This is a genomic window from Corallococcus sp. BB11-1 (assembly GCF_026626625.1).
In the GTDB taxonomy this organism is placed as follows: Bacteria; Myxococcota; Myxococcia; order Myxococcales; family Myxococcaceae; genus Corallococcus; species Corallococcus soli.
In genome coordinates this window covers 764333-962765 of the sequence record NZ_JAPNJY010000001.1, presented here as the reverse complement: position 1 = coordinate 962765, position 198433 = coordinate 764333, and the positions used below count along the sequence as shown (strand labels likewise).

The 198433-nt window shown below is 71.1% G+C and carries 167 protein-coding genes and 1 pseudogene (1 of these 168 only partly in view); 77 read left to right on the top strand and 91 right to left on the bottom strand.

Annotated features, from left to right (window positions below; translation table 11 throughout):
• A partial coding sequence (locus OV207_RS04090) for a YkvA family protein (protein ID WP_267552748.1) occupies positions 1–212 on the bottom strand: 212 nt, incomplete at its 3' end.
• A 102-nt stretch (positions 213–314) separates the two neighbouring features.
• Positions 315–1361, bottom strand: a complete 1047-nt coding sequence (locus tag OV207_RS04085) for an ABC transporter ATP-binding protein (protein WP_267552746.1) — start codon at positions 1359–1361, stop codon at positions 315–317.
• 141 nt (positions 1362–1502) lie between these two features.
• On the opposite strand from OV207_RS04085, the gene OV207_RS04080 reads away from it, so the two are divergent.
• Positions 1503–2162, top strand: coding sequence for a nuclear transport factor 2 family protein (locus OV207_RS04080; protein WP_267552744.1), 660 nt, complete (start codon positions 1503–1505; stop codon positions 2160–2162).
• Between the two features lie 108 nt (positions 2163–2270).
• Here OV207_RS04080 and gyrA read toward each other — a convergent pair whose 3' ends face one another.
• Complete coding sequence (gene gyrA, locus OV207_RS04075) at positions 2271–5153, bottom strand: DNA gyrase subunit A (protein ID WP_267552742.1); 2883 nt, start codon at positions 5151–5153, stop codon at positions 2271–2273.
• A gap of 216 nt (positions 5154–5369) precedes the next feature.
• A complete protein-coding gene (locus OV207_RS04070; protein ID WP_267552740.1) occupies positions 5370–6203 on the bottom strand; it encodes a tetratricopeptide repeat protein in 834 nt (277 codons plus the stop codon).
• Between the two features lie 564 nt (positions 6204–6767).
• Here OV207_RS04070 and OV207_RS04065 point away from each other — a divergent pair.
• A complete protein-coding gene (locus tag OV207_RS04065; protein ID WP_193346483.1) occupies positions 6768–8093 on the top strand; it encodes a M24 family metallopeptidase in 1326 nt (441 codons plus the stop codon).
• Between the two features lie 139 nt (positions 8094–8232).
• Positions 8233–8592 (top strand): response regulator, encoded by a 360-nt coding sequence (locus OV207_RS04060; RefSeq protein WP_267552738.1) that lies wholly within the window; start codon positions 8233–8235, stop codon positions 8590–8592.
• 30 nt (positions 8593–8622) lie between these two features.
• Here the strand turns inward: OV207_RS04060 and OV207_RS04055 are convergent, their stop codons facing one another.
• On the bottom strand, positions 8623–9840 hold the full coding sequence (locus tag OV207_RS04055; protein WP_267552736.1) for a tetratricopeptide repeat protein: 1218 nt from the start codon (positions 9838–9840) through the stop codon (positions 8623–8625).
• Between the two features lie 314 nt (positions 9841–10154).
• On the opposite strand from OV207_RS04055, the gene OV207_RS04050 reads away from it, so the two are divergent.
• Complete coding sequence (locus OV207_RS04050) at positions 10155–10901, top strand: endonuclease/exonuclease/phosphatase family protein (protein ID WP_267552734.1); 747 nt, start codon at positions 10155–10157, stop codon at positions 10899–10901.
• A gap of 123 nt (positions 10902–11024) precedes the next feature.
• Here OV207_RS04050 and OV207_RS04045 read toward each other — a convergent pair whose 3' ends face one another.
• The 5 genes from OV207_RS04045 to OV207_RS04025 all read right to left on the bottom strand — a co-directional run bounded on the left by OV207_RS04045 (position 11025) and on the right by OV207_RS04025 (position 15480).
• On the bottom strand, positions 11025–11828 hold the full coding sequence (locus tag OV207_RS04045) for an acyl-CoA thioesterase (protein ID WP_267552732.1): 804 nt from the start codon (positions 11826–11828) through the stop codon (positions 11025–11027).
• A gap of 22 nt (positions 11829–11850) precedes the next feature.
• Positions 11851–13458 carry a TIM44-like domain-containing protein gene (locus tag OV207_RS04040; RefSeq protein ID WP_267552731.1) on the bottom strand — a complete coding sequence of 536 codons (1608 nt, stop codon included), beginning with the start codon at positions 13456–13458 and terminating at the stop codon, positions 11851–11853.
• Positions 13455–14084 (bottom strand): hypothetical protein, encoded by a 630-nt coding sequence (locus tag OV207_RS04035; RefSeq protein WP_267552729.1) that lies wholly within the window; start codon positions 14082–14084, stop codon positions 13455–13457. Before OV207_RS04035 ends, OV207_RS04040 begins: the two co-directional genes overlap by 4 nt.
• Positions 14085–14124: 40 nt before the next feature.
• Complete coding sequence (locus OV207_RS04030) at positions 14125–14802, bottom strand: uracil-DNA glycosylase (protein ID WP_267552727.1); 678 nt, start codon at positions 14800–14802, stop codon at positions 14125–14127.
• A gap of 96 nt (positions 14803–14898) precedes the next feature.
• A complete protein-coding gene (locus tag OV207_RS04025) occupies positions 14899–15480 on the bottom strand; it encodes a hypothetical protein (protein ID WP_267552725.1) in 582 nt (193 codons plus the stop codon).
• 187 nt (positions 15481–15667) lie between these two features.
• Between OV207_RS04025 and OV207_RS04020 the strand changes: the two genes are divergently transcribed.
• The 5 genes from OV207_RS04020 (at position 15668) to OV207_RS04000 (ending at position 22663) form a co-directional block, all read left to right on the top strand.
• The gene (locus OV207_RS04020) at positions 15668–17404 is read left to right on the top strand and encodes a CpaF family protein (RefSeq protein WP_267552723.1); all 1737 of its coding nucleotides are present in this window, start codon (positions 15668–15670) and stop codon (positions 17402–17404) included.
• Between the two features lie 186 nt (positions 17405–17590).
• Positions 17591–18556 (top strand): hypothetical protein, encoded by a 966-nt coding sequence (locus OV207_RS04015; RefSeq protein WP_267552721.1) that lies wholly within the window; start codon positions 17591–17593, stop codon positions 18554–18556.
• Positions 18557–18570: 14 nt separating this feature from the next.
• Positions 18571–20307 (top strand): hypothetical protein, encoded by a 1737-nt coding sequence (locus tag OV207_RS04010; RefSeq protein ID WP_267552720.1) that lies wholly within the window; start codon positions 18571–18573, stop codon positions 20305–20307.
• A gap of 142 nt (positions 20308–20449) precedes the next feature.
• A complete protein-coding gene (locus tag OV207_RS04005) occupies positions 20450–22153 on the top strand; it encodes a serine/threonine-protein kinase (RefSeq protein WP_267552718.1) in 1704 nt (567 codons plus the stop codon).
• Positions 22154–22180: 27 nt separating this feature from the next.
• Positions 22181–22663 (top strand): hypothetical protein, encoded by a 483-nt coding sequence (locus OV207_RS04000; protein ID WP_267552716.1) that lies wholly within the window; start codon positions 22181–22183, stop codon positions 22661–22663.
• Between the two features lie 26 nt (positions 22664–22689).
• Here OV207_RS04000 and OV207_RS03995 read toward each other — a convergent pair whose 3' ends face one another.
• On the bottom strand, positions 22690–23475 hold the full coding sequence (locus tag OV207_RS03995) for a transglycosylase domain-containing protein (RefSeq protein ID WP_193346469.1): 786 nt from the start codon (positions 23473–23475) through the stop codon (positions 22690–22692).
• Positions 23476–23530: 55 nt separating this feature from the next.
• Here OV207_RS03995 and OV207_RS03990 point away from each other — a divergent pair, with 55 nt between their 5' ends.
• Complete coding sequence (locus OV207_RS03990; protein WP_193346468.1) at positions 23531–24223, top strand: NAD-binding oxidoreductase; 693 nt, start codon at positions 23531–23533, stop codon at positions 24221–24223.
• Here OV207_RS03990 and OV207_RS03985 read toward each other — a convergent pair.
• The 4 genes from OV207_RS03985 to OV207_RS03970 form a co-directional block, all read right to left on the bottom strand.
• Entirely contained in the window at positions 24217–25896 is a 1680-nt protein-coding gene (locus tag OV207_RS03985) for an aspartyl protease family protein (RefSeq protein ID WP_267552713.1), read from the bottom strand. The two genes, OV207_RS03990 and OV207_RS03985, sit on opposite strands and share 7 nt — an antisense overlap.
• The gene (locus tag OV207_RS03980) at positions 25893–28025 is read right to left on the bottom strand and encodes a penicillin-binding protein activator (RefSeq protein WP_267552712.1); all 2133 of its coding nucleotides are present in this window, start codon (positions 28023–28025) and stop codon (positions 25893–25895) included. Before OV207_RS03980 ends, OV207_RS03985 begins: the two co-directional genes overlap by 4 nt.
• A gap of 203 nt (positions 28026–28228) precedes the next feature.
• Positions 28229–29350, bottom strand: a complete 1122-nt coding sequence (gene dnaJ, locus OV207_RS03975) for a molecular chaperone DnaJ (protein ID WP_267552710.1) — start codon at positions 29348–29350, stop codon at positions 28229–28231.
• A 143-nt stretch (positions 29351–29493) separates the two neighbouring features.
• Positions 29494–29934 carry a hypothetical protein gene (locus tag OV207_RS03970; protein WP_193346464.1) on the bottom strand — a complete coding sequence of 147 codons (441 nt, stop codon included), beginning with the start codon at positions 29932–29934 and terminating at the stop codon, positions 29494–29496.
• A 159-nt stretch (positions 29935–30093) separates the two neighbouring features.
• On the opposite strand from OV207_RS03970, the gene OV207_RS03965 reads away from it, so the two are divergent.
• From OV207_RS03965 to OV207_RS03955, 3 genes are all read left to right on the top strand, one after another.
• On the top strand, positions 30094–31857 hold the full coding sequence (locus OV207_RS03965) for an ABC transporter ATP-binding protein (protein WP_267552708.1): 1764 nt from the start codon (positions 30094–30096) through the stop codon (positions 31855–31857).
• A 205-nt stretch (positions 31858–32062) separates the two neighbouring features.
• Positions 32063–32455 carry a hypothetical protein gene (locus OV207_RS03960; RefSeq protein ID WP_193346462.1) on the top strand — a complete coding sequence of 131 codons (393 nt, stop codon included), beginning with the start codon at positions 32063–32065 and terminating at the stop codon, positions 32453–32455.
• Positions 32456–32493: 38 nt separating this feature from the next.
• Positions 32494–33462: a hypothetical protein gene (locus tag OV207_RS03955; RefSeq protein ID WP_267552705.1), complete on the top strand. Its 969-nt coding sequence runs from the start codon at positions 32494–32496 to the stop codon at positions 33460–33462.
• On the opposite strand, the gene OV207_RS03950 is transcribed toward OV207_RS03955, so the two are convergent.
• Entirely contained in the window at positions 33431–34072 is a 642-nt protein-coding gene (locus OV207_RS03950; protein ID WP_267552703.1) for a hypothetical protein, read from the bottom strand. The two genes, OV207_RS03955 and OV207_RS03950, sit on opposite strands and share 32 nt — an antisense overlap.
• A 172-nt stretch (positions 34073–34244) precedes the next feature.
• On the opposite strand from OV207_RS03950, the gene OV207_RS03945 reads away from it, so the two are divergent.
• Positions 34245–35006, top strand: a complete 762-nt coding sequence (locus tag OV207_RS03945) for a hypothetical protein (protein ID WP_193346459.1) — start codon at positions 34245–34247, stop codon at positions 35004–35006.
• Positions 35007–35009: 3 nt separating this feature from the next.
• Complete coding sequence (locus tag OV207_RS03940) at positions 35010–35564, top strand: hypothetical protein (protein WP_193346458.1); 555 nt, start codon at positions 35010–35012, stop codon at positions 35562–35564.
• A 9-nt stretch (positions 35565–35573) separates the two neighbouring features.
• Here the strand turns inward: OV207_RS03940 and OV207_RS03935 are convergent, their stop codons facing one another.
• The 5 genes from OV207_RS03935 to OV207_RS03915 all read right to left on the bottom strand — a co-directional run bounded on the left by OV207_RS03935 (position 35574) and on the right by OV207_RS03915 (position 42708).
• Positions 35574–36269 (bottom strand): hypothetical protein, encoded by a 696-nt coding sequence (locus OV207_RS03935; RefSeq protein WP_267552699.1) that lies wholly within the window; start codon positions 36267–36269, stop codon positions 35574–35576.
• Positions 36266–37246 carry a hypothetical protein gene (locus OV207_RS03930; protein ID WP_267552697.1) on the bottom strand — a complete coding sequence of 327 codons (981 nt, stop codon included), beginning with the start codon at positions 37244–37246 and terminating at the stop codon, positions 36266–36268. The genes OV207_RS03935 and OV207_RS03930 overlap by 4 nt, the downstream gene beginning before the upstream one ends.
• A gap of 6 nt (positions 37247–37252) precedes the next feature.
• The gene (locus tag OV207_RS03925; RefSeq protein WP_267552694.1) at positions 37253–38794 is read right to left on the bottom strand and encodes a pilus assembly protein; all 1542 of its coding nucleotides are present in this window, start codon (positions 38792–38794) and stop codon (positions 37253–37255) included.
• Positions 38773–39570, bottom strand: coding sequence for a TadE/TadG family type IV pilus assembly protein (locus tag OV207_RS03920; protein WP_267552692.1), 798 nt, complete (start codon positions 39568–39570; stop codon positions 38773–38775). The genes OV207_RS03925 and OV207_RS03920 overlap by 22 nt, the downstream gene beginning before the upstream one ends.
• A gap of 99 nt (positions 39571–39669) precedes the next feature.
• Positions 39670–42708 carry a helicase-related protein gene (locus OV207_RS03915; RefSeq protein ID WP_267552690.1) on the bottom strand — a complete coding sequence of 1013 codons (3039 nt, stop codon included), beginning with the start codon at positions 42706–42708 and terminating at the stop codon, positions 39670–39672.
• A 391-nt stretch (positions 42709–43099) separates the two neighbouring features.
• Between OV207_RS03915 and OV207_RS03910 the strand changes: the two genes are divergently transcribed.
• The 9 genes from OV207_RS03910 (at position 43100) to OV207_RS03870 (ending at position 55916) form a co-directional block, all read left to right on the top strand.
• Positions 43100–44959 (top strand): sensor histidine kinase, encoded by a 1860-nt coding sequence (locus OV207_RS03910; protein WP_267552689.1) that lies wholly within the window; start codon positions 43100–43102, stop codon positions 44957–44959.
• Positions 44960–45226: 267 nt separating this feature from the next.
• Positions 45227–47071: a cytochrome C gene (locus tag OV207_RS03905; protein WP_267552687.1), complete on the top strand. Its 1845-nt coding sequence runs from the start codon at positions 45227–45229 to the stop codon at positions 47069–47071.
• Between the two features lie 31 nt (positions 47072–47102).
• Positions 47103–48263, top strand: a complete 1161-nt coding sequence (locus OV207_RS03900) for an FIST signal transduction protein (protein ID WP_267552686.1) — start codon at positions 47103–47105, stop codon at positions 48261–48263.
• 6 nt (positions 48264–48269) lie between these two features.
• Complete coding sequence (locus tag OV207_RS03895) at positions 48270–51236, top strand: response regulator (RefSeq protein ID WP_267552684.1); 2967 nt, start codon at positions 48270–48272, stop codon at positions 51234–51236.
• On the top strand, positions 51229–51648 hold the full coding sequence (locus tag OV207_RS03890) for a response regulator (protein WP_267552682.1): 420 nt from the start codon (positions 51229–51231) through the stop codon (positions 51646–51648). The genes OV207_RS03895 and OV207_RS03890 overlap by 8 nt, the downstream gene beginning before the upstream one ends.
• 219 nt (positions 51649–51867) lie before the next feature.
• Positions 51868–52749, top strand: a complete 882-nt coding sequence (locus OV207_RS03885; protein ID WP_267552680.1) for a tryptophan 2,3-dioxygenase family protein — start codon at positions 51868–51870, stop codon at positions 52747–52749.
• Complete coding sequence (locus tag OV207_RS03880) at positions 52746–53891, top strand: aminotransferase class V-fold PLP-dependent enzyme (RefSeq protein ID WP_267552678.1); 1146 nt, start codon at positions 52746–52748, stop codon at positions 53889–53891. The genes OV207_RS03885 and OV207_RS03880 overlap by 4 nt, the downstream gene beginning before the upstream one ends.
• Positions 53888–54922 carry a methyltransferase gene (locus OV207_RS03875; protein ID WP_267552676.1) on the top strand — a complete coding sequence of 345 codons (1035 nt, stop codon included), beginning with the start codon at positions 53888–53890 and terminating at the stop codon, positions 54920–54922. Before OV207_RS03880 ends, OV207_RS03875 begins: the two co-directional genes overlap by 4 nt.
• 199 nt (positions 54923–55121) lie before the next feature.
• Positions 55122–55916, top strand: a complete 795-nt coding sequence (locus tag OV207_RS03870; RefSeq protein ID WP_267552675.1) for a dienelactone hydrolase family protein — start codon at positions 55122–55124, stop codon at positions 55914–55916.
• 68 nt (positions 55917–55984) lie between these two features.
• Here OV207_RS03870 and OV207_RS03865 read toward each other — a convergent pair whose 3' ends face one another.
• The gene (locus OV207_RS03865) at positions 55985–56674 is read right to left on the bottom strand and encodes a response regulator transcription factor (RefSeq protein WP_267552673.1); all 690 of its coding nucleotides are present in this window, start codon (positions 56672–56674) and stop codon (positions 55985–55987) included.
• A gap of 283 nt (positions 56675–56957) precedes the next feature.
• Here OV207_RS03865 and OV207_RS03860 point away from each other — a divergent pair, with 283 nt between their 5' ends.
• Entirely contained in the window at positions 56958–57371 is a 414-nt protein-coding gene (locus OV207_RS03860) for a response regulator (RefSeq protein ID WP_193346435.1), read from the top strand.
• A gap of 30 nt (positions 57372–57401) precedes the next feature.
• Here the strand turns inward: OV207_RS03860 and OV207_RS03855 are convergent, their stop codons facing one another.
• Together OV207_RS03855 and OV207_RS03850 are read right to left on the bottom strand one after the other, a co-directional pair.
• The gene (locus tag OV207_RS03855; RefSeq protein WP_267552671.1) at positions 57402–58712 is read right to left on the bottom strand and encodes an ABC1 kinase family protein; all 1311 of its coding nucleotides are present in this window, start codon (positions 58710–58712) and stop codon (positions 57402–57404) included.
• A 74-nt stretch (positions 58713–58786) separates the two neighbouring features.
• On the bottom strand, positions 58787–60643 hold the full coding sequence (locus tag OV207_RS03850) for a serine/threonine-protein kinase (protein ID WP_267552668.1): 1857 nt from the start codon (positions 60641–60643) through the stop codon (positions 58787–58789).
• Between the two features lie 875 nt (positions 60644–61518).
• Between OV207_RS03850 and adh the strand changes: the two genes are divergently transcribed.
• Entirely contained in the window at positions 61519–63045 is a 1527-nt protein-coding gene (gene adh / locus OV207_RS03845) for an aldehyde dehydrogenase (RefSeq protein ID WP_267552667.1), read from the top strand.
• 2 nt (positions 63046–63047) lie between these two features.
• The gene (locus OV207_RS03840; protein WP_193346429.1) at positions 63048–63437 is read left to right on the top strand and encodes a DUF779 domain-containing protein; all 390 of its coding nucleotides are present in this window, start codon (positions 63048–63050) and stop codon (positions 63435–63437) included.
• A 29-nt stretch (positions 63438–63466) separates the two neighbouring features.
• Here the strand turns inward: OV207_RS03840 and OV207_RS03835 are convergent, their stop codons facing one another.
• The 8 genes from OV207_RS03835 to OV207_RS03800 all read right to left on the bottom strand — a co-directional run bounded on the left by OV207_RS03835 (position 63467) and on the right by OV207_RS03800 (position 70469).
• Positions 63467–65722: an ATP-binding protein gene (locus OV207_RS03835; protein ID WP_267552665.1), complete on the bottom strand. Its 2256-nt coding sequence runs from the start codon at positions 65720–65722 to the stop codon at positions 63467–63469.
• Positions 65691–66509, bottom strand: a complete 819-nt coding sequence (locus tag OV207_RS03830) for a hypothetical protein (protein WP_267552663.1) — start codon at positions 66507–66509, stop codon at positions 65691–65693. Before OV207_RS03830 ends, OV207_RS03835 begins: the two co-directional genes overlap by 32 nt.
• 159 nt (positions 66510–66668) lie before the next feature.
• Positions 66669–66944, bottom strand: coding sequence for a DUF5985 family protein (locus tag OV207_RS03825; RefSeq protein ID WP_267552661.1), 276 nt, complete (start codon positions 66942–66944; stop codon positions 66669–66671).
• Between the two features lie 13 nt (positions 66945–66957).
• Positions 66958–67215 (bottom strand): DUF5985 family protein, encoded by a 258-nt coding sequence (locus tag OV207_RS03820; protein ID WP_193346424.1) that lies wholly within the window; start codon positions 67213–67215, stop codon positions 66958–66960.
• Positions 67208–67615, bottom strand: a complete 408-nt coding sequence (locus OV207_RS03815; RefSeq protein ID WP_193346423.1) for a hypothetical protein — start codon at positions 67613–67615, stop codon at positions 67208–67210. The genes OV207_RS03820 and OV207_RS03815 overlap by 8 nt, the downstream gene beginning before the upstream one ends.
• Positions 67616–67743: 128 nt before the next feature.
• A complete protein-coding gene (locus OV207_RS03810; protein WP_267552656.1) occupies positions 67744–68565 on the bottom strand; it encodes a hypothetical protein in 822 nt (273 codons plus the stop codon).
• Between the two features lie 30 nt (positions 68566–68595).
• Positions 68596–68982 (bottom strand): response regulator, encoded by a 387-nt coding sequence (locus tag OV207_RS03805; protein WP_193346419.1) that lies wholly within the window; start codon positions 68980–68982, stop codon positions 68596–68598.
• Between the two features lie 14 nt (positions 68983–68996).
• Positions 68997–70469: an ATPase domain-containing protein gene (locus OV207_RS03800; protein ID WP_267552654.1), complete on the bottom strand. Its 1473-nt coding sequence runs from the start codon at positions 70467–70469 to the stop codon at positions 68997–68999.
• 77 nt (positions 70470–70546) lie between these two features.
• Here OV207_RS03800 and OV207_RS03795 point away from each other — a divergent pair, with 77 nt between their 5' ends.
• From OV207_RS03795 to OV207_RS03785, 3 genes are all read left to right on the top strand, one after another.
• Positions 70547–71893, top strand: a complete 1347-nt coding sequence (locus OV207_RS03795; RefSeq protein WP_267552652.1) for a short-chain fatty acid transporter — start codon at positions 70547–70549, stop codon at positions 71891–71893.
• Between the two features lie 96 nt (positions 71894–71989).
• A complete protein-coding gene (locus OV207_RS03790; RefSeq protein WP_267552650.1) occupies positions 71990–72493 on the top strand; it encodes a hypothetical protein in 504 nt (167 codons plus the stop codon).
• Positions 72494–72748: 255 nt separating this feature from the next.
• Entirely contained in the window at positions 72749–74158 is a 1410-nt protein-coding gene (locus tag OV207_RS03785; RefSeq protein ID WP_267552648.1) for a hypothetical protein, read from the top strand.
• Between the two features lie 46 nt (positions 74159–74204).
• Here the strand turns inward: OV207_RS03785 and OV207_RS03780 are convergent, their stop codons facing one another.
• Positions 74205–74753, bottom strand: a complete 549-nt coding sequence (locus OV207_RS03780; protein ID WP_267552646.1) for an SPW repeat domain-containing protein — start codon at positions 74751–74753, stop codon at positions 74205–74207.
• 290 nt (positions 74754–75043) lie between these two features.
• Between OV207_RS03780 and OV207_RS03775 the strand changes: the two genes are divergently transcribed.
• Both OV207_RS03775 and OV207_RS03770 read left to right on the top strand, forming a co-directional pair.
• Complete coding sequence (locus OV207_RS03775; RefSeq protein ID WP_120537647.1) at positions 75044–75247, top strand: cold-shock protein; 204 nt, start codon at positions 75044–75046, stop codon at positions 75245–75247.
• Positions 75248–75519: 272 nt separating this feature from the next.
• Positions 75520–75879, top strand: coding sequence for a hypothetical protein (locus OV207_RS03770; RefSeq protein WP_267552637.1), 360 nt, complete (start codon positions 75520–75522; stop codon positions 75877–75879).
• 471 nt (positions 75880–76350) lie between these two features.
• On the opposite strand, the gene OV207_RS03765 is transcribed toward OV207_RS03770, so the two are convergent.
• The 4 genes from OV207_RS03765 to OV207_RS03750 are packed head-to-tail and all read right to left on the bottom strand — an operon-like array spanning position 76351 to position 82159.
• Positions 76351–79470 carry an efflux RND transporter permease subunit gene (locus tag OV207_RS03765; protein WP_267552635.1) on the bottom strand — a complete coding sequence of 1040 codons (3120 nt, stop codon included), beginning with the start codon at positions 79468–79470 and terminating at the stop codon, positions 76351–76353.
• Between the two features lie 52 nt (positions 79471–79522).
• Positions 79523–80641 (bottom strand): efflux RND transporter periplasmic adaptor subunit, encoded by a 1119-nt coding sequence (locus OV207_RS03760; RefSeq protein ID WP_193346409.1) that lies wholly within the window; start codon positions 80639–80641, stop codon positions 79523–79525.
• Positions 80638–81399 carry a TetR/AcrR family transcriptional regulator gene (locus tag OV207_RS03755; RefSeq protein ID WP_267552633.1) on the bottom strand — a complete coding sequence of 254 codons (762 nt, stop codon included), beginning with the start codon at positions 81397–81399 and terminating at the stop codon, positions 80638–80640. Before OV207_RS03755 ends, OV207_RS03760 begins: the two co-directional genes overlap by 4 nt.
• 58 nt (positions 81400–81457) lie before the next feature.
• A complete protein-coding gene (locus OV207_RS03750; RefSeq protein WP_193346407.1) occupies positions 81458–82159 on the bottom strand; it encodes a DUF2293 domain-containing protein in 702 nt (233 codons plus the stop codon).
• A gap of 123 nt (positions 82160–82282) precedes the next feature.
• Between OV207_RS03750 and rnz the strand changes: the two genes are divergently transcribed.
• Entirely contained in the window at positions 82283–83206 is a 924-nt protein-coding gene (gene rnz / locus OV207_RS03745; protein WP_193346406.1) for a ribonuclease Z, read from the top strand.
• Positions 83207–83244: 38 nt separating this feature from the next.
• On the opposite strand, the gene OV207_RS03740 is transcribed toward rnz, so the two are convergent.
• The gene (locus tag OV207_RS03740; RefSeq protein ID WP_267552630.1) at positions 83245–83769 is read right to left on the bottom strand and encodes a hypothetical protein; all 525 of its coding nucleotides are present in this window, start codon (positions 83767–83769) and stop codon (positions 83245–83247) included.
• A gap of 202 nt (positions 83770–83971) precedes the next feature.
• On the opposite strand from OV207_RS03740, the gene OV207_RS03735 reads away from it, so the two are divergent.
• Both OV207_RS03735 and OV207_RS03730 read left to right on the top strand, forming a co-directional pair.
• Positions 83972–84745 (top strand): rhomboid family intramembrane serine protease, encoded by a 774-nt coding sequence (locus tag OV207_RS03735; RefSeq protein WP_267552628.1) that lies wholly within the window; start codon positions 83972–83974, stop codon positions 84743–84745.
• Positions 84746–84869: 124 nt separating this feature from the next.
• Positions 84870–86282: an NAD(P)/FAD-dependent oxidoreductase gene (locus tag OV207_RS03730; RefSeq protein WP_267552626.1), complete on the top strand. Its 1413-nt coding sequence runs from the start codon at positions 84870–84872 to the stop codon at positions 86280–86282.
• Positions 86283–86294: 12 nt separating this feature from the next.
• Here OV207_RS03730 and OV207_RS03725 read toward each other — a convergent pair whose 3' ends face one another.
• On the bottom strand, positions 86295–86951 hold the full coding sequence (locus tag OV207_RS03725) for an HAD family hydrolase (protein ID WP_420715162.1): 657 nt from the start codon (positions 86949–86951) through the stop codon (positions 86295–86297).
• Positions 86952–87098: 147 nt separating this feature from the next.
• Between OV207_RS03725 and OV207_RS03720 the strand changes: the two genes are divergently transcribed.
• Positions 87099–88805, top strand: coding sequence for an amidohydrolase (locus tag OV207_RS03720; RefSeq protein ID WP_267552622.1), 1707 nt, complete (start codon positions 87099–87101; stop codon positions 88803–88805).
• A 30-nt stretch (positions 88806–88835) separates the two neighbouring features.
• Here OV207_RS03720 and OV207_RS03715 read toward each other — a convergent pair whose 3' ends face one another.
• On the bottom strand, positions 88836–90848 hold the full coding sequence (locus OV207_RS03715; RefSeq protein ID WP_267552620.1) for a hypothetical protein: 2013 nt from the start codon (positions 90846–90848) through the stop codon (positions 88836–88838).
• Positions 90849–90975: 127 nt separating this feature from the next.
• Between OV207_RS03715 and OV207_RS03710 the strand changes: the two genes are divergently transcribed.
• From OV207_RS03710 to OV207_RS03695, 4 genes are all read left to right on the top strand, one after another.
• Positions 90976–91677 carry a TIGR02269 family lipoprotein gene (locus tag OV207_RS03710; protein ID WP_267552618.1) on the top strand — a complete coding sequence of 234 codons (702 nt, stop codon included), beginning with the start codon at positions 90976–90978 and terminating at the stop codon, positions 91675–91677.
• Between the two features lie 3 nt (positions 91678–91680).
• A complete protein-coding gene (locus OV207_RS03705; protein ID WP_193346397.1) occupies positions 91681–92391 on the top strand; it encodes a double-CXXCG motif protein in 711 nt (236 codons plus the stop codon).
• A gap of 275 nt (positions 92392–92666) precedes the next feature.
• Positions 92667–93365, top strand: coding sequence for a TIGR02269 family lipoprotein (locus OV207_RS03700; RefSeq protein WP_267552616.1), 699 nt, complete (start codon positions 92667–92669; stop codon positions 93363–93365).
• A gap of 3 nt (positions 93366–93368) precedes the next feature.
• Complete coding sequence (locus tag OV207_RS03695; protein ID WP_324291492.1) at positions 93369–94076, top strand: double-CXXCG motif protein; 708 nt, start codon at positions 93369–93371, stop codon at positions 94074–94076.
• Here OV207_RS03695 and OV207_RS03690 read toward each other — a convergent pair.
• Positions 94063–94386: a hypothetical protein gene (locus OV207_RS03690; protein ID WP_267552614.1), complete on the bottom strand. Its 324-nt coding sequence runs from the start codon at positions 94384–94386 to the stop codon at positions 94063–94065. The genes OV207_RS03695 and OV207_RS03690 overlap by 14 nt on opposite strands.
• 256 nt (positions 94387–94642) lie before the next feature.
• Positions 94643–94960 carry a hypothetical protein gene (locus OV207_RS03685; RefSeq protein WP_267552613.1) on the bottom strand — a complete coding sequence of 106 codons (318 nt, stop codon included), beginning with the start codon at positions 94958–94960 and terminating at the stop codon, positions 94643–94645.
• Positions 94961–95100: 140 nt separating this feature from the next.
• On the opposite strand from OV207_RS03685, the gene OV207_RS03680 reads away from it, so the two are divergent.
• The 4 genes from OV207_RS03680 to OV207_RS03665 all read left to right on the top strand — a co-directional run bounded on the left by OV207_RS03680 (position 95101) and on the right by OV207_RS03665 (position 99304).
• Positions 95101–96312 carry an AIPR family protein gene (locus tag OV207_RS03680; protein ID WP_267552611.1) on the top strand — a complete coding sequence of 404 codons (1212 nt, stop codon included), beginning with the start codon at positions 95101–95103 and terminating at the stop codon, positions 96310–96312.
• A gap of 19 nt (positions 96313–96331) precedes the next feature.
• The gene (locus OV207_RS03675; protein WP_324291491.1) at positions 96332–97168 is read left to right on the top strand and encodes a TIGR02269 family lipoprotein; all 837 of its coding nucleotides are present in this window, start codon (positions 96332–96334) and stop codon (positions 97166–97168) included.
• 3 nt (positions 97169–97171) lie between these two features.
• Entirely contained in the window at positions 97172–97879 is a 708-nt protein-coding gene (locus OV207_RS03670) for a double-CXXCG motif protein (RefSeq protein ID WP_267552609.1), read from the top strand.
• Between the two features lie 135 nt (positions 97880–98014).
• Entirely contained in the window at positions 98015–99304 is a 1290-nt protein-coding gene (locus OV207_RS03665) for a DUF6068 family protein (RefSeq protein WP_267552607.1), read from the top strand.
• Positions 99305–99313: 9 nt separating this feature from the next.
• Here OV207_RS03665 and OV207_RS03660 read toward each other — a convergent pair whose 3' ends face one another.
• Positions 99314–101146, bottom strand: coding sequence for a patatin-like phospholipase family protein (locus tag OV207_RS03660; RefSeq protein ID WP_267552606.1), 1833 nt, complete (start codon positions 101144–101146; stop codon positions 99314–99316).
• Between the two features lie 161 nt (positions 101147–101307).
• Between OV207_RS03660 and OV207_RS03655 the strand changes: the two genes are divergently transcribed.
• Positions 101308–102201 carry a bestrophin family protein gene (locus tag OV207_RS03655; protein ID WP_267552604.1) on the top strand — a complete coding sequence of 298 codons (894 nt, stop codon included), beginning with the start codon at positions 101308–101310 and terminating at the stop codon, positions 102199–102201.
• A gap of 54 nt (positions 102202–102255) precedes the next feature.
• Here OV207_RS03655 and OV207_RS03650 read toward each other — a convergent pair whose 3' ends face one another.
• Together OV207_RS03650 and OV207_RS03645 are read right to left on the bottom strand one after the other, a co-directional pair.
• Positions 102256–102702: an organic hydroperoxide resistance protein gene (locus OV207_RS03650; RefSeq protein ID WP_267552602.1), complete on the bottom strand. Its 447-nt coding sequence runs from the start codon at positions 102700–102702 to the stop codon at positions 102256–102258.
• 37 nt (positions 102703–102739) lie between these two features.
• Complete coding sequence (locus OV207_RS03645) at positions 102740–103174, bottom strand: MarR family winged helix-turn-helix transcriptional regulator (RefSeq protein WP_193346390.1); 435 nt, start codon at positions 103172–103174, stop codon at positions 102740–102742.
• 144 nt (positions 103175–103318) lie between these two features.
• On the opposite strand from OV207_RS03645, the gene OV207_RS03640 reads away from it, so the two are divergent.
• From OV207_RS03640 to OV207_RS03630, 3 genes are all read left to right on the top strand, one after another.
• Complete coding sequence (locus OV207_RS03640) at positions 103319–104101, top strand: HipA family kinase (protein WP_267552600.1); 783 nt, start codon at positions 103319–103321, stop codon at positions 104099–104101.
• Positions 104079–104477 (top strand): DUF3037 domain-containing protein, encoded by a 399-nt coding sequence (locus OV207_RS03635; protein ID WP_193346388.1) that lies wholly within the window; start codon positions 104079–104081, stop codon positions 104475–104477. Before OV207_RS03640 ends, OV207_RS03635 begins: the two co-directional genes overlap by 23 nt.
• A 616-nt stretch (positions 104478–105093) precedes the next feature.
• Entirely contained in the window at positions 105094–105465 is a 372-nt protein-coding gene (locus tag OV207_RS03630; RefSeq protein ID WP_267552598.1) for a DUSAM domain-containing protein, read from the top strand.
• A gap of 42 nt (positions 105466–105507) precedes the next feature.
• On the opposite strand, the gene OV207_RS03625 is transcribed toward OV207_RS03630, so the two are convergent.
• Positions 105508–106416: a DUF2381 family protein gene (locus OV207_RS03625; RefSeq protein WP_267552596.1), complete on the bottom strand. Its 909-nt coding sequence runs from the start codon at positions 106414–106416 to the stop codon at positions 105508–105510.
• Positions 106413–108233 (bottom strand): serine/threonine protein kinase, encoded by a 1821-nt coding sequence (locus tag OV207_RS03620; protein ID WP_267552594.1) that lies wholly within the window; start codon positions 108231–108233, stop codon positions 106413–106415. The genes OV207_RS03625 and OV207_RS03620 overlap by 4 nt, the downstream gene beginning before the upstream one ends.
• A gap of 152 nt (positions 108234–108385) precedes the next feature.
• On the opposite strand from OV207_RS03620, the gene OV207_RS03615 reads away from it, so the two are divergent.
• Positions 108386–108733 (top strand): helix-turn-helix domain-containing protein, encoded by a 348-nt coding sequence (locus OV207_RS03615; RefSeq protein WP_267552593.1) that lies wholly within the window; start codon positions 108386–108388, stop codon positions 108731–108733.
• 9 nt (positions 108734–108742) lie between these two features.
• Here OV207_RS03615 and OV207_RS03610 read toward each other — a convergent pair whose 3' ends face one another.
• Positions 108743–109774, bottom strand: coding sequence for a serine/threonine-protein kinase (locus OV207_RS03610; protein WP_267552592.1), 1032 nt, complete (start codon positions 109772–109774; stop codon positions 108743–108745).
• Positions 109775–110235: 461 nt separating this feature from the next.
• Here OV207_RS03610 and OV207_RS03605 point away from each other — a divergent pair, with 461 nt between their 5' ends.
• A complete protein-coding gene (locus OV207_RS03605; protein WP_267552591.1) occupies positions 110236–111207 on the top strand; it encodes an endonuclease/exonuclease/phosphatase family protein in 972 nt (323 codons plus the stop codon).
• A gap of 15 nt (positions 111208–111222) precedes the next feature.
• On the opposite strand, the gene OV207_RS03600 is transcribed toward OV207_RS03605, so the two are convergent.
• Positions 111223–112041: a DnaJ domain-containing protein gene (locus tag OV207_RS03600; RefSeq protein ID WP_267552589.1), complete on the bottom strand. Its 819-nt coding sequence runs from the start codon at positions 112039–112041 to the stop codon at positions 111223–111225.
• 162 nt (positions 112042–112203) lie between these two features.
• Between OV207_RS03600 and OV207_RS03595 the strand changes: the two genes are divergently transcribed.
• The 3 genes from OV207_RS03595 (at position 112204) to OV207_RS03585 (ending at position 117338) form a co-directional block, all read left to right on the top strand.
• Positions 112204–114822: a M1 family aminopeptidase gene (locus OV207_RS03595; RefSeq protein ID WP_267552587.1), complete on the top strand. Its 2619-nt coding sequence runs from the start codon at positions 112204–112206 to the stop codon at positions 114820–114822.
• Between the two features lie 237 nt (positions 114823–115059).
• On the top strand, positions 115060–117012 hold the full coding sequence (locus OV207_RS03590) for a PAS domain-containing sensor histidine kinase (protein WP_267552585.1): 1953 nt from the start codon (positions 115060–115062) through the stop codon (positions 117010–117012).
• A gap of 152 nt (positions 117013–117164) precedes the next feature.
• On the top strand, positions 117165–117338 hold the full coding sequence (locus OV207_RS03585) for a hypothetical protein (protein ID WP_324291490.1): 174 nt from the start codon (positions 117165–117167) through the stop codon (positions 117336–117338).
• Between the two features lie 76 nt (positions 117339–117414).
• On the opposite strand, the gene OV207_RS03580 is transcribed toward OV207_RS03585, so the two are convergent.
• From OV207_RS03580 to OV207_RS03570, 3 genes are all read right to left on the bottom strand, one after another.
• Positions 117415–117945: a TspO/MBR family protein gene (locus tag OV207_RS03580; protein ID WP_193346382.1), complete on the bottom strand. Its 531-nt coding sequence runs from the start codon at positions 117943–117945 to the stop codon at positions 117415–117417.
• Between the two features lie 190 nt (positions 117946–118135).
• Complete coding sequence (locus tag OV207_RS03575; protein WP_193346381.1) at positions 118136–118903, bottom strand: ferritin-like domain-containing protein; 768 nt, start codon at positions 118901–118903, stop codon at positions 118136–118138.
• Positions 118900–120099 (bottom strand): hypothetical protein, encoded by a 1200-nt coding sequence (locus OV207_RS03570; RefSeq protein WP_267552581.1) that lies wholly within the window; start codon positions 120097–120099, stop codon positions 118900–118902. Before OV207_RS03570 ends, OV207_RS03575 begins: the two co-directional genes overlap by 4 nt.
• 278 nt (positions 120100–120377) lie before the next feature.
• On the opposite strand from OV207_RS03570, the gene OV207_RS03565 reads away from it, so the two are divergent.
• From OV207_RS03565 to OV207_RS03555, 3 genes are read left to right on the top strand one after another with little or no spacing between them, the layout of a single operon-like run.
• Complete coding sequence (locus OV207_RS03565; protein WP_267552579.1) at positions 120378–122729, top strand: CHASE2 domain-containing protein; 2352 nt, start codon at positions 120378–120380, stop codon at positions 122727–122729.
• A gap of 25 nt (positions 122730–122754) precedes the next feature.
• The gene (locus tag OV207_RS03560; protein WP_267552577.1) at positions 122755–123348 is read left to right on the top strand and encodes an SH3 domain-containing protein; all 594 of its coding nucleotides are present in this window, start codon (positions 122755–122757) and stop codon (positions 123346–123348) included.
• On the top strand, positions 123348–124322 hold the full coding sequence (locus tag OV207_RS03555; RefSeq protein ID WP_267552575.1) for a M48 family metalloprotease: 975 nt from the start codon (positions 123348–123350) through the stop codon (positions 124320–124322). Before OV207_RS03560 ends, OV207_RS03555 begins: the two co-directional genes overlap by 1 nt.
• A 6-nt stretch (positions 124323–124328) precedes the next feature.
• Here the strand turns inward: OV207_RS03555 and OV207_RS03550 are convergent, their stop codons facing one another.
• The 3 genes from OV207_RS03550 to OV207_RS03540 are packed head-to-tail and all read right to left on the bottom strand — an operon-like array spanning position 124329 to position 129205.
• Entirely contained in the window at positions 124329–125900 is a 1572-nt protein-coding gene (locus OV207_RS03550; protein ID WP_267552574.1) for an extensin-like protein, read from the bottom strand.
• 9 nt (positions 125901–125909) lie between these two features.
• Entirely contained in the window at positions 125910–126869 is a 960-nt protein-coding gene (locus tag OV207_RS03545) for a ParA family protein (protein ID WP_267552572.1), read from the bottom strand.
• Between the two features lie 47 nt (positions 126870–126916).
• Entirely contained in the window at positions 126917–129205 is a 2289-nt protein-coding gene (locus OV207_RS03540; protein ID WP_267552571.1) for a HEAT repeat domain-containing protein, read from the bottom strand.
• Positions 129206–129443: 238 nt separating this feature from the next.
• Between OV207_RS03540 and OV207_RS03535 the strand changes: the two genes are divergently transcribed.
• A complete protein-coding gene (locus OV207_RS03535; RefSeq protein WP_267552570.1) occupies positions 129444–130334 on the top strand; it encodes an NAD(P)H-dependent flavin oxidoreductase in 891 nt (296 codons plus the stop codon).
• A 426-nt stretch (positions 130335–130760) separates the two neighbouring features.
• Positions 130761–131135, top strand: a complete 375-nt coding sequence (locus OV207_RS03530; protein ID WP_193346374.1) for a helix-turn-helix transcriptional regulator — start codon at positions 130761–130763, stop codon at positions 131133–131135.
• Between the two features lie 19 nt (positions 131136–131154).
• On the opposite strand, the gene OV207_RS03525 is transcribed toward OV207_RS03530, so the two are convergent.
• Both OV207_RS03525 and OV207_RS03520 read right to left on the bottom strand, forming a co-directional pair.
• Positions 131155–132552 (bottom strand): sensor histidine kinase, encoded by a 1398-nt coding sequence (locus tag OV207_RS03525; protein ID WP_267552569.1) that lies wholly within the window; start codon positions 132550–132552, stop codon positions 131155–131157.
• A gap of 56 nt (positions 132553–132608) precedes the next feature.
• Positions 132609–133235, bottom strand: a complete 627-nt coding sequence (locus OV207_RS03520) for a phospholipase D-like domain-containing protein (RefSeq protein WP_193347387.1) — start codon at positions 133233–133235, stop codon at positions 132609–132611.
• A gap of 119 nt (positions 133236–133354) precedes the next feature.
• On the opposite strand from OV207_RS03520, the gene OV207_RS03515 reads away from it, so the two are divergent.
• From OV207_RS03515 to OV207_RS03505, 3 genes are all read left to right on the top strand, one after another.
• Positions 133355–134029 carry a TetR/AcrR family transcriptional regulator gene (locus OV207_RS03515; RefSeq protein ID WP_267552568.1) on the top strand — a complete coding sequence of 225 codons (675 nt, stop codon included), beginning with the start codon at positions 133355–133357 and terminating at the stop codon, positions 134027–134029.
• A gap of 47 nt (positions 134030–134076) precedes the next feature.
• A complete protein-coding gene (locus OV207_RS03510) occupies positions 134077–135528 on the top strand; it encodes an aldehyde dehydrogenase family protein (protein WP_267552566.1) in 1452 nt (483 codons plus the stop codon).
• 65 nt (positions 135529–135593) lie between these two features.
• The gene (locus OV207_RS03505; RefSeq protein ID WP_193346371.1) at positions 135594–137033 is read left to right on the top strand and encodes an aldehyde dehydrogenase family protein; all 1440 of its coding nucleotides are present in this window, start codon (positions 135594–135596) and stop codon (positions 137031–137033) included.
• 42 nt (positions 137034–137075) lie between these two features.
• On the opposite strand, the gene OV207_RS03500 is transcribed toward OV207_RS03505, so the two are convergent.
• Positions 137076–138698 carry an ABC-F family ATP-binding cassette domain-containing protein gene (locus tag OV207_RS03500; protein WP_193346370.1) on the bottom strand — a complete coding sequence of 541 codons (1623 nt, stop codon included), beginning with the start codon at positions 138696–138698 and terminating at the stop codon, positions 137076–137078.
• Positions 138699–138855: 157 nt separating this feature from the next.
• Entirely contained in the window at positions 138856–139218 is a 363-nt protein-coding gene (locus OV207_RS03495; protein WP_193346369.1) for a cupin domain-containing protein, read from the bottom strand.
• A 30-nt stretch (positions 139219–139248) separates the two neighbouring features.
• Between OV207_RS03495 and OV207_RS03490 the strand changes: the two genes are divergently transcribed.
• Positions 139249–139878 carry a phenylalanine--tRNA ligase beta subunit-related protein gene (locus OV207_RS03490; RefSeq protein WP_267552564.1) on the top strand — a complete coding sequence of 210 codons (630 nt, stop codon included), beginning with the start codon at positions 139249–139251 and terminating at the stop codon, positions 139876–139878.
• A gap of 6 nt (positions 139879–139884) precedes the next feature.
• Here OV207_RS03490 and OV207_RS03485 read toward each other — a convergent pair whose 3' ends face one another.
• The gene (locus OV207_RS03485) at positions 139885–140391 is read right to left on the bottom strand and encodes a gluconokinase (RefSeq protein WP_267552562.1); all 507 of its coding nucleotides are present in this window, start codon (positions 140389–140391) and stop codon (positions 139885–139887) included.
• Between the two features lie 139 nt (positions 140392–140530).
• Here OV207_RS03485 and OV207_RS03480 point away from each other — a divergent pair, with 139 nt between their 5' ends.
• Positions 140531–141424 (top strand): hypothetical protein, encoded by an 894-nt coding sequence (locus OV207_RS03480; RefSeq protein WP_267552561.1) that lies wholly within the window; start codon positions 140531–140533, stop codon positions 141422–141424.
• 6 nt (positions 141425–141430) lie between these two features.
• Here the strand turns inward: OV207_RS03480 and OV207_RS03475 are convergent, their stop codons facing one another.
• The 7 genes from OV207_RS03475 to OV207_RS03445 all read right to left on the bottom strand — a co-directional run bounded on the left by OV207_RS03475 (position 141431) and on the right by OV207_RS03445 (position 150269).
• On the bottom strand, positions 141431–143506 hold the full coding sequence (locus OV207_RS03475) for a neutral/alkaline ceramidase (RefSeq protein ID WP_267552559.1): 2076 nt from the start codon (positions 143504–143506) through the stop codon (positions 141431–141433).
• A gap of 228 nt (positions 143507–143734) precedes the next feature.
• Positions 143735–145864, bottom strand: coding sequence for an ATP-binding protein (locus OV207_RS03470; RefSeq protein ID WP_267552557.1), 2130 nt, complete (start codon positions 145862–145864; stop codon positions 143735–143737).
• Positions 145865–145993: 129 nt separating this feature from the next.
• Positions 145994–146662 carry an acyltransferase gene (locus tag OV207_RS03465; RefSeq protein WP_267552555.1) on the bottom strand — a complete coding sequence of 223 codons (669 nt, stop codon included), beginning with the start codon at positions 146660–146662 and terminating at the stop codon, positions 145994–145996.
• A gap of 30 nt (positions 146663–146692) precedes the next feature.
• Entirely contained in the window at positions 146693–148453 is a 1761-nt protein-coding gene (locus OV207_RS03460) for a histone deacetylase (RefSeq protein ID WP_267552554.1), read from the bottom strand.
• 136 nt (positions 148454–148589) lie between these two features.
• Entirely contained in the window at positions 148590–149318 is a 729-nt protein-coding gene (locus tag OV207_RS03455; RefSeq protein ID WP_193346362.1) for a phosphatase PAP2 family protein, read from the bottom strand.
• Positions 149319–149402: 84 nt separating this feature from the next.
• On the bottom strand, positions 149403–149837 hold the full coding sequence (locus OV207_RS03450; protein WP_193346361.1) for an ExbD/TolR family protein: 435 nt from the start codon (positions 149835–149837) through the stop codon (positions 149403–149405).
• A 12-nt stretch (positions 149838–149849) separates the two neighbouring features.
• A complete protein-coding gene (locus OV207_RS03445) occupies positions 149850–150269 on the bottom strand; it encodes an ExbD/TolR family protein (protein WP_267552551.1) in 420 nt (139 codons plus the stop codon).
• 164 nt (positions 150270–150433) lie between these two features.
• Between OV207_RS03445 and OV207_RS03440 the strand changes: the two genes are divergently transcribed.
• Together OV207_RS03440 and OV207_RS03435 are read left to right on the top strand one after the other, a co-directional pair.
• The gene (locus OV207_RS03440) at positions 150434–150934 is read left to right on the top strand and encodes an SMI1/KNR4 family protein (RefSeq protein ID WP_267552549.1); all 501 of its coding nucleotides are present in this window, start codon (positions 150434–150436) and stop codon (positions 150932–150934) included.
• Between the two features lie 99 nt (positions 150935–151033).
• A complete protein-coding gene (locus OV207_RS03435; protein ID WP_267552547.1) occupies positions 151034–152440 on the top strand; it encodes an NAD-dependent succinate-semialdehyde dehydrogenase in 1407 nt (468 codons plus the stop codon).
• Positions 152441–152446: 6 nt separating this feature from the next.
• Here OV207_RS03435 and OV207_RS03430 read toward each other — a convergent pair whose 3' ends face one another.
• Positions 152447–153574 carry a hypothetical protein gene (locus tag OV207_RS03430; RefSeq protein WP_193346358.1) on the bottom strand — a complete coding sequence of 376 codons (1128 nt, stop codon included), beginning with the start codon at positions 153572–153574 and terminating at the stop codon, positions 152447–152449.
• A 146-nt stretch (positions 153575–153720) separates the two neighbouring features.
• Here OV207_RS03430 and OV207_RS03425 point away from each other — a divergent pair, with 146 nt between their 5' ends.
• Positions 153721–154692, top strand: a complete 972-nt coding sequence (locus tag OV207_RS03425; protein WP_267552542.1) for a COX15/CtaA family protein — start codon at positions 153721–153723, stop codon at positions 154690–154692.
• An 8-nt stretch (positions 154693–154700) separates the two neighbouring features.
• Here OV207_RS03425 and OV207_RS03420 read toward each other — a convergent pair whose 3' ends face one another.
• The 10 genes from OV207_RS03420 to OV207_RS03375 form a co-directional block, all read right to left on the bottom strand.
• A complete protein-coding gene (locus OV207_RS03420; protein ID WP_267552540.1) occupies positions 154701–156200 on the bottom strand; it encodes a glycine betaine ABC transporter substrate-binding protein in 1500 nt (499 codons plus the stop codon).
• The gene (locus OV207_RS03415) at positions 156197–156946 is read right to left on the bottom strand and encodes an ATP-binding cassette domain-containing protein (RefSeq protein WP_267552796.1); all 750 of its coding nucleotides are present in this window, start codon (positions 156944–156946) and stop codon (positions 156197–156199) included. The genes OV207_RS03420 and OV207_RS03415 overlap by 4 nt, the downstream gene beginning before the upstream one ends.
• A gap of 15 nt (positions 156947–156961) precedes the next feature.
• Complete coding sequence (locus OV207_RS03410; RefSeq protein ID WP_267552539.1) at positions 156962–157942, bottom strand: hypothetical protein; 981 nt, start codon at positions 157940–157942, stop codon at positions 156962–156964.
• Between the two features lie 77 nt (positions 157943–158019).
• A complete protein-coding gene (locus OV207_RS03405; RefSeq protein ID WP_267552537.1) occupies positions 158020–158694 on the bottom strand; it encodes a DUF4142 domain-containing protein in 675 nt (224 codons plus the stop codon).
• 166 nt (positions 158695–158860) lie between these two features.
• Positions 158861–161131, bottom strand: a complete 2271-nt coding sequence (locus OV207_RS03400) for a SpoIID/LytB domain-containing protein (protein ID WP_267552535.1) — start codon at positions 161129–161131, stop codon at positions 158861–158863.
• Between the two features lie 2 nt (positions 161132–161133).
• Positions 161134–165846: an MG2 domain-containing protein gene (locus OV207_RS03395; protein WP_267552533.1), complete on the bottom strand. Its 4713-nt coding sequence runs from the start codon at positions 165844–165846 to the stop codon at positions 161134–161136.
• Positions 165843–167441, bottom strand: coding sequence for a hypothetical protein (locus tag OV207_RS03390; RefSeq protein ID WP_267552531.1), 1599 nt, complete (start codon positions 167439–167441; stop codon positions 165843–165845). The genes OV207_RS03395 and OV207_RS03390 overlap by 4 nt, the downstream gene beginning before the upstream one ends.
• The gene (locus tag OV207_RS03385) at positions 167438–168100 is read right to left on the bottom strand and encodes a DUF1175 family protein (protein ID WP_267552530.1); all 663 of its coding nucleotides are present in this window, start codon (positions 168098–168100) and stop codon (positions 167438–167440) included. Before OV207_RS03385 ends, OV207_RS03390 begins: the two co-directional genes overlap by 4 nt.
• A gap of 33 nt (positions 168101–168133) precedes the next feature.
• On the bottom strand, positions 168134–169048 hold the full coding sequence (locus tag OV207_RS03380) for a DUF2135 domain-containing protein (RefSeq protein WP_267552528.1): 915 nt from the start codon (positions 169046–169048) through the stop codon (positions 168134–168136).
• 275 nt (positions 169049–169323) lie between these two features.
• Positions 169324–169737 (bottom strand): arsenate reductase ArsC, encoded by a 414-nt coding sequence (locus OV207_RS03375; protein WP_267552526.1) that lies wholly within the window; start codon positions 169735–169737, stop codon positions 169324–169326.
• 197 nt (positions 169738–169934) lie between these two features.
• Here OV207_RS03375 and OV207_RS03370 point away from each other — a divergent pair, with 197 nt between their 5' ends.
• A complete protein-coding gene (locus OV207_RS03370; protein ID WP_267552525.1) occupies positions 169935–170852 on the top strand; it encodes a TerC/Alx family metal homeostasis membrane protein in 918 nt (305 codons plus the stop codon).
• 26 nt (positions 170853–170878) lie between these two features.
• Here the strand turns inward: OV207_RS03370 and OV207_RS03365 are convergent, their stop codons facing one another.
• Positions 170879–171697: a hypothetical protein gene (locus tag OV207_RS03365; RefSeq protein WP_267552524.1), complete on the bottom strand. Its 819-nt coding sequence runs from the start codon at positions 171695–171697 to the stop codon at positions 170879–170881.
• 161 nt (positions 171698–171858) lie between these two features.
• On the opposite strand from OV207_RS03365, the gene OV207_RS03360 reads away from it, so the two are divergent.
• Positions 171859–173244 carry an MFS transporter gene (locus tag OV207_RS03360; protein WP_267552523.1) on the top strand — a complete coding sequence of 462 codons (1386 nt, stop codon included), beginning with the start codon at positions 171859–171861 and terminating at the stop codon, positions 173242–173244.
• 10 nt (positions 173245–173254) lie between these two features.
• Here the strand turns inward: OV207_RS03360 and OV207_RS03355 are convergent, their stop codons facing one another.
• A complete protein-coding gene (locus OV207_RS03355; RefSeq protein WP_267552522.1) occupies positions 173255–175525 on the bottom strand; it encodes a PAS domain-containing sensor histidine kinase in 2271 nt (756 codons plus the stop codon).
• A 396-nt stretch (positions 175526–175921) separates the two neighbouring features.
• Here OV207_RS03355 and OV207_RS03350 point away from each other — a divergent pair, with 396 nt between their 5' ends.
• Positions 175922–176629: a hypothetical protein gene (locus tag OV207_RS03350; RefSeq protein ID WP_227026966.1), complete on the top strand. Its 708-nt coding sequence runs from the start codon at positions 175922–175924 to the stop codon at positions 176627–176629.
• Positions 176630–176692: 63 nt separating this feature from the next.
• On the opposite strand, the pseudogene OV207_RS03345 reads toward OV207_RS03350, so the two are convergent.
• The 3 genes and pseudogenes from OV207_RS03345 to OV207_RS03335 form a co-directional block, all read right to left on the bottom strand.
• A pseudogene (locus OV207_RS03345) lies at positions 176693–177109 on the bottom strand (thermonuclease family protein); the annotation flags it as partial.
• Between the two features lie 20 nt (positions 177110–177129).
• Positions 177130–178857, bottom strand: a complete 1728-nt coding sequence (locus OV207_RS03340) for a hypothetical protein (protein WP_267552521.1) — start codon at positions 178855–178857, stop codon at positions 177130–177132.
• 42 nt (positions 178858–178899) lie between these two features.
• The gene (locus OV207_RS03335) at positions 178900–180963 is read right to left on the bottom strand and encodes a hypothetical protein (protein WP_267552519.1); all 2064 of its coding nucleotides are present in this window, start codon (positions 180961–180963) and stop codon (positions 178900–178902) included.
• A 192-nt stretch (positions 180964–181155) separates the two neighbouring features.
• Here OV207_RS03335 and OV207_RS03330 point away from each other — a divergent pair, with 192 nt between their 5' ends.
• A complete protein-coding gene (locus tag OV207_RS03330; protein WP_193346343.1) occupies positions 181156–181929 on the top strand; it encodes an alpha/beta hydrolase in 774 nt (257 codons plus the stop codon).
• Positions 181930–181939: 10 nt separating this feature from the next.
• Positions 181940–182515 (top strand): DUF2378 family protein, encoded by a 576-nt coding sequence (locus OV207_RS03325; RefSeq protein WP_267552516.1) that lies wholly within the window; start codon positions 181940–181942, stop codon positions 182513–182515.
• Positions 182516–182524: 9 nt separating this feature from the next.
• Here the strand turns inward: OV207_RS03325 and OV207_RS03320 are convergent, their stop codons facing one another.
• Positions 182525–183688: an ATP-grasp domain-containing protein gene (locus tag OV207_RS03320; protein WP_193346342.1), complete on the bottom strand. Its 1164-nt coding sequence runs from the start codon at positions 183686–183688 to the stop codon at positions 182525–182527.
• A 128-nt stretch (positions 183689–183816) separates the two neighbouring features.
• Between OV207_RS03320 and OV207_RS03315 the strand changes: the two genes are divergently transcribed.
• Complete coding sequence (locus tag OV207_RS03315) at positions 183817–183963, top strand: hypothetical protein (RefSeq protein WP_267552514.1); 147 nt, start codon at positions 183817–183819, stop codon at positions 183961–183963.
• Positions 183964–184111: 148 nt separating this feature from the next.
• On the opposite strand, the gene OV207_RS03310 is transcribed toward OV207_RS03315, so the two are convergent.
• The 3 genes from OV207_RS03310 to ettA all read right to left on the bottom strand — a co-directional run bounded on the left by OV207_RS03310 (position 184112) and on the right by ettA (position 187757).
• Positions 184112–184852, bottom strand: a complete 741-nt coding sequence (locus OV207_RS03310; protein WP_267552513.1) for a hypothetical protein — start codon at positions 184850–184852, stop codon at positions 184112–184114.
• Positions 184845–186011 carry an AAA family ATPase gene (locus OV207_RS03305; protein ID WP_267552512.1) on the bottom strand — a complete coding sequence of 389 codons (1167 nt, stop codon included), beginning with the start codon at positions 186009–186011 and terminating at the stop codon, positions 184845–184847. Before OV207_RS03305 ends, OV207_RS03310 begins: the two co-directional genes overlap by 8 nt.
• Before the next feature lie 66 nt (positions 186012–186077).
• A complete protein-coding gene (gene ettA, locus OV207_RS03300) occupies positions 186078–187757 on the bottom strand; it encodes an energy-dependent translational throttle protein EttA (protein ID WP_267552510.1) in 1680 nt (559 codons plus the stop codon).
• Between the two features lie 188 nt (positions 187758–187945).
• On the opposite strand from ettA, the gene OV207_RS03295 reads away from it, so the two are divergent.
• The 3 genes from OV207_RS03295 to OV207_RS03285 all read left to right on the top strand — a co-directional run bounded on the left by OV207_RS03295 (position 187946) and on the right by OV207_RS03285 (position 191451).
• Complete coding sequence (locus OV207_RS03295) at positions 187946–188893, top strand: ABC transporter ATP-binding protein (RefSeq protein ID WP_193346340.1); 948 nt, start codon at positions 187946–187948, stop codon at positions 188891–188893.
• A gap of 37 nt (positions 188894–188930) precedes the next feature.
• Positions 188931–189692 carry an ABC transporter permease gene (locus OV207_RS03290; RefSeq protein WP_193346339.1) on the top strand — a complete coding sequence of 254 codons (762 nt, stop codon included), beginning with the start codon at positions 188931–188933 and terminating at the stop codon, positions 189690–189692.
• Between the two features lie 145 nt (positions 189693–189837).
• Positions 189838–191451, top strand: a complete 1614-nt coding sequence (locus OV207_RS03285; protein WP_267552507.1) for a serine/threonine protein kinase — start codon at positions 189838–189840, stop codon at positions 191449–191451.
• 27 nt (positions 191452–191478) lie between these two features.
• On the opposite strand, the gene OV207_RS03280 is transcribed toward OV207_RS03285, so the two are convergent.
• From OV207_RS03280 to treZ, 4 genes are all read right to left on the bottom strand, one after another.
• Positions 191479–191895, bottom strand: coding sequence for a VOC family protein (locus OV207_RS03280; RefSeq protein WP_267552505.1), 417 nt, complete (start codon positions 191893–191895; stop codon positions 191479–191481).
• 68 nt (positions 191896–191963) lie between these two features.
• Positions 191964–193394, bottom strand: coding sequence for a M20 family metallopeptidase (locus tag OV207_RS03275; protein WP_267552503.1), 1431 nt, complete (start codon positions 193392–193394; stop codon positions 191964–191966).
• 138 nt (positions 193395–193532) lie between these two features.
• Positions 193533–194810, bottom strand: a complete 1278-nt coding sequence (locus OV207_RS03270; RefSeq protein WP_267552501.1) for a discoidin domain-containing protein — start codon at positions 194808–194810, stop codon at positions 193533–193535.
• 349 nt (positions 194811–195159) lie between these two features.
• A complete protein-coding gene (gene treZ, locus OV207_RS03265) occupies positions 195160–196944 on the bottom strand; it encodes a malto-oligosyltrehalose trehalohydrolase (protein ID WP_415835699.1) in 1785 nt (594 codons plus the stop codon).
• A 417-nt stretch (positions 196945–197361) separates the two neighbouring features.
• Between treZ and OV207_RS03260 the strand changes: the two genes are divergently transcribed.
• Together OV207_RS03260 and OV207_RS03255 are read left to right on the top strand one after the other, a co-directional pair.
• Positions 197362–198027, top strand: coding sequence for a hypothetical protein (locus tag OV207_RS03260; protein ID WP_227026703.1), 666 nt, complete (start codon positions 197362–197364; stop codon positions 198025–198027).
• Positions 198024–198433 carry the 5' portion of a hypothetical protein gene (locus tag OV207_RS03255; protein ID WP_193346333.1) on the top strand. It continues 46 nt past the right edge of the window, so the window shows 410 of its 456 coding nt (coding positions 1–410); the start codon lies at positions 198024–198026; the stop codon falls past the right edge of the window. The genes OV207_RS03260 and OV207_RS03255 overlap by 4 nt, the downstream gene beginning before the upstream one ends.

Here is a 198433-nt window from a genome sequence, read left to right as displayed (position 1 = left end):
GCCCCACCGGGGCTGTAGCGCTGCACCTCGCGCACCATGAAGAGGGCCGCCGCGGACAGCACGCCCAGGTCATCCAGCCAGCCGAACAGCGGGATGAAGTCCGGCACCGCGTCCACCGGCGACACGAAGTACAGGACGGCCAGCAGCCCTGCCAGCTTCCGCCACGTCCCCACCTTGGGGTCGCGCACGTAGCGGAAGAAGCGGGTTCCCATTCCTCGAAGGCCTGCGATGTTCATACCCCTCCCTACGCGTGGGGGCCCGGGTGATTGCACTTCCCGTGCCCTGTGCTCGCACGCCTGGTGTGCAGGCGGGCGTCAGGCGGCCTTCTCTTCCATCACCTCCGCGCGGCCCGTGACCTCCAGCCGGGCGCGGCTGCCCTCGCGCAGCGGGGACGCCGGGGAGGCCCGCACCACCAGCGCCATGCCGGCGCAGGACACGGTGAAGTCCACGTGCGCGCCCCGGAAGGCGCGCTCCAGCACGTCGGCGCGCAGCGCGCCGCCCACCGCCACGCCATCCATGTCCGGCGTCAGCTTCAGCGCTTCGGGCCGCAGCGACAGCATCACCTGGCCGCGCGCGTCCGCGTTCAGCGGCAGGTTGCCCAGCGCCGTGCGCGCGACGCGGCCGAAGGCGGACCCCGGCAGCAGGTTGGTGCCCCCCAGGAAGTACGCGGCGAAGGCGGTGCGCGGAGATTCGTAGACGGACTCGGGCGGGCCTTCCTGCTCCACCGTGCCCCCGCGCAGCAGCACCAGCCGGTCCGCGAAGGCCAGCGCGTCCCCCACGTCGTGCGTGGCGAAGAGCACCGCGGAGCCCCGGGCCTTGAGCACGCGACGCCACTCGCCCAGGAGCGCGGCGCGCAGCCCGGCGTCCAGGCCGGCGAAGGGCTCATCCAGCACCAGCAGCTTCTCGCCGGAGGCCAGCGCCCGGGCCAGCAGCACCCGCTGCCGCTGTCCCCGGGACAGGGTGCCGCAGGGGCGCGACTCCAGGCCCTCCAGTTGGAACATCGCCAGCAGGCCCCGCGCGTGCGCCGGGCCCTCGCCCTTCGGCTGCGCGCCCATCACGACGTCCAGGGCGCAGAGGCCGGACTCCAGCTCCGCGTCCTGGAGCACGCGACGCAGCGGGCGCTGCTCCGGCGGGACGAAGGCGTCCGGGCCCGCGAGCACGCGGCCCTCCAGCGTGACGGAGCCCCCGCTGGGACGCTCCAGCCCCGCCACCAGCCGCAGCAGCGCCGTCTTGCCGGAGCCCGAGGACCCCATCAGCGCCAGCGACTCACCCGGCTCCAGCGCCAGCGACACGTCCCGCACCGCCGGGGACGCGGCACCGGGATACGTCAGGGAGAGGGAGTCGAGCGAGAGCAGGGGCATGACGACAGGCACACTATGGCGCGCGTCCGGCGGGGCAAAGCACCGCGTCCACGGCCTGGGCGATGCCGGACATGGCGTGTGGCGGGGGAGCGGAGGAAGGCTAGGCTCCGCCCCGCTCTTCCCCTTTCGCAGGGAGTCTCCATGTCGCGCCTTCTCATCGCCTGTGCCGTCCTCCTGGGAGCCTCGTCCGCCTTCGCCCAGGCCCCTGCCGCTCCCGCGGCTCCGCCCAAGGCCGCCCCCGCCTCCAAGGCCGCGCCGGCCGCGACCGCCCCCAAGGCCGCGCAGCCGGATCCGCGCAAGGCCGTCGCCGAGCGCACCCAGGCCGCCCTCGCCCAGCTTCCCGCGCCGAAGCCCGAGGACGTGAAGTCCATCGACTCCCTGCTCAAGGCCCTCTACGACTCCATCAGCGGCCCGGGGGGCACGGCTCGCGACTGGCAGCGCTTCCGCTCGCTCTTCTATCCCGGCGCGACGCTGGTGCCGCTCATGGGCAGCCCGACCGCCCCCGGCATCCGTGCACAGCCCTTCAGCGTGGAGGAGTACATCGCCCTGGCCACCGCGGCCTCCTCCCAGCAGGGCTTCTTCGAGAAGGAGACCCAACGCCAGGCGCTGGGCTACGGGGCCCTGGTCCAGGTGATGAGCACCTACGAGGCACGGGGAACCCCGGACGGCGCCGTCATGATGAAGGGCGTCAACAGCATCCAGGTCTTCAACGATGGCCAGCGCTGGTGGCTGATGCACATCGTCTGGCTGGACGAGAAGACGGCCGGCCTCAAGGTCCCCACGGACCTGACGCGCAAGTAGCCACCCCCTCGCGGGGAGCCCTCCTCAAACGAAGAGGGCCGGGACCCGGAGGGCGCATGCCGCGCCTCCGCTCCCGACCCTCCAGGACTTCACACCGACGGCCTGGAATCAGCCTTCGGAGCCGGGCTCGTCGTCCGAACCCGGCGAGTTGGCCGGGTCCGCCGAGCCCGCCGCGTCATCGAACGGCGTCGCGTCCGAAGAGGCCTCCACCGCCGGAGCCGCGTCCGAGGCCTCGCCCGGCGCCGCGTCCACCGGAGCGACGGCCTCACCGCCCTCCGTCTCCTCCTCCGACTCCTCGCCTTCGGGCAGCTTGGAGATGGCCATCACCTTCTCCTCGCCGTTCTCCAGCGCGATGAGGCGCACGCCCTGCGTGTTGCGGCCGATGACGGAGATCTCCTTCACCTTCATGCGGATGAGCATTCCGCCGTTGGTGACGATCATCACCTCGTCGCTGTCCTTCACCTGCACCACGCCCACCACGCGGCCGTTCCGCTCGGTGGTCTTGATGTCGATGATGCCCTTGCCGCCGCGGCCCTGCTGCCGGTACTCGGCGCCCTGCGTGCGCTTGCCGTAGCCGTTCTCCGTCACCGTGAGGATGGCGCTGTCCGACGCCACCACCGGCGCCTGCTCCCCCTCCGGCGCGGGCTCGCCCTCCGCCGGGGCCGGGGCCTTCGCCTCCGGCTCCACCAGGTCCGCGCCCACCACTTCGTCGCCCTCTTCCAGCGTGATGCCCTTCACGCCGTAGGCCTGACGGCCCATGGAGCGCACGTCCGACTCCGGGAAGCGGATGCTCATGCCCGTCGCCGTGGAGAGCAGGACGTCCTTCGTGCCGTCGGTGATCATCACGCCGACCAGCTCGTCGCCCTCGTCGATGCCCAGCGCGATGATGCCGCTGGCCCGCACGCTCTCGAACGCGCTCAGGTCCGTGCGCTTCACCACGCCCTTCTTCGTGACGAAGAAGACGTAGCGGTTCTCCGGGAAGTCGCGCGTCACCAGCACCTGCGCCAGCCGCTCGCCCTCACCGAACTGCACCAGGTTCACGATGGCCTTGCCGCGCGACGTCCGGCTGCCCTGCGGAATCTGGTACACCTTCAGCGAGTACAGCTTGCCCTTGGTGGTGATGGGCATGAGGTACGCGTGCGTGCTGGCCACGAACACCTTGGTGACGAAGTCGTCCTCCTTCGTCCCCGCGCCCGTCTTGCCGCGCCCGCCGCGCTTCTGCGCCCGGTACTCCGACAGGGGCGAGCGCTTCACGTAGCCCGTGTGCGAGAGCGTCACCACCATCGTCTCCTCGGCGATGAGGTCCTCGTTGGTGAACTCGTCCACCGCGCCGCTGATTTCGGTGCGGCGCTTGTCACCGTAGCGCTCGCGGACCTCCATCAGCTCCGCCTTGATGACGCTCAGCAGGCTGTTCTCGTTGGCCAGGATGTCCTGGAGCCGGATGATGTCGCGCGCCAGCCCGATGAGCTCGCGGAACAGCTCCTCGCGCTGCAGGCCGGTGAGCCGCTGCAGGCGCATCTCCAGGATGTTCTGCGCCTGGCCTTCGCTGAAGCCCGCGCCCTCGTACTTGTGCGCCAGCCCCCCGTAGGACGGCTCCTCGTTGCGCGCGCGGCTGACCAGCAGCTCCATCTGCGCCTTGGCCTGCGCGTAGTCGATGCGCTGCAGGTCCTTGAACTGCTCGCGCGTGTAGAGCTCCGGCGACAGGATGTTCATCAGGCCCCAGCGGGCCTCGTCCGGGTCGCGCGACGCGCGGATGAGGCTGACCACCAGGTCGATGAGGTCCTGCGCCACCAGCAGGCCTTCGACGATGTGCATGCGCGCCAGCGCCTTGCGCAGCTCGAAGCGCGTGCGGCGCGTGACGACGTCGCGGCGGTGCGCGACGAAGCGGTCCAACATCTCCTTCAGGTTCAGCGTGCGCGGCTGCCCGCCGTCGATGGCCAGCATCACCGCGCCGAAGGTCGTCTCCAGCTGCGTCATGGAGAAGAGGTTGTTGAGCACCACCTGGGAGATGGCGTCGCGCTTGAGCTCGATGACGATGCGCATGCCCTGACGGTCGCTCTCGTCACGGATGTCGCTGATGCCCTCCAGCTTCTTCTCGCGCACCAGCTCGGCGATCTTCTCGATGAGGCGCGCCTTGTTCACCTGGTAGGGGATCTCCGTGACGATGATGGCCTCACGGTCTCCCTTCTTGGTCGTCTCAATCTCCGTGCGCGCGCGGATGGGGATGGAGCCCCGGCCCGTCTCGTAGGCGCGCATGATGCCCTCGCGGCCGGTGATGATGGCCGCGGTGGGGAAGTCCGGCCCCTTGATGAACTCCATCAGGTCGCGGACGGTGCAGTCCGGGTTTTCAATGAGGTGCAGCGTGCCGGACACCACCTCCGTCATGTTGTGCGGCGGGATGTTGGTGGTCATGCCCACCGCGATGCCGCTGCTGCCGTTGACGATGAGGTTGGGGAACTTGGCCGGCAGGACGAGCGGCTCTTCCAGCGAGTCGTCGTAGTTGGGGCCGAACTCGACGGTCTCCTTGTCGATGTCCGACAGGAGGTCCTCCGCCAGCCGCTCCATGCGCACTTCGGTGTAACGCATGGCGGCCGGCGAGTCGCCGTCCACCGAGCCGAAGTTGCCCTGGCCGTCCACCAGCAGGTAGCGGAGGCTCCACTCCTGGGCCAGACGCACCATGGCGTCGTACACGGACGAGTCGCCGTGCGGGTGGTACTTACCGATGACGTCACCCACCACGCGCGCGGACTTCTTGTAGGCGCGGTTGTGGAGGTTGCCCAGGTCATTCATCGCGAAGAGGACGCGACGGTGCACGGGCTTCAGGCCGTCGCGCACGTCTGGCAGCGCGCGGCCGATGATGACGGACATCGAGTAGTCGAGATACGAACGGCGCATCTCGTCTTCGATGTTGATGGGAATGAGCTCTCCGGCGCCGCTCGACGGAGGGGGCGCGGAGGGCGTTGCCGGCGTGTCGGTGGTGTCGTCAGCCATGGGCTCTGGAAGGTGCGGACGGGCCCCTCGCGTGGGGGGCTCCGCCCGATGGAAGAGTGTTCGTAACCCCTGGATTTCCCTCAGTCAACAGGGGAAACAGGGGGCATGTACCCTGGTTGCCCGCCCGCCCGGTTCCAGGCGGCGGAAGGGGCCTTTCCAGGGCCTGGGATTCAACACCTGGACGGTGCGTTTTCAGCCCCGCGGGACGGTGCGTTTTCAGGCCTTGGGGCGCAGGCTCGCGGACAGCCGCTCCGCCTCCGCGCCCACGCCGCCCTCCGGGTCCTTCTTCTTCGCCATTTCGAACGCGGCCAGGGCCCCTTCGCGGTCGCCGCGCAGCTTCAGCGCCACGCCCACATTGAGGTGCGCGGAGGGGTTGTCGCGGTCCATGGACAGGGCCTCGCGGAACAGCGCGAGCGCCTGGTCCACGTCGCCGGACAGGAGCGCTTCACGGCCCGCCTGCACGCGCTTGTCCGCGTCGTTGACCAGCTCCACCTCCAGCACGCTGCGCCCCACGACGTGGGCCACCAGCATGCGCAGGATGCCGCCCCAGTAGAACGTGAGCCCCTCGGCGGCGACGACGGCGGCCAGGGGCAGGTCGGGCAGCAGCTGCTTGCCCCGGAACTTGAAGCGAACCTTGGTGTAGCGGCCCTTGTTGGTCCAGTGCACCAGCTCGCCCTGGAGCTTCTTGAGGCCCTCCTCCAGCCGCGCGGGGTCGATTTCAAAGGGCAGCACCCGACCGCCAGGCTCGCCCGCGGGCAGGCGCTTGCGGTCGTCCTCGCGGGGGTCCTGCATGGGGGCCGCGTCGGGCTCGGCTTCGAAGACGGGCTCGGCCTCCAGCACGGGAGGCTTCGGGGAGGACGCGGCGGCGCCACGGGGCCTGGCGGAGGGCTCGGCGAGGGGCTCGACATGGGACTTCACCGGCCGGGCCGGGGACTTCACCGGGCGGGCTGGGGACTTCGCCGGCCTGGCCGGGGGCTTCGCGGGCGCGGCCGGGCGCGAGGGCTGCTTCTTCGCCTTCGCCTGGGACTTGCGGGGTGCCGTTCTTGCCATGGGTCCACTCTAAGCGACCCCCGCGCCCGCCGCTCGTGAAGACGTGCGAAGTCAGCCCTCCTCCGGGGCCGGGTGTCGGTGGGTGCCCTGCTCGGAGCCGGTGCGGCCACGGCGGTGGGAGGGCCCCCGGAGCCGGTGTGCTCCAGACAACCCATTCCTACCGTCTCGCCGGAGAATGACCGCCTCGGGCGAAAGCAATTGGCTGCCTTGACTGCCATTGCCTGGAAAAACAGACTCTCATCATCGGAAATGACGTCTGGGTTCACCGCTGGCGGAGGTCCGACGCATGTCGCGACAGGAGCCAGGAGTCCAGTTCCACGACGACCCGCTCCTGTTCATGGAGCGGTCGCTCCCCGCCGGCGGCGCCGCGCGGGTTCCCGGAATGCCCCCCCCTGACGCATGGCCGCCGTGCCCATGCCGGTTGATTTCCGGGGTGTCCTCACCTCTCGCTGAAACAACGGCGGGCGAGGGGCACCGGGCAGGCGGCTGGACGCCTCGCGAAGGTTTCAACGCCGCGCGGCCGTGAAACACTTGGCGCCCTCCCCCACCCAGGAAGCACGCCCCATGATGCGCGTCCGGTCCGTCCTCCTCTCCTCCCTGCTGCTCGCGTCACTCGCCCACGCGGCGCCCGCCGTCCCCGCCGCGGAGGGCGCGTGGCCCCGGCTGCGCAAGGAGCGCCTGCAGAAGCTGCTGCCCCAGGCCATGGCCCGCGCGGGCGTGGATGCGTGGGTGGTGCTGTGCCGCGAGAACGACAACGACCCGCTCGCCGCCCACGTCGGCGGGGAGAACGCGGGCGGCACCGCCGCGTTCCTGTTCCTGCGCGAAGGCAGCGCGCTGCGCTCGGTGGCGCTGTCGCCGGTGGGCGAGGCCACCGCGCTCAAGGACATGGCGGTGGTGGATGAGGTGGTGCCGGTGGACCGGGGCGCGGACGTGCTCGCGCTGGTCGCCGGGCGGCTGACGAAGGCGAAGCCCGCGAAGGTGGCCATCAACTCCTCGGAGCGGATGTCCCTGGCGGACGGGCTGTCCGCCACGCAGCGCGCGAAGCTGGAGGCGGCGCTCACGCCCGCGATGCGCAAGCGGCTGGTGTCCTCCGAGGACCTGGTGTCCGAGTGGCTGTCGGTGAAGCTGCCGGAGGAGGTGGACATCCTGCGCAAGGCCGCGGCCCTCACCGCGCAGTTGGAGGAAGAGGCGTACCGCACGGTGGTGCCGGGCAAGACGCGCGACTCGGACGTGGCGCGCTTCCTCAAGAAGCGCATGGCGGAGCTGGGCGTGGGCGACGGGTGGCAGCCGGACCAGAACCCCAACGTGAACAGCGGGCCCACGCGCGGCCACTCGAACGCCACCGACCGCGTCATCCAGCCGGGGGACTTCATCCAGACGGACTTCGGCATCCGCGTGGGCAATACATGGGTGACGGACATCCAGCGCTTCGCGTACGTGCTGGCGCCGGGTGAGAAGCAGCCGCCGGCCGAGGCGCTGGCCAAGTGGGAGAAGTCGAAGAAGGGCAGCCGCATCGCGCTGGCGGCGATGAAGCCCGGCGTGCGCGGCTACGACGTGGACAAGGCCCAGCGCGACTTCATGCGCGAAGCGGGCTCCGAGCCCGTGATGTGGGGCACCGGCCATCCCGTGGGCTACTGGGCCCACGACGCCGGCCCGGCGCTGTCCGGCGCGCAGTCCGGCAAGCCGCCCGCGGGCTCCGCGCTGCGCAGGTTGCAGCCCGGTCAGGTGTTCGCCTTCGACGGCTTCTTCGCGTGGAAGGACGGCAGCAGCCCGGACGCGCTGCGCATCCTCTCCGTGGAGGAGATGGCCGTCGTCACCGACACCGGCGCCGAGTACCTCAACCCACCCCAGGAGCAGCTCATCCTCATCCCGTCCGCGCCGAAGCCCTGAGCAGCGGGGGCGTGCACACCGCGGGTCGGGGGCATTCCCGACCCTGGCGACCCAGGGGGTGGGGAGGGTGCGCGCGGCGGACCGGGCTCGGCTAGAGTCGGGACATCGCCGCGCCGCACCGGCGCTGGAGGGCCGCCCCATGCCAAGCGTACTGGTCATCGACGATGACCTCTTCGTCCTCGCGACCGTGGGGGACGTCCTGCGGAGCGCGGGCTACACGGTGCTGACGGTGCAGTCGCCCGCGGAGGCGTTCCACCTGGACCTGTCCGGCATCTCCGCCATCCTGTGCGACTACAACATGCCGGAGATGAACGGCTCCGACGTGCTGGTCGCCATGCGCGAGTTGCAGGAGTGCCGGGCGCCGTTCATCTTCCTCACCGGGCACTCGGACCTGGACGACCTCATCCCCGTGGCCATCCGCTACGGCGCGGAGCTGCTGCCCAAGCCCGTGGATCCAACGGAGCTGACGCGGCTCTTGCGCAGGCAACTCGCCGCGTGAGCAGGGCGCGGGGCCCGGTGGAGGCCCGCGTCAGCCCAGCTCGGTGAGCAGCGCCTCGGCCTGCGCGCGCCAGTCGGGCTCCAGCGAGGACAGGCGCAGCAGCGCCACCAGCCGGCCCTTCGCGGACTCGCGGTCCCCCAGCCGGGCCTCCACGCGGGCCAGGGACAGGACGGGCTCCGCCCGGTGGGGCGCGCGGTGGTGGGCCTCCACCAGCAGCTCGCGCGCGGGCGCCGTGGCCTCCGGGGGCCCGCCCTCCACCTGGCCCAGCAGCAGCAGGGCCTGACGCCACGGGGGCATCCAGTCGCCCGGGGACAGGCGCACGGCTTCGCGCCACGCGGCGAGCGCGCGCTCCACGTCCGGGGGCTCGCGCGCCTCGAACACCAGCGCCTCCACGGAGCGGCTGAGCCCGGTGGACATGCCGCGTGCTTCCAGCTGGTCGCACAGCTCCAGCGCCTCGCGGAAGCGCCGCTCCGTCACGCGCAGGCGGGCCAGGTGCCCCAGGGCCGCCACGCCTTCGGGCTCCACCCGCACGCGCGCCTCCGCGGCGGACACCGCGCCCCGCACGTTGCCGCGCGCCAGCCGCACGTCCGCCAGCGCCTTGAGCAGGCCCACGTCGTCCGGCACCGCCTTCTGTCCCTGGCGCAGCAGGTCCTCCGCCGCCTCCAGCTCCCCGCCGGCCTCCAGCGCGCGCGCGAACACCAGGTAGCTGGGCGCGTGCCAGGGGTCCAGGTGCAGCGACCGCTCCAGGTGCGCGAAGGCCTCCTCCAGCCGGTCCAGCAGGAAGAGCACCCGGGCCAGTTGGAAGTGGTGCAGCGCCACGCGGGGCTCCAGCGAGACGGCGTGCGCCAGCGCGGGGTGCGCGGCCGCCGCGTCGCCCTGCTCCACGCGCACGTAGCCCAGGCCGAAGAACGCCTCCGTGGGGGGCTCCGGCTCCGCGACGAGCGCGCGGTAGAGCTCCAGCGCCTGGGGCCACTCGCCGCGCCGCGTGTGCAGCGCCGCGCTCACGAGCCGCGCATCGCGCTGTTCGTCCGCGCCGGCCCGGGTGACGGCCAGGAGCAGGGACTCCGCCAGCGCGTCATCGCCGTCCACCAGGGCCAGCCGGGCCAACGTGAGCATCGCCCGCCAGTCCAGCGCGTTGCGCTCATGCGCCCGGGTGGCCTCGCGACGGGCCCCCTCCAGGTCCCCGGCCTTGAACAGGGCTTCGTAGCGTGGAACCGGGTTCAGGACAGACGCTCCCCCATGAGGCATGGGCTCGAAGACAATCAATGCGTGGAAAAGCTAATCAGGGGTGTCCGTCCGCGCCGCGCGGCGACTTCCGGAAAGAGACGTCCTCCCGGGCCTCGGTCCAGCGCGTGAGCCCACCCGGATTCCGGCCCCTTCGCTCCCCTCCAGGTTAGCAGACAAGCAGGCAACCTTCCTGCGCTGTCCCTACCCCATGGCTTGCGAGGCGGAAGTGGACCCGGGTCGTAGAGGGAGACCGCCAGGGAGCGTCCCGCGGAGCCCGTGTCCCAGGTAGGCCCACGGACTTGCCCGGGGGCCTGCTTCATGGTCCCCCTGGAGGGGTGCGACTCAAGGTGCTCACCCTCAACGTGGCCCACGGCGCGCCCTTCGCGGTGCCCCTGCCGTTCCTGCGCCGACGGGCGGACTTGCTGGGCACGCTGGACGGGGTGGCGGCGCTGCTCGTCCGGGAAGCGGCAGACGTGGTGGCGTTGCAGGAGGCGGACCGGTCCAGTCTCTTCAGCGGGCGGGTGGACCAGGTGGAGCGCATCGCCGCGCGGGCCGGCTATCCCCACGTGCACCACGGCGTGCACTCCGGGGTGCCCGGGCTGTTCGCGCAGGGCACCGCGCTCCTGGCCCGAGGCATCCTGGAGGCGCGGGAGGCGGCGCACTTCGGCCGGGACCGCCGCGTGGACAAGGGCTACGTGGTCGCCACGCTCGCGGCGGAGGACGGGCCCGGCCCCGACGTCGTGTCGCTCCACCTGGATCCGTTCTCCCACGCCGTGCGCCTGCGGCAGGTGGACCGGTTGATCCACGCCCTGCGCCAGCGGCCCGAGCGGCCCCGCGTCGTGCTGGGTGACTTCAACGCGGAGGACGTGGAGGGCCAGGGCCCCGTGGCGCGCCTGTGCGACGCGCTGGGGCTCCATGCGCCGCAGGAAGGCGAGCCCACCTATCCGGTGCCCCACGCGCGCCAGCGGCTGGACTGGGTGCTGGCCTCCACCACGCTGCGCTTCACCCGTTACACGCGTCTGCCAGAAGCCGTCTCCGACCACCACGCGGTGGTGGCCGAGCTGACGGACGCCGATGGTTGAATCGCGCGTGGACCGGCGCTGGTGATGGCACGGCGCCACGAAGCGCCATGGCGCCGCCGGGGTGGAGCGCCTCCGCGAGGCGCGCCGCCTCCCTGCCACCGGGGCCTCACCGCGCGAGCGGGCTCAGCCGAGCACGGCCACCAGTTGCCGGCACTGCGCGAGCAGCGTGCCATCCCGGGCCCAGAGCAGCTGGGACTCCTCGGTGTAGCCCTCGGCGGCCTGCCGTGAGCGGCCGGTGCGCAGGTACTGCGTGTCCGGCGCCAGGTGCGTGAGGGGGAACGTCTGGAAGAACTGCACCGTGAAGTCCACCGTGGCGGCGGCGCGGAAGCCATCCACCTGCGACAGCACGGACGGCGGATACGCGTCCATCAGGCCCACGCACAGGGGCGCGTCCAGCACCGTGGGGTCGCGGGGCCGCAGCCAGCCTCCCACCTCCGCCACGGCCGCGCCCGAGTACGGCGGTGAGCCCACGCAGTAGCGGTACTCGAAGAAGCGGCAGAAGTCCGGCATGGGCACGTCCTCGGGGACGGGCTCGAGCGTCTCCGGGGCCGGCACCTCCGGCATGGCGAAGTCCAGGTAGCCGGGCGCGCCGCCCCGCGCGGCGCCGAAGGTCGCGGTGGCGACGGCCACCACCCCGCCGCCATTCTCCACCCGCGCGGTGGCGTGGGTGACGAGCTTGCCCGCGCGCTCCAGGCGGGTGTGCACGTCCGCCACGCCCTCCACCGCGGGCGAGCAGAAGTGCACGGTGAGCGAGCGCACCGGCCGCTTCGCGTCGTTCAGGTGATGCTCCAGCGCGCGCATCACCTGCCCCGCCACCACGCCCCCGTACGCGCCCCGGCCCTGATACCAGGCGGCCTCGTAGCGCGAGCGGTAGTGCCCGGGGGCGAGCGGTTCGACGAGGGTGGCGGCAAGGAAGGCAGCGGTCATGATGCACCGCATCCTAGCCGCATCACCCCTGGTAGGCCTCGTCCTGTTCGATGCGGCTGAGCACCCAGTCGAACTCGCCGGAGGTCACCCGCGCCTGGCAGTGCGTGCAGTGGCCCGCCATGTTGATGGACAGCGGGGCGCCGCACGACGGGCACTGCTTCTTCGTGTCCGCGAGGCCCTTCACGCCGCGTCCGCGGATCAGCGTCCAGTATTCGCTGTAGGCCCGCGTCCTGGAGCGGCTGCCCCCGACGACCTTCTCGTCCTGGTCGCGCACCGTGAAGTCCAGGCTGACGGCGTGCACGCGCAGGGTGACGGCGTCGTAGTACGCATCCCGCGTCACCCGCGCGAGCGACAGCTTCGTGATGCGCGCGTCCTGCGTGATGTTGCGCAGGCCCGCCTGGCGGTAGGCGTTGATCCAATACAGCTGCGTCTGGAAGAGGTTGTCGCTGAGGAAGGGCCGCATGCCCTGCCACTCGCGCCTGGACCACGCCGTCTGCATCTCGTGGAAGATGAACTCCAGCCGGCGGCGCAGGCCTATCGCGGTGACGTTCGGATCCTCCTGCGTGAGCGTGGCCAGCGTCTCATGCGCCTTGGGGTCGCGCAGCGTGGGCAGCTCCGTGCCCTGCTCCTCGGTGGTGCCGGTGAGCTGGGGGCCGCGCTGCTCGCGCTCCAGCGACGCCGCGGAGGTCACCACCCAGTCGAACCCGCCGGTGTTCACCACCGTGTCGCAGTACGAGCAGTGGTGTCCCTGCACCGCGTCCAGCGGCGCGCCGCAGTTCGGGCACTTGGAGATGCGCGCGGCATCCGGGGGACGCGAGCGCACGGCCGTGTCCCGCTCCAGCGTCCACGCCTCCGCCACGTACCAGCTCTGGTCCGTGCCGGAGACCTCCGTGTAGTTGGCCTCGAAGTGCACGGTCACGGAGACGCGCGGGCTGTTCGACGCCACGCCGGACACCTCGTGGTACGTCATGCCGCCCACCACCACGGCCTTCACCGCGGTGGGGCGCCCCAGCGCCTGGAGCGAACGGATGGCGTCGTCGGACAGCCACGCACCGAAGCTGTCCAGGCGGTCGCCACCGCGCGCCTCGTGCACCTTCGCGAAGAGCGAATAGACGAAGTCCTCGAAAAGGACGATGGAGAAGTCCGGATCCAGCGGACGCACCTGGCCGTCCGCGCCGCGCGCGCGCAAGCGGCCCAGGCCCGCGAGCTTTCCGCGCAGCGACGTCTGGCGCCGGGGCGGCGGAGGCCCGTGGGGCGCGGCGGTGCTCCAGCTCCGGGCCTCCTGCTGGTTCGAGCTGCGCGACAGGGCCACGGCGACGACCGCCAGTCCCCCGATGAGGAGCAGGACGCAGCAGGCCCCAAGGCCACCGCTGCCGGACGAGGAGCCCGAACTCCCGCCATAGGAGCTGGACACGCCGCGGCTGCCGGAGCTGTAGGAGGTACGGCTGCTGGAGCTGCGGCTGCTCGACGAACTCCGACTGCTGGACGAACTCCGGCTGCTGGACGAGCTGCGGCTGGAGCCCCGGTAGGAGCCGCCGCCACCCGGGCGCGCTTCCACTTCAGGCAGGAGGGGGAGGCCCATCCCCAGGAACAACGCGACGGCGAGGAGGAACGCGCGCGAGCCCCTCACGCCGCCGCTCCGGGCAGGTCCGGCAGTTCGTTGACGTCGTCTTCCATGCGCGGCAGCACGCGCGCCAGCGGCGGCTGGATGCGGCGCAGGGCCTGGAAGAAGGGCTCGGGCGCGGGGGACGCGACCAGCGCGGCGGACAGCGCGGCGAGGGCTTCCTGCCACTCCGTGCCCAGCGCGGCGGTGTCCACGCCGTGGTCGGCGACGACCTCCACGCGGCGCTCCAGGAGGGAGACGAACACGAGGATGCCGGTGCGCCGCGACGTGCGCGACACGCCCAGTTCGGTGAAGGCGGCCCGGGCGGCGGTGCGCACGGCGTCTTCCTGGAGCTTGCGCGAGGTGAGCGCGCGGCGCAGTGGAGGAAGTCCCCAGCTGGCCACCACCCCCGCGAAGAAGGACAGCAGCACCGCGAGGGGGAAGACGGCCAGGTGGATCTCCTGCGGGATGAACAGGAGCACCATGAGCACGGCGAACGCGAGGCCCGCGCCCACCCGGGCATCGGTGTGGGCGTAGTGGCCGGAGGAGGCGCGCACGGCCACCACGACCTCTGCGGACGTCTGCGTTTCAATGGCCGCCACGGCTTCGGCGGCCTGGGTCCGGGCGGCATCTTCAAGGAACGTCGTGGCCATGATGGGCCGGCACTATAGCCAGCCCTCCGACATTCCAGGCCTACCCAGGCAGTCGCCAGTCGATGGGCTTCTGCCCCCGGGCCTCGAGCGCGGCGTTGGTCTCGCTGAAGGGCTTGCTTCCGAAGAACCCCTTGCTGGCGGACAGGGGGGACGGGTGCGTGCCCTCCATGACGACGTGGCGCTTCGCATCGATGAGCGACTTCTTCTTCTGCGCGGGCTTGCCCCAGAGGAGGAACACGACGGGGTCGGGCTTCTCGCTCACGGCGCGGATGACGGCGTCGGTGAACTGTTCCCAACCGTGTTTCGCGTGGCTGTTGGGTTCGCCCTGGCGGACGGTGAGCACGGTGTTGAGCAAGAGCACGCCCTGCTTCGCCCACGGGATGAGCGACCCGTCGCGAGGCTTCGGTGCGCCCACGTCGCTCTGGAGTTCCTTGAACATGTTCACGAGCGAGGGCGGAGGAGGCACGCCGGGCTGGACGGAGAAGGCCAGGCCGTGGGCCTGCTTCGGGCCGTGGTAGGGGTCCTGGCCCAGCAGCAGCACGCGCACGTCGTCATAGGGCGTGAGGCGGAAGGCGGAGAACATGTCCGCCTCCGACGGGAACACGGCGTGCTCCCTGCGTTGCTCCCGGACGAAGCGATCCAGCTCCTTGAACGACGGCGCGTGGATGGCGTCATGCAGCACCTTCTTCCAGTCTTCGGGCAACCCATCCGCCAGCATCGTTGTGACCCTCCGAAAGACCCCACCCTACCCGTGCGATAGGGTCCGGGGCGTCATGATTGCAATGGCATGCCGCGCGGCGAACATCGCGGCGCCTCAGGGCGAGGGTGCGGGAGGCGTGCGCGTCCCCGCGTCCAGCCACTGGGCTGGAAACGCGGGATGCGATTCGCCCCAGGAGGTATCCCCCACGGGGATGGACCTGTCCGACGGCGCCACGGGAGTGCCCGCATCAGGGCCGACGGGAGCGGAGAGGCTGTCGGGTTCGCCATCATGGAGGCTGCGCAGGATGCGTCCCTCGGAGATGCGGACCGCGTAGGTGGCACCGCCATCCAGCAGGAGCACGCCCGGCGAACAGGCGCGGGGATCCGCGTCCACGCGGACGAAGGCGATGTCTCCTTCGCGCAAGACGCGGAAGCGGTAGGACTCGCGCCGGTTCCAACACGAGCGTCCCTCCTGCTCCCGGGGAAGGAACGCATCCGCCGCGACGCCCACGGCGCGAAGCACGGCTCCGTCCAGCACGTACACCTGCCCCGGAGCATCGGTGGACAGTGATGGCTGCGCGAAGAAGTCCGGGAAGACGATGGACGGGTCCTCGACCCAGGAGGGCTCGGGCGAAGTTCCCTGGCGCCGCATGCACCCGATGAACAGCACCGTCCCCAGAAGCAGCAGGCGCCTCATGGTCCCGTCCCCCGCATACAAGGCCCCTGGAGTTTCTGGATCGTGAAGTCCAACGCGTCCTCGATGCAGGGGCGGTGGGCGCACGCCGGGAGCCACCAGGATATGGGGGCGCTGGCAGGGAAAGCGAGCAGGCAGTCAGGTCGGGTGCTTGGGGTCGGCGCCAGGGCGCGCTAGCCTTGCTCCCGCCATGACGATGTACACCGAGTCGCTCCGCGCCTTCCTCAAGCCCGTCCTGCCCTACCTGGACGACGAGTCGGTGTCGGAAATCATGATCAACGGCCCCACCGACGTGTGGATCGAACGCAAGGGCCGCCTGACCAAGACGGATGCCTCCTTCTCCGAGGAAGGCCTGATTGGTGCCGCGCGCAACATGGCCCAGTTCGTGGGCCGCCCGCTCACCGACGAGCGCCCCCGCCTGGACGCGCGCCTGCCCGACGGCAGCCGCATCCACGTCGTGATTCCGCCCATCGCGCGCAACGGCACCACCATCTCCATCCGCAAGTTCTTCAAGGACAAGCTGAGCATCGACTCGCTCTTGAAGTTCAAGTCGCTCACCAAGCCCATGGCGCGCCTCATCGAGGCGGGCATCGCCACCAAGCTCAACATGCTGGTCGCGGGCGGCACCGGCTCCGGCAAGACGACGCTGCTCAACATCGTCTCGTCCCTCATCCCGGACGAGGAGCGCATCCTCACCATCGAGGACTCCGCCGAGCTCCAGCTCAACCAGTCCCACATCGTGGCCTTCGAATCCCGCCCCCCCGACAAGTTCGGCAAGGGCGGCGTGGACATGGGTGACCTGCTGCACTCCGCGCTGCGTCTGCGCCCGGACCGCATCGTGGTCGGTGAGGTGCGAGGCGGCGAGGCCTTCCACCTCATGCAGGCCATGAACACCGGCCACGGCGGCTCGCTGGCCACCACGCACGCGAACACGCCCACGGACACGCTGCGCCGCATCGAGTCTCTTTGCCTCATGTCGTCGGTCGAGATGCCGATGGTCGCCGTGCGCGCCCAGGTGGTCAGCGCCATCAACTTCGTCATCTGCTGCGAGCGACTCCACGACGGCAGCCGGAAGACCATCGCCCTGTCGGAGGTGCTCCCCCTCACGGAGAAGGGCGAGTACCGCACGCAGGACATCTTCGTCTTCACGCCCGTCTCCAAGGACGAGCACGGCAACATCCTGGGCTACCACGCGCCCACCGGCATCATCCCCAACTTCATCCAGAAGGCGCGCGCGTACGGGTTCGACGACCTGGACGACGCCTTCTTCGACCCGGCCACCTACGGCGTGCCGCCCCCGCCCAGCTTCCAGGTCGGCGAGTCGTACACCCTGCGGTGGGCCCCCTCGCTGAAGCACCGCGAGCAGGGTCTGCCGGACCCCGCCCACTTCAAGGAAGAGTGGAACCGCTTCGAACAGCTGCTCAAGAACGCGGCCCCGGATGGCCCCGTCTCCGGCGGGCATGCCGCCAAGCCCGCGGGCGCGCCCGTGCAGGTGCAGGTGCCCGCCAAGGCGGCCCTCCCGCCGCCCGCGAAGTCCCCCGCCCCGGCGCTGCGGCCCTCCCTGCCGCCCCGGCCGCCGCCCGGCGCGGACGACGACAAGACGCCACCGCCCACGCGCAACCCGTTCTCGGAGTCGGACCACGCTTTGGCCTCCGAACCGCTGGTGCAGGTGGCCGACGACCTGCTCGCGGAGGAGATTCCTCCCCGGCAGACCCCGCCGCCCCGGCGTCCGCCGCCGTCCCCCCCGAGGTCCGTCCCCGCCTCCGCCAACAACGTGCGCGCGGCCGCGGCGCCCCCGCGACGTCCGCCGGGTCCGCCGCCACCTCCGGAGGACGACGACGACGAGGATGACCTGGGCCCCAGGACGGAGCTGAACACGTCGGAGAAGACGCAGATCCGTCCGGCGCCCGAGCGTCCGCGCCGGTAGGGACAGCGCACCCTGCGCCCCAGGTCCCCGCGCGGCTCGCGGGGGCGTGACGACGTGACACATCCGCGCGAGGCGCCCGACGCTGGACATCGGGGTCGCCCCCGGGTGGGTGGGGCCCTGTCCCACCATGCGGCTTCCACGAATCCGGACCTTGCGACGCGGTCGGCTCGGGGAGAAAGTGGCCCTGTGTTGATCCCCTTCATCGCCGCGCTCACCCTGGTGGTCGCCCAGGCGCCCGCGCCCTCGTCCTCCGCGAAGCCCCTCACCGTGCTGCTGGCGCCGACGGACGTGGCGCGTGGCACGCCCCGCTACCTCATCGGCTTCGCGCAGGAGCACGTCGCCGAGCAGCTCAAGGGCCGGGGCCTGGAGGTGATCCGCGTGGCGGACGTCACCCGCACCCTGCCGAAGAAGAAGCGCGCGGCGATGATGCGCTGCAACCGCACCCAGCCCTCGTGCATCGCGTCGCTGGGCCTCGCGGCGAAGACGGACGTGGTGATGGTGACGGAGGTGGTGCCCTACCTCAAGGCCTACAAGGCCGGAGTGCGCGTGTACACGGCGCAGGACGGGGCGCCGCTCGTCGAGCACTCGGTGCCGGGCGTGAGCGAGGACCAGGTGCTGGACGCGCTGACCCAGGCGCTGGACGTGGTGGTGCCGCGCACGCTGCGGGTGCTGCGTCCGGAGCCGGTGGCGCCGCCGCCGCAGGTGGTGGTGCAGACGCCCACGGTGACGCCGTCCGACAAGCCGACGGTGACGCCGGGCGTTTCGCCGGGTGTCGAGCCGCCGACGCGGGTGGATTTGACCGACACGCCCCGGGTGGAGCCGGAGACGCCGGGACGGCGCAAGTGGGCGTGGGTGCCGGCGGCGGGCGGCGTGGTGGCCGCGGGCGTGGGCACGGTGTTCCTGGTGCAGTCGCGCAGCAAGTTCGATGACCTGGACAAGAACGAGTTCTCGACGCTGGCCGAAGCGGATGCGGCGCGGGACTCCGGCAAGCGTTCGCAGACGATTGGCGTGGTGGGCATTGGCGTGGGCGCGGCGGCGGTGGTGACGGGCGCGCTGATGTACTTCCTGCCGACGAAGCAGTCTTCCGTTCAGCCGTCCGTGACGCTCACGCCCCAGGGCGGTGGACTCAGCGTCGCCGGGACGTGGCAGTGAGTTCGGGGAGAACCATGCGGAACATCTGGAAGGTCGGAGCGCTGGGCGCGGTGTTCGGTGCGGTGCTCAGCGTGGGCGGATGCCAGGACTTCGACGCGGCCTACGAGCGGTGCGTGGCCGAAGGCCGCTGCGAACCGGATGGGGGCTCGACGGACGCTGGTGGCGATGCGGGCCCCGTGATTCCCACCTGCACGTTCAAGCCGGACGTCATTGATGAGCCGGACCCCCTGGGCGAGGACCTGAACTGCGACCTCGTCGATGGCATGGCGTCCGCGGGTTACTTCGTGGATCCGGTGAACGGGCTCGAGACTAACAGCGGCTCCCAGTTCGAGCCGGTGCAGACGCTGGCGAAGGCATTGGCGCTGATCCAGGCGGGTGGGGATCCGACACGCACGAACGTGTACCTGGCGGTCGGGACGTACAACGAGCCGGAGACCATCGTCACTGTGCCGGTGTCCATCCACGGCGGCTACACGTGGACCGGACCAGAGGGGAAGGGCTATTGGACCCGTGTTCCTGGTGAAGGAGTCACCGTCATTGACGGTGGCACGCTCGCGTTCACGGTGCAGAACGTCATGGATTCGGGCGTGCTGCTGAACACCCTGAACATCACCTCCGCGTCCGGAGGAAATGACGGCGGGGCATCTATCGCGCTGCGCATCATGCGCAGTTCTTCCGTGCACCTCAGCAAGGTGGTTGTGGAGGCCGGACAAGGCGGCGAGGGGGAGGGCGGAACTGCTGGGAGCATCGGCAACGAGGGCGCCTTTGGATTGAATGGCGTCGCTGGGAAAGACTCAGTGCCTGGCCGGAGAGGCGACGGCGGAGTGAGCAGCTGCGCAACCGGCAACACGGGAGCTGGAGGCGCGGGGGGGGCCGGAGGGGGCAGCGGCAGTGCAAGCAAGGGTTCCGACGGTCTTGCCGGAATCCCCGGGACGCCTTTCGGCGCGGGAGGAGCATCAGGAGTTCGCTCGCCCCCCGACTCCGGCACCAACATCTATGCGTGCCAGGGGGAAAAAGGTTCGGACGGTACTGAAGGCGCGCCGGGTGATCCTGGAACCCTGGGAGATGCGGGAACCGGGGTGGGGATGGTGAATCCGGAGAAGGGAATCTGGGAAACTACGGCAGCGCAAAATGGTGCCGCAGGAACCCAGGGGCGTATCGGAGCAGGCGGGGGTGGCGGTGGAGGTGGAGGTGGCTGCTCAGACGTCGAGATTGATCCCGCTGAATCCGCAGGCGGTGGCGGTGGCGGTGGCGGTGGCGGTGGCGGCTGTGGAGGCACACAAGGAAGGGGCGGAGGGGCCGGAGGGGCATCCATCGCGCTGTTGATCATCGAAGCCAACGTCGTGGCGGGGAGCAATTCCCGCCTGATTGCCCATGGCGGTGGCAATGGCGGTGAAGGAGGGCGCGGCGGGGACGGTGGCAAAGGCGGCACTGGAGGCGAGGGCGGCCTTGGAACCAAGGTCGACGTTACCGGTCAACCAGCCGGTGTGTTCTACAGCACCTATAGCGGTCCAGGCGGCAAAGGGGGACCGGGCGGAAGAGGGGGACCGGGTGGCGCGGGAGGCGGTGGAGCAGGAGGACCCTCCATCGGTGTGTGGTGTGCGCAAGACGCCGGGGTCTTCTTCGAGACGGGTAGTTTCATCGAAACGAACGACGGTGGCGCGGGTGGGTTCAGTGTCGGGAACCCTGGTGCACCCGGAGTTCAGGCGTCGTATTTCGATTGTCTCGGTCCTGATGGTGGAGTGCTCTGACGCCCCTTCACCGCCCGCTGCCCAACAGCAGCGGGCGTGAAAGCGCGACCCCAGGGCGAGTGCTTGTCCGCTCGCCCTCCGTGCTCCCGGTCCCCTACTTCGCTTCCCGGGATTTCACCTGTTACGCTCCCCCGTGGTGGAGATGTCTTCCGAGCTGATCTGCGAAACCTGTGGCCTCACCGTTCCGTCCGACACGGCGGTGTGCCCTCGTGATGGCACCGTCGTGCTGTCGTCGTTCCAACCGACTCCGCCGGAACCGAAGGTCATCGTGGAGCACCAGGGAACCGAAGCCACCGCCATCACCGACCCCCTCATCGGCCTGAAGCTGGGCGAGTACGAGCTGCGCTCGCGCATCGGCGTGGGCGGCATGGGGCTCGTCTACGACGGCATCCAGCCCCTCATCGGCAAGCGCGTCGCCGTGAAGGTGCTGCGCCCGGAGCTGGCGCACTCCTCCGAACAGGTGGCCCGCCTCCTCGCGGAGGCCCGCGCCGTCAACGCCATCCGCCACCGCGGCATCATCGACATCTTCGGCTTCGGCCAGCTCCCCGACGGTCGCCAGTACATCGTCATGGAGTACCTGGACGGTCAGCCGCTCGACGCCATCCTCGCGGAGAAGGGCCGGCTGCCCGTCACGGAGGCGCTGGCGCTGCTCGAAGAGGTGCTCGCCGCCCTGGGCGCCGCGCACGGCGCGGGCGTGGTGCACCGCGACCTGAAGCCCAGCAACATCTTCCTGGTGCGCCAGCCGGACGGCTCGCGCTACGTGAAGCTGCTGGACTTCGGGCTCGCCAAGCGCGGCGAAGGCCCCACCGGCCGCACCGCGCAGACGCGCACCGACATGGTCGTCGGCACCCCGGAGTACATGGCGCCGGAGCAGGCCCGCGGCCAGTCCGTGGGCCCCATGACGGACCTGTACGCCATGGGCGTCGTCACCTTCGAGATGATCACCGGCCGGCTGCCCTTCATCGGCAGCTCGCCCGTGGACCTCCTCATGAAGCACGTGGAGGCGCGCCCGCCCCGGCCGTCGGAGTTCGTCTCCGACCTGCCTCCCGCCGTGGACGCCTTCATCCTCCAGATGCTCACGAAGGACCCGGAGACGCGCCCCAACTCCGCGGACGTCCTGCGCCAGCACCTGACCCGCCTGCGCCGCACCCTCCGGGCCACCCGCACCAACCCCACCGCGCCCGCGCCCACCGAGGAGTCCCCGCCCCGGCCCAGCGCCGCCGCCAGTGACGCGGAGGCGCGCCGCCCCACCACCCAGGTGCCCGCGCCGGTCCCGACCGAATGGGTCGTGCCCCAGGATGAAGGGGCCCACTCACCCCGGCGCTTCGTGCCCATCGCCATTGGCGCGGCCGTGCTCCTCACCGCCGTGGGCGTGGTCATCGCCACGCGCGCGCCTGGCGAAGCGCGCCCCGCCGCCGCTGTCGTCGTCGCCTCTCCGCCGCCCGCGCCCAAGGCCGTGGCCCTCCTTCCTCCACCTCCACCGGAGGTCGTCGCGGCGCCCGTGCCGGAGACGCCCGCGCCGCCGCCCGTGGTGGAGGCCGCGCCGCGGAAGCCGAGCGCCCCCATCAAGGCCACGACGACGAGGACCGCCCGAGATGACGGCACGGCGTCAGCGCCCCCCAAGCGCTCCGAGTCCTTGAGCGAGGACGCGGTCCATGGCCGGATCCTCGTGGTGTCTGACCTCGTCGCGAAGAGCCCTCGCTTCACCAGCAACCCCGGGAAGCAGAAGGCCGCGCTCAACTACATGGACAGCTTGATCAAGGACAACCAGGACGCGAAGAGCGTCCAGGAGCGCGCGGAGATCATCGAAGCGCTCAATGGCTGGAAGCGCGCCAACCTCAAGTAGTCGTCGCGTCCACCCTGCCCCTCCCCCGTGACCGCCGCCCCCGGCCCTGCGCTGCTCGCGGTGGACCTGGGGCTTCGCTGCGGCCTCGCGCGCTTCGGCGCGGATGGGCGGCTGCGCTGGTATCGCTCGCAGAACTTCGGCACGCACGCGCGGCTCAAGCGCGCGGTGCCCGCCGTGCTCCTCGACGCGTCACCGCTCGCGTGGCTCGTGCTGGAGGGGGGCGGCCCCATCGCCGACGTCTGGGAGCGCGAGGCCTCCCGCCGCGCCCTGCCCGTGCTGCGCGTGGCCGCCGAGGACTGGCGCTCCCGCCTGCTCTACGCCCGCGAACAGCGCAGCGGGCCCCAGGCGAAGGAGGCCGCGGATGGGCTCGCGCGGCGGGTCATCGACTGGTCCCACGCGCCCCGCCCCACGTCCCTGCGCCACGATGCCGCGGAGGCCATCCTGCTGGGCCTGTGGGGCGCACTGGAGGTGGGCTGGCTCTCCCAGGTGCCACCGGAGGTGCGGCGTTGAGGGCCGCACTCCGGGCGTCCCAGGCGCTACTTCACCGACAGGCACCCCACCGGCTGGGCGATGGCGTTGCGCGCGCGCTCCTCGCTCACCAGCGAGTACCCCGCCAGGTCCTGCAACAGCATGTCCCGGTTCTGCCGGATGAGGCCCGAGTTCTTGCAGCCCTTCAGCTCCTGGTAGTAGCCGTAGGGCGGCAGCGCGAGCTGCAGCTCCGCGAGCTCCGACAACTGAAGCTCCCCCAGTTCGCGGCCGAAGAGCTTGCGCGCCGCGTCCTCCACGCCGATGACGCCCCGCTCGAAGCGCAGGATGGACAGCTCGTAGGCGATGAGCTGGTCCTTCTGGAAGAAGGCGTGCAGCCGGTGCGCCGCCACCGACAGCGGCAGCGTGCCTTCGATGCCCACCTCGCGCGCGATGCGCATGGCCAGCCAGCGCTCGCAGGCGCCGTCACCCGGCGGCGACGTGCCCAGCGTCACGCCCGCGAACAGGCGCCACGCCCACGCGCGCCCGTCCTCGCGCGGCGTCTGGAAGTAGGTGGGGCAGTCCATCTGCCGGATGTAGAGCGCCACCAGGTCCTTGGGCATCCGCGAGAAGTCGGGCCGCGAGAACGTCACCCGCTCGCGGTCCTTGCCGCCCTGGTCCATGCGGCCGACCAGGACGCTCATGCGGTCCCCTTCGATGCGGTGGCGCAGCTGGCTCTCGACGTCGAACTCGCTCTCCAGACGCGGCAGCTTGCTGGCCGTGTACAGGTACGTGAGCGGAATCACCACGCCGGCCAGGCCGACCAGGAACATGAACAGCCAGAACACGGTCTTCACGGGGCTGACTCTACCAGGGCGGGCACATGACAGAAGCACCGGTTAGAAAGGCGCCATGAGCGACTGGCACACCGCCACCGTCCAGGCCCGCGCCCCCGCGGCGGATGGCCTCACCGACCTGGTGCTCGACATCCAGGGCACGGCCCTCGTGGGCACCCATGCGCACCCTGGGCAGTACGTGCGCCTGCGCCTCCCTGGGCAGCAGCCGTGCATGTTCGCCATCGCCTCGCCGCCCGCCCCCCAGGGCACCCGGTGGGAGTTCCTGCTCAAGGACGAGGGGGCCCTGCCCTCCGCGCTCCTGCACCTGCCCCCGGGCACGCCCGTGGAGGTGTCGCGGCCGGAGGGCCCGGGCTTCCCCCTGGTGAAAGCGCGCGGCCACGACCTGCTGCTGTTCGCCAGCGGCTCCGGCATCTCCGCCATCCGCCCCGTCATCGCCAGCGTGCACCAGGAGCGCCACGCGTACGGCCGGGTGACGCTGTACTTCGGCGCGCGCACGCCGGGCAGCTTCGCGTACGCGGGGGAGCTGGAGCGGTGGCAGGCGGACGACGTGCGCGTGGTGCGCACCGTGAGCCGGCCCGGGGCCAGCGGCTGGCAGGGCCTCACCGGCTACGTGCAGGCCCACCTGGGCGAGGAGCCCCTGGAGGACGCCGTCGCCTTCGTGTGCGGCCCGGCGGACATGGTGCAGGGCGTGATGGCCCAGCTGCGCCAGCGCGGCGTGCCCCAGAGCGCCGTGTTCCTCAACTACTGAGCCGGCGCCGCCTCCACCGCCGAGGAGGCCGGGGCCGTCACGCGCGCCTCCACGCCAGGGGACGCGTACCGCACGCGCACCAGCACCGCCGCCGGGTCGCTCTCCTGGTTGCCGGTGGCCTTCTGCGGCGTCCACGCGGCCACGCCCAGTTGGCGCCCGTCCGGGGCGAAGCGCACGCGGCGCACGGACCAGCCGAACTCCAGCGTGTCCCTTGGCGCGGCGTCACCTTCGTTGAAGAGGTGCACCTGCTTGTCCCAGCCGCCCGACGCCAGCGAGCGCCCATCCGGGGAGATGGCCGCGGAGGACACCACGCCGTGGTGCACCTCCCACTTGCGCAGCACCTTGCCGGAGCCCGCGTCCACCAGCGCGCCCGCGTTCCACGGACCGCGCGGATCCTCCAGGCCCTTGCGCTCGCGCTCGTACACCGTGCGGTTGCGCTCCGCCTTCTCCTGGCTGAAGGCCACGCCCAGCCGCTGGCCGCGCGCGTCCACGGTGACGTCGTTGACGTGCGCCGGGAAGGGGAAGTCCGCCTTCGGCGTCAGCCCCCGCGCCATCAGGGTGGGCGTCCCTTCCGGAGCGCCGCCCTTGAGCGTGAGCACCGCCTCCGCGGTCGCCTCGTCGAAGACGACGTCCACGCGCTCGCTGAAGGGCGCCCCCAGCACGCCCTGGCTGCCCTGGGGCACGCACGCGTCACACACCGCGACGTCCAACCCCGTCAGCTCCAGCGCCTTGAAGCGCAGCGTCCGTCCCCGCGCGAGCCTCGCCACGGTGGTGCCCAGCGCGCCCGGCACGCTGACGGTCTCCTTCAGGAACGCCACGTCGATGCCGGACGCCGTCGCCGCCGCCGTGGTGAGCACCACGGCCGGCGAGCGCGAGTCCAGCGCCAGCACCACCGGAGGCCCGCCGTCCACGCTGCCCTGCACCACCGCGAAGCCGCTGCGCCGTTCAAAATGCGTGCGCGCCACGTCCGGACGCAACGACTGCTCCGGCGTCTCCGACGCGCGCACGTGGCCGTCCCAGCCGCCCGAGTACAGCGTCCCGTCCGGAGCGAACGTGAGCGCGCTCACCGGCCCCGTGTGCAGCCGCGACTCCGCGCCGAACGTCAGCCCCGGCGCCGACAGCACCGTCACCAGCCCCTGCGCGCTGCCCACCACCAGCCACCGGCCATCCGGGTGGAAGGCCACCGACACCAGCGGCTCCTCGGTGGCGAGCGCGCCCTTCGGAGCGCCCGTCGCCGCGTCGAACAACCGCACCGCGCCGCTGCGGCTCACCGTGGCCACGAGCGAGCCGTCCGGCGAGAAGGCCACGCCCTCCAGGTCGTACTGCTGCGCGTTGACCTCTGGATCCGCCAGCAGCACCCGCGGACGCTCGTCCGCGCTCCCGGGCTTCGCGTCAGCGTCCAGGCCCCACACGGAGACGTGGTACGCCTTGAGGCCCAGGCGCGTGTACGCCACGCGGCCGCCGCGGGGAGCGAAGTCCAGCGCCCAGATGAAGTCCTTGCGGTTGAGCACCGCGGGCCCGCCGTCGAAGCCCTCCACGGGCCCCGCGAGGTAGCCGCCCGGCGTCGACTCCAGCCGCGTCAACGTGTCCGGCGCGAGCCCTGAGCGGGCGTGCCCGCAGCCCACGAGGCACAGGACTCCCGCGAGGACCAGGCCCCCGGCGCGCGGGCTCATGAACCCGAGCCGCGGACGGCGGCCTTGTCGTCGACGTTGATCTCCTTGATGCCCTTGCTGTCCACCGACAGCAGGAACAGCTGCTTGTCGGCTTCGCGCTTGTCGTTGAACGAGGTGCGGCCGGTGGCGCCGTCGAAGTCCTTCAGGCCCGCCATGGCCTCACGCATCGCCGCGCGCGAGTTGGGGCGCTGCTTGTCCAGCACCTGCCGCACCATGCGCGCCGAGTCGTAGCCGATGGCCTCCAGCAGGCCGGGGTCGCGGCCGCCTTCGCGGTAGGCCTCGCGGTAGGACTTCACGAACTTCTGCGTGGCCGGGCGCTGCGAGTCCACGAAGAAGCCGTCCACGTACACCGAGCAGGTGACGAACTTGCCGCCGCGCTCCAGCAGCTCCGGCAGGCCCGAGCGGCCCTTGGGGCTGCTCCACTGGTTGGTGCCGAAGAGGGTGACCGTCTTGAGGTCCTTCTTGCCCGTCGTCTTGCGGATGCGCTCCAGGTCGCGCGGGTCGCACGCGTTGGTGACGATGTCCTCCACCGCGAGCGCGGGGGTCACCAGGCTCACGCGGCGCCAGTCGTCCGGGATGAAGAGGCCCTCGAAGTCGACGATGGGCTCCACGCCGCTGCGCGCCTTCTCCATCGCCTTGCGGCGGCGGTACGCGTCCGTGATCTTCTCACCCTGCACGTCGCGCACGGCCTCCGCCCAGTCGCCGCGGTCCTCCAGGTAGTAGCGGCCCACCAGGCGCTTGGCCTCGCTGGTGAACGTGGTCTGGTCGTGCGTGTACGCCTCCGCGCCGCGCACCGCGCCGCCGCGGGCCACGACCTCGTCCCAGAACTCGTTCGCCAGCTCCACGCCGTAGGGGATGTTCGGGTAGAGCACCGCGAACTTCTTCAGGCCCTTCACGTTCATCGCGTAGTCCGCGATGGCGCGCGCCTGCGCGGAGTTCGTCAGCATGTTGCGGAAGACGTACGGGCCAATGTCCGTGATGCCCTCCTGACGGCTCAGCGTCAGCAGCGGCACCTGGAGCTCCTCGGCGAGCAGCGCCGCGCGCTTGGTGTCGTCCACCAGCAGCGGCCCCAGCGCCGCGATGGCGCCGTCGTCGAACGCGAGCTGCTCCATCGCCTGGCCCGTCTTGTTGACGTCGCCCTGCGTGTCCTTCACCACGAGCTCGATGTCGCTGCCCTGCAGCGCCAGCTTCACGCCGCGCAGCACCGCCTCACCGATGGGCTGGTAGCGCCCCGTCATGGGCAGCAGCACCGCCACGGTGCGCGGACGCACCTCCACGCGGCGGGTGGCGCGCGCCAGCAGCTCCTTCGCCTGCGGCGCGAAGGTGCTGTTCGGGGCCTCGCGCAGGAAGCGCTGGAGCGTCTCCTCCAGGCGGGTCCAGTCGCGCAGGTGGTAGTAGATGCGCGCCAGCTTGAACTGGAGCACCGGCCACGCGGGGTTGGAGGAGGACAGGCCCTCCTGCGTGCGCGCGATGTCGATGAAGTCCGCGCGGCCCTCCACCAGCTTCTCCACCTTCGTCACCGCGGCGGCCTGGTCCTCGGGCGTCCGCGCCTCGCCGGCCTCCTTCACCGCCGTGATCAGCGCCTGCGAGTACAGGCCCGCACCCTCCGCCGCGCGCGCGGCCTCCCGGAGCAGCTGCTCCTTCTTCTCGCCCTCCGCGCGCTCGGCCAGGCTGGTGAGGGTCTGGTACGCGTCGCGGTAGGCGCCCACCTCCATCGCGGAGAGGGCCAGCTTGTGCTTGGCGTCCTCGGCCTGGTCGTAGAGGGGGTTCTCGAAGATGAGCTCGTTGAAGGTCTTGCGCGCGTTGGCGTAGTCCTTCGCTTCGAAGAAGAGGACGCCCGCGTTGTAGAGCGCGTCCTGCCCGGCGGTGGTGGTGGGGTACGCCTTGCGCACGGCCAGGTAGCTCTCCGCGGCCTTCTTCTTGTCCGGCTGGGCCTGCGCTTCCGCGCGGGCCTGGGCGAGCGCGGCGTTGGCGGTCGCGTCCTGCTTCACCTCCACGCGGGGGCGGCCGGCGGGTTCGCCGTCGGGCGTGTCCCGTCCATCCGTCCGGGAGGGCGCCTTGGGACAGGCGGTCAACAACAGGGCCAGCGCGACGACGAGCGCGCGGCGCGATGCGGAGAGGACTTCCATGGCGGGGTGCATAGCAGCGCGGGTGAGGCTCCGTCGACACTTGAGCAGGGGGATGATTCCCCAGGAACGTCCGCTTCAGTGCACCGCGCGTGCCCGCGCGCGTCACCGGGGTGGAACCCGAGTGAAACCCGGCGCTTCCACCCCCACCCGTGGCCTCCGGACCGCACCCGCGCGCGGTCCGGAGCGCACGCCCGCCAAGCGACCTAGCCGAACAGCTCCTTCACCTTGTCGAAGAAGGTCTTCGACTGCGGATGGGTCTCCTCGCCGGACACCTCCGCGAAGCGCTCCAGCAGCTCGCGCTGCTTGGAGGACAGCTCCGTGGGCGTTTCGATGATGACGCGCACGTGCTGATCCCCGCGCTGCTGGCTGTGCAGGTGCGGGATGCCCTTGCCGCGCAGGCGGAACACCTTGCCGGACTGGGTGCCCTGCGGAATGGTCATCTTCACCTTGCCGTCCAGCGTCGGCACGTCGATCTTCGCGCCCAGCGCCGCCTGCGTGAACGACACCGGCACCTCGCAGAAGACCTCGTACTCCTCGCGCTGGAACAGCGGGTGCTCGCGCACGATGACCGTCACGTACAGGTCCCCGGGCGGGCCGCCCCGGTCCCCCGGTTCACCCATGCCGCCCAGCCGCACGCGCGTGCCGTTGTCCACCCCGCCGGGGATCGCGACCTCGATGACCTCCTCGGACGGAATCTTCCCGCTGCCCCGGCACTTCGAGCACGGATCCGGGATGGTCGCGCCCGTGCCGCCGCAGTCGCCGCACGGCCGGGACACCGCGAAGAAGCCCTGCGTGTAGCGCAGCTCCCCGCTGCCACCGCACGCCGAGCACTGCCGGGGCGCGGCGCCGCTCTTGCTGCCAGAGCCCGTGCAGGTGTCGCACTTCTTCGGACGGGGGATGGTCACCTTCGGGCGGCAGCCGAACGCCGCCTCCTCGAAGGAGATCTCCAGGTTGTAGCGCAGGTCCGCGCCCCGGCTCGTCTGACGCCGGCCCCGGCCTCCGCCGCCCCCGAAGATGTCTCCGAAGATCTCCCCGAAGATGTCGTTGATGTTGACGCCCTGGAAGCCGCCGCCCGCGTCCCCGAAGGGGTTGCTCGCGTGGCCGAAGCGGTCGTACTTCGACCGGCGGTCCGGATCGCTCAGGACCTCATAGGCCTCCGAGGCCTCCTTGAACTTGTCCTCGGCTTCCGCGTTCCCGGGGTTCCGGTCCGGGTGGAACTGCAACGCGACCTTTCGGAACGCGCTCTTCAAGTCCTGAGCATTGACGGTCTTCTGGACGCCCAGGACCTCGTAGTAGTCGCGCTTCTGCCCCGTGGCCGCTGCCATCGAATCGAACCCCTGGAAATTGCTGGCGTTTCTACGCTGCGTTGAAAATCCGAGTCACTATAACGCAGCGAAACACGCCAGCAATCCAGGCCCGAAACCCACCCCGGCCCCTCCCTGGGAGGCCGTTGTTCCGACAAGCGGCCCTACACGGTCCAGACGCGGTTGACCGTCAGCTCCATGCGGGAGAGCCGGCGCTTGAGCGCGGGATCAACCGGGCCGTTGGTGGACCACTTGGGGACCACGAAGTGCAGCTCCGCGTTGTAGAGCTTGGCGGCGCTCGCCAGCAGGCTCCAGCGGTTCTCCGCGGTCGGATCCTCCACCATGCCCGGAGTGACGATCTCCAGGATGATGGGCGTGCGCGCCGAGTCCGACTGGCGGCAGGTGAAGTCCGGGCGGTGATCCTCGATGGTGCCGGAGAGCACCGGAGGCGGCATGAAGCCCGGGAGCCGGGCCTTGATGTCGGAGTAACCGATGGTCCGGAAGTACTCCGCCATCAACCACAGCAGCCGGCGGCGCTCTTCATCGTCCACGACCGACTCGCAGCCGGGATTCAGCAGGACTTCTTTCTCGGAATTGGTTTCCATGGCGCCTCTCAAGCTGTCCGCATGTGTGGGATGCGGCAACGCAGCCGGGCAGAGGCGCCCCCTGGCGGGCCGTGGAGCAGGCGGGCATGCACGGCCCCTTCCCACCTCCCTTTCGCTTGGACGTCACCGTCGACTCGGTGACACAGTGCGCCCCCTCCCGTGGCCCCCCGTCCCTCCGCGCACGTCTACCGCCGGCTCCTGGGCTACCTGGTCCCCTACCGGCGACTGCTGCTGGCGGGCACGCTGGCTTCGCTCGTGGCCGCCGCCGCCACCGCCGCGTACGCCTGGATCGTCGGGCCCCTGCTGCGCGCCGTGCTGACCGGGGCCCCCGTCTCCGTGGCGGGGATGACGTTGTCGCCGGCGGCCCTGCTGTCCCGGCTGCCCCTGCTCGTCGTCGCGGTCGCCCTGGTGAAGGCGACCGCCCAGTTCCTCCAGGGGGGCCTGATGCAGCGGTTGGGCCAGCGGGTGATGGCCGACCTGAGGGGCTTCCTCTACGGCCGCCTGCTCGCCCAGCCTCCCGCGTTCTTCGAACAGCGTCACTCGGGCGAGCTGGTGGCGCGCTTCACCTCGGATGTGCCGCTGGTGGAGTTCTCCGTCACCCAGGCGCTGTCATCGTACGTCAGGGATGGGCTGCAGATCTTCGCACTGCTGGCGACGTGCTTCCTCATCGACGCGAAACTCTTTCTCTTCGTCTTCGTCGTCGTGCCGGTGACCATCCTGCCGGTCAGCCGCTTCGCGCGCTCCTTGAAGAAGGTGGCGATGCGCTCGCAGGCGAGCCTGGGCGCGCTCAGCGCCATCACGGCCGAGCAGCTCCAGAACCTGCCCGTGGTGCAGGCCTACGGCACGGTGCCCCGCGCGCTGGAGTCCTTCGACAAGGAGGCGGACGCGTACCTGGGCGAGATGCGCCGCTCGCTCTTCATCCGCGGCGCCTTCAGCCCCACGGTGGAGCTGCTGGGCATCGTGGGCGTGGCGGCGGCGGTGGCGTGGGGCGCGCGGGAGGTGTCCCTGGATCCTTCGCTCGCCGGGCGGCTGCTCTCCTTCATGGCGGCGGCGCTCCTGCTCTACCAGCCGGTGAAGTCGCTGAGCGGCACGCTGTCGCAGGTGCTCACGGGCCTGGCGGCGGCGGAGCGGCTGTTCACGCTCGCGGATGCGCCAGTGCCGCCGGACGTGGGCGACGAGGCCCGGCCGCTCTCCCGCGCCCTGGAATTGAAGGGCGTGCGCGCCACGTACGCGGACGGCCGCGAGGCCCTGAAGGGCGTGGACCTGACGGTGCCCGCGGGCGCGCGCGTGGCGCTGGTGGGCGCCTCGGGCGCGGGCAAGACGACCCTCTTCTCCGTGCTGCTGGGCTTCCTGCCCCCGAGCGGCGGCGAGGTGACCTGGGACGGCGTGCCCCTGTCGTCGCTCAAGGCCTCCAGCGTGCGGGGACAGCTGGCGTGGGTGCCCCAGGAGCCGGTGCTCTTCTCCGGCACCGTGCGCCACAACCTGCGGCTGGGCCAGCCGGACGCGACGGACGACGCGCTGTGGGAAGCGCTGCGGCTGGCGCACGCGGAGGACTTCGTGCGGGCCCTGCCCGGCGGCCTGGATGAGTCCGTGGGCGAGCGCGGCGGCCGGCTCTCCGGAGGCCAGCGCCAGCGGCTGGCCCTGGCCCGCGCCTTCCTGTGCCGCCCGTCGCTGCTGCTGCTGGACGAGCCCACCAGCGCCCTGGACGCCACCAGCGAGGCGGCGGTGGGCGCGGGGCTCGCGGCCCTGATGAAGGGCCGCACGGTGCTCGTCATCGCCCACCGGCTGGCCACCGTACGCGACGCGGACCTCATCGCCGTGGTGGAGGGCGGCCGGGTGGTGGAGGCGGGCACCCACGCGGAGCTGCTCGCGCTGCACGGCCGCTATGCCCGGCTGCTGGGCGAGGGCGCCGTCGCCGCCTGAACGGCGCCCCTCCCTGCCGGGCACCCCTCCCCCGCCGACTGTCCAATCCCCCACCCAGGCGGGGCACCCTGGACTCCAGGACACCTCCCCTCCGGCGTCCGGCCCGGCACGCTCGCGGACGTGCCCACCTGTCCCCGCCCCCGCCGCGGGCTGGCGCACGGCCTTGCACGGGTGGGCATGCCCTGCCAGCCTGCGGCGCCGTCCCATGCCTCCGACGCCGCCTCGCGAACGAGAGCCGCTGTCACCCGACGCGCTCCTCCTGGTCCCTGCCCTGCTCCTGGCCGCGGGCGCCTGCGTCGCGGTGGCCGCCCGGCACTTCGCCCTGGCCGCCGCCGCCACCGGCACCCTCGTGCTCGTCCCCGCCGTCTTCCGCCTGTGGACGCGCACCTGGTACCGGGGACTCGTGCTGCGCGGACTGGGCCTGTTCATCGCGGGCATGCACCTGCCCATGCTGGCGGGCGGCGTGCTCGCCTACGGCCGCATCGGCTGCGAGCCCGCTGACTGCGCCCAGACGCTCCTGCTGGGCATCGCCCTCGCCCCCGTGGCCGGCGCCCTCTGCACTGTCGGGTACTGGCTCGTGGGTCGTCCTCCCGTCTGAATTACCAGGAATAGCCCGAAGGCCTACTCTTACTGGAAATGCTCGTTCCAGTCAGACCACACCTCGCGCCCGGCCTGTTCGTGGCGCTGGCCGTTCCCGCCACGGTGTGCGTGCTTGGCTGCACGCTGCCCGCGTTCCTGGGAGGCCCCGCCGGCCTCGTGAGCGTGATGACCTCCGCGGGGCCCTTCGCGGTGCTGGTGGGGCTGGCGCTGCTGGTGGAGGTGCCGCTGCTCACCGTGGCGGCGGGGTCCACGCTGCTGGGCCGGGCGGTGCCGCTGGCGGTGATGGTGGGCATGGCGACGGTGCCCTGGACGCTGGGGCTCCTGGGCACGGAGGTCCTGCTGGAGCGGATGCACGCGGCGCTGCCCCTGGTGGGCGAGGGGGACGCGGGCATCGCGTTGACGGCGGGGATGGGCAAGGCGATGGCGCCCCGGCTGCTGGGCGCGTGGGCGACCGCGGTGCTGCTGGGCTCGCTGGCGGTGGCGCTGGCGGTGGCGCGCTTCAGCCGCGCCAGCCTGGGCCAGGGGTCGCGGCGCGCGCTGCTGCTGGCCAGCCTGGTGTCCGCGGCGCTCGCGGGCATGGCGGCGGTGGCCGCGATGGAGGCGCACCACCTGTTCACGCTGCTGTCGCGGCTGTCGCGGGCGCCGGAGTCGCTGCGGCCGGACCTGATGGCGGAGGGCATGGCGCAGGCGGCGCGGCTGCGCACGGTGCGCTGGAGCTGCCTGGGCTGCCTGTCGGTGCTGGCCTTCACCTGGCTGACGTACCGCGCCCGGGAGGCCCGGCGCGCGCGCACGCTGGAGTGGGCCGGCGGCCTGGTGCTCACCGTCGCGGTGGGCGGCCTGCTGGTGCTGGACGCGCACCCGCTGCACACCACGCTGGGTCCGGAGCGCGTCACCGCGGGCCGCCGCACCCCGGGGCCCATGCCCACGGACGCGGACGCGACCCACCTGCGGGAGACGCGCGGGCCCTCGCGCCTCAGCCTCCCCGCGACATCACGACCAGCATGAGGATGGCCACCACCACCGCCACGCCGAAGACGGCCACCAGCACCAGCCCCTCCGAGCGGCGCACCACCGGCGGCAGCACCTCGTTGGGCAGCGCCTCGCCGTGGCGCGGCACCACCTCTGGCGCCGGTTCGACGCGCGGCTGGGCGACGGGCTCCTCCTCCGGCGGCGGCGTCACCGGCGTGAAGAGGGCCGGGCCCCCCGCGCGCGCGAGGGACTCCGTGCCCACGATGCTGGACATCTCCAGGCCCTCGCGCGCCAGCGCCAGCACGCGCTGCATGTGGAGGATGTACCGGTCCTGCCCCGCGTAGGAGGCCAGCGCCTGCGCCGCGCGCACCAGCCGGTGGGGCACGAGCTCCGGGTCCGCGCGCACTTCGGTGGACACCGGCGGGCGCCGCGCCTCTCCCAGCTCCACCCGGCCGGTGCGCACGCCCTGGCCGCTGGCCCAGATGCAGTGCTCGTCCAGCAGCGTGAGCTCCTGGCGCCGGACGCGTCCCTCCTCGTCGATGAGGGACAGCAGCTCCGCGCCCTGGGGGCTCAGGTGCCACACGGTGCGCAGGCCGTTCTCTCCCGGAGGCCCCTCCACCGCTCGCGCCCGATAGAGTTCCTGCATCGCGGACTTCAGGGTTTCGGGCGAGGTTTCCACGGCCATGAATGGCGCAGAGTAGGGGCGCCCGGCCGGAAACGGAAGCCAGCCCACCCGCCGCCCGGCCGCCCTCCGTCAACAGGCGGCCGTGAATGGCCCGTGCGTGGACGCCCACCTTGTGCCTACCGTCCGTCCCACGATGAGCCGCTCCAAAGACCGAGGCCCCGACTTCATCCGCCAGTTCGAGGGCGCACAGACGCTCGACGGACTGCTGGAGCTGGCCGGCAGTCCCTGCGACACCGCCGAGGTGCTCGAACGCATGCGCCAGGCGCGCGCGGAGGGCGACGCCGCCAGCGACGTCATCCCCACCCTCTTCGCCGAGGAGCCCCGCTTCAAGGACCCGGAGCTGGCGCGCCGCCTGTACCAGAACCTGCTGGGCCTCTGGGACGCGGTGCTGGAGGGCAAGGCGGTGCGGCTGGACGACGGCCCGCGCCCGCCGCGCCCGAAGAAGGAGCGCCTGCAGCCGCCCGCGCCCTTCCACCCCGGCGAGCCCTCCGCCGAATTCGTGGAGGCCGCCTGGCGTTACCTGGAGGACGACGACAAGGCGCGCACGCGGCTGATGCATGCCTATGAGAACCGGCAGGATGGCCTGCTGGGTGCGCTTGACGCCGCCGGCCTCACGGACGAAGGTTACGGGGTCGCCCGGCATCTGCTCTTCGAGCTGCACGCCATGCTGGAGCTGGGCTGGCCCCCAGGGCTGACGGCCGCGCAAGCGGCGGCCCTGGACGGGGATCCGGATGCGCCGCCCGCGCCGGACACCCTCCAGGCCTACGTGACGGAAGCGTTGTTCGAGGCGGAGCATGACGAGGAGCACCCCCTCGCTCCCGAGGAGCTGGCGCAGGTGCGCACCCTCGTCCGGCGGGGACTGGCGGCGCTGTGGCGCGCCCGCAAGGGGAGATGAACGATGGCCCGAGATGACAACGACGGTGGCGGGTTCACCGGCAAGCGCAACAAGTCCTACCGCGAGCTGGACGCGCAGCGGGGCAAGAGCAAGTACCACTCGCGCCAGGACGACCCGGCGCAGCAGAAGCTGGAGCGCAGCGCCAGCTACCAGAAATACAAGACGGCCGCGGACGCGCTCTTCACCGGCGGAGAGCTCCCGGAGGGCCTCGCGAAGACGTTCGACCCCGAAGGCAAGCGCAAGGCCCAGAAGGCCGCCCTGCAGAAGGTGCAGGACTCGGAGACGCGCGCGGACTGGGTGAAGGGCGTCGTCGAGTACCTGGAGAAGTACCCGGAGCTGCCCGAGGACGCGTACTTCCTCGACAGCCTGCTGGACCACCCGCGCGACCGCATCGTCGACCAGGCGCTCGCGAAGCTGGAGGCGCTCCAGGAGGCCGGCACGCTCCAGAAGAAGGTGCCCAAGAGCCTGGATCAGCGCCTGAAGTCCATTGAGCTGACCGGCCTGGATCCCGACATGCAGGGCCGCGCGAAGGCGCTGCGCGAGAAGCTGCGCGCCTGACGCTCCGGCTCAGCGCGCGCGGGCCACGTAGAGCAGCACCACCGCGCGCTGGCCCGTCTTGCCGGGCTCGTGCGTGAGCCGCAGCTCGCCGCCGGGCCGCGTGTAGAGCCCCGGCTCGTCGGCGGGCTTCCACCCGGCCTTGGCGAGCGCGTCGTCGTAGAACGCCTGCACCTGTTCGCCCGTGAGCGACGTCTGGAAGCTCAGCGTGCGCGACCCCTCTGAATTGACGCGCAGCACGTCCCGCGCCTCCGACGGCAGCGGCGCGAAGTCACCCGCCGCGGAGACCTTCTTCGCCAGCGCGTGGTTCGCCTCGCCCAGGTACAGCGACGTGGTGCCGTCCGGCTGCGGCTGGAGGATGACCGTGTACGTGATGGCGCGGAGCGGATCGAACGCGGTGAGCATGGCCGCGTTGTTCGCCAGCTGCGCCTGCTTCCTGCCCGGCGCCACGTAGAGTCCCTGGTCGCGGAACGCGTCCGCGAAGCGCTGCACCAGCACCCGCGCGTTCTCCTTCACGCGCACCGCGCGCAGCGCCACGGGGACGCCCTCCGCCTCCACGATTTCGCTCGCCTCCACGTGCTCCAGCACCTGGAGCCGGGGCCACTCGAAGCGCGGGGGGATGGCCTCCTTCACGCCCGCGTCCGTCGCCCCGGCGGGCGGAGCCAGCACCAGCGCCAGCAGCGCCAGCGCCCCACGCACGGACCTCACGGCCGCACGCGCCCGAGCCACTTGTTGCGGCGGTTCACGTCGTACTTGGGGGAGAGGTTGTCCGCCCGGAAGGGGGACGTCTCCCAGACGGTCTGGTTGCCCGCGTGCGACGCGCCAATGCTCTGCTCGTAGTTGGCTTCCGCGCCCGTGAAGCTCATGAAGAACTGGTCCTCGTTCACGCCGCCCACCGCGCCCACGCCCGCCATCAGCGCGCTGCCCGCGTTCCCGCCGCCGCCGTTCTCCCGGTACACGCGCTCCGCCCAGGAGTAGTAGTCCACGTTCTGGCACGTCGCGCCCGTGTTCGCGCTGAGCGGGCACGCGCGCCCCTCCGCGACGCTGGACAGGCCCCAGTCGTCCAGCAGCATGAAGAAGCGGCCGCGGCACTGGCCGTTCGACGCGCGCCCCGCGGCGCACACCACGAACTGATCCGTCGCGCGCCGGTGCGAGACCTTGAAGAACTCCGGCTCCATGAACCGGCCGATGCGCTGCGTGCTCAGCGTGGCGGAGGCCGTGCAGGAGATGCCTTCGGACTGGGTCTGCATCGCCAGTCCCAGCGCGGTCGAGCCAGGGTCCGCGTCCGTGGGGCGCACGCCCAGGATGGCGTCGGGGTCGCTGCCCGCGGGCCGCGCCGAGTCACACATCACGCGCATCCGCTCCGCGCGCGCGATGGCCAGCTGGAGCGTCATGCTGCCCTGCACGCTGGCCCGGCCGTCGAAGTCGCCGTAGCGCCCGCTGGCCTCCGAGGACGCGAGCGCCGCCGCGTTCGGCCGCTGGAAGACGCCCGTCTCCGGGTCGTGCATCACGTGGCCGGTGGACTCCCAGAGCGCGAAGTTGGCGGCCTCCTGCACCTTGAGCGTGAGCGCGGCCACCTCCGCGAAGTAGATGCCGAACATGAGCACGGTGATGAACACCATCGTGCCCAGCGCCGTCTCCACCAGCGCCTGTCCCCGCCGTGCCGCGAAGGTCCGCTTGCCCATGGCGCGTCAGTACCTTCCGCCGGTGCGGCTGGCGCCCCGGTAGCCCGCGGCGTCCAGCCGGCGCAGCGCGCCCGCGTGTTCGGAGAAGCCCGCCTGGTCCAGGCTCTCCGCGGGCTTGTCGTCCCGGGCGCCCTCGGTGCTCACCAGCGTGGCGCGCCAGAAGGGGTTGAGGAAGTTGGGAGGCTCCTCCCAGCCGCCGCCCACCGCCGCGGGCCGGGGCCGGTGGTAGTAGGCCATGCCCGCGGACAGGGCCACCTGGTTGCGCTGCACGTCCTCGCGGCCGGTGGGCTGGATGCGGCCCAGCGGCGCCGAGTTGTCGAACTGCGTCTCCTGGCCCGCGAACTTGAACTTGAACATCAGGTTCCAGGGGTCCGGCCGGGCCTTGCGGCTGTTGCTGGCGTAGTCGCGCAGCACCATGGCGTACAGCTTGGGCTGTCCGAAGTCGTTCTCCCCGCCGTTGTCGTGCAGGAGCCCCGCGTTGAAGCCCACGGAGTAGGGCCAGATGCCGGGGCAGACGACGCATTCGCCCAGCGTGTGCAGCTCATCCACCTGCTTGCCGGACTCCATGCCCTGGCCGGGGGCCGGGTGGAGCATGAAGACGTGCTGGTCCTGCTTGGACTGGTACTCGTCCGACATCACCCAGGCGTTCGCGGTGGGGCTCGGGTAGATGTTGCCGTCCGGGCAGGGGATGAGCGCCGGCGCATCCGAGTGGTCGTGCGCCCACGAGTTGCGGCCGGAGATGGTCTGGTAGGTGGAGGAGTCCATCCCTCCGATGCTGGCGTAGTGCGTGAAGCCCGGGTTGTTCGCGGCCGTGCCCGAGCCGAAGCCCGCGCTGCCGCTGGGGCGGCCGTGCACCCACGTCCAGCCCAGGCTGCCCATGGTGGCGTTGCGCATGGCGTCGCCCTGACCGCCGCCGTTCGTCGCCACCGCGCCGGTGGCCTTCGGCGTGATTCCGGCGGCCTCCTGCTTCATGAGCTCGTCCTTGCTCAGGACGGAGGACGCGCCGCCGGACACCTCCGACAGGGACTTGTTCGCGCCCTGCTCCGGCGCGTCCAGCTCCGGGTTGACCGCCCGGGCAATGGCCCGGGTGAGGTTCTGGTCCGCCAGCTGCGCGCCCACCAGCCGTCGGTAGATGGCCAGCTCCGCGGTGTACATGGCGCCCGCCCGCCCCTGGAGCTGCCGCGTCTGGGTGGCGGCGGCCACGTCCAGCAGCGCGAACGCCGGGTCCGGCACGGGGCAGGGCGTGGCCTTGCGCGCGGCGTGGTACTGGCTGCCGAAGCTGATCATCGACTGGGTGCCCGCCATGGCCACCATGTGGGCGATCTGCGCGCGGTTCATCACCGCGATGGCGTTGAACGTGCGCGCCGTGGACACCGCCTGGCTGTACGCCGCCGCGTCCGCCGCCATCTGGATTTCGACGCGCTCCTTGGCGCGCATGCCGAAGCCCAGCGTCATCAACACCATCAGCGTCAGCAAGAGGAGCGTGAGCGAGAACAGGACCAGCGCCTGTCCGCGTCCGCCGTGCCTCAGAAGCCGTGCAGGCTGCATCCGGCACCTCCCTGGAAGTTCTCCGCCTTCACCGGCGTCATCATCCGCATGGCCGCGTGCACCTGGATGGGGAACAGGTAGTGGCCCTGCCCGCTCCACTTCACCATCCGGTCGCCCAGGTCACCGCCGGGCCACCCGTCCGCGCCCAGCTCCACGTCGGTGTCGTTCCACCAGTCCGTCTTGCCCTGCGCGGGGTTCAGCGGATTGGCGCGGTCGTAGTTCCTCAAGTGGAAGTGGGCCAGGAACATGCGGCTCATCACCCAGTCCGCGAACGGGATGCGCATGTAGTACCAGGCCACCATGCGGATCTCGAGCGTGCGCCGCCGCAGCTCCACCGCCGAATCCGTGGGCGCGTCGAACAGCAGGTCCTCGTCCCCATCCAGGCCGCGCACCCAGGCGACGTCCGGCGACTCGCGGACGATCTCCACCATGGGCCCGTCGGTGAAGAGCTCGCCCTTGGAGCCGCTCACGCGCAGGTGGTTGCGCTCGCGATCCCCGAAGGCCTTCGCCAGCTTCGCGCCCGTGTTGGTGGACGTCACCGTGGGCAGCATCGTCACCAGCGCCGCGTGCGTCATCGCCTGGCAGCTGCCGTGGTTCAGGCTGCCCGCGCGCACCGCGCGGTACACCGCCACCTGCGCCAGGATGCGGCCCTGCAGCAGCATGAAGAGCTGCAGCGACCCCAGCACCAGGAACACCACCAGCGGCATGCACAACGCCGCTTCAACGGCCGCCTGACCGGACTCGGACTTCCGACGCTGGGATTGGGAGGAGGCCATGGGGGGATGTAGGCTTCCTCCTAGATTCTCGATGATTGGGGAATCGGTCAAATGGCCCGAGCCCGTTTCAGCGTCATTCCATTTGGGCCCAACGGTTATTCAACGATTGAGGGTGAAACCGCAAGCCGCGTCGAGCGCCACGGTGGCCCCGCCGAGGGCCTGGAGGAGCCGGGCGTAGTGTTGGCGCTCCGCGTCAACCTGGGCGTCCACCGCCTCCGGGGGCAGGCCCTGGTGGGAGAGGGACAGGCGCAGGCGGGCCTCGGCGGCGTCGCGCTCGGCCTCCAGGGCGGTCCGGGCCTTCTGGGCGCGCCGGGTCAGCTCCGCCTGGGCGGCGGCCTGGGCCACCGGGAGGGCGGCGTCCACGAAGGGGCCGAAGCCGGGGAAGGCCTGGTGGACGTCGTCGCCCTTGAGGGCGCGGCCCTCTGACTCCAGGGCGCGCAGGACGGACGGGTCCGCCACGGGGCCGTCCGGCCCCTCCACCACGGCGACGGGCAGCAGGGCGCGCTCCAGGAAGCGCGCCAGTTGGCGGCTGGGCACGCGGGCGCCGGGGGAGGTGTCCTCGGGCTCCGGGAGCTGGACGTGGAAGAGCAGCTCCAGGCCGCGCACGGGCTTCTTCAGGCCGCGCTTCTCGATGAGGCGGAAGCCGCTGCGGCCGTAGGGCCCGTCCTTGAGGAAGCCGAACAGCGCCTCCACCAGCGGGTGGCCGGTGGCGAAGTACTCCAGCTCCTCCGCCTCCACGGCGGTGTCGCGCCAGAAGGTGCCCAGGAGCGTGCGGTCCTGCATCACGTCGATGCCGGGCAGCCCCTCCACGTTGAGCGCGTGGCCGAACTGGAACGCCACCTGGAAGGCCTCCACCTGCTCGTCCACGTCCACGCCAATGCCCACGCGGCGCGCCAGCTCCGTGACGGTCTCCTCCAGGCGCTCGTCCAGGTCGCGCGCCACGCTCCAGAGGCCGTCCTCCAGCGGCGCGGCCTCCTCGTCGTCCTCGGGGGGCTCGTCGCCCATGCGCTCGTGCGCGCGCGCCACCAGCCGGGCGACAGCGGGCTTGTCGAAGCTGCGCACGTCCAGCAGCGGATCATACGCGCGCGTCACCTGCGCGCGCGCCGCCTCCACGCGCGTCTTCAGCTCCGCCGCGTAGCCCACGCGCGCCTCGCGGGGCAGCAGCGCCAGCTCCGCGATGCGCGCCTCCACCTCCTCCAGCACCGCGTCCAGGCCGCCCACCGTCTCACCGAAGACGCCCACGGCGTCCGCCAGCAGCATCAGCACGTCCGACGCGAGCGTGCCCGCGGGGTCGAAGACGTGGATGTCCACCGGGTGCGCCTGACCGATGCGGTCCAACCGGCCGATTCTCTGCTCCACCGTGGAGGGGCTCCACGGCAGGTCGTAGTGCACCAGGTGGTGCGCGAACTGGAAGTTGCGGCCCTCGCCGCCCACCTCCGTGCAGATGAGCACCCGGGGCCCCTCCGGGTCCCGGAAGCGCGCCACCTGCCGGTCGCGCTCCACGAGCGGCAGGTCGCCGTGGTAGCCCAGCGCCTCCACGCCCTCGCGCGACAGCTCCGACTGGAGCGCCTCCAGCGTGTCGCGGCTCTCCGTGAACACCAGCACCTTCGCGCGCGGCTCCGCCTTCCAGATGCCGCCGAGCACGCCCACGAACGCGAGGAACTTCGCGTCGCGGGCGGGCAGCTTCAGGTCCGCCTCCTTCAGCGCCGGGTTCGCCCTCACCGCGCCCGCGAAGGCGGCGGGGCTGGACTCCAGCCGCCGCAGCACGTTGGCCAGCGGCGCGCCCCTCAGCGTGCCCTGCGCCAGCGTGGCGAGCGCGCTGTCGCGGGCCTGCAGCTCCTCCGGCGTGAGCTGCACCGGGTGCCGGTGGAGCCTGCGCGTGGAGAAGCCGCCCACCACCGCGCGGCGGTTGCGCACCAGCCGGTCTGACAGGCTGTAGGTCTCCGCCAGGTGCGCGAGCAGCGCCTCCGGCTCCTTCAGCGTCTGCAGGCGCGCGTCCTCCGGGAAGCGCTTCGCCAGCGCGGCCACGGCGGCCTTCGCGCCCTGGCCCTCCTGGAGCGCGCGCACCGCGGCGGACAGCTCCTCCTGGCGTTGCAGCCGCGCCTCGAAGCCCTTCACGGATGGGGCGGTGGTCGCGTCGATGAGGGTGAGCAGCCCGTGGTACTCCGCCGGATCCAACTGCATGGGCGTGGCGGTGAGCAGCAGCAGGCCCCACGCGTTGGCGGCCAGCCCCTGCGCGGCGGCGAAGGCCTTCTCGCCCTTCAGGTGGTGCGCCTCGTCGATGATGACCAGGTCCCAGAAGGCGTCCTCGGCCGCCACCTCCGCGCGGTGCTCGCGGGTGCGGCTGAGCAACTCCAGGCTCGTCACCACCAGCGGGAAGCGCGCCCACGGGGAGACGTCCGGCGCCTCCTTCAGCGACTGCTCGTAGCGGTCCGAGTCCATCAGCGTGAAGAGCTGGTTGAACTTGTGGAACAGCTCCACCAGCCACTGCACGGTGAGGTGGCTGGGCGCCACCACCAGACACCTGCGCGCCAGCCCCACCAGCCGCAGCGCGCTGAACACCATGCCCGCTTCAATCGTCTTGCCCAGGCCCACCTCGTCCGCCAGCACGAAGCGCGGACGGCGCGCGGACAGCACCCGCTGCACCACGCCCACCTGGTGCGGCTTCACCATCACCCGGCTGGCCAGCAGCGCCCCCAGCGCGTCGCCCCGGCGCTCGTCGTCCAGCACCAGCGCCTGCTTGCGCAGCATGAACGCCTTCGCGTCCCCCACCCGCCCGTCGCGCAGCGTGGACAGCAGGTCCGAGCGCGGCGCCAGGCAGCGCACCTCCGACTCCGGCAGCTCGTCCTCCTCCCCGTCGTCGAAGCGCACCACGTAGCGGCGCAGGCCGCGCGCGCCGGGCTCCTCCCCCAGGATGGTGGCCTTGCGCCCCTTCGGCGTCTGGATGGGCTCACCGTGGGGCAGCGCGTACGGCACCAGCGCGCCGCCCCGGGTGGACACCAGCACCGGCGCGTCCTCGCGGGACGGGAAGGCGATGAGCGCCTTGGCCCCCTCCTCCTGCAACGACAGCAGATGCCCCACGCCCCACTCGGGCTGCGGGAGGTAGCGGACCTTCAGACCTTCGACGAGAGACGCCATAGAAGAGCAACAACCGGGTGCGAAGAGGGGGGGCGCTCCATAACGTCCCAGCGCCCGCAAGGCCATTTCGCGGGCACCCGGACGACCCGTTCTCCCGGCCGCCCGCCCCCTCCCACCGCCCCCCCGCGCGGACCCCGGCACCGGGAAGGAGGCCATTTCCCCGGATTTCTGCTCCCTTTCCAGGTGTCCGCCGCCGGACACCCCCGCCCTGCGCCAGGGGCCGGGGACTTTCCTTCTCTGTCGGGGGCGCGCATGCTGCCGGGGTATTCCAGGAAAGCATGGGTTAATGACTACCCTGCCCGGGAGTGCGATGTCATTCTCCCTACTTTTTCAGTGATGCTGCGGGTCCTTCTGCACAGAAGCGCTCGGTGCCGTCGGGGGGGAGTGCCACATGTTGCGTCGCTGGACCTTCGCTCAGCGGGTCGGGGCCGGTCTGTCCGTGTGCCTGCTGGCCGGACTCATCCTGCTCGCCACCCTGGTGTCCGCGGCCCACACGCTGGTGACGGACGTGGCGCTCTCCATGCAGCGGGACTCCCACCTGCGCACGCTGGTGGCGTCGCTGCTGGGCCTGGGCTGCGTGGCGGCGCTGGGCCTGGTGCTCAGGAACGCCCTGGGCCCCATGCACGAGGAGCGGCTGCGCAGTGAGCAGCGGCTGCACCTGTTCATGGATGGCGTGTCGGACTACGCGCTGTGCTTCCTGGAGCCGGACGGCCGGGTGTCCTGCTGGAGCACCGGCGCGGAGCGGCTGACGGGCTGGACGTCGGACGACATCGTGGGCCAGGACGTGGAGCTGCTGCACGTGCCGGACGCGGTGGCCCGGCGCGTGCCGGCCTCCTACCGCGAGCGCGCCGCCCGCGAGCGGCGGTTGCAGTCCGAGGGCTGGCGGATGCGCAAGGACGGCTCGCGCTTCTGGGCGGAGAGCCTGCTCACCGCGCTGACCGACGAGACGGGCCGCCTGCAGGGCTTCGCGGAGGTGACGCGCGACATCACCGAGCGCAAGCGCACCGAGCGCATGCACGCGCTGCTCGCCGAGGCCGGCCGCGTGCTCCAGCCCCAGGCCGGCGCGGAGGCCCTGGGCGCCGACCTCACCCGCCTGTGCGTGCCGGAGGTGGCGGACGCGTGCGTGCTCTACCTGCCGGATGAGGATGGCCACGTGCGCCCGGGCGCCGTGTCCTGCGCGGACGCCGCCACCCAGACGCGGCTGTGGGAGCCGCTCTTGCGCCGGCCCGCGCGCGACGAGCCCGGCCCCGCCCGCGTCGTGCACACCGGCCGCGCGGAGCGCTTCGCGGAGGTGGACCTGGAGCGGCTGCCCGCGTCCGTCAGCGACAGCACCTACGGCGAGCTGTGGCGCGCGCTGGGCGTGCGCTCCGCCCTGAGCGTGCCGCTCATCGTGGACAACCGCGTGCTGGGCGCGCTGTGCCTTTTGTCCACCCGCCCCCACCGCCACTACGGCGCGGCCGACCAGGCCTTCCTGGAGGAGCTGTCCGCCCGGGCCGCGCTCGCGCTGGACAACGCCCGGCTGCTCGCGGCGACGCAGGGGGCGCTGGAGCTCATCGGCGTCGCGGCGCACGACCTGGGCAACCCGCTGAGCTCGCTCCAGCTGCGCCTGCGCCGCCTGCGCCTGCAGTGCGCCCCCGCCAACGCGGAGGATCCCCGCCTGCGCGAGGGGCTGCTGCTGGCCGAGGACGAGACGAAGCGCCTGGGCCGGCTGGTGCACAACCTGCTGGACCTGTCGCGGCTGTCCGGCGGCCGGCTGGAGCTGGACGCGCGCCCCATGGACCTGGCGCAGCTGGCGCACGAGGTGGCCGCCCGCCACGAGGACCAGGCCACCGCCGCCGGCTGCGCCCTCACCGTCCACGCCCGGGGCGCCGCCCCCGGCCGGTGGGACCGCCAGCGGCTGGACCGCGTCCTCACCAACCTGGTCAGCAACGCCCTCAAGTTCGGCCGGGGAAAGCCCGTGGAGGTGCGCGTGGAGCACGACGCCCACAAGGCCCGGCTCGTCGTGCGCGACCACGGCGCCGGCATCCCCCTGGAGGACCAGCAGCGCCTCTTCGCCCGCTTCGAGCGCGTCACCACCGACAGCAGCACCCCCGGCTTCGGCCTGGGCCTCTACATCGTCCGGCAGCTCGTGGAGGCCCACGGCGGCACCATCCGCGTCCACAGCCGCCAGGGCGAGGGCGCGGAGTTCACCGTCGAACTCCCGTTCACTCCGGAAACCCCGGTTGGCGTCGTGGCGGCGATTCGCGCCTGACCCCTCCGGGTGGGTTGTGCCCCAGGCACCCCTCCCATCCAGTCCCAAACATTCTGATTCCCCTCTGAGCGGAAATATTCTCAGAAGTTGAATCGGTCTGTTGATTGTGGATATTCTTCGTACGGCTAAAAATACTCACTCCCGGTAAAAGCCGGTTTTGAGTCGGACCTCATCCGCCACCGTCCCCCCGACGGAAGGGCTACCGGGTCCCCTGAACGCGACGCTGTGACTGTAAGCGTCCGCAATCACGCCTTCGAGGAGTCCCACATGGGTGCAGTTGGAGCTTTCGGTTCCGCGGGCCGCACGGGCCTGCTGTCGGTGTTGACGGGCCTGGCGCTGGCGTGCGGTGGACAGGAGGCTTCAGGGCTCGAAACCGCGGCGTCCCTGGATGAGACGGTCACGCCCGCGAACCTTGAGTCCCAGACCCAGGCGATGACGGACGACGACGCCCGCAAGGGGGGCAACGGCCGCCCGGCGCCGGTGGCGCTGGCGCTGGAGGTGGACAACGGGGAGGGCGTGCCCCTCACGGTGAAGGCCGGGCAGACGTTCTGGGTGAACCAGATTGATTTGCGCGCCTCCATCAACGCCACGGTGGACGAGGGCGTGAACGGCCTGCGCCAGAACAGCGACTTCCTCGCCATCGGGTGGGGGGGTGTGCGCCTGGCGGACGAGGAGTTCGTGGGCCTGTCCAACCCGGACGGCACCTTCACCCGCCGCCGGTTCTTCCGCGACGCGGCCTGGATGAAGGCCACCAGCCTCTTCACCGTGGAGCCGGTGGACGCGCGCGGCGTGCTCACGGGCCCGCCGGTGCTCCTGAACATCGGCGGCGACGAGACGCGCCGCACGGAGCGCGACGACTTCTTCATCCGCCGTCTGCGCGCCATCCAGTGGACGCGCGACTGTCGCAGCGCCACGGACTGCACGGGCGCGAAGGCCTTCGAGGAGGAGGCGCTGGTGGAGGTGCGCAACGCGTACGAGCACGCGAAGAAGCAGACCCTCACCTTCACGTCCCGGACGAAGGGCCTGCGCCTGCGCTGGAGCCTGCGGCCGTTCGCCCCGTACTACATCCCCGTCACGCAGGTGAGCTCGCCCGCCCACGACTACGGGTTCGCCATCGACATCAAGCCCCTGACGGCGCCCCGCAAGGACGGCACGTACGCCCCCGGGTCGGATGTCACCTTCCAGCTCACCCTGAAGGACGGGAAGGGCAAGCGTCTGCACCCCGCCGGCCGCCTTCCAACCTACAATGAGGTCGCACCGCCGGGTGCTCCCGGCAACCCCGCCGGGATCCAGTACTATCAGGCCTTCTTCGACCCGACCGCCACGTACTACCGCCGCAAGCACCGTGAACGGATGATGATGACGCAGCTCATCGGGCCTGCGCAGGACATCAAGCCCATCCGGAGCATCGTGGACCTGGAAGCGTTCCTCGACGACTCCCAGGACGTGCAGACCATCGCCACCCCGGCGCGCGACGGCGTCTACGCCCAGTTCATGACCTTCCCGCCCGCCAACAAGCTCTTCGGCGGCGCCTTCTTCCCCAATGACGGCCGCTGGGACGCGCCCGTGAGCGACACCTGGACCTACCACCTGCCCGCGGACGCGAAGCCCGGCACGTACCTGGTCACCGCCAAGGGCCGCCGCGTGTTCCTGGGCGAGGACCTGCCCGGCTCGCGCACCATCGAAATCCAGGTGGGGTCCAAGAAGCACACGGAGGCGAAGCTGACCACCGGCCCGTGCAACACCTGCCACAGCAAGGGTGGCGATTTGGACACCGTGCTGCACGCGAACGACAACCGCGCCGCCTGCGCGTCGTGCCATGCTCCGCTGGGCTTTGAACTGGAGGGGCCCATCTTCGTGCGCACGCACTTCATCCACTCGCGCTCCAACCGCTTCGACGCGCCCCTGGAGAAGTGCTCGTCCTGCCACCTGGACAAGGAGACCACGCAGCGCACCAGCAAGGCCGCCTGCCTGTCGTGCCACAAGAGCTACCCGGACAGCCACGTGAAGTCCTTCGGCCCCATCGAAAGCATGTACGTCGGTGGCGGTCGCGAATCGTTCCAGCAGTGCACCGGCAGTTGTCACAAGACACACCCGGGCAGCGGCCTCTAGCCGCCACGCCCGGTTCGCAAGGGAGTCCTCCATGGCCAACGTGAAGATGCAGACGGCTCGCTCCACCCTCACGGATCCAGTCGCTGCCGCGGAGGACCTCCTACGACAGCTGCACGGCCCCCCGCCGAAGCTGGTCACGCTGTTCGCCTCCCGCCAGCGTGACCAGCGCGCGCTCAACCGCGCGGTGCGCGAGCGGCTGCCCAAGGACACCCGGCTGGTGGGCGCCACCACGGCGGGGGAGCTGGACAACAACGGCATCCACGTCAACAGCGTGGTGCTGGGCGCGCTCTCCGGCGACTTCGAGGTCGGCCTGGGCCTGGGCAGCGGCCTCACCGGCGACGCCATCGCCGCGGGCGCCCAGGCCATCAAGCGCGCGTGCGAGGAGCTGGGCGTGCGCCAGCAGGACCTGGACGCGCGCCGGTACGTGGGCCTCGTGATTGACGACGGCTTCCGCTACAAAAAAGAAGAGCTGCTGCTGGGCATCCTGGAGAAGAACCAGACGCTGGTGCTGGTGGGCGGCGGCGCCAGCGACTCGGAGCCGGACCCCTCGCGGCAGTCCGCGCTCATCCACGTGGACGGTGAAGTCGCCGGCGACGGCGTGCTCGTGGCCCTCTTCAAGACGAACGCGCCCTGGGCCGCGCTGCGCTCGCACTGGTACGTGCCCACCGGCCAGCGGCTCACCATCACCAAGGTGGATGAGACGCACACGCGCGCGCTCGAAATCGACGGGCTGCCGGCCGCGAAGCGCTACGCCGAAATCCTGGGCGTCACCCCGGAGGAGCTGGAGTTCGGCAAGCCCAAGGGCTTCGCCGTGCGCCCCACCGCGCTGAAGGTGGGCCGCGAATACTTCATCCGCGCCGCGTGGCGGCCCCTGGAGGACGGCTCCATCCTGTTCGCCAACCTGCTGGAGGAGGGCAGCGAGCTGGACCTGATGAAGGCAGGCGACCTGGCGGGTATGACGCGCGACTTCTTCGCGGAGGAGCTGCCCAGGCGGGTCCAGAACCCCCAGGCCGCCCTCCTGTTCCACTGCAGCGGACGCATGTGGTACGCGAACGCCACGGGTGTGGTGCCCCAGCTTTCGGAGGCGATGAAGCTCGCACCGTCCGCCGCTGGGATGAACGTGCAGTTTGAAATCTACTCAGGCTTCCACATCAACACCACGCTGACCGTGCTGGCGTTCGGTTCCAACTAGACACAAATGGCCAACCAACCGTTCGACGTGGCGCTCGCGGAAGCTCCGCTGAGGTACACCCTGTCGCTGCTGCTGGTGGGCAGCGAGCGTGAAACGCGCGCGATGCGCGACGCGCTGGAGCGCGAGGACATCCTCTCCATGCTCACGCTGGAGCAGGCGTGCTCGAAGGAGGCCCTGGACAAGGCGCTGGAGCGGCCGTACGCGCTGGTGCTCGCCGGGTCGCAGCTGCCGGGGCTCTCCTGGGAGGCCGTCCAGGCGACCTGGGCCCAGCGCGGGCTGTCGCTCGCGTTCGTGGTGAGCTCGCCCACCTGGGACCCGGACGTGCTGGGCGCCGCCATGCGGCTGGGGGCGCTCGACTACGTCACCGAGGACCGCTACGGCCACCTGCCCTTCATCGTCGCGCGCGAGCTGCGCCTGCACGCCGAGCGCGCCCAGCACCAGGCGACGGGCGTGGAGCTCAAGCGCACCAACTACCTGCTGAGCAACATCATCGACGCGCTGCCCTTCGTGCTGTTCGTGAAGGAGGCCGAGTCGCGCCGGCTGGTGGTGGCCAACAAGACCTTCGCGGACGCCTTCAAGGTCACCAAGGACTGGCTGCTGGGGAAGCTGGACCACGACTACTTCCCGCATGACCAGGCGGACTCGTTCGTCGCCATCGACACGGAGATCCTCGAGACCCGGAAGATGAAGACGTTCGAGGAGGTGGCCCGCGCGGACGGCGAGGACCGCATCTTCGCCACGCGCAAGATTCCGCTGCTGGACGAGCACGGCATCGCGCGCTTCGTGATGGGCGTCACCGACGACATCACCGAGCGCAAGCAGAACGAGGCCATGCTGCGCGCCTCCAAGGAGGAGCTGGAGGCCGCCAACAAGCAGCTGGCCGCCAGCCTGGAGGAGATCAAGAAGACGCGCGCGGTGTCCGCCCGGTCGCTGGCCAGCTACCAGCAGCGCGCCCTGCAGATGGAGATCATCCGTCAGCAGAACGAGGACCTGGACCGGCTGGCCCAGGAGCTCTCCGTCGCCAAGCGCAACGAGGAGGAGCGCGCGCGCGAGGCCGAGGGCGCCGTGCGGCTCAAGAGCGAGTTCCTGGCGAACTTCAGCCACGAAATCCGCACCCCGCTCAACGGCATCATCGGCTACTGCGACCTGCTGATGCGCGAGGAGGGCAACCGCCTGACGCCGCACGGCCGGCGCGACCTCAACGTGGTGAAGACGAACGCCAAGACGCTGCTGGCGCTCATCAACGACATCCTGGACCTGTCCAAGATTGAGGCCGGCCGCGTGGAGGTCGTCACCGAACCGGTGGACGTGCAGGAGCTGGCCGACGAGTGCATGGCCACGGTGAAGGAGTACCTGAAGGGCAAGGACGTCGCCCTCACCGTGCACGTGGACCCGGAGGCGCACGAGGTGCGCACGGACGCGCTGAAGCTGCGGCAGATCATGCTCAACCTCTTGAGCAACGCGGCCAAGTTCACCGACACGGGCGAGGTCGCCCTGACGGTGGTGCCCGCGGGCTCCGGCGAGATGCTGATGACGGTGGAGGACACCGGCGTGGGCATCCCCGCGGACCAGCTGCCCTTCATCTTCGAGAAGTTCCGCCAGGTGGACGGCTCCACCACGCGCAAGGTGGGCGGCACGGGGCTGGGGCTCGCCATCGTGCGCGAATTGACGCGCGTGCTGGGCGGCACCGTGGACGTGACGAGCACGCTGGGCCGCGGCTCCACCTTCACGGTGCGCCTGCCGGACGTGCTGGCGCGCACGGTGACCGCGAACAGCCCGCATGCGACCGAGCGCCTGGTGCCGGTGCACGACGTGGCGATGAAGCTCGCGCCCATCGCGCGGCCGGGCAGCACGGTGCTGGTGGTGGACGACGACCCGCTCATCCAGCAGCTCGTCACCGGGCAGTTGGAGCCCGCGGGCTTCAAGGTGGTGACGGCGGATGACGGCATCGCCGCGCTGAAGCTGGCGCGCGAGCTCAAGCCGCAGGCCATCATCCTGGACATCCACCTGCCCCGGATGGACGGCTGGTCCGTGCTCAGCCAGCTCAAGAGCGAGCCGGGCCTGGCCGCCATCCCCGTCATCCTCGTGTCCGTGGAGGAGCAGCGCGCGCGCGGCTTCAGCCTGGGCGCGTGCGAATACCTGGTGAAGCCGGTGGAGCCGGAGCGGCTGGTGGAGGTGGTGCAGAAGAGCCTCGCCTCCGCGGGCGCCACGTCGGCCACGGGTGACGTGCTGGTGGTGGACGACGACGCGGCCACGCGCGAATTGGTCAGCCGCAACCTGCGCCGCGCGGGCTTCTCCACCAACGAGGCGCGCAACGGCGAGGACGCGCTGCTCAAGGCGCGCGTGTCGCCGCCGTCGCTGGTGGTGCTGGACCTGATGATGCCGAACCTGGACGGCTTCGAGGTGCTGCGCCGGCTGCGCGCGGAGAAGCTGTCCGTGCCGGTGGTGGTGCTCACCGGCAAGACGCTCACCCCGGACGAAGAGACGCTCCTGCGCGACGGCTTCGCCGGCTTCGTGCGCAAGGGCGGCACGGCCCTGGAGGACGTCATCTCCCAGGCCAAGGGGCTGCTGATGTCCCAGCGGGCCGCGAGCGCCGGCAAGCTGCCCCGCGTGCTGTACGTGGAGGACAGCGAGCAGAACCGCGACATCGTCCGCCGCTACCTGGGCGGGCTGTATGACCTCATCGAAGCGGAGGACGGCGAGCAGGGGCTGGAGCGTGCCCGTGCCGACGTGCCGGACCTCATCCTCATGGACCTGTCCCTGCCGAGGCTCGACGGCTGGGAAGTCACCCGCAGGCTCCGGGCGTTGCCGGATGGGCAGAACGTGCCCGTCATCGCCGTCACCGCCCACGCGGGGCGCGAATACCAGGACAAGGCCCAGGCGGCCGGCTGCACCGCCTACCTGACCAAGCCCCTGGATCGCGATCAGTTGATCGAGACGATTCGTCAGTACCTAGGGAGAAGCCATGGCTGAACCAAAACCGCGCGTCCTGGTGGTGGACGACGACCCGGACCTGCTCGACCTCGTACAGCGCTCGCTGAGCGCGTACGGGTTCGAAGTGCAGACCCATACGTCCGCGTTGGGCGTGTCCAACATCGTGCGCGCGTCCGAGCCGGACTTCGTGCTCATCGACGTGAACTTCCCCGCCCTCAAGGGGGACAAGGTCGTGGGGCTGGCGCGCCAGTACGCCCCCCCCGGCACCCGCTTCATCCTCTACTCCGCCTCGGATGAGGCGAAGCTGCGCTCGCTGGCCATCGCCTCCGGCGCGGACGGCTACATCTCCAAGAGCGTGCAGGGCGCCGACCTGGCCCAGAAGCTCAACGCGATGCGCCTGAAGCCCCGTGCCGCCACGCCAGGCCGGAATCCCTCGCCCGTTGAGGGGTAGCCAACACCCCGGGTGCGCCCGACCCCTCGGGCCACCCTGCCTCTGAGTACGAGAAAAATCTCGGAAAGTGATAACCTGACAGGGTAGATGACTTGAACTCTACAAAAAGCCCTGTAAGGTAGTCGCTTCTGGAGTTTTCCGCGCTCACTGTTCCCCCCGAACTGGGGCGCATTCCACCCAGCACTCATACGTTCCTGCGCCCTGGAGGGAGCTATGTTCATGTCCACCGATTACAGCCACGCGGAAAAACTGAAGCACGAGCTGACCCAGCCGCTCTTCAACCCGATGCTGAAGAAGTGGGTGGGCAAGGGGGAGCTGGACTACGAGCGCTACCTGCACACGCAGACGCTGCTGGGGCTCCAGTCCGCGGAGGCGGAGCGCGTGTCGCACGACGAGCTGATGTTCCAGGTCGTCCACCAGTCCCAGGAGCTGTACCTGAAGCTGGCGTCGCGCGAGGTGGTGGAGGTGGTGGCGGAGCTGGACAAGGACGCGCTGTGGGCGGTGGTGGCGCGGCTGGCGCGGGTGCAGCGCATCCTCCAGTGCATCAGCGCGGAGATGGCCATCCTGGAGACGATGACGCCGGAGGCGTACCAGGTCATCCGCCGCAGCCTGGGCAACGGCAGCGGGCAGGAGTCGCCGGGCTACAACACGTTCCGGCTGGCGGCCACGGGGCTGGAGTCCGCGCTGGAGCGGATGCTGGCGCGCCGCAACGTGACGCTGCTGCAGGTCTACACGGCCGGGGGGCATGAAGACCTGAAGCATGTCTGTGAGAACCTGCTGAGCATGGACGAGGCCTTCCAGGGCTGGCTCTTCGCTCACTTCCAGCTGGTGCGCCGCACCATCGGCGTGGACCGCTCCGTGAAGGCGCTGGACGGCCTGCCCACGCAGGTGCTGGCCGGACGCATGACGCTGCCGCTGTTCCGCGCGCTGTGGGACGTCCGCGTGGAGATGACGGCGAGCTGGAAGCGTGAGGGCGGCTACGCGACGGGCGAGGCCCGCGGCGGCTCGGATGTGCACGCGGCGGCGCGGGCGGGTGGCTGCCCCATGCACGCCCACGCGGCGCCGACGGCGTTTGCCCAGGAGCACCGGAGCCAGACGTGAGCGGAGCGGTGCTCCCGGGGGCCCTGCGCGCGGAGTACCCCCTCCTGGAGACCTGCACGTACCTCAACAGCAACTCCACCGGGGCGATGCCCCGGGCCGTGGAGGGCGTGCTCGCGCACTACTGGACCACGATGCGCACGTGGCGCGACGCCGTCTGGGATGGCTGGCTGTCCCAGATGCAGGGCTACGCGGACGCGGTGGCGGACCTCATCGGCGCGCAGCCAGGGTCCGTGGCGCTGGACTTGAACCTGAGCGCGCACCTGTCGCGGCTGGGCACCTGCCTGGACTTCAGCGGCGAGCGCCGCCGCGTCGTCATCACCGACCTGGAGTTCCCCACGGTGCCCTTCATCTGGAAGGGCTTCGCGCGCTACGGGGCGGAGCTGGTGGTGGTGCCCTCGCGCGACGGCCGCGTGGATGAGGCGGCGCTGGAGGCGGCCATCGACGAGCGCACGCGGCTGGTCTGCGTGTCGCACGCCGCGTTCGCCACCGGCGCCCTGCTGGACGTCGCGCGCGTGGCGAAGGCGGCGCACGCGGCCGGGGCGCTCATCGCCACGGACGCGTACCAGACGGTGGGCGCGGTGCCGGTGGACGTGCGCGCGCTGGACGTGGACTTCCTCATGGGCGGCGCGCACAAGTGGCTGGGCGGCTCCGAGGCCGCCTTCCTGTACGTGCGTCCGGAGCTGCTGCCCACGCTCAAGCCCGCGAGCACCGGGTGGCTTGCCGGCGCGACGCCGCTGGCCTTCCAGGCCCCGGAGGACTGGGCGCCGGACGCGCGGCGGATGATGGGCGGCACGCCCGCGCCGCTGATGGTGCTGCTGTCGCGCCCGGGGTTGGAGCTGCTGAAGGGCGTGGGCATCCATGCCGTGCGCGAGCACTCGCTGAAGCTGACGTCGCGGCTGATGGCGCGCGCGGACGAAGCGGGCCTGCGCGTGGTGACGCCGCGCGAGCCGCACCAGCGGGGCGGCGTCGTCGCCCTGAGCTTCCCCGGTGATGCGCGCGTGATGCAGCGGCTGGTGGCGCGCGGCTTCATCTGCAGCCACCGGGGCTTCCTGCGCGTGGCGCCGCACTTCTACAATACGCCGGAGGAAGTGGAGGGCTTCATGGACGCGCTCATCGAAGAACAGCGCCGGGAGGCCGCGTGAGCGCGGCGCCGCGCGAGCCCACGTCGCCGCGCGCCCTGCTGCACCTGCTGTTCAACGGCGCGCGCGCCCTGGACGTGGTGGAGACGGCGCTGGGGCTGGGGCTGCTGGACGCGCTGGAGCCCGGGCCGGTGACGCTGGGGGAGCTGGCCTCGCGGCACGGCTTCGTCCCGCAGCGGCTGTACAAGTTCCTGGACTGCCTGGAGAGCCTGGGCCTGGTGCAGCGCGAACAGCCCTCCGACGCGCTGGAGGCCACGCGCTACCGGGGCGTCGCGGGCCTGCGCGCGGCGGCGGAGGCGGTGCTGGGGCCGCGCGCGCTGGAGCGCGACCGGGAGAAGTACGACTGGAAGGCGCTGCACGGCCGGCTGCCGGAGGTGCTGCGCGGACAGCACGCCATGTCCGCCGCCTCCTTCGACTGGCCTCCGCGCACGCCCGAACAGGTGGAGGGCTTCGAGGCCAGCATGGCCGCGGGCCTGGGCCCCATCCTGGAGACGTTCCGCACGCACGCGGGCGCACTGTGGCCCTCCGGGGCGCGGCTGCTCGACGTGGGCGGCGGTGACGGGACGCTCGCGGAGCACCTGCTGCGCGAGCACCCGGCGCTGTCCGTGGACGTCTACAACCTGCCCGCCACCGAAGCGCTGGTGACGCGCACGCGCGAGCGCGCGGGGCTGCCGCGAGAGCGCCTGGGCTTCGTGGGCGGGGACTTCCTGCGGGAGGCGCTGCCCGGGGGCTACGACGCGCTGTCGTTCGTGCGCGTGCTGCACGACTGGCCCGCGGAGGTGGCGCGCCAGTTGATGCAGGCCGCCTTCGCCGCGCTGCCCTCCGGCGGCCGCGTGCTCATCTGCGAGGAGTTCCGCACGCCGGAGCGACTGGCGGCCCAGTTCTTCTGGTCCTACTTCCTCATCGGCGTGGACGCGTGCTCCAGCCGGCTGCGCGAGGTGGAGTTCTACCTGGACGCGCTCACCGCCGCGGGCTTCGCGCGCGCGCACGTGCTGCCCGGCCCCTTCGAGCTGGTCGTCGCCACGAAGCCCTGAGGGCCATCTGTCGCCTTCCGGGCGGCGGCTCCCTCCCCCAGGGAGGGGCTGCTCCCCTGCCCGTCCTCCCTCCCCGACAGGGGGATGTCGCAAGGCGGACACCCTGGACCTTCCGACAGGTCTCAGCGCCCCCAGGGGTGGTCAAATTGGCCCTGTCGCAGCAGTCAACCAGGGTCAAACGCAGACGGGAGGAGCCTGTATGACAGGTCCCCGGTCACGGACGGGGTTGAGGGCAGCACGGCAGGACCACGGGACGTCGGAGTCGCAGCGGGAAGCTCCCGCGCCCCGGGGAGGAACGTCGGCGGCGCGCACGCACCTGGAGCGCGAGGTGATGGTGCCGGTGGATGACGCCGTCCTCCTCCGAGGACGGATGGCGGTGCCCGCGGGGGCCCGGGGCCTGGTGGTGCTGGCGCGAGGCAGCGACAGCACCCGTGAGAGTCCCCGGCTCGCGCTCACGTCGCGCCTGTTCCAGGCGATGGGGCTGGGCACGCTGCTGTTGGACCTGCTCACCAGCGAGGAGATGGAGGAGCGCCGCACGCGGCAGCTGCGCTTCAACATGGGCCTGCTGGGCCTGCGCATGGCGGGCGCGGCGCGGTGGCTGCAACGCGAGTCCCCCATCCCCGACCTGCGCGTGGGCTACTTCGGCGCGCACACCGGCGCGGGCGCGGCGCTGTCCGCCGCGGCCAACCGCCCGGAGCTGGTGGACGCCGTCGTGTCGCGCGGCGGCCGGCCGGACCTGGCCGGCGCGGTGCTGCCCCGGGTGCGGGCCCCCACGCTGCTGCTGGTGGGCGGCGCGGACGCGCTGGGCCTGGACATCAACCGCCGGGCCCATGCCGCCCTCCAGGCTCCCAAGCACATGGAGATCATCCCGGGCGCGACCCACCACTTCCAGGAGGACGCGGAGCTGGAGCGGGTGGCAGAGCTCGCCGGGGAGTGGTTCCTCCAGCACCTGGGCTCGACCCGGCACGCCGAAGAACCCGTGTCCGGGCCCTGAGCGCCGCCTCACGCCAGGGAGACATCCGCGCGGCTTCGCGGGTGTCTCCCGGCATGTCCCCGAAAGGCCTACGCCAGCACGGGGCGGGGCACGCCCAGCTCGCACGCCAGCACCGCGAGCTGGGCGCGGTTCTCCGGTCCCAGCTTGCGGTAGATGTTCGTCAGGTGTGCCTTCACCGTGCGCTCGGTGATGCCCAGGTGCACGGCGATCTTCAGGTTGTCCGCGCCGGCCGCCACGTAGCCCAGCACCTCGCGCTCCCGCAGCGTGAGCCGCGAGAGGGCGGGCGCCGTCGACGTCAAATCCTCCAGCCGCGTGCCATGGGACTGGAGCATCTCCACGGGCAGCAGCCGCTCGCCCCGGGCCACCCGGCCCACGGCGCGCACCACGTCGTCACAGCCCACGTTCAGCTTGCACAGGTAGCCTGCCGCCCCCGCCTGGAAGCAGCGCTCCATCACCTCCGCCTCGTGGTGGCCCGACAGCACCAGGGACCGCACCTGGGGATGGAAGTCATGCAGGTACTTGAGCACCACCAGGCCGTCCTCCACTGTGGAGCGACCGGGACGCTCCAGCCGCAGGTCCACCAGCGCGACGTGGGGCGCGGCGCTGCGCACCTGGGACAGGAACGACTGGGTGTCCGAGCAGCGGGCCACCACCTTCATTCCCGCGCCCTCCAGGAGGGCCTCCAGGCTCTCGCGGACCAGGATTTGATCCTCCAGGAGCGCGACCCGGATCTCCTGGCCGGCTGCATTCACTTCCATGGATCCACCCTCTTCTTCCCGGTGATGGGATGCCTCTCAGCGGCTCCAAGCCTGGAAGATATGCTTTCAACGTTCTTCCTACGCAGCGCCACTTCAGAAGCGGGAGACCTTCCCCCCGTCCGCCCGCCGGGCAGGTCGCTTTCCAGCAGGAGACACTCCAGAAAATTCCAGGGAGGCTGGCCAGCCAGGAGGGGGTTGGGCGATACTCAGGCCGTGTCCGGCTCGCGGGTCCTTGGGGCGGCGTGACGTGACATCCCAACTGTCGGTTCCAGGGGGAGCCACCATGTCGTCGGAGTCCAAGATTCGCGTCCTCATCGTGGACGATGACCCGGACCAGCTCGCGCTGGCGGAGCGGACGCTGTCTTCCTACAACTTCGAGGTGCGCACGCACCGCTCGTCGTTGGGGGTCTCCAACCTGGTGCGCACCACGGCGCCGGACCTGGTGCTCCTGGACGTGAACATCCCGGCGCTCAGCGGCGACAAGGTGCTGGCGCTGGCCCGGCAGCAGGCGCCGGCGCACACCCGCTTCGTCCTCTACTCCGCCTCCGACGAGGCGAAGCTGCGCGCCCTGGCGCTGGCAGCGGGCGCGGACGGCTACCTGTCCAAGAGCACGCAGGGCGAGGACCTGGCGCGCAAGCTGGAGCGGCTGCACAAGCGCCCGCGCACCGCCGCGGCCCCCGCCGCCCCCGCGAAGTAGCGCTTCACGCCCGGGTGTGAGGCGCCGCCCTCAGGCCTCCACGAGCGCGCCGACCTCCAGGAACACCTGCCGGAAGTCGCCGTGGGCGCCCAGCATGCGCAGGTTCTGCGCCAGGCCTCCGGTGGCGCGGAAGAACATCATCGCCTCCGGGGGCGGTTTGATCCGCAGGAAGCGCGCGGCGTTGCGCGTGAAGTGGTTGCGCAGGTCGCGGTTGATGTCGCAGGTGCCGTAGTCGTACGGCGCGGAGCGCATGGGCCGCCCGGCGATGTGCAGCACCTCGCGCAGCAGCGCCTCGGCCTCCTGCTCCGGCAGCTCCACGGAGAAGCCCACCTCCCGGCACAGCCCCAGCACGTCCAGCGTCTCCAGGCGCAGCGCCTGGTGGAACATGCGGCGGTTGGCGGCGACGAAGCCCGGGCTGAAGCGCTTGATGGAGCCGAAGTCCAGGAGGCCCATGCGCCCGTCCGGCATCACCATGAAGTTGCCCGGGTGCGGGTCCGCGTGGATCTCCCCCGCGTCCAGGAAGGGCCCGTAGGTGGCGCGGATGAGCTGACGCGCGACGCGGAAGCGCGCGTCGTTGTCCGGGGACGTCGTCACCCAGTCCTTGAGCGTCTGGCCCTCCAGCAGCTCCAGCGTGAGGACGCGCCGGGCGCTCCGGTCCACGATGACCTGCGGCACGTACAGGTCCGGCAGCTTCGCCACGCTCTGCGCGAAGCCCGCGGCGAGCGTCGCCTCGCGGCGGTAGTCCAGCTCCAGCATGAGCTCGTCGCGGAACTCCTGGAAGTACGCGGTGCCGTCCATCATCTTCGACGTCCTGGACACCGTCTTCACGACCAGGCCCAGGTTGTCCATGTCATGGCCCATGGACGCGTCGATGCCCGGGTACTGCACCTTCACCGCCACCTTGCGGCCGTCGTGCAGCACCGCCTTGTGCACCTGCCCCAGGGACGCGGCGGCCAGCGCCTCACGGGAGAAGTCCCGGAACAGCTCCTCCGGCGGCGCGCCCAGCTCCTCCTTCACCACGCGCGACACCTGCGCGTAGGACATGGCGGGCGCCTGGTTCTGGAGCTTCGCCAGCATCTGCCGCACTTCGGGCGTGAGCAGGTCCTGGTCCATGGAGAGCGCCTGGCCCAGCTTCATGGCCGCGCCCTTCATCTCCCCCAGCGTGGCCACCAGCTTCTCCGCGGTGCCCAGGCTGAGCAGCTCCGAAGGACTGGAGCCCGCCAGGTGTTTGGCGCCCGTCTTGAGCACCTCCGAGCCCACGTGCATGGAGAGACCGGCCAGCTTGCGCAGGCGGTTGAGCCGCCCCTGGGGCGGAAGCTTGTCGTCGGGGTCGGAAGCCATGGAGAGGAGAGGATTAACGAGGAGTCCCCTCCCATACGCAAGGCAGCCCCGGGACAGATGCGGGGTCGGCCCCCCTACCGGGGGGCAGCCGAGCCGCGCACCCGCGCCCGGAGGAAGCGCCAGCGCTTGAGGCCCTCCAGGTCCAGCGGGTCCGCGCGGACGGCCTGCTCGTAGGCGGCGAGCGCCTCTTCCAGCCGGCCCACCGACGCGAGCGCGTCCCCGGACAGCCGGTGCACGGCGGCGCGGCCCTCGCGGCCGGTGTTGCCCGCCAGGAAGCGGCGGCGGCACTGCTCCAGCATGGTGGCGGTGAGGCCCGCGGCCAGGCACCGCTCGATGCCCTCCACGTTGCCCAGCGTGGCGTCGTACTCCACGCGGCGCTCCACGTGGCCCAGCGTGTGGAGGGCCCCGGCCACGCGCTCCAGGGCCCGCTCCACCTGGGCGCGCTGGGCGTCCGACAGCGGGCGGGCCTTGAGCAGCTCCAGGGCGCCCCGGGCGCGCTGCGCGGCGGTGCGCACCGACTCCAGCGTCGCGTCGCGCGGCAGCTCCAGCACCGCGTACGGGTCCCCGGCGAGCCGGCGACGGAAGGCCTGGAGGACGGCTTCCGCCTGCGCGTCCTCCGGGATGGGCATGGCGGCGGCCGCCGCGGCCTGGGAGGCCGTGGGGCGCGAGCCCTGGCGCAGCTGGGCGAGCGAGGCCTGGAAGGCGGGGCTGCTGTCGCGAAGCTGCACGCCGAAGCCCGGGGACATGTTCCAGGCCTGGGCCTGCTCCGCCGTCACGTGGCGCACCACCTGCGCGGTGCAGGGCAGGTCCCCGCCGGGCAGCCGGAGCACCAGCGACACGTCCGACAGGAGCGCGGGCGGCGGCGACGGCAGCGGGAAGAAGAGGCCGGTGCGGCCCACCCACTCCCCCTGGAGCTCGGTGGGGCCCTGGGTGCCCGCGCCGCGCAGGAGCGCGGACAGCCGGGGGACCTGGGGCGCGGGCGGCGGCGCGAGCGAGGCCTCCAGCGCGGCGCGCAGCGCCGCGGCGGAGGCGAAGCGGTGCTCCGGGCGCTTGGCCAGGGCGCGCAGCAGCACCCGGGAGAGCGCCTGCGGCACGGCGGCGCACACCTCGTGCGGCGGCACCGGCTCCTTCTGCAGGTGGCCCACCAGAATCTCCGCAGCGGTGCGCCCGTAGAAGGGCACCTGTCCGGTGAGCAGCAGGTAGGCCAGCACGCCCGCCGCGTAGATGTCGCTGCGGGCATCCACCAGCCCGTCGCCGCACTGCTCGGGCGCCATGAACTCCGGCGTGCCCAGCAGGACGCCCACCTCCGTGGTCATCTCCCCGACGGGGCGCGACAGCAGCTTGGCGATGCCGAAGTCCAGCAGCTTCACGCGCTGCCGGCCCCCCGGGCCGGGCACGAGGAAGACGTTGGCGGGCTTCAGGTCGCGGTGGACGATGCCGTGCGCGTGCGCGGCGCCCAGCGCGTCACACACCTGCATCATCAGGTCCACCACCAGCGCCGGGGCCATGGGGCCGCGGGCGAACTGCGCCAGGCTCTCCCCCTCCAGGTACTCCATGACCAGGTACGGGCGCCCCTCGCGCGAGTCCAGGTCGTAGAGGGTGACGACGTTCTCATGCTGCACCAGCGTGAGCGTGCGCGCTTCGGACAGGAAGCGCGCGACCAGCTCCGGCGCCTGCGCCAGGTGCGCGTGCAGCACCTTGATGGCCACGCGCTTCTGGATGAGCGTGTGCTCCGCGAGGAACACCGTGCCCATGCCGCCGCGCCCCAGCTCGCGCACGACGCGGAAGCGGCCGAACACCTGGCCCACCAGCGACGGGACGATGGGCGTGGGCGACGACAGCGGCGACGGCGTCAGCGGCACCGTCGCGACCTTCCCCGGGGGTGGCGTGCCCGCGTAGAGCAGGGTGCCACCGGTATCGAGCCCCCGCATCAGCGTGGGGCACGCCTCCGCATCGGAGTGGGGCTGACCACAGGAACAGGTGAAGGACGACGAAGCGAGCACGGAGGGGGACCGGGAGCTGGAGGTGCGAAGCGGGGGTGGAACCAGCGTCAGGGGTGGATGCCAGCGGTGTGCCAGGACCCGGGATTTTCAGGTTCGCGCGGAGGGCCGTGCCAAACGGTTGATCCGCTTCGCTTTTCCGACACTCCTTCGCGACCCGTGTTCCAGCGCATCCGGAGACACCCTTCGGTTTCGGGGACTTTTTACAGCCCCGGGGCGGAATACTTTTCCGCCCTGCTACCCAAGACGTTCCATCCACCAGACCTTGAGCGACTTCCGCCCTCACCGCCCTTCAACGTCGCTGCCGCACCGCGCAGTCCCACCAAGATGACAGGCGGTCGTGCGGGTTTCCAGTGCGCATCAACATCCGAATCAAGAGCGGAAAACATCTCGTCCGCTCTCGAAGTAAGCCGTGTTCGCGAGTCTCCCGGTGGCCCCCTGGAAGCCGCTGAACCCGCGCGAGCGCGGCGCGGATCATCACGCGGTGAGAAACACGGAAAAACCATCCGGGATGAAGGGTTCTGCTCGGCTGCCGGGGGCTTCCGGGCTCCGCGGGGGGCACGTCCACGGACGGCGTCATCCCCCCTTCCTCCGTGAGAGGCATTGCCCCGCGCCACCCGGGCGTGAGCGCCGACGGCGCTGTCGCTGCCCGCCCCCTGGACGTGCGAGGCGCATCCCGCCCCGGACGCCCGCTTCGGCGGCGCGTGTTGCTCAATACCCGACGGTGCCAGGTCCTCCGTTTCGCATGACGCGGGGCGTTGGCTGCCTATCGTCGGTCCGTCTTCCAACCCCCGCGGGAGTGACGCATGTCGACCGTCTACGAAGCACCGGGTCAGAAGGGCAGCAAGGTCCAGTTCCAGAGCCGCTACGGCAACTACATTGGCGGGAAGTTCGTGCCCCCCGTGAAGGGCCAGTACTTCGAGAACATCAGCCCCGTCACCGGGCGCCCCTTCTGCGAAGTCCCGCGCTCCACCGCCGAGGACATCGAGAAGGCGCTGGACGCCGCGCACGCGGCGAAGGACGCGTGGGGCAAGACGCCCGCGGCCGAGCGCGCGAACATCCTCAATCAGATCGCCGACCGCATGCAGCAGAACCTGGAGATGCTGGCCGTCTCCGAGTCCTGGGACAACGGCAAGCCCATCCGTGAGTGTCTGGCCGCCGACCTGCCGCTCGCCATCGACCACTTCCGCTACTTCGCGGGCTGCATCCGCGCGCAGGAAGGGGCGCTCAGCCAGCTGGATGACAACACGGTCGCCTACCACTTCAACGAGCCGTTGGGCGTCGTGGGGCAGATCATCCCGTGGAACTTCCCGCTGCTGATGGCCGCGTGGAAGATGGCGCCCGCGCTCGCCGCCGGCAACTGCATCGTGCTCAAGCCCGCGGAGCAGACGCCCGTCACCATCCTGAAGTTCGTGGAGCTGGTGGGGGACCTGCTGCCCCCCGGCGTGCTCAACATCGTGAACGGCTTCGGCATCGAAGCCGGCAAGCCGCTCGCGAGCAACAAGCGCATCGCGAAGATCGCCTTCACGGGTGAGACGACCACGGGCCGCCTCATCATGCAGTACGCCTCCGAGAACCTCATCCCGGTGACGCTGGAGCTGGGCGGCAAGTCCCCCAACATCTTCTTCGAGGACGTCTTCGCCAAGGACGACGACTTCGCCCAGAAGGCGCTGGAGGGCTTCGCCATGTTCGCCCTCAACCAGGGCGAGGTGTGCACGTGCCCGTCGCGCTCGCTCGTCGCGGAGCGCTTCTACGACGACTTCATGCAGAAGGCCGTGGAGCGCACGAAGCGCATCGTGCAGGGCAACCCGCTGGACACCGCGACGCAGATTGGCGCGCAGGCGTCCAATGACCAGCTGGAGAAGATCCTCTCCTACCTGGACATCGGCAAGAAGGAGGGCGCGAAGGTGCTCACCGGTGGCGAGCGCAAGTCCCTGCCCGGCGCGCTGTCGGAGGGCTTCTACGTGGAGCCCACCATCTTCGAAGGCAATAACAAGATGCGCGTGTTCCAGGAGGAGATCTTCGGCCCCGTCGTCGCGGTGGCGAAGTTCAAGGACGCGGCGGACGCGCTGGCGCAGGCCAACGAGACGCTCTACGGCCTGGGCGCCGGCGTGTGGACGCGCGACACCAACACCGCCTACCGCATGGGCCGCGGCATCCAGGCCGGCCGCGTCTGGGTGAACTGCTACCACCTGTACCCCGCGCACGCGGCGTTCGGCGGCTACAAGCAGTCCGGCATCGGCCGTGAGAACCACAAGATGATGCTCAATCACTACCAGCAGACGAAGAACATGCTCGTCAGCTACGACCCCAAGCCCATGGGCTTCTTCTAGGGATGCCTGTCGCGCGCGTCGAGGTGACGCCGGCCGCCGAGGCCCTGCTCCACAAGATGCAGGGCCTCCACGGTCCGCTGCTCTTCCACCAGTCCGGCGGCTGCTGCGACGGCAGCGCGCCCATGTGCTTCCCGCGCGGCGACTTCCGCGTGGGCCAGGAGGACGTGTACCTGGGTGAAATCGTCGGCACGCCCTTCTACATGTCCGGCTCGCAGTTCGAGTACTGGCGCCACACCCACCTCACCGTGGACGTGGTGCCCGGACGCGGCAGTGGCTTCTCCGTCGAAGCCCCGGAGGGCGTGCGCTTCCTCATCCGCTCACGCCTGTTCACCGACGACGAGCACCGCCTGCTCGAAGCGGAGGGGCCCCCGCTGAAGGGGCCCCAGCACTGAGCTTCCGCGCCCGTCGCCCCCCTGTCTGTCTATGACGGGGGGGTGCCGGAGAGCCGCTCCGGCGCGGGCGCGCGGGGCAGCCGCAGGGTGAAGGTGGCGCCCTGGCCCGGCAGGCTGGCCACTTCGATGCTGCCGCCCAGCGCGTCGACGATGCGCCGGCTGATGTAGAGCCCCAGGCCCATGCCGCCGTAGTGCCGGTCGGACACGGCGCGCTCGAAGCGGCCGAAGAGCCGGGGCAGCGCGTCCGCCTCGATGCCGATGCCCTCGTCGCGCACCTCCAGCCAGGCCTCGCCGTCCGCGCCCAGCCCCGCGCGCACCGACACCGGATGGCCCGCGCCGTACTTGGCCGCGTTGCTGAGCAGGTTCACCAGCACCTGGTCCAGGCGCAGCGCGTCCCACTGGCCGGTGAGCGTGCGCGGCAGCTCCACGCGCAGCGGGCACCGCGCCTGCGCGAACACGTCCTCCAGCCGCTCCACCGCGTCGCGCGTGAGCTGCGCCAGGTCCACCTCCGCGCGCTCCAGCGCCAGCTTGCCCAATGACAGACGGCTGACGTCCAGCAGGTTGTCCACCAGCGCCGTCAGCCGGAGCACCTGCCGCTGCGCGGTGGCCAGCCTCCCCGACACCGCCCCCTGCGCCCCGGCCAGCTCCAGCGCCCGGCCAATCAGGTTGTGCTGGAGGATGAGGCTGGTGAGCGGCGTCTTCAGCTCATGGCTCGCCACGGAGAGGAACTCGTCACGCAGGCGCACCGCGGACTGGGCGTCGTGGAACAGCCGCGCGTTCTCCAGCGCCACGCTCACGCGCAGCGCCAGCTCCTCCGCCATCGTCACGTCCGCGGCCACCAGCGTGCGCTGCGGCGCGGCGGTGAACAGCGTGACGACGCCCAGCGTGCGGCCCCGCGAGCGCAGCGGCACCGACAGCACCGACGTGGGAGCCAGGTGCTCCAGCAGCGCGCGGTGCTCATCGCTGGAGGACATGCCGTCGCTCCGCATGCAGTCCGGGGACGACAGGAAGCAGACCTCGCCCGACGTGAAGCACCGGAGCGCGGGGTGCTCGGGCCCCCGGCCCCCGGTGGACAGCGCCGCCTTCAGCCGCGCGTCGAGCGCGGGCTCCCGGTGGGCCGCCGTCACCCGCCGCAGGGTGCCGTCCAGCGCCGCCAGGTCCACCAGACAGCCGGTGGCCACGTGGTCCGCCACCAGCCTGGCCACCTCCGGCAGCGCCTGCTCCACCTCGTCCAGGCGCAGCGCCAGCACGCGGCTCGCATCCAGCAGCAATTGCAGACGCTCCTCCGCCTCCTTGCGCCGCGTGATGTCCGCCATCGCGCCCGTGAGGTACGCGACCTTGCCGTCCGGACCGGCCAGCGACTGCCCTCCGCTGTGCACCCAGCGGATGCCGCCGTCGCGGCGCACCAGGCGGAACTCCAGCTCGAAGCACACCGGGGCCGCCTCCTGCTGCCGGCGGACCTCCGGCCCCAGCAGGGCCAGGTCGTCCGGGTGCATGTACTGGAGGAAGTCGCCCAGCGGGGCCTGCGTGTCCACCGCCGGCAGCCCCAGCAGGTGGTTGAGCGCCGCGTCCCGGACCTCCTGCCCCCGGAGCAGGTCCAGCCGCCAGGTGCCCACGTCGCCCGTCACCAGCGCCTGGCGCAGCCGCTCCGTGCGCTCGCGCAGGGCTTCGTAGAGCGCGGCCCGCTCCAGCGCCTGCGCGCACTGGTGCGCCAGCGCCTCCAGGAACGCGCGCTCCGCGGGCGCGAAGGCGCGCGGCTCCGGCCACCCGAGCAGCAACAGCCCCTGCACCCGCGTCTCACCCCACAGCGGAATCACCGCGCTGGCCCCCGGCCCCAGGCGCCGCGCCAGGTCCTCTTCCCGGGGGTGGACGGCGAGGGCCTCCTCCAGCGAGCCGAACCACCACGCCTCGCGCCGCCCGCCCGGGCGCGGCGTCATGAGGGAGTCCGCTGGCGCGTTCCGGGTGAGGCGCTCCGCCGCGTCGTCCGGGTAGCCCAGCACGCGCAGGGCCCGCGTGCGGCCGTCCGCCTCCAGCGCCAGCACCGCGACGCGCGTGGCGCCGCTCGCCTCCCACACCTCGCGCGCCAGCACCTGGGCCACCGCGTCCTCCGTGGCCGCGCGGGACAGCGCCGCCGTCACCGCCTGGAGGCGCGCCGTGCGTGCCTGGGCGCCGCGGGCTTCGCCGTACAGGAGCGCGTTGTCCAGCGACAGCGCGGCCCGGCGCGCCAGCTCCCGCGCCAGCTCCAGGTCCTGCTCACCGTAGCGGCGCTCCAGCGCGCCGGACATCAATGACAGACATCCCAGCACCCGCCCCCCGCGCCTCCAGCGGCACCAGCATCACGGAGCGACAGCCCAGGTCCCACGCCCGCGCCAGCATGCGGTCCCCCCGGGCCATCGCCTCCCGGGCCTGCGCCTCCGGCACCTCCGACACGAGCAGGGGCTGGCCGGTGGCCAGCACTCGCGGCACGCCCGCCAGGGACTCCCCGCGCGCGAAGCAGTCGTCCGCGAGCGCCAGGATCTCCGGCACGAGCGTGGAGTCCCGGTGCGCCGCGGCCCGGCGCACCACCGCGCCCGTGGGCGTGAGCAGATCCACCGTGCACCAGTCCGCCAGGGCCGGCACCACCAGCGCCGCCAGTTGGCGCAGCACCGTGGGCTCATCCAGTGACGAGGCCAGCACCTCGCCCGCGCGGGCCAGGAACGCGAAGCGGCCCTCTTCCACCCGCGGGAGGAAGGGGGCGCCCTCTCCAGGGGAGGCCTCCGCGCGCGGGAGCACCGGCGCAGTCAGGTCCCCTTCCAGGACCGGATCCTCCAAGGAGGCCTGTCCCGGGGGAATGTCCCCTCCAGCCAGCGCCATGGGCTGACCCGCCGGCACGACCGTGACCTCCATGGGCGTCATGGACGCCGCGGCCGCCAGCGCCGGACCCAGGCCGGACGCGACGTTCGGCCCCTGACCCAGGGGCTCCATCGTCCCCCAGGCGAACGTCTCCGGCGCACCCTCCGCTGGCGTCGCGGGAGAGGCCACGGAGGGTTCGCTGGGGCGCTCAGCGGGAGGTTCAGGGACGGGGTCGAGCATGGAAGCGATCCACGGGCGCCACACGGACAACGTGTCTTCGCCAGGGGTGCGCTTCGATAATGACGGCCACCCGGGGCCGACAAGACCCGACTGCCCCCAGAATCAAGGCGACTGTCCGCCAGAGAACCCGCGCCACGGGCCGTGGTGCCCGGCGACTGGCTACCGCGTGCCTCGCCCCGCGCGGTTCTTGTCCCAGATGGCGCCCAGGATGAGCAGGTAGGCGACCAGCCGCACGACGTACAGGAAGTACCGCCGCTCAGCGTCCAGGTCCGGGCCCACCACCGTGGCCAGCAGGTTGTGCACGCCCATCAGGGCGAAGGCCAGGGAGAAGAAGGCGAAGAGACGGTCCCTGGACTGGCGGTGGAAGCGCAGGAAGAACAGGGCGCACGACAGGTACGCCATCATCACCGCGCCATCGAGCAGGGTCTTGAGCATGACCGGTCGTCCCTCAGGACACGTCCCAGATGAGACCGTAGAGCAGCACGCCGCTGCCCAGCAGCGACGTGACGGTGCGCGCCAGCGACAGGTCCCCGGCGGGGATGAGCACCAGGTCCACGAAGAGCAGCACGTTGTTCACCGCGAAGATGGCGAAGCACAGCCCGCTGTAGAGCAGCAGCTTCATCCGCGTGCGCCGCCACGCGCGCAGCAGCAGCACCGCGCACGCCACGCTCGTCAACGCACACAGGATGTAGACCGTCTCAGCCATGGTCCTTGCCATCCTTGTCCGGCTTCAACACGAAGGCGTCCGCGAATCCGCGCACCCGGTCCATGGGCCGGGAGAAGATGAACGAAATCACACTCACACGCCGCGCCGCGTACGCGGCCGCCAGCTCCGAAGCGGACTGGGCTTCGTCGGGTTGGAGGGGGCTGAAGCGGTAGGCTTCGCCCGAAACCCCATCCTGGAGAAGGAGCCCTCCCGTCTTCAGCTCCGCCAGACGGCGGGCCGCCGAAGCTTCGGTGATTCGCAGTTCCAGGGCCACCGCCGGCGCCGTCCATACCCGGTCCGTCCGGGCACGAAGCAGGAGGAGCACCTCCAGCTTCTCGATGGAATCGATGTGCGTCGTGAGGAAGCGCTGGACCCGTGGTGGGAGGCCGGCGTCAGTCACGCCTCCACCTATGGACCCAGATACTTTGTGAATCAACCTTTTCCCTTACAGCGGTTGTTCACAGTCCTACAGGAGCCCGGCTCCCTGGCCGGACAGGGTCCGTCACGCCGGGCGGCCCCTGATTCCGCCTAGTTGCGCACGCGCTGGGCGGGGGCTCGCACCCGGATGTCCATGCGCGCCTCCCCTGCCACCATGGAGCTCAGGGCGTCCACCTGCTGGGGGGAGAGGCGGGCCACGGCGCGCAGGGCGGCCACCAGGATGAGGGCCTCCAGGCTGGAGGGGACGCTCACCCCGTGCGGCCCGGACTTGATGGGCAGCGGCAGGCGGGGCACGCGGCCGGCGGCGGCCAGGGCCTCCACCGCGTAGGCGGGGCTGGGCTCCAGCGACACGGCGATGGCGGGCAGCGCCTTGGCCTCCTCCGCCAGGCCGTGCACCTGGAGCTCCAGCAGCCGCGCGAGCGCGCCGGGCTGTTCGTAGAGGGCCAGTCCGGCGAGGCCGTCATCGGCGTGGAAGACGCAGCCTTCGTAGGTGTGCTCGTGCGCGCCGGTGACGGCGACCACGAAGGGCTGGCCGTCATCCCAGTGCGTCCAGGGCCTGGCGCTCCAGTACTCCGTGGCGGCCTGGACGAAGAGCAGCGCCTTGTCCGAGCCCAGCCCGGACACGCCGCGCTGGCCCCACGCGAGGAACGTGGCGATGGCGGCCCGGGCGGAGAGCGCCGCGGGCGGGGCGGGCGCCACGGCCAGGCCCAGCTCCAGGGCGGCCTCCGCGAGCGCGGGCTCGCACCGCACCTGGGACGTGTCCTCCAGGCCCGCGATGAGCGCCCGCAGGCCCGCGATGTCGTCCTGTTCGAAGACGGGGGCGGACGGGTCGCCCGACTCGCCGATGCGCAGGTACACCCCGGTGGTGCCCAGGGAGAGGGGCACGGGACCCAGCTTGAGCAGGTGGAACATGGCGGACCTCCGGGCGCGCGGCTGGGACGTTCAGCCTTCCTGGACGCGGGGGGCGTCCAGGGACTTGCGCACCTGCTTCATCAGGGCGCGGATGTCGAAGGGCTTCTGGAGGAAATCCATGCCGGGGTGCTGGCGCCTCAGCCCATTGGTATCCACGGCGCTCATGCCCAGCACCGCGACGTGGCGCAGCGCCGGGTCCTGCCGGATGCGCTCGATGAGCGCGGGCCCGTCCAGCACGGGCATCATCCAGTCGGTGAGCACCAGGTCCGGCTTCACCTCCGCCATGCGCTCCAGGGCCTCGCGGCCATGGGACGCCGTCAGCACGCGGTAGCCCTCTTCCCTCAAGAGGTCGGCGAGCGCCTCCAGGATGCCCTGTTCGTCATCCACCACCAGCACGGTCTCGGTCGCGGGAGCCACGGAGCCTCTGGGGTTCAGGAGTGGTTGCCCGGGAAGCGGGCGATGCCGGTGAGCAGCAGCTCCGGCGACGGCTGGAACGGAGGCTGGACCTCGATGCCCTGGGGCGTGATGAGGAACTCACGCAGCGTCGGGTCGTAGTCCGCGTCACGCAGCTTGAAGATGGAGAGCAGCCGCCGCAGCCGGCCGTTGAGCTCCAGGTGGCGCATGAACAGCAGGTTCTCCGCCACGCCGGACAGGCCGGTGCCCAGGGGCACGTCCATCTCCGGGCCGAAGAGCCGGGGCGTCTCCAGCGTGAAGAAGGTGGTGACGCCCAGCCGGCGCAGCTCCTGCGTGAGCGCGGCGAAGAAGGGGCTGATGCGCGCCGGCTCGTGCGACGTCTCCACCATGGCGCTCAGGCCGTCCACGAAGAGCCGCTTCACGCCGCGCTTGCGCACGTCCTCCAGCAGCGTGTGCGCCACCAGGTCCAGGTTGGACTCGACGGGCATGTTCCACTGGAGCTTCAGCCGGCCGTCCCGCACCGCGCTGCCCAGCGCCAGCCCCACGTTGGCGGCCTTGTGCAGCAGCCGGTCCGGGCCCTCGTAGAAGCTCACCATCAGGCCGGGCTCGCCCAGCCGCAGGCCCTCGGCCAGGTGGCTCGCGCCCAGGATGGTCTTGCCGCAGCCCGGCGGGCCCATCACCAGCGTGGTGGACGCGGCGGCCAGCCCCTCCGGAATCATGGCGTCCAGCGTGGGCACGCCAAAGCGCACCCGCTGCGTGCCCCAGTCCGGCGGCTGCTCGCGGCTGACCACCGTCTCCAGCCGGGGGAACACCTCCACGCCCTCCTCGGAGATGCGGAAGTGGTGCGACCCGCTCAGGCTGGCGCTGCCGCGGAACTTGCGCACCTGCAGCTCGCGCCAGGAGCGCATGGCCGCCGTGCGCTCGCGCAGCTCCAAGATGCCGTCCACCATCGTGTACTCAGGATGCACGGTGGGGCCCACGCTGCTCGTGAGCAGCAGCGCGGTGAAGCGCGTGAGGCCCGCGGACACCTGCAGCTCGTGGATGAACTTCTTGAAGTCGCGGCTGCTGCCCGCCGCCTCCTGCGCCTGCACCAGCCCGTCCAGCACCAGGATGCCCGCGCCGTGGTTGCGCATCTCCCGGCGCAGCAGCTCCAGCAGGCCCGGCAGCCCCTGCTCCTCCAGCATGCGGAAGCCGCTGACGTAGTAGATGCGCTGAGGGAGCTGCGCGGCGTCGAAGAACGCCATGCTGCGCAGGTTCGCCAGCATGCGCGAATGCGACTCCGCCAGCAGCGTCACGTACAGGCAGCGCGTGCCCTGGCGCGCCTGCTGATAGCAGAGCTGGTTGGCCAGGATGGTCTTCCCCGCCCCGGGCTCCCCCACGACGATGTAGACGCCCGACGCCATCAGCCCGCCGCCCAGGATGGGGTCCAGCCCGGGCACGCCTGTCGCGATGCGCTCGAAGACGGGAGGGTGCTGCTCGGTAGGGGACATGGCGACCGCTCATACCGTAAAACCCGGGGTGTCGCTCCGAAGTTCGTGGGGCGCCTGCCCGCCTGGAGTCCCGCCTCGTGGAAACCCTCGTCAGGCTCGCTGAAGGGCTGGGCCGCTTCTCCTCGCGCTTCGTCCCCAGCGCCTTCGCCATCGCCGTGCTCCTCACCCTGCTCACCCTGGCGCTGGCCGTGGGCTGGGTGGGGGCGCCGCCGGCCGGGGTGCTGGACGCCTGGGGCGGCGGCTTCTGGGAGCTGCTCACCTTCTCCATGCAGATGGCCCTGGTGATGTTCACCGGCTACCTGCTGGCGCTCACCGCCCCGGTGAAGGCGCTCCTGGAGAAGGTGGCGAGCCTGCCGAAGAGCCCGCGCGGCGCCACGGCGCTGATGGCGGTGGTGTCCATGGCGCTCGCGTACTTCAACTGGGGCCTGTCGCTGGTGGCCAGCGCCATGCTGGTGCGCTTCATCGCGCGGCGGCGGCCGGACGTGGACTACCGGCTGCTGGTGGCGTGCGCGTACTTCGGCCTGGGCGCCACCTGGCACGCGGGCTTGTCCGCCTCCGCGCCGCTGCTGGTCGCGACGCCGGGGCACTTCCTGGAGAAGCAGCTGGGGATCATCCCCATCGACCGGACCCTCTTCTCCCCCTTCAACGTGGGCCTCACGCTGAGCGCGGTGGCGCTGCTCACGGCGCTCGCCTGGGCGCTGCACCCGTCGCCGGAGCGCACCGTGCGCGTGGAGCCCGCGGTGCTGGAGAAGCTGGCGGACTTCACCCCGCCCCCGAAGCCCTCCGGGAAGCTCAGCCCCGCGGAGTGGCTGGACCACGCGTGGCTGCTCAACGTCGTCTTCGGCGTGCTGGGCCTGGCGTGGTTCGCGCGGCACCTGTGGCTGCACGGCGGCTGGCGCGCGCTCAACCTCAACGTGGTGAACTTCACGTTCCTGGTGCTGGCGGTGCTGCTGCACGGCACGCCCGCGCGGCTGCTCAAGGCGAGCGAGGAGGCCGCCAGCGTGCTGCACGGCATCGTGCTGCAGTTCCCGCTGTACGCGGGCATCTACGGCATCTTCAAGGCCACGGGGCTGACGGACCGCATCGGGGAGCTCTTCGTGTCCCTGTCCACGCGGGAGACGTTCCCCGCCATCGTGTACCTGTACAGCGGCGTGGTGAACTACTTCGTGCCCTCCGGCGGCTCCAAGTGGGCCATTGAAGCGCCGTACCTGCTGGAGGCCGCGGGCCGGCTGGGCGTGGCGCCGGAGAAGGTGGTGCTGGCGTACGCGTGGGGCGACATGGCCACCGACCTCATCCAGCCCTTCTGGGCGCTGCCGCTGCTGGCCGTGGCGCGGCTGGAGTTCAAGGACATCCTCGGCTTCCTCCTGGTCGCGTTCCTCGTCTACCTGCCGCTGGTGACGCTGGGCTTCCTGCTGTTCGGGTAGGGCGGAATGACCCGACGTTGTTTCATGGTAGACAGGCGCACATGGGGCCGGACGTGGGACGGCCCCTTTCGACATCCAAACGAGGGGACCCCGAACATGAAGAGCTTGCTCAACGGAAGCGTGCTGTGCGCGGTGCTGGGTGTGGCGACGGTCGCGGGAGCGCAGGAGGCGGCGGCCCCGGCGGCGCAGCCGGTGAAGGCCCCCAGCGCGGACGCGGTGCGCGACACCTGGAACTTCTTCTACAAGGGCCAGGGCCAGGGCCCCGTGCTGGTGGAAGCCAAGCTGTGCACCGAGGTGGCCAAGGACGGCCCCAACAAGTACGAGTGCATCGCTGAGGTGGGCCCCGAGGGCGTCAAGGCGGGCACCGCCGTGATGCTGTGGCAGAGCTACCTGGTGCCCCAGGGCGACTCCGTCGAGGACCTGACGGTGCAGGTGAAGCAGGGCGCCACCGTGCGCGAGACGAAGGACGTGAAGGTGAAGGGCGAGGGCTGGCGCGCGCGGCAGTGGACCGGCGTGAAGCTGGCGAAGCCCGGCGCGTGGACGGTCTCCATCATGCGCGGCGACCAGGTGCTCAAGGAAGTGCCGGTGAAGGTCCTGTAGCAAGCCGTCGCGCGCGCTCAGCGCCGCGGTCCACGCACGCCCGCCGGGCCCCCAGGAGGGCAGCCCGCGCGGGCGTCTTTCTTTACCGCCGCCCCCACCCCGAAGTCGGGAGGAATTACCGGCTGGCGGACACGCGGCGCGCCCCCAAGGCGGCCTCCCACGGCCTCCCCCGACGGAACACCTTCACCCGAGGGCCTTGGCCGCGTGCTTGCAGAAGGGTCAGGGCGCGGTTGAAGGGTGGGGGAGTCGGGGTTGGTGGGTCGAGACCGGGACGGGGTGGCGACGGTGGCGTGGTTTCGGATGGCGGTGAGCGTGGGGGGGCTGCTGTTCCTCGTGGGGTGCGAGGAAGCCCGGGCTACGACACCGCGCATCCCGGTGCTCGACGAGGTGGGCGGACAGGTGGGGCAAGAGGGCGTGGAGGCCCATGCGTGGTCGCGGACCCTGATGATTGGGGATCAGCAGGCGCCGCACGCGGTGGTGACCTCCAACGGGGACGTCCTCGTCGCCGCCACCTATCAGGAGCCCATCAATCTGGGGGCGGGGCCCCTGCCCTTCGACCGCAATGTCGTGGCGCCGCATCTGCTGGTGGCGCGTTTCTCTTCGGAAGGCACGCTGCGCTGGGCCCGGGGCTGGACGCCCCGGAGTGAAGCGCGGGCGCGCGTGGGGGGGTTGGCGGTGGATGCCAGCGACCACGTCTTCGTCGCGGGCACGTCCGCGGGCTTCACCCGCGACGGCGCGACGCTGCCGGAGGGGCCGTTCCTCGTCCGGCTGAGCGGCGAGGGCGCCCTGGACTGGGTGCGCTCGCTGCCGGGGGAAGGTCCCGTCGCGGTGAACGCCGTCACGTCCGACGACGACGGCGGCGCGGTGGTGGTGGGGGACTTCACCGGCCAGCGCGACTTTGGAGAGGGATTGAAGTCCGCGCCCAATGGCAGACACGCGGGCTTCGCGCTGCGCGTGGGGCCAAACGGCGAACAGCGCTGGAGCCGCGTGTGGACGCCCGTGGGCGAAGGTGAAGTCTCCGCGCGCGCGGTGGCGGTGGACGTCTTCGGCGACGTGCACGTGGTGGGCGGCTACGCGGGGGCGGTGTCCTTCGGCGACGCCACCTTCCTCACCGTGCGCCAGCGCACGCCCTTCGTGGTGAAGCTCACCCACGACGGCGACCACGTGTGGAGCCACGACGTGCGCGGCACGGACGGCTCCGCGCTGTCCGTGGCCGTGGGCCCCGACCGCGTCTTCGTGGGCGGCGGCTTCAGCGGCCGGCTCTACTTCAAGAACGCCTGGCACCGCGCCGACTCGCGCGACGGCTTCCTCCTGGCCTACGACGCCCAGGGCAGCCAGCGTTGGGCGCGCACCTTCCCCACCGGGGCCCCGGTGGTCACCACCGACGAAGCAGGCCAGCTGACGGTGGCCGGCAGCCATGACGGTGGCCGGGCCCTGGGCGGCGCGGAGCTGCCCGCCGGGCTGTATGTCGCCAAGCTGTTGCCGGACGAAGGCACGTCGCTCTGGGTGCGAGGCTTCGCCAGCGCGGGCACGTCGTCCAATGCCAGGAGCGTGTCCGTGGACTCCGCCGGGGGCGTGCTGCTCGCGGGAGGGCTGCACCGGCCCGTCCCGGACGGGCCCTCCCAGCGGCTCCAGGATGGCTTCCTGCTGCGCCTGAAGCCGTGAGCCGGGAGGGACAGCGAAGGCGTCCGTCGCCCCGCCCCGGCGGGACTCAGGCCCCGATGCCTTCTGGATCCGTGGCCAGCTCCCCGCCCAGGTGCATGCCCGTCTGGCAGCGGTAGTCCGTGAACAGCGACGCCACCACGGTGACGGCGCCCACCAGCACGTGCACCGCGGCCACCCCGGGATGGCGCTTCGCGTACCCGAACACGAACGGCGCCAGCACCGCTCCCAGCCCATAGGCGTAGTCGGCCAGCTCATGCGCTTCGATGGGGACGAGCTTCGTGAGGCTCAGCCGGTAGTCCGTGAGCAGCGACACACCCAGCACGCCCCCGCCCAGGGCCCACCCGGCCGCCTTCGCCGCCCCGCCGCCGGCCGCCACGCCCGCGCCCACCAGCGCGGCGCCCGCCACGTAGTCCAGGACGGAGTGCACGTCCTGCGACAGCACGGGGCGCAGCGGCAGCCGGCCGAACAGGGGCCGCGACAGGATGCCCGCCGCCGCGCTGTGGTCCACCAGCCGGCGCCACTCCCGACTCAAGACACGCTCGGGACGCGGAGGAACGGGGGGCAGCACGGCCTGCGGGGCTTGGACCTGGTACATGGCATGTCTCCTCTCCCGCCCGTTTCCGGGGGACGGGACCCTTCCACGAACGGTAGCCACGCCTCCCGGCCCGGACGCTGGAGCGCCCCGGGACTCCTGCCCGCCTGCCTGTTCCTGGTCGGGTGGGAAAGCTGCCCACCCGCCGAACTGTCGGCTGGTCGCCAGGGGGGCTTCCACCCACCCCTCCCCCCCGGGCAAACTGCTGTTCGCACTCAGGCCCTCACATTTCGAGAGGACCGGCCGCCCCAGGGCGGGGGTGCCACGCCCCACCCACAAAGAGAAGACGATTCATGGCTACTGGTACGGTGAAGTGGTTCAACGATGCGAAGGGCTTTGGCTTCATCACGCAGGACGGCGGTGGTGAGGACGTGTTCTGCCACCACAGCGCCATCAACATGGATGGCTTCCGCACCCTGGCCGAGGGCCAGAAGGTGGAGTTCGAAGTGACCCGCGGCCCCAAGGGTCTGCAGGCCCAGAACGTCCGCGCCGCCTGAGCGGTCGCCCCAAGCCGATCCCGGGCCCCCGCCCGGATCCGGAAGCCCGGTCTCGCGTGCGCGCGGCCGGGCTTCTTCATTTTTACAACCTGCCGAGAAGGAAAAACACGCAATTCCTTTCAAACCCTGCACCCCCAGGAGAATCGCGGGGGGGCCTGTACAAAGTCACAAAGACGTCTGTTAGGCTTTGCACCGCGAGGGAGGGGCGCACCATGTTCGAAGTCACCAACGATGTGAGCCGTCGGACCATCACTGCCCGCATGAGCGGTTTCATGCGGCCCAATGAGATGAAGGAGTACGTGGCGGTCTACCGCAAGGCCACGGACAGCTACGGCGGAGGGCGGCACCTGGTGCTGGCTGACATGCGGGGGCTTCGCCCGCTGGAGCCGGAATCGGCGAACCTGTTCTCCGAGGTCATCACCCACGGGCGCAAGAATGGCTGTGTGATGTGCGCGCACGTGTCGGACTCCACCATCGCGCGGCTGCAGACGGCCCGCGTGGCGTCGGAGGCCTCGCCCAACGACGACATCACGGTGGACTGTGTGTCGCTCGAGGAAGCGCAGAGCCAGCTGGCCAAGGCCCGCGTGCGGCTGTCGCTGAACAATGAAGGCCAGGCGGCCGCCGGTCGCTGAAGCAGCGCGACTTTCGCTACCGCGAAGGACCTCGTGAGGCCCCGTCTCCCGCTGTCGCCGTCCGGAGACGGGTGCCCGCGTTCCCATCAATCCAAGACACCTGACAGGTCACATCCGCGGCCGTGAAGGCAGGCACCTCCCCACGAGGCGCCCCCACGCCGGATGAGGCTCGCTGCATCCCCTCACAGCGCCCGCGACGTGCGTGACAGCTCCGCCGTCCGCGTCTGTGTATCTTTATCCCCCGAGTGAAACATTTCATGGGGCGCGTGAGACACCGCGCCGGGCTCCCCTGCGGCTGGCCCTGGCGACGCGGGCCTGACCTGGCAGGGCGGGTCCTCCGCCCCCCCCCGCGCTCCCCCACCGTCCCCGGGGAACCTGCGTCCGGGGGCGCTGAAAACACGACGGGGCGCTAGGCAGATGGCCCTCGCGCCCCGTGAAGGACTTCCGTCAGGCGCGGCGACGCGCGCCGCCTCAGGCCGCGCGGTCGGGCGCCACGTGCACGTCCGTGGGCGGCGCGGCGAGCGTGTCCGGCGTCCGGGGCCGCTTGCGGCCGAAGGACAGCTTCTCCATGGCCGCGAACACCACCGGCACCACCAGCAGGGTGAGGAAGGTGGAGGTGATGACGCCGCCGATGACGGTGATGGCCATGGGGGCGCGGAACTCGGAGCCGGTGCCGGTGCCCACGGCGGTGGGCACCATGCCAATGGCCATGGCGGCGCTCGTCATGAGGATGGGGCGCAGGCGGCGGGGGCCGGCCTTGAGCAGGGCCTCGTCCACGGAGTCGCCTTCGCGCAGGTGCTGCAGGGCCCCGTCGATGAGGAGGATGGCGTTCTTGGTGACGAGCCCCATCAGCAGGATGACGCCAATCATGGCGCCCAGGCTGAGGTGGTAGCCGGTGACGACGAGGGCCAGGAGCGCGCCCACGAGCGCCAGCGGCAGCGACACCATGATGGTGAACGGGTGCTTGAGGGACTCGAACTGGCTGGCGAGCACCATGTAGATGAAGACGAACGCCAGGCCGAAGGCGGCGCCGAACGCGTCGTTCTGCTCATCCAGGCTCTTGATCTGCCCGTCGTAGACGATGGCGTAGCCCGGGGGCAGCGGCTTCGCCGCGATGGCGGCCTTCAGCTGCGTGGCCACGTCGCCCAGCGCGGCGCCCTTGGCGAGCTGCGACACCACGGCCACCTGCCGCTCGCGGTTCTCATGCTCGATGACGCTGGGGCCGTCCTTGAGGGACACGTTCGCCACGTCCGTCACCTGGCGCAGCCCCTGGGGCGTGGACACCATGAGCTGGCGCACGCGCTCCGGGGTGGCGCGGTCGCGCTCCTGGAGCCGCACGCGGATGTCCGTCTCGTCGGTGCCCTCGCGCAGCTTCGCGGACACGTCACCGTCGATGGCGAGCCGCAGCTGCGTGGCGAGCGCGGCCGCGGACAGGTCCACGTCCGTGGCGCGCGCCCGGTCAATCTGCACCTGGAGCTCCGGCTTGGCCGGGTTCGAGTCCACGCGCACGTCGGACGTGCCCAGGCCGCGCAGGATGCCGGCGATGCGCTCGGCCTCCTCGTTGACGAGCTTCAGGTCGGGGCCCACCACGCGGACCATGATGGGGTACCAGTCGCCCAGGCCTTCGATGGACGGCGGGTCCGACAGGGTGATGGCGGTGGACACCAGGTTCGGGACGAGCAGCGCGCGCGCCTCTTCCTTCAGGACGGGGATGCCCTTGGTGCGCGCGTCCTTGGGCACGGTGAGCACGCGCATGCGCGCCTTGTAGACGTCTCCGTTGGGACCGACGGTGGTGTAGATGTCGGTGACCTCCGGGATCTGCTTGAGCAGCTTCTCCGCCTCCGCGGCGCGCTCGGTGGTCTGCGCGAGGCTGGAGGAGTCCGGCAGCTGCAACTCGACGATGAGCTGCGAGCGGTCCTCCGCGCTCATGAACTCCGCGCCCAGCGTGCTTGCCGCGCCGAACGACAGCACCAGCGCCAGCACGGTGAGGCCCGCGGTGAGCCACTTGTGGCGCAGCACCCAGCCCAGGATGCGCGCGTAGGTGTTCTCCGTGCCCTCCAGGAACCGGCGCAGCGCGCGGAACACCGCGGCCTCCCGGTGCACCTCTCCGGGCTTGCGCGCCTTGGCGAAGCGCGCGGACAGCATGGGGTCCAGGGTGAAGGAGATGAACAGCGAGATGAGCACCGCCACGGAGATGGTGATGCCGAACTGCTTGAAGAACTGGCCCACGATGCCGGGCATGAACGCCACCGGGATGAACACCGCCACCAGGGCCAGCGTCGTGGCGAGCACGGCCAGGCCCACGTCCCGGGTGCCGTTGGACGCGGCGCTCACCGGGTCCTCGCCCTTCTCCAGCCGGTGGGTGATGGCCTCACGCACCACCACCGCGTCGTCGATGAGCAGACCGATGGCCAGCGACAGCGACAGCAGCGTCATCTGGTTGAGCGAATAGCCCAGCACGTACATCACGAAGAACGTGCCGATGACGGACGTGGGCAGCGCGAGCGCGGAGATGGCCGTGCCGCGCGGGTCCAAAAGGAACATCAGGATGATGAGCACCGCCATCAGGCCGCCGAAGATGATGGCGACCCACACCTCGTGGGTGTTGGCGCGGATGAGGTCCGACTGGTCGATGAGCAGCGTCGCCTGGAAGCCCTGCCCCACCACCGGCGTCATCTCCGCGAGCGTCTTCTTCACGCCGTCGCTGACGGCCACCGTGTTGGAGCCCGGCTGCTTGACGATCTCCAGCACCACGGCGTCGCGGGCGTTGAGGCGCGCGGTGGTGCGGCGCTCCGCGACGCCGTCCGTCACGGTGGCGATCTCCTCCAGGCGCACCTGGGCGCCCGTGGCGCTGCGCGCGATGGGCAGCATGCGCAGGTCCTCCACGCTGCGGAACTCGCCCATGGAGCGCACCGTCAGCTCGTTGGGCCCCAGCTGGAGGCGGCCCGCGGGCAGGTTGAGGTTCTCCGTGCCAATGCGCTGGGCCACCTGCGCGGGCGTGATGCCCACGGCGCGGGCCTTGTCCAGGTCGATGTCCACCTGCACCTCGCGCACGTCGCCGCCGGTGATGCGCACCTCCGCCACGCCGCCAATCTGCGCGAGCGCGGGCTTGATGCGGTCATCCAGCAGCTTGCGCAGCGCCTGGGACTTCATGTCCGCGGAGACGGCGTAGGTGAGGATGGGCGTGGCGGACAGGTCCACGCGGCTGACGATGGGGGCCTCCGCGTCCGTGGGCAGTTTGTTGACGGCCTGCCCCACCTTGTCGCGCACGTCCTGCACGGCCGTGTCCAGGCTGGTGCCCAGCGTGAAGGCCACGATGACGGTGCCCACGTTCTCGCGGCTGAACGAGTGGATGTTGTCCACGCCGCTGATGCCGGCGACCGCGTCCTCCAGGGGCTTGATGACCTGGGTCTCGATTTCGCCCGGGCCCGCGCCCTTGTAGAGGGTGTTGACCACCACGATGGGGAAGCTGACGTCGGGATAGAGGTCGGTGCCCAGGCGGCTGAGGCCCATCAGCCCCAGCACCACGAGCAACAGGGACAACATGGCCGTGAACACCGGCCGACGGATGGAAACGTCGCTGAGAATCATGAAGGACTCACGTCGCCGCGCGCACGGGCCGCGGCCGAAAGGGGCGCCGGGGCTACTTCACGGAGACGCGGGTGCCGGGGGACATGGCGGGCGTGGGGTAGTCCACCACCTGCTGGAGGACGGACGCGGCCAGCACCACCACCTCGCGGTCGCGGCGCTCCAGCACCTGCACGTCCACCCGCCTGAGCGCGCCGTCGTCCACGACGAGGACGTGGTCCCCGTTGGAGGAGGACAGCGCCGTCATGGGGAGCACCTGCGCCTCCCGCAGCTCGCCCAGCTTGAGCATCGCGCGCGCCAGCGTGTGGGCCACGAAGCGGCCGTCCGCGTTGGGCACGGCGATCTCCACCGGCACGCGGCGGGTGGCGGGGTCCGCGGACGGGAGGATGGTGCGCACCACCGCATCGTCGGTGGCCGCGCCGCCGCCCAGCGACACCACGCGCACCTTCACGCCGGGCTTGAGCAGCGCGCGCGACGACTCCGGCACCGTGGTGCGGAAGACGAGCGTGTCCAGCTGCTCCAGCGTGAAGAGCGCCGTGCCCGGGGCCACCGTGGCGCCCGTCTGGTCCGGGGATTCAATGAGGGTGCCGGTGAAAGGCGCCCTCAGGTCGTGCCGGCGGCGCGCCGCGCGGGCCTGGGACAATTGCGCCTTCGCGGCCAGCACCTGGGCCTGGGCCTGCGCGGCGGTGGAGGTGGCGCCGCGGTGCTGCTGCTCGCTGATGCCGCCGCCCGCGCTGAGCTTCTCGCTGCGGTCGGCCGCGTCCTTCGCCATGGCGGCGCCGGCCTCCGCGGCGGCGACCGCGGCCTCCGCGCCGGCCACCTGCGCGTCCGCGATCTCGGGGTTGAGCTGGGCGAGCACGTCGCCCTTCTTCACCGCCTGCCCCTTCTGGGCGCGCACCGACTCCAGCCGGCCGCCCACCTCGAAGCCCACCTTGAGGCCCTGGGCGGGGAACAGCGTGCCCGTCACCTCCTCGGACGCGGAGGCCTGCTCCCCCCGGGGGGTGACGACCTTCACGGGGGTCACGGCCTTGTCGGTGGCGGCCTTGCCCGCGGCCTTGTCGGCGGCGGGAGGAGCGGAGGCGTCCGCCTTGTCACAGGCGGTGAGCGCGAGCGCGGCGGCCACGCCCACGGCGGCGAAGGCACGGGAAGCAGCGGGCTTCGTGGACGATTTCACGGGCGTTTCCTTGGAGGACGTTGCGGGTTGGCCGCGCGGGCGTGACGCCGGCGCGTGGACGGTGTGGAAGAAGGGGTGCGGGCGGCGACGGTGGCGGGCAGCGGCATGTCGCGCGGAGCGGTGCCTTCGTGCATCAGCCGCTGGATGCCGGTGGACCAGGCGGCCAGGTCCGGCTTGCGCGCCAGCCGCCCCATCCGCCGGGCCAGCAGCAGGTAGGTGCCCACGATGAAGGAGCCGAAGAGGCCGGGGTCCACGTCCGGGCCCTCCCCCGACTGGCCCCGCAGGGTGCGGAACTCGCGGGAGATGCGGTCGACCTCGCGGTCCACCAGGTCCCACATGACGGACTCGAAGGCGGTGCCCTGGCTGCCCACGATGAGCGCGGTGACCAGCTCGCGGTTCGCCCACATGAGCTCCAGCATCTCCAGGTCGGAGGCGGCCTCCACGCTCAGGAAGGTCCGGTAGCGCTCGGAGCGCGCGGCGACGTCCGCGGGCCCCGGCTGGCCATGGTCCGCGCGGAAGTGCTCCAGGCACGCCAGGCGCTTCTGGCTCACCCGCTCCAGGTCCGCCACGAACGCCTCCACGAGGCTGCCGAAGAGGGCCTCCTTGGAGGGGAAGTGCAGGTAGAAGGCGCCCTTGGACAGGCCGCACGCGGCGGTGATGTCGCCGATGCGCGCCCCCTTCACGCCCCGACGGGCGAACTCCGCCCGCGCGGCGCTGATGAGCGCGCTGCGGGCTTTCGGGTCGGCGGGGCGGGACATGGCGGGCGCATTCCTAACCCGCCGGTCAGAAATAGAACAGTCGTGACTGAACGCCGGGTCAGGAATCCGGGGGGCGTGTCGGCGGGGGGCGGAGGAGGGCGGAGCAGAGCGGACATGCCGGCGGGGCGTGGGGGGCGTCCCGGCGGTGCAGGTCCAGGACGGCGCGGGAGACGTCCGCCAGCTCCCGGCGCACCTCCCGGCGGGCGCCCTTCACGCGCTGGATGCGCATGTCGTCGTAGCTCGTCGTCTGGTGGCGCATCCAGGCGATGACGGCGGCCTCGGCGCGGCGCTCAATGGGGATGCGCTCCGTGCGGGCCACGGTGCCGCTGCCCACGGGGGTGGCGTGGCCGGCGACCAGGACGGCCATCCGCTTGGCGTGGGGGAGCCAGGCGGGGCTGAAGGCCAGGAAGCGCAGGACGGCGTTGGCGAAGTCGACCTCGTAGACCTCCTGCTCGCGCGCGCGGCGGTCCCGGCCCTGGGCCAGCTTCTTCGCGTAGGCGGGGGTGGCGCGCTCCGCGTCGAGCACGGCGCGGGCGTGGACGATGTGGGCCTCCGGCGCCCAGACGCCCCGGGAGAAGAGCTTGCGGCCCACCTTCTCCACCACGGTCCAGGTGGGGCCGGCGGCCTTCACGCGGCGGGTGAGGCCGGCGTCGCCGGGGGGGAGCAGGGCCCACCCGTCAGGCACGGAGAGGAGGCGGCCGTCCTGGGCACGCACGCGGCGGGGCTCGGCCGTGGGGCCGACCGTCAAGGAATCAGGCATGGGTGGCTTTCGGGGGTCGGCTGCATAGCACGACCCTTCGCACCCTGGTAAATGCCCCCGGGTGCGCGCTGGCGGTGACGGTGCGCGTACGCGGAGGCCACACTCTTCGTGGGAAGCGCTGGCATGTCCCTTCTCAGGCTTACCTTCCTCGGCACCTCCGCCGCGCAGCCCACCCTGCATCGAGGGCTCTCCGGACTGACGGTGAAGGCGGACGCGGATCTGCTGCTGTTCGACTGCGGTGAGGGCAGTCAGCGGCAGATGGTCCGCTTTGGCACGGGCTTCACCGTGGACGTGGCGTTCTTCACCCACTTCCACGCCGACCACTACCTGGGGATCATCGGCTTCCTGCGCACCCTGGGGATGATGGGCCGCACGGCGCCCATGCACCTGTACGGGCCCCCGCCCGCGCGGCGGCTCTTGCACCAGGCGGTGCACCTGGGGCTGGAGTCGCTGGCCTTCCCGGTGGAGATCCACGAGCTGAAGGACGGGGACGTGGTGCAGCGGGGCGGCTACGCGGTGCACGCGGTGGGCGTGGACCACCGCATCCACGCGCTGGGCTACGTGCTGGCGGAGGACGGCCGGCCGGGGAAGTTCAACCTGGCCAAGGCGCGGGAGCTGGGCGTGCCGGAGGGGCCCGCCTTCGGCAAGCTGCAGAAGGGCGAAGCCGTGACGCTGCCGGACGGGCGCGTGGTGAGGCCGGAGGACGTGCTGGGCGAGCCGCGGGCCGGACGGCGGCTGGTGATTTCAGGCGACACGCGGCCGTGCCCCGCGCTGGTGCAGGCGTCGAAGGACGCGGACCTGCTGGTGCACGAGTCCACCTTCTCCGACGACGAGCAGGAGCGCGCGCAGGAGACGCGCCACTCCACGGCGCGGGAGGCGGGGCAGGTGGCGCAGTCCGCGGGCGCGCGGCGGCTCATCCTCACCCACCTGTCCAGCCGCCACGACACCGACCCCGGCAAGCTGCTCACGCAGGCGCGCGAGGCGTTCAAGGGGCCGGTGGAAGTGGCCTTCGACGGGCTCACCGTGGAGCTGCCGCTGCGCGACTGACGCACCGTCGCGCGAGCGGCGCCCCGTGCGGCGGCGGACTACTCGAGCTTCTTCGCCTCGGCCTTGAGGGCGGCGGCGGCGTCCGGATCCACCTTCTGGAGCAGCTCCCACTCCAGCTCCGTGTCGCGCCGCATCTGGGAGTTGTTGGGGCCGGTCGCGGTCTCGCCCGGCGCCGTGGGGCGGCCGTCCGTGTTGTCGGCGGCGCGGGCCTCGGAGCGGTCCTGGCGCCGGAACTCGATGGCGCTCTGGCCGGGGCCGCGCTCGTAGCCGCGCACCAGGTAGCGCGCGAAGGAGGTGCCCAGCGAGGAGGCGGCGCTCGTCTGGAGCCACTCCGTCTGCGCCTCGAAGCCCCCCTTGCCCTGCATCACGGAGAAGCCCTTGTCCTTCACGAGGGCCAGGGCCTCCGGCCACACCTCCGCGAGGGGCTTGCGGTAGACGTGTCCCAGGGCCTTGTCCTCCAGGTACGCCTGCTGACGACGCGCGGCGCAGCCGGTGAACGCGAGGGCGAGGGCGGACACCACGAGCAGCGCGGCGGAACGGGACGACGACTTCAAGGGGTTCATGCTCCGGACTCCATGGAATGAAGACGACTCCGGAACATCGCTCGGGGGCGGGCCCGCCGCCAAGTGGCCGCCGGGGTGGGATGAAATGCCATCCAGGCGGCAACCATCATTTCGGCGTCCCAGGGCATGCGTCCGGCGGCGCACATCCTCGCGCGGGAGGCGGGCCGCGCGCCGCACGGCCGGACCATGCTGAGGGCCAGCCATGATTCCCATCAGCGACGACAACCCGACCCTGCGCACCCCCGTGATGACGTACCTGTTGCTGGGGACCCTGGGATTCGTCTGGGTGTTCATCCAGGGCGCGGGCTTCCAGGTGGAGGCGCTGGCCACCAGCATCTGCAACCTGGGCATGGTGCCGGGGGAGCTGACCGGGCAGGCACCGCTGGGGCAGGCGGTGCCGCTGGGGGATGGCTACGCCTGCGTCGTGGACGCGGAGGCCATCAACCGCGCCACGCCCCTCACCTCCATGTTCCTGCACGGCGGCTGGGGGCACCTGCTGGGCAACGTGCTGTTCTTCTGGGTCTTCGGCAACAACATCGAGGACAGCATGGGGCGCCTGCGCTTCCTGGTGTTCTACCTGCTGTGCGGGCTGGTGGCGGCGGCGGCGCACGTGGCGGTGGACCCCACGTCGCCGGTGCCCACGGTGGGCGCGTCGGGGGCCATCGCGGGCGTGCTGGGCGCGTACCTGGTGCTCTACCCGCGCGTGCGCGTGAACATGCTGTTCATCTTCTTCATCATCATCCGCGTCATCCCCATCCCGGCCTGGGGCGTGCTGCTGTGGTGGTTCGTGCTCCAGCTCATCACCGGCCTGCCGCAGCTCATGACGCTCAGGCCGGAGGTGTCCGGCGGCGTGGCGGTGTGGGCGCACATCGGCGGCTTCGTGGCCGGCATGGCGCTCATCAAGCTGTTCGTGAACCCGCGCTACACCTCGCAGCGCACGCTGTGGCGGCACCGGATGCACCCCGACCACCCCTGAGTCCCTGACGCGCCCCGGCCTCCCCCGCGGACAGGGAGGCGGGCCCCTGGTGGCGGGGGGTGCGGACGCGACGCGGCGCCCCGACATTGGTGGGTGACGTTCTTCGCGTCACGAGGAGGCGGGCATGGGAGCGGACAACCAGTCGCGGGGGCTCCATGTGCCAGCGGCCAGCGGACCTTCGCGCAAGCGGGTGCTCATCCTGGGAGGCGGGTTCGCGGGGGTGTACGCGGCGCTGCACCTGGAGCGGCAACTGGGGCGGCGCGACGACGTGGAGGTGACGCTGGTGAGCCGCGACAACTACTTCCTCTTCACGCCCATGCTCCACGAGGTGGCGGCGAGCGACCTGAACCCGAGCGCCATCGTCATCTCGCTGCGCAAGCTGCTGCCGCACCTGTCGTTCGTGGAGGGCGACCTCACCGGCCTGGACCTGCACGCGAGGACGGCCACGGTGGCGCACGGCGGGCTGGACGGACACAGCCACACGCTGTCGTACGACTGCGCGGTGCTGGCCATGGGCTCGGAGACGAACTTCTTCGGCAAGCCGGGCCCGCGCGACCACGCGCTGACGATGAAGACGCTGGGCGACGCGATGCTCCTGCGCAACTGCCTCATCGACCGGCTGGAGGAGGCGGACGCGGACTGCCTCACGGAGGGCGGCAAGCGCCCCGTCGTCACCTTCGTGGTGGTGGGCGGCGGCTTCGCGGGCGTGGAGACGGCGGGCGCCATCAACGACTTCATCCACGGCGCCCTGCCCTACTACCCGAACATCCAGCACCACAACGTGCGCGTGCTGCTGGTGCACGGCGGCAGGGAGGTGCTGCCGGAGCTGGGCGAGGACCTGGGCGCGTACACGCACAGGAAGCTCATCGAGCACGGCATCGAGGTGCGCACCGGCATCCACGTCCAGGACGTGACGGAGGCCGGCGTGGTGCTGCCGGACGGCACGCGGGTGCCCACCAAGACGGTGGTGTGGACCGCGGGCGTCACGCCCCCGTCGCTGCTGGCGTCACTGCCGTGCGAGAAGGAGCGCGGCCGCATCAAGGTGAACGCGCGCATGGAGGTGCCGGGCTTCCCCGGCGTGTGGGCGCTGGGGGACTGCGCGTCGGTGCCGGACCTCACGAACGAAGGCAGGCCCTGCCCGCCCACCGCGCAGCACGCGCTGCGCCAGGGGCAGGTGGTGGCGCGCAACGTGTGCTCGGCGCTGAAGGGCCGGCCGGGCAAGGCGTTCCGCTACAAGATGCTGGGGCAGCTGGCGGCGATTGGCCGGCGCGCGGGCGTGGCGCGCATCCTGGGGCTGAAGTTCTCCGGCACCGTCGCGTGGGTCCTGTGGCGCACCCTCTACCTGGCGAAGCTGCCCCGGCTGGAGACGAAGGTGCGCGTGGCCCTGGGCTGGACGCTGGACCTGCTCTTCCGCAAGGACGTGGTGCAGTTCATCGGTCCGCGGGAGTTGGATCAGCTCACGCTTCCGGCCCTCCCGCTGTCCAGCCACCAGCAGGTGCGGCAGGTGCAGGGCCTCCAGCCGCAGGCGCGGCATTAGCGCCGGACGCGCTCAGGCCAACGGCGGCAGGTGGGAGAGCAGCCGCTCCAGGTCGGGCTGGAGCTCGTCCGGCGTGGCGGTGGCCAGCTCCTCCGGGGAGTGCGTGCCCCAGGTCACGGCATAGGTGCGCAGGCCCGCGGCCTGGCCCGCGCGCAGGTCCAGCGTGGTGTCGCCCACCATCCACAAGCCCCCGGTGCCCAGCGCCGCGAGCGCGCGGTGGAGCACGTCCGGCGCGGGCTTGTGCGGAAAGCCATCCGTGCCCTGCACATGGTGCAGGAGCCCGTCCAATCCCAGGGCGTCCACGAAGCGCCGCGCCATGTCGCTGCGCTTGGTGGTGGCGACGGCCAGCAGGTAGCCGCGCTCGCGCAGGGCGCGCAGCGTCCGCTCCACGCCGGGGAAGGGGCGCGAGTGGTTGAGGAAGTTGCGCGGGTAGTGTTCGCGGTAGGCCGCGCAGAGGCCGGTGACGTGCTCGGGCGCGAAGCGCAGGTACATGGCATCCAGCGGCTGGCCGATGAGGGCCCGCACCTCCGGGACGGAGGGCGCCGGCAACCCCAGGTGCGAGAAGCCGTGGAGGAAGCTGGCGATGATGTCCGGCAGCGAATCCACCAGCGTGCCGTCGAGGTCGAAGAGGATGCCACGGGGGGCCGCAGTGCTCACGCGCCGCTGCATACGCGCTCCGGCCCCCGGGTGCACGCGTCCCGTTGACGGAAGGGCCCCATGCGGGCGACTGGCCGTCGCACCGCCCGTGCGGCAGAGTGCCGCGCGCGATGCCCCGGGCCCGGTGCCCGGGGCGGATTGCCAAGGGTGGGTGCTCGGATGATGCGAGGACGTTTCGGTCGGACCCTGGGAGCGCTGCTCCTGCTGGTGGGCGTGGCGGGCTGCTCCCGTCGCGTGCCGGAAGCGACGCCCGCGGAAGCGGCCGTCTCCGGGGCGCCCACAGTGTACGTGGCGAAGCGGATCCGCACGCTGGACGCGGCGCGCCCCGTGGCGCAGGCGCTCGCCGTGCGGGACGGACAGGTGCTCGCGGTGGGCAGCCGGGAAGAGGTGCTCGCGGCGGCGGGCCCCGCGGCGCGCGTGGTGGAGCTGGGTGACGCCACGGTGGTGCCGGGCCTCACGGATGCGCATGCCCACCTGGCGGGGCTCGCGGCGGCGCTCGTGCGCGTGCGGCTGGAGGGCACCGCGTCGGTGGAGGAAGTGCGCGCGCGGCTGGCCCAGGCGCCCGCGACGGCGTACCAGGGCGAGTGGCTGCTGGGCGGGGGCTGGGACCAGAACGACTGGCCGCAGAAGGCCTTCCCCACGCACACGGACCTGGACGCGGCCTTCCCGAGGACGCCCGTGGTGCTGGCGCGCGTGGACGGCCACGCGCTGTGGCTCAACGGCGAGGCGCTGCGCCGGGCGCGCATCGACAAGGGCACGAAGGACCCGCAGGGAGGCCGCATCCTCCGGGGCCCGGATGGCGAGCCCACCGGCGTGCTGGTGGACAACGCCATGGCGCTGGCGGACGCGGTGCTGCCCCCGCCCACGGATGAGCAGCTCGCGGCGCGGCTCACCGCGGCGCTGGAGCACTGCGCGCGCGTGGGGCTCACCGGCGTGCACGACGCGGGCATGGACCTGAAGACGTTCCGGCAGCTCCAGCAGTGGGACAAGGACGGCCGCCTGCCCCTGCGCATCTACGCCATGGCGGATGGACAGACGGCGGACCGCGAGCAGTACCTGAAGGACGGCCCCTTCCAGGGCAAGCTCCTGACGATGCGCGCGGTGAAGCTCGTCATGGACGGCGCGCTGGGCAGCCGGGGCGCGGCGCTGAGCACGCCCTACAGCGACGAGCCCAGCCACCAGGGCCTGCTGGTGCTGTCCCCGGAGGAGTACGCCGCGCGCGTGCACGCCTTCGTGGGCCGCGGCTTCCAGGTGGCCACACATGCGATTGGCGACCGCGCCAACACGCTGGTGCTGGACACGCTCCTCAAGGAGATGGAGGCCACGGGGAAGAAGGAGGGCCGCCACCGCGTGGAGCACGCGCAGATCCTCCGCCCGGAGGACATCACCCGGCTGGGCGCCAACGGCTTCGTCGCGAGCGTCCAGCCCACGCACGCCACCAGCGACATGCCCTGGGCCCAGGACCGCGTAGGGCCGGAGCGCATCCAGGGCGCCTATGCGTGGCAGAAGCTGAAGGCCGCGGGCGCGGTGCTGGCGCTGGGCAGCGACTTCCCGGTGGAGCGGCCGGACGTGCTCGCGGGTCTGTACGCGGCGCGCACGCGGCAGGACGCCAGCGGTCAGCCGCCCGGCGGATGGCAGCCCGACCAGCGCCTGAGCGGCGAGGAGGCGCTGGAGGGCTTCACGGTGGGCGCGGCCTACGCGTCGTTCGCGGAGGAGCAGCGCGGCCGGCTGAAGCCGGGGCAGGACGCGGACTTCGTGGTGCTGTCCGTGGACCCCGTGGACGGGCCCGCCGCGGAGCTGCTCACCGCGCAGGTGCGCCTGACGGTGGTGGCGGGCCGCGAGGTGTTCCGCGCGACCACGCCGTAGCCGGGACGTCCGCGTGGCGAGGCGGGGGCTCTAGAGCTCCGCCTCGTAGCTGAGCGACTGGATGCGCTGGTTGACCTCTTCCTGCACGCGGGCGCGATCCTTCTCCAGGCGCTCCAGCTCCCGGCCGATGGTCTCCAGCTTGTCCTCCTGGGCGTTGAGCTTGGTGACGAAGCGGTCCACCAGCTCCCGCTGCGCGACGCCGCTCTTGAGCGAGTCGATGTTGGAGCGGATCCGCTCCTGGTCCTTGAAGAGCTGGGTGCGCTTGTCGGTCAGGTTCTGGGCCTCCACGGTGAACAGGGCCAGCTTCTCCCGCAGGGCCACCACGTCGCGCAGGGCCTGGGCGACGCCCGCGTCGATGAAGCGCGAGTCGAGGAAGAACGCCACCTCGGACAGCCCCAGGTTGCTGATGTAGTACTGGCGGTTTCCGCGGGTGCGCTCGGTGACGGTGAGCGTGTCGGAGGCGCCCGGCGCCAGGTCCCGCTTGAAGCGCCAGAAGCCGTCGGTGGTCTCCGCGGGGGCGGGCGTGTCCTTCAGCTCCCAGTCCGTGCGCGGGTGCTCCACGTAGAGCGTCTGGGCGCGCTTCGCCTTGTTGCGCACGGTGTACTTCGTGCGGCGCTGGTGGAAGAACTCCGTCACCAGCGTGCCCCGGTTCACCCGCGCGCGGAACACCGGGCCGTCCTCCTGTTCGTCCTCCACGGACACGGAGCAGGAGAGCTCCACGGCGTAGGGCACGAAGCGCACGTCGTCGGGCTTGAGGGTGTCCAGCATCGCCTCGCCCACGTAGGTCTCGTCCTCGGTGACGGTGACGGGGCCGCCCTCCAGCGTGAGGCCGGTGGTGTTCTTGAACTCGATGCACGTCATCGGGTTCTTCTCACGCGTGGCGCGGTTGTAGAGCAGCACGCGGCGGCCCTCGAAGGGGCGGTGCAGGATGGGGACGAGCGCGCTCTGGTTGCGGTGCACCGTGACGGGGCGGTCCACGCCGTACTCGAAGAGGTCGCCCACCTCCTTGGTCACGGTCTTCACCGCGGTGCTCTGCTCCAGCCGGTCGCGCATGCCGCCCGGGCCTCCGCCGCCAATGCTCCTGCTGCGCATGACCGGAGCCGGGGCTGGAGCCGCCATGGGCACGAAGCTGGCACTGGGCGCGTCCCCGCTGCTGCCGAAGGGGCCGTCATCGGAGACCTCGGAGACGGATTCGTAGGATTCGGCCTGGGCCTCCTCGGGAATCACGGGCGCGACGCCCACCTCCGAGCGCACCTCCACGATGGGGCGGCGCTGGTAGCGGGGGTTGTAGAGGTCGTGGACGAAGGACACGGGCAGGCCGGCGATGAGCGACAGCTCCACGTCCACCCAGTCCTCGTCGCCGGTGTTGTCCACCAGCGCCCAGCCCTGGAGCAACGGCGGCTGCGCCTCATCCAGCAGGATGCGGTAGCTGGTCTTCCACACGGGGGACTCCAGCACGTAGCTGACGAACAGCTCGCGGGTGCCCTCCCCCGCGGTGAGGATGGACAGCCGCTTGGAGTCCTTCTTGTACGAGGACATGACGGTGGCCAGGTAGAACTCCAGGTCCTTGCGCACGGCCTCGTCCAGGAACTCCAGCTCGCTGATCTCCAGCACGTCGAAGGTGCGCAGGGCGGCGCCGACGAGCAGCGTGAGGAAGGGGCGGATGACGCTCGCCTCGCCCTGGACGACGGGCAGGGACTCCAGGCCGACGATGGCGCCCTCCACCTGCCCACCGCCGATGCGGGCGCGGACGCGGGCGCCCTTCACCTGGCCGAGCAGCGCGGTGAGGCTGCCGTGTTCGGGGATGCGGATGGTGGCTTCGGAGAGCAGCTGCTCCAGGGGCTTGGTGGAGTCGTAGCTCACGGCGGAGACGGAGCCGCCGGACAGGTCCAGCACGGTCATGGACTTGAGCACGTCGTTCATGTCGCGCGCCTTGAAGTCCAGGTGCGCGGTCTCGCTGTCCGTCACCTTCCCCCGGCGCTCGAAGTAGCCGACGCCGTGCTTGTAGAGGACGACACGGCGGATGGACAGGGGCGAGGGCATGCGCGGGGCTCCAGGGACGAAAGGTGGACCTGGGCGGAAGGTCTAGCAGTGGCGGGGGTGGGGCTTCCACTGGGAGTGGGGGTCAGGGTCCTGGCATGGTGCGCGGGCCGTGCGTCCGGGGAGCTTCATGCGTTGGTTGTGCTGGCTGTGGGTGGTCCTGTGGTGCGGCTGCGCCTCGACGTCGGCGGTCGCGACGCTCTCACCCGAGGACGTCTGGGCGGAGGCCGGGACCGAGCAGGAATGTGAGGACAGCGGGGAGGACCGGTGCGTCGCGCCCCTGTGCACGGATGAGGCCTGCGCGCTGTTCTGGTGCGAGGACCTGGAGCCGGGCCGCATCGTGCGCACGCGCGGCGCGACGGCGCCGCCCGTGTTGGTGGCGCCAGGGAGCGGGCCCCGGCGCCACTGGGGCAGCGCACAGGAGCTTCCGCGCGACGCGCGGCCCGTCATGGTGTTCCGCTTCCATCCGCGCGAGAAGCTGCCCAGTCAGGTCCGGCGGGATCAGGCGATGGCGGAGTGGGCGAAGCGGCCCAAGGAGCGGCACCACATCTTCCCGCAGGCGTACGAGCGGCACTTCCTTACCAAGGACATCCACATCCACCAGTACGTGCTGGCCGTGGATGTGGACGTCCACAAGCGCATCCACCGGGGAAAGAACGGCGGTCCTTGGAATCGAGACTGGCAGGCCTACATCGAAGGCCCTGGGCAGAAAACCAGCAGGCTCCAGCATTTCGACCACGCCTTCCTGATGATCCAGAAACATGGCCTCTTTGGATTGACGATGACGTATTGGCAGCAGGTGGACCTCATGCCGTTCCCAGTGGAGAACTGACGGGTGCGCTACTTCGAACTGGCCGTGCTGCGCGACCCCGACGCGGGCGAGTGGAGTGGGGAGTACCGCGCGGAGCACAAGTGGTGTCTGCCAAGCATCCGGTGTCCACGCTGCGAGACATGGGGAGGCATGCAGGCCTATCCATCGGTGGACCTGACCGACCTGCCAGCCAATGACGCGTTGAACGACATCCGGCCTCAACCCCCCGAGGAATATGCGCGGCGGGAGGCACTGGTGCGCCCGTTCGTCCCACCGGAACGCCTTCTTGAACCAGGATGCAGGCTGGGGCCGCTGGTGGGAACCGCGCGCGGTCATTTCGGTCCCGTGACCGTATGGCCCTCGTGGCAGGTGCTCGTGCGCGAGGATGCGCGCGACCTGCTCCTGAGCGAAGGCCTGCAAGGAATCATCCCGGTCCGCGCGGAGCTGCGCACCCGTCGCACGAAGCAACAAGCACTCTACGAGTTGGAAGCACGGCCCCTGGCGAAGCTGCACCCCGCGTGCATCTACGACAGGGAGCCCACCTGCCCGGTCTGCGGGCGTCATGGCTTCACGCTGCCCCCGAAGCGCTGGCTGCAGGGTGAATCCATCCCCCAGGGTCTGGACCTCTTCGGCGTGGAGGAGACGACCCGCATCGTCGTCTCCGAGCGCTTCGTCGACACCGTGAACCGCCTGGGCCCCAGTGACGTGTTCTACCGGGAGATCACCGCGGAGTAGCGCCCTGTGGCCCCGGCAGCAGCCGCAGATATGCGTCGATGGAGAGGATGCGCATGGTCCGCACCTCGCGGATCCGCTCCTTACGAAGTGCGCAAGCGACCAGCGCAGCGCGCCCAGCAACAATCAGGGCAGAGGGGTTCCATCGGGAGTCCCAGCTGAGAACAGCCTTGAAACCTGGAATGAGCACAAGCGCGCAGGTCGCAGCAGTGCTGCGTTCTTCGGTCGGGATCAACAGATCTGAAGATGCTCACGCTGTGGTTCTTTCGAGGTAGGTCATGCGTTGGTTGTGCTGGCTGTGGGTGGTCCTGTGGTGCGGCTGCGCCTCGACGTCGGCGGTCGCGACGTTCTCACCCGAGAGCGTCTGGGCGGAGGCCGGGACCGAGCAGGAATGTGAGGACAGCGGGAAGGACCGGTGCGTCGCGCCCCTGTGCACGGATGAAGCCTGCGCGCTGTTCTGGTGCGAGGACCTGGTGCCGGGCCGCATCGTGCGCACGCGCGGCGCGACGGCGCCGCCCGTGTTGGTGGCGCCAGGGAGCGGGCCCCGGCGCCACTGGGGCAGCGCGCAGGAGCTTCCGCGCGATGCGCGGCCCGTCATGGTGTTCCGCTTCCATCCGCGCGAGAAGCTGCCCAGTCAGTTGCAGCGGGAGCGGGCGATGGCGGAGTGGGCGAAGCGGCCCAAGGAGCGGCACCACATCTTCCCGCAGGCGTTCAAGGACCATTTCGACAGAAAGGGGATCGACATCCACCAGTACGTGTTGGCCGTGGACGTGGACGTCCACAAGCGCATCCACCGTGGAGAGGGGGGCGGACCGTGGAATCGTGACTGGCGAGATTATATTCGGCTGTATGGCATCAGGCCGAAGGCAGCGCACTTCGATCATGCCTTCTTGATGATCCAGAAGTACGGTCTCTTTGGATTGACGATGACCTACTGGCAGCAGGTAGACCTCTTGCCATCCCCCTTGGAGAACTGACGGTTGCGCTACTTCGAGTTGGAAGAGCCAGAAGACCCCGACTCGGGACAGTGGAGCGGGGAGTACCGCGCCAAGCGCCGCTGGTATGTGCCGAGCCAACTCTGTCCCCGCTGTGAGGCCTGGGGAGGCATGCAGGCCTATCCCTCGGTGGATCTGTCCAGCCTGCCGGACAACGAAGCCCTGGCCAGTGTGTGGCCGCAGGCTCCCGAGGAGGTGGCTCGCCGCATGGCCTTGGTGCGTCCGTTCGTTCCACCGGAACTTCCTCTTGAGCCGGGGTACAGCCTGGGCCCGCTGGTGGGAACCGCGCGCGGTCATTTCGGTCCCGTGACCGTGTGGCCCTCGTGGCAGGTGCTCGTGCGCGAGGATGCGCGCGACCTGCTCCTGGGCGAAGGCCTGCAAGGCATCATCCCGGTCCGCGCGGAGCTGCGCACCCGGCGCACCAAGGAACAGGCGCTCTACGAACTGGAGGCACGCCCTCTGGCGAAGCTGCATCCTGACTGCATCGACCGCGCCCCCCCCTGCCCAGCCTGCGGGAACGGCGGTTTCTCATTGCCCCCGAAGCGCTGGCTCCTGCGCGAATCCGTTCCCCCAGGACTCGACCTCTTCGGCGTGGAGGGGACCACCCGCATCGTCGTCTCCGAGCGCTTCGTCGACACCGTGAACCGCCTGGGCCCCAGTGACGTGGTCTACCGGGAGATCACCGCGGAGTAGTGCCCTGCGGCCCCGGCAGCAGCCGCGGGTATGCGTCGATGGAGAGGATGCGCATGGTCCGCACCTCGATGGCGTAGGTCACGAGTTCGACGAGCTGCTGCCCGGAGTCACAGCGTTCGCGATTGGGCTCGAAGCGGACAAGCAGCACGCTCTCCGGTAGGGACGCGGTCGTCACGTCATAGGACTCCCATTGGTCCAGACATGGGGCGCGCTCCGCGATGGGCTTCGGGGGAGCATCCCAGGGCATGAAGTCTTCCATCGCCAACTGGATGGCGGCGGACACGTTGCCCTCCAGACGGACACGTCCCACTTCAGGGAGCTCAAGCTGGGGAAAAGCGACGCGTTCGGCCTCGGCCTGGGGCGCGCGCGGCACGCTGCGATGCGCCGGGGTGCAGGCATGGAGCAGGCAACCCAACGCCAACGCCCATCCGAGCCGGAACCCGGCAGTGTGTTGAAGGGTCATGGCCACCTCGAAGCCAGGATGCGGCGCTGCTTCACGTCCACGGCATAGGAGAAGGAACCGACGTCGAGGGGCAGGGCCCCTCCCCGAGTACAGGCGCCCGGGCTCAACGAGAGGCGAACCCAGACCACGCTTCGGGGCCCGGCGCGGCTTCGACGTCGTAGGACTGCCGCTGGAGCAGGCAGACCTCCTGGGGAGATGCCGTGCGGGAGATGGTGCGCCCGCGTGGAAGGAGATCATCCATCACCAGCTGGATGGCGAGGGCCGTCGCACCTGGAAGCGCCTGTGCTCCCGCCTCCGGCAACGCGTAGGGGAACTTGAACCAGGCCGCCTCCTCGTTCGGAACGAATCGGATCTGCTCGCTCCGGGGAGCACAAGCCACAAGCGACAGCGCGCACAGCAACAACAAGTGCCAGGGGTTCATTAACCTCCCCATCTGAGCACAACTAGAGGATGCAATGGGGTTGGCGGATTGCAATCCACGGCGGATGCCTGTACGGTTGGGTTCACATGGCGTGTTCGCCGTGTTCATCGGCTCCGTTGAGCCACAAAAGAAAGGTATCTATGGACCAGAAGAAGTGGTCGTTCCCTGTCCTCAAGGCCGCCCGTTGGGCAACTCCCGTACTGGACGCCGAGGGCAACCCCACCGAGAAAATGTTCGAGGACTGGGTTCTTTGGGTTCGAGTTGACTCCCTGCCGTTGGATCTTCCCCTTGATCCAAATGCTCGGCATCCAGACACGACCAAGCCCACGCCGAAGGCCATCGCCCGCACGTTGCAAGGGGATCCCGACGAGTTCGTGAAGAGGAATAGCGGCATATGCATGGTCGCTCAAGCGTGCCACGTCAAAGACAGTATGGCATCGCTGATCCTCAACGTCGTCACCGACGATGAGGAGCGCGAGGAAGGACGGCGAGGAGATGGGATTCTCAACGGTGGGCACTCTTATGCCGTCATCCGCGAAGTTCTCAAAGCCGTGAAGCCCAAAGGGACTGCGGATGGCGATGCACCGAATCCTGGCGGAGCGGTGGTCCGCGTTGAGGTTCAGACTGGGCTCGCAGAAGAAGACTTGGCCGACATCAGCCGGGCCCGTAACCGCAGCGAGCCTGTCCAAGAGTACTCACTCAAGAACCTGGGCAATGCTTGGCAGGACATCAAGAACGTCTTGCCTAAAGAAATGCGCCAGCGTGTTCGGTTCATGGAAAACGACCCCGAAGCCGACAAGAACGCCGAGTATGACGTGGGCGACTTGGTGAAGCTTCTCGCGCTCTTCAACAACAAAGTCTATCCAGTAGGAAAGAAAGACCCACTTAGCGCCTACTCTAGTGAAAAGCGCTTGGTTGCAACCTGGGATGCAAACGATTTCAAGCATCTTCTGCCCCACCTATTGGACCTCATCAAACTCCACGATGAGGTCACGCTCCTGTTTCCAAAGGAAATGGGTTCCAAACCTGGGAAGGTCAATGGCGTCATCGCCTATGACAAGAAGGCACCATGGACTTTGCTGAGCGGTAAGCCTAGCAGGTACTACGTTCCGCCTCCGTTCACATTTCCCGTGCTCGCGGCATTGCGTGTATTCCTTGCTGATGATGGCTCAAAGTGGCACGTTCCACCCGAGACACTCCTCAAGGATGAAACGTACGTGAAGGAGTTGATCAGCGAAACGTGGAACGAGTACAAACGCTCCGGCCGCAGCAGCGCTGCGTTTTTCGGTCGAAATCGACAGGTTTGGAAGATGCTCGCGCTAATGATGCTCGTGAAGCGTCAAACGGCCTAGACATACAATTTTCCCAGTAATGAAGGAGGCCGCCTCCCTGATGGCCTCTTTCAAATACTGCGGGCGATTTCCTGTCAGATGCCAATCGAATGAGCCCCGCCTTGACACGGCCAGACCTCCATTGCTCACTCATGTGGTCCTTCCGAGGCAACTTATGCGTTGGTTGTCCTGGCTGTTGGTGGGCTTGTGGTGCGGCTGTGCTTCGACGCCGCCGGTCGCGGCGTTCTCACCCGAGAGCGTCTGGGCGGAGGCCGGGACCGAGCAGGAATGTGAGGACAGCGGGGAGGACCGGTGCGTCGCGCCCCTGTGCACGGATGAAGCCTGCGCGCTGTTCTGGTGCGAGGACCTGGAGCCACCGGGCCGCATCGTGCGCACGCGCGGTGCGACGGCGCCGCCCGTGTTGGTGGCGCCAGGGAGCGGGCCCCGGCGCCACTGGGGCAGCGCGCAGGAGCTTCCGCGCGACGCGAGGCCCGTCATGGTGTTCCGCTTCCATCCGCGCAAGAAGCTGCCCAGTCAGGTTCAGCGAGAGCGGGCGATGGCGGAGTGGGCGAAGCGGCCCAAGGAGCGGCACCACATCTTCCCGCAGGCGTTCAAGGGCCACTTCCTTTCCAAGGACATCCATATCCACCAGTACGTCCTGGCCATTGATGCGGACCTGCACAAACGCATCCATCGTGGAGAGGCTGGCGGACCGTGGAATCAGGACTGGCGAGATTATATCCGGCGGCATGGCACCAGATCGAACACAGCGCATTTCGAGCAGGCATGGCTGATGATTCAGAAGTACGGTCTCTTTGGACTGACAATGAGCTACTGGCAGCAGATGGACCTCCTGCCGCTCCCGGTGGAGGATTGACGGTTGCGCTACTTCGAGCTGGAAGAGCCAGAAGACCTTGAATCGGGACAATGGAGTGGGAGCTACCGCGCGGAACACAGGTGGTGCCTCCCGAGCATCCGCTGTCCCCGCTGTGGTGCCAGGGGCGGGCTGCAGGCGTATCCCTCGGTGGAACTGTCCGGGCTGCCGGAGAACGATTCCCTGACCGACATCCGGCCGCAGTCCGCCGAGGAATATGCGCGGCGCGCGGCACTGGTTCGTCCCTTCGCCGCAGCAGGGATTGTACTTGAGCCAGCCTGCAGGTTGGGTCCTCTCGTGGGGACCGCGCGCGGTCATTTCGGTCCTGTGACCGCATTGCCCTCATGGCAGGTGCTCGTGCGAGAGGATGCGCGCGACCTGCTGCTGGGCGAAGGCCTGCAAGGCATCATCCCGATCCGCGCGGAGCTGCGCACCCGGCGCACCAAGGAACAGGCGCTCTACGAACTGGAAGCGCGCCCTCTGGCGAAGCTGCATCCTGACTGCATCGACCGCGCCCCAACCTGCCCAGACTGCGGGGATAACGGCTTCTCACTCCCCCCGAAGCGCTGGCTCCTGCGCGAATCCATCCCCCAGGGCGTGGATCTCTTCGGCGTGGAGGAGACCACCCGCATCGTCGTCTCCGAGCGCTTCGTCGACACCGTGAACCGCCTGGGCCCCAGTGACGTGGTCTACCGGGAGATCACCGCAGAGTAGCCGTCCCCTCCTTGTCGACAAGAGCACGTTCCCTCCGCGCATGATCAGCAACTCCACGCGGCCCGCGCCCGGGGCCCGTGTATCTAGCGGCCTGCGAGGGGGCGCATCCCGTGACGCCCCTCCCGAGGCCCACGCATGCGACGCACCCTGTCCCGTCTCTCCTCCCGGCCCTTCCTGCTGTGCGCCGCGCTCGTCCTGGGCGCGGGTGCTGGCTGCGAAAGTGTGAAGCCCCGCGCCACGGCGCCCGCGGATGGCACCACCGCCATCCCACCGCCCGACACCACCACCGCCTCCACGCCCGACGCCTCCGTCATCCCGGACGCCGGCGCGCCCACCCCCACCCCCACCACCGCCACCGCGTCCCCCTGGCAGCGCGCCCGCGTGGGCGACCGCGTGGAGTACGCCTTCTCCGCCCACCGGGCCCCCCCGGGCAGACAGCGCGTCGTGGACCCCAACGAGCGTGGCAGCGCCGTGGCCGGCCGCGTCGCCCTGGAGGTCGTCGCCGTGCAGGCCCCGTGGGCGTGGCTCACCGTCACCTTCACGGATGATCAAGGCAGGCCGCTTCCCCACCCGCGCCTCGCCCAGGACCGCCTGCTGCCCATGCGCATGGAGGAGACCCAGGCGTGGAAGGCCGAACACCGCGGCCAGCGCTCCACCGAGCAGACCACCGCGGCCGGCCGCTCGTGGGACGCGCAGCGCTACCTGCACGACAGCCGCCCCAGCGACGGCCCCCTGCAGAACCGCCTCTACGCGTCGGAGCCCGGGCCGCTCTACCTCACCCACGGCCTGCTCGACGCCAGCACCACCCTCTCCGGCTTCGGCGCCAGCGGCAGCCAGCAGCTCACGCTCGTGTCCTTCCGTCAGGGCACCAACGCCACCGGCACCCTCCCCGTCCTCGAACGGCCCTGGGGCCCGGGCACCTGGTTCGACGTGCGCCAGGACATCTCCGGCACGGCCTCCGTGCGCCGCGTCTGCATGGGCGCCGAGCGCGGCTTCCTGCTGCGCAAGGAGGTCACCGGCCCCTCCGGGGACGCGCCGTGCGCGGACTTCCAGGAGGCCGACGCCCTCCCCCTGGAAGAGGCCCTCCTCTCACTCGTCAGCGAAGTCGTCAGCCTGCCGCAGCAGTGGCCGCCCGTCCCCGCCGGCACCGCGCCCTCGCGCCGCGAGACCCTCACCGTCGCCCGGCACCCCATCCCCGCCGTCGTCTTCGAAACGCCGCTGGGCGAAGGCGTCGAGCGCCGCGTGCAGGTCACCACCTACGCCGCCGAACCGTGGGGCGCCGCGCTCCACGGGCTCGCGGACGAGGCCCGCTTCGGGACGCTGTCGGACACCCTCTTCCGCGTCCCGCCCAAGGGCAAGCGCGTCGCCGAGGACGGCGCCCAGCTCGTGGGCTGGGGCGCGTGGGTGAAGGACGGCGGGAAGTAGCGCCCGCCCTCAGTCACACGTGCGGCGCTCCGGCTTGTCCTTGCGGCACTGCTGGACGGACGGGAGCGCCTCGCGCGCCTCGTCCGACACCTCCACCAGCTGGCGCGCGCACTCCCGGGCCGCCAGCGTGCCCTGGATGTCGAAGAGGCCCAGCACCTCCGTGCACCGCTTCTGGAGCGACTCCACGCCCGCGACGAAGAGCGGCTGCATCACCTCCGGGGTGAACGAATAGCCGCTCGCCGTCGCCAGCCCCGTCTCCGGCTTGAACATCCACGCCGTGCGCCAGCTGGTCGCCACCTGGTCGAACCGCGCCGCGCCCATCCACACCGCCTGCCCCGCCGCCGGCGCCAGCCCCGGCGCCTGGAAGCCCGGGCCCTTGCGGCGGCAGAAGTCCTCGCTCGCGCCCCGCATGATGCAGACGTTGTACTCGCCCAGCCGCCGCGCCACCGCGAGCAGCTCCGCCTGCTGCACCTCGCCCACGCGCGGCTGCGCGACGAACAGGTCGATGGTGCGCATGAGCACGTTCATCGCGTTCTTCGGGCTCTTCGCCGGCCCCGGGTTCACCCCGCCCGTCGAAATCACCAGCACCCGCTCCGCCCCGCGCTGCACCGCCTGGAGCAGCGGCAGCCCGGAGCGCACCCCGCCGTCGTAGTAGGTCCCCTTGCGCTTGCCGGAGGCCGACGGCAGCGACACCACCGGATCCGACAACACCGGCTCCACGATGGACGCCACGATGGCGCGCGTCATCCCCCGCTTGCGCTCCGCGTCCGTCACCCCCGCCTTGAAGTCCTCCGGGTCCTGGTCGCTCACGCCAAAGACATCCCCCGTCTGGAAGTCCACCGACACGGACACCAGCTCCGTGCCGTTGTGGAACATCCCCGGCTGGATGACCTCCTCCAGCTTCGTGTACACGCCGTCGAACTGGACCAGGCCCCGCGTGTCGTCCGCCAGGTTCCACAGCCACGTGGAGTTCACGCAGTACAGGTCCGACTCCACCGTGCACGTGTAGTTGCCCATGAGCAGCCGGCGCGCCTTCGCCTCCTGGCCCGGCGTGTGGAACAGGTCCACCAGCGTGCTGATGAGCGCCCCGGTGCTCGTCCCCGCCGCCAGGTCGATGCGCGCGTCCCCGCAGCCCTCCGGCGCGGGCTTGCCCCGGCACTGCTCCAGGATGCCCAGCAGCCGCCAGATGGCCCCCGCGCTGAACGCGCCATTGGCGCCGCCGCCGCTGAGCACCACCGCGTTGGAGGGCCGCCTCAGGTCCCGGCGCCACGCGCGCGCCCGCACGTAGCCGGCCGCGGACGCCGCGCCCTCGCGGATGCCCTGCGACAGGGCCTCGCGCGTCAGCGGCACCTCCAGCGACTGCTGCAACGCCGCCAGCGACGGCCCGAGCCCCAGCGCGTTCGACAAGAAGCGCTCCGCGTCCACCTCCGCGTCGGACGGCGCCGTCACGGAGAACGACTGCGCGGGCAGCGGCACGCCCCACGCGGACGCCTTCACCGCCCGGTCGAGGAAGCCCGTGCGCTCCGGGTTCTCATAACAGACCGCGGTGTCGTTCCCGGCGTGCTGGAGCAGACAGGCCGTCATGTCCACCACCACCTCCGGCGAGGCGCCCAGCCCGTCCATCCACCCCCCGGCGCGCTCGGCGTCCACGTACGCGTCCATGAGCTGCGCGCGCGTGAGCCCGGCCACGCGCTCCACCGCCGGAACCCGGGGCGGAGCATCCTCGGGCTTCGACGACTCCGGTGCGTTCAGCGTGTCCAGCAGGACGTCCGTGCGGAGGGCGCTGCACCCCCCCGTCGCACAGAGAAGGACCACCAGCGGGAGCGAGACGTGACGGCGCATGGGGACGCCTCCTTGGACGCGGGCCTCCCCCATGCTTAATCGAAGGGCTGACGGGCAGGCCACGGCCCGGAGCGTCGGGCATCCGCAATCCTGCAAAAGCGCTTCTCACGACGCGGCGCGGTGCGGCTAGCATGCGCGCCCCCAACGGAGGCCCGGCACCCATGGTTGAGTATGACCCGCATCGATGGTGGAGCTACTTCCACTACCTGCGCGGTTCGATGGTGAAGGAGATCGTCGGCCGTGTGTTGTTGTTCGTCGTGTGGTCCGCGGGCGTGGTGGCCTTCTCCAACCACGTGGCCCACGTGGGCGTCCCCCCCACGGTGCACACGCTGGCCGGCATGAGCTTGAGCCTGCTGCTCGTCTTCCGCACCAACGCCTCCTATGACCGCTTCTGGGAGGGCCGCAAGCTGTGGGGCGGCATCGTCAACGAGACGCGCAACCTGGTGCGTGCGTCAGAGGTGTTCCTGGGCCGCACGCCCCTGTTCGCCTCGCTGGTGCGCTGGACGGCCGTGTTCCCCTTCGCCGCCTCCGCCTCGCTGCGCGGTCAGCGACAGCTGGGCCCCCGGGCCGGGGACCTGCCACCGGAGGCCGTGCAAGAGGTGTTGAAGGCACAACACGTCCCGCTCGGCGTGGCGCGGCGGATGTCGGCCGTGCTGGATGAGGGCCGGCGCCAGGGGCTGTATCCGGAGTACGTCCAGATGCAGCTCGACCAGAACGTGCAGCTGCTCATCGACTACCTGGGCGGCTGTGAGCGCATCCACCGCACGCCCATGCCGTTCGCGTACATGGTGCACCTGCGCCGCGCGCTCATCCTCTACTGCTTCACCCTGCCCTTCGCCCTGGTGGACACCTTCGGCTGGGTGACGGTGCCGTCCATCTTCGTCGTGACCTATGTCTTCTTCGGCATCGAGGAGATTGGCGTCGAGATCGAAGACCCCTTCGGCACCGACGACAACGACCTGCCGCTCGACACCATCTGCGAGAACATCCAGAGGAACCTGCTGGCCTTCCTCCCGGCCACCGGGACGAACCCGGAGGACCGCTCCGCCGCCTGAGCCCCCGGGCTCCCCGTGCGACGCGCGCGGGGGCCCGGAGCGGAGCGCCCCGCGTTACTCGGCGACGGAGACCTTCACCTCGATGTTGCCGCGCGTGGCGTTGGAGTACGGGCACACCTGGTGGGCCGCCTCCATCAGCTTCTGGGCCTCCTCGTGGGGGATGCCGGGCAGGATGCCCTGGAGCTCCACCGCGAGGCCGAAGCCGCCCTCGGGCGTCTTGCCAATGGTGACGGTGGCCTTCACGCCCGCCTTCTCGTCCAGCTTCTTGCCCATCTTGCCCGCCACGAGGCGCAGGGCGCTCTCGAAGCAGGAGGAGAAGCCCGCGGCGAAGAGCTGCTCGGGGTTGGTGGCCGTCGTCTTGCCGGAGCCGCCCAGCGACTTGGGCATCGCCAGCTCCAGGTTGTCCAGGGGGCTGTCATTGAGCGACAGCCGGCCGTTGCGGCCCCCGTGCGTGGTGGCGGTGGTGGAGTAGAGCTTCTCGGTCAGGGTGACGTGGGCCATGGGGTGCTCCTTCGTGGGCTGCGTTTGGGTTTGCGAACTACCTTGAAACCGATTCGAACAGGCGCTGGACGTCCCGGCGCAGCCGGGCCAGCTCCTCCATCGACAATCCGGTGCGGCAGGCGATGGCCTCCGGGATGGCCGCGGCCTTGCGGCGCAGGCCCCGCCCCTGCGGCGTGAGCGACACGCGCACCGACCGCGCGTCCTGCGTGGAGCGCTCCCGGCGCACGAAGGCCAGCGTCTCCAGCCGCTTGAGCAGGGGCGTGAGCGTGCCCGAGTCCAGGTACAGCTTCTCCCCCAGCTCCTTCACCGACACGCCGTCCGTCTCCCACAGCACCAGCATCACCAGGTACTGCGGATACGTCAGCCCCAGCTTCGACAGGAGCGGCGTGTAGGCCTGCACCATCGCCCGTGAGGCCGCGTAGAGCGGGAAGCAGAGCTGGAGGTCCAGGCGGAGGAAGTCTTCCGACGACATGGCGGATAGATAGTGCGCAATTCAATTGTGCGCAACTGAATTGGCGCCGGGAAGTGCGGGTGGGGCGGGGTGTGTTCCCCGGGGGCAGGGGCCGTGGTAGAGCCGCCACCCCCGGGGTGCCCGGGACACTGTCGAGGACGAGGGATGCTCAGGACGGTCACCGCCACGCGCTACGTGACGCCCTTGCGCGAAGGGGGCTCGTTGCCCGCCATCGTGGAGGCGAACGACGCGGGGCTCTATGTCGTGAAGTTCCGGGGAGCCGGCCAGGGCGCCAAGGCGCTCATCGCCGAGCTGCTGGCCGGAGAGCTGGCGCGCGTGCTGGGCCTGCGGGTGCCGGAGCTGGTGTTCGTGGAGCTGGACACGTCACTGGGGCGCAACGAGCCGGACAGCGAGATTCGCGAGCTGCTCAAGTCGAGCGCCGGGCTGAACCTGGCGTTGGACTACCTGCCGCGCTCGGTGACGTTCGACCCGCTGGCGGTGCCGGTGCCGGAGTCGAAGGTAGCGTCCGCCATCGTGGCGTTCGACGCGTTCGTGACGAACGTGGACCGCACGCCGAAGAACCCCAACCTCCTGGTGTGGCACCGCAACCTCTGGCTCATCGACCATGGGGCGGCGCTGTACTTCCACCACGCGTGGGACGGCTGGGAGGAGCGCAGCCAGACGCGCTTCGCGCCCATCAAGGACCACGTGCTGCTGCCGTGGGCGCACGCGCTGGCGGAGGCCGGGGACCTGCTGCGCGAGCGGGTGACGCGGGAGGTGGTGGAGCGCATCGTGGGGACCATTCCGGAGGCGTGGCTGGGCCAGGAGCCCGCGTTCGCGTCCACGGCGGAGCACCGCGCGGCGTACGTGACGTGGCTGCTGCGCCGGCTGGAAGCGGCGCCGGCGTTCATCGAGGAGGCGACGCGTGCCCACGCCCAGCTCGTTTGATTACGCCATCATCCGGTTGGTGCCCCGCGTGGAGCGCGAGGAGTTCATCAACGTGGGCGTGGTGCTCTTCTGCGTGCAGCACCGCTTCCTGGGCGCGCGCGTGGAGCTGGATGAGGCGCGGCTCAAGGCGCTGTCACCGGACGCGGACGTGGAGCTGTTGAAGGGCCACCTGGAGAGCTTCCGCCGCGTGTGCGCGGGCGGGAAGGACGCGGGGCCCATTGGACGGTTGCCGCAGAAGGAGCGCTGGCACTGGCTGGTGGCCCCGCGCAGCACCATGCTCCAGACGGGCCCCGTGCACGTGGGCCTGTGTGAGGATCCGGACCGCTCACTGGAGCACCTGCTGGACACGATGGTGCGGGTGAAGCCGGCGGTTTGATTCGCCGGGGTTTGAACTCGGGGCGATAAGGCGGCAGGACACCCTGCCGCAGCCTGCGGCGACACTGCCATTCCGCGTCGGTGAAGTCCGACCGCTCCTTCAGCAGCCGCCGCAGCACGGCCTCACCCTCCGCCTGGATACGCCGCGGCACTCCCTCTCCCTCTGCGCCCCGTCCAAAGTCGCGGACCCACCAGCGCCGAGCAGTAGAATCCGTGCCCCTTGACAGCCCCGAAAGTCGCCCGCTGGCGGCGCCACCTTGCCCCCATCCTCGCAGCCTTCAGCCTGGGATGCGCCACCGTCGCCATGGACACCGAGACGGACTGCATTCAGCGACACCCAGGACTCCCCGAAGCATGCGGACTCACCGCCGCCGAAGCAGCCGTCATCATGGCCGCAGGTGTCGGCGCCACCGGCACGCACGCCAGCTCCGAGGCGAACGAGTACGTTGACGACCCACGCTTGCCCGCTTGGAAGAACAGGTGCCTGCGAAACTGGAACGCCTGCGTGGACGGTAGATTCGATGGCCCCTGCACCGACTGTCTGCGCAGGTGCGAGGGGCAACATGACTGGCCTCTCAACATGTGCCGCCCCTCGAAACCGAAGCGGTGAAGACCGAATGAACGCCCCCGACTGGAACCCGTTCCGCGACCTCGCACGGCGCATCCTCCGCGATGGAGTTCCACTGATTCTGAGTGACGACGTGCGCGCCCTCGTGCTGCGCACCGCTGAAGAAGTCTCCATCACCGATGCGGAGGCCGCCTTGAGCACCAGCGCCGAGGCGCTGGCCTTGCTGCGCGAGACCGAGCGGCGCATCGCGGAAGGGTCGAACCGCCTGACAGATGCACTGCACCTGATGTGGAGATTCCAGCGGCAGGGCGATTTCGACAGCGCACGCCAGCAGATGCGCGATGTGCTCGCTGTCGAAGTCGTCCCCTACTACCGCGAGCTTGCGCTGGAACAGCTCTCCGGCATGCCCGACGAACCGTGACGGACAGGGCGCGGCGCCGAGACACCTCCTCGATCAATTCGATCACGGGAAGGAGATGTTGCGCACCGTGACGGCGTGCGTTCCATCTTCCGCCCACAGCTTGAGGGTGTAGGGACCCAGTGCCTTCGATGACGGCAGTTCGAGTTCCACGATGACCTGGCCCTCCGTATCGGGGGCGATGGGCTCCTGCGACCAGATGCCCAGTGCGGACACGGTGCGCCCAGTCCTGTCCACCAGCGCAGCCCCCATGGGCCGCCAGGGCATGTCCAAGCGGTTCAGCAACCTTGCATTCACCGCGGCTCGCGTGGCGACACGGAAGGTGGTCACCCGCCTCACCGACAGTGTCTCCGTCTGCGTCCATTGAACGGCGTCCGTCAGGTCACGGAAGGCCACGCCCTCATTCACCATCACCCCCGAGGCCAGCAATCCAGTCAGTCCATCGGGTCGCGCTTGCGTCGCGCGCAGGCGTTCCACCTCCGCCTGCGTGCGTCCGACCTCCGCGCGAAGTTGTCGGACCTCCTGCTGATAGGACGCCAGGGAGCGTGGGTGGCGGTACAACTCCACCTGACGCTGCGCCAAAGCCGGATGCACCACCAGCACCAGCTCCGTCCGCCCAGGGGCTGCCCCATCCGCGAAGATGAGGGTCAGCTTCAACCGGGTGCCTTCCTTCACATCGTTCCGGGGCAGCAGCGCGAGGGTGTCCGTACCTTCCATGATCCGGCGGAAATTCTCCCGTCCAGTCAGCTCCCACCGCGCGACAGGCGAATCGCTCAACACCAAGGTCGCCAGCCCCGGACTGATGTTGAGTTCGTGCGGCCTCCCCTCCTGCTCGGCGGACACATCGATACGGCCCACACCCTCCGCGTCGGAAGCACCCTGAACCTGGGCCGCGGCTCCTGAAGCCAGGGTGAAAGCCGCCACCAGGGCGACCTTCAGAAAGCGCAGGCTCACTCGAAATGGTCCACGGCACGCAGGTAGACCGTGCTCGTGACGACCGCCGTGTCGTCCGTGCTGCCCTTCAAAAGGGTCACTCCGTGCTCGATCCCACTTCCTTGAAAAATCTCCATGCATACCGGGTAGCGCTCGCCCTTCTTGGTGCGGACCTCCGTGAAGCGGCCGTACAGGTACTCCCCTCGGACGAAGCGACCGAGCACCAGGGTTCCACCCGGGAGCTTGCCCATCGGTTCAATCGTTTCGAGGAGGCCCGGTCCTTCCCGTACCGAGATGGGTCCCACATTGTTGAACCGGTCATCGAGCGCCGCATCGATGAACTTTCCCACCTTGATCCCCAACGTCCGCATGGACTCCACGGCCCCCGCCGGACACGCCTCGGGCGGTGGTGAGGCTCGCACCTGGGGCCCCGAGGAGCAGGCCAGGGTGGAGCAGGTCGCGGCGGCGAGCAGGGCACGGGACGCCGCCGCACGGGAACGGTTACGACGGGCGGGCGCGGGAGAGGTCTTCGTCACGGGCGTTTCTTCTTTCCACGAATGCGCCACCTGGGAGGCGACGGCCACAGGGGGAACCGCCACCCACGGTGGCGCGACTGCGGCCCGGGCAGCTTCCGGTGAAGCCTTGGCGGACGCCACTTCCGGATCCGACTCCGGGCGCGACGACAGGTGGGACCGAGCAAGGCCTCCCAACGCGGCCACCAGCACCGCCACCCCACATGCCAACAGCCCCCACCTCTTCCATCCAGCTCCCCACCGACGAACAGAAGGAGGAGATGGCAATGGCGCCAGGGCCGGCATTGGCATGACCGGTGGAACAGGCACCCGCCCCCGATGAGGGGGCCCCGGCGCCTCACCATGCACCATCCAGGCGTCGTGCTCCTCGGCCTCGTCCAGAGCCACCGGAGCCAGGGGAACCTCCGCGACGTCCGGGAGCAGCGGGACATCCCACGCAGCGTCCATCACCAGCGCCGCCAGCGCTTCATCCAGGGCCCGGGCACCTTCTCCTCGGGCCTCGGGCGCCTTCGCGAGCAGGCGCAGGCACAGCTGGCCCAACGCCTCGGGCACGCGCGCGTTGCGCACCTGGGGCGGCACCGGGGGCTCGTGGATGACAGCGTCGATTTCCGTCGCGGTGTCGGGCGACTCGAAGGGTCGCCGGTCCGTGAGCATCCAATAGAAGACGACCCCCAGCGCATACAGGTCGTCCGCGCGCGAGGCCTCGTAGTGGGCGCCCTCCTGCCGCCCGTGCTCCCGCAGGTAGGCCAGCGACTCCGGGCTGCGGTACTGCGGCGTGCCGGGCGGCAGGATGCCCTGTGTCAACCGTGGCGCGCCCTCGTAGTGACCGACGCCCACGTCCAGCAGCACCGCCTGCCCGGTGGACTCGCGCACCTGGATGTTGGACTCCTTGATGTCCCGGTGCAGCGTCTGCCGTGCGTGCATCGCCTCCAGGCCGCGCGACAGGTCCCGCATCAGCGCCACCACGCGCCTCGCGCTGGGATTCTCCTCGCGAACCCATTGGTGCAGCGTGCGCCCCTCCACCAGCTCCATGGCCAGGTAGAACCACGTGGGCCGCTGCTCCGGATGCAGGCCGCAATGGCGGAAGCCCACCACGTTGGGGTGCTCCAGGCGCATCAGGATGGCCACCTCCCGCGCCGCCCAACCCCCAAGTCCCATCCGCGACTGGAGCTTCAACGCGAAGGACTCGCCTCCACGTCGGGCGCGATACACCACGCCGCTGCCGCCCCGGCCCAGCAGCGCCTCCACGATGAAGCCGCCAACAGCCGTGCCCGGCAACAGGTCCGCGAAGTGTTGGCCGTTCACGCGTCCACCTCCTGTATCCGGAGGTCTCCTGCGTCAGCGTTCAGGTCGCGGCGCCACGGGAGGACAGAAGTCTAATACCCTGGAGACCCAGCAAGTCCAATCAGGTCTTGAGGCCTGGTGCACGGGCTTTGCGATACGCTCAGTCCCCACGCATGGACGAACAACTGGGAAAGAAGGTGGGCAAGGCCGCGCGCGAAGCCCGCGCGAGGTTGGGCCTGACGCAAGCAGAGGTCGCCGCCACCGTGGGGATGAACTCCATGGTCTACAGCCGGGTGGAACGCGGGAAGATGGTCCCCAGCGCGACGATGCTGTGCAAGTTGAGCATGGCGTTGCGGGTGACCACTGACGAGCTCCTGGGATTGGCCCGCACGGAAACGGAAGCCCGTCGTGAGGCCCAGAAAGAGCCTCCCGCGCTCCGACGTCTGGTGACGCTGGCGCGCGAGTTGGAGGAGGAGAAGCTGGACGCCCTCGTCGCCATGGCTCGCGCGCTGTCCCGCTAGGAGTCCTTCCTACCCCCGAGGCTTGCGACCCGACGGCAGCGAACGCGCAGGGACTTCCCCCCGGAAGAGATCCTCATCCTCCAGTTCGACCTGCTCGCGGACGGCGCTGGCGTCGGTGATGAGACGCGCCAGGTCCTCCGCTATCTCCTGGCGTCCATACAGCCGGCCTCCATCCCGCTGTTGCTCCCGGCCCAGACATTCGCGCAAGGAGTCTCGCAGGACACGCGCGGTGGCCTGCCGCGCTCCGGGTTCCCGCCGCAAGGCCTGCTGAAGCACGGAACCAAAATCCTCGGGGAGCTCCGAAACCGCATGGGCGACGTCAGCGGGCGTGTAGCGCTGCACCTGCGCCAGCATGCAGGTCAGTGGCAGGGAGGGTTCCTCTTCCACCTGAACGCCATGGAGCCCGGAGCGTTCTTCCATGTCTCCGCCGTTCAACGCCTCCTGGAAGAGGTGGCGCCCGGTGGCCAACTCCAGCAAGAAGAGCCCCAGGGAGAAGAGGTCCGAGGCGGGCGTCAGCGGGGCTCCCTGGAGGTATTCCGGCGAGGCATAGGCCACGTCTCCTTTGCGGAGCTGTCCTTGGGTTTCCTCGCGGCCTACCAGGTGGGAATAGGCGGCACCGAAATGCGTCAGCTTCACCGCGCCGTCACGGGCCACCCGAACGTTGCGCGGGCTGACATCCCGATGCACCAGCCCCAAGGTCCGCCCCCCGTCGTCGGTGAGTGAATGGGCATGGTCGAGTGCATCCGCCAGCTCAGCTCCCACGAACAGGGCGAAGGCCACGGACACGGGACGCTGTCGCATGGCCATCAGGCACAACATGGTGTCCATGGAGGGACCGTCCACGTACTCCATGATGACGTAGGGCTTGCGCTCCCGGACCTTGAACTGGTGCACCTGTGCAATCGCGGGGTGGTGCAGGCGGTAGGCCAATTGCACTTCCTCCACGAGCCGGTGGCGCCGCACCTGGGTGGCCGGGGTGTGCAATCGCTTGATGAAGACGGGGCCCGGCAGACCGTGCGGTTCGTGGCGCCCGGCCAGCATCAGCACCTCTCCATTGGGGCGGCGGTCCACGGTGCGCAGGAAGACATAGCGGGTCTCCGCGATCTGGAAGAGGACGCGCGGTCGCTCGTCGTCGAAGGGGCGCTCGTTTGGAAGGCGCTTCTGGCCATGCCGGACGGAGGGGTGGACAGGATCGGTGGTCTGCAAGTGGCCTCTCTGCCTATAGACTTCTAGAGTCTAATCGGAAATAGACCTCAATCAAGCACGCCTTGGCAGCCGCCCGCACGACGACGGGGCGCCCTCCAGACGCTGCTTCAGTCCATTGTGTTGCTGGGCACTTTGGGCAGCGCTGTCGGTCCGGGCAGGCAGGCGCTCCGTCCGCTTGTCGGCACATGGGGGCGTTCCAGGGTGAATCCGGCGGCGGGCGCTGCGAAGGGGCCTGGACGTTCGTAACTTTGCTTCCCACCTTTCCGCGCATGAGCCCGGGAGATGGCGACAGGCCCATGGACGCGTCCCCACTGCGAATCGTCACATACAACGTCCGCTACTTCGGCCACATGCTGAAGGGGCTCGCGAGCACCATCGGACCCAAGCGCCGCGTGGCCGCCGCCCTGGCCACGCTGGACCCGCTGCCGGACGTCGTGTGCCTCCAGGAGGTGGAGACGTCCTCCATCCGCAGCAACATCGTCCACCGGCCGACACGCCCCGGCGAGACCCAGCTGGAGGCCTTCATGGAGCGCGTGGAGGAGACCTTCGCGCTCCAGGGGCGGGACATGCCCTACGAGGCGTTCTACTTCCGCGCGCACCACTACAAGCTGGGCGAGCTGTCGCTCTACACCACCGGGCTCGCGATGCTCGTCAACACGCGCACCCTCCAGGTGGACAAGCACAACGTGGAGGCCCCCGAACACATCACGCACCACCACGTCCAGGGCCTGAAGGAGCGCAAGCAGAGCCGCATCTGCGCGCACATGCGCGTCCTGCGCCGCCGCGACCAGCGCGCCTTCCACATCTTCAACACGCACCTGAGCCTGCCCACGCCGTTCGCCCGCGAGTTCTGGGCCACGCGCGACAAGATGGGCTGTGGCAGCAACCAGCTCCACGAGGCGCGCAAGCTCACCGAGTTCATCCAACTGCACTCGAAGGCGGAGCCGTTCGTGGTGTGCGGGGACTTCAATTCGCCCCCGTCGTCGCCCGTCTACCGCTACCTCACCGGCGACGCCCACCTGACGTGCGCCCAGGCGGCCGTGGGGCAGATCGACCCGACCCTGTCACGCGCGTTCCCCACCGCGGGCTTCATGCGCATGCGCATGCACCTGGACCACCTGTTCTCCGGCGGTGGCGTGAGCTGGCTGGACGCGGATGAGACACGCCCCTTCGGCGACCTCACCAGCCGCTTCCACGGCCTGTCCGACCACGTGCCCCTCATCGCGCGCTTCAAGCTGGACGCGGCGGCCCCGGCGCTCATCCTCTGAAGACGCAGCGCGGGCTCAGGCGGGGTCCCGCCCCAGCGCCTCCCACGCGTCCAGGATTTCGCGCGTGCGGCGCTCGGCGAGCGTGTGGAACTCCGGCGCCAGGTGCGCCACCTTGTCCGGGTGGTACTGCGCGATGAGCGCGCGGAACGCCTTGCGCGCCTCGTCCTTCGGCGTGCCCCGCGCGATGCCCAGCACGACCCACGGATCCTTTCCCTCGGGCTCCACGGCCTCCGGTGGCGGAACCGCGCGGCGGCCCCGGGGCGGCGTCGCGTCATCCGCGGACCCGGAGCGGGGCGGTGCCTCACCCCTGCCACTGGAGCGGGGCCAGGGCTCCTCACGGGTGCTGGCCGGTCCGTAGCGGGGCGGGGCGCGCGGGGCGGCTTCAGGGCGGCGCGTGCCGGGGCGCTTCGCCGGGTCGGGCGGCGGGATGCCCGGACCCAGCCGGCTCAGGGCCTCCTGGAGGAACCACAGGTCGTCGGCGGGGCCGCCGTGCTTGCGCACCACCGTGAGCGGCTTGCCGGCCTGGAGGAGCAGGTAGCCCGTGGCCGCCGCGTACGCGCGCTTCTTGTCCTCCGGGTAGAGCCGGTCGCCCAGGTCCCCCATCGGGTCGCGCCACATGCCCTCCGTGGTGCCCTCGTCCGCCACCAGCACCTGGGCCAGCACGTCGCCGAACAGGGCCTCCAGCGACGCGAAGGGCTCGCGCGCCTGGGGCGGGCGCGTCATCGCCGCGCCATGGCGCAGCCCCGTCACCAGCAGCAGCCCGGGCGCTGCGTCCACGAACGCGAAGAGCTTCTCGCGCACCTGCTTGTCGGAGAAATAGAGGACGGACTGCACGCCCGCCCATCCTGGGGATGCCTGCGACGTTTCTCAACCGCCGCCTTCCGCCCCTGTCACCTTCCCGGGCCTCCGTCCAGGGGGCCCGGACCTTGAATTCCGGATAAGCCGGTTCGATGTGGCTCGACCCCGGCACGGGCATGCGGAAGAGTCACCCTCCTCATGCGCTGCTGCCACCGCCACGCCCCCGCCGCCGCCGGGTCCTCGGACCCGCATCCGTTCAGCCTCCCCGGCGCCACCGAGCACTACGCGGCGCCCCGCCCCGTGCGCGCCGAGCACGTGCGCATCGAGCTGGACCTGGACTTCCCCCAGCGTGCCATCGCCGGCACCTGCACCACCCGCGTGTCCGCCGTCCGCGCCGTGTCCACCGTCACCTTCGACGCGGTGGACCTGGACGTCACCGGCGCGCGCGTCGACGGCAAGCCCGTCCCCTTCTCCAACTCCGGCGCCCACGTGCGCGTGGAGCTGCCCCGCGCGCTGGAGGCGGGACAGGCGTGCGACATCGCGCTCGCCTACCGCGCCCGGCCCCGCCGCGGCCTCTACTTCTGGGGCCCCGACGCGGGCTACCCCGACCGGCCCCTCCAGGCGTGGACACAGGGGCAGGACATCGACGCGCGCTGCTGGTTCCCGTGCCTGGACACGCCCGCGCAGAAGGCCACGTCGGAGGTCATCGCCACCTTCCCCGCCGCGATGACGTCCCTGTCCAACGGGGTGCTCGTCAGCGACGTCACCACCGGCGAGCGCCGCACCCAGCACCACCGCATGGCGCAGCCCCACGCGCCCTACCTCGTCACGCTGGTGGTGGGCGAGTTCGACGAGGCCACCGACACCGTCGGCACCACGCCGCTGCGCTACCTGTTCCCCAGGGGCCGCCGCGAGGACGCGCTCCGGTGCGTCGCGCGCACGCCCCAGATGGTCGCCGCCTATGAGGCCATCACCGGCGAACCCTACCCGTGGAGCGGCTACGCGCAGGTGTTCGTCACGGAGTTCATCCTGGGCGGCATGGAGCACACCACCGCCACCACGCTGGTGGACACGGTGCTGCACGACGCTCGCGCGCACCTGGACTACACCGCCGAGCCGCTCATCTCCCACGAACTGGCGCACCAGTGGTTCGGCGACCTGCTCACCTGCCGCGACTGGCCGCACGGCTGGCTCAACGAGGGCTTCGCCACCTACTTCGAGGTGCTGTGGAAGGAGCGCGGCGACGACCGCGACGAGGCCGACCACCACCGCATGCTCGACCTGGACGCGTACCTGTCCGAGACGCGCGAGCGCTACGCGCGCCCCATCGTCGCGCGCTCGTTCCAGGCCCCCATGGACCTGTTCGACCGCCACCTCTACGAGAAGGGCGGCCTGGTCCTCCACGAGCTGCGCCGCCGCGTGGGCGACGACCTCTTCCTGCGCGCCCTGCGCCACTACGTCGCCCGCCACCGCCACGGCGTGGTGGAGACGGTGGACCTGGCGCGCGCCTTCGAGGAGGCCACCGGCCACAACCTGGACCCCGTCTTCGACCAGTACGTCTTCTCCCCCGGCCACCCGGAGCTGAAGGTGGAGGTCCGCTACGAGGCCGACGACGCCCGCCTGCGCATCGCCGTGCGACAGACGCAGCGCACGGACGCCGGCACGCCCGTCTTCCGCCTCCCGCTGGACGTGGTCGTCACCGCGAACGGGCAGGACACGCACCACCGGCTGGACGTCACCGACGCGGAGCACCGCTTCCACCTGCCCTGCCCCGCGGCGCCCTCGCAGGTGCGCGTGGATCCCCGCCGCGACGTGCTGGGCACGCTGGACGTGGACAAGGCCGTGGGCCTGTGGCGCGAGGAGCTGGCCCTGGCCCCCGAACCCCGCGCGCGCACCGAAGCCGCGTTGGCGCTGGGGAAGGACGGCGGCCTGCGCTCCGTGGAGGCCCTGGGCCGCGCGCTGACGGACACCGCGGGCTTCTGGGCCACCCGCGCCGCATGCGCGAAGTCCCTGGGCCGCATCCGCACCCTGGAGGCCCGCACGCACCTGCTGGACGCGCTGGACACCGCGCACCCGCGCGTGCGCCGCGCGGTGGTGGCCGCCCTGGGCGAGTTCCGCCACGACCCGCCGGTGGCCGGGCGGCTGCGCGCCCTGGTGGAGTCCGGGGACGCCAGCTACTTCGTGGAGGCCGAGGCCGCGCGCGCGCTGGGTCGCGTGCGGGCTCCGGACGCCCTGCCCCTGCTGGAGGCCGCCGCCGCGCGGCCCTCGTTCCAGGACGTGATTGGCGCGGGCGCCATGGACGGCCTGGCGGAGACGCAGGATGCGGCCGCGTTCCCGGTGGCCGTGGCCCGCACCGCGTATGGACAACCGGCGTTCCTGCGCCGCGCCGCCGTGGTCGCCGTGGCGAAGCTGGCGGAGGGCGCGAACCGCAAGCGCGAAGCGGTGGACCTGTTCGCCCAGCTCCTGCGCGACCCGCAGTTCCGCGTACAGCTGGCGGTGTGTGAAGCGGCCTCCACCCTGGGCGACCGGCGCCTGCTGCCCGCGCTGGAAGGCACGGCCTTCAGCGACCCTCGCACCCGCCGCCATGCCCGCGAGGCCGTGCGCGCCCTGCGCGAAGGGACGCCCCAGGCCCGCGAGGTCGCCTCGCTGCGCGAGGAGCTGGACGCGCTCAAGCAGGAGACGCGCACGCTGCGGGAGAAGCTGGAGACGCTCGCCCTGCGTGAAGCCCCCGCCGCCAGAGCCAAGCCCAAGCCCAAGGCCAAGACCAAGACCCGGTCCGCGAAGCGCGGCCGAACGCCCGCGCCCAAGCGGCGGTAGGCAGGCAAGGGCGGCGGCATCCCTCTCCAGGATGAGCCGCCCGCCTGCCTTCCCTCCAGGGAGACTGCCGGAGGGTGATACCCGGATTCGACGCGCCGGACCCGCGGACAGTGTGTACCTGTAGGCAAAGGGGACGCGCACGGGGCGGCCATCCACGCACCCGTCAACGCCGGGGGACCCCCATGTCCCGGCAGGACCCAGGCCACGCACCGTGACGTGGGTTCCCAGGAGCGAGGCATGGTCGCAGGAGGAGGCGCACGAGAGCTGGAGGCCGTCCTGGACGCCGCGGTGGAGCCGGTCGTCGCCTGCGGCGCGGATGAGCGCATCCTGCACATCAACGCCGCCACGGAGCGGCTGCTGGGATGGGAACGTGCGCAGCTTTTGGGCAGGCCGGTCTCCGACCTCTTCCCCGCCCGCCTGCACCACTTCCACGGCCTGAGCCTTCCGCGCTACCTGCTGTCGCGCCGCAAGGTGCTCGGGGGACGGCCGACGCGGGTCGCCTCGCGCCGCCGTGACGGCGTGGAGCTGATGGTGGAGCTGACGGTGGGGGCCAGCGGCGAGGGTGCGCAGGAGCGCATCGTCCTCACGATGCGACGGCTGCATGAGGTCATCGACACGCTGGAGGAGCCGGTGGAGCACGTGCCGGGCAGCCCTGACGACCTGGCGCATTCCGGAGAGACGGGGGACCGGCTCTACCGGTTGCTGGTGGAGAACGCCCCCCTGGGCATCTTCCACTTCGACCGCGTCGCCATCATCACCGCCTGCAACGAGCGGTTCACGCACCAGATGGGGACGTCCAAGCGGAACATCGTGGGCCTGCACCTGTTCACGCTGCGCGACGAGGGGCTGATGGCCTGCGTGCGCGAATCGCTGGGCGGGCGCACCTGCGACTACGAAGGGGACTACCGCTCGCTCACCAGCGGCAAGGTCCTCCCCGTGCGCGTCCGCTTCGCGCCCTGCTACGGCGACGACGGCGAGGTGGAGGGCGGCGTCGGCATGGTGGAGGACATCACCGACCGCCGCCGCGTGGAGGCCGAGCGCGAGGCGCACATCGCCCAGCTGGACCTGCTCTTTCGCAGCGCCCCGGTGGGCATCGGCTTCGTGGGTTCGGACCTGCGGTACGTGCGCGTCAACGAAACGCTCGCGCGCATCAATGGCAAGCCCGCCGAAGCACATCCGGGCCGGACGCCCCGGGAGCTCTTCGGCGCCCACGCGGGCAGCGCCGTCGAGGACATGCTGGGCCAGGTGCTGAAGACCGGGGAGCCCCTGGTCCAGCAGGAGTCGAGCACCGACGAGGACCTGGGACTCCACGGCCCCCGGCGCCACCTGAGCGGCAGCGTCTACCCGGTGCACACGCCCGGCGGACGCGTGCTGGGGCTGGGCGTGCTCGTGGAGGACATCACCGAGCGCAAGCGCGCGGAGGAGGAGCGCGCGCACCTGTACCGCGAGGCCCAGGAGGCCATCCGCGTGCGCGACGACTTCCTCTCCATCGCGAGCCACGAGCTGAAGACGCCGCTGACGCCGCTGAGCCTGCGCCTGGCCACGCTGGAGCGCCGCCTGGAGCGCGGCGAGCACGTGGACCCCAGCGTGCTGCGGCATGCGCGCCACCAGCTCACGCGCCTCACCGGCCTCATCAACGACCTGCTGGACGCCTCGCGCATCGAAGCTGGCCGGCTGTCGCTGCACCCGGAGGCCACCCGCTTCGACGTGCTGGTGGAGCACACGCTGACGTCCATGGAGGGCCAGCGCGGCAACCACGTCTTCGACTTCGAGCGCCCCCCGGAGCCGGTGTCCGTCCAGGGGGACGCGTACCGGCTGGAGCAGGTCGTCTTCAACCTGCTGGAGAACGCGCTCAAGTACAGCCCGGATGGCGGCACCATCCGCGTGCGGCTGGCGGTGGGCGAGGACGTGACGGTGCTGTCCGTGAAGGACCCGGGCATCGGCATCCCCCTGGACCAGCAGCAGCTGCTCTTCGACCGCTACTTCCGCGCGCGCAACGCCTCCACCCGCTCCTATGGCGGGCTGGGCCTGGGCCTCTACATCAGCCGCGACATCGTGGAGCGCCACGGCGGCCGCATCTGGGTGGAGAGCGAGCCGGGCCAGGGCTCCACCTTCTACGTCGCGCTGCCGACACTCTCCGCCGCCCGGCAGGCCCCCGCGCGCACCCAGACGGATCGCCACCTGCACTGAACCCGGCGTGAAGCGGGCGCTGAAAGAACTTCAGCCGCGGGGGCCGCAAGGGCCCCAGGCCCGATGCAAAGGGCTGGAATCCCACGCTTCCCTCCCCTGGCACGGCGGCTGCTCTAGGGGAGTGGACGGGAGGGAACACCACAATGGAAAACATGACGATGCAGGCCGAGACCCCCATCAGCCGCGACAACGAGGGTTGGATCGTCCGGGTGAAGGTCGCGGGGCGCATCCAGGAGGTGCGCTGCGCTTCGGAGAACCAGGCGCGCTACTTCGCCGCGGTGCTGTCGTTCAACAACGCGGGTCGTCCCAACCGCCTGCGCAACTAGGCCCCGGGGAGGATGGAACGCCAGGACGCGCGGGCCTCGTGAAGGAGGCGCCGCGCGAGCAGCAGGCCCGCCAGCGTCAGGCATTGCGGCGGGCGATGTCGGTGGACAGCACGTTGGCGAAGGACACCCAGCCCAGGTACGGGGCCATCAGCCACGGGGCCTTGCGGTCCACGCCGCTGGCGGCGGCGGTATAGGCCACGATGCTGCCCAGCAGGGCCCAGTTCTCCACGGCGGCGGCGCGCACGTGGCGCTTCCTGAAGAACAGGTAGGACCAGGCGGAGTTGAGCCCCAGCTGCACGAACCACAGGCCCAGGGCCGTGGAGCGCTTCGTGCCCGCGGGCGAGCCCCAGATGCGCCAGCCGGAGACGGCGATGAGCGCGTAGAGCGTCGTCCACACCGGACCGAAGAGCGCGGCGGGAGGCTGGAAGGGCGGCTTCTTCAGCCGCTTGTACCAGCCCTGTGACACGGCCTCGCGGGTGCCACGCGCGCCCAGGTAGACGGCCCCCGCGGTGATGGCGCCAAACGCGCCCAGCGCCACCGCCGACTCGCGGTTGAGCGTGGCGTTGTGGTCGAGGCCCTCGGAGCCTCCCAGTTCGCTGAGCTGCATGGCGTGTCCCTCCCTGCTGGCGAAGAAGTCGTGTGCGAAGCCACAAGCTGTGTCCTCGCGCCACGGCCCGCCACGCGCGCCTGCCTGCCCGTCTGGCGGCGAGTCCTGCGGATGACGCTTCCTCGCGCCGGGGGACGCACCGGGCGCGTCGTGTGGACCGCGCCCGGGGTCGCATCCCCGCCTCCCCACCTCAAGGCGCGGGGGCGGGTGCGGACTCCAGGGACGCGCGCGCTTCGGTGGCGACGCCCGCCGCCAGCCAGCCCTTCACCAGCAGCAGGTGTTCGGCCTCCGCGTCCAGGGCCTGCTGGAAGCGGTCCGCGAGCGAGTCGTGGCCCAGGCCGCGCGCCAGGTCGATGAGCAGCTCCCAGCTCGCGTTGTCGGTGAGCTCCGCCACGAGCAGCGCCTCCGTGCACTGACGCAGGTTGGTGCGCGCATCCGAGATGGCCGCGGGCACACCCATGGAGATGACCGCGGAGAGGTCCGCCGACGGCGTCATCGCCGTGGGGTCCGCGCCCATCTTCTCCAGGGCCTCGTTCAGCAGCGCGAAGTGTCCCAGCTCGTCATCGAGGATCTTCGTGAGCAGCTCGCGCGACGGGCCTCCCTCCCAGCTCCCGTACACGTCCAGCTTGGACAGGGCGCCCTCGTAGAGCCGGACGCCGACGCGCTCGAAGGCGAGCCGCTCCCCCAGCTTGTCGATGAACACGGTGGGCTTGCTGCCCTTGAGCATGTCCACCGCGGTCTTCGCCAGGCCCTTGAGGCTGGACGGCGGCGGCACGTGGCCCAGGCCATCCCCCGCCTCGCGGGCGTACTGCTTGCGCACCTCCAGGATGCCCTGCCCGTCTCCCGGGCTGCTGGGCGTCGCGCGCTGCGCCTCCTGGATGATGTCCTGACTGTCGATGGGCGACGTCTTGATGCCGGTGCGGTTCATGCCCACGTCGGCGACGGTGTCCTTGCTCATTGCAGCCTCCTGCCTTCCAGCACCGAACCCATGCGCTCCGCCTTCGCGGCGAGCTCCGTGCCCGGCCTCCAGTGGTATCCGGCCGCCACGGTCTCCGTGGGCGACCCCTCCGAATTGAGCTGTTCGCGGTACTGGACCGAGCGCGGGTCCTCCTCCGCCGGCCCCACGTAGTCCATCCCCCTGGAGCGCATGTCCACCTCTTGCGACAGCACCTTGCGCACGAACTCGCGGTGCTCCTTGAACGCGATGGGCTCCGGGAGCGTGCGGGGCAGCACCTCCGCCGGGTCGCGGCGCTCCAGGTTCTTGAACAGCTCCATCACGTAGTGCAGGTGGCCCAGCTCGTAGTCCACGAAGCGCTGCCACACCGCCTTCACCTGCGGGTTCGTCTCATACGCGAGGCACGAGTAGTAGTTGTAGACCTCCGTGGCCTCGTGCAGCAGCCACTTCTCCAGCATGGATTCGTCCGGGTCGCAGAGCGAGCCGTACTGGGTGACGTGCTGCTCCTCGATGGAGGCGATCTCCGCGTAGAGCTGCCGCGCGAGGGGGTCCGCGAACTGCGGCCCCACGGTCATGTAGTAGTCGTGAGTCTGGAACTCGGCCGCGGTGATGGTGATGGCGTGCAGCTTGGACAGCGGATCCGCCGTCTTGTGGTCGTAGGACCGGCGCACGTCGTCCAACGGGTGGCGGTGCTCCACCGACGTGGGCCGCCCGGGACGGATGTCCGAATAGGACTGGATGAGGTTGTTGGGGTCCTTGCCCTCCACCCGGTCGTAGAGCGCCGAGTAGCGGTACAGGTGGTCGAAGTCCTCCAGCATCCCGAACCGGTAGGTCTGCGCCAGGTAGGGGTCCGGCTCATGGATGGCCACGCTGGCCGTCACCTCGATGGCGAGCTGTTCGAAGCCGAGCGTCGTCTCAAGGGCGCTCTGGTCCGGCGGGTTGAGCCAGTTCACCATCGTCTGCTGGTGGTGCTCCGCGCGGCGCACCAGCGCCAGGTGGGGCCGCAGCTCCCGGTTGAGTCGGGCGAAGATGTGCTTCATGCGCAGCGCGTCCGCTTCGATGCCGTTCATCAGGATGACGCGCGTCCGGGTGAACGCATCGTCGTCCAGCTTGCTGTAGGGACGGCGCACCAGGTCCTTCCAGGTGAAGAGCTGCCGCTCCAGGGGGATGCCTTTTTCTTGGAAGAGGTCCAAAGCCACGGTGTGACTCCTTCGGAAGGGGAGCGGGACCCCAGCGGTCGGGCTGCACTGTGTCCGCCCCGTGAACGGAAGGTCTGGCGGCGTCCCGGTGCTGGCAACCGCGAGGCCTGCGCTGGCCGGCCGACACGAGGGGCTGCAATGGCTCGCAAGGACTCCTGCTCTACCGGCTCTTACGGAGCCCGCTGGATGAAGGTCCAATTCCCGGGGCGCGCCGGAGTGACGGAGGAGCCCATCCCTGGGTTAGCGTCCCCGTCCTGACCTCTCGGGGAGGGGCCGTCGTGACGGGTGAGCCGTGGAAGACCCTCCAGCAGCGCTGGCGCAACCATGGGGCGCAGATGCTGGGCGTCGCGCTGGTGGCCACGTTGGTCGCGTGGGCGTGCGAGCGCACCGGCTGGCTGAAGGGAGTCGAGCACGTCGCCTACGACCGGGCCCTGCGTGCGTACACGGGGAACCGGGAACTGTCCTCGAACGTGGTGGTGGTGGCCATCGACCAGCCCACGCTGACGGGCATCAGCCAGGACGTGCAGCTGCGCACCAACTTCGGCAACTGGCCGTACACGCGCACGCTGTGGGCGAGCATCGTGGAGGAGCTGAAGGCGGCGGGCGCGAGGGCGGTCCTCTTCGACGCGGTGATGGACGAACAGGCGTCGGACGAATCCACCGACCTTGGCTTCGCCCAGGTCTTGCGTGAGACGGACCTGCCCTTCTACGTGGGCATGGTGGCCAACGGCACGGCCAACCCCCTGCCCCGCGCGGACTTCCAGGTGCCCGTGCCGCTGGCCGCGCCTGAAGCCGCGCCCCCTTCGCCGGAGGACACCTTCCCGGAGGACGCTCCCGAAGAGTTCGAGGATGGCCCCGAGACGGCCACGCCCTCGCTGCCCCTCGGGGCACTGGCGCGCGCACTCGCGTTTCCCGCGCGCAGGACGGACGACGGGCAGCCGCTGCCCCTGCTCCAGTACTGGTCGAATAAGGAGAAGCGGTGGCTGCCGCGCCATCCGGTGCTGCCCACGCCCGCGCTGGTGGGCGCGGTGGACGGATTCGGACTGGTGGACACGGAGGCGGACGCGGACGGGGTCATGCGCGGCACGCGCTTCGTGTACTCGGATGGCATCAACACCTACGCGACCCTGCCGGTGCGCCTGGTGGCGGACCTGCTCGGCGCGAAGGAGGTCACCCTCTCCGTCCGCGCGCTCCACCTGGGCGAGCGGACATGGGCCGTGAACGCGGACGGCAGCGCGGCGTTGGACTTCGGCGGCCCGCTGCACGAGCGCTACCCACTGGTGAGCCTGCTGGCCGTGCTCAACGACTGGATCCTCCGCAGCGAAGGGAAGCCCGTGCGCCTGCCCGCGGACACCTTCCGGGGCAAGGTGGTGGTCATTGGCGGCACCACGCCGGGCATCAACGACATCAAGGCGACGCCCTTCTCCTCCACGGAGCCGGGCCTGGCGAAGCAGGCCGCGGTGGTGGACACGCTCCTGTCCGGCGAGTTCATCACGCGCCTGCCCCACGGCATGGAGCTGGGCATCACGTTCCTGGTCGCGCTGCTGTCGGCGGTGCTGCTGATGACGGTGCGCTCGACGCCGCTGGAGGTGGGGTGGACGCTGGGGCTGCCCGTCGGGCTGTACGTGGTGGCGGGCGTGTTCCTGAAGACGTCCCACACGCACCTGCTCACCGCGATGCCGGCGCTCGCGGGCATGGGGGCCAGCGTCGCGGCGCTGGCGTTCAACCACCTGGTGGCCAACCGCGAGACGGAGTTCATCCGCCAGACGTTCCACCGCTTCATGGAGCCGAAGCTGGTGGAGCAGATGATCCGCTCGCGGCAGCTCCCGCGCCTGGATGGGGAGAACAAGGAGATCAGCGCCTTCTTCAGCGACATCCGCGGCTTCTCCACCTTCAGCGAGCACTTCAAGGAGGACCCGCGCCAGTTGGTGCGCATCCTCAACACGTACCTGACGACGGTGAGCGAGGCGCTGCTGCGCGAGGGCGGGTGCCTGGACAAGTACATCGGCGACGCGGTGGTGTGCCTGTTCGGCGCGCCCATGGACCAGGCGGACCACGCCGTGCGGGCCTGCCGGGGCGCGCTGGCGGCGAAGGCGGCGGTGGAGGTGCTGCGCGTGGACTTCCGGCAGAAGGGGTTCCCGGACGTGTACACGCGCATCGGCGTGAACAGCGCGGTGAACTTCGTGGGCAACTTCGGCAGCGACCAGCTCTTCAGCTACACGGCCATTGGCGACGGCATGAACCTGGCCGCGCGGCTGGAGGGTGCGAACAAGGCCTACGGGTCGGTCATCATGATTGGCCCACGCACCTACGAGCTGGCGAAGGACCACATCGAGGTGCGCGAGCTGGACCGGGTGCGGGTGGCGGGCAAGACGGAGGCCGTCACGGTGTACGAGCTGCTCGCGCTCAAGGGCCAGCTGCCGCCGGAGCTGCGACGCACGGTGGAGCGCTACCACGAGGCCCTGGCGCTGTACCGGCAGGCGCGCTTCGCGGACGCGGTGGCGGTGCTGGAGGCGGAGGTGGCGCGGGCCCCGGAGGACGGACCCACCGGGAAGCTGCTGGAGCGCTGCCGTGAATACCTGGAGGCCCCGCCCGTGGATTTCGACGGGGTGGCGAATTTGGAGAAGTGACGGCGTATGCCGTTCAGGGAGCACGATGACACGGGGACTGAAGACGGGCGTCCTGCTGCTGGCGCTGGGGGTGCCAGCGGCGGGGGCGTGGGCGGCGAAGCCGGGGGACAAGCTCTACGTGAAGGCGCGCAACACGCGCGTGCTCGTCAGCGCCGCGCCCACCGCGAACGTGGTGGTGGTGCTCCAGCCCGGCCAGCAGGTGACGTGGAACGGCGCGGATCCGAAGAACAAGCAGTGGCACCTGGTGAAGGAGCCCGGAGGCAAGCCCGGCTACGTGTTCCAGACGAACCTGTCCACGAAGCCGCCCAACATGGAGCTGGTGGCCAAGGACGGAGCGACGCGCGCCATTGACCCGGCGGCCTTCGTGTCCAGCGGCGCGGCGGTGAAGGCGCTGAGCCCCGGCGCGGAGAAGTACGGCAAGGACAAGGGCGGGGACTACGCGACGGCGGTGAAGCAGATCCAACAGGTGGAGGCGCTGGCCGCCGCCGTCACCCCCGCGAAGATCGCCGAGCACGTGAAGCAGGCCGGGCTGTTCCCGGTGGTGGCTCCCAGCACGAGCGTCGGCCCGCAGAAGGTGGCGCAGAGCCCGGCGGGCAAGCCCACGAAGGGGGCGAAGTGATGCGCGCGTACCTGAAGGTCGTGGCGTCGGTGGGCCTGGGCCTGGGCCTGACGTCCTGTGCGCAGGTGACGAAGGGCCTGAAGGCCGCGAAGCTGGGCGGCGACGTGGACCGCTTCGTGGCGGCGTCGGAGAGCACGCAGAAGTGCGACAAGCTGGGCGTGGAGCCCGCCATCCAGGAGGAGTACGCGCTGGGCAGCGCGCTCGCCATCCAGTGGGTCCAGCGCGGCGGCGGGCTGATGCTCTCCACGGCGACGGACCAGCAGCTGACCACGTACGTCAACACCGTGGGCCGTAACCTGGCCATGCAGTCCCCCCGGCCGACGTTGCAGTGGACGTTCGGCGTGCTCAACGACACGCGCAACTTCAACGCGCTGTCCGCGCCGGGCGGCTACGTCTTCGTCACGCGCAAGCTGCTCCAGGGCGTGGAGAACGAGGGCCAGCTCGCGGGCGTGCTGGCCCATGAAATCGCCCACATCGTGATGAAGCACGCGCTGCACCAGTACGCGACGGTGAAGGTGAGCGGCTGCAAGGGCGCGGTCGTGAGCAACGCGATTGTTTCGGCGGCGGCGGGCCGGCTGCTGTCGGCCAGCGACCGTGACGGCAAGCTGGACCTGGATTCGGACACGGGCCTGCTGGCGGACCTGACGGAGAAGACCGTGGAGGTGGCCAGCAAGGGCCACCGCAAGGAGGAGGAGCTGGCGGCGGACCGGCTGGCGGTGGAGCTGATGCTGTCCGCGGGCTACGACCCGGACGCGTACCGGCAGCTCATCGCGAAGACACCGGAGGGCGGCGGCTTCTTCGCCAACCACCCGAAGCGGGACGAACGCGTGCGGCGGATCGCCGAGGTCGTCCGCGAACAGCAGGGCGCCCCGGGCACGTTCGCGGAGCTGTCCACGGACTCGCTCCGGACCCCCGCGCTGCCGGGCAGCTTCACCACGGTGAAGGGCAGCGGCGTGGCGAAGGACTCGAAGTAGGCGTGCTCAGCGCACCGTGGCCTGGCTCAGGGCGCGGTGCACGGACTCCAGGGCCTTGCGCGCCTCCAGCAGCTCGGCGCGTTCGGCGGTGAGGGAGGCGACCTGCTGGGCCAGCACGTCGCGCTCGCCCTGGAGCGTCTCCACGGCGCGACGCAGGGACGCGGACTCGTCCTTGGCGGTCTCCAGCTCCACGGCGAGGCGCTCCTCCTCCGCCAGGCTGTCGGCCAGGGCCGCCTTGCCGCGCGCCACCACCTGCTCCAGCGTCTCGTGCTCCTTCGACGCGGCCTGGAGGGCCTGACGGGACTCCTGGAGCGACAGCAGCGCTTCGTCGCGCTCGCCTTCCAGGGCGGCCAGTTCGCGCTCCAGGTCGGCGAGCAGCTTCACCCGGCCTTCCATCTCCGCGGTGAGGCGGCGCGCCTCGTCCATGCGCAGCCGGGCCTCCTCGGTGGCCTTCTCCGCCTGACGGCGCGCCACCTCCAGGTCCTGGGTGAGCGTGAGGTTGAGGGCCTTGACCTTGGTGAGGTCCGCCTGGAGGTGGGTGATGCGCTCCACGGCGCGCTGGCCGGCCTCCGCGACGGTGGCGGGCAGCGGCTCCGGACGCGGGTTCTCGCGCACGGCCTTGAGGCGGGCCTTGAGGCGCTCGCGGCGGGCCTCCGAGTCCAGCTCCTCGCGCGGCGGGGCCGGCGTCTGCACTTCGACCTGGGCGGGCGGGGACTCCTGTCGGGCCACCGGCTCGGCGGTGGTGACGGTGGAGGCCTGGACGGCAGCGTACGTCGTCATGGGCTCGGCCTCGGGCATGCGGAGGGCCTGAACGCCCATCCGTCCATCGAACTGTACCCCTGGCGGGGGCCCGGCGAAGGTGACCGGCGCGCTCCGGGGAGCTTCCGCCATCGCCGGAGGCGGCGAGGCGAAGGTGACCGGAGCGTCCCTGATGGCCTCCGGCGGCGCGGTGAAGGCCGGAGGCTGCGCGGCGGCGGCGACCGGCTCCGCGGCGGCCGGCTCCACGGCGAAGGACTCCAGCGTGGATTCATTCAGCTGCGCGGCGTGCGCCACGGAGACGTTCCACGCGGACGCGGCGACCGCTTCGGCGACCTCCCGGTGCGACACCGGGGACACAGCCTCCGCATCCCACGCTGACTCCTCCGCGGGCGCGGCCGTCGCCGCGCTCCAGCCGGGCGCGGCCTCCGGGGACTCGTGCTCCAGCCACGGCGCTGGCGGCGCCTCTTCCTCTTCGCGCCGCGCCTCCGGGGACACCAGGGCGGACAGCGCGTGCGACACCGGCGAGAACGTCGGCGCCGTCACCGCCGGCAGGCCCGGGGTGGCCTGCGCGTGGGCGGAGGGGGTGTTCAGCGCCGCTTCAATGGCCTCGGCGGCGGTGGGGCGCGGGGCCCGGCCGCGCTCGATGCGGGCACGCACCTCCGCGGACAGGTCCGGCGACTCCGCGACGGGCGGGGGGGCCTCCGGCGCGGGCTCGGCGGCGCTCGCCGTGGGCTCGGCCGGGTCGAGGGCGCCGGTGAACGCCCCCAGGCGGAGGCGCGGCTTCGCGCGGGACACGTTCTGTTCAAAGGCTTTCTTCATGGCGGAATCTCAGCCGGCTTTCGTGGCGCCGCCGCTCTTGGACGGAGCATGCGCGGCCACCAGGCGCGGCAGCACGTTGTCGAGCATGGCCTGGATGTCGGTGGCCCCCTTGGACGTCGGATCCGCCACGAACACGGGGCGGCCCTCGCTGGAGGCCTGCGCGAACTTGGTGCACTGCCGGATGATGGTGGGCAGCAGGTACTCCGGGTAGTGCGTCTGGAGGGCTTCCAGCGCCTCCTTCGCCAGCTTGAAGGTGGCGTTGAAGGAGTTCACCACGATGAACACGTGGTCCAGCACGTGGTTCAGGTCCTCCTCCAGGCTCTGCACCGTTTCAAAGAGCAGCTTCAGGCCGTGGAAGGAGAGGAAGTCCGCGAGCACCGGCACGAACAGGTCGTTCGCGGCCATCAGCGCGTTGAGGTTGAGCAGGCCGAAGGACGGCGGCGCGTCGAAGACGATGAAGTCGTACTGCGCCTCCACGTCCTTGAGCGCGTTGCGCAGCTTGAACTCGCGGCCGGCCATGGGCATCAGCGCCAGGTCCACCGTGGACATGCTCAGGTTGGACGGGATGAAGTCCAGGTTGGGCAGCGTGGACTTCTGCACCACCTGCACGAGCGGCGTCTTGCGCACCAGCACGTCCAGGAGCGTCTTCTCGAAGTCCTCGCCCTCGTAGCCCAGGCACTTGGTGGCGTGGCCCTGGCTGTCCAGGTCGATGAGGAGGACGGCGTAGCCCAGCTCCGCCAGGCGCCACGCGTAGGACGTGGACAGCGACGTCTTGCCGGTGCCGCCCTTGAAGTTGAGGAACAGCTGCCGGCGGTGGCCCGCGCTGGGGGGGAAGCGGTTGAGCGTCGTCCTCAGCTCCCACACGTCTTCCGGGCCGTAGCTGTCCTTGCGCAGCTCCGCGGGGATGCCCTTCGGAGTCACGCCGAGCATCTCGGCCACCTGCTTCGAGCTGTACGTCGGCGCTTCCATGAACGACCCTTCGGATGACGTGTGAGGCCCGGCCGATGCACCTTGCCTCAAGCGGCGAAGTATTTGTGCCCCCTTCGCACGATGGCCCCTCGGGCCACCAGCAGGGCAACAGCCTCCTGTGCGAGCTCCGCCGGAGCGGACAGCCCGGCCGTCAGCTCAGGGAGCGAGCGTCCCCGGACGGCGACCCGCACCTCCTGCAACATCGCCCCACACAGCGCCTCCACGGGTGAAGGGCCCCGGCGCGGAGGAACCGGCGGCGTGACGGGGGGCGCCGGAATCCGCGTGGGCGGGGGCGCGCCCATGGCCACCAGCGCGGCCTGTACGGGCGTCAGGCGCACCGACGGGGCCTGGGCAGGCGGGGGCGCGGCGGGGACGGAGGCGACCGGCCGCGACGGAGCGGGGGCCGAAGCGAAGGAGACGGGCCCGCCATTCGCGGCCCGCGCGGGCACGGCCCCCTGCATCACGGACGGTGCGCCGCGAGCCACGCCCACGGTGGCGACCGCGAGCGCGGGGGCGGCCATCGGGGCCACCGTCCACTGCGAATCATTCGAGGCCTGTGCCGCCAGCGGTTGTTGCGCGGCGTGGACCGCCATCGCGGGCACGGCGTTCGCGGCCGGGGACGGCTGCGCGGCATCCACGGCGACCCGCGAGGAGGCATTCGCCACCGCCTGGCGTGCGACGTTCACCGCCGCTTGCGCCGCGTTCACGTTCGCCTGCTGCGTCGCGTTCGCCGCCTGGGCGATGCTCAAGGCCTGCTGCGCGGCATCCAGCACCGCCTGCCGCGCCGCGTTCGCCTGGTGCGCGGCACTCACGGCCTGAGGCGCGACAGCCACGGTCGCCCACTGCGCCGCGTTCGCCGCCACCGGCGCCACGTTCAGGTTCGCCTGCGGCGCTGCGTGCATGGCCTGCGCACCATTCACCTGCTGCGCGGCGCTCATGACCTGCGGGGCGACGACACCCACGGCCTGCGCGCCATTCGCCCGCTGCGCGACCACCGGCGCCACGGCCTTCACTTCCAGCGTCGCGCGCACGGGCTTCACGGGCAGCGTCGCCAGCCGGCGGATCTCCCGACGCCGGTGCGTGTCCTCCAGCGCCACCACCGCGGACACGTCCTGCCCGAGGATGCGGGACAGGCTCTGCGCCGCCGCCTTGCGCACGCGCACCTCGCGGTCATCCAGCGCCTCCAGCAGCAGCGCACGCGCGTTCTCCCCACGTCCAGCGCCCAGCGCCAGCGCGGCCAGCGCGCGGACCTCCGAGTCCGTGTCGTGGATGGCGTCCTCGCCCAGCCGCCGCGCCGTCTCCCCTTCCAGCCCCAGCGCCAGCAGCGACGCGCGCCTGCGCACCGAGCGGTCCGAGTCCTTCATCGCCTGCGCCAGGTGCGGCGCCGCGTCCCGGGGCGCCAGCACCAGCAGCGCCTTGAGCGCCGCGATGCGCACCTCCGGCACCGGCGAGGACAGCAGCGGCGACACCACCGACGCGCCCTCCTCCCGGCACAGCCCCGCGAACGCCTGGAGCAGCGCCACCTGCGCCATCGCGTCCGTCTCCGCGTGCAGCGCCGCCGCCAACGCGGGCGCCGCCGCCGGATGCGCCAGCGCCTTCAGCCGCTCCGCCGCGCGCACCCGCGCCGCCGCGTCCGCCGCCGACAGCTCCCGCACGGAGAACCCGAACAGCGTCTCGTCCGTGGGGCTGCCCGCGTGTCCGGACAGCTCCGCCATCTGCTCCGGGCTCACCCGCAGGCGGCCCTCGTTCTGGAGCCGCTGCGCCTCGCGCGCCACCGGCGACAGCCCCGCGTCCCCCGCCACGTACGCGGCCGAGGCCCGCTGCGGCACCGGCGGCGCGGGGCGCTCCGTCCACGGCACCTGGGGCTCCGGCGTCTTGAGCGGCACCGCGGGCCCGCGCATCGGCGTGCGCACCGGCGGCACCGTGTCGTTGCGGAGGATCACCTCGCTGCGCAGCTGCGAGATGAACGACGCCAGGTCGAACCCCAGCTCGTCGTCATCGTCGTCGGACGCGCCGCGCGGCTGCCCGGAGGAATGGATGCGGCTGGCGTCCAGCAGCTTCTCCATCAGCTGGTTGCGCTCCAGGCGCAGCGCGTGGTTCAGCCGCGTCAGCTCCTCGCGCTCCCCCAGGGCCCGGCCGCTGCGGACCTCCAGCTCCGCCAGCTCCCGGCGCAGGTCCAGCTCCCGCTGGTGCGCTTGCGCCAGGTCTTCACGCAGGTGCGACAGCTCGTCGCGCGCGTTCGCCAGCTCGCCATGCAACTGCTGCGCACGGGCCTCGAAGTAGACGATCTTTTCGAGTGCGCTCTTGAGCAGCGCGTCCGGACGCTCGTCACTCACGGCTGAGTCTGGCCTCCCCGCAAAAACGCTCGGCGGCGCTCCCCGGTTCGCGTCACCGAAGGGAACCCCCGGCTCTCCCGACCTCGGTCGGGGGGCGCACCTTACGTCAGCCCTACGTGCTACGTAAACCACGGAAACACCAGGGGTTTTCCCCTCTGGAGACACGCTGCGATTGACAACGCCGCCCAGGCCGATTTTTCGGCCTCGCGCCCGCGAGCACGCGTGCTCCAATGCGCCCATGGCCCCTTCGCGCATCGACACCGCCGTGACCCGGATGTTGGGCATCCGCTATCCCATCATCGCCGCGCCCATGTTCCTCGTGTCCAACGCCGCGCTCCTGGAGGCCGCCGGACGCGCGGGCGCCATCGGCGCGGTGCCGTCGCTCAACTACCGGACCGCGCAGGCGTACCGGGACTTCCTCGCCACGTTCCCGAAGGACGTGCCCTTCGGCGTGAACCTCATCCTCAAGTGGGCCGAGCGGCTGGAGGAGGACATGGCCGCGACGGTGGAGCGCAAGGTGCCGCTGGTCATCACCAGCCTGGGGGACCCCACGCCGGTGGTGGAGCGCGTGCACGCGTACGGCGGCAAGGTGTGGAGCGACGTGATTTCCCTGCGCCACGCGCAGAAGGCCGTGAAGGCGGGCGTGGACGCGCTCGTCGCGGTGGGCTCCGGCGCGGGCGGCCACGCGGGCCACCTGAGCCCGCTGGTGCTGGGGCCGTGGCTCAAGCAGGAGCTGGGCGTGCCGGTGGTGCTCGCGGGCGCGCTCTCCACCGGGCGCCACCTGGCCGCGACGCTCGCCATGGGCCTGGACGGCGCGTACCTGGGCACGCGCTTCCTCGCGACGGAGGAGGCCGGCGCCGCGCCCGACTACAAGCAGGCGCTGGTGGACTCCAGCCCGGAGGACCTGGAGTACACGAAGGAGGTGACGGGCGTGCACGGCAACTTCCTCAAGGGCGCGCTGGAGCGCTTCCGCGCGGGCCAGGGCAAGGCGTGGAAGGACACCTGGAGCGCGGGGCACGGCGTGGCCTTCGTCAAGGACGTGCTGCCCGCCGCCAGCGTCGTGGAGCGCATGGTGCGCGAGTACGCCGAAGCGCGCGCCGCGCTGCCGTCCGTGGACGACGCGGGCTGAGGTCCTCCCGCCGCGCTGCCCTCGGGTGAGACCCGCTCCGGCCCCTCTTCGCCGGAGCGCGCGGTCTCCCCGGACCCTTCAAGAAAAGTCCGGAAGCGGGCGGAACAACCCCCAGGGTCGTGCGACCTCGCGAGGCCTTCCCCTGACGTCGTGGGAGGGGCGCCCAAGCCCGCGCCTACCACCCCGGTTCGACGCTCGCATCACGCGAGAAAACAGCACCCGGGAAGCCTTGCGAAACGAGCGCGTCGGAACGGCGGAAACCGCGAGTTGTCGCGGGTTTGCGGCGTTCGTCCGCACGTCCGGAGATGTCAGACCCCACTCGTAATCTGTGTCTCACGAGGTCACGCAAGGCAGCGACTTCTCCCCGGCACCTCTCCGCCCCCGAAGCGGGGGGAGAAGCTCCTCTTTCGACAGGTTTTCGACGCCATGGAACAACGACTGGCCACCCTCATTGGAAACGCAGTCCGCGCGTCCCGGCAGCGGCTGGAACTGACGCAGGCCGATGTGGCCGAGCGCGTCGGCATCGCCACCGAGGTCTATGGGCGGCTGGAGCGCGGGCACATGCTGCCCAGCGTCCGGACGTTGCGGAAGTTGTGCCTGGTGCTGAGCTGCTCATCGGACGTGCTGCTCGGGTTGAGCGCGACGGCGGCGGTGACGGAGGACGGCGCGCCGCAGCTCGCGGAGGATCCGCCGGAGTACCGCGAGCGTCCCGAGGTGCGCCGGCTCATGCGCACCGTGCGCAAGCTGGACTCCCCGCGTCTGCGGCTGCTGGGACAGGTCGCGCACGCGCTGGAGCGATGAGCGCGGACGGCCCGCGAGGCTACTCGGCCACGGGCTCCGTGCCCGCATCGACGGAGGCGACACCTTCCCGGCGCGGCGGCTGGGAAGGGGCCCCCGCCGCGGGCAGTCGGAGGATGAAGCGCGCGCCGCCCTCCGCGCGGTTCTCCGCCTCCAGCGTCCCCCCGGCGCGCGCCACGTATTCGCGGCACAGCGCCAGTCCCAGGCCGGTGCCCTTGCCGGGCGGCTTGGTGGTGAAGAAGGGCTCGAAGAGGCGCGGCAGCGCGGACTCCGCGATGCCCGGCCCGTTGTCCTCCACCTCCACGCGCACGACTCCGGCCTCCATGCGCGCGCGCAGCACGACGTGCGCGGGGCGGCTGGGACGCACGGACTCCAGGGCGTCCGCGGCGTTGATGAGCAGGTTCACCAGCACCTGCACCAGGTGACGGGGGGTGACGCGCGCGGGGGCCAGGTCCGGCGCCACGTCGTGCTCCACCACGCCCAGGCTGCGCAGGCGCACCGAGGCCAGCCGCTGCGCCTCCGCCAGCGTCTCCGCGACGTCGCAGGACTCCATGCCGCCGGGCTCGTCGCGGGAGAACAGGCGCAGGTCGGTGACGATCTGCTGGATGCGCATCACGCCCTGCTGCGTCTCCTCCAGCACGCGCCGCACGTCGTCCAGGTCCGCGGGCACGCCCTCCGCCCACTCCTCTTCCAGGTAGCGCAGGTTCGACTTCACGTACGCGAGCGGGTTGTTCACCTCGTGGGCCACGCCCGCGGCGAGCTGCCCCACCACCACCAGCCGCTCCACCTCCGCGCGCTGGCGCTCCACGCGCACGCGGCGCAGCTCGCTGTCCGCCAGCTGGCGCAGGGCCTCCACGCGCTCCAGGTGCGCGGTGCGCTCCGCGCCCTGGAGGCGGCGGAAGGTCTCCGCGCCCCAGGCGGACACGAGGAACGTGAAGGTGAGGCTGATGGACTGACTGAGGAACGCCGCCCACGGCGCCCGTGACAGCCACGTCGTCATCACCACCGCGCCCAGCGTGCCCACGATGGCGGACCACACCGGCAGCCGCTGGCCCGGGGTGAAGACGGCGACGAGCAGCGGCACCGTGTAATAGGCGGCGAAGAGCGGGCTGGAGAGGCCTCCGGTGATGTGGATCATCACCGAGAGCGCCGTCAGGCTCACCGCGCCCGCCGCGATGCCGCTCGCCGGGCCGCGGATCCACCCAACGCCCACGAGCGCGCCCAGCAGCACGAACACCGCGCCCCATATCAGGTGGGTCACGAAGAACGCCGGCTGCATCCCGCCCAGCACCAGCGGGTGCGCCAGGGAGCCCAGCGTGATGAGCAGCGCGCACCACCAGTAGGTGCGCCGCTTCACCTGACGGCGGACGCGTTCGTCACCGTCCACGTCGCCGTGCGTCTTGGGACCGAGGAGCGCCACCCGGAGCTAGTCCGCCCGTGGGCGCGTCGCGCGGGTGCGAGGGGCGAGGGACGGCTTCATGCGGTGTTCTCCCGTGGGCGACGCAGGCGCCGGGATTGACCCAGCCGCACCCCATCACGCCCCTGTTTCTTCGCCTGTCCCACGCCGGAGGGCAAGATGGGGTCGGGACACACGGCGCGAAGACGGCAGCCTCGACACTCCGCGCCATTCCACACCGCGTCAAAAAGGGCCGTCGTCCGGTCGATGACGTCGAAGTCCTCCGTGACGAAGCCCATCTCGAAGTTGCGCACGTCGTCCCCCTTGGCGCCCAGCCCCGCGCCGGTGAGGTTCGCGCTGCCCAGGTAGACCCACGCCCCGTCCACCACCACCGCCTTGAAGTGCACGCGCGGGCAGACCTTCAGCTCCAGCCCCCCCTTCACCAGCCGCGAGCGGGCGTCGAACGCGGCCCGGAACGGCCGGCTGGGCAGCTCCGCGTGCAAGAGCCGCAGCGCGACGCCCCTGGCCGCCAGCCCGTCCAGCACCTCCAGCAGCGGCACGAACTTGCCCCGCGCCCCCTCCACGTACATGGCCTTCACGTTGGCGGTGGCGATCCACACCGACTCGCGCGCCTGCGCCAGCTTGCGCAGCACCACCTCCCGGTACAGCGCGCTGCCCGCCAGCAACTCCGCGTCCATGGGCCTCATCATGTCACCCAGCGTCGCACACCCGACTACACTGCGCCATTCCCCCGGAACCGTTGGCCCCCGGATGGATGACCGCCGGTCAGCTTGACGGGTGACCGCTGGTCATTTAACTCCGGGTGATGGTGGGCACTCCGGCACCCAGGCGACAGGCTCCCGCGCGCGCGCGGCGGGACGAGGACAAGGAAGCGCGGCGGCGGGAGCTGCTGGACGCGGCGCGGGCGCTGTTCGAGGCCACGTCCTTCGCCGAGGTGAAGATGGCGGACGTGGCGGCGCGGGCGCGGCTGGCCAAGGGGACGGTGTTCCTCTACTTCCCGACGAAGGAGGCGCTGTTCCTGGCGCTCCTGGACGACCTGCTGACGGCGTGGTTCGCGAAGCTGAACCAGCAGCTGGCGCAGGGCGAGGGGGCGTGGAGCGCGGAGCAGCTGGCGCGCACGGTGGCGCAGTCGCTGGAGGGGGAGGAGACCTTCACCCGGCTGCTCGCGCGGATGCAGACGGTGCTGGAGCAGAACGTCACGGTGGAGCAGGCGCGGCGCTTCAAGGAGCGCGTGCTCATCTCCATGGGAGAGACAGCGGTGCTGCTCCAGCAGCGCCTGCCCTTCCTCACCCCCGAGGACGCGGGCCAGCTCATCCGCCACGTGCACGCCCTGGTGACGGGCCTGCGGCAGATGGCGGACATCGCCCCGGTGGCGCGCGAGGTGCTGACGCTGCCGCACATGGCCCCGCTGCGCGTGGACTTCACCGCTGAGCTGACGGCGGCCATCACCACCCTTCTTCGCGGGCTCCAGGCCCGCTGACCCACACCCCGCGGTACCGGCCGTTCTTTTGCGAAATGGAGCCCGTCATGTTGGAAGCCGTCGCGTCCCTCCTCCCCCAGCCCTCCGCGGAGATCGAGCGCATCCGCGCGGTGTTCGAGGCCCAGCGCGCGAACCGCTGGAACCTGTCGCGCAGCACGGCCGCGGAGCGCATCGCGCGGCTGCGCAAGCTGCGCGAGGCCATCATCCAGCGCCGCGCGCAGCTGGCGGAGGCCATCCACCAGGACTTCCGCAAGCCGGCCATGGAGGTGGAGCTGACGGAGATCCACCCCACGCTGGAGGAGCTGAACCACACGGTGAAGCACCTGAAGGGGTGGATGAAGCCCAAGCGGGTGGCGACGCCGCTGACGCTCAAGGGGGCGTCCAGCCACGTGCGCTACGAGGCCAAGGGCGTGGTGCTCATCCTGTCGCCGTGGAACTACCCGTTCCAGTTGCTGGTCGCGCCGCTCATCGCGGCCATCGCGGCGGGCAACGCGGTGATGTTCAAGCCCAGTGAGAAGACGCCGCACACGTCGCGCTTCCTGGCGCAGCTCACCCGGGACCTGTTCCCGGAGAACGAGGTGGCCGCCTTCGAGGGCGGCGCGGACGTGGCGGAGGCGCTGCTCCAGCACCCGTTCGACCACTTCTTCTTCACGGGCAACCCGAACATCGGCCGCAAGGTGATGGCGGCGGCGACGAAGTACCTCTCCAGCGTGACGCTGGAGCTGGGCGGCAAGTCGCCGGTCATCATCGACGAGTCCGCGAACCTGACGGCGACGGCGGAGGCGCTGGCCTGGGGCAAGTTCATCAACGCGGGCCAGACGTGCGTGGCGCCGGACTACATCTACGTGCCGGCGTCCAGGCAGCAGGCCTTCCTGGAGGCGTTCAAGGCGGTGCTGACGCGCTTCTACGGCACGACGGAGGAGGAGCGGCAGGCGAGCCCGGACCTGGCGCGCGTGGTGGATCCGGCTGCCTGGAAGCGGCTCAAGGAGGTGTTGGACCGCACGGTCGCCGCGGGGGCGAGGCTGGAGACGGGCGGCACGGCGGACGGGCCGTCCCGGTACATCTCGCCCACGGTGTTGTCCGGGGTGACGAAGGCGATGCCCATCATGGAGGGGGAAATCTTCGGGCCGGTGCTGCCGGTGCTGACGTACGAGCGGCGCGAGGAGGTCTACGCCCACATCAACGAAGGCGGGAAGCCCCTGGCGCTGTACGTGTTCTCGCAGGACTCGAAGATGGTGGAGGAGGTGCTCCAGCACACGACGTCCGGCGGGGTGGTGGTGAACAACGTGCTCATCCACGTGGCGAACCCGAACCTGCCGTTCGGCGGGGTGGGCATGAGCGGCCTGGGCAACTACCACGGGCACTACGGGTTCAAGACCTTCAGCCATGAGCGGGCGGTGATGGTCCAGTGGATGAAGTCGCTGGCTTCGGTGTTCTTCCCGCCGTATCGGGGAAAGACCCAGGAATGGGCCTCCCGCGCGACCCGGATGCTGGAGTAGGCAATTCGCCGGTTCGCGGGGTGTTCACCCGGCGGGGTGGCCCTGGCGTGGAAAGAGGAGCCGGCATGCGCGTGGTGTCAGTGGAAGAGGCCCTGGTCCCGGCGGACCTGCAGGAGGTGTTCGACCGCCTGCAGGCGCGCCGGTGGGCGCTGGCGAAGACGGGGCCGAAGGAGCGCCTGGCGCGGCTGGAGAAGCTCAAGGCGCTGCTCCTGGAGCGCCGCGAGGAGCTGGCGGACGCGCTCCACGAGGACTTCCACAAGCCCGCGGCGGAGGTGGAGGCGACCGAAATCCTCCCCGTGCTGCTGGAGCTGGCGCACGTGCAGAAGCACCTGAAGGCGTGGATGAAGCCGCGCAGGGTGGGCGCGCCGCTGCTGCTCGCGGGCACGAAGAGTGAAGTGCACCCGGAGCCCCGGGGCGTGGTGCTCATCCTGGCGCCGTGGAACTACCCGTTCCACCTGCTGGTGTCGCCGCTGGTGGCGGCGGTGGCGGCGGGCAATGCCGTCTTGTGCAAGCCCAGTGAGAAGACGCCGGGCACGGCGCGCTTCCTGGCGCAGCTGCTGCGGGACGTGTTCCCCGCGGACGAAGTGGCGCTGGTGGAGGGCGGGCCGGAGGTGGGCGAGGCGCTCTTGCGGCTGCCGTTCGACCACTTCTTCTTCACCGGAGGGCCGCGCGTGGGCCGCCGGGTGATGGAGGCGGCGGCGCGGCACCTGGCGGGGGTGACGCTGGAATTGGGCGGGAAGTCGCCGGTCATCGTGGATGCGTCAGCGGACGTGGCCACGGCGGCGGAGCGGATTGTGTGGGGCAAGTTCCTCAACGCGGGGCAGACGTGCATCGCGCCGGACCACGTCTGGGTGCACGCGTCGAAGGAGGAGGCGCTGCTCGCGGGGCTGAAGGACGCGCTGGAGCGCTTCTACGGCAAGTCGGAGGAGGCGCGCCGGGCGACACCGGACTTCTGCCGCATGGTGGATGACGGGGCGTTCCGGCGGGTGAGCGGGCTGATGGACCGCACGGTGGCGCAAGGGGCGCGGGTGGTGGCGGGCGGCGGCGTGCACGCGGAGACGCGCTACATCGCGCCCACGGTGCTGGCGGACGTGACGCCGGAGGCGCCGGTGATGGGGGAGGAGATCTTCGGGCCGCTGCTGCCGGTGCTGCGCTTCGAGTCGTTGGACGAAGTGGTGACGCAGGTGCGCGCGGGCGGGAAGCCCCTGGCCCTGTATGTGTTCAGCCAGGACGAGGCGACCGTGGAGCGGCTGCTCACGGAGACGAGCGCGGGCGGCACGGTGGTGAACAACGTGGTGTTGCACAACGTGAACCCGCACCTGCCCTTCGGTGGGGTCGGCCAGAGCGGCGTGGGCGCGTACCACGGGGAGGCGGGCTTCAAGGCGTTCAGCCACGAGCGCGCGGTGGTGCGCCAGGGACGCACGGCCTTCACGAACCTCTTCTTCCCACCCTACCGGGGCAAGGCGCAGCGGCTGGCGCGGCTCGCGAGCAAGCTGTTCGAGTAGCGGCCCCCGCGTCCATTGAACGCGAGGGCCCGGGCCTTCACGTCAGCTGCGCAGACCGGGGGCTTCCTGGCCCGTGCGCGCGACGTACTCCGTGTAGCCGCCGCCGTACTTGTGGATGCCGTCCGGCGTCAGCTCCAGGATGCGGTTGGACAGCGCGCCCAGGAAGTGCCGGTCGTGGGACACGAACAGCATCGTGCCCTCGTAGCGCGACAGCGCGGTGATCAGCATCTCCTTGGTGCCCATGTCCAGGTGGTTCGTGGGCTCGTCCAGCACCAGGAAGTTCGGCGGGTCGTAGAGCATCTGCGCCATCACCAGACGCGCCTTCTCGCCACCCGACAGCACCCGGCACTTCTTCTCCACCTCGTCGCCGCTGAACCCGAAGCAGCCCGCCAGCGCCCGCAGCGAGCCCTGGCCCGCGCGCGGGAACGAATCCGACAGCGACTCGAACACCGTCTTCTCGCCGTCCAGCAGGTCCATGGCGTGCTGCGCGAAGTAGCCCAGCTTCACGCTGCCGCCCAACGCCACGGAGCCCTCGTCCGGCTGCGTGGTGCCCGTCACCAGCTTGAGCAGCGTGGACTTGCCCGCGCCGTTCACGCCCATCACGGCCCAGCGCTCCGCGCGCCGCACCAGGAAGTCCAACCCCTCGTAGATGGTCCGCTTGCCGTAGCCCTTGTGGACGTTCTTCAGGTTCACCACGTCGTCACCCGAGCGCGGCGGCGGCTGGAACTCGAAGAGCACCGTGGAGCGGCGCTTGGGCGGCTCCACCTTCTCAATCTTCTCCAGCTTCTTCACCCGGCTCTGCACCTGCGCCGCATGCGACGCGCGGGCCTTGAACCGCTCGATGAACTTGATCTCCTTCGCGAGCATCGCCTGCTGACGCTCGTACTGCGCCTGCTGCTGCGCTTCGTTCTGCGCGCGCTGGCCCTCGTAGAAGTCGTAGTTGCCCGAGTACGTCGTCAGCGAGCCACCGTCGATCTCCACCACCTTCGTCACGATGCGGTTCATGAACTCGCGATCGTGCGACGTCATCAGCAGGCCGCCCTCGTACCCCTTGAGGAAGCCCTCCAGCCAGATGAGCGACTCCAGGTCCAGGTGGTTGGAAGGCTCGTCCAGGAACATCGCGTCCGGGCGCATCAGCAGGATGCGGGAGAGCGCCACGCGCATCTTCCAGCCGCCCGACAGCGCGCCGACGTCGCCGTCCATCATCTCCTCGGTGAACCCGAGGCCCGCCAGGATTTCCCGCGCCCGTCCCTCCAGCGCGTACCCGCCCAGCTCCTCGAACCGGCCCTGCACCACGCCGTAGCGCTCGACGAGCTTCTCCATGTTGTCCGCCTGGTCCGGGTCCCCCATGGCGGCTTCCAGCTGCTTCATCTCCGCCGCGACGGTGCTCACCGGGCCCGCGCCGTCCATGACCTCGGACACCGCGCTGCGGCCGGCCATCTCCCCGACGTCCTGGCTGAAGTAGCCAATGGTGACACCCCGGTCGATGGAGACCTGTCCTTCGTCCGGGTACTCCTGGCCGGTCATCATCCGGAACAGCGTCGTCTTGCCCGCGCCGTTCGGGCCGACGAGGCCCACCTTCTCTCCCTTGTGGAGCGCAGCCGAGGCCTCCACGAAGAGGAGCTGCTGCCCGTGCTGCTTACCGATGTTGTCGAGACGGATCATGTGCGTACCGAAGAGGCCCGGGAATCAGGCGGCGCGCCCTTATGCCACGGCCCGCCCCCCAGGGGGATGCTTCCGAACCCCCCACGCCCCCGACTCCTTGCACACGGCCAGGCAGGCGGGCCCCCGTCCGGGATTCCGCCCTCCTTGGAATGGGGCTTCAGTCGTCGCGGTGCACGGTGCCCGGTGAGAACGCCGGGGTGCAGATGGCCACATACTCCGCGCCCTCCTCCTCGGGGGTGCTGTAGCGGACCCACTCGCCCGGCTCGCACACCACCGTCTGGCCGGCGTGCACGTCCATCACCCCGCCCTTGTGCTCCACCCGCAGCGTGCCCGCGAGCACCAGGGTGATTTCACGGAACTCGGGGGTCTGCCCCGGCTCCTCCCACCCACCCGGGCTGCGCATGTGCGCGACGCTGATGTTCTGCGTCTTGGAGTTCATCCGACCCACGTACTCGTCGATGAGCTTCGGCTTGTTGCCCACCGCCGTCACACGAATGGGCCTGGGGATGAGCGTAGGCATAGGGGTTGCCCCAAAGCATAGAGTGGCGCCGTGCTGACCGTCGACCCCCATCCCCTCCTCGACCTCGTCGCCTTCACGTCCACCTTTCCCGCCCCCCTGGGAGAGCTGCCCGCGCCCGGGTGGCTCCAGGACCTCCTGAAGCCCGGCGCCGCAGCGCCCCTCCAGAGCGACGACGCCGTGCGCGGCGCCGTGCGGGACCTGCTGCGCCACGGCGGCTACAAGCCCACCGGCCGGGGCAAGCCCGCCTCCGAGTACCTGGTGCGCGCGTCCGGGGACGGCTCGCTCTCCACCATCAACGCCGCGGTGGACGCGTGCAACGCCGTATCGCTGCACAGCGGCCTGCCCATCAGCGTGGTGGACCTGGACCGCGCGCAGGCGCCCTTCCGCGTCGCCACCGCCATCCAGGGCGACCGCTACGTCTTCAACGCCTCCGGACAGGAGATCGACCTGGAGGGCCTGCTGTGCCTCTTCGACGCGGCCGGCCCCTGCGCCAACGCGGTGAAGGACGCCCAGCGCACCAAGACGGACGGCGCCACGCGCCGCACCCTCACGCTGCTGTGGGGCACGAAGGAGCTGGCGGGCCGGAGCGCCAGCGCCTTCGCGTGGTACCGCGAGCTGCTGGAGCGCCTGGGCGCCACCGTCGAACACCCGGTGCCCTGAGGCGGGCTACTCGCGGCTCGCGTCGGGCTCCAGCCCCAACCCCTCCAGGATGCGCCGCACCACCTCGTCGGGTGACGGCGTCACGTCCACCGCGAGCGCGTCCTCGGGTGGCTCCATGGCGGCCAGCTGGCTGACCAGCAGCCGGGGCGGCATGAAGTGGCCCTCGCGGCGCTGGAGCCGCTCCTGGATGACCTCCGAGGGAGCGTGCAGGTACACCCAGCGCTCTCGCTTCGCGTCCACGGAGAGCCGCTCGCGGTAGCTGCGCTTGAGCGCGGAGAACGCCAGCACCAGGGGCTCGCCCTGGGCGAGCGCCTTCTCCATCCGCGCGCGCAGCAGCACCAGCCAGGGCTGACGGTCCGCGTCCGTCAGCGGGGTGCCCGAGGCCATCTTCTGACGGCTCTCCTCCGAATGCAGGTCGTCCGCGTCCTCGAAGGCCCACCCCATCCGCTCCGCGAGCGCCCTGCCCACCGTGGACTTCCCGGTGCCCGAAACGCCCATGACGATGACCACCATGCCGTTGCCGTCTCCTCGCGCGCGCGCTCCCATACCGCGACCTTCCCACGCCTGACGCCACGCGGAGCAGCGCGTGCGCATGGCGCACCGGACACCGCGTATGAGCGTCCGCTGCTCAACGCCCGGCCCCCTCTTCACGATGCGCATTTTCACGGCGCGCCGTGAAGCCGCTACCCTGCGCGCCATCATGATCATCGTAGGAGCAACCCCTGGCCGGGCCTTCGTCCGGCTCCTGCTGGCCAGCGGCATCCTGTCGCTGGTGGCGCTCGCCGCCTGCCGCGACCCGGCCGCCGCCGCGGGCACCGCGCTCTTCGTCACCACCGAGTTCGAGCCCTCGCTGAACCTCACGCAGCTGCGCGTCTCCGGCACCGTGGCGGGCGGCATGGACGTGCCCGCCGCGATGATCCCCGAGGCCGCGGACCGCACCCTCCAGAACGGCGAGACCTTCCGCGTCCTGCTGGGTGACGCCGCCAACGGCGCGCAGGCCACCGTGCGCGTGGAGGGCCTGCGCGACGGCACCGTGCTCGCCGTCGGCGAGGCCAGCGCCACCGTGCGCGACGGCTACGAGGTGGAGGTCACCGTCCAGTTGGGCTCCGGCACGAAGCCGGATGGCGGCACCAGCACCTTCTGCATGGACTGCCGGGACGGCTGCTGCCGCGACGGCGTGTGCACGTCGCGCACGGCCCGCACCTGTGGCGTGGGCGGCGTGGCCTGCGAGGACTGCACGCAAGACAAGGCCGACACCTGCACGGCCCAGGGAACCTGTGGCTGCGGCAACGGACCGGCGTGCGGCGCCAACGCGAGCGCGTGTTTCGGCGGCCGGTGCGTCTGCGGCGGCGGGCCGGCGTGCGGCCCGGGACTCGCCTGCAAGGGCGGACAGTGCGTCTGCGACCCGTCCACCTGCGACGGCTGCTGTGACCGCAACAGTTGCATCGAGTCCCCCAACAAGAACCAGTGCGGCAGGAACGGCCAGGCGTGCAAGAAGTGCGACAAGAAGTGCAACCCCGACGGCACCTGCGACGACGACGACTGACGGCCGCTACCGCACGGTGAACGGGCGCGAGTTCCCCGAGTACGGGTGCACGCGCCCGTCCCAGCCGGACTTCCAGTGGCCCTCGTGCACCAGCCGGTAGGTGCCCGGCGCCGTGTCCGCCGGGATGGGCCAGTCGATGCGCACCTTCGAACATCCGAGCGTGGGCACGCAGTACTCGCGCTGCCAGTGGTAGCGCGCGCCGCCCTCGCCGTCGTGCGCCACGTCCCGCCACGTCCCGTCCGCCTCCCGCCGCTGCACCCGCAGGAACGTGCCGCCAGTCTTCAGGTTGTTGCGAGGATGCCCCGACCAGAAGGTGGCGCTCGCCGTGTCGCCCCGCGCGTACGCGGGCTTCGCCTCCTCCGCGACGTCACCGAAGTCCACCCACAGGTACTTGTCGTCGAACACCACGCCGGGCTGCAGGCCCACCACCGCCTTGCGCAGGTCCCGGGGCGTGGGCCCCGGTGACACGGGCGCCCCGTCGCGCAGCGCCCCGGCGAGCCCCGTGAAGGACTGCTGGAGCGCCGCCAGCGTCCACGGCCCGAAGTGCGTGGACGCGCCCTCATAGTCCTGGCGCGCGTACTCCTCGCGCGTGGACACGTAGCCCGCGTACGCGTTGGACAGCCCCGCGATGACCACGTCCGTCACGCCCGTGCCGTGGAGCTGCGCGCGCACCGTGTCGCGCAGCCTCCGGCCCGCCATGGTGGTGAGCTCGAAGGGGACGGCCACCAGCGCCAGCGGTCCCACCGTCACCAGTTGCAGGGGCAGCACCTCCGGGGTCCACGGGTAGGGCTTCATCGCGCCCATCTCCAGCACGATGGGCTTCTCCGCCTGACAGGGCGTGGTGACCAGCGAGCAGGTGAACTGGTTCCACAGGTCGTGCACGGACTCGCACGTCGCGCCCTCCGCGCCGAAGCCCGGGCCGTCCTCCGCGCCCGCCAGCATCGACACGCCGATGGTCGCGGGACACGTGCGGCGCGGCGCGCCGTCCGTGAACGCGGGCGCCACGTCCACCGCGTCCATCTTCACGTAGGTGTGCCGGTAGTCCACGCCCCCCAGCACCGGCATCGCGGCGGTGGCCCACAGGTGCGCGGCGAAGTCGTACTGCTTGCGCGCGGCCAGGGCCGTGGACTCGAAGTCGTCCGCGCCGCCGCCGTTCGTGCCGCCCAGCAGGTTGGGCGTCACGTCGCCCTCGTTCGCGTTGGCGAAGGCGGCGACGAAGGTGTCCGGCCCGCCGGGCCGCAGGCCCCCCTCCCCCGCCTCGAAGTAGCGCGAGGCCAGCCCCTTGTTGTCGCCGCTGATGAAGGGGTTGGTGTTGCCCAGGGATGTGGCGTGCACGGCGAACCAGTTGATGAGCCCCAGCTCCTGCCCGTCCGCGCGCGTGAACCGCAGCAGCGTCATGCGGGGGTCCACGTCGTCCGGGTAGCGGGCGCGCTCGGACTCGGGGTTGCGCAGGTAGGCCTCCGGGGAGCGGTTGGCGCTCGCGCCGCGCAGGTCGCCGGAGGCCAGGCGCAGCGTGCCCTCGGCCAGCCGGTCGTTGGCGCGGACGATGGAGTCTACGATGCCGGAGACGATGGCCTCGAAGTTCTGCGGCACGAAGCCCAGGGTGGTCAGGTTGTAGAGCGTGTAGTGGCTGTAGCCGCCCGGACCCGCGTGCGTGTGCGTGGCGCTCAGGAGCACGTTGTCGTCCGAGTACACGTCCCCCAGCTTCGCGCGCAGCCGCTCCACCACCTGCTGCTTCACCGCCTGGAACAGCTCCCCCAGGTCCGCGCTGACGATGGCCACGCGGCGGCCATTGCACGGCGAGGCGATGACGAACGCGCGCGAGTACAGCCGCAGGTGGATGCCCTCCGTCTTCTGCGCCACCTGCGCGTAGCCCATCATCCCCACCTCCGCCGCGGGGCCCGTGATGTCGGAGCGCGCCGCCCCCACCAGGAAGTTCGCGGAGTCGGCGCAGGCGTCCGCCACGGGCGGTGTCGCCGCGCGCGCGGCCGGCGGCAGGCCCGGGTGGCCCGGCCCCAGCGCCAGCACGCTGCCCAGCAGCAACCCGAGCACGGGAGCGAGGCGAGCGGTCCGCTTACGCATGACATCCTCCAGGGCCCACGGGGCACGGGCCCCGGGCCGGCGTCTTCGGGCTTCGGGGGCATCCCCTCCCCACCCGATGAAAGGCCAGGGTGGCCCTGTCGCACCGGATGGGACAGCACCTGCGAGGACAGGCCGTCCAACGCACCACACTTGAACATGGGAGCGCGGCGGTTTCAGTCCGTTGGGCGGCAGCGGCACGGGGGCCCGCCTCCACGCCGGGACGAGGCGTCAGGCCACGCGGGCGGGGCTCGGGCCGGTGCCGCGCACGGCGGAGTGCAGGGCCACGCGGAAGGTGGCGCCGTGGCCGGGGGCGGACTCCACGCTGATGCTGCCGCCCAGCGCGCGCACGATGGTGTCGCAGATGGACAGGCCCAGGCCGGTGCCCTGGCCCGGCACCTTGGTGGTGAAGAACGGGTCGAAGATGCGGCTCAGGTGTTCCTGCGCGATGCCGCGTCCGGTGTCGCGCACGTCCACCACCACCCGCCCGTCGCCGTCCACGCGGGTGATGAGGCGGATCTCATGCTCGTCCGTGAGGCCCTCCGGAATCGCATGCGCGGCGTTGATGACCAGGTTGAGGAACACCTGGAACAGCTTGCCCTCGTTGGCGCGCACCGCCGGCACGCTGCCGTACTGCTTCACCAGCCGTGCGCGCGGCCGGATTTCGCTGGCCGCCATCTGCGTCACGGAGTCCAGCACGCGGTGCAGGTCCACCGGCTCGTCGTGCGCATCGTCCACGCGGGAGAAGACCTTGAGCTGGCGGACGATCTGGCGCATCCGCTCCGAGCCCTCGCGCGCGTCGTCCAGGACCTGCTGGTACTCCATCAGCTCCTCGGCGCCCAGGGGCCGGGGCATGGGGCCCAGCGCGCGGTGCAGGAACTCCAGGTTGGACAGCACGTAGGACAGCGGGTTGTTCAGTTCGTGCGCGATGCCCGCGGCCAGCATGCCCATGGACGCCAGCCGGTCCCCCAGCATGAGCTGCGCCTGCATGCGCTTGCGCTCGGTGAAGTCGCGCGCCACGGTGACGCGCGCGGGCACCCCGTCGAAGAGCACCCCCAGCGTCACCAGGTCCGCGCTCACCACCTGCCCGTCGCGGCGCAGCAGGGGCACCTCGTGCGAGCGGGCCGCCAGCCCCCCGTCCTGCGCCTCCTCCAGGTGGAGGCGCGCGACCTCCTGGTCCTCGCGCCGCACCAGCCCCAGCAGGTGCCGGCCCAGCAGCTCCGCCGGATCCTGGTAGCCCAGGTAGCGTGCCATGGCCGGGTTCACCGACAGGAGCATGCCGTCCGTCGTGTGCACCACCACCGGGTCCGGGAAGCCTTCGATGAGCAGGTGGAAGCCCGCCTCCGTGCGGCGCAGCGTGGCCTCCGTGCGCACGCGCAGCGCGTCCGCGGTGTGCTGCTCCAGCGCCAGCGACAGCGCGCCCGCGGCGCCGGACAGCAGCTTCAGCTCCACCGGAGACCACATCCGGGACTCGGCGCAGTTGTCGAAGCCGATGAAGCCGAACAGCTCCCCGTGCACCGTCAGGGGCAGCACCAGCAGCGCGCGGATGCCCTGCGCCTTCAGCGCCGGCGCCGTGCTCTCACCGAAGGACTCCGGCGGCCCCTGCACCGCGTCGCCGCGCGACAGCTCCAACCACTGGCCCAGCCGGAAGGCCTCGTCCACCGGCCACCCCTGCGTGCCCAGGCTCTCGAATTCGCGCGACACGCCGGGCGCGGCCCACTCCGCGCGCTGGGACTGGAGCATCCGGCCGGCGCCGTCGCGGTGGAACTCGAAGACGTAGGCCCGACTGGCCCCCGCCACCAGGCCCAGCGGCTCCAGGATGGCGTTGTACAGGTCGCCCGTGGACTCCGGCGCGAGCAGCCGGCGCTGCACCTCCACCATGGCGCCCAGGTAGCGCTCGCGCGTGGCGGCGGCGTCCTCCGCGAGCCTTCGCGGGGTCACGTCCACCAGCGTGCCCAGCACCCCGCCCAGGCGCTCCGGGTCCCCCGTGACGGACACCTCCACCCAGCGGGGCTGCACGCCCCCCGCGAGCCGCAGCTCCAGGCGCGCCGGACAGTCCACGCGGGCCACGGCCGTGCGCAGCAGCGCGCGCGCCTGGTCGCGGTCCTCCGGGTGGAACAGGTCCACCAGCAAGCGGCCCTTCCACGCCGCCGCGGGCACGCCCATCAGCCGCTCCCACGCGAGGCAGGTCATGACCAGGCGGCCGGCCGCGTCCAGTTCGAAGACGACCTCGCGGAGCAGTGAACCGGCGCGCTGGAAGCGGCGGGTGTCCACGACGTCGCCCACCAGGGAGGCCTGTCCTGGCGCGGCGCCGCTCCCTGTTTCGCGTTGCTCCTGCGACACCGCGGCCTCCCCACGCATGAAACGGCTCATACCCGAAGAAGGGGACAACCCATCCGGTTCACCCGGGCGCCCGTCCCCTCGCCGTATCACCGCGAGACGAAGCATAAGTCGCTCGAATGTTTCAAAGTCAATGGACCCGCCTGGGACTCAGGGTTTCCCCTTAGTATCCGGGGGCTCCCAACCTCCCGGGATTCCAGAGCGTGGCCGGTCTCGGCGGTCCCCGAGCAGACGGGCGGGGGAGCCTCCCACGATGGCCCAGGGGGGCACGTCGCGGGTGACGATGGCGCCCATGCCCACGACGGCGTGGTCGCCCACGGTGACGCCGTCGGTGATGCCCGCGTTGGCGCCCACCCAGACGTCCTGGCCGATCACGATGCCCTTCGACGTGACGGGCTGGCCGCGCACGGGGCGATCCGGCGCGAGCCCGTGGTCGAACGCGTAGAGCGTGGCGCCGCTGGCGATGCGGGTGCCCTCCCCGATGCGGATGCCGGCCACGCCGCCGTCCAGGTTGACGCGCGCGTTGAGGCTGACGTGGGGGCCCAGCTCCACGGGGCCGTGCATGAAGACATCCGCGGCGATACTGCACCCAGGTCCAATCCGGACGGTGCGCCCGGGCTCCGCGAAGATGCGCGCCTCCGGGGCGATGAAGCACCCCTCCGCGATTTCAACGGTCTCCAATTCGCGCAGGCGGTCCTGCACCTCGCCCTGCCACGCGTGCGCCCACTCATGGTGGCGCGGCTTGAGGACGAAGTAGAGCCACGGCATCCAGGACAACCGCAGCTTGTGCTGTTGGCGGCGTTGCGCTTGGAGATCCACGGGCCCTGACTACCACGGCCCGCGCCCGTGTCAGGAGGCGGCGGGCACCACGGTGAAGTGGCAGCGCTCGCGCTCCTTCGCCACGGCGTCCATGTCCATGGGCACGGGCTGGAGGCGGCAGAGCATGTCGTCCGGCTCCCACGGGTACGGCTGGCCGTCCAGGCGCACGCGCCCCTCGGCCACGGCGCGGGTGGCCTCCACCAGGGGCAGCCCGGCGACGTCGCGCATCAGCGCCTCGAAGCGGCCCTGGCGCTCCGGGGTGGAGAAGTGGAAGCGGCCCCGGGCGACGAAGGCCAGGTGGTACCACATGGGCCGGAAGGCCAGCCCCGCGAGGTCCAGGCGCTGGGCCATGGTGAGCAGCACCTCCGTCGTCTCGCGCGACAGGCCCAGGCCGGGCACCTCCTGGCCGGGGAGCTGGGGGCGCGTGTCGCTGAAGCGCGCGCGCGGGTGGCGCAGGCTCAGCCAGTTGGCGAAGAGGAAGCTCTCCCCCTGGAGGACCTTCTTCTCCAGCACCGTGTCCGACAGCAGGTGTTCCCGGCCGCCCGCGTGGCCCAGCACCATGATGCGGTCGCCGGTGCCGCCCGTGGAGGACACCTCCACGCGCAGGCGGCTGTAGCCCAGGCGCTCCGTGTAGGAGAGCAGGCCGTAGCGGAAGAGCGCGTATTCGATGCCCTGCGCCGTGTAGTGGCCCAGCACGCGCGGCTGCACCTCGGGGCCCAGCCGCAGCGGGCCCTCCAGGTCCTCCAGCGTGATGGGCTCCTCTCCGGGCGCGGGTCCAGGGCCGGAGCCCGACGCATCGGTGAGCAGGTGCGCGATGCGCTGGAAGCGCGCGCTCAGCGGGTCATAGCGCGCGGTGATGCGCTGGTGGCCCAGGCCGGCGAGCACCAGCACCGTGCCCGCGAACAGCTTCCAGGATTCGGCGTGGTAGCCGCCGCCGGGCAGCCACACGCTGGCGCGGCCCCGGAGCGCGGAGGCGATGGCGACGTCGCGCTTGCGCGCGCCCGCCAGCGTGATGCCCACGCGGCCGAAGCGGTCCCCGCGCAGCACGTCCCCGCCCGCGATGACGAAGGTGAGGTCGGAGCGGGGCATGCGCGACAGCAGGTCCTTCACCTTCTGCACGTAGGTGGCGTCGTCGCAGCCGTCCGGCACGCGCGTCTCGTCCACGCCCGGGGGCAGCACGCCCCAGTCGCTGCCGGACACGGAGCCGATCCACGCCGTCGGCTGGCCGGCCAGACACGCGGCGGTGCCGTCCGGCGGGTGCGCGTCCAGGTCCAGCACGGCCACGGAGCCGTCGAAGCCCGCGGCGCGCAGGTCCGCCACGGCCACGGCGATGTCGTTGACGGTGCAGAAGCCGCCGCCCCGCTCCGGCCGGGCGTGGTGGAAGCCGCCGGCCATGTTGACCACGGGGCCCTGCCGGGCGACCGCGAGCCGCGCCGCGCCCAGCGTGCCGCCGCACACGAGCCGCACGGAGTCCAGGAGCGCGTCCACGGGGACCTCCGACGGGTCGGTGGCGTAGATGCGCGCGAGCGTGGCCGGATCGGAGAGGGACTCCAGGTAGCGGGCTTCGTGCACGCGCGCGAGCTGGGCGTAGGACACCGGCACGGGGTGGCGGACGTCCACGGCGCGCACGACGCCGGACTCCAGCAGGTACCAGGTGGTGAAGTCGGTGCTGCGCGGCTCGATGCCCACGGAGGACTCGATGCCGGACAGGGGCAGGCGGTACGCCTCGTCGTAGAAGACGGGGACGCGGCCGCGTCCCAAACCCAGCCGCCACAGCCAGGCCTGGATCATCCGCGCCTCCGGGGAGGGGGCGGGAGCGGACGGCGAGGCTGTGCGTGGGAGGGAGGCACGGAGGACACAGACCCTACGCGCCAGGGGGCGCGGGCGGGGGCTCTTTCTTCATGCGCGGGGGCCATCAGCGCGAGCCTCACTCCACCGGGCGCCGGGCCTCTTCGCGCAGCGCGGGGCTGCGGCGGCGCATGCTCCGGGCGGCCACGGTGACGAGCAGGGACCAGGCGAGGCCGGCCACCCAGCCGCCCAGCACGTCGGTGGGGTAGTGCACGCCCAGGTACACGCGGGTGCAGCCCACCAGGACGGACAGCAGCAGGGCGACGGACAGGATGTAGACCTTCACGCGCCGCTGTTCGGCGAACTGGGCCAGCAGGGCGCCCAGGGTGAGGTACGTGATGGCGGACAGCATCGCGTGGCCGCTGGGGAAGCTGGTGGACATGGTCTCGGTGAGGTGGGGCACGACCGAGGGGCGTGGGCGGTGGAAGAGGTTCTTCAGCACCGCGTTGAGCAGCCACCCCGTCACGGTCGCGCCGAAGACGAACAGGGACGTGCGGTAGCGGCGGGCCACCAGCAGGAAGCCGCACACGGCCACGGTGATGAGCGACAGCACGGGCGCGCCGCCCAGCGACGTCACGTCCCGGGCGGTCTCCGCGAGCCACCACGGGCCCCGGGGCATGGCGGGATCCTCATCCTGGCGCAGGGAGCGGACGATGCGCTCGTCGATGTCCTGCGTGTCGCCCTCATGCACCTCGTCCGACAGGACGACGAACCCCAGGACGCACGCCACCACCAGCAACAGCAGGCCCAGCGGCCGCGTCACCATCACATCCCAACCCGACAGCCACCGCCACGGCCCGCGTAACATGGCCGTGACATAGGCCGTGGACCCCGGGCCCGCCACCGGCATTCGTGCGGGAGTGTCGGACAGGCTCCAGGTCCCGGGCCCCGCTCAGCGGGAGTCCACCGCGAGCCCCAGCCCTTCCGCCCCGGCGGCCTTCGCGCCGTCCAGCGCCACCACCAGCCGTGCGTATGGGGCCCGTGCGTCGGGCTGGAAGAACAGGCCGCGCTGGCCGCGGGGACGGGCTTCCAGGAAGCGGCGCAGGCGCGGCACGTAGTCCGCTTCGCTCACGGCCTCCCCTTCCAGGAGCAGCGTCCCGTCCGCCGTGAGGCGCACGAGGCCCGGGGACAGCGCCTTCGACGGTGGGGCGTCGGTGGGGGTGGTCTCCGGCGAGGGGAGCTGGAGCATGAGCTCGCGGCGCATCAGCGGCGTCACCACCATGAAGATGATGAGCAGCACCAGCACCACGTCCACCAGCGGCGTGACGTTGATGTCGGATTGGAGGGCGGACTGCGGCTTCACGAGGAACTGGCGTTTGGAGCGCATGGCGGTGGGCCCTCAGTGCGTCTTCTTCACGGCGACACCCAGGGACACCTTCAACGCTCCCGCGTCTCGCGAGCGCTGGAGGAACTCCAGCACGTCGCCGCACGTCAGCGCTTCGTCCGCCTTGAGGAGCAGACGGCGCTCGGGGTGTGCGCGCAGCTCCTCGCGCACGCGGTCCTGCAAGTGCGAGGCGTCGGGGAGCGCTTCGGTCCCGACGAACAGGGCCTTGTCGGCGGTGAGGGAGAAGATGAGCGGCGCTGGAGGGGTGTCGCGGTGCTCTCCCTGCGCCGCGGCGGGGAGGGCGACGTCCTTGCCCTGCTCGGACATGGGGGCGCCCACCATGAAGATGATGAGCAGCACCAGCACCACGTCCACCAACGGCGTGACGTTGATGTCGGCCTTCACTCCACCCCTGCCTCCCACGGCCATTCCCATGCGCAGCCTCCACGTCTGTCCTTGTGAACCGGACACCATGGGACCACGGGCCCGGAGAGGCGTTGGCCGTGGGCAGCCGGTGGTTCGGTCATCGTTCGGTCATGGCACCCAGCGGATGGGCTGCTATCACCTGGGGACGCTCGCCTCGTGAAGGCACTCAACCCATGCGGTTCTTCAAGTCGTCCATGATGGTTCAGTTGATGCGAACAACAGAGGGCGGTCCTGTGCTGAGCGAGGACGACCTCGACTCATTTGAACAGCGGTACGGGTTGAGGCTCCCTCGCACGCTTCGGGCGTTCCTGCTGGCCACCAATGGTGGAAGGCCCGAGCGCGACCTCTTCAAGCTCCACGGGCTCCAGGGAAACCCGCTGGGCCGGATCCACCTGTTCTTCGGGCTGAACGATCCCGTCGAGTCCTGCAACCTCGACTGGAACCTGGAGGTCTTCCGCGAGCGCATCCCTCCCGGACTGCTCCCCATCGCGACCACGGAAGGCGCCGATAAAATCTGCCTCTCGCTGACCGGAGCAGAGGCTGGGAGCGTCTTCTATTGGGACGCGCATGCCCAGGAGGGAGAGACCCGTCTCTACCCGCTGGCGGAGAGCCTCGGCGCCTTCATCTCGGCGCTCCGGTCGGATGCGCTGTCACCTGTCGTCCTGAAGGCCTGAGCGCACGTCCTCGGGCGTACGCTCGGGCGTGGTCGGCATTGTCAGCGGCGGACGGGCTGCTATCACCCGGGGACGTTCGCACCTGGGAGGCACCCGCACATGGCCATCGCCACCATCAGCCCCACCACGGGCAAGACGCTGCGCACCTTCGACGCGCTCTCGTCCGAGGAGCTGGAGCGCAAGCTGCAACGGGCCGCGGACACGTTCCGCACCTACCGCGAGACGTCCTTCGCGGACCGCGCCCGGTGGATGCGCCGCGCCGCCGAAATCCTGGAGATGGAGGCCGACCGCTTCGGCCGCCTCATGACGGAGGAGATGGGCAAGCCGCTGGAGGCCGCGAAGGCCGAATCCATCAAGAGCGCCACCGCGTGCCGCTACTACGTCACCCGCGCGGAGAAGCTGCTGCGCGACGTGCCCATCGACGTGGATGGCGACACCGCCTTCGTCCGCTACCAACCCCTGGGCGCCGTGCTCGCCATCATGCCGTGGAACTTCCCCTTCTGGCAGGTCGTGCGCTTCGCCGCGCCCGCCCTCATGGCCGGCAACGTGGGCCTGCTCAAGCACGCCTCCAACGTGCCCCAGTGCGCGCTCGCCCTGGAGGAAGTGTTCCTCAACGCGGGCTTCCCGGAGGGCGCCTTCCAATCGCTGTTCATCGAAACCTCGGAGGTGAACCGCGTCATCGAGGATCCGCGCGTCAAGGCCGTGACCCTCACCGGCAGCGAGGGCGCGGGCCGCGCGGTGGGCGCCGCCGCGGGCAAGGCCATCAAGAAGGTGGTGCTGGAGCTGGGCGGCAGCGACCCGTTCATCGTCATGCCCAGCGCGGACCTGGACAAGGCGGTGGAGACCGCCGTGTCCGCGCGCCTCATCAACAACGGCCAGTCCTGCATCGCCGCCAAGCGCTTCATCATCGCGGAGCCCATCGCCAAGGAGTTCGAGCGCCGCTTCGTGGAGCGCATGAAGTCCATGGTCGTCGGCGACCCGATGGACCCCAAGACGGACGTGGGGCCGCTCGCCACGCCCGGCATCCTGGAGGGCCTGCACGCCCAGGTGCAGCAGAGCGTGAAGGCCGGCACCCGGCTGCTGCTGGGCGGCAAGCCCCAGGGCGGCCCGGGCAACTTCTATCCGCCCACCGTGCTGGCCGACCCACCGCCCCAGGCGCCCGCGTTCCATGACGAGCTCTTCGGCCCGGTGGCCACGCTCCTGCGCGCCCGCGACCTGGAGCACGCGGTGGCGCTGGCCAACGCGACCCCGTTCGGCCTGGGCGCGAGCGTGTGGACGCAGGACGCGGCCGAGCAGCGCCGGTTCATCGACGGCATCGAGGCCGGCATGGTGTTCGTCAACGCGCTCGTCGCGTCCGACGCGCGCCTGCCCTTCGGCGGGGTGAAGCACTCCGGCCACGGCCGCGAGCTGGCGGACCTGGGCATCCGGGAGTTCGTCAACGCGAAGACGGTGCGCATCTCCGGGCCGTCCGGTGCCCCGCCCCCGTCGAAGCACGCGGGCGAATAGGGCCGCTCAGCGCGTGCGCACCCGCCCATCCATGGGTGCGCCGTGCACCTCTTCCAGGGCCTCGGTGACGGCGTCCATCTCCGCGCCCAGCTGCTCCACGCTGCGGCGCAGGCCCGCGCCCGCCACGTCCGAGTCCGCGCTGTCCGCCGAGCGCGCCCGCACCACCTGCGCGTAGAGGTTCTCCAGCGTGTAGGCCAGCCGCGTGTACTCCGCCTCCAGCCGGTCCGCCGCCCGGGTCAGCTCCGCGCGCTGGCGCACCTGTTCGTCCAGCACCTGCAACGCCGCGCGCAGCCGGTCGCGCACCACGACGTCCTCTTCCTGGGCCCAGCGCCGCTCCAGCCCCTTGCGCTCCTCGCCCAGCCGCTGCACGTCCTCCGGCGCGGCCACCGTGCGCAGCTCCCGCTCGCGGCGCAGCAGCTCGTGGCAGCTCTTGCGCAGGTCCTGCACGGTGCGCTCGGGTGAACGCACGAACTCCTGCAACACGCCCGGCGCCGCGCGGAACTCCGCCAGCAGCTTGTCGCACACCGCGTCCACCCGGACGAGGCGCGGATCCTTCGGCGCCTCGGGCACCTTCGCCTCCACGGGCAGCACCTGGGCTGGGGGCTCCTCCACGCGCGTCAGCAGCGGGTTGTTGCGGGGGCGCAGGTGCCGGGCGGCCTTCTGGAAGAACGCCAGCGCCACGAACAACAGCCACCAGTACTGCGACCACATCCGCGCGGCGGTGGCCACGCACGCCAGCGCGACGATGAGGAAGCCCACGCCCAGCACCGGGTTGCGCGTGGCCGCTTCACGGGCCTCCTTCTCCGCGCGCTTTGCCTCCCGCCAGGCCTTCTGCTGGGAGACGTAGGCATCCCGCTTCGCCTGCCGCTCCGCGCGGCGCAGGGCGTCCTTCGACTCGCGCTCCCACTGCTTCTCCCACCGGCGACGCTCCTGCTCCGCGCTTCGCTCCCACTCCCGCTCCCAGCGGTCGCGCTCCCGCTCGGTGGGCAGGCGGCCCATCCGGCGCACCCACGCCTCCAGGGCGGCGTCCTTGCGCGCACGGCCTTCCTCGATGGCCGCCTCCAGCCGACGCAGGCGCTCGGCCGCATCAGGGGGGGACGGGGAGGCAGGCGGCGCTTCACGGTCGCGGGGCACGCGGTGACGCTAACAACTTCCCCCAGGCTTGGGGACTGGCCGGCCCGTCCCATAAGGCCGGGTGTTGGGGGCATGGCGGGCAGCCGACAGGTGGCCACTCCCGCGCGGTGGCCCGGCCGAGGGGGATGCGGTAGTTGCGGGGGACGATGACCCATCCCGCCGCGTCCCGCCGCTTCCAGTGGTTCAGTCTGGGCGTCCTCGTCTACACCCTGGCCGTCATCCTCTGGGGCGCGTTCGTGCGGGCCACCGGCTCCGGCGCGGGCTGCGGCGACCACTGGCCCGTCTGCAACGGCGAGGTGGTGCCGCGCGCCCCCACCGTCCAGACCCTCATCGAATACACCCACCGGCTCACCAGCGGCGTGGCCACGCTGCTCGCCGTCGCCCTGTACGTGTGGGCCCGCCGCGCCGTCCCCAAGGGACACCCCGCGCGGCACGCCGCGGGCTGGGCGCTGTTCTTCATGCTCACCGAAGGGCTCGTCGGCGCGGGCATCGTGCTGCTCCAGTACGTGGCGCAGAACGCGTCCATGTGGCGCGCGGTGTGGATGGGCCTGCACCTGACCAACACCTTCCTGCTGGTGGGCGCGCAGACGCTGGTCGTGTGGGCCGCCGCCGGCCGGGCGCGCATGGTGATCAAGGGCCAGGGCCCGGTGGCCGTGATGCTGGGCCTGGGCGTGGCCGGCATGGGCATCCTGGGCATCAGCGGCGCGGTGGCCGCGCTGGGCGACACGCTGTTCCCCGCCACCAGCCTGGCGGACGGCCTGCGCCAGGACATGTCGGAGACGGCGCACCTGCTCTTGCGCCTGCGCGTGCTGCACCCGGTGTTCGCGGTGGGCGTGGGCGCGCTGCTGGTGCTGGTGGGCCGGTGGGTGGCCCGTCTGCGCCCCTCGCCGGAGGTGAAGCGCGCGTCCATGCTGCTCACCGGCATGTACGTCGCGCAGCTGTGCGTGGGCGTCATCAACCTGGTGCTGCTGGCGCCGGTGGCCATGCAGCTCATCCACCTGCTGCTCGCCGACTGCGTGTGGATGTGCCTGGTGCGGCTGTGCGCGGCGGGGCTCGCGGAGGATGCGCCGCGCTTCGAGCCCTCCCCGGCCCCCGCGTCCAGCGTGGAGCCGGTGTAGCCCGGGCCCTACTCCCGCACGCGCAGCCCCCGGGGCACCACCGTCCGGGCGATGAGTTCGAAGAGGCCGCTGACGGCGAGCGCGAGCACCGCTGACGGCACGGCCCCCTCCAGGATGAGCCCCACGTCGTCCAGGCGGATGCCGGTGAGGATGGGCTGGCCGTAGCCGCCCGCGCCCACCAGCGCGCCCAGCGTGGCCGTGCCCACGTTGATGACCGCCGCCGTCTGGATGCCCGCGAGGATGGACGGCGCCGCCATGGGCAGCTCGATGCGCCACAGCCGCGCGCTCGCCGGCAGGCCCAGCGCCTCCGCGGACTCGCGCACCTCCCACGGAATGCCCCCCAGCCCCGCCGTCGTGTTCCGCACGATGGGCAGCAGGCTGTAGAGGAACAGCGCCGCGATGGCCGGCTTCGAGCCGATGCCCAGCAGCGGAATCATGAACACCAGCAGCGCCAGCGACGGCACCGTCTGGATGACGCTGGACAGCCCCAGCACCGCCTGCCCCAGCCGGGGACGGCGCGCGGCCACCACGCCCAACGGGATGGCCAGCGCGATGGCCCCCAGCAGCGACACGCCCACCAGGAACAGGTGCTCCCGCGTGCGCTGCCACAGACGCGACGCGGTGCCCTGCGTGCGCACCTGCGTCGACAGGCCCAGCGACGCCTGGAGGAAGTCGGACGCCACCTGGGCCTCGGGCACGCGCTCCAGCCGCGCGCGGGCGTTGAGCTTCACCATCTGCGCCTCCGTCAGCGCGCCCTCCAACCGGCGCACCGCCTGGAGCGCCTGGGGGGCCTTGGCCTCCAGGTCCTCGCGGTAGAGCAGCACCGCGTCGTACGCGGGGAAGTGGCGCCGGTCGTCCTCCAGCACGCGCAGGCCGTACGCCGCGATCTCCGCGTCCGTGGAGTACAGGTCCGTGAGCTGGAGGGCGCCGCTCTCCAGGCCCCGGTAGGCCAGGTCGTGGTCCAGGCCGCTCACGTCGCGCTGGGGCAGGCCATACGCGTCGCGCAGCGCGGGCCAGCCGTCCCCGCGCTCCATGAACTCGTTGCTGAAGCCCACGCGCAGCCCCGGGTGCTGCTTCAAATCCGAGATGCGGCGGATGCCCAGCCGTTCGGCCTCCGCCTCCTTCATGCCCAGCGCATACGTGTCGTTGAAGCCGAGCGACGCGCTCATCCGCAGCCCCTCCGCCGCGAGCGCCTTGCGCAGCGCGGCGTCGTCGGGCAGCGAGCGGCCGGCGAACAGCTCCTGGCGCAGCGTGCCGGTGTACTCCGGATACACGTCCAGCTCGCCCCGGCGCAGCGCCTCCCACAGCACCGTGGTGCCGCCCAGCTCGCGGCGGTGCGTGGTCCGCGCTCCGGCGTCCTTCGCCACCTGCGTCACCAGCTCGCCCAGGATGACGGACTCGGTGAACTTCTTGGAGCCCACGCGCACCTCGGGGGTCTCACCGGGCGGCTTCGCGCACGCGCTGAGGCCGAGCAGCAACAGCAGCGCCAGCGCTCCCGCCCGCGTCATCCGGACCTCCCCACGGGCAACGGCCGCTGCGCCTGGATGAACCGCGTGACGAAGCCGTCCGCGGGCCGCGCCTCCAGGTCCTCCAGCGTGCCCTGCTGCACCACCTGTCCGTCGCGCATGAGCACGATGCCGTCGCCCAGCCAGGCCGCCTCCGCCAGGTCATGGGTGACGAGTACCACCGTCTTCTTCAGCCGCTCGAAGATGCCGCGCAGGTCCGCCTGGAGGTCGTGGCGCACCAGCGGATCCAACGCGCCCAGCGGCTCATCCAGCAGCAGCACGTCCGGATCCAACATCAGCGCGCGCATCAGCGCCACCCGCTGCCGCTGGCCTCCGGAGAGCTGTCCGGGGAAGCGCTCCAGCGCGTCCGCGGGGAAGCGCGTCAGGTCCATCAACACGCCCTGCCGTTCGCGGATCCGCGCCTCCGGCCAGCGCAGGTGCCGGGCCATCAGCGTGACGTTCTGCGCGCCGGTGAGGTGCGGAAACAGCCCGCCGCCCTGGAGCGCGTAGCCCACGCGCTGGCGCACGGCGAGCAGCGCGTCCCCGTCCTCCGGCAGGGGCTGGGCGTCGAAGAGGATGCGGCCGGTGTCCGGCTTCGCCAGGCCGTTGAGCAGCCGCAGCAGCGTGGACTTGCCACAGCCGCTGGGGCCGATGAGCACCGTGGTGGCGCCCTTCGGCAACGTCAGCGACAGCGGGTGCAGGGCCTGCAACGCACCGTAGCGCTTGGACACACCTTCCAGGATGAACACGAACGCCACGTCCCTTCAGCGCGGAGCGAACACGCCGTTGCAGGAGGCCGGAAAGGGGGAGTCCTTCGCGAGCAGGCTGCACGCGGCGAACAGGCCCCGGCCCTGCCAGTCCACGCCGCCCGTCCAGACGACGATGTCGCCCCCACCGTCCGGAGACGGCGCGGTGAAGCGGGCACAGCGCGTGGCCACGCCCTCCAGGTAGCAATCCCGCACCTCCACGGGGCCGGCGCCGGGGAGCGCGTCGCGCAGCTCCTCCACGCTCTGGTCGCGCCAGCGCTCCACCTGGGACGCGCCCGGCTGCACTGGCTGGAAGACGCTCCAGGAGAACGTGGAGTGCTCGCAGCGGATCCGCCCCGCGCGCGTCGTCGAGTCCGCCAGCTGGCAGCCCTCCGGCACGGCCAGGACCCGCCACGGCAGGAAGGGCGGCGTGACGAGCGAGGACGGCGACAGGACGTCGCCCTCCGGGTTGCCCCGCGTGGCCAGGTACGCGAACAGCTCCAGGCAGCGGCCCAGGTCCGCGCGCGCGTTGTCCCGCGCCACGCACCCCAGCTGCCGCACGCGCCCCGCCGAGGGCGTCACCGCCGTGAGGTAGCCGCCCGCGCTGCAAGGCGCCTCGCCCTCCGGGCCCGCGCACTTCGCGAACCGCAGGGACGGGTGCGCCCGTCCCGCGAGCGGCAGCTCCCCCGGGACCTCCGTGAGCCTTGAGCCCAGCCGCGCCTGGACGCGCGCGTGCCCCGCCTCCAGGGCCTGCGCCTCGCTCACGCCCGTCAGCTCCTCCAGCCATACGGAGAGCCCGCCGCAGCGGTACGTGCGCGACGTGGCGCTGTACGGCAGGGGCACGCAGCCCTCGAAGGGCTTGCGCGCGTCCTCCACGAAGGGCCCCACGGGCGTGGCGCCCACGAGGGGGACGGCGGGGGCCACCGGGACGGTCGCCTGACAGGCGCCCCCCAGGGCTCCCAGCCCCACCCATCCCACCATCGCCAGAGCCTTGCGCATCCGCGAGGGGATAGGCGCCGGGCCCGGCCGAGTCAACCGGCCTGAGTGGCCCGACGCCCACCGCGCTACATCCCGCACTACTTCTTCATCTGCTTCTCAAGCTCCTTCGCTTCCTTCTCGTGGCCGGACACCACGCCCTCCGTCTGGCTCAGGATGGCGAGGAAGGTCGCGTCGTTCTTGTACTCGCCGCGGCCCTTCTTGAGCATCTCGTTGCCCTTCTTCTGGTCCTCCGCGATGCGCGACAGGAAGGCCTTGTCGAACTCCGGGCCCTGCTTCGCGCGCAGCTCGGTGAGTTCCCTGTTCGTCTCGTCGATGGACTTGCCCAGCTTCTCGCCGGCCTTGTCCATGCCCTTGTCGTAGCCCTGCTGCACGCCGGAGCCGCCCACGCCCATGTCGGACGTGCTGCCGTCCATCAGCGCGCTGACGGTCATCTTCTGGTTCTCCGCCCACGTGCGCAGCGTCTGGTTGTTGCTCTCGTGGTCGGTGCGGATCTTGGTGGCGAACTCCTTCACCCGCGGATCCGTCGCCTGCTCCTCCGCGAGGCGCGCCAGCTCGATCTGCCGGTTGTTGAAGACGGCCAGCGAGCCCACGAACTTCACGCGCTTGGCGGCCGCCTCCCCCACCTGCTTGCCCTGCTTCATCGCCTCCTTGTCCTGCTTGGCCATGGGGTCCTCGGCATGGGCCGCGAAGCCCAGCAACCCCGTCATGACCGCCGCCGCCACCGCCCGCGTCTTCCAGTTCTTGTTGCCCATGGTCCCTGCCTCCCGTGCTTCGTCCGAATGGATCAATGACGGGTGCAAGGTGGTGACGCGGAAGGCGGTTGCCAGGGCCGCCCGGCCGACAGCCCCACCCCCGAGCGCGAGCCCCCCGGGATGATTCCCTGTCACCGCGCCAACAGCCCTCCGTGCCGGGCGCGGCTCAGGGAGGCGGGGGCGTGACGGGGAACGCCTTGTAGGCGTCCTCCAGGATGAGGGTGCTGGAGCGGAACCTGGGGGAAGCCTTCGCCGCTTCGACGTCCAGGCCCTCGCCGTGGCCCCGCCCCTGGCCCTCGAAGACGACCTGGGGACCGTCGAAGGACGCGCGCTGGGGACAGGAGGGCAGCTTGAGGCCCGCGCGCACCAGGTCGCAGGGCAGCGAACGCGCGTCCTCGTAGGGCGAGTTGGGGTCGCCCTCCGTGCGCAGGTAGCGCACGCGGCCCTGCTCGAAGCGCAGCGCCACGAGGCGGTTGCCCAGCAGCGCCTCCACCTGCGCGCGGGGGCGGGCTTCGCGCCAGGGCGTCTGTCCGCCTTGCGAGAAGGGCAGCCAGACGTCCCACTTCAAGGGAGGCTTCTTGAGCGCGCCGATGTCCTCGTTGCGCCGCGTGGGCACGGTGCCCCGGAAGGCCTGGCAGTGGGTGGTGTCACAGATGGCGCGGCCGGGGTGCCGGCCGTGCGCGTGGCGCTCGTTATGGAGGACCACGCGGCCCAGCGCGGCGCGGGCCTCCTCCCGCAACGTGACGTCCTCGGCGGTGATGACGCCGACCATGTACTGGAAGCGCGCGGTGCGGAAGACGAAGTCCGAGCCGCGCCGGGCCTTGAGCGCGCTGGCGGTGGTGGGCACGCCCGGGGGCGGGCGGTACGGCGGCGGTGTGGACCAGGTGAAGACGCCCGCGTAGTCACGGCCGTCGGGCACGTCCGGGAAGCGCACGCGCCAGGGGCTGCCCAGGCACACCGCCGGGCCCTTCGCGGTGAGCGCATCCAGGCGGGCGAAGTCCGCGGCCACGGGGCGGGGCGCGCCGTCCTCCAGCGCGAAGCCCGCGCCCGCGCAGCGCGCCTCCACGGACGCGGACGGCAGCAGGCCGAACACCTGCACGTGCGCGGCCTCCTGGCCCGGCGCCAGGTTCCGCACGCGGGCGAAGACGCCGGGCAGCTCGTCCACGAACTGCCGGGGCATCTTGCCGGGGCGCACCGCCACGAGGACGTGGTCCGCGTCCACGGCGACGACCCACCCGAACTGGGGCCGGCTCGCGGCATCGCGCACCGTGCCCGTCTTCGTGGCCACGCCCTTCAGCGCTCGCGACGCGGGCAGGCCGCTGAGCGTGCCCTCCTCCACGTTGCCGGTGAGCAGCGCGATGACGTCCGGACGCGCCTCCGCGAGCAGCCGGTATGCCTGCGCCAGCCCCCACGGGGACAGGGCCTGTCCGGAGCGCAGCCCGATGGCCTCCGTCATGTCCGCCGGCAGGCCGCTGAGGCCCACGGCGGAGAGCACCGGCCCCCAGACACCGAAGGCCCTGGGCGCCTGGCCCGTGGCCTCCCAGTCCAGGAAGTAGCCGTTGCACGAGCGCAGGAGCGCGAGCCGTGCGTCCATCTTCGCGGGCAGCCCCGAACCACACTCCCACTCCTGCACGCGGCGACGGGGCGCGAGCAGCGGAGGCGGCGCCCCCTTCGCCCCGGGAGGCGGAGTCCCCGCCGCGTACAGGAACGGCTTGAGCGTGGAGCCATACGGCACGGCGCGGTGCACGTCGCCCAGCGAGAAGAGCACCTCCCCCGAGTGCCGGCTCACCACCACCGTGGCCTCCGCCGGCGCCAGCACCGCCACGTTCGCCAGCTCCTCCACCGTCAGGGGCGACACCCACCGCGTCCCGTCCTGGCACTGGCGCAACCGGCGCGACAGCGCGGCGGGGAACCCCGGGTGTTCGCCCAGGATGCGCGCCAGCCCCCGGCGGGCCCGGGGCGTGTCCAGGGAGGGCGCGCTGGCCACCTCCTTCGCCGCGAGCGACAGCGACTGGTAGGCCGCCCCGCGCCACGCGACCAGCTCCCCGCTCACCGTCAGCGCGAACGCCTCATGGAAGAGCCGGTCCTCGCGGGACGCGGGACAGGCCCACCACAGCAGCTGGTGCGCCAGTTCGTGGGGCAGCGCCATGAGCAGCGAATCGTCCAGCACCCCCGGCGTGTCCTGCCGCAGCTCCACGACCCCGGGCCGACTCCGCCCGTTGCTCCCGGGAGGGAGGGTGGTGCCCTTCTGGAGCGTCACGGCGGCGGGCGCCCGCTTCGGGAGCCCCCCCGCCTGCTCCGCGTACCGCGACGCCACCGACTCCCAGGAGGAGGCCGCCAGCGCGCGCAGCCGCGGCTCGGGCGTCAGGTCGCCTTGCGTGACGAAGGTGGGGGACGCCGCCAGCAGCACGGTGGTGACGGCGGCGGCCCACCCCATGACTACAGGTCGCTCACGGACGTCTTCGAGGGCACCACCGTCAGCACGTCCGACGCCGTGCGGCCCCGGATGCGCGCCGAATACATGTCCTCGATGGTGGCCGGCGGCGCGGCGAACGTGCCCGCGAACTGCGCGCGCATCACGTAGCCCACCGTGCGCGGGCTGTCGCTCCACCACGCCGGCTCCTCGAAGAAGAAGGTGGCCTGCGCCGGATCCAACTGCCGGCGCTTGAGCGCCTCCGGCACCAGCGGCAGCGAGTGCGGCGGACCGCGGAAGGCCTTGTCCTCCTGGAGCGCGACGAAGCCCGCCGGCACCGCGTCCTCCACCACGTAGTACGCCGAGCGCGCGCGGTTGTCCCCGCGCGCATCCAGCGTCAGCTCCACGTAGACCTCCTCGCCCTGCGTCACCGTGGCCCCTGACTCCAGCTTCACCTTCCCGCCCTCGCGCAGCGCGTAGTACGCGCGGTTGACGGACATGCCCTCCGCGCGCGCCCGCACCTGCTTGAGCGGCGTCGTCGCGGCGGCGCGCAGCGTGGCCACGCCGTCGAAGCTGGCCACGTCCACCGTGCGCGTCCCCGCCGGCAGCGTGGCGACGAGCCCCATGCCGCGCGACGTGAACCTCACCGGCGCCGACGCGCCCTTCACCTCCGGCGGCGTCATGCCCTTGAACGCCTTCGCGTCGCGCTCCACCAGCCACAGCGAATGCAGCAGCGCCGTGCTCCGGTCGAAGGTGGACAGCCCCGGCTCGCTCAGCATCTCCAGGATGCGCTTGCGCGCGCGCGTGACGTCCAGCGAACCGAACGACGCCGCGTGCGCCGTGATGGCGGAGAGGCCCACGCGCCGCAGCGGGAAGCGGTAGAATGCCTCCGACGTCTGGGCCTCATCCTTGAGGCTCGCGAGCTTCACGAAGCCCTCGCCGCTCTGCTTCACCAGCTCCTGGATGCGCGTCTGGAGCGCGGGTTCCTTCATCACGCCCGCCTTCTCCGCGGCCAGCACCGCGAGCGCCAGCGAGTACAGGTCCCCGGGCTTCGCCCCCTCCACCAGCGCCCGCACCCGCGCGGCCTGCCGAGCCCCCTGCAACCGCGCCAGCACGTAGGCGCGCGTGGCCTCGTATTCGTCCGGCAGGCCCTCCTGCGCCTCCAGCCACTTCGCGCTCTCCGCGATGCGCGCGTCGTCGCGGTCCACCAGCTCCGCCTCGGCCGCGTACGCCAGACCGTCCAGCGCGATGAGCGTGAGCGGCAGGCTGGGCTCGCTGTAGCCACCGAACCAGGTGAAGCCGCCGCCCTTCACCGCGAGCCCCAGGATGCGGGCCGTGCCCTGCACGGAGCGGCTGCGCGCCTCCGCCAGCAGCGCCTGCGACTCCGGATCCAACTTCTCCAGCGCGCCCGCCTTCTGGAGCACCTGGTACACGGCCACGTTCGGCACCGTCGTGGAGACCAGCTGCTCCAGGCACCCGTACGGGTACGTCAGCAGCTCGCGCACGTTGGCGAGCGCCGCGTCCACAGTGGACGGCTGGAGCACCAGCTCCACGCGCGTCAGCGTCGCGGAGTCCGGAGCCTCCAGCGCCAGCGCCCCGCCGCCCCACGCGCTCACCCGCACCGCGTCCTCCACCGAGGCCGGGGCCACGTCGAAGCGCTTCAGGTCGCGCAGGGGGTCCTTGCCGCCCGTCACGTCCACCACCAGCTCGGCGGGGCCCGTCTTCGACGCGCGCAGCGTCACCGGCACCACCTGCTCGCCGCCCTGCCCCAGCTCCAGCTTCTTCTGGGTGACCTCCGCCTGGAGCGCGCCGCCCGGCTGGATGCGCAGGTCCAGCAATTGGCTGCCCTTGGACCTCTCGCCCGCGGACAGGCGCACGGAGGCCAGGGCCTCGTCGCCCTCGCGCAGGAACTGCGGCAGCGCCGCGTAGACGTTGAGGCCGCCGCGCGTGGCGAACTCGGAGGTGCCCTCACCGAAGCGACCGGACGTGTCCGCCGCCACCGCCGTCACCACCCAGAGCGTCTGGTTGGAGGGCAGCGTGAAGCGCACCGTCGCGCGGCCGTCCCGGTCCGTCACCACCGCCGGGTCCCAGTGCGCGGTGTCCTTCTCCAGGTCCTTCGCACTCCGGGTGGGCGGCTTGATGGACGCGAACGCGTGGTCCGGCAGCCCGGCCAGCTTGCGCGCCAGCTGCTCGCCATAGCCGTAGCCCTGGAACTCCGCCGAATAGAAGCTCGTCACGTTGTCGCGCGAGGGCGGATAGAAGAAGTCCAGCACGCCCGGGCGGAACTCGCCCTGGATGGCGTAGACGGCCTTGTCCACCACGCCCACGGACAGCTGCGCGGACACGCCCTGGCCCTCATGGTCGGTGACGCGCACGTCCACCACCTGCTCGGTGAGCGGCAGCGCCTCCGCGCGGCGCGCCTGCAACGCCACGGTGAGGGTGCGCTCCTTCGGCACCACGCGGAACGCCACCGTGCGCTCCTCCCAGCGGCCCGTCGCCGTGGGGTACGCCACGGACGCATACACCGCGCTGCCGAAGCGCTTCTCCACCGGGAACGCGTGCACCAGCGTGCGGCCCTTCAGCGGCACCATCGTGGTGCCGTACAGGCCCGCGCCCGTCAGCGTCACCCACACCGGGCCGCTGTCCCTGCCGCCCTGCCCCCAGCCATCCGGCATGAGCGCCACCAGCTTCGCGGAGTCCCCCGGCGACAGCGTGCCGGACAGCGAGGCCAGCGTGAGGTTGGGCACCTGCGCCACCGGCTCGTCCGCGCCGCCGATGACCAGCAGCGACTCCTCGCCCGTCCACGCCTCGCCCTTCTTGTCCTTCACCGTCACGCGCGCGAGCACCGCGCCCACGTCCGACGTGGGCACCTTCTGCCGCGCCGTGCCGTCCTGCGCGGTGGTGAAGGCGTGCGAGCCCAGCGGCTTCTCGCTGCCGTCCGCGCGGCGCAGCACGAAGGCCACCTCGCCGGAGGTGACGCCGTAGGGCTTGCCGGACAGCGTGGTGGCGCGCACGGACAGGAGCGCCTCCGAGCCCTTGGCCACCACCGCGTCGGAGTAGCGCGCCACGCCCATCACCTCCACCTTCGACAGGAAGAAGGCGGCGGTGCCGGTGGCGAACGTCTCCTGATCATCCCGCGCGCGCACGGTGAGGCTGTAGCGGTACGGCAGCCGCTCCTCGCCCGGCTTGAGCGCGGGGACGGCGATCTCCACCTCCGCCTCGCCCTCCGCGTCGAACTCGCTGGCGCTGGACCACGGGTCGTCCGTGGCCGAGCGCTCCGCCACGGAGGAGTACAGCCGCTCCGGCACGCTCAGCTTGCCCTCGCTGCTGGACGCCGACCCGTACGTCACCGCGCTGCCCTGCCCGCCCTTGCCCGCGTCGTCCACCCACGCGGGCGCGTCCAGCAGGCTGCGGTAGAGGAACACCTCGTACTTCGCGTCCTTCGGCACGCCGCCCGCGTAGCGCCGCGCGCGCACGTTGACGCTCACCGTCTGGCCGGGCACCACCGTCTCCGACGCCGGCTGCACCTCCAGGTAGAACGTGGGCTTCACGTAGTCCTGCACGCGCGCCTCGCCCTGGTGGGGCTGCGTGTCCAGCTCCGCCTCGATGCGCAGCACGCCCGTGCCCAGGTCGGACGGCACGCTGAGCGTGCCGTGGAACGCGCCGAACTCGTCCACCGCCGCCTGCGTGGTGATGGCGCGGCCCTCCTGCGACACCAGCTTCACGCGCACGTCGCGCTTCTTCGGCGTGAACAGCCGCGCGAGGAACGTGTCCGGCTGGCGCACGAGCCCGCGGAACTTCACCTCGTTGCCGGGCTTGTAGATGGGCCGGTCGCTGTAGATGAACACGTCCGGCGCCACCGCCAGCGCGGAGTAGAAGTCCGTGTCCACGATGGCCGTGTCCTTGCCGGACGACACCGTCGCCAGGATGCGCGGCTCCGTCACCGCGAGCGTCAGCTCGCCCTTGTCGTCCGTCGTGCCCGTGGGGCCCTTGCCCGTGGGCAGGTACACCTGCACCCGAGCACCCGCGCGGGGCTGCTGGTCGCGCCCCGCCACGCGCACCAGCACCTGGCCGTCGGTCTGCTTGAGCTGCACGGTGACGTCGCTGACGACGAGCACCACCTGGCCCTCCACCCGACCCTGCACCAGTTGGAGCACGTAGGCGCCCGGGGGCAGCGGGGCCAGCAGCACGCGGCGCTCCTGGAAGCCGCCACCGCCACCGGCGCTGAAGCCCGGCACGTTGAAGCCGCGCTCCTCACCGCCCAGGTCCAGGTTGAGCCACTGGCTGCGCATCACCGTGAAGCCCGGCGGCGCGCCCACCAGCCGCTCCGGCCCCGGGGCCATCTGCGTCAGCGGCTCACCCGAGCTGCCTCCTGGCGGCGGGGGCGGCAGCGCCTCACCCGCCTCCTGGCGGAAGTCGGGGCTCAGCGCCTCCAGCAGCGCGAGCCCGGGCACGCGCACCCCGTTGAGGCCCCGGCTCAGCCCCCGGCCCGGGTTGATGAGCGTGGGCGGCACCTGGTACGCGCGCCGCAGGTCCCCCTGCGCGCGGATGAAGGCGTCCAGGTCCGCCGGCTGCAACACGCGCAGCTCCACGGGGCCCGTGTCCTCGAAGGCGACGTCCACCGCGACGGGCTCGCCACTGCCGTAGGCGCGGGGCACGGTGATGTAGAGCGGCTTGGCCAGCGCCACGCCAGACACCAGGAGCGCGGCCAGGGCCGCGAAACGCACCGACGTCTTCATGTCCCAAATCCTTCCGACACCAGTTCGGGGCCGTAGCCCACGACCTTGCCGCGAAGCCCCAGGTACGGCAGGGACTCCAGGTCGCGGCGGGCCGCTTCGATTTCCGGAGGCGCTGCCTTGGGCAGGGGCGATGCGCGGTCCACGCGCGCCTCCGACGTGTAGCCGTCCATCAGGAGCCCGCTGAGCAGCCGCCCCGTGTTGATGCCGAGCATCACCGACGCGGGCTCGCGCAGCCCCGTCACCACCGGGCCCGCGGCGTTCAGGAGGTTGGGCGCGCGGCCCTCGCACGCCTTCTTGAGGCGCTCAAGCTCCGCGTCGCTCGTGGCCATCACCACGTGCTTGCACAGCGTGGCGGTCTTCAACGTCCGCGCGCCTCCGGAGAACAGCGCCCGCACCCCTTCGGCGTCCTGCTCGCTGCCCCACAGCAGGGCCAGCTCCGGCTCCAGCGAGGCGTTGCCACGCGGCGTCCACACCAGGGCCACCTGACGCGTGCGCGTCCGGACTGACTGCGCGCTCTTGCCCTCCCAGTGCGTCTTCAGCACCTCGGGCTCCAGCGACTCGGGCAGCGTCAGGTTGAACGTGAACAGCACCGGCGTCTCCTCCGGCACCAGCTTCAGCAGGTCGTCCGCCAGGGGGCGCGTGTCGGGGATCGCGGTTGGCGACACCGCCCCCGCGATGCCCCGGCCCACCAGCCGGTCCCCCTCCACGCCGAACTGCAACCGCGCGTTCCCCTTCAGGCCCAGCACGTGGGTGAACAGCTGCGCCTCGCGGCCGTAGGCGTCCGGGTTGAAGCCCACCTCCACGTCCACGCCCTCGCTGGCGCCCAGCTTCGGCAGGGGCGTGCACAGCCCCTGGAGCAGCACCACCGGGTTGCGCGCGAGCACCACGCGCTCCTCCGTGCGCGCGGTCCACACCGTCTGCTCCGCGACCAGCCAGCGCGACAGGTGGAAGCCGCCCTCGGGCACCTTCACGGTGCTGTCCGGGCAGCGGTCCGCGGTCATCGCCCCGCGCTTCGCCACCCCGTCCAGCGCGTCCCACGCGGCCCGGGACTTCCTGTCCGCCCTGGGCACGAGGAGCGCGGGCGTGCCCGCTCGCGACGCACCGCTGAACCACACGGTGCGGAAGGGAGCATCCAGCAGCTGCCCGGCCACCACGTCCACCACCGCGCCCTTGAAGGACGCCTTGAGGTCGGCGCCGGTGGAGCCCAGGAACGGGGCCCACTCGCCCACGAACCCCTGTCCCAGCGGCTTGCCCCACTGCTCCTTCAGCCACGCGTTGCGCATCAGCGCGTCGCGCACCTTGCCGGGCGCATGCACGTCCACCCAGAGGGCGGCGGTGGCGGGCGCGTCCGGCACGTCCATCTTCGTCGGCTCGGACGGCACCTCCGGCATGCCCTCCACGGTGGCGCCCGCGGACGGAGGACCCTGGCGCTCGCCGGAGGAGAAGGCGGGGCCCGAGGAACCGCCACTGCCGCGGCCCAGGACGAAGGCCCCCACGCCCACGCCCACCACGAGTGCGCCGACGAGCGCGACGCGCACCGCGGACGAGGGGCCCGGCCCCTTGGAGGGCGGCGGCGGGCTCACGGGAGACGTCATGACATCCACTCCTTGAAGCGGAAGAAGCCGAGAAAGGCGGCGTTGGCCGGCACGGGGCGCCACTCCAGCGGCGCCTCGGTGGCGAGCGAAGCGAGGACCCCGGTGCGCACGGCGGCGCCCCGCTCACCGGAGTGGTAGACGACGCGCGCGGGGGCATGGGCCCGGTCCTCCGGGCGCACCACGAGCATCAGGTGGAAGACGGGCCCCGCGTCGTGCTCCTGGCGGAAGGCCACCACGTCCCCGGTGCGCAGCGCGTCCCGCGTGGCCGCGTCCCGCCCCAGCGCGGTGAAGTTGCGCGCGAGCAGCGTCTCCGCGTCCGCGAAGTCGGCGGGGGCGCCGCGCGTGTCCTTCCACAGGGGCGTGGCGAGCCGCTCGGAGGCCACGCGCCGGTAGGCCGTGCGGTAGGCGTAGCGGATGAGGCCCGCGCAGTCGCGCTGCGCGGGCTGCCACGCGGCATCCGGGGCCCGCACCTGCGCGAGCGCCACCTGCGCCACCTCGCGGCGCAGCAGCCGGGCGCGGGTCTCCGGCGAGACGGCTCCGGCGGCCGGCCCTTCCGCCTTCGACGGCGCGGCGCCTCGCGGGAGGTCCCCACGCGCGCCCGGGCCCACCGGGGTCGCCGGGGCGGCGTGCAACAGCAGGGAGAGCAGCAGGACGTGCATGGAAGGAATCGGGTTTCGCGGCGACCGTCGCCGTCAGTACCCGTCTTCGCCGTCGCCCGAGTCGGACCCGGACGCGTCGCTCTTCTGGAGCTCCTTGAGCGCCTCGTCCAGGTTCGTGGGCCAGCGGTCGCCCTTCGGCTTCGGGTCGGCGGACGGCACGTAGACCTCCGCCTGTCCGTCTCCCAGGATGTTCACCCACGCGAGCACGCGCGTGGTGCCCGGCGTCGCCAGCGGGATGCGCACGCGGCGGCGGACCTCGCCCGGCGTGCCCTCGAAGAGCGCCAGGTTGAGCGTCGCCACCGTGTGCGCCTTGTCGCCGCTGGGCCAGTAGTTGGTGGCCACCAGGTACACGCCCTTGGGCGGCGAGCGGTGGATGTAGAGGTAGGGGCCGTACGCCGGCTGGTCGAAGTCTCCCCCCTGCGAGTTGAGGAAGAACGTGCCGCCGGACGGGCTGTCCGTGTCCGCCCAGTACACGTGCGCCATCGCCTTCACGTCCAGCGTGTCCCCCGCGCTGCTCGCGTCGGTGGGCTCGTAGATGTGCAGGTCCGTGTAGACGCCGTCCGTGTCGCTCGTGAGGATGGCCTTGAGCGGCACCGGAGGCACCTGGGCGTAGCTGGTCGCCTGCGTGCGCGCCGTGCCGCCCTTGTTGGTGGCCATCACGGTGACGATGTTCTTGCCGCTGGCCGCCGGGAACTTCCGGCTGAACCGCCCGCCCTGCGTGCGCATCAGGTAGCGGTCGCCGTTGATGGAGACGACCACCGGATCCACCGTGGGGTCGCTCACCGTGCCCTCGATGAGCAGCATCCGGTCCACGGTCCACCCGCCGGACGGCGCGCTCAGCCTGACGGTGGGCGGTTTGTCACCCTTGCCAATGGGCACGCCCTGCTGACGGGCCGGAGCCGACGGCGCTGTCTGCGACAGCAGCGCGGCGAGAAGGAGGTTGAGCATCGGGCGCCTGGCGTGGGGAGCGCGAACCGCGTGTCCGCGAACGAACACAGCGTGCGGCAAGCCCACCCGTCATTTCAAGCCACCCACCACTTCACGGCCGCACGGCACCGGACAGGCCCCCCCACCCACGACGCCACCGCCGCGAGCCCCTGCCCTTCCGTGGGAACCGTCCGCCCGCCCGTCCCCGGGCCCGGGCACCCACGATTCACGGAAGGGGTCCGTGCGTCACACACTCCCCGCGGAAGCACATCCCCGCGGGCCCTGCGCGCGACCCACTACGCCGGAGGACGTTCCCAGCCGTGGCTCTCCACGAGGCCCGACACCAGCGCCGCCAGCGTGTCGCGGATCTTCTCCACGTCCGCCGCGGACTTGCCCGCCGTGTCATCGACCATCGCCCATTCCACGCGCTCCTGGTCCGGGACCGCGGGCGCACCCGACATGCTGCCCAGCGTCACCAGCACCTTGGCGCTCTTGGCCAGCTCCGCCGTCAGCTGCGTCGGCTTCGCGCCCGTCATGTCGACGGTGATGTCCTTCATCGTGGCCAGCACTTCAGGCTGCACGCCTTCGGCCGGCTGCATCCCCGCCGCGATCGCCCGGGCCTTGGAAGGGTCCGCCATCACGTTGAAGAAGGCCGCCGCGATCTGCGAGCTGCCCGCACTCTGCTTACAAGCGAAGATGACCGTGTTCATCGCACCGCCTTTGGAGTGTTGAGAATCATGAGGTTCAAGCCTTCCAGGGAAGTATCACATCCTGCGCGAGGGAGAAGACAACCCTCGACCCAACCCTTCCAACACCATACAACGCGCTGCGTCAATGCTGTAAGTCTGGGTAGCGGCTGACTCCGGGCCGGTGCCGTCGCCGGGGGGATGCCTAGGTTGGGAGGGTCATGCAAAGCACCCCCTCCTGGGCCTGGATCGTCTTCTGGGCGTTGCTGCTGGCGCTGCTGGTGGTGGATCTGCTGGCCCACCGGGGCGGGCGGGGACAGTCGCGCCGCGCGGCCATCCTGTGGAGCCTGGCCTGGGTGGGGTTGGGGCTGGTCTTCTGTGGCTTCGTGTGGGTGACGCTGGGCTCCGAGCGCGGCCACGAATACCTGGCGGCGTGGCTCATCGAAAAGAGCCTGAGCCTGGACAACGTCTTCGTCTTCCTCGTCATCTTCCGCAGCCTGAACGTGCCGCCGAAGTACCAGCACGAGGTGCTCTTCCTGGGCATCTTCGGCGCGCTGGTGTTCCGGGCGCTGTTCATCTTCGTGGGCGCGGCGGCGCTGGAGCGCTGGGGCTGGGTGTCCTACGTCTTCGGCGCCATCCTGCTCATCACCGCGTGGCGCGTGTTCCGCGAGGATCCGTCCAGGCAGCAGGACAACCGCGTCGTCCAGTGGCTCTCGCGCCGACTGCCGGTGAGCGACCAGGTGGAGGGGCCGCACTTCTTCGTGAAGCACCAGGGGCGCCGGCTCGTGACGCCGCTGCTGCTGGCGCTCATCGGCCTGGAGGTGACGGACATCCTGTTCGCGGTGGACTCGGTGCCGGCGGCGTTCTCCGTCACCACCGACACGTTCATCCTCTACAGCTCCAACGCCTTCGCCATCCTGGGGCTGCGCGCGCTGTACCTCGTCATCGCCGGGGCGGTGGGGCAGCTGCGCTACCTGCACTACGGCCTGGCGGGGGTGCTGGCGTTCGCGGGCGTGAAGATGGTGGTGGAGCAGTGGGTGCACATCCCGCCGCTCCTGTCGGTGGCCATCATCCTGGTCGTCATCGGCAGCTCGGTGGGCGCAAGCCTCGCGCGCCGCTCGCGCGAAGCGGAGGCCTGAGCCTCCGCCCGGACATCCCGGGAGCTTCAGGGCGTGGCGGGGCGCCGCGCGGTCTGCTGGGGCCGGGGGTTCACCAGCAGGTCGTCGAAGGTCTGGTTCGCCGCCTTCGCGACGCGCGCGCGGTGCTTCTCCACGAGCGCGGCGTTGGCCAGCTTCACGTCCTTGCCCGAGGCCTGCTCCAGCGTGGTGATGTACTTGCGCAGGCTCGCGCGGCGCTGCTCCAGTTGGAGCCGCTCCGACTCACCGAGCTTCGGGTCCTCGAGCTGGGGCGTCAGCGCGGCGAGCTGCTGCTCCAGCAGCGCCAGGTTCTCCGGCGCGGAGGGCTGGGACACGTTGGCCAGGGCCGGGGTGGGCGGCGCGACGGGGGGCGGGTACACCACGGTGGTGAGGGTCTGGAACTCCAGGGGCGACATCTTCAGCGTGTCCAGGTTCGTGGCGAGGACGGCCTGGGCCTTGGCCACCATCCGCAGCGAGGCCGCGGCGGCCTTGAGCAGGGTGCGCGAGTCGCGGCGGTCCAGCCCGGCGGAGTGCTGCTGCACGAACGTGACGGACTCCTTCGCCAGGACGGCGTAGGCGGGCAGGGTCGCCTCGCGCACGGCGAGGTAGGTGTCCAGCCGTGCCTCGTCCAGCTTCAGCACCTGGCCCGCCGGGGGCGGCGTGAAGGCATACCGGGCGTTGAGTTCCGTGAACCGCTGGGCGAGCGCCTGGGCGTCCATCACCGCCTCCACGCCCGTGCCCTCCATCTGGCGGTTCGCCCAGAAGCCCGTCGCGACGAGCCCCGCGACGCCCACGCCGAGCAGCCCCACGACGCCCAGCACTCCACCGATGACCCACTTCTTGTTCATTGCGTCGCTCCGCTCCGCGCCCGGAAGGCAAGGCCATCCCCACCGGAGGGCCCCGTTGCTACCCGGGCCGTCCCTCCAGGGCAAGCGCGCCCAGGCGCTCCGGGTGGGTGGAGGAGGGCGCCGGGCAGACGGCCGGGCCCATCTCCGCTAGGAAGACGCGCATGTCCGGACGGGAGGAGTCGGTGCGCGGCAAGGCGACGGTGAGCCCGGAGGTCGGGCCGACCTCCAGCGGCCCGGAAGACCTTCCGGTCGCGCCGGACGGTTTGCCTGTCGCAGCGAGCGGTATCGCGAAGTCGGACGGCCCCCTTGTCGCCTCAAGCGCCGCCACGACGGCATCCGCGCCGCAGGGCGGTTCGTGGCGGGCTCAGCGGGAGCTGTGGGGCGAGCCCCGCTGGCGCCGCTGGGTGTTGGCGAGCTCGTTCGCGCGGCTGGGTGGGACCATGGCGCCCTTCGCGCTGCTGCTCGCGGGCGAGCGGGCCACGGCTTCGTTCGCGCAGGGGGCGTGGATGGCCAGTGGCTACGCGATGGGCATGGCCGCGGCGGCACCGTTCCGGGGCCGCACCCTGGACCGGCGACGCCTGCCGGGTGGGCTGCGCCCTCCCCTGCTCGCCCAGGCCGTGGTGTTCCTGGCGCTCGCGCTCGCGTGCTACCTCAAGGCCTCGCTGTGGGTGCTGCTGCCGCTGTCCGTGGTGGGCGGCGTGGTGCCCGCCGGGGTCGTCGCGGCCTACCGCGCCATCCTCCCCGCGCTGGTGCCCGGAGGGCGGCTGGAAGCGGCGTTCGCCATCGACGCGGTGCTGATGGAGGTGCAGTGGATCCTGGGCCCGTCGCTGGTGGGCATGCTCGCGCTGGCGCATCCGACGCTGGGCGTGGGCGCCATCGCGCTGACCGGGCTTTCGGCGCTGGTGCTCAACCTCTTCCTGCCGGAGCGTGAACCCCTGCCCGGCCCCCCGGTGGCCGCCACGCTGGCGTCGCTCGCGCCCTTCTTCCGGGGGCTGCCGAGGCTCCTGTACCTGTCCTCGCTGGCGGTCGGGGTGAGCTGGGGCGTGGTGGACGCGGCGCTGCCGCCCCGGCTCGTCCAGGTGGGTTCGCGACCCGAGGCCTGGGGTGCGCTCACCGCGCTCCTGTCCGCGGCGAGCGCCGTGGGAGGGCTGCTCTACACCAGCACGCTGAAGGGGCGCGTCACGCTCGACGGCGTCATCCTGCGCCGCTGCATGGGGTTTCTCGCGCTGTGGGGCGTGCTGCTGGTGCCGCTGGCGCGGGTGACGAGCCTCTGGGCCCTGGGGGCGGCGCTCGCGGCGGCGGGCCTCTTCCTGGCACCGCAGGCCGCGATGCAGGCGACGCTCCTGCAGCGCCAGCTCCCGGACGGCCGTCAGGCGGAGGGGTTCGCGCTCTCCAACGCGTGCTTCGCGCTGGGCCTGGGGTTGGGCAGTGGCGTGGTCGCGGTGCTGCTGGAGACGGCGGGACCGCATGGCGCGCTGCTCACCGCCGGGGTGCTGCCCGTGCTGGTGGCGCTGGGGGGCGCGCTCGCGTGGCGCTCCCGCGTCTGAGCGCGGTGGCTCACGGACCGGCGGTCAGCGGAGGGCGGCGCGGCAGGTGCACGAGGAACGTGGTGCCGTCCTGCGCGTTGGAGCGCACGCGCAGGCGCCCCGCGTGCGCATCCACGATGTGCTTCACGATGAACAGCCCCAGCCCCAGCCCATGGGCCGCGCGGTTGCCTTCGCGGGCCTCCGCGCGCTTGAGCGGTTCGAACAGGTGGGGCATCAGGTCCTGCGGAATCGGGCGGCCCTGGTTGTGCACCGCGAGCGTCACCGTCCCCGTCTGGCCCCGCAGCCGCACGCGCACCGGGCAGTGCGCGTCCCCGTAGGCGAGCGCGTTGTTCACCAGGTTGGTGATGACCTGCGCCAGCCGGTCCGGATCACACGACAGGTGGGCATCCCCCCGGTGGTCCACCTCCAGGCGCCGGTCGGGGTGGGCCTGCTGGATTTCATCCATCACCTGGCGCACCAGCTCCAGCAGGTCCACCGCCTGGGACGCCATGGGGATGCCGCCGCCCAGCCGGGCCTGGGTGAAGTCCAGCACGTCGCGCAGCATGCGGTGGGCGCGCTCCGCGCTGGAGAGGATGCGGGCGACGGCCTTCTGCTCGCGGGGCTCCGCGTCCTCGCGCCTCGCCAGGACCGAGGCCGCCATGGTGATGGCGGAGATGGGGTTGCGCAGGTCGTGCCCGACGATGCCGATGAGCAGCTGCTCGAACTCCGCGCGGCGCTTCGCCTCCTTCTCGGCCGCGTACCGGTCGGAGACGTCCTGCATGGCGCCCACCATGCGCACCGGGCGGCCCTGGAGGTCCTTCACCACGCGGCCCCGGTCCGCGACGAAGGCCCAGGTGCCGTCGCCCCGCCGCAGCCGGTACTCCTCCGCCCAGCGGCCTTCGGTGCTGTCGAGCGCGTCCAGGAGGCTCCGGCTCACCCGCACGCGGTCCTCGGGGTGCAGGCTGTCCGTCCACCACGCCATGTCCATGACGGGCTGCCCCCGGGACGTGTCCAGCCGCAGGATGCCCGCCGCCATCTCGCTGAAGCGGATCTCGTTCGTCAGCAGGTCCCAATCCCAGATGATGTCGCGGGTGGCCAGGGTGGCCAGCCGGTAGCGCGTCTCCGACTCGCGCAGCTCCTGCTCCGCCCGACGCCGCTCGGTGATGTCCAGCGACACGCCCGACACGTTCACCACCCGGCCGTCCGCTCCCAGCGTCGGCAGGAAGCGGACCTCGAACCAGGTGTCGAAGATGTACAACTCAGTGGACAGGCGCTCGCCGGCCAGCGCGCGCAGGACGACCTCCAGCACGTCCCGCCGGTCCCGCAGCAGCTCGAACACGGAGCGCCCACGCATTGAATGGGATTGCGCGGCCACCGCGGGCACGCCCTCCCCCTCCACCAGGGTGATGGTGCCCTGCGCGTCGAAGGCCCACAGGACGACGGGAATCTGGGTGAGCACGCGCTGCAACTGCTCGCGCGCCTCGTCGCGCTCCTGGCGCAGCGTGCGCGTGGGGGTGAGGTCCGTGGACACGCCGCACACGGCCCACGCCTCGCCGTCCGCCACGGTGGGCAGGGGGAACTTCAGCGTATGGTAGACGTGGATGCCGTCGGCCTGGGGCACCTCCTCGTCGAACACCAGCGACCTTCGCGCCCTCAACACCTGGCGGTCGTTCTCCAGGAAGTGCTCCGCCGTCTCCCGGGGGAACAGCTCCATGTCGGAGCGGCCCAGCACCGTGCGCCGCGAGTGTCCGGAGATGACCTCGAAGGGGCGGTTGATGAAGAGGTAGCGACCGAGCGCGTCCTTCGCGTAGATGGCCGCGGGGGCATGGTCGAGGATGGTCTGCAGCCGTCCCTCGCGCGTGCGCAACACCTGTTCGTGCTCCTGGACGTAGTGCCCCACCGCCTCCGACAGGCCCGCGTCCAGCGCGTGCCAGAGCGCCCGCAACTCCTCCGGGAGCAACGGGCGCTGGGAGCCCTCCAGGGCCTCCTGGACGACCTCGCGCAGCAGGCTGTACTCCTCCACCAGGGACTCCACCCCGCCCCCTGAGTGGAAGCGGTGACGCCCGATGTCGCGGGCCGGCTCCCGGGTCGCGACCTCGGCCCACTCCGTTCCTGAGTCCTGGCGCAAGCTGAGGACCAGCGCGTCCACCAGCCGGAGCATTCCCTGCAGGCGCGCCTGGAGCGAGGAAGGGTCGCTGCCGAAAGAGGGGCCCATCCGGGCCACCCAGCGCCGCACGATGTCCTCGCGCTGCCCCTGCACGAGGTCCGCGAGCGAGCTCGCCGAGGAGGCGAAGGGGTTCATGCCCCTGCCTCTCCGGAGACACCGGTCGGATGGAGCAGGCCGCCTGCTGTCGGAAGTCTGGACGTCACCGTGCCCCTGCCTCCTGAACGAGCCCGGAGTGGAGAGAAGATGGCCATTGCGTCCCCCAGAGTGGATGGGGCCTGCGGGAGGGGGTGGGGTGGGTTGCCTACCTCTGGGATGGGACCCCGGGGGGTGGCAGGCAGCCATGGAAGGCCTTCGCACGCCGCTGGGCCCTGCCGGCGACATGGGCGACACTGCCGGCAGGACACACGAGAGGAATCGCGTCATGGCATTCGCGGCACGCAGGGCCAATGGGCAGGGCGAGGGGACATCATCAGGGTGGCAGCCGCAGCGGGCCCGTCCCCGGGGACAGGGCATGAAGGCAGGGGGCCAGCCATGACCAACCCCCGACCGGTGGATCCGCTGGAGGCCCTGGGCCGAGGCCACGTGCGCAGCGTGTGGGAGGTGCTGGAGGCGATGAGCATCCTCATGTCACGCCGCAACGAAGGCCTGCCCCTGAACCTGCCGCAGGTGACGCTGTACCTGCGCAGCGGGCGCGAGGTGGTGGGCGTCCTGCGGGAGTACGGCGAGTTCCGGCAGGGCCGGGGCGTGCTGCTGAACACGTCGGGCGGGCATGGGTCCCGGGGCGAGAGCACGGATGTGACGTTCGTGCCGGACGGCGTCATCGAAGCCATCACGCTGCACGACGCGACCGTGCTGGCCACGCCAGCCAGGTCGATGCCGGAGTCCTCGCCCATGCACCTGCGGCGGCACCTGCCCGCCATGGCCGACAAGCTGTCCACCGCCTGGGGCACGCCGGTGACGGCGGAGTTCGGCCCGAGCACGGACCTGGATCAAGCCAGCACCGTGCAGGCCCTGGCGTGGCTCATCGAGCGCACGGGCGCGGTCGTCGGCGACATGGCCGCGACGCCCGACGTCGGAGCGGTGCTCAAGGAGCAGGTGCGCAAGGTGCGGCTGTTCGTGGGCGACACCTTCCGGGTGAAGCTCACGGACCACACGCTGGACCTCACCACGTCGCGCTTCCCGGCGGCGTGGCCGCTGGACCGGGAGCTGAAGCTGGCCGTGACGGACGCGCTGCCGTAGGGCGGACGCGGACGGGCGCCGTCCCTTCGGGCACGGCGCGGGGCAGCGGCCCCACATGCCCCGGCGGGCACGGCGGGCCTCGACCTCCAGGGCCTCGAACTCGCCGCGCCGGGAGGTGCCGGCCGGCGGGACGAACAACGTGCACGCGTAGCCACGCTCCACGAGCAGCGCGTTCACGTCGTGGCCGTCCACGGACACATAGGCGAGCCGCCGTCCGAAGCGGTCCGTGCACGCCTCCGCGTCCCGCAGCCGCACCGTGCGGCCCTCCACGAGCGAGCGGTTGAACGCCGCCGCTTCTTCACCGAAGCAGTCGTGGTGGCCGCGCGTCGTCTCCGGCGTGTCCGCGAGCAGGTAGCGGATGCGCTCGCCGTCCTGGAGCACCACCGTGTCCCCGTCGATGACCTGCGTCACCACGCCCGTGACGGGGCCGCACGCTCCTTCCTCGCCCCCACACGCCAGCAGCAGGCTGAGCAGCAGCATGACTCCCGCGCGCAGCATCCTCATGGCGCGCACGTCCGGTTCTCGCGGCCCGGGGTGCCCCGGTCTCCCGCGCCGTACGTCACGCCGGCCGGGGTCGGACAGAAGGCACCCGCCGCATCGTTGCCAGAGGCCTCCCGCACGCGCGCATCCAGCTGCGATGACGCCCCGGGTGTCGCGGCCTGCGTGAAGGCGACCGAGTCCAGCACGGCCCCCCGCGACACCAGCTTCAGGACATGCGCCCCCGCGCCATTGCCCAGGCCGAAGCCGAACGTGCCGAGCACCCCGGGCAGCCCCCCGTTGAGCGCGGGGTCCTGGGAGCGCGCGAGGACGGCGTAGCCACCGGCCTTCACCGTCAGACACAGCGCGGAGTCCAGCACGGTGCCGCCCGTCTCGTTGGAGAGCATCACCCCGTTGAGGTCCACCTCGCGCGACGCGAGCACCTCCACCCACTCCCCCAGCGCATCCGGCACGGCGGAGGGATCCGCCAGGAACTCGGTGAGCACCAGCGAGCCCGCGGTGGGAACGCGGGGCGCACGCGGCTGCCCCGTCGTCCGGTCGATGCAGCCGGCCTGGGACACCCCCGCGTCCGCTCCGGAGCAGACGCGGTTGGAAGCCCCCGGCGTGCCCAGGTTGCCCCGGTCTCCGTAGGGCTCCGTGGCCACGCACCAGGCGGTCGGAAGGTCGTTGTCCTTCGCCTGTGCGCTGAGTGGCGCCGACACCTGGGTGGCCACGCCCTCCTGCGCCGGGCCATACAGCGCGCTGTCGATGAGCACGCCTCCCGCGCGCACGGCGACGACGCCGCCCGCGTTGCGCAGGTCCACGGAGAACGTGGCCAGGGGCTCCGGGAGCCCGCCGTTCACGTCCGGCTCCCGCCTCCGGGCCAGCAGCGCGGATTCACCCGCGGCGAGCGACAGACAGCGCTCCGACTCCAGGCGCGTGCCCGACGTGTCCGTCCCCACCGTGAGGCCATTGAGGTCCACGGGCGCGGTGGCGCGCACCTCCAGCCACTCGCCCACCGTGTCGTCCCCGCGCGGGTTGGCCATCACCTCCGTGATGACGAGGTCGCCTGGACGCGCGGCCCGGACGTCCCGGGGCGCGATCGCCCCCGGAGGCAGACACGTCCCCGCATGCCCCACCGCGGCTCCGCCGTCCGGTGCGTCCGGGCACGGCGCGTTCGCGGCGCCCGGGCTGCCACGCGCTCCGCCCGGCACGACCTCCGGCGCATCGCACCAGCGCGACGGGTCGTCATTGCCTTCCGCATCCGGCACACGCCGGCCGTCATGGATGCGGGCCGCACCCGACTTGGACGGCGCGGTGAGCGCCACCGAGTCGAGCACGCGCGTCCCGCAGCGCAGCCCCACCAGCCCACCGCTGTTGCCCAGCGCGCCGAGCGCGTCGCCATACGTCTGGTCCACGTGCTCGGGCAGGGGTCCGTCGCGCACGTCCCCCATCACGTAGAAGGCCCCCGCATCCAACGGGAGCGCCGTGGTCAGCGTATAGGCCCGCTCCTGCGCCCCTTCCTCCCGGGCGGTGAAGAGCGTCACGCCCAGGAGGTCCACGGTCTCCCGGGAGGGGTTGTGGAGCTCCACGTACTCCTTTCCGGTGTCCGCGCCCGAAGGGTCGTTGAGGTACTCGGTGATGACCAGGTCCCCCGGGAGCAGGGCATCACACGCCGCGGACTCCTCCTCCCACGCGGGCACCCCACAGCCCACCAGCCATCCCAACCCCAATCCCAGACATGCCCTCACGCCCCATCCCCACACTGCCCAAGCCGCCACACGCCACTCCCTTCAAAACCGCGTCTCCACTTCCAGCGCGAACAGGTGCCTCGGCGCATCCGGTGGTGTCTTCGCACCGCGCGCGTCCTTGAGGTCGAGCACCCACGCGTACCGCGCCCGCGTCGTCACCGCGGTCCCCACGGCCCAGCTCGCATCGAGCGTCGCCCGGAAGGACTGCTCCAGCCGGTTGCGCGTCGCCAGGTCCTCGTCCTTCCACACCGCGCGTCCCCGCAGCCGCACCGCTTCGCACGGCCGCACCTGCGCCTCCGCCACGGCCTGCGCGTCCTCGCGCACGCCCTTGTTCACCGGATCATCCACCCGTGCATGCGCGTACTGCGCGGCCACCGTCACGGCGTCGTGAAGCTCCGCCTTCACGCGGGCCGTCAGGCGCAGCAGCGAACCCGCGCAGGGCTCCTCCCCCGTCCCGTCGAAGCAATCCCCCGCCACGCCGACGTCCTTGTCCCGGTACTCGCCCCACAGCGAGGGCTGGAGCAGCGCATGCGCCCGCCAGTCCACCCGCGCGGAGGCCCGCAGGTTCACCGTGCCGGCACTTCCCGCCACCGCGCCATCAGCGGGCAGCGTCCAGGCGTCCACCTCGCCGCGCAGCCGCCACGCCTCCAGCCGGTGCAGGTAGCGCGCGCGCGCGCCCACTTCGTTCCGGGCCCGCGAGCCCTCCAGCTCATCCGGCCCCGACACCGCCCCCGTGTAGGGATTGGCGAACCCGCGTCCATAGGCGCGCAGCGATACCTCCAATTCCTGCGACGGAGCGGCCACCACCGTGCGCTGGAGCACGCCGAACCCACCTCCTCCACCCGGCGTGGCATCGAAGCTGCGCGCAGCCTCCATGAACAGGTCCACCGGCCCGTGGCCCCACGCCCCGTCCACCCCCACCGCGCCGAAGCCCCCACCCGCCGGGTAGCCCGCGCTGGAGCGGAAATCGAGCGCCGCACCCTCCACGCTCCACACCGGCCGCGCTCCCCAGGCCGTCATCCCCAGTTGGGCCCGGGGACTCCACGCGAGCGTCGCGTGGCCGCCGCCCGCCCATTCATGGAACACACCGGGCAGCGTCCTCGACACCACGCGCCCCGCCCTCGTCCCCGGGCCTCCGAGCCACACCGGGGGCGCCTTGCACGCATCCCGCGCGTCTTCACACGAGGCGCGCTCCACCAGCGCATGCGAGAGGAGAGAGCGGGACTGATACGAGCCGAAGCCCGTCACGGACACCTCCGCGTCCGCCCCCACCGCGCCCCGCACCGTGCCCACCACGCCCCGGAAGCCCTCCTCCCACTGGAAGTCCGGCGTCACGTCCGCGGCGCGCTCCTCGGGAGTGCACGCCCCCTCCCCCAGGAAGCACCACCGCTCTACGTCCCCGGGCGCGCGCACGACGTCGTCGGGCAGGAAGCCATCCGGCGTGGGCAGGCCCGTGGTGTCCAACGTGAGGCGCTGCCCGAAGCCCAGCCGGTACGTCCCCACCAGCAGCGAGCCCCGCATCCCCGTCCACTGCCCGTGGAACTTGGGCACGACCACCGACACGCCGGGCGCCTCCGCCACGAGCGTCCGGAGGCGCGCGTCCCGGTGCACCCCGCCCAGCCTCCGCCGCGTCAGCGACGTGAGCACGCCCACCCTCCAGCCCTCCGGCCCCGCCACGCGCACCTGGAGCGCCCAGGGCGGGAGCACCGGATCCGACGCGGCGAACGCCGTCAGCAACCGCGCGTCCCCCGACACCCGCTCCGGCGCCGCCTGCATGAGGAACGGCGCCAGCCTCCGGCGCTCCTCCACGGACAGCACCGTCCTCCGTCCCCCTGAGGCCGCCTCCCCCAGCAGCCCGTCCACCCGCGCGTACGTCAGCCCGGGCAGTCCATAGAGGGTCGCGCGCGAGGCGTAGGCCGGGTCCACCCCCGAGCGCCGCAGCACCGTCAGCGCCGCGAGCGTTTCCGCCGTGATGGCCCCGTCCTCCCGCAGCGCGAACAACGCCTGCTCGCCTGTGTCCTCCGGGTCGACCTCGTAGGACGCCGCGCGCGCCACCCCGGGCACCACCAGCAGGAACAGCCACACGCAGCAGAGGAGGAGACGCACGCGGCGGGCCCTCTGCACGAGCGGGACCACCCTTCCCTACAAGGTGGCCTCAACGCTGTCCCATCCCTTCCGCGGACGTGGCGTCCAGGCAAGGGACGGGGGCCGCGAGCCGTGCGCGAAGACGTCGGGCGGTGCGGCTATGCTGCGAGGCACATCTTCGTGAGGGCCGGCATCGCGGCCCCAGAACAGCTCATGGGCCACGTCCACATCCTTCGCCACTTCTCCTCTCCCCAGGAGGGGTTCAACCGCACCGTCCGCATCTACACGCCGGACAACTACGACGCCTGGAAGGACCACCGCTTCCCGGTGCTCTACATGCACGACGGGCAGAACGTCCTCGCGCATCCGGAGTCCGCCGTCTTCGACACGTGGTGCGCCAACCGCGTCCTCGAAGAGGGCGTGAGCGCGGGCCGGATGGAGCCGTGGCTCATCGTCGCGGTGGACTCCGGGCCGGGCCGCTTCCAGGAGTACTCGCCGTGGGACGAGCCTCGCAACGGCGTCGTCGCGCGCGGCGAGGCCTACGGGCGCTTCCTCGTGGAGGAGCTCAAGCCCTACATCGACCGGACGTACCGCACGCGCACCGGCGGCGAGTGGACGGGCACCATGGGCTCGTCGCTGGGCGGGCTCATCTCGCTGTACCTGGGGTGGAAGTTCCCGCAGGTGTTCGGCCGCATCGGCGCGCTGTCGCCCACGGTGATGTGGAGCCAGAGCCGGTTGTTCGACGCGTGGCGCGCGCACAGCCAGCGGTGGACGCGCATCTACCTGGACGCGGGCGCCACGGAGTCCATCTTCGCGGGCGGCCTGCCGCTGGACTACGGCCAGCGCACGCGCGACTTCTTCCACCACCTCAAGGGCCTGGGCTACGGCGACCACGAGGTGTCCCTGGTGCTGGAGCCCGGCGGCGAGCACCACGAGAAGGACTGGCAGCGCAGGCTGCCCGGCGCCATGCAGTGGCTGCTCGGTTGAGTCCGCGTCCGTGACGCGCACACCCCGGTCGGTGCCGCCCGAGCAGCGGCAGGTCTACGTGCAGGTGGTGGAGGGGCTGCTCCAGCACGGCCTGCGCGGGCAGGTGTCCCCGCGCCTCAAGGAGCGGCTGCGCCAGGCGGGCGTGGACCTGGACCGGCCGCTCCTGCCGCTCTACCCGGTGCCGCTCTGGGCGCGGTGCCTGAACATCATCATCGAGGAGACCCAGCCGGGCGTCCCCCGCGAAGAGGCGTTCCGGCGGCTCGCGCGGGCGCACGTGGAGGGCTACGGCGCCACGCTGCTGGGGCGCGCGGTGATGAGCGTGATGCGCCTGCTGGGTCCCCGGCGCGTGGTGCAGCGGCTGCCCGAGGTGCTGCGCGGCACGGACAACTACACGGAGGCGACGGTCACCGAGCTGGGGCCCGCGCACCACGAGCTGCGCATCAACTCCGTCATCGACGCGCCCGGCTACGTGGAGGCCCTCTTCGAGGCGGTGCTCCAGGTGGGCGGCGCGCACGCGCCCCGCGTGACGAAGCTCCGCGAGGACGCGGACGGCACGGTCTACGTGCTCACCTGGACGGAGCGCTGAAGGCGTCGCTCACGTCGTCGCCTGGATGAAGCGCACCGCCTCCTGCATGGACTCCTTGTCCGCGTGGCGGGTGAGGTACATCTCCTCGCCCAGGAGGCTGTGGTAGATGGGCGGCAGTTCGCGGTGGACGAGGAGCGAGGTCCCCATCCGCTCCACGATCTGCGCGTGGGTGTGGCGGTAGCGGCGGCCGTGCCGGCGCGCGCTGTGGCAGACGTGGTGGCGCGGCGTGTACTGGAAGTCGCCCACCGGGTCGCCCGTCACGACGCGGGACCAGAGCCGGTACACGTCGATGTCGCACGTGTAGTTCATCATGTCCGTCATGAAGCCACCGGGCGGGCGCAGGTTGGCCTCCAGCACGACGAAGCGGCCATCCGGCAGACGGAAGAACTCCAGGTGGAACCAGCGCTCGCGCAGGCCGAAGGCGGCGACCACCTGACGGCCCAGCACGTCGAGCGCGGGGGGGATGTTCTGGAGGCTCCAGAAGGAGATGTCGCGCCGTTCGGTGACGGTCTCCATGCCGCCGTCGCTGTACTCGTGGCTGAGCGTGAAGACGATGGCGCCGTGGCGGTCCACGATGCCGTCGTAGGTGACGATGGTGCCGCGCACGAAGGGCTGGGCCACATAGGAGGTGGGCAGCGGGTGCGCGAGCGCGGCGTCCACCTCCGCGTCGGTGGTGACCTTGAACGTGTGCGCGGCGCCCACGCCCACGTCGGGCTTGAGCACCAGCGGATAGCCCACGCGGGCGGCGAAGGCCTTCACCTGATCCGCGTCGCGCACACGCAGCAGGTCTGGGTGGGGGACGCCGGAGGCGTGGAACACCTCCGCCATGCCGGACTTGGAGCGCAGCTTGAGGATGTCCGCGGGCTGGAGGCCGGGGACGTGGAAGTCCTCGCGCAGGCGGGCTTCGACTTCGAGCCAGGACTCGTTGAGGGACTCGATGCGGTCCATGCGGCCGTGGCGCCAGGTGAGGTAGCCGGTGGCGCGGACGAGCGCGTCGTAGTCCGTGAGGCTGGGGACGAAGAAGTATTCGCGGAGGGACTCGCGCAGCTCCGGGCGCAGGGATTCGTAGGGCGTGTCACCGATGCCCAGCACGGTCACGCCGCGCTCGCGCAGGGCGACGGCGAAGTGGAAGTAGTGGCTCGGGAAGTGGGGGGAGATGAAGACGAAGTTCATGGCTCCTGGCGGGCGGGGCCCCCGCTGGGGACGACCATAGCGGCACCGCCCCCGCCCTTGAAGCCCGGCGGGAAACACTGTCCACCAGCGGGGCTCGCCCCGGGGCGTACCGGGGAAACAGGGGGCCCATGGCGGAGGATTCCGACGAATTTGCCCGGGCCCGGGAACAGATGGGGCGTCACACCATCCCAGAGCTCATCGACCTGCTGGAGAGCGAGGACGTGCGCACGCGCTTCCTGGCGGAGATGTGCCTGAGGGACGCGACCTCCACCTGACTCCACTTCCAGCCTGCGGGTCCGCGGGCCGAACGGGAGGCGGCGGTGAAGGAGTGGCGCGACTGGTGGGCCGCGCACCGGGAGACGTTCAAGAAGCGGTGGGGCTCACGCAGTGGGTGATGGTGCGCGAGCCAGGAGCAAGGCTCAGCTATCCACCGCGAACAACAGGGACCAGTCGTTCCCGGACTTCGTCCAGGAATTCGGCCAGGCCCACTTTTTTACCCCGGGTTCGAAGCACGTCCAGGGAAGTGGAGCGCAGACACTCTTCCTCGCGTTCCAGACGGCCAGAGGTCAGTGCATCCAGCACTTTCTTGGCATCTTTCTTCGCGCCGTGCTCTTGGGCCGTCAGTCGGTGGGCATCGCGAACAGGATGGAACGAGAGGCGCTGCTCTTCCTGACGGAGCACGTCCTCTTCGGATTCCTTTGCATCGAACCCAGCGAGCACCCAGCACTCCCGCTTGGGCTCCGCCACACCGATGACGACCTCGAACGGCCAGGGCTTGTCATCGCGGGCCTGCTCCAGACCGTTGCGTCGCTCCGCATCCGCATCACTGTCACGAATCAGCATCACGGCCTGCGGCTTCGGCTCTGCATCCACGAAAAGCAGGAGCGCACGCCGGGCCATCAGGGCATCGGGTTCACCGGGCTTGTTGCCGAAATAGCCAAAAAGGCCCCGGAGCCCGACACGCGTGGCCTCGGCTTTCACGGAGGCCCATCGAAGGAATGGCTCCGCAGGCGTCAGCCCCCGCCACCTGCGCTGCGTGTCCAGCATCGCGTCGTCAAGCCAATCGATGGCTTCGACCAATACGCGGTCGGCGAGCGCGCAGGCGGTATCACGGTCTGAACGGGCCTCACAGACCACACCAAGTTCGTACGCGGGCTCACTCATGCGGAGGGGACGCAGGTACCTTTTCCATCCAGCTTTCGCCCACCGTGCTCCAGAACTCCCCCGGGCTCATCAAGCCCTTCCACTTCTCGAAGTCGGGGTGCGCAGTCAGCTTTTCGCAGCGCGCGAACCCGTTCTCCGCCAGGAAGGTCATCCGAACTTCCTCTGGCTTCAGGTAGTTCAAGATGAAAGGGGAGTGACTGGTCGCCACGATCTGCAACTCTGGGTCGTTCTTCTGAATGGTACGGAGAACTTCGATGAGCTTCCCCTGAGCGGTAGGGTGGAGCGACAATTCAATGTCATCAATCAACACCAGTCGCGGCTTTGGAGGCCCCATCAGCACCGTCAGAAGCCCGAGAACCATCAAAGTCCCCTCGCCCGCCGAGTCCGCTGGAACCTCTTTCGCCCCCTGCATGTCCAGGACGATACGATTACCCCAGAGGGTGCGTCTCTCAGACACTTGAGTCTTCTGCTCATCAAGCGCAATGGTGCGCAGACTGTTCTGCGCGACCGCAGCGCGCTCAATGCGAATCCTTCGAACAGATGGGACAATCCGCTTCAGCGCCAGCTCGATTTCCGCGAAAAGCTCATCATGGCTCAGCTTGAGGTAGGCCAGCGTGGAGGCGAGCCCTGCTCCATCACTTACGACTTCGGGCACGGGAATTTCGCTGTACGATGCTTCAGCCAGTTTTCGCGGCTCGAAGCGCAAGATGGCGGTTGCCTTGAGCAACGCTCCTAGCGCGTCGTAGCGGTTGATCTCGTTCGTCGAGTAGCCTCGACTCGACAGCACCGAGCCATCCGTAACTGATAAATCCTCTCCGCCCCATTTGCCGCGAACAGGAACATACTGCTCAGGAGTGTGACGCTCGCCCTGTATCAACGAGCCACGCAGATGAACTTCTCCGCGTATACCTCCCCAGATGCCAAAAAACTTCAGTGCACCAGGCTGAGTTGATCCGAACGAGCGGAGTTCTGCTGGGATCCAGGAGGCAGTCATCCGTCCAATAAGAGCTGGCGCAACATGAGTGGCCAGCATCCGCAGCCCCTCCAACACAGTCGTCTTCCCCGACGCATTGGGCCCGACCAGCACGGTGAACGGTTCCAGCTCCAGGTCGAGCGAGCGGTACGCCTTGAAGTTGCGGAACTGCACCTTCTCGATCACGCGTGCACCCTCCTCCGCCCTACGACTCCGCCCCAGTCAAACCAGGGCGGAGCCTGAACCACCGTCTCAGTTCTTCTGCAGCGGCCGGTAGCGGATGCGGTGCGGCTCCAGCGCGTCCGGGCCCAGGCGCTTCTTCTTGTCCGCTTCGTAGTCCTCGAAGTTGCCCTCGAAGAAGAACGCCTTGCTGTCGCCCTCGAACGCGAGGATGTGCGTGGCGATGCGGTCCAGGAACCAGCGGTCGTGGCTGATGACCACCGCGCAGCCCGCGAAGCTGAGCAGCGCGTCCTCCAGGCTCCGCAGCGTCTCCACGTCCAGGTCGTTCGTCGGCTCGTCGAGCAGCAGCAGGTTGCCGCCGCTCTTGAGCATCTTCGCCAGGTGCAGCCGGTTGCGCTCGCCGCCGGACAGGTCCTTCACCCGCTTCTGCTGATCCGTCCCCTTGAACGCGAAGCCCGCCAGGTACGCGCGGCTGGGCACCGTGCCCGCCTTGCCCAGGTCGATGAGGTCCAACCCGCCGCTCACCTCCTGGAACACCGACTGCTCGCCGTTCAGCGCGTCGCGGCTCTGGTCCACGTAGGCCATCACCACCGTCTCGCCAATCTTCAGCTCGCCCGCATCCGGCTTCTCCACGCCCGTCATCATCCGGAACAGCGTCGTCTTGCCCGCGCCGTTGGGCCCGATCACTCCCACGATGCCGCCGGGCGGCAGCTTGAAGTTCAGCTCGTCGATGAGCAGCCGCTCGCCGTATGCCTTGCGCAGCCCCTTCGCCTCCACCACCAGCCCGCCCAGCGGCGGACCCGGCGGGATCATCACTTCGCCCGTCACGTCCCGCTTCTGCTGCGACTGGTTGAACAGCTCCTCGTACGCGGCGATGCGCGCCTTGCTCTTCGCCTGACGCGCCTTCGGAGACGCCCGCACCCACTCCAGCTCGCGCTTGAGCGTCTTCTGACGGTGGCTCTCCGACTTCTCCTCCAGCTCCAGCCGCTTCTGCTTCTGGTCCAGCCAACTGGAGTAGTTGCCCTTCCAGGGCACGCCCTCGCCCCGGTCCAGCTCCAGAATCCACTCCGCCACGTTGTCCAGGAAGTACCGGTCGTGCGTGATGCACACGATGGTCCCCGTGTATGCCTTCAGCGCCTGCTCCAGCCACGCGACGCTCTCCGCGTCCAGGTGGTTGGTGGGCTCGTCCAGCAGCAGCAGGTCCGGCTTCTCCAGGAGGATGCGGCAGAGCGCCACGCGGCGCTTCTCACCGCCGGACAGCTTCGTCACGTCCGCGTCGCCCGGGGGCAGGCGCAGGGCGTCCATCGCCATCTCCAGCGTGCGGTCCAGCTCCCAGCCGTTCGACGCGTCGATGGCGTCCTGGAGCCTCCCCTGCTCGGCGAGCAGCTTCTCCATCTCCGCGTCGCTCATGGGCTCCGCGAACTTCGCGCTCACCTCATTGAAGCGGTCCAGCGCCTGGCGGATCTCCTTCAGGCCCAGCTCCACGTTCCCCTTCACGTCCAGGGAGGTGTTGAGCTGCGGCTCCTGCTCCAGGTAGCCCACCTTCACCGTGGGGTCCGGCTGCGCCACGCCGAAGAACTCCTTGTCCACCCCCGCCATGATGCGCAGGAGCGTGGACTTGCCGGAGCCGTTGGGGCCAATCACGCCAATCTTGGCGCCAGGGAAGAACGACAGGTAGATCCCCTTGAGGATCTCCTTGCTGTTCTTGACCTTGCGCAGGTCCTGCATCGTGAAGATGAAATTCTGGGCCATGGCGGCCTCCTGGGTGTCATGCCGAAGCGTGAGCGGGCCTGAGCGGATAGCAGGGAGCCCCATCCGGCTCAAGGCGTGAACGCACTCCCCGTGTCCCGCTGGACGGGCTGCGTCACGCGGACGGGGCCCCGGGACGGCCGGCCGCTTGGGCAGCGAACCCGGCGTGAAGGTGTTAGAGGAAGCCCGCCATGTCCGAGCCCGTGCCGACGACGCCCGCCCTGGAGCTGCAGGGCCTCTCCAAACGCTACGGAAACTTCACCGCCCTGCACGCCGTGGACCTCAGCATCCGGCCCGGGGAGATCTTCGCCCTCCTGGGCCCCAACGGCGCCGGCAAGACGACCCTCATCGGCAGCGTGTGCGGCCTGGTGAAGAAGTCCGCCGGCACCATGCGCGTCTTCGGCAAGGACCTGGACCAGGACCCCGTGGGGCCCCGCTACCAGGTGGGCCTGGTCCCGCAGGAGATCAACTTCGACCCGTTCTTCTCCGTCGCGGAGTCGCTGCGCATCCAGCAGGGCTTCTACGGCCAGAAGCGCGACGACGCGCGCGTGGACGAGGTCCTCACCGCCCTGAACCTCCAGTCCAAGAAGGACTCGCTCACGCGCGCCCTGTCCGGCGGCATGAAGCGCCGGCTGCTCATCGCCAAGGCCCTGGTGCACCGGCCCCGGCTCGTGTTCCTGGATGAGCCCACCGCGGGCGTGGACGTGGAGCTGCGCCGCGACCTGTGGACGTACGTCCGCAAGATCGCCAGCGAGGGCACCACCATCGTCCTCACCACCCATTACCTGGAAGAGGCGGAGGAGCTGGCGGACCGCGTGGGCATCATCAACGAGGGCCGCCTGCTCATGGTGGAGGACAAGGACACCATCCTGCGCCGCTTCGGGGAGAAGCGGTTGGTCGTCACCTTCTCCGAGAAGCTGCCTGCCCTGCCCCCCGCCGGCCAGCGCTTCTCCGCGAGCCTGTCCCCGGACGGCCGTACGCTCACCTACGTGGAGCGCGAGAACTGCGCCCCGTCTGGGGAGCTGCTCCGCTCGCTCTACGCCGACGGACTGCCCATCTCCGAGGTGGAGACGCGCCGCCCCCGCCTGGAAGACGTGCTCATCGAAATCCTCCGCGGCCGCCCCATGCAGGCCGCCTGACACCCCCGCCCTTTCTGGAAGACCCGCCCCACACCCCATGAACGTCCTCGGGATGCAGACGCTGTTCGCGAAGGAGGTCCGGCGCTTCATGCGCGTGCCGGGCCAGACCGTCCTGTCGCCCCTCATCAGCACCACGCTGTACTTCATCGTCTTTGGCTATTCGATCTCCGGCCGCGTGCACGAGGTGGAGGGCCACCCGTACCTGCACTTCATCGTGCCCGGGCTGGTGTTCCTCGGCATCGCGAACAACGCGTTCCTCAACAGCAGCTCCTCGCTGTTCATCACCAAGATCCAGGGCACCGTGGTGGACCTGCTCGTCGCCCCCCTGGGGCCCGGCGAGCTGATGGTGGGCTTCGTCGGCGGGGCGATGATTCGCGGCCTCGTGGTGGGCCTGCTCACGTGGGTCGTCGCCTCCGTGTTCTCCGGCTTCAGCCTGGAGCACCCGCTGGCGACGCTCTACTTCCTGTTGCTGTCCAGCTACGTGTTCAGCGTGCTGGGCATGCTCGCCGCCGTGTGGGCGGAGAAGTTTGAACAGATCAACTTCTTCCCCACGTTCGTGATGCTTCCGCTCACGTTCCTGGGCGGCGTCTTCTACTCCGTGCGCGAGCTGCCCTCGCCCTGGAGCCAGGTCAGCCTCTTCAACCCCATGGTCTACATGGTGGAGGGCCTGCGCTACGGGATGCTGGGCAGCAGCCCGTTCTCGCCGTTCGTGGGAGGCGCCATCCTCGCGGCCACCGCCGCGGTCGCCACCGGCGTCACGTACGGCGTGCTGCGCTCCGGCTACAAGATGAAGGCCTGAGGCACCGGGCCTCCGGCGCCTGCCGCCTGCCTGCCACCTCCACGGGTAGGGAGGCGAGCCCCTCCCCGCCGCACAGGCTCCCTGTCTTTTTGGAAATCGGCTGTTTCCTGCCCGGTGAGAAAGAGCGATATCCTCTGCTCACCTCATGGCGGTCGCGTTCGGGAAATATGAGCTGCTGAAAAAAATCGCCTCGGGCGGCATGGGACAGGTGTTCCTGGCGCAGGAGCACGGGACGGGCTTCGAGCGGTTGGTCGTGCTCAAGCTCATCCTCCCGCACCTCGCCGAGGACGAAGAGTTCCTGGACATGTTCCTGGAGGAGGCGCGGCTCGTCGCGCGCCTGTCGCACCCGAACCTCATCACCATCCTGGACCTGACGGAGATTGAAGGCCGTCACTGCCTGGCGATGGAGTACGTGCAGGGCGAGGACGTGCGGCGGCTGGACCGCTTCTCGCGCAAGCAGGACAAGCCGCTGCCGGTGGGGCTGGTGGTGCGCATCATCGCGGACGCGGCGGCGGGCCTGTCGTACGCGCACGGCGCGCGCGACGGTCAGGGCCAGCCGCTCCAGTTGGTGCACCGGGACGTGTCTCCGCAGAACGTGCTCGTCGGCTTCGACGGCGGCGTGAAGGTCATCGACTTCGGCGTGGCGAAGGCGGCCACCAGCGGGCAGCAGACGGCGACGGGCGTGCTCAAGGGCAAGTACCCGTACATGTCCCCGGAGCAGGCCAACGGCCAGCCGGTGGACGGCCGCAGCGACCAGTTCGCGCTGGGCGTGGTGATGTGGGAGCTGCTCACCGGCAAGCGCCTCTTCAAGGGCGACACGGACCTGATGACGCTGCGGCTGGTGCGCGACTGCCAGATTCCGCCGCCGTCGCAGCTCAACCCGAAGCTGCCGCCCGGCCTGGATGAGGTGCTGCTCAAGGCGCTCGCGCCCACGCCGCAGGGCCGCTACCCGGACTGCGCCGCGTTCCGGCTGGCGCTGGAGGACTACGCGCTCAACCTGCGGCTGCCCTCCAGCAGCGCGCACCTGGCCGCGTACCTGCGGGACCTGTACGCGGAGCGCATCGCCGCGGAGTCCGACCCGTCCAAGCTGGACCAGCTGGCCGAGGACGCGGACCTGGATTCGCAGTCCAACTCCTCGCGCAATGGCATGCCCACGTCGGGCGCGCGGGGGCTCGCGTCGTCGCGCGCGTCGAAGCTGGTGGGGCCTCCGTCCCGTCCGCCCACGCGCGTGGGGCCGGAGGCCACGCGCGGCACCGCGGCCCTGGCCCCGGTCGTCCAGAAGCGGCGCGCGTGGCTGCCGTACGTGGCGGGCGGCGTGGCGTTGGTGTTGAGCGGCGCGGCGGTGGTGTGGCTGCGCGGCGCGGAGACGGCCGTCCCCCAGGCGCCCGTCGCGACGGTCACCCAGACGCCGGAGGCACCCCAGGGGCGCACGCCGGAGACTCCCGCGCGTCCCACCCCTCCGGAGGACCTCCCGCCCCAGCCGGTGCGCCTGCTGGTGACGAGCGAGCCGCCGGGCGCCACGGTGCAGGTGGCGGGCGAGGAGCGCGGCACCACGCCCGTGGCCCTGCCGCTGGTGCCCGGAGAGCCGTCGGTGGCGGTGACGCTCGCGCTCAACGGGTATGAGCCGGTGACGCGGCAGGTGTCCGCGGCGGACGCGCCCACGGTGGCGGTGGCGATGCAGCGCCGGACGGCGCGGACGCCGAACACGCCCAAGAAGCCGCCGTCCTCGTCGTCGCTGGGCATCAAGACCGGGCGTTGAGGCTCCGCGCGCCGGCGATGCCCGCGCTCAGGCCTTCCGGCGTGACTCCGCCGCCACGATGACGACGTAGCCGTCCGGGTCCCGGACCCAGAACTCCCAGCGGCGCGAGTTGCGGTTCTCGTGGGGCGCTTCCACCCACGCCAGCTTCAATCCCTGCGCCGCCTGGACCGACGCCTCGAAGTCCGTGGTCTCGAACCAGAGGAGGACCCCGTGCCCGTGCGGCGCCGAGTCCGGCCCCATCAGGTTCGGGTGCTCCTCCAGGTCCCAGGCATGCAGTTGCAGCACGGGGTCGCCGTTGCTGACGAGCATGTCGTACTCGTCGCCGCCGTGGGTGCCCTCGCAGCCGAGGAGCGCCTGGTACCAGCGGCTGCTCGCGGCGACGTCGCGGACCGCGATGAGGGGCTGCGCTCGGACCTGGGGGGCCCTGCGGGGCGTGCTCGGCATGAGGCCTTCCTTGGACGTCGGTTCCTTCCGGAAGACGGGGCCCGCGCAGGCCCCGTCCCGGAAGCGCGCTACCGCTTGAAGTGCTCCGCGATGACGCTGGCCACGCCGGCGGTGAGCTTCTTGCCGGTGGGGATGTGCAGGAACTCGTTGGGCCCGTGCGCGTTGCTGCCCGGCCCCAGCAGGCCGGTGATGAGGAACTGCGCCTCCGGGAAGCGCTCGCCCAGCATGCCCATGAAGGGGATGGTGCCGCCCTCGCCCATCGCCATGGCGGGCTTGCCGAAGCAGGACTTGGACGCGGACTCCACCGCGCGCGACAGCCAGCCGGCCAGGGGCGGCGCGTCCCAGCCCACGCTCGCCTTGTCCCCGTCGAACGTCACCTTCGCGCCGTACGGCGGATCCTTCTCCAGCACGTCCTTCAGCGCCTTCGCCGCGACCTTGGGGTCCACGCGCGGCGGAATCCGCATGGACAGCTTCAGCGTGGTGAAGGGGCGCAGCACGTTGCCCGCGCTGGCGAGCGCCGGCATGCCCTCCACGCCCGTCAGCGCCAGCGCCGGACGCCAGGTGCGGTTGAGCACCAGCTCCTCGCCGTCCTTCGTCACCGGGCCGGAGCCCTCCACCCAGGGGAACTTGGTGTACAGCTCGTCGCCCAGCGTCTGGGCCGCCGCCTTCGCCTGTTCGCGCCGGCCCTCTGGAATCTGCGTGTGCAGCGCGTCCACCTTGATGTGGCCCGTCTGCTCGTCCTCCACGCGCGACAGCAGCTGCCGCAGGATGCGCATGGACGACGCCACCACGCCCGTCGCGTCACCGGAGTGCACGCCCTCCGTGAGGATGTCCACGCGCAGGTTGCCGGCGACCATGCCGCGCAGGCTGGTGGTCATCCAGAGCTGATCATAGTTCGCGCAGCCCGAGTCCAGGCACACCACCAGCGACGGCTTGCCGATGCGCGGCGCCAGCGCTTCGATGTACGCGGGCAGGTCGTAGCTGCCGGACTCCTCGCACGCCTCGATGAGGACCGCGCAGCGCGCGTGCGGCACGCCCTGCTCCTTGAGCAGCCGCAGCGCGGACAGCGACGCGAACGCCGAATAGCCGTCGTCCGCGCCACCGCGCCCGTAGAGCTTGTCGCCCTCGCGCACGGGGGTCCACGGCGTCAGGCCCTCGCGCCAGCCGGTCATCTCCGGCTGCTTGTCCAGGTGCCCGTACAGCAGGACGGTGTCCTCGCCGCGCGTGCCGGGGACTTCCATGTAGATGACGGGGGTGCGCTCCTTGCCGTCCGGCGTCTTCAGCCGCACCACCTCCACCGTCAGCCCCGGCAGGTGCGCGGCCTGCGCGCGGCACCAGTCGGAGATGAGCTGGACGGCCTGCTCCATGTGCCCGGACTTCACCCAGTCCGGGTCGAAGGCGGGCGACTTGTTGGGGATGCGGATGTAGCGCTCCAGCGCGGGCAGGATTTCCTGCTCCCAGATGCGCTCGGACGAGGCGAGGGCTTGGTCGACGTTCATGGCGGCGCCATGCTGCCCACCCCGGCGCCCCCTGTCGATGGAAAGCCCCACCCGGCCCCCCGGTCGCCGGGCGCGCGGCCTGCCGTCTTGCGTCAGGCCGCGCGGAGTCCGGGTTTCCCGAGGGGTCTGCCTCACCACTTATGGCTGGATTTCACGGACACTCAGCCACTTGAAGTCCACGTCGTTCGCGTTGTCCCAGCGGAACACCGCGATGGGGCCGCCCCAGGTGATGGGCATGGGCCCGGTGGCGCCGCCGCAGTGCTGCGCGTCGCCGCCCCACGCGCCCGCGTCGGTGTGGTCATAGACCTTCTTCCACGTCACCCTGTCCGCGTTCTCGTTGACGTACATCTCCAGCTTCACGGCCGTCCTGCCGCTGACGGTGACGTTGCGCATCACCGACTTGAAGCCCACCCAGCGGCCCTTGAGCGCGGAGGTGGCGGCCTTGTAGGGCGTCTGCTCGTAGGAGACATGCCAGGTCTCCTTCTGCCAGCGCGCGCGGCCGTCGTAGTGGAGGCCGGCCTTGTAGCTGCTGCCCTCACAGCCGGAGTGGTCGTTGTTGTGCTTGCCGCCCCGGGCGTACCAGTCGAAGTTGTCGGATGCGACGGACGCGCTGTTGAGCTTCACGAAGCCGGTCATCTCCACGTTCTTCCAGTCGTTCGCGGCCTGCATGTAGCCCCGGCTCGCGAGCACGTCCCGGTCGTAGGTGGGGATCTTGTTGTCGTCGTAGCCGGTGGACGTGAAGACGCTCAGCCGCACCTGCGAGTCCCTCACCTTCCAGGAGCCGTCGCTGTTGCGGGTGAGGGTGTCCTGCGGGTTGAACCGCCGGTCCGACGTGGCGTTGTCCGCCAGCGTCCACGCCTCCCCGCCCGCCTTCGACGGGTAGAGCATGGTGACGCCGAAGCGGTCCCGGCCCACGGGCGCGGGCAGGTCGCCGGTGATGGCGGCCCACTCGGCGATGCTGGCCCAGGCGTTGAGCGAGTTGCCGTTGACCGTCACGCGCACATAGCGGGCGGTGCGCGTGGCGAAGGTGTAGCGCTCGAAGTTCGCGGTGGTGCCGGACGACTTCGTGGAGACGGCCGTCGTCCAGGTGGCGCCGTCGGTGGACGTGGCGAGGACGAACGTGTTCACGCGCCTGTTTCCTTCGTGCCAGGCGATGTCCACGGCGGACAGCGACTTCACGGCGCCCAGGTCTCCCCGGAGCCACTGCCCCACCCCCAGGCTGGACCAGCGCGTGGCGAGGTTGCCGTCGACGGTGGCGGACGGCCGGTTGCCGTCATCGCCGCTGGCGGTGACGGCGGTGAAGCCCGACGCGGCGAGCGCGGGACCCGCGGACACGAGCAACGCGAGCGCGCCCGTGCTCGCGACATGACGCTTCCATCCCCCCCGGGATGCCTTCAACCCATGCGTTTGGGACAAGGTGCTTCCTCACGACTGGGCCGCGAAGGGACGCACGTCTTCAGGGCCCGGCGGAAGCGGCCGGACCGGTGACGTCGCGCGAGCGCTCGCGGCACGTGGACCTGCTGGCGTCGGTGCCGTCCGCCCTGCCGGGAGCAGGCAGACTCCAAGGGACTCCCGGACGGCGCGCGATGCGTCCTGCGCGGTGTGGCGAGCCCCACTACCGGCCCTCCGCCCGGTCCATTCCCAGACAGGGATGTTTCAGCCCCTGAAACACCACGGCCCGTCTGCCCCTCTTCCGGGGTGACGGGCCGTGCGTGGATTCAGGTCTCGCGTTGCGTGCGAGCGTGTGACGCCGGGTCCGGGTCTGCTACTCGCGCAGCCTCACCACCGCGGCCGAGGGGCCCTCCAGGCGCACGACGTTGCCCGTCAGCGGTGATGCCTCCACGGCGCCACCGAAGCGCGGCGACTCGCTCCACAGCACGATGCCCGCGCTCGCTTGCGGCGGCAGCGCGTGCACCAGCGAGCCCCGGAGGTTCACGATGACGAGCAGCGTGTCGCCCTCCGCGCGGCGCTCCAGCACGAAGGCGTCCGGCCCCAGGGCGCGGGCGTCGTGGGCGCCGGTGCCCTGGCGGTTGGACAGCACGGGCTCCGTGGCGCGCAGGCGCAGCAGTTCCTTGTAGAGCGCGTGTACACCCGCGTGCCTGGGGTTCTCCGGCTCGCTCCAGTCCAGCGTGGAGCGGGTGAAGGTGTCGCGGTCCTGGGGGTCCGGCACCTGTTCACCCTTGAAGCGCGAGAAGCCGGAGAACTCCTTGCGGCGGCCTTCCGTGACGAGCTTGCCCAGCTCCGCGTTGTGGTCGGTGAAGTAGAGGAACGGCGTGCTCGCGTTCCACTCCTGGCCCATGAAGAGCAGCGGGGTGAACGGCGACAGGAGCAGCAGCGTGCTCATGGCGCGGTAGGCGGCCGGGGACACGTCCTCCGACAGGCGGTTGCCGAAGGGCCGGTTGCCCACCTGGTCATGGTTCTGGATGCAGTGGACGAAGTGCCACGGCGCCAACCCTTCTGACGACGTGCCGCGCGCGTGGCCCAGGTTCTGGGACTTCTGGCCCTGGTAGAACCAGCCCTGGCGCAGCGTGGTGGCGATGTCCTCCGCGCTGCCGGTGTAGTCCTGGTAGTAGCCCTCGTGGTCGCCCGCGAAGGCGCGGCGCAGCTGGTGGTGCAGGTCATCCGCCCAGACGCCGTCCAGGCCGTAGCCGCCGTCCTTCACGGGTGTGACGAGCTTGCGCTCGTTGCGCTCGTCCTCCGCGAAGACGACGACGCGGCGGCCGTTGCCAGCGGCGTGGGCGCGCTCGACGATTTCGGCGAGCAGGTGCGGCTGGCCGTCATCCACCAGCGCGTGCGCGGCGTCCAGGCGCAGGCCGTCCGCGTGGTAGTCGCGGATCCACATCTCCACGTTGGACAGCACGAGCGAGCGCACGAAGGGGCTGCCCTCGCTGTCGTAGTTCACCGCGTCGCCCCAGGGCGTGTGGTGCTTCTTCGTGAAGTAGTGGGGCGAGTACGCGCCCAGGTAGTTCCCGTCCGGCCCGAAGTGGTTGTAGACGGCGTCGATGAGCACCGCGATGCCGTGCGCGTGCGCCGCGTCGATGAGCCTTCGCAGCCCCTTCGGCCCGCCGTAGGTGGCCTGGGGCGCGAAGAGGTCCACGCCGTCGTAGCCCCAGTTGCGGGCGCCGGGGAAGCTGGCCACGGGCAGCAGCTCCAGCGTGTTCACGCCCAGCTCCCGCAGGTGCCCGAGCTTGGGGATGAACGCCTCGAAGGTGCCCTCCGGCGTGGCGGTGCCCACGTGCACCTCGTAGATGACCAGCGACTTCGGATCCGGCCCCTTCCAGTGCAGGTCCGTCCACCCATGGTCGGCGACGACGACCTCGGACGGGCCGTGCACCCCCGCAGGCTGGGAGCGCGACCACGGGTCGGGGAACGGGTCGCCGCCATCCAGGCGGAGCTTGTAGCGCAGGCCGGCGCCCTGTCCGGGCAGCGCGCCGCCGAAGCAACCCTCCGCTTCCGGGGTGAGCGGCAGCGTGCGCAGGACGCGGTCCTCCGCGTCGTACAGCACCGCCTCCACCTGCTTGTGGCCGGGAGCCCAGACGCGCCAGCGCACCGCGGGTCCATCCTCCACCCAGGCACCCAGCCGCGGCGCAAGGGAACGTGATTCAGTCGATTGAGCCATGGGTGCCCCTGTTAATGCGCACGCGCGGGTCCGGGGAGCATCCCTTGGCGGCCCGGGGCACCGGTGTTCACGGGCCGACCTCTGGGAGCCCGCGAGTGCGGACCGGCGGACGGAGGGCCGCAGGCCCTCCAGGCGGATCGGCAGCGACAGGGCATCCGCTACATCCTGTTGGAAGCGCACGACCCTGGAGGTAGTATCCGCACCCGGTGAATGCCTGCTTGCCCCGTGGCGGGTCCTTCTCTACCCTATTTCAAGTCTGTCGGCTTTAATTACACTTCCTTGAATTGCATGAATTGACATGATAGTGAACAATCCCCGGGAGCGAGCTTTCCAGCCAAGACATCGACCATGGGGATTCAGCGAAGCTGCCGCCTGGTGTGGTTGGGATTGCTCGCCGTGATGGTGGGCTGCTCCACGCCGAACCCCGATGTCCGGGTGCGTGTGCTGCCGGATGGACGCATCCAGGTGACCGGACCTCTTGCGGGCCCCTTCAAATCCACGGCGGAGCTCGCTGGGAACGCCTGTGAACTCATCACCCGGCAACCGGGTGCGTCGTCAGGTGAGTACGGGATTGAGTACTGCGCGTTGATCTACTTCTCGAGCGCGGAGGACGCGTTCTACCTCAGCCATCTGTCTGACATTCAGGGCAGCTACAAGGGTCAGACAAAGTCATGCCTGGTTCCCACCGACCTGGATGATCCCCAGCACCTGGACGCCATCATCCTGGGGAGGGGTCACAGCCATCCCCACAATCGGCGCTTCTCCCAGAAGGACCTGGGCGAAAAGCGCCGGTGGTTTCCCACCCGGATCGCTGATTCACGAACCGGCAAGGTGCTCGACCGGGAGCTGCTGCTCTTCTACCGGGAGAAGGCGGGCCAGTGCCGCGCCTACCAATACAACTATGCCGCACGCGTCGTGAGTGCGCTCCGCGAAGGAGCCTGGGTCCCCATCGGCGCGGTTCTCGACGACGAGGGCAACATCGAACTCCATGCAGGACAGGACTGGACGCCATGACCGAACTCAGGCGCATGCGGAGACTGGCTGCGGCCCTCGTCGGGATTGCGTTCTGCGGACTGGTGCAGGGGTGCAGCTACTTTGGTTATTACAAGTACGAGCGTCCAGAGCGAATTCCCAAGGAGGTCGGGGAGCGCATCCGGGACCCCGACCCCAAGACATTCGTTGCCACCACCACCCTGGATGGTCCCACCCTGGCGGCGCTCCAGGTCGCGCTCGCTGACTTCATGCCCCCCGGAGTGAAATCCTCCGGCGACTACGAACCGCTCGTGCGCTGCTTCAACCGCCGCGACGTCATGGACGTCCGCATCAACAAGGTCAGCGACGACCTGTACCTCGTCAGCTTCGCAGCCAACCTGGATCGCTGCGGTCTGCATCCCGACATCGTCGTGATGGACGCGGGCGC

Coding starts and splice junctions, on each gene's coding strand:
- OV207_RS04025 (WP_267552725.1), bottom strand. CDS start 15,480: ATGAGGCGCCTGCTGCTTCTGGGGACGGTGCTGTTCATCGGGTGCATG.
- OV207_RS03460 (WP_267552554.1), bottom strand. CDS start 148,453: ATGATCCAGGCCTGGCTGTGGCGGCTGGGTTTGGGACGCGGCCGCGTC.
- OV207_RS03925 (WP_267552694.1), bottom strand. CDS start 38,794: ATGCAGCCTGCACGGCTTCTGAGGCACGGCGGACGCGGACAGGCGCTG.
- OV207_RS03730 (WP_267552626.1), top strand. CDS start 84,870: ATGGGAGCGGACAACCAGTCGCGGGGGCTCCATGTGCCAGCGGCCAGC.
- OV207_RS03680 (WP_267552611.1), top strand. CDS start 95,101: ATGGACCAGAAGAAGTGGTCGTTCCCTGTCCTCAAGGCCGCCCGTTGG.
- OV207_RS04065 (WP_193346483.1), top strand. CDS start 6,768: ATGATGCGCGTCCGGTCCGTCCTCCTCTCCTCCCTGCTGCTCGCGTCA.
- OV207_RS03495 (WP_193346369.1), bottom strand. CDS start 139,218: ATGCCTACGCTCATCCCCAGGCCCATTCGTGTGACGGCGGTGGGCAAC.
- OV207_RS03885 (WP_267552680.1), top strand. CDS start 51,868: ATGTCCACCGATTACAGCCACGCGGAAAAACTGAAGCACGAGCTGACC.
- OV207_RS03830 (WP_267552663.1), bottom strand. CDS start 66,509: ATGCTCGACCCCGTCCCTGAACCTCCCGCTGAGCGCCCCAGCGAACCC.
- OV207_RS03530 (WP_193346374.1), top strand. CDS start 130,761: ATGGAACAACGACTGGCCACCCTCATTGGAAACGCAGTCCGCGCGTCC.
- OV207_RS03275 (WP_267552503.1), bottom strand. CDS start 193,394: ATGAACGTCGACCAAGCCCTCGCCTCGTCCGAGCGCATCTGGGAGCAG.
- OV207_RS04070 (WP_267552740.1), bottom strand. CDS start 6,203: ATGGCAAGAACGGCACCCCGCAAGTCCCAGGCGAAGGCGAAGAAGCAG.
- OV207_RS03350 (WP_227026966.1), top strand. CDS start 175,922: ATGACCAACCCCCGACCGGTGGATCCGCTGGAGGCCCTGGGCCGAGGC.
- OV207_RS03520 (WP_193347387.1), bottom strand. CDS start 133,235: ATGAGGCCCATGGACGCGGAGTTGCTGGCGGGCAGCGCGCTGTACCGG.
- OV207_RS03295 (WP_193346340.1), top strand. CDS start 187,946: ATGTCCGAGCCCGTGCCGACGACGCCCGCCCTGGAGCTGCAGGGCCTC.
- OV207_RS03405 (WP_267552537.1), bottom strand. CDS start 158,694: ATGGGCAACAAGAACTGGAAGACGCGGGCGGTGGCGGCGGCGGTCATG.
- OV207_RS03630 (WP_267552598.1), top strand. CDS start 105,094: ATGAACGCCCCCGACTGGAACCCGTTCCGCGACCTCGCACGGCGCATC.
- OV207_RS03750 (WP_193346407.1), bottom strand. CDS start 82,159: ATGCCTGATTCCTTGACGGTCGGCCCCACGGCCGAGCCCCGCCGCGTG.
- OV207_RS03650 (WP_267552602.1), bottom strand. CDS start 102,702: ATGGCCCACGTCACCCTGACCGAGAAGCTCTACTCCACCACCGCCACC.
- OV207_RS03390 (WP_267552531.1), bottom strand. CDS start 167,441: ATGACGTCTCCCGTGAGCCCGCCGCCGCCCTCCAAGGGGCCGGGCCCC.
- OV207_RS04010 (WP_267552720.1), top strand. CDS start 18,571: ATGCGGAACATCTGGAAGGTCGGAGCGCTGGGCGCGGTGTTCGGTGCG.
- OV207_RS03575 (WP_193346381.1), bottom strand. CDS start 118,903: ATGAGCAAGGACACCGTCGCCGACGTGGGCATGAACCGCACCGGCATC.
- OV207_RS03435 (WP_267552547.1), top strand. CDS start 151,034: ATGGCCATCGCCACCATCAGCCCCACCACGGGCAAGACGCTGCGCACC.
- OV207_RS03910 (WP_267552689.1), top strand. CDS start 43,100: ATGTTGCGTCGCTGGACCTTCGCTCAGCGGGTCGGGGCCGGTCTGTCC.
- OV207_RS03515 (WP_267552568.1), top strand. CDS start 133,355: ATGGTGGGCACTCCGGCACCCAGGCGACAGGCTCCCGCGCGCGCGCGG.
- OV207_RS03780 (WP_267552646.1), bottom strand. CDS start 74,753: ATGTACCAGGTCCAAGCCCCGCAGGCCGTGCTGCCCCCCGTTCCTCCG.
- OV207_RS03665 (WP_267552607.1), top strand. CDS start 98,015: ATGCGACGCACCCTGTCCCGTCTCTCCTCCCGGCCCTTCCTGCTGTGC.
- OV207_RS03755 (WP_267552633.1), bottom strand. CDS start 81,399: ATGTCCCGCCCCGCCGACCCGAAAGCCCGCAGCGCGCTCATCAGCGCC.
- OV207_RS03425 (WP_267552542.1), top strand. CDS start 153,721: ATGACCCATCCCGCCGCGTCCCGCCGCTTCCAGTGGTTCAGTCTGGGC.
- OV207_RS03720 (WP_267552622.1), top strand. CDS start 87,099: ATGATGCGAGGACGTTTCGGTCGGACCCTGGGAGCGCTGCTCCTGCTG.
- OV207_RS03700 (WP_267552616.1), top strand. CDS start 92,667: ATGCGTTGGTTGTGCTGGCTGTGGGTGGTCCTGTGGTGCGGCTGCGCC.
- OV207_RS03550 (WP_267552574.1), bottom strand. CDS start 125,900: ATGAAGAAAGCCTTTGAACAGAACGTGTCCCGCGCGAAGCCGCGCCTC.
- OV207_RS03810 (WP_267552656.1), bottom strand. CDS start 68,565: ATGTTCCACCTGCTCAAGCTGGGTCCCGTGCCCCTCTCCCTGGGCACC.
- OV207_RS03470 (WP_267552557.1), bottom strand. CDS start 145,864: ATGCGTGGGGAGGCCGCGGTGTCGCAGGAGCAACGCGAAACAGGGAGC.
- OV207_RS03505 (WP_193346371.1), top strand. CDS start 135,594: ATGCGCGTGGTGTCAGTGGAAGAGGCCCTGGTCCCGGCGGACCTGCAG.
- OV207_RS03655 (WP_267552604.1), top strand. CDS start 101,308: ATGGTTGAGTATGACCCGCATCGATGGTGGAGCTACTTCCACTACCTG.
- OV207_RS03385 (WP_267552530.1), bottom strand. CDS start 168,100: ATGCACGTCCTGCTGCTCTCCCTGCTGTTGCACGCCGCCCCGGCGACC.
- OV207_RS03825 (WP_267552661.1), bottom strand. CDS start 66,944: ATGCTCAAGACCCTGCTCGATGGCGCGGTGATGATGGCGTACCTGTCG.
- OV207_RS03735 (WP_267552628.1), top strand. CDS start 83,972: ATGATTCCCATCAGCGACGACAACCCGACCCTGCGCACCCCCGTGATG.
- OV207_RS04020 (WP_267552723.1), top strand. CDS start 15,668: ATGACGATGTACACCGAGTCGCTCCGCGCCTTCCTCAAGCCCGTCCTG.
- OV207_RS03380 (WP_267552528.1), bottom strand. CDS start 169,048: ATGCTCAACCTCCTTCTCGCCGCGCTGCTGTCGCAGACAGCGCCGTCG.
- dnaJ (WP_267552710.1), bottom strand. CDS start 29,350: ATGGCAGCGGCCACGGGGCAGAAGCGCGACTACTACGAGGTCCTGGGC.
- OV207_RS04035 (WP_267552729.1), bottom strand. CDS start 14,084: ATGGCCACGACGTTCCTTGAAGATGCCGCCCGGACCCAGGCCGCCGAA.
- OV207_RS03475 (WP_267552559.1), bottom strand. CDS start 143,506: ATGCGTAAGCGGACCGCTCGCCTCGCTCCCGTGCTCGGGTTGCTGCTG.
- OV207_RS03260 (WP_227026703.1), top strand. CDS start 197,362: ATGGGGATTCAGCGAAGCTGCCGCCTGGTGTGGTTGGGATTGCTCGCC.
- OV207_RS04085 (WP_267552746.1), bottom strand. CDS start 1,361: ATGCCCCTGCTCTCGCTCGACTCCCTCTCCCTGACGTATCCCGGTGCC.
- OV207_RS03645 (WP_193346390.1), bottom strand. CDS start 103,174: ATGTCGTCGGAAGACTTCCTCCGCCTGGACCTCCAGCTCTGCTTCCCG.
- OV207_RS03840 (WP_193346429.1), top strand. CDS start 63,048: ATGCCTGTCGCGCGCGTCGAGGTGACGCCGGCCGCCGAGGCCCTGCTC.
- OV207_RS03485 (WP_267552562.1), bottom strand. CDS start 140,391: ATGGTGGTCATCGTCATGGGCGTTTCGGGCACCGGGAAGTCCACGGTG.
- OV207_RS03365 (WP_267552524.1), bottom strand. CDS start 171,697: ATGAACAAGAAGTGGGTCATCGGTGGAGTGCTGGGCGTCGTGGGGCTG.
- OV207_RS03890 (WP_267552682.1), top strand. CDS start 51,229: ATGGCTGAACCAAAACCGCGCGTCCTGGTGGTGGACGACGACCCGGAC.
- OV207_RS03865 (WP_267552673.1), bottom strand. CDS start 56,674: ATGGAAGTGAATGCAGCCGGCCAGGAGATCCGGGTCGCGCTCCTGGAG.
- OV207_RS03715 (WP_267552620.1), bottom strand. CDS start 90,848: ATGCCCTCGCCCCTGTCCATCCGCCGTGTCGTCCTCTACAAGCACGGC.
- OV207_RS03985 (WP_267552713.1), bottom strand. CDS start 25,896: ATGAGCCCGCGCGCCGGGGGCCTGGTCCTCGCGGGAGTCCTGTGCCTC.
- OV207_RS03320 (WP_193346342.1), bottom strand. CDS start 183,688: ATGAACTTCGTCTTCATCTCCCCCCACTTCCCGAGCCACTACTTCCAC.
- OV207_RS03800 (WP_267552654.1), bottom strand. CDS start 70,469: ATGTCCCCTACCGAGCAGCACCCTCCCGTCTTCGAGCGCATCGCGACA.
- OV207_RS03850 (WP_267552668.1), bottom strand. CDS start 60,643: ATGCGGGGGCTCGATACCGGTGGCACCCTGCTCTACGCGGGCACGCCA.
- OV207_RS03610 (WP_267552592.1), bottom strand. CDS start 109,774: ATGCTGGCCGGGCGCCACGAACCGCACGGTCTGCCGGGCCCCGTCTTC.
- OV207_RS03285 (WP_267552507.1), top strand. CDS start 189,838: ATGGCGGTCGCGTTCGGGAAATATGAGCTGCTGAAAAAAATCGCCTCG.
- OV207_RS03770 (WP_267552637.1), top strand. CDS start 75,520: ATGCGGCCCAATGAGATGAAGGAGTACGTGGCGGTCTACCGCAAGGCC.
- OV207_RS03510 (WP_267552566.1), top strand. CDS start 134,077: ATGTTGGAAGCCGTCGCGTCCCTCCTCCCCCAGCCCTCCGCGGAGATC.
- OV207_RS03315 (WP_267552514.1), top strand. CDS start 183,817: ATGGCGGAGGATTCCGACGAATTTGCCCGGGCCCGGGAACAGATGGGG.
- OV207_RS03920 (WP_267552692.1), bottom strand. CDS start 39,570: ATGGCCTCCTCCCAATCCCAGCGTCGGAAGTCCGAGTCCGGTCAGGCG.
- OV207_RS03895 (WP_267552684.1), top strand. CDS start 48,270: ATGGCCAACCAACCGTTCGACGTGGCGCTCGCGGAAGCTCCGCTGAGG.
- OV207_RS03500 (WP_193346370.1), bottom strand. CDS start 138,698: ATGATCCGTCTCGACAACATCGGTAAGCAGCACGGGCAGCAGCTCCTC.
- OV207_RS03660 (WP_267552606.1), bottom strand. CDS start 101,146: ATGCGCCGTCACGTCTCGCTCCCGCTGGTGGTCCTTCTCTGTGCGACG.
- OV207_RS03930 (WP_267552697.1), bottom strand. CDS start 37,246: ATGGGCAAGCGGACCTTCGCGGCACGGCGGGGACAGGCGCTGGTGGAG.
- OV207_RS03860 (WP_193346435.1), top strand. CDS start 56,958: ATGTCGTCGGAGTCCAAGATTCGCGTCCTCATCGTGGACGATGACCCG.
- OV207_RS03290 (WP_193346339.1), top strand. CDS start 188,931: ATGAACGTCCTCGGGATGCAGACGCTGTTCGCGAAGGAGGTCCGGCGC.
- OV207_RS03310 (WP_267552513.1), bottom strand. CDS start 184,852: ATGAGTGAGCCCGCGTACGAACTTGGTGTGGTCTGTGAGGCCCGTTCA.
- OV207_RS04060 (WP_267552738.1), top strand. CDS start 8,233: ATGCCAAGCGTACTGGTCATCGACGATGACCTCTTCGTCCTCGCGACC.
- OV207_RS03330 (WP_193346343.1), top strand. CDS start 181,156: ATGGGCCACGTCCACATCCTTCGCCACTTCTCCTCTCCCCAGGAGGGG.
- OV207_RS03590 (WP_267552585.1), top strand. CDS start 115,060: ATGGTCGCAGGAGGAGGCGCACGAGAGCTGGAGGCCGTCCTGGACGCC.
- OV207_RS03605 (WP_267552591.1), top strand. CDS start 110,236: ATGGACGCGTCCCCACTGCGAATCGTCACATACAACGTCCGCTACTTC.
- OV207_RS03615 (WP_267552593.1), top strand. CDS start 108,386: ATGGACGAACAACTGGGAAAGAAGGTGGGCAAGGCCGCGCGCGAAGCC.
- OV207_RS03765 (WP_267552635.1), bottom strand. CDS start 79,470: ATGATTCTCAGCGACGTTTCCATCCGTCGGCCGGTGTTCACGGCCATG.
- OV207_RS04030 (WP_267552727.1), bottom strand. CDS start 14,802: ATGCTGGCGGATGGGTTGCCCGAAGACTGGAAGAAGGTGCTGCATGAC.
- OV207_RS03855 (WP_267552671.1), bottom strand. CDS start 58,712: ATGGCTTCCGACCCCGACGACAAGCTTCCGCCCCAGGGGCGGCTCAAC.
- OV207_RS03915 (WP_267552690.1), bottom strand. CDS start 42,708: ATGGCGTCTCTCGTCGAAGGTCTGAAGGTCCGCTACCTCCCGCAGCCC.
- OV207_RS03445 (WP_267552551.1), bottom strand. CDS start 150,269: ATGGGAATGGCCGTGGGAGGCAGGGGTGGAGTGAAGGCCGACATCAAC.
- OV207_RS04080 (WP_267552744.1), top strand. CDS start 1,503: ATGTCGCGCCTTCTCATCGCCTGTGCCGTCCTCCTGGGAGCCTCGTCC.
- adh (WP_267552667.1), top strand. CDS start 61,519: ATGTCGACCGTCTACGAAGCACCGGGTCAGAAGGGCAGCAAGGTCCAG.
- OV207_RS03960 (WP_193346462.1), top strand. CDS start 32,063: ATGCCTCCGACGCCGCCTCGCGAACGAGAGCCGCTGTCACCCGACGCG.
- OV207_RS03280 (WP_267552505.1), bottom strand. CDS start 191,895: ATGCCGAGCACGCCCCGCAGGGCCCCCCAGGTCCGAGCGCAGCCCCTC.
- OV207_RS03945 (WP_193346459.1), top strand. CDS start 34,245: ATGAGCCGCTCCAAAGACCGAGGCCCCGACTTCATCCGCCAGTTCGAG.
- OV207_RS03970 (WP_193346464.1), bottom strand. CDS start 29,934: ATGGAAACCAATTCCGAGAAAGAAGTCCTGCTGAATCCCGGCTGCGAG.
- OV207_RS04055 (WP_267552736.1), bottom strand. CDS start 9,840: ATGCCTCATGGGGGAGCGTCTGTCCTGAACCCGGTTCCACGCTACGAA.
- gyrA (WP_267552742.1), bottom strand. CDS start 5,153: ATGGCTGACGACACCACCGACACGCCGGCAACGCCCTCCGCGCCCCCT.
- OV207_RS03775 (WP_120537647.1), top strand. CDS start 75,044: ATGGCTACTGGTACGGTGAAGTGGTTCAACGATGCGAAGGGCTTTGGC.
- OV207_RS03480 (WP_267552561.1), top strand. CDS start 140,531: ATGCGCATTTTCACGGCGCGCCGTGAAGCCGCTACCCTGCGCGCCATC.
- OV207_RS03710 (WP_267552618.1), top strand. CDS start 90,976: ATGCGTTGGTTGTGCTGGCTGTGGGTGGTCCTGTGGTGCGGCTGCGCC.
- OV207_RS03555 (WP_267552575.1), top strand. CDS start 123,348: ATGCGCGCGTACCTGAAGGTCGTGGCGTCGGTGGGCCTGGGCCTGGGC.
- OV207_RS03440 (WP_267552549.1), top strand. CDS start 150,434: ATGCGGTTCTTCAAGTCGTCCATGATGGTTCAGTTGATGCGAACAACA.
- OV207_RS03790 (WP_267552650.1), top strand. CDS start 71,990: ATGAAGAGCTTGCTCAACGGAAGCGTGCTGTGCGCGGTGCTGGGTGTG.
- OV207_RS03355 (WP_267552522.1), bottom strand. CDS start 175,525: ATGAACCCCTTCGCCTCCTCGGCGAGCTCGCTCGCGGACCTCGTGCAG.
- OV207_RS03990 (WP_193346468.1), top strand. CDS start 23,531: ATGAGCGACTGGCACACCGCCACCGTCCAGGCCCGCGCCCCCGCGGCG.
- OV207_RS03545 (WP_267552572.1), bottom strand. CDS start 126,869: ATGGAAGCGCCGACGTACAGCTCGAAGCAGGTGGCCGAGATGCTCGGC.
- OV207_RS03640 (WP_267552600.1), top strand. CDS start 103,319: ATGCTCAGGACGGTCACCGCCACGCGCTACGTGACGCCCTTGCGCGAA.
- OV207_RS03395 (WP_267552533.1), bottom strand. CDS start 165,846: ATGAAGACGTCGGTGCGTTTCGCGGCCCTGGCCGCGCTCCTGGTGTCT.
- OV207_RS03580 (WP_193346382.1), bottom strand. CDS start 117,945: ATGCAGCTCAGCGAACTGGGAGGCTCCGAGGGCCTCGACCACAACGCC.
- OV207_RS03900 (WP_267552686.1), top strand. CDS start 47,103: ATGGCCAACGTGAAGATGCAGACGGCTCGCTCCACCCTCACGGATCCA.
- OV207_RS03595 (WP_267552587.1), top strand. CDS start 112,204: ATGCGCTGCTGCCACCGCCACGCCCCCGCCGCCGCCGGGTCCTCGGAC.
- OV207_RS04005 (WP_267552718.1), top strand. CDS start 20,450: ATGTCTTCCGAGCTGATCTGCGAAACCTGTGGCCTCACCGTTCCGTCC.
- OV207_RS03835 (WP_267552665.1), bottom strand. CDS start 65,722: ATGTCCGGCGCGCTGGAGCGCCGCTACGGTGAGCAGGACCTGGAGCTG.
- OV207_RS03740 (WP_267552630.1), bottom strand. CDS start 83,769: ATGAACCCCTTGAAGTCGTCGTCCCGTTCCGCCGCGCTGCTCGTGGTG.
- OV207_RS03870 (WP_267552675.1), top strand. CDS start 55,122: ATGACAGGTCCCCGGTCACGGACGGGGTTGAGGGCAGCACGGCAGGAC.
- OV207_RS03905 (WP_267552687.1), top strand. CDS start 45,227: ATGGGTGCAGTTGGAGCTTTCGGTTCCGCGGGCCGCACGGGCCTGCTG.
- OV207_RS03955 (WP_267552705.1), top strand. CDS start 32,494: ATGCTCGTTCCAGTCAGACCACACCTCGCGCCCGGCCTGTTCGTGGCG.
- OV207_RS03400 (WP_267552535.1), bottom strand. CDS start 161,131: ATGGGGTGGGCCGCCGCCGTCACCACCGTGCTGCTGGCGGCGTCCCCC.
- OV207_RS03820 (WP_193346424.1), bottom strand. CDS start 67,215: ATGGCTGAGACGGTCTACATCCTGTGTGCGTTGACGAGCGTGGCGTGC.
- OV207_RS03455 (WP_193346362.1), bottom strand. CDS start 149,318: ATGTTACGCGGGCCGTGGCGGTGGCTGTCGGGTTGGGATGTGATGGTG.
- rnz (WP_193346406.1), top strand. CDS start 82,283: ATGTCCCTTCTCAGGCTTACCTTCCTCGGCACCTCCGCCGCGCAGCCC.
- OV207_RS03950 (WP_267552703.1), bottom strand. CDS start 34,072: ATGCAGGAACTCTATCGGGCGCGAGCGGTGGAGGGGCCTCCGGGAGAG.
- OV207_RS03375 (WP_267552526.1), bottom strand. CDS start 169,737: ATGAACACGGTCATCTTCGCTTGTAAGCAGAGTGCGGGCAGCTCGCAG.
- OV207_RS03560 (WP_267552577.1), top strand. CDS start 122,755: ATGACACGGGGACTGAAGACGGGCGTCCTGCTGCTGGCGCTGGGGGTG.
- OV207_RS04045 (WP_267552732.1), bottom strand. CDS start 11,828: ATGACCGCTGCCTTCCTTGCCGCCACCCTCGTCGAACCGCTCGCCCCC.
- OV207_RS03450 (WP_193346361.1), bottom strand. CDS start 149,837: ATGCGCTCCAAACGCCAGTTCCTCGTGAAGCCGCAGTCCGCCCTCCAA.
- OV207_RS03360 (WP_267552523.1), top strand. CDS start 171,859: ATGTCCGGACGGGAGGAGTCGGTGCGCGGCAAGGCGACGGTGAGCCCG.
- OV207_RS03725 (WP_420715162.1), bottom strand. CDS start 86,951: ATGCAGCGGCGCGTGAGCACTGCGGCCCCCCGTGGCATCCTCTTCGAC.
- OV207_RS03980 (WP_267552712.1), bottom strand. CDS start 28,025: ATGGAAGTCCTCTCCGCATCGCGCCGCGCGCTCGTCGTCGCGCTGGCC.
- OV207_RS03370 (WP_267552525.1), top strand. CDS start 169,935: ATGCAAAGCACCCCCTCCTGGGCCTGGATCGTCTTCTGGGCGTTGCTG.
- OV207_RS03685 (WP_267552613.1), bottom strand. CDS start 94,960: ATGAACCCCTGGCACTTGTTGTTGCTGTGCGCGCTGTCGCTTGTGGCT.
- OV207_RS03585 (WP_324291490.1), top strand. CDS start 117,165: ATGACGATGCAGGCCGAGACCCCCATCAGCCGCGACAACGAGGGTTGG.
- ettA (WP_267552510.1), bottom strand. CDS start 187,757: ATGGCCCAGAATTTCATCTTCACGATGCAGGACCTGCGCAAGGTCAAG.
- OV207_RS03420 (WP_267552540.1), bottom strand. CDS start 156,200: ATGACGCGGGCGGGAGCGCTGGCGCTGCTGTTGCTGCTCGGCCTCAGC.
- OV207_RS03940 (WP_193346458.1), top strand. CDS start 35,010: ATGGCCCGAGATGACAACGACGGTGGCGGGTTCACCGGCAAGCGCAAC.
- OV207_RS03535 (WP_267552570.1), top strand. CDS start 129,444: ATGGCCCCTTCGCGCATCGACACCGCCGTGACCCGGATGTTGGGCATC.
- OV207_RS03410 (WP_267552539.1), bottom strand. CDS start 157,942: ATGCGCAAGGCTCTGGCGATGGTGGGATGGGTGGGGCTGGGAGCCCTG.
- OV207_RS03675 (WP_324291491.1), top strand. CDS start 96,332: ATGAAGGAGGCCGCCTCCCTGATGGCCTCTTTCAAATACTGCGGGCGA.